At 65.9% G+C, this 166,024-nt stretch carries 153 protein-coding genes, 4 pseudogenes, 1 CRISPR repeat array and 1 riboswitch (1 of these 159 only partly in view); of the genes and pseudogenes, 55 read left to right on the forward strand and 102 right to left on the reverse strand.

What is annotated here, in order from left to right; all coding sequences use genetic code 11:
• Positions 1-87, forward strand: the 3' end of a protein-coding gene (locus AC1Q5S_RS03880; RefSeq protein ID WP_303837071.1) for a Bug family tripartite tricarboxylate transporter substrate binding protein. 891 nt of this gene lie to the left of the window's left edge; the window shows 87 of its 978 coding nt (coding positions 892-978); the start codon falls outside the window, past its left edge; it ends in the stop codon at positions 85-87.
• A 57-nt stretch (positions 88-144) separates the two neighbouring features.
• On the opposite strand, the gene AC1Q5S_RS03885 is transcribed toward AC1Q5S_RS03880, so the two are convergent.
• The 3 genes from AC1Q5S_RS03885 to AC1Q5S_RS03895 all read right to left on the reverse strand — a co-directional run bounded on the left by AC1Q5S_RS03885 (position 145) and on the right by AC1Q5S_RS03895 (position 2,487).
• A complete protein-coding gene (locus AC1Q5S_RS03885; protein ID WP_303837069.1) occupies positions 145-636 on the reverse strand; it encodes an NUDIX hydrolase in 492 nt (163 codons plus the stop codon).
• 90 nt (positions 637-726) lie between these two features.
• Positions 727-1,431 (reverse strand): riboflavin synthase subunit alpha, encoded by a 705-nt coding sequence (locus AC1Q5S_RS03890; RefSeq protein WP_303837067.1) that lies wholly within the window; start codon positions 1,429-1,431, stop codon positions 727-729.
• Between the two features lie 114 nt (positions 1,432-1,545).
• Positions 1,546-2,487, reverse strand: coding sequence for a LysR family transcriptional regulator (locus AC1Q5S_RS03895; protein WP_303837065.1), 942 nt, complete (start codon positions 2,485-2,487; stop codon positions 1,546-1,548).
• 139 nt (positions 2,488-2,626) lie between these two features.
• On the opposite strand from AC1Q5S_RS03895, the gene AC1Q5S_RS03900 reads away from it, so the two are divergent.
• Both AC1Q5S_RS03900 and ggt read left to right on the forward strand, forming a co-directional pair.
• The gene (locus AC1Q5S_RS03900; protein ID WP_422203363.1) at positions 2,627-3,577 is read left to right on the forward strand and encodes a Bug family tripartite tricarboxylate transporter substrate binding protein; all 951 of its coding nucleotides are present in this window, start codon (positions 2,627-2,629) and stop codon (positions 3,575-3,577) included.
• A gap of 94 nt (positions 3,578-3,671) precedes the next feature.
• The gene (gene ggt, locus AC1Q5S_RS03905; RefSeq protein WP_303837061.1) at positions 3,672-5,303 is read left to right on the forward strand and encodes a gamma-glutamyltransferase; all 1,632 of its coding nucleotides are present in this window, start codon (positions 3,672-3,674) and stop codon (positions 5,301-5,303) included.
• 208 nt (positions 5,304-5,511) lie between these two features.
• Here ggt and AC1Q5S_RS03910 read toward each other — a convergent pair whose 3' ends face one another.
• Both AC1Q5S_RS03910 and AC1Q5S_RS03915 read right to left on the reverse strand, forming a co-directional pair.
• Positions 5,512-6,867, reverse strand: a complete 1,356-nt coding sequence (locus AC1Q5S_RS03910) for an esterase-like activity of phytase family protein (protein WP_303837059.1) — start codon at positions 6,865-6,867, stop codon at positions 5,512-5,514.
• Positions 6,868-6,972: 105 nt separating this feature from the next.
• A complete protein-coding gene (locus AC1Q5S_RS03915; RefSeq protein WP_303837057.1) occupies positions 6,973-7,209 on the reverse strand; it encodes a hypothetical protein in 237 nt (78 codons plus the stop codon).
• Between the two features lie 369 nt (positions 7,210-7,578).
• On the opposite strand from AC1Q5S_RS03915, the gene AC1Q5S_RS03920 reads away from it, so the two are divergent.
• The gene (locus tag AC1Q5S_RS03920) at positions 7,579-9,474 is read left to right on the forward strand and encodes a bifunctional metallophosphatase/5'-nucleotidase (protein ID WP_492238360.1); all 1,896 of its coding nucleotides are present in this window, start codon (positions 7,579-7,581) and stop codon (positions 9,472-9,474) included.
• Between the two features lie 87 nt (positions 9,475-9,561).
• Here the strand turns inward: AC1Q5S_RS03920 and AC1Q5S_RS03925 are convergent, their stop codons facing one another.
• From AC1Q5S_RS03925 to AC1Q5S_RS04015, 19 genes and pseudogenes are all read right to left on the reverse strand, one after another.
• Positions 9,562-11,256 carry an FAD-dependent oxidoreductase gene (locus tag AC1Q5S_RS03925; protein ID WP_492238361.1) on the reverse strand — a complete coding sequence of 565 codons (1,695 nt, stop codon included), beginning with the start codon at positions 11,254-11,256 and terminating at the stop codon, positions 9,562-9,564.
• A 140-nt stretch (positions 11,257-11,396) separates the two neighbouring features.
• A complete protein-coding gene (locus tag AC1Q5S_RS03930) occupies positions 11,397-12,935 on the reverse strand; it encodes a polyamine aminopropyltransferase (protein WP_492238362.1) in 1,539 nt (512 codons plus the stop codon).
• A complete protein-coding gene (locus tag AC1Q5S_RS03935; protein ID WP_422204849.1) occupies positions 12,932-15,649 on the reverse strand; it encodes a DEAD/DEAH box helicase in 2,718 nt (905 codons plus the stop codon). Before AC1Q5S_RS03935 ends, AC1Q5S_RS03930 begins: the two co-directional genes overlap by 4 nt.
• 105 nt (positions 15,650-15,754) lie before the next feature.
• A complete protein-coding gene (locus AC1Q5S_RS03940) occupies positions 15,755-17,479 on the reverse strand; it encodes an RNA-binding domain-containing protein (RefSeq protein ID WP_492238363.1) in 1,725 nt (574 codons plus the stop codon).
• Between the two features lie 5 nt (positions 17,480-17,484).
• Positions 17,485-19,179, reverse strand: coding sequence for a site-specific DNA-methyltransferase (locus AC1Q5S_RS03945; RefSeq protein WP_492238364.1), 1,695 nt, complete (start codon positions 19,177-19,179; stop codon positions 17,485-17,487).
• Positions 19,180-19,230: 51 nt separating this feature from the next.
• Positions 19,231-20,025 carry a UPF0149 family protein gene (locus tag AC1Q5S_RS03950; RefSeq protein ID WP_492238365.1) on the reverse strand — a complete coding sequence of 265 codons (795 nt, stop codon included), beginning with the start codon at positions 20,023-20,025 and terminating at the stop codon, positions 19,231-19,233.
• Positions 20,026-20,187: 162 nt separating this feature from the next.
• Positions 20,188-20,409, reverse strand: a complete 222-nt coding sequence (locus AC1Q5S_RS03955; RefSeq protein WP_492238366.1) for a DUF350 domain-containing protein — start codon at positions 20,407-20,409, stop codon at positions 20,188-20,190.
• Between the two features lie 21 nt (positions 20,410-20,430).
• Positions 20,431-21,921: a DUF4178 domain-containing protein gene (locus AC1Q5S_RS03960; protein WP_492238367.1), complete on the reverse strand. Its 1,491-nt coding sequence runs from the start codon at positions 21,919-21,921 to the stop codon at positions 20,431-20,433.
• Between the two features lie 67 nt (positions 21,922-21,988).
• Positions 21,989-23,035, reverse strand: coding sequence for an SPFH domain-containing protein (locus tag AC1Q5S_RS03965; protein ID WP_492238407.1), 1,047 nt, complete (start codon positions 23,033-23,035; stop codon positions 21,989-21,991).
• A gap of 98 nt (positions 23,036-23,133) precedes the next feature.
• Positions 23,134-24,741 carry a class I adenylate-forming enzyme family protein gene (locus AC1Q5S_RS03970; RefSeq protein WP_492238368.1) on the reverse strand — a complete coding sequence of 536 codons (1,608 nt, stop codon included), beginning with the start codon at positions 24,739-24,741 and terminating at the stop codon, positions 23,134-23,136.
• Entirely contained in the window at positions 24,738-25,400 is a 663-nt protein-coding gene (locus AC1Q5S_RS03975; RefSeq protein WP_422204865.1) for an ABC transporter ATP-binding protein, read from the reverse strand. Before AC1Q5S_RS03975 ends, AC1Q5S_RS03970 begins: the two co-directional genes overlap by 4 nt.
• Before the next feature lie 3 nt (positions 25,401-25,403).
• Positions 25,404-26,213 (reverse strand): ABC transporter ATP-binding protein, encoded by an 810-nt coding sequence (locus AC1Q5S_RS03980; protein WP_422204867.1) that lies wholly within the window; start codon positions 26,211-26,213, stop codon positions 25,404-25,406.
• The gene (locus AC1Q5S_RS03985) at positions 26,210-27,205 is read right to left on the reverse strand and encodes a branched-chain amino acid ABC transporter permease (RefSeq protein ID WP_422204869.1); all 996 of its coding nucleotides are present in this window, start codon (positions 27,203-27,205) and stop codon (positions 26,210-26,212) included. The genes AC1Q5S_RS03980 and AC1Q5S_RS03985 overlap by 4 nt, the downstream gene beginning before the upstream one ends.
• Before the next feature lie 3 nt (positions 27,206-27,208).
• The gene (locus AC1Q5S_RS03990) at positions 27,209-28,105 is read right to left on the reverse strand and encodes a branched-chain amino acid ABC transporter permease (protein WP_422204871.1); all 897 of its coding nucleotides are present in this window, start codon (positions 28,103-28,105) and stop codon (positions 27,209-27,211) included.
• A gap of 108 nt (positions 28,106-28,213) precedes the next feature.
• Positions 28,214-29,557 carry an ABC transporter substrate-binding protein gene (locus AC1Q5S_RS03995; RefSeq protein ID WP_492238369.1) on the reverse strand — a complete coding sequence of 448 codons (1,344 nt, stop codon included), beginning with the start codon at positions 29,555-29,557 and terminating at the stop codon, positions 28,214-28,216.
• A 20-nt stretch (positions 29,558-29,577) separates the two neighbouring features.
• The gene (locus tag AC1Q5S_RS04000; protein WP_422204875.1) at positions 29,578-30,423 is read right to left on the reverse strand and encodes a FadR/GntR family transcriptional regulator; all 846 of its coding nucleotides are present in this window, start codon (positions 30,421-30,423) and stop codon (positions 29,578-29,580) included.
• Between the two features lie 262 nt (positions 30,424-30,685).
• Positions 30,686-30,823: pseudogene (locus AC1Q5S_RS04005) on the reverse strand (transposase); the annotation flags it as partial.
• Between the two features lie 83 nt (positions 30,824-30,906).
• Positions 30,907-31,212 carry a flagellar basal body protein gene (locus AC1Q5S_RS04010; protein WP_422204877.1) on the reverse strand — a complete coding sequence of 102 codons (306 nt, stop codon included), beginning with the start codon at positions 31,210-31,212 and terminating at the stop codon, positions 30,907-30,909.
• A gap of 75 nt (positions 31,213-31,287) precedes the next feature.
• A complete protein-coding gene (locus tag AC1Q5S_RS04015) occupies positions 31,288-32,220 on the reverse strand; it encodes a LysR family transcriptional regulator (protein WP_422204879.1) in 933 nt (310 codons plus the stop codon).
• A gap of 295 nt (positions 32,221-32,515) precedes the next feature.
• Here AC1Q5S_RS04015 and AC1Q5S_RS04020 point away from each other — a divergent pair, with 295 nt between their 5' ends.
• A complete protein-coding gene (locus tag AC1Q5S_RS04020) occupies positions 32,516-34,732 on the forward strand; it encodes a c-type cytochrome (protein WP_492238370.1) in 2,217 nt (738 codons plus the stop codon).
• Positions 34,733-35,008: 276 nt separating this feature from the next.
• On the opposite strand, the gene AC1Q5S_RS04025 is transcribed toward AC1Q5S_RS04020, so the two are convergent.
• The 3 genes from AC1Q5S_RS04025 to AC1Q5S_RS04035 are packed head-to-tail and all read right to left on the reverse strand — an operon-like array spanning position 35,009 to position 37,505.
• Positions 35,009-35,644: a response regulator transcription factor gene (locus AC1Q5S_RS04025; RefSeq protein WP_303837327.1), complete on the reverse strand. Its 636-nt coding sequence runs from the start codon at positions 35,642-35,644 to the stop codon at positions 35,009-35,011.
• On the reverse strand, positions 35,641-36,003 hold the full coding sequence (locus tag AC1Q5S_RS04030; RefSeq protein WP_303837330.1) for an ATP-binding protein: 363 nt from the start codon (positions 36,001-36,003) through the stop codon (positions 35,641-35,643). The genes AC1Q5S_RS04025 and AC1Q5S_RS04030 overlap by 4 nt, the downstream gene beginning before the upstream one ends.
• Positions 35,994-37,505 (reverse strand): PhnD/SsuA/transferrin family substrate-binding protein, encoded by a 1,512-nt coding sequence (locus AC1Q5S_RS04035; RefSeq protein WP_422204884.1) that lies wholly within the window; start codon positions 37,503-37,505, stop codon positions 35,994-35,996. The genes AC1Q5S_RS04030 and AC1Q5S_RS04035 overlap by 10 nt, the downstream gene beginning before the upstream one ends.
• 247 nt (positions 37,506-37,752) lie before the next feature.
• On the opposite strand from AC1Q5S_RS04035, the gene aptA reads away from it, so the two are divergent.
• Positions 37,753-39,111, forward strand: a complete 1,359-nt coding sequence (aptA, locus tag AC1Q5S_RS04040; RefSeq protein ID WP_303837334.1) for an omega-aminotransferase AptA — start codon at positions 37,753-37,755, stop codon at positions 39,109-39,111.
• A 173-nt stretch (positions 39,112-39,284) separates the two neighbouring features.
• On the opposite strand, the gene AC1Q5S_RS04045 is transcribed toward aptA, so the two are convergent.
• On the reverse strand, positions 39,285-40,094 hold the full coding sequence (locus tag AC1Q5S_RS04045) for a FadR/GntR family transcriptional regulator (protein ID WP_422204886.1): 810 nt from the start codon (positions 40,092-40,094) through the stop codon (positions 39,285-39,287).
• Between the two features lie 281 nt (positions 40,095-40,375).
• Between AC1Q5S_RS04045 and AC1Q5S_RS04050 the strand changes: the two genes are divergently transcribed.
• The 10 genes from AC1Q5S_RS04050 to AC1Q5S_RS04095 all read left to right on the forward strand — a co-directional run bounded on the left by AC1Q5S_RS04050 (position 40,376) and on the right by AC1Q5S_RS04095 (position 51,440).
• A complete protein-coding gene (locus AC1Q5S_RS04050; RefSeq protein WP_492238371.1) occupies positions 40,376-41,581 on the forward strand; it encodes an ABC transporter substrate-binding protein in 1,206 nt (401 codons plus the stop codon).
• A gap of 109 nt (positions 41,582-41,690) precedes the next feature.
• Positions 41,691-42,551 carry a branched-chain amino acid ABC transporter permease gene (locus tag AC1Q5S_RS04055; RefSeq protein ID WP_492238372.1) on the forward strand — a complete coding sequence of 287 codons (861 nt, stop codon included), beginning with the start codon at positions 41,691-41,693 and terminating at the stop codon, positions 42,549-42,551.
• Between the two features lie 5 nt (positions 42,552-42,556).
• Positions 42,557-43,540, forward strand: coding sequence for a branched-chain amino acid ABC transporter permease (locus AC1Q5S_RS04060; RefSeq protein WP_303837343.1), 984 nt, complete (start codon positions 42,557-42,559; stop codon positions 43,538-43,540).
• On the forward strand, positions 43,537-44,307 hold the full coding sequence (locus AC1Q5S_RS04065; protein ID WP_303837345.1) for an ABC transporter ATP-binding protein: 771 nt from the start codon (positions 43,537-43,539) through the stop codon (positions 44,305-44,307). The genes AC1Q5S_RS04060 and AC1Q5S_RS04065 overlap by 4 nt, the downstream gene beginning before the upstream one ends.
• Positions 44,304-45,005 (forward strand): ABC transporter ATP-binding protein, encoded by a 702-nt coding sequence (locus tag AC1Q5S_RS04070; protein WP_303837348.1) that lies wholly within the window; start codon positions 44,304-44,306, stop codon positions 45,003-45,005. The genes AC1Q5S_RS04065 and AC1Q5S_RS04070 overlap by 4 nt, the downstream gene beginning before the upstream one ends.
• 19 nt (positions 45,006-45,024) lie before the next feature.
• Entirely contained in the window at positions 45,025-46,287 is a 1,263-nt protein-coding gene (locus AC1Q5S_RS04075; protein ID WP_303838285.1) for a Zn-dependent hydrolase, read from the forward strand.
• On the forward strand, positions 46,284-47,753 hold the full coding sequence (locus AC1Q5S_RS04080; RefSeq protein ID WP_492238373.1) for a M81 family metallopeptidase: 1,470 nt from the start codon (positions 46,284-46,286) through the stop codon (positions 47,751-47,753). The genes AC1Q5S_RS04075 and AC1Q5S_RS04080 overlap by 4 nt, the downstream gene beginning before the upstream one ends.
• A 243-nt stretch (positions 47,754-47,996) precedes the next feature.
• Positions 47,997-50,315, forward strand: coding sequence for an NADP-dependent malic enzyme (locus AC1Q5S_RS04085; protein WP_422204894.1), 2,319 nt, complete (start codon positions 47,997-47,999; stop codon positions 50,313-50,315).
• A 154-nt stretch (positions 50,316-50,469) separates the two neighbouring features.
• Positions 50,470-50,877 carry a guanyl-specific ribonuclease gene (locus tag AC1Q5S_RS04090; RefSeq protein ID WP_492238408.1) on the forward strand — a complete coding sequence of 136 codons (408 nt, stop codon included), beginning with the start codon at positions 50,470-50,472 and terminating at the stop codon, positions 50,875-50,877.
• Positions 50,878-51,014: 137 nt separating this feature from the next.
• Entirely contained in the window at positions 51,015-51,440 is a 426-nt protein-coding gene (locus AC1Q5S_RS04095; RefSeq protein ID WP_303837616.1) for a barstar family protein, read from the forward strand.
• A gap of 281 nt (positions 51,441-51,721) precedes the next feature.
• On the opposite strand, the gene rsmA is transcribed toward AC1Q5S_RS04095, so the two are convergent.
• Genes rsmA through AC1Q5S_RS04110 form a run of 3 tightly spaced genes read right to left on the reverse strand, consistent with a single transcriptional unit; the run spans position 51,722 to position 56,327 of the window.
• Positions 51,722-52,492: a 16S rRNA (adenine(1518)-N(6)/adenine(1519)-N(6))-dimethyltransferase RsmA gene (rsmA, locus tag AC1Q5S_RS04100; RefSeq protein ID WP_303837618.1), complete on the reverse strand. Its 771-nt coding sequence runs from the start codon at positions 52,490-52,492 to the stop codon at positions 51,722-51,724.
• A 13-nt stretch (positions 52,493-52,505) separates the two neighbouring features.
• Positions 52,506-53,906 carry a peptidylprolyl isomerase gene (locus AC1Q5S_RS04105; RefSeq protein WP_492238374.1) on the reverse strand — a complete coding sequence of 467 codons (1,401 nt, stop codon included), beginning with the start codon at positions 53,904-53,906 and terminating at the stop codon, positions 52,506-52,508.
• Between the two features lie 9 nt (positions 53,907-53,915).
• A complete protein-coding gene (locus tag AC1Q5S_RS04110; RefSeq protein ID WP_492238409.1) occupies positions 53,916-56,327 on the reverse strand; it encodes an LPS-assembly protein LptD in 2,412 nt (803 codons plus the stop codon).
• 96 nt (positions 56,328-56,423) lie between these two features.
• Here AC1Q5S_RS04110 and AC1Q5S_RS04115 point away from each other — a divergent pair, with 96 nt between their 5' ends.
• Together AC1Q5S_RS04115 and AC1Q5S_RS04120 are read left to right on the forward strand one after the other, a co-directional pair.
• Positions 56,424-57,563 carry an aminoglycoside phosphotransferase family protein gene (locus tag AC1Q5S_RS04115; RefSeq protein WP_492238375.1) on the forward strand — a complete coding sequence of 380 codons (1,140 nt, stop codon included), beginning with the start codon at positions 56,424-56,426 and terminating at the stop codon, positions 57,561-57,563.
• 88 nt (positions 57,564-57,651) lie between these two features.
• Positions 57,652-58,389, forward strand: coding sequence for a 16S rRNA (uracil(1498)-N(3))-methyltransferase (locus AC1Q5S_RS04120; protein WP_492238376.1), 738 nt, complete (start codon positions 57,652-57,654; stop codon positions 58,387-58,389).
• 27 nt (positions 58,390-58,416) lie between these two features.
• Here AC1Q5S_RS04120 and AC1Q5S_RS04125 read toward each other — a convergent pair whose 3' ends face one another.
• Positions 58,417-59,706 (reverse strand): acyl-CoA dehydrogenase family protein, encoded by a 1,290-nt coding sequence (locus AC1Q5S_RS04125; RefSeq protein WP_492238377.1) that lies wholly within the window; start codon positions 59,704-59,706, stop codon positions 58,417-58,419.
• 197 nt (positions 59,707-59,903) lie between these two features.
• Between AC1Q5S_RS04125 and AC1Q5S_RS04130 the strand changes: the two genes are divergently transcribed.
• Complete coding sequence (locus AC1Q5S_RS04130) at positions 59,904-60,641, forward strand: SOS response-associated peptidase (protein ID WP_492238378.1); 738 nt, start codon at positions 59,904-59,906, stop codon at positions 60,639-60,641.
• A gap of 29 nt (positions 60,642-60,670) precedes the next feature.
• Here AC1Q5S_RS04130 and AC1Q5S_RS04135 read toward each other — a convergent pair whose 3' ends face one another.
• The 11 genes from AC1Q5S_RS04135 to ubiU all read right to left on the reverse strand — a co-directional run bounded on the left by AC1Q5S_RS04135 (position 60,671) and on the right by ubiU (position 71,147).
• Positions 60,671-62,131, reverse strand: a complete 1,461-nt coding sequence (locus tag AC1Q5S_RS04135; protein ID WP_492238379.1) for an efflux transporter outer membrane subunit — start codon at positions 62,129-62,131, stop codon at positions 60,671-60,673.
• 19 nt (positions 62,132-62,150) lie between these two features.
• Positions 62,151-62,861 carry an ABC transporter ATP-binding protein gene (locus tag AC1Q5S_RS04140; protein WP_422204748.1) on the reverse strand — a complete coding sequence of 237 codons (711 nt, stop codon included), beginning with the start codon at positions 62,859-62,861 and terminating at the stop codon, positions 62,151-62,153.
• Positions 62,862-62,876: 15 nt separating this feature from the next.
• Positions 62,877-64,079 (reverse strand): ABC transporter permease, encoded by a 1,203-nt coding sequence (locus AC1Q5S_RS04145; protein ID WP_422204750.1) that lies wholly within the window; start codon positions 64,077-64,079, stop codon positions 62,877-62,879.
• Positions 64,076-65,251, reverse strand: a complete 1,176-nt coding sequence (locus tag AC1Q5S_RS04150; protein ID WP_303837444.1) for an efflux RND transporter periplasmic adaptor subunit — start codon at positions 65,249-65,251, stop codon at positions 64,076-64,078. The genes AC1Q5S_RS04145 and AC1Q5S_RS04150 overlap by 4 nt, the downstream gene beginning before the upstream one ends.
• An 82-nt stretch (positions 65,252-65,333) precedes the next feature.
• On the reverse strand, positions 65,334-65,969 hold the full coding sequence (locus tag AC1Q5S_RS04155) for a TetR/AcrR family transcriptional regulator (protein WP_422204752.1): 636 nt from the start codon (positions 65,967-65,969) through the stop codon (positions 65,334-65,336).
• 88 nt (positions 65,970-66,057) lie between these two features.
• The gene (ubiD, locus tag AC1Q5S_RS04160) at positions 66,058-67,545 is read right to left on the reverse strand and encodes a 4-hydroxy-3-polyprenylbenzoate decarboxylase (protein WP_492238380.1); all 1,488 of its coding nucleotides are present in this window, start codon (positions 67,543-67,545) and stop codon (positions 66,058-66,060) included.
• 66 nt (positions 67,546-67,611) lie between these two features.
• The gene (locus AC1Q5S_RS04165) at positions 67,612-68,208 is read right to left on the reverse strand and encodes a UbiX family flavin prenyltransferase (protein ID WP_303837438.1); all 597 of its coding nucleotides are present in this window, start codon (positions 68,206-68,208) and stop codon (positions 67,612-67,614) included.
• Entirely contained in the window at positions 68,201-68,623 is a 423-nt protein-coding gene (locus tag AC1Q5S_RS04170) for a putative zinc-binding protein (protein WP_422204757.1), read from the reverse strand. Before AC1Q5S_RS04170 ends, AC1Q5S_RS04165 begins: the two co-directional genes overlap by 8 nt.
• Entirely contained in the window at positions 68,620-69,123 is a 504-nt protein-coding gene (ubiT, locus tag AC1Q5S_RS04175) for a ubiquinone anaerobic biosynthesis accessory factor UbiT (protein ID WP_303837434.1), read from the reverse strand. Before ubiT ends, AC1Q5S_RS04170 begins: the two co-directional genes overlap by 4 nt.
• Before the next feature lie 45 nt (positions 69,124-69,168).
• A complete protein-coding gene (locus AC1Q5S_RS04180; RefSeq protein WP_303837432.1) occupies positions 69,169-70,083 on the reverse strand; it encodes a U32 family peptidase in 915 nt (304 codons plus the stop codon).
• Between the two features lie 20 nt (positions 70,084-70,103).
• Positions 70,104-71,147 carry a ubiquinone anaerobic biosynthesis protein UbiU gene (ubiU, locus tag AC1Q5S_RS04185; protein ID WP_303837430.1) on the reverse strand — a complete coding sequence of 348 codons (1,044 nt, stop codon included), beginning with the start codon at positions 71,145-71,147 and terminating at the stop codon, positions 70,104-70,106.
• 204 nt (positions 71,148-71,351) lie between these two features.
• Here ubiU and AC1Q5S_RS04190 point away from each other — a divergent pair, with 204 nt between their 5' ends.
• On the forward strand, positions 71,352-72,530 hold the full coding sequence (locus tag AC1Q5S_RS04190) for an MFS transporter (RefSeq protein WP_422204760.1): 1,179 nt from the start codon (positions 71,352-71,354) through the stop codon (positions 72,528-72,530).
• Between the two features lie 71 nt (positions 72,531-72,601).
• On the opposite strand, the gene AC1Q5S_RS04195 is transcribed toward AC1Q5S_RS04190, so the two are convergent.
• The 18 genes and pseudogenes from AC1Q5S_RS04195 to AC1Q5S_RS04280 all read right to left on the reverse strand — a co-directional run bounded on the left by AC1Q5S_RS04195 (position 72,602) and on the right by AC1Q5S_RS04280 (position 87,710).
• Positions 72,602-73,456 carry a fumarylacetoacetate hydrolase family protein gene (locus AC1Q5S_RS04195; protein ID WP_422204762.1) on the reverse strand — a complete coding sequence of 285 codons (855 nt, stop codon included), beginning with the start codon at positions 73,454-73,456 and terminating at the stop codon, positions 72,602-72,604.
• A 56-nt stretch (positions 73,457-73,512) separates the two neighbouring features.
• Complete coding sequence (locus tag AC1Q5S_RS04200; RefSeq protein ID WP_422204764.1) at positions 73,513-74,358, reverse strand: hypothetical protein; 846 nt, start codon at positions 74,356-74,358, stop codon at positions 73,513-73,515.
• Positions 74,359-74,380: 22 nt separating this feature from the next.
• Complete coding sequence (locus tag AC1Q5S_RS04205; protein WP_422204766.1) at positions 74,381-75,430, reverse strand: NAD-dependent epimerase/dehydratase family protein; 1,050 nt, start codon at positions 75,428-75,430, stop codon at positions 74,381-74,383.
• Positions 75,427-75,939, reverse strand: a complete 513-nt coding sequence (locus tag AC1Q5S_RS04210) for a nuclear transport factor 2 family protein (RefSeq protein WP_422204768.1) — start codon at positions 75,937-75,939, stop codon at positions 75,427-75,429. Before AC1Q5S_RS04210 ends, AC1Q5S_RS04205 begins: the two co-directional genes overlap by 4 nt.
• Complete coding sequence (locus AC1Q5S_RS04215) at positions 75,936-76,340, reverse strand: cupin domain-containing protein (RefSeq protein ID WP_422204770.1); 405 nt, start codon at positions 76,338-76,340, stop codon at positions 75,936-75,938. The genes AC1Q5S_RS04210 and AC1Q5S_RS04215 overlap by 4 nt, the downstream gene beginning before the upstream one ends.
• A gap of 17 nt (positions 76,341-76,357) precedes the next feature.
• On the reverse strand, positions 76,358-77,173 hold the full coding sequence (locus tag AC1Q5S_RS04220; RefSeq protein ID WP_422204772.1) for an IclR family transcriptional regulator: 816 nt from the start codon (positions 77,171-77,173) through the stop codon (positions 76,358-76,360).
• Positions 77,174-77,199: 26 nt separating this feature from the next.
• Positions 77,200-77,544 carry an NIPSNAP family protein gene (locus AC1Q5S_RS04225; protein WP_422204774.1) on the reverse strand — a complete coding sequence of 115 codons (345 nt, stop codon included), beginning with the start codon at positions 77,542-77,544 and terminating at the stop codon, positions 77,200-77,202.
• Complete coding sequence (locus AC1Q5S_RS04230) at positions 77,541-78,698, reverse strand: alkene reductase (protein WP_422204776.1); 1,158 nt, start codon at positions 78,696-78,698, stop codon at positions 77,541-77,543. The genes AC1Q5S_RS04225 and AC1Q5S_RS04230 overlap by 4 nt, the downstream gene beginning before the upstream one ends.
• Positions 78,699-78,701: 3 nt before the next feature.
• Positions 78,702-79,148, reverse strand: a complete 447-nt coding sequence (locus AC1Q5S_RS04235; RefSeq protein WP_422204778.1) for a type II 3-dehydroquinate dehydratase — start codon at positions 79,146-79,148, stop codon at positions 78,702-78,704.
• A gap of 13 nt (positions 79,149-79,161) precedes the next feature.
• Positions 79,162-79,908 carry an amino acid ABC transporter ATP-binding protein gene (locus AC1Q5S_RS04240; protein ID WP_422204801.1) on the reverse strand — a complete coding sequence of 249 codons (747 nt, stop codon included), beginning with the start codon at positions 79,906-79,908 and terminating at the stop codon, positions 79,162-79,164.
• Positions 79,909-79,982: 74 nt separating this feature from the next.
• A complete protein-coding gene (locus AC1Q5S_RS04245; protein WP_422204780.1) occupies positions 79,983-80,810 on the reverse strand; it encodes a transporter substrate-binding domain-containing protein in 828 nt (275 codons plus the stop codon).
• 36 nt (positions 80,811-80,846) lie between these two features.
• Positions 80,847-81,503: an amino acid ABC transporter permease gene (locus AC1Q5S_RS04250; RefSeq protein ID WP_422204782.1), complete on the reverse strand. Its 657-nt coding sequence runs from the start codon at positions 81,501-81,503 to the stop codon at positions 80,847-80,849.
• Between the two features lie 8 nt (positions 81,504-81,511).
• Positions 81,512-82,180 carry an amino acid ABC transporter permease gene (locus AC1Q5S_RS04255; protein WP_422204784.1) on the reverse strand — a complete coding sequence of 223 codons (669 nt, stop codon included), beginning with the start codon at positions 82,178-82,180 and terminating at the stop codon, positions 81,512-81,514.
• 375 nt (positions 82,181-82,555) lie between these two features.
• Positions 82,556-83,418, reverse strand: a pseudogene (locus AC1Q5S_RS04260) (alpha/beta hydrolase).
• A gap of 36 nt (positions 83,419-83,454) precedes the next feature.
• Positions 83,455-84,945, reverse strand: a complete 1,491-nt coding sequence (locus AC1Q5S_RS04265) for a M20 family metallopeptidase (RefSeq protein ID WP_303837583.1) — start codon at positions 84,943-84,945, stop codon at positions 83,455-83,457.
• A gap of 349 nt (positions 84,946-85,294) precedes the next feature.
• Positions 85,295-85,879: a methionine biosynthesis protein MetW gene (gene metW, locus AC1Q5S_RS04270; protein ID WP_303837581.1), complete on the reverse strand. Its 585-nt coding sequence runs from the start codon at positions 85,877-85,879 to the stop codon at positions 85,295-85,297.
• Complete coding sequence (gene metX, locus AC1Q5S_RS04275; RefSeq protein WP_492238381.1) at positions 85,876-87,003, reverse strand: homoserine O-succinyltransferase MetX; 1,128 nt, start codon at positions 87,001-87,003, stop codon at positions 85,876-85,878. Before metX ends, metW begins: the two co-directional genes overlap by 4 nt.
• 143 nt (positions 87,004-87,146) lie before the next feature.
• On the reverse strand, positions 87,147-87,710 hold the full coding sequence (locus tag AC1Q5S_RS04280) for a TMEM165/GDT1 family protein (protein ID WP_303837577.1): 564 nt from the start codon (positions 87,708-87,710) through the stop codon (positions 87,147-87,149).
• Between the two features lie 18 nt (positions 87,711-87,728).
• Positions 87,729-87,912: riboswitch (yybP-ykoY riboswitch) on the reverse strand.
• Between the two features lie 282 nt (positions 87,913-88,194).
• Between AC1Q5S_RS04280 and rbp (AC1Q5S_RS04285) the strand changes: the two genes are divergently transcribed.
• Both rbp (AC1Q5S_RS04285) and rbp (AC1Q5S_RS04290) read left to right on the forward strand, forming a co-directional pair.
• Positions 88,195-88,569 carry an RNA-binding regulator gene (gene rbp, locus AC1Q5S_RS04285; RefSeq protein WP_303837575.1) on the forward strand — a complete coding sequence of 125 codons (375 nt, stop codon included), beginning with the start codon at positions 88,195-88,197 and terminating at the stop codon, positions 88,567-88,569.
• A gap of 264 nt (positions 88,570-88,833) precedes the next feature.
• The gene (gene rbp / locus AC1Q5S_RS04290; RefSeq protein ID WP_422204790.1) at positions 88,834-89,367 is read left to right on the forward strand and encodes an RNA-binding regulator; all 534 of its coding nucleotides are present in this window, start codon (positions 88,834-88,836) and stop codon (positions 89,365-89,367) included.
• Between the two features lie 145 nt (positions 89,368-89,512).
• Here rbp (AC1Q5S_RS04290) and AC1Q5S_RS04295 read toward each other — a convergent pair whose 3' ends face one another.
• From AC1Q5S_RS04295 to AC1Q5S_RS04310, 4 genes are all read right to left on the reverse strand, one after another.
• A complete protein-coding gene (locus AC1Q5S_RS04295; protein ID WP_303837571.1) occupies positions 89,513-90,295 on the reverse strand; it encodes an SDR family oxidoreductase in 783 nt (260 codons plus the stop codon).
• Between the two features lie 27 nt (positions 90,296-90,322).
• Positions 90,323-90,916, reverse strand: a complete 594-nt coding sequence (lptC, locus tag AC1Q5S_RS04300; protein ID WP_422204792.1) for an LPS export ABC transporter periplasmic protein LptC — start codon at positions 90,914-90,916, stop codon at positions 90,323-90,325.
• Positions 90,913-91,473, reverse strand: a complete 561-nt coding sequence (locus tag AC1Q5S_RS04305) for a KdsC family phosphatase (protein WP_422204794.1) — start codon at positions 91,471-91,473, stop codon at positions 90,913-90,915. Before AC1Q5S_RS04305 ends, lptC begins: the two co-directional genes overlap by 4 nt.
• Positions 91,474-91,588: 115 nt before the next feature.
• Complete coding sequence (locus AC1Q5S_RS04310) at positions 91,589-92,584, reverse strand: KpsF/GutQ family sugar-phosphate isomerase (RefSeq protein ID WP_303837564.1); 996 nt, start codon at positions 92,582-92,584, stop codon at positions 91,589-91,591.
• Positions 92,585-92,632: 48 nt separating this feature from the next.
• On the opposite strand from AC1Q5S_RS04310, the gene AC1Q5S_RS04315 reads away from it, so the two are divergent.
• Positions 92,633-94,618, forward strand: a complete 1,986-nt coding sequence (locus AC1Q5S_RS04315) for a monovalent cation:proton antiporter-2 (CPA2) family protein (protein ID WP_422204797.1) — start codon at positions 92,633-92,635, stop codon at positions 94,616-94,618.
• 191 nt (positions 94,619-94,809) lie between these two features.
• Here the strand turns inward: AC1Q5S_RS04315 and AC1Q5S_RS04320 are convergent, their stop codons facing one another.
• Positions 94,810-97,866, reverse strand: a complete 3,057-nt coding sequence (locus AC1Q5S_RS04320) for an EAL domain-containing protein (RefSeq protein ID WP_422204799.1) — start codon at positions 97,864-97,866, stop codon at positions 94,810-94,812.
• A 206-nt stretch (positions 97,867-98,072) separates the two neighbouring features.
• Between AC1Q5S_RS04320 and AC1Q5S_RS04325 the strand changes: the two are divergent.
• Positions 98,073-98,624: pseudogene (locus AC1Q5S_RS04325) on the forward strand (adenine phosphoribosyltransferase); the annotation flags it as partial.
• An 85-nt stretch (positions 98,625-98,709) separates the two neighbouring features.
• Here the strand turns inward: AC1Q5S_RS04325 and AC1Q5S_RS04330 are convergent.
• The 7 genes from AC1Q5S_RS04330 to rpmH form a co-directional block, all read right to left on the reverse strand.
• Entirely contained in the window at positions 98,710-99,540 is an 831-nt protein-coding gene (locus tag AC1Q5S_RS04330; RefSeq protein ID WP_303836666.1) for a hypothetical protein, read from the reverse strand.
• A gap of 108 nt (positions 99,541-99,648) precedes the next feature.
• A complete protein-coding gene (locus AC1Q5S_RS04335) occupies positions 99,649-100,140 on the reverse strand; it encodes a Crp/Fnr family transcriptional regulator (RefSeq protein WP_422202663.1) in 492 nt (163 codons plus the stop codon).
• An 80-nt stretch (positions 100,141-100,220) separates the two neighbouring features.
• Entirely contained in the window at positions 100,221-101,642 is a 1,422-nt protein-coding gene (gene mnmE, locus AC1Q5S_RS04340) for a tRNA uridine-5-carboxymethylaminomethyl(34) synthesis GTPase MnmE (protein WP_303836669.1), read from the reverse strand.
• Positions 101,643-101,724: 82 nt separating this feature from the next.
• Positions 101,725-103,428: a membrane protein insertase YidC gene (gene yidC, locus AC1Q5S_RS04345; protein WP_303836671.1), complete on the reverse strand. Its 1,704-nt coding sequence runs from the start codon at positions 103,426-103,428 to the stop codon at positions 101,725-101,727.
• Positions 103,425-103,718 carry a membrane protein insertion efficiency factor YidD gene (yidD, locus tag AC1Q5S_RS04350; protein WP_303836673.1) on the reverse strand — a complete coding sequence of 98 codons (294 nt, stop codon included), beginning with the start codon at positions 103,716-103,718 and terminating at the stop codon, positions 103,425-103,427. The genes yidC and yidD overlap by 4 nt, the downstream gene beginning before the upstream one ends.
• Positions 103,715-104,191, reverse strand: coding sequence for a ribonuclease P protein component (locus tag AC1Q5S_RS04355; RefSeq protein WP_303836675.1), 477 nt, complete (start codon positions 104,189-104,191; stop codon positions 103,715-103,717). Before AC1Q5S_RS04355 ends, yidD begins: the two co-directional genes overlap by 4 nt.
• Before the next feature lie 63 nt (positions 104,192-104,254).
• Positions 104,255-104,389, reverse strand: coding sequence for a 50S ribosomal protein L34 (gene rpmH, locus AC1Q5S_RS04360; RefSeq protein WP_005798102.1), 135 nt, complete (start codon positions 104,387-104,389; stop codon positions 104,255-104,257).
• Positions 104,390-104,743: 354 nt separating this feature from the next.
• Between rpmH and dnaA the strand changes: the two genes are divergently transcribed.
• The 12 genes from dnaA to AC1Q5S_RS04420 all read left to right on the forward strand — a co-directional run bounded on the left by dnaA (position 104,744) and on the right by AC1Q5S_RS04420 (position 117,637).
• Positions 104,744-106,168 (forward strand): chromosomal replication initiator protein DnaA, encoded by a 1,425-nt coding sequence (gene dnaA / locus AC1Q5S_RS04365; RefSeq protein ID WP_422202777.1) that lies wholly within the window; start codon positions 104,744-104,746, stop codon positions 106,166-106,168.
• Between the two features lie 215 nt (positions 106,169-106,383).
• Entirely contained in the window at positions 106,384-107,502 is a 1,119-nt protein-coding gene (gene dnaN, locus AC1Q5S_RS04370; RefSeq protein WP_492238382.1) for a DNA polymerase III subunit beta, read from the forward strand.
• Between the two features lie 126 nt (positions 107,503-107,628).
• Complete coding sequence (gene gyrB / locus AC1Q5S_RS04375) at positions 107,629-110,253, forward strand: DNA topoisomerase (ATP-hydrolyzing) subunit B (protein WP_492238383.1); 2,625 nt, start codon at positions 107,629-107,631, stop codon at positions 110,251-110,253.
• A gap of 361 nt (positions 110,254-110,614) precedes the next feature.
• On the forward strand, positions 110,615-111,223 hold the full coding sequence (locus AC1Q5S_RS04380; RefSeq protein ID WP_492238384.1) for a twin-arginine translocation signal domain-containing protein: 609 nt from the start codon (positions 110,615-110,617) through the stop codon (positions 111,221-111,223).
• An 81-nt stretch (positions 111,224-111,304) separates the two neighbouring features.
• Positions 111,305-112,873, forward strand: coding sequence for a GMC family oxidoreductase (locus AC1Q5S_RS04385; protein WP_492238385.1), 1,569 nt, complete (start codon positions 111,305-111,307; stop codon positions 112,871-112,873).
• Positions 112,874-112,908: 35 nt separating this feature from the next.
• Entirely contained in the window at positions 112,909-113,256 is a 348-nt protein-coding gene (locus AC1Q5S_RS04390; protein WP_082759123.1) for a ribbon-helix-helix domain-containing protein, read from the forward strand.
• 30 nt (positions 113,257-113,286) lie between these two features.
• Positions 113,287-113,682, forward strand: a complete 396-nt coding sequence (locus AC1Q5S_RS04395; RefSeq protein WP_066786691.1) for a VOC family protein — start codon at positions 113,287-113,289, stop codon at positions 113,680-113,682.
• Positions 113,683-113,768: 86 nt separating this feature from the next.
• Positions 113,769-115,073 (forward strand): glutamate--cysteine ligase, encoded by a 1,305-nt coding sequence (gshA, locus tag AC1Q5S_RS04400; protein WP_492238386.1) that lies wholly within the window; start codon positions 113,769-113,771, stop codon positions 115,071-115,073.
• Positions 115,064-115,867 carry a hydroxyacylglutathione hydrolase gene (gene gloB, locus AC1Q5S_RS04405; RefSeq protein ID WP_492238387.1) on the forward strand — a complete coding sequence of 268 codons (804 nt, stop codon included), beginning with the start codon at positions 115,064-115,066 and terminating at the stop codon, positions 115,865-115,867. The genes gshA and gloB overlap by 10 nt, the downstream gene beginning before the upstream one ends.
• 16 nt (positions 115,868-115,883) lie before the next feature.
• A complete protein-coding gene (locus AC1Q5S_RS04410; RefSeq protein WP_252101540.1) occupies positions 115,884-116,303 on the forward strand; it encodes a VOC family protein in 420 nt (139 codons plus the stop codon).
• A 55-nt stretch (positions 116,304-116,358) separates the two neighbouring features.
• The gene (locus AC1Q5S_RS04415) at positions 116,359-117,087 is read left to right on the forward strand and encodes a 2OG-Fe(II) oxygenase family protein (protein ID WP_492238388.1); all 729 of its coding nucleotides are present in this window, start codon (positions 116,359-116,361) and stop codon (positions 117,085-117,087) included.
• A 148-nt stretch (positions 117,088-117,235) separates the two neighbouring features.
• On the forward strand, positions 117,236-117,637 hold the full coding sequence (locus AC1Q5S_RS04420) for a YkgJ family cysteine cluster protein (RefSeq protein ID WP_492238389.1): 402 nt from the start codon (positions 117,236-117,238) through the stop codon (positions 117,635-117,637).
• Positions 117,638-117,798: 161 nt separating this feature from the next.
• On the opposite strand, the gene AC1Q5S_RS04425 is transcribed toward AC1Q5S_RS04420, so the two are convergent.
• Positions 117,799-118,098: a hypothetical protein gene (locus AC1Q5S_RS04425; protein ID WP_492238390.1), complete on the reverse strand. Its 300-nt coding sequence runs from the start codon at positions 118,096-118,098 to the stop codon at positions 117,799-117,801.
• A 167-nt stretch (positions 118,099-118,265) separates the two neighbouring features.
• Here AC1Q5S_RS04425 and dinG point away from each other — a divergent pair, with 167 nt between their 5' ends.
• From dinG to AC1Q5S_RS04465, 8 genes are all read left to right on the forward strand, one after another.
• Positions 118,266-120,440 carry an ATP-dependent DNA helicase DinG gene (gene dinG / locus AC1Q5S_RS04430; protein ID WP_492238391.1) on the forward strand — a complete coding sequence of 725 codons (2,175 nt, stop codon included), beginning with the start codon at positions 118,266-118,268 and terminating at the stop codon, positions 120,438-120,440.
• A 50-nt stretch (positions 120,441-120,490) separates the two neighbouring features.
• Positions 120,491-120,859 carry a zinc ribbon domain-containing protein YjdM gene (locus tag AC1Q5S_RS04435; protein ID WP_303836272.1) on the forward strand — a complete coding sequence of 123 codons (369 nt, stop codon included), beginning with the start codon at positions 120,491-120,493 and terminating at the stop codon, positions 120,857-120,859.
• 106 nt (positions 120,860-120,965) lie between these two features.
• Positions 120,966-121,808: a DMT family transporter gene (locus AC1Q5S_RS04440; RefSeq protein ID WP_303836270.1), complete on the forward strand. Its 843-nt coding sequence runs from the start codon at positions 120,966-120,968 to the stop codon at positions 121,806-121,808.
• A gap of 107 nt (positions 121,809-121,915) precedes the next feature.
• Positions 121,916-122,530, forward strand: a complete 615-nt coding sequence (locus tag AC1Q5S_RS04445) for a 3'-5' exonuclease (RefSeq protein WP_303836268.1) — start codon at positions 121,916-121,918, stop codon at positions 122,528-122,530.
• Positions 122,531-122,673: 143 nt separating this feature from the next.
• The gene (locus AC1Q5S_RS04450; RefSeq protein WP_422202656.1) at positions 122,674-123,255 is read left to right on the forward strand and encodes an NnrU family protein; all 582 of its coding nucleotides are present in this window, start codon (positions 122,674-122,676) and stop codon (positions 123,253-123,255) included.
• A gap of 187 nt (positions 123,256-123,442) precedes the next feature.
• Positions 123,443-123,961 carry a C40 family peptidase gene (locus tag AC1Q5S_RS04455; protein WP_422202655.1) on the forward strand — a complete coding sequence of 173 codons (519 nt, stop codon included), beginning with the start codon at positions 123,443-123,445 and terminating at the stop codon, positions 123,959-123,961.
• 106 nt (positions 123,962-124,067) lie between these two features.
• Complete coding sequence (locus tag AC1Q5S_RS04460; protein WP_303836262.1) at positions 124,068-125,174, forward strand: 3-deoxy-7-phosphoheptulonate synthase; 1,107 nt, start codon at positions 124,068-124,070, stop codon at positions 125,172-125,174.
• A gap of 175 nt (positions 125,175-125,349) precedes the next feature.
• Positions 125,350-125,574, forward strand: coding sequence for a hypothetical protein (locus AC1Q5S_RS04465; protein ID WP_422202654.1), 225 nt, complete (start codon positions 125,350-125,352; stop codon positions 125,572-125,574).
• Positions 125,575-126,027: 453 nt separating this feature from the next.
• Here the strand turns inward: AC1Q5S_RS04465 and AC1Q5S_RS04470 are convergent, their stop codons facing one another.
• Both AC1Q5S_RS04470 and AC1Q5S_RS04475 read right to left on the reverse strand, forming a co-directional pair.
• Entirely contained in the window at positions 126,028-126,429 is a 402-nt protein-coding gene (locus AC1Q5S_RS04470; protein WP_303836261.1) for a YkvA family protein, read from the reverse strand.
• A 376-nt stretch (positions 126,430-126,805) separates the two neighbouring features.
• A complete protein-coding gene (locus AC1Q5S_RS04475; protein WP_492238392.1) occupies positions 126,806-127,366 on the reverse strand; it encodes a Spy/CpxP family protein refolding chaperone in 561 nt (186 codons plus the stop codon).
• 301 nt (positions 127,367-127,667) lie between these two features.
• Between AC1Q5S_RS04475 and AC1Q5S_RS04480 the strand changes: the two genes are divergently transcribed.
• Positions 127,668-128,705, forward strand: coding sequence for a recombination-associated protein RdgC (locus AC1Q5S_RS04480; RefSeq protein ID WP_492238393.1), 1,038 nt, complete (start codon positions 127,668-127,670; stop codon positions 128,703-128,705).
• 37 nt (positions 128,706-128,742) lie between these two features.
• On the opposite strand, the gene AC1Q5S_RS04485 is transcribed toward AC1Q5S_RS04480, so the two are convergent.
• The 9 genes from AC1Q5S_RS04485 to AC1Q5S_RS04525 all read right to left on the reverse strand — a co-directional run bounded on the left by AC1Q5S_RS04485 (position 128,743) and on the right by AC1Q5S_RS04525 (position 139,201).
• The gene (locus AC1Q5S_RS04485; RefSeq protein WP_492238394.1) at positions 128,743-129,909 is read right to left on the reverse strand and encodes an acyl-CoA dehydrogenase family protein; all 1,167 of its coding nucleotides are present in this window, start codon (positions 129,907-129,909) and stop codon (positions 128,743-128,745) included.
• Between the two features lie 140 nt (positions 129,910-130,049).
• Positions 130,050-131,237, reverse strand: a complete 1,188-nt coding sequence (locus AC1Q5S_RS04490) for an acetyl-CoA C-acyltransferase family protein (protein ID WP_492238395.1) — start codon at positions 131,235-131,237, stop codon at positions 130,050-130,052.
• 29 nt (positions 131,238-131,266) lie between these two features.
• Positions 131,267-132,079 carry an enoyl-CoA hydratase/isomerase family protein gene (locus tag AC1Q5S_RS04495; protein ID WP_492238396.1) on the reverse strand — a complete coding sequence of 271 codons (813 nt, stop codon included), beginning with the start codon at positions 132,077-132,079 and terminating at the stop codon, positions 131,267-131,269.
• 68 nt (positions 132,080-132,147) lie between these two features.
• The gene (locus tag AC1Q5S_RS04500) at positions 132,148-133,968 is read right to left on the reverse strand and encodes an AMP-dependent synthetase/ligase (protein ID WP_492238397.1); all 1,821 of its coding nucleotides are present in this window, start codon (positions 133,966-133,968) and stop codon (positions 132,148-132,150) included.
• Positions 133,969-134,163: 195 nt separating this feature from the next.
• On the reverse strand, positions 134,164-134,997 hold the full coding sequence (locus AC1Q5S_RS04505) for an ABC transporter ATP-binding protein (RefSeq protein ID WP_303836250.1): 834 nt from the start codon (positions 134,995-134,997) through the stop codon (positions 134,164-134,166).
• 13 nt (positions 134,998-135,010) lie between these two features.
• Entirely contained in the window at positions 135,011-136,198 is a 1,188-nt protein-coding gene (locus AC1Q5S_RS04510; RefSeq protein ID WP_492238398.1) for an ABC transporter substrate-binding protein, read from the reverse strand.
• A 50-nt stretch (positions 136,199-136,248) separates the two neighbouring features.
• On the reverse strand, positions 136,249-137,286 hold the full coding sequence (locus AC1Q5S_RS04515; RefSeq protein ID WP_492238399.1) for a branched-chain amino acid ABC transporter permease: 1,038 nt from the start codon (positions 137,284-137,286) through the stop codon (positions 136,249-136,251).
• A gap of 176 nt (positions 137,287-137,462) precedes the next feature.
• The gene (locus AC1Q5S_RS04520) at positions 137,463-138,344 is read right to left on the reverse strand and encodes a branched-chain amino acid ABC transporter permease (RefSeq protein ID WP_492238400.1); all 882 of its coding nucleotides are present in this window, start codon (positions 138,342-138,344) and stop codon (positions 137,463-137,465) included.
• Positions 138,341-139,201 carry an ABC transporter ATP-binding protein gene (locus AC1Q5S_RS04525; RefSeq protein WP_303836243.1) on the reverse strand — a complete coding sequence of 287 codons (861 nt, stop codon included), beginning with the start codon at positions 139,199-139,201 and terminating at the stop codon, positions 138,341-138,343. Before AC1Q5S_RS04525 ends, AC1Q5S_RS04520 begins: the two co-directional genes overlap by 4 nt.
• A 127-nt stretch (positions 139,202-139,328) precedes the next feature.
• Here AC1Q5S_RS04525 and AC1Q5S_RS04530 point away from each other — a divergent pair, with 127 nt between their 5' ends.
• Positions 139,329-140,066 carry a TetR/AcrR family transcriptional regulator gene (locus tag AC1Q5S_RS04530; RefSeq protein ID WP_422202647.1) on the forward strand — a complete coding sequence of 246 codons (738 nt, stop codon included), beginning with the start codon at positions 139,329-139,331 and terminating at the stop codon, positions 140,064-140,066.
• Positions 140,067-140,134: 68 nt separating this feature from the next.
• On the opposite strand, the gene cueR is transcribed toward AC1Q5S_RS04530, so the two are convergent.
• Both cueR and AC1Q5S_RS04540 read right to left on the reverse strand, forming a co-directional pair.
• Positions 140,135-140,590 carry a Cu(I)-responsive transcriptional regulator gene (gene cueR, locus AC1Q5S_RS04535; RefSeq protein WP_303836239.1) on the reverse strand — a complete coding sequence of 152 codons (456 nt, stop codon included), beginning with the start codon at positions 140,588-140,590 and terminating at the stop codon, positions 140,135-140,137.
• Positions 140,587-140,784 carry a heavy-metal-associated domain-containing protein gene (locus AC1Q5S_RS04540; RefSeq protein ID WP_303836237.1) on the reverse strand — a complete coding sequence of 66 codons (198 nt, stop codon included), beginning with the start codon at positions 140,782-140,784 and terminating at the stop codon, positions 140,587-140,589. Before AC1Q5S_RS04540 ends, cueR begins: the two co-directional genes overlap by 4 nt.
• Before the next feature lie 315 nt (positions 140,785-141,099).
• Between AC1Q5S_RS04540 and AC1Q5S_RS04545 the strand changes: the two genes are divergently transcribed.
• Positions 141,100-143,379 (forward strand): heavy metal translocating P-type ATPase, encoded by a 2,280-nt coding sequence (locus AC1Q5S_RS04545; protein ID WP_492238401.1) that lies wholly within the window; start codon positions 141,100-141,102, stop codon positions 143,377-143,379.
• Between the two features lie 72 nt (positions 143,380-143,451).
• Here AC1Q5S_RS04545 and AC1Q5S_RS04550 read toward each other — a convergent pair.
• A pseudogene (locus AC1Q5S_RS04550) lies at positions 143,452-144,516 on the reverse strand (transposase).
• A gap of 123 nt (positions 144,517-144,639) precedes the next feature.
• Complete coding sequence (locus AC1Q5S_RS04555; RefSeq protein ID WP_303836523.1) at positions 144,640-145,740, reverse strand: alkene reductase; 1,101 nt, start codon at positions 145,738-145,740, stop codon at positions 144,640-144,642.
• A gap of 267 nt (positions 145,741-146,007) precedes the next feature.
• Between AC1Q5S_RS04555 and AC1Q5S_RS04560 the strand changes: the two genes are divergently transcribed.
• Positions 146,008-147,255 carry a YbfB/YjiJ family MFS transporter gene (locus AC1Q5S_RS04560; protein ID WP_303836525.1) on the forward strand — a complete coding sequence of 416 codons (1,248 nt, stop codon included), beginning with the start codon at positions 146,008-146,010 and terminating at the stop codon, positions 147,253-147,255.
• Positions 147,256-147,409: 154 nt separating this feature from the next.
• On the opposite strand, the gene AC1Q5S_RS04565 is transcribed toward AC1Q5S_RS04560, so the two are convergent.
• The 3 genes from AC1Q5S_RS04565 to AC1Q5S_RS04575 form a co-directional block, all read right to left on the reverse strand.
• Positions 147,410-147,577 (reverse strand): thioredoxin domain-containing protein, encoded by a 168-nt coding sequence (locus AC1Q5S_RS04565; RefSeq protein ID WP_303836527.1) that lies wholly within the window; start codon positions 147,575-147,577, stop codon positions 147,410-147,412.
• Positions 147,574-147,831 (reverse strand): YkgJ family cysteine cluster protein, encoded by a 258-nt coding sequence (locus AC1Q5S_RS04570; protein ID WP_303836529.1) that lies wholly within the window; start codon positions 147,829-147,831, stop codon positions 147,574-147,576. Before AC1Q5S_RS04570 ends, AC1Q5S_RS04565 begins: the two co-directional genes overlap by 4 nt.
• Positions 147,832-147,904: 73 nt before the next feature.
• Complete coding sequence (locus AC1Q5S_RS04575) at positions 147,905-148,498, reverse strand: NADPH-dependent FMN reductase (RefSeq protein WP_303836531.1); 594 nt, start codon at positions 148,496-148,498, stop codon at positions 147,905-147,907.
• A 175-nt stretch (positions 148,499-148,673) separates the two neighbouring features.
• Here AC1Q5S_RS04575 and mnmG point away from each other — a divergent pair, with 175 nt between their 5' ends.
• The 6 genes from mnmG (at position 148,674) to AC1Q5S_RS04605 (ending at position 154,468) form a co-directional block, all read left to right on the forward strand.
• Complete coding sequence (gene mnmG, locus AC1Q5S_RS04580) at positions 148,674-150,659, forward strand: tRNA uridine-5-carboxymethylaminomethyl(34) synthesis enzyme MnmG (RefSeq protein ID WP_303836533.1); 1,986 nt, start codon at positions 148,674-148,676, stop codon at positions 150,657-150,659.
• A 2-nt stretch (positions 150,660-150,661) separates the two neighbouring features.
• Positions 150,662-151,333, forward strand: coding sequence for a 16S rRNA (guanine(527)-N(7))-methyltransferase RsmG (rsmG, locus tag AC1Q5S_RS04585; RefSeq protein WP_422205930.1), 672 nt, complete (start codon positions 150,662-150,664; stop codon positions 151,331-151,333).
• A gap of 114 nt (positions 151,334-151,447) precedes the next feature.
• Complete coding sequence (locus AC1Q5S_RS04590; RefSeq protein ID WP_422205903.1) at positions 151,448-152,062, forward strand: LysE family transporter; 615 nt, start codon at positions 151,448-151,450, stop codon at positions 152,060-152,062.
• A 24-nt stretch (positions 152,063-152,086) separates the two neighbouring features.
• Positions 152,087-152,899: a ParA family protein gene (locus AC1Q5S_RS04595; protein WP_303836539.1), complete on the forward strand. Its 813-nt coding sequence runs from the start codon at positions 152,087-152,089 to the stop codon at positions 152,897-152,899.
• A gap of 34 nt (positions 152,900-152,933) precedes the next feature.
• A complete protein-coding gene (locus AC1Q5S_RS04600) occupies positions 152,934-153,473 on the forward strand; it encodes an RBBP9/YdeN family alpha/beta hydrolase (protein WP_303836541.1) in 540 nt (179 codons plus the stop codon).
• Positions 153,474-153,478: 5 nt separating this feature from the next.
• Positions 153,479-154,468, forward strand: coding sequence for a ParB/RepB/Spo0J family partition protein (locus AC1Q5S_RS04605; protein ID WP_303836542.1), 990 nt, complete (start codon positions 153,479-153,481; stop codon positions 154,466-154,468).
• A gap of 207 nt (positions 154,469-154,675) precedes the next feature.
• Here the strand turns inward: AC1Q5S_RS04605 and AC1Q5S_RS04610 are convergent, their stop codons facing one another.
• Together AC1Q5S_RS04610 and AC1Q5S_RS04615 are read right to left on the reverse strand one after the other, a co-directional pair.
• The gene (locus AC1Q5S_RS04610; protein ID WP_303836543.1) at positions 154,676-155,296 is read right to left on the reverse strand and encodes a flavin reductase family protein; all 621 of its coding nucleotides are present in this window, start codon (positions 155,294-155,296) and stop codon (positions 154,676-154,678) included.
• 180 nt (positions 155,297-155,476) lie between these two features.
• Positions 155,477-156,361: an AraC family transcriptional regulator gene (locus AC1Q5S_RS04615; RefSeq protein ID WP_422205906.1), complete on the reverse strand. Its 885-nt coding sequence runs from the start codon at positions 156,359-156,361 to the stop codon at positions 155,477-155,479.
• Between the two features lie 65 nt (positions 156,362-156,426).
• Here AC1Q5S_RS04615 and AC1Q5S_RS04620 point away from each other — a divergent pair, with 65 nt between their 5' ends.
• Positions 156,427-157,692: an MFS transporter gene (locus AC1Q5S_RS04620; protein WP_422205908.1), complete on the forward strand. Its 1,266-nt coding sequence runs from the start codon at positions 156,427-156,429 to the stop codon at positions 157,690-157,692.
• A gap of 91 nt (positions 157,693-157,783) precedes the next feature.
• On the opposite strand, the gene phnE is transcribed toward AC1Q5S_RS04620, so the two are convergent.
• From phnE to cas9, 8 genes are all read right to left on the reverse strand, one after another.
• Positions 157,784-158,599: a phosphonate ABC transporter, permease protein PhnE gene (gene phnE / locus AC1Q5S_RS04625; protein WP_422205910.1), complete on the reverse strand. Its 816-nt coding sequence runs from the start codon at positions 158,597-158,599 to the stop codon at positions 157,784-157,786.
• A complete protein-coding gene (locus AC1Q5S_RS04630) occupies positions 158,596-159,462 on the reverse strand; it encodes a PhnE/PtxC family ABC transporter permease (protein ID WP_303836549.1) in 867 nt (288 codons plus the stop codon). The genes phnE and AC1Q5S_RS04630 overlap by 4 nt, the downstream gene beginning before the upstream one ends.
• Positions 159,462-160,292, reverse strand: a complete 831-nt coding sequence (locus tag AC1Q5S_RS04635; protein ID WP_348682789.1) for a phosphonate ABC transporter ATP-binding protein — start codon at positions 160,290-160,292, stop codon at positions 159,462-159,464. The genes AC1Q5S_RS04630 and AC1Q5S_RS04635 overlap by 1 nt, the downstream gene beginning before the upstream one ends.
• 68 nt (positions 160,293-160,360) lie before the next feature.
• Complete coding sequence (locus AC1Q5S_RS04640; protein ID WP_422205932.1) at positions 160,361-161,203, reverse strand: putative selenate ABC transporter substrate-binding protein; 843 nt, start codon at positions 161,201-161,203, stop codon at positions 160,361-160,363.
• 133 nt (positions 161,204-161,336) lie between these two features.
• Positions 161,337-161,660 carry a YnfA family protein gene (locus tag AC1Q5S_RS04645; RefSeq protein WP_422205913.1) on the reverse strand — a complete coding sequence of 108 codons (324 nt, stop codon included), beginning with the start codon at positions 161,658-161,660 and terminating at the stop codon, positions 161,337-161,339.
• A gap of 114 nt (positions 161,661-161,774) precedes the next feature.
• A CRISPR array of direct repeats spans positions 161,775-162,998; the repeat unit is 36 nt; unit sequence GTTGTAGCTCCCTCTCTCACCCCGGATAGCTACACT.
• Positions 162,999-163,062: 64 nt separating this feature from the next.
• Positions 163,063-163,395 carry a CRISPR-associated endonuclease Cas2 gene (gene cas2, locus AC1Q5S_RS04650; RefSeq protein WP_303836555.1) on the reverse strand — a complete coding sequence of 111 codons (333 nt, stop codon included), beginning with the start codon at positions 163,393-163,395 and terminating at the stop codon, positions 163,063-163,065.
• 27 nt (positions 163,396-163,422) lie between these two features.
• Positions 163,423-164,331, reverse strand: a complete 909-nt coding sequence (cas1, locus tag AC1Q5S_RS04655; protein ID WP_303836557.1) for a type II CRISPR-associated endonuclease Cas1 — start codon at positions 164,329-164,331, stop codon at positions 163,423-163,425.
• On the reverse strand, positions 164,318-166,024 hold a 1,707-nt coding region (gene cas9 / locus AC1Q5S_RS04660; RefSeq protein WP_492238402.1), incomplete at its 5' end, for a type II CRISPR RNA-guided endonuclease Cas9. The genes cas1 and cas9, both read right to left, overlap by 14 nt.

Genomic DNA, 166,024 nt, shown 5'->3' on the forward strand with positions numbered 1-166,024 from the left:
ACGCGCGCCGAGTTCACGGCTTTCATGAAGAAGGAATCGACCCAGTGGGCCGCCATCATCAAGGAGCGCAAACTCACGGCGGATTGATTCCGGGAGTGCAACCCGGCGCGGCCCAGGCGGCCTCGCACCCGCCCAGCGGCCCCGTCAGAGGGCCGCTGCGCTTTGCAGCACGCTCGCATCGGTGTGGATCAGCCCCAGTGGCGCGCGCTGCCCGGCCAGGTAGTCCTGGACGCACTGCAGCACCAACGGGCTGCGGTGGCGGTCGGCGCTGGCACGCAACTCTTCGAGGGTCATCCACACGGTGCGCACGATGCCTTCGTCGAGCGCGCGCCAGCCATGGTGCGTGCCCAGCGTGCCGGTGAAGACAAAGCGCAGGTAGGTGATGTCATCGCCCGTGCGCGTGCGCGTGAAGCGGTTGAGGTACACGCCCACCAGGGCAGTGGGCGCAAAGTCGTGGGCGGTCTCTTCCAGCACCTCGCGCGCGCAGGCGTCGATGGGTGACTCGCCCGGGTCCAGATGACCGGCCGGATTGTTGAGCCTGAGGCCGTCGGCCGTGTCTTCTTCGACCAGCAGAAAGCGGCCATCGCGCTCGATGATGGCAGCCACGGTGACGTTGGGTTTCCAGCGGTTTGGCATGGCGCGCATTATGACGACGGGGCATGACAGGCGCCCGATGGGACCCGCAAAGGCACTTTTCAGACGCAGCAGGGGCGCCTGGTCCGCAGTTCAGTGCGATGCCGCGGGCGGCTGCACGAAGTCGTCGAGCGACAGGCCTTTTTCCTGGAGCAGCGCCTCCAGCACGGGTTGCAGGCGGCCCAGGCTTTCTTGCACGGCCTCGCGCACGGTGTCCACCATCACCTGCGTGCTGCGCTCGATCTCGATGTTCAGGCGGTCGCCCACTTTCTTGCTTTCAAACACGGTGGCGCGGCGCGTCTCGGGAATCATCCAGATCTCGAACCAGCCCTCGGCGCGGTTCACCTCGGCCACCGTGAGGCTGGCGCCGTGGATGGCGATGTAGCCCTTGGCGAAGATGTAGCGGCGAAACGGTTCGGGCACGGCGATGCGCCACACCAGGTTGTTGTCGAACTCGCGGCGCTCGATGAGCGTGCCGGTGAAATCGACGTGGCCCGACAGCGGGTGCCCGCCGATCTCGGCGCCTTCCTTGGCCGCGCGCTCCACGTTGACGCGGTCGCCTGGGGCATAGCTGCCCAGCGTGGTGATGCTCAGGCTCTGCAGCATCACGTCGAAGCTGGTCCGCGTGGGCGAGAGGATTTCCGTCACCGTGAGGCACACGCCGTCGGTGGCCACGCTGGCGCCAATGGCCAGGTCCTGGCAGAAGCCTGCGGGAAAATCGAGCGTGAAGGTGCGCAGGCCTGCGCGGTCGTGGATGGCGGCGATGCCTGCCGTGGCTTGGACGATGCCTGTGAACATGCTTTACGGGGAGGAGAAAAAGGGTTCAGACGCGAGCCCGGATTGTGCCATCCACCCCATTGCCACACCGGCGACAGGCCCCGCCGCCGCATCTATGCGCTGGGTTCTGGCGGGTTAGCGGCTGTGCCCCCGCGCGTGGGCCACCAAGCAGCACACCAGCTCCCTGAGCGTGGCCGAGACATGTTCGCGGTTCCACATCACGGTGATGGGGCCAAAACGGATGCTGGAGTTGATGGCGATCTTCTGGAACAGCCCGAGCGACGTCATGTAGTCGGCCATGGACTCCGAGCACACGCCCACGTAGTCTCCTTTGTGCAACAGCGCCTGCATCATGGCCAGCGAGGCCGTTTCTGCCTTGGGCACCAGCCAGGAGGCCTCCTGCTCGATCAGGTACGCATCCATCTGGATGCGGGTGAGCGTGCCGCTCGGTGGCATCACCCATTTCTCGCGCAGCACGTCGGCAAAACCCAGCCCAGCGCTGTGCCCCCAGTACTTGCTGCCGCGGCCGATCACGATGGCCACCCCGTCGTCAAACAGCACCTGGTGCTCCAGACCCGGCCGGTGGGCCCGCGCATCCAGCACGCCAATCACGGCATCAAGCGCACGGGTCTCCAGCCCCTTGAGCAGGTTGTCGAACGGGCCGTCGTGGATGGACACCGCCACGTCGGCATGGTCCTGCTGGAAGGCGCTCACGGCCTCGGGCAGGCCCCCGGCGATACCCGCCCACACGCTGCCCACGTTCAGGCGCGGCACGCGGCCCTCGGCCATGGCATTCATCTCGCGGCCGGTGCGGGCCACATCGCCCAGCACGTTGATAGCCAGGCGCTTGAGCAAATGCCCCGCCGGCGTGAGCTGCACCTTGCGCCCGCGCACCACCAGCGGCGTGCCAGCCACGTTTTCCAGCTCGGCCAGCCAGTGAGACATGGCCGACTGCGTCATGTGCAGCCGCGCGGCCGCCTCGGTCAGCGTGCCGGCCTCGTCCAGTACCAGGAACGATTCGAAGTGCCGCACCTTGATGCGGCGCGCCCAGGAGGCGCCTTCTGCTCGGTCAATCATGAGTAAACCTTCATACGCCTATTCTGCCTTTTCACTAGGCAAGCGGCGGGATTCGTCATGACAATGTCTTCATCTTCTGTTTATGACCCCGTAGGAATTGCCTGTGTCCAAAGCCCTCACCACTATCTCCAAGCTCTTGATGGGCGTCGCTATCGCGGCCGTCACCAGCACCACCGTGTTCGCGCAAGCGGCCTACCCCAGCCGCCCGGTGCGCTTGGTCGTATCGCAGGCACCCGGGGGAAGCAGCGACACCATCGCGCGCATGTGGGCCGAGCACGCCGGTAAGGCGCTGGGCGGCACCATCGTGGTGGAGAACAAGCCGGGTGCGGGCGGCCTGATCGCGGCACAGAACGCACTGAACGCACCGGCCGACGGCTACACCCTGCTGTTCGGCAGCGTGTCGCTCATGGTGCTCAACCAGTTCACCTACAAGCCCCTACCCTATAACCCCGAGAAGGACTTCACGGGCGTGGCCATGCTGACCACCGTGCCGTTTGTGCTGTCCACCAACCCGGCCACCGGCATCAAGACGCTCAAGGACCTGACGGACCGCGCCAAGGCCGCACCGGGCAAGCTCAACTTCGCCTCGGCGGGCTTGGGCAACTCCACACACCTGGCCGTGGAGTTGCTGGCCGATGCCGCAGGCATCTCGATGACGCACATTCCCTACAAGGGCGAAGCCGACGGCGTGATGGCCACCATGGGCGGCCAGACCGAGGTGATGGCGCCCGTGTACGGCACGGCACTACCCCACATCAAGAATGGCAAGCTGAACCCGCTGGCCGTGCTGTCGCCACAGCGCACCCCCGACCTGCCCGATGTGCCCACCCTGGGCGAACTTGGCGTGAAGGGCTTTGACAACATGGGCTGGAGCGCCGTGGTAGCGCGTTCGGGCACCCCGGCGGACATCGTCGAAAAGCTGAACAAGGCGACGGAAGCCTTCCACAGCAACCCAGCCGTGCAGACCAAGCTCAAGACCATGGGCGTGATGCCTGTCGCGGGCCCATCGACCCTGGTGATGGAAACCACAGTGCGTGACACCAAGGCCTGGGGCCCCGCACTCGAGAAGCTGAACCTCAGCGCCAAGTAAGTTCTCAGGCCGCACGCGGCGGTCTCCTTCCCCCTATCCACGCAACACCCCGTGCCGCATCGCTAATGCCGCACGGGGCTTTTCCTTAGACGCTATGAAAAAAGAAGCAATGGTGGTCTGCGCCCAGCCCGAGGCCGCAGAGTCCGGAATTGAGATCCTGCGCGCGGGCGGCAACGCGGTCGATGCCGCCGTGGCCACGGCCCTGGCCCAGACCGTGGTCGACCCGCTGATGTGCGGTATTGCAGGGTTTGGGACCGCAGCGGTGTACGTGCCCGGCGCCCAAGTGCATGAGTATTTCGATTTCCACTCGCCCGCGCCGCTGGCCGCGCACGAGAACATGTGGGAAGACCTGCTCGAAGGCGAAACCAAGGATGGCTTTGGTTTCATCCTGAAGGGCCGCGTCAACGACATCGGCCCGCAGTCCATCGGCACCCCCGCAACGCTCAAGGGCCTGGAGGCCATGCACCAGGCCCACGGCCGACTGCCGTGGAAGCAGGTTGTGGAGCCCGCCATCCGCTGGGCCGCCGACGGCTTCTTCGTGCGCCCCGGCATGCACGCCTTCTGGATCGACGAGCCCAGCATGGGCCGCGTGGGCAACCTGGAACGCCTGCAGTACTGCGAGGACAGCCGCGAGCTCTACTGCCGCCCCGACGGCCGCCCCAAGGCCATCGGCACGCCGCTGCGCAACGAAGGCATGGCGCGCGTGCTACAGCAGGTGGCCGAGGAAGGCACGCGACCGTTCTATCACGGTGACCTGGCGCAGAAGATGATCGCGCACCTGCAGTCGCTGGGCGCCCTGCTCACGCTGGAAGACCTGGCCCAATACGAGGTCACGCGCAACGCCCCGCTGGTGGGCACGTACCGCGACCGCACCATCACCACCAACCAGCCCCCGGGCGGCGGTGCCATGTTGCTGGAGATGCTCAACATCCTGGAGCACTTTGACCTGCGCGGCATGGAGCACAGCAGCCCCGAGTACATCCGCCTGGTGTGCGAGGCCATGAAACAGGCCACGATCGACAAGGACCGCTACATCGGCGACCCGAAGTTCTTCGACGTGCCGCTGGACCGCCTGCTGTCCAAGGATATGGCACGCGCCGTGGCCGAGCAGATCCGCGCCGGCCAGAAGTTCAGCGTCGAGCGCGTGAACCCCGGTGCGCCCGTGCCGCGCGACACCACGCACCTGAGCGTGGTCGATGCCGATGGCAATGCCGTCTCGATGACACATTCTCTGGCCATGCCCTCGGGCATCATCACGCCGGGCATGGGCTTCCTCTACAACGGCTGCATGGGCGTATTCGACCCGCGCCCTGGCCGCGCCGGCAGCATCCAACCGGGCAAAAGCCGCTTCACCTCGTCATGCCCCACGATGACCTTCAAGGACGGGCAGCTCGACGTGGTGCTGGGCGCGCCCGGCGGAACGCAGATTGCCATGGGCGTGCTGCATGTGTTGATCAACGTGATCGACCACGGCATGGAAATGCAAGCCGCCGTGTCAGCGCCGCGTTTCTCGTCCACCAGCAACTCCATCGACGTGTGCAATCGCATCCCACGCTATACCACCCGTGCGCTGGAAGACCAAGGCTACAGCATTGGCCGCAACCCGTACAACTACACCATTGGCTGGGTGCATGGGGTGCAGGTCCAACCCGACGGCCTGCACGGCGGCGCCGACCCGGGACGTGACGGCGTGGCGTACAAGCTGCGCGGGGACGTGGCGCACTGAGCCCGGCGGACCGATATGCCTGAAGGACGGCGCCATCAAACGCTCACCATTTGATAGCCTCCAGCGCTTGCTGCATAAGCGATGGAGGCCTAATCCTCTTCAATTTTCGTACGCCGGGTCAGCCCATGCAGCGCCAGGGCGCTGGCGGCGGGTACGGAAGATGATGCGCCACCCGCGCTCTTCCTGCGTCCTCCCTGCGCACCTCGACCTATTTGGCGCGCAGGAGCTCGCCCACTTCGAGCAGCACCAGCTCGTTGTCATCCGCCTTGTTCGGCTCGCGGCTGCTGCTGAACGGCAGGTTGTTGTCGTTGCCCACCACGATGTGCGTGCCGTCCACCACGTCCACGTTCTCGATGGTGAAGAACGGGAAGGTCAGCACGCCGTTGTTCAAGGGCTTTTTCGACAGGCGCTGCGGGTCCTGGATGTTCAGGAGGTCGATGTAGCCCACTTTGCGGATCTCGCCGCCCACGTTGGCGTCCGAGAGCTCGACCTTGTAGACGCGCTTGAACCTGGCCAGGTCATGGAAGCAGTCGGTGCGCTTTTGGCCTTCGAGGCAGGCCTTGTCGTCCGTGCCTTCTCCATTGTCGCGCTCGATGATCAGGCCCGTGGTGCCATCGATCATGTTGAAGTCGCCTATCGCGTGGTGGTTGGCTTCCATCACGTACTTCCAGTGGCGGCCCGTCCATTGCTCGGCCTTCACGTCGAACTCCAGCACGCGCAGGTATTGCTTGCCGCCCACGTGTTCGTAGGCCTTGGCCTCATCGTTCCACAGCGCGCCTTCGAGCAGGGCATACAGCTTGCTGCCGTCCTTGGACGCAGCCATGCCTTCATAGCCCTTGGAGCGCTTGACCGCGAACGCCGTGGGCTTGGCATCAGGGGCGCCGGGCAGGAGCACGCCGGGCGCATCGGGCGAGCGCACCAGCTTGCCGTCGACCTGGGTCTCGAACACGGCCAGCACCTTGCCCTGGAGGTCGGCCTTCACCAGGAAGGGGCCAAACTCCTCACCGATCCACAACGCGCCACCGGCGAACTGGAAGCTCTCGGGGTCCAGATCGGCACCCGTCAGATAGCGCGGCTTGGTACCTTCGTGGGTGATGCGAAACGGCAGCTTCTTGTCGGGGTCGTGCAGGAATACCGTTTTCAGGCGGTTGAACTTGCCGCTCTTGAAGTCCACCTGGTAATGGCTCAAGTGCAGCATGAAATCGGGCGAATTGGCCTTGGAGCCGGCGCCGTTGTCCGTAAGAATCCAGAACGAGCCATCGGCCATGCGCTTGATGCCCGAATGACCCTGCACCGGCTGGCCCTTGAACGGCACCGAAATGCCGGTGGGGCGACCGACCGACTTGCCTTCCACGCTGGCCAGCTTCTCAACGCGGGCGCCGGTGGTGAACTTGCCGCTGGTCTGCAGATCCGCCGGCGCGTCCTTGGGTGCGGCAATCAGCGTCAGGGCAGGCGACACGGCATGGCCCGCCAGCGCAGCCGGGTAGGCCTGCTGGGCCACGGCGGTGGAGGAGGCCGCGCACAGCAGGGCGGCGCTGGCGACCAGGGAAGTGATTCGGAGCATGGTGGGTATCGGAGTGGATGAAGCCGCAACGATGCAGGGATAGCATGACTGGCCCGTGAACACGCCATGACGCTGGCGTTACATCTGCCGCGCAACCGCTGCGCCTCAATCCGCCATGGCCCGCGCCATGTACACCGCACCCGCACCATAGCTGGCCAGGTGGCACGCAAACACCTCGGCGCTCTCGACGAAGCCAGCGCCATCGCAAGCCTGCTGCACGGCCAGAACCTCCTCGAGGTCGTGGTGCGCGAAGGCACACAGGCACACCAGGGGCAAAGGGAGCACACAAGGGGACATCACGGCAGGCTGCAGACCAAAGCCAGGCACCGGATTGTCAGTCAAGGTGCGTCAGGCAAGGAACCGCCCGCTCCTTGCGGGTGCAGCGCGCTGGGTGCGCGGGGATCAGGCGGCCTGCACGGCGGCAGGCAGGCCCCAGGCGCTGGCGGTCACGGTCAGCACGGCGGCGATGGTCGCGTTCAGGGGCAGAAGGGAGAGGATCGGCATGGCAACGGCATTCAGGCAACAGAACAATGCCGCAAAGGTAACCGCTGGCTGTGACGCGGGGATGACATGGTGCGGCGCAAACGATGACAAGCAGCACGCCCCGTGCAAGTGATGCGGGGGTATTGCTGGCGCGTCACACGGCCGTCATGCAAGGGCAAAACACTGCGCCTTCGTTGTTTCAATTCGTCACATCACGGAAGGCCCACCATGCACCTGCACATCTCGCTTGTATCGCCCCGCCGTCCGCTGGCCCTGGCCCTGATGGGCGCGCTCTCCCTGGGCCTGGTGGCCTGTGGCGGCAGCGACGATGGCCCCAGCTTCAAGGCCATCGAGCTGAACATTGCCCACATCAACGACCACCACTCGCAGCTCGACGCGTTTGCCGCCACCGAACTCACCCTCGACGGCGTGGCCACGCAGGTGGAGCTGGGTGGCTTTGCGCGCCAGACGGCGCTGTTCAAGTCGCTGGCCGGCACGCCCAACCTGCTCAAGCTGCACGCGGGCGATGCCATCACGGGCTCGCTGTACTACACCTTCTTCAAGGGCAAGGCCGATGCGCAGATGATGAACAGCATCTGCTTTGACGCCTTCATTCCGGGCAACCACGAGTTTGACGACGGCGACAGCGTCTTCAAGGGGTTTCTGGATGCACTGGCCGACCCGGCCAACGGCGGCAACTGCAAGACGCCCACGCTGTCGGCCAACATCGTGCCGCAGACCGGCACGCCCCTGGCTCCGGCGGGCGCCCCTGCCTACCTGCAGCCCTACACCATCAAGAAGATCGATGGCGTGGACGTCGGCATCGTGGGCCTGACCATTGCCGGCAAGACAACCACTTCGTCGCGCCCGCTGGCCACCACCCAGTTCCTGGATGAAGCCGCCTCGGCGCAAAAGGCGATCGACGAACTCAAGGCGAAGGGCGTGCGCCACATCGTGCTGGTGTCGCACCTGGGCTACGACAACGACAAGCAGATCGCTACCAAACTGACCGACGTGGACGTGGTCATCGGGGGCGATTCGCACACCCTGCTGGGCGACTTCAAGGTCGTGGGAGTTGCGTCCGCCACCGGCACCTACCCGACGGTGGTGACCAACAAATCGGGCGAGACGGTGTGTATCGGCCAGGCCTGGGAATACGCCAAGGCCTACGGCCACATGAACGTAAAGTTCAACGACAAGGGCAGCGTCGCCAGCTGCGGCGGCAAGACCCAGCTGGTGATTGGCGACCGCTTCAAGCGCAAGGACAGCACCGGCACCTGGCAACCGCTGGCCGATGCCGATCGCGCCGCGCTGGTCAGCAAGCTGGCGTCCAGCGCCAACGTGAAGGTCGTGACGCCCGACGCCACAGCGACGCAGACGCTGTCCGTCTACACATCCCAGGTCACGGCGCAGAAGGCCATCACCATCGGCACGGCCAGCGAAGCCCTGTGCCTGATGCGCGTGCCCGGTGGCTCCAACAGCCGCAACACGGGCGTGGCGGGCTGTGAAACCGCCAACACCCTGGCCCGTGGCAGCGATGCCGCCCAGGTGGTGTCAGAGGCCTTCCTGCGCGCCAGCAAGCGCGCTGACTTTGCACTGCAAAACGCCGGTGGTGTGCGCACCCCGATTGCCGCCGGCACGCTGAGCATGAACACGGCCTTCACCCTGCTGCCGTTCACCAACGTGCTGGTCGAGATGGACCTCAAGGGCTCCGAAGTGATGGCCGCCCTGGAAGACGGCGTGGCCGCCCATCTGGACGCCGCCGTGCCCTCGGACGGCGCGCACCCCTACGCCGCCGGCCTGCGCTGGGACCTGGACATGAGCAAGACCAAGGGCCAACGCTTCAGCAACGTGCAGGTGCGCAGCAAGACCACGGGCGCCTGGACCGCCATCGACCCCGCCAAGACCTATGTGCTGGTGACCAACGACTTCGTGGCCGCAGGCGGTGACGGCTACGCCACGCTCAAGCCCATCTACGCCGCAGGCCGTTATGTCAATACCTACCTGCTCTATACGCAGAGCTTTGTGGACTATGTGATCGCCCAGGGCACCATCGCTCGCCCCCAGGCGGCCGACTACTCGCACCAGAAGGTCATCACCAAGGCGGGCGTGGCGCTGCCCTGAGGCAGCCGCTGTGGCATGCGCGCGCCCTTGGCCCGTCGCGCATGCCACGCACCGAACCTGCGCCGCAGGCAGCGGGGGCCAGCCACGCTACCGCGCCACCGCCAGCCCCGCGCCATGCCCGCGCGTGAAGGCTTCTTCGAACACCGAGTACCCCGACCAGTCGCTGTGCGCAAACGCCAGCCGCGCCGTGGTGGGCGTGGGCAGCCACGCAGCTCGCTCACCATTGAACAGCCGATTGCGCTTGCTGGACGGGCGCTGCAGGCCAATCTGGCTGAAAAAACCCAGCACACCCGGCGTGGGGATGGCCATGGCATGGCCGTAGCGGGTGATGTCGATGCGCGTGGCGCGGCGCGGCAGGTCGGGGTGGGGCCCGCTCAAAGCGGCCAGCGCGGCCTGGGCCCAGTGCGTCCAGGGCTGGTTGGCCAGTTGCACGCGGCCCTGCGGCACATCGCCCAGGGCCTGGTAGTAGCTGAGCACGGTGGGCCCGGCGAGCACGGCGCGGGGGTCCAGGCGCTGGTGGCCGGCGTCCACATAGCCCAGGCCGCCGGGGTTGGCATCGCCGTAGAGCACGTTGTCCCACGCGGGCGCGGCGCCGGGGCGGTCGGCCAGCGGTGCGTCGATGTGGATGTTGGCCACCAGCCAGGGCGCCCACTGCAGGCGCCGCGCGGCCGCGCGCAGGAACGCCGGGGGCTGTTGCACCACGCGCGCGGCCACCATCACCGGCAGCGCCACGATGCAGCGCTGCGCCTGCCAGCGCTCCACGCTGTCGGTGGCGTGGTTGTAGGCGTCCACCTCCACGCCGTGGCGGCCCTCGGCGATGCGCAGCACGCTGCAGGCGGTGCGCAGCTGCCCGCCGTCCTGCAGCGGCGCGGCCAGGCGCCGGGTGAGCCAGCCATTGCCCTCGGGCCAGGTGAGCACGCCCTCGCGCTCCTCGGGCGCGGCATCGCCCGGCGCATGGAAGCCGTGGCGGCTGGCGAAGTAGTGGATGCCGGCCCAGGCCGAAACGCGCGCAGTACCGGCGCCGTAGTCGTCACGGCAGCAGTAGTCGAGGTACCAGCGCAGGTGCGGGTCGTCCAGGTTCTCGCGGGCCAGCCATTCATCAACAGTAATGGCGTCCAGCGCTTTCTGGACGGGCGCAATAGACCTTTTGGAGTCAACACTCTTGAGCATCGGCATGGTGAAGCGCGCGGCCTGGCCCAGCGCCTGCACCCGCTCGGCAAAACGCCGGTACTGCGCCAGCGTGGCCACGCCCACGCCCTGCACGGGCAGCAGGCCCTCTTGCCACTCGCCCTCGAAGAACAGGCGCTCCTGCGGGCTGTGGCACAGGTGCCGCTCGTCGTATTGCCAGCGCCCGGCCACGCGCTGGCGCAGGCCCAGTTCTTCCAGCAGATCCTGCACCTCGCGCGCGTCGTCGCCGGGCACGGGCAGGTAGTGCGCGCCCAGCGGGCAGGCAATGCCGTTCACCTGGCCGCCGCGGCTGTTGCCGCCGGCCTCGTCTTCCAGCTCCAGCAGGGCAAAGTCATCCACCCCCGCCAGCCGCAGCGAGCGCGCCGCCGCCAGCCCGGCCACGCCACCGCCCGCGATGACGACCTGCGCGCGGCGCACCACGGCGGGCGCTGGCAGCGTGCCGGTGGCCAGCAGGTCGCGCAGCGCATGGCCGCGCGCCATGTCGATGCCGGTGAAGCCGCCTTCGAGCGTGCGCGGCACCTTGTCACACCCCGCCGACAGCACGGCAGCGGCCGCCGAGGTGGCAGCCGTGGCTAGGAAATGGCGGCGTTGCATGGGGCTTGATTCTGCGGCAGGAATGCAGCGCAGCGCACGCAACAGGCACGCTCCAGGCCCGTGCCGCCGTGGAACCGGTTTTGCCGGGCCAATGGTGGCGCCCCCCGGAGGGGGAAGACGCGAAGCGGCTCAGGGGGCATCTAGTGTTTTCCCCACTCGCGCTCGTAGGTATGCACCAGCGCCTGGTTCGACAGCCGGTTCACCTCGGCCGGCACTCGGGCCATGTCGAGCGGAAAGTCGAACAGCAACGGCAGCGTGCCAGCGCCCAAAAACTGCAGCCCTGCGGGCAGCGCCTCGGGCAGGCGCCAGGGGCGTCGGCTGGCGATGACGAAACCCCACTCGCCAAAGCTGGGCACATGGGCATGGTAGGGCGCCGTGCGCAGGCCCACCGACTCCATGGTCTGCACCACGGTCCAGAAACTCTGGCGCGCCACCAGGGGCGAAGTGGTCTGCACCACGGCGTAGCCGCTGGCCGCCAGGCGCTTGTCGAGCAGCGCGTAGAAGCTGTTGGTGTAGAGCTTGCCGATGGAAAAATTGGTGGGATCGGGGAAGTCCGCCACGATCACGTCAAAAGTGTCCGTCCCCTCCTGCAGCCAGCCAAAGGCATCGGTGTTGACGATCTTCACCTTGGGGTTTTGCAGCGCGTGGCCGTTGAGCTGCGCCAGCATGGGGTTGTCGCTGAAGATGCGCGTCATTGCCGGGTCGAGCTCAACCAGCGTGACCGATTTCACCGAGGGGTATTTCAGGATCTCGCGCACCGCCATGCCGTCGCCGCCGCCCAGCACCGCCACCCGTTGGGGTGCCCCGTGCGCCGCCATGGCCGGGTGCACCAGGGCCTCGTGGTAGCGGTATTCGTCGCGCTCGGCAAACTGCAGGTTGCCGTTGAGGAACAGTCGGTGCCCCGTGCGCCCCCGCGTGACCACGATGCGCTGGTAGGGCGATGCGGTGCTGAACACGATGCGGTCCTGGTAGAACTTGTCCTCGGCAAAGCTGGTGATGTGCTCGGCCCCTGCCAGGGCCGCCAGCAGGATGCCCAGCACCATCGCGCAGGCCGCCACATGCGCCTTCAGGCGCCGCAGCTCGTGCCGGAACAGCCACACGGCCCACAGCGCCACCAGTGCATTCATCAAGCCAAACAGCAGCCCCGTGCGGATCAGCCCCAACTGCGGCACCAGCAGCAGCGGGAACGCCAGCGACACGGCCAGCGCGCCCAGATAGTCGAAGGTCAGCACCTGCGAGACCAGGTCTTTCAGCGCCACGTTGCGCTTCAAGATGCGCATGACCAGCGGAATCTCCAGCCCCACCAGCGTGCCCACCATGAACACCATGCCGTACAGCAGCAAGCGAAAGGCGCCCGGCGTGTAGGCGTTGGCCAGGAACAGCGTGGCCGGCAGCGCCCCGCCCATCAGCGCCACCAGCAGCTCGATGCGCAGGAAATGCGCGGGCAGTTGCCGCTCGAAATACCGCGACAGCCAGGAGCCCACGCCCATGGCAAACAGGTAGGTGCCGATGATGGTGCTGAACTGCAGCACCGAGTCGCCCAGCAGGTACGACGCCAGCGCGCCCGCCGCCAGCTCGTACAGCAGGCCGCAGGCGGCCACCACGAACACGCTGATGAGCAGGGCGACTTCGATGGGGCGGGGGCCTGGGGCAGCGGCAGGCGCTTCGGAAGGCGTCATGCCAGCACCGTGTCCAACTGCTGCGCCAGGCTCTTGCCGTCTTGCTGCTTGGTCAGCCAACCAAACACGGCTTTGCCCGCGCTGGCCTGTGCCCACAGCGCACCCACCTGGCTCTTTTCAATTTCGTAGGGGTCGTTCAGCAAATGCGCCCCTTTGTATTCGAGCAAGGCCACACGGCCATCGACCAGCTCGGCCACAAAGTCGGCAAAAAACCGGCCGCGCGACGTGGGCAGGGCAAAGCCGCAGGGCGCGGTATCCAGGTTGCGCACCCATTGCTTGACCCGGGGGTGGCGGTCAATCCGCTGCGCGCACTGAAACTCTTCGCCGCCATCCTTCAGGTCGGCCAGCACGGCAAAGTAATGCCGCGTGAACTGGTAGCGCCCGCTGTAGCGCGACGCCACCGGCGCCGGGTATCGGCCAGGCTCCAACACATGGGGCCGAAGCCAGTCGCTCTCCAGCAACCACGCGCCCGCCTGACCGTTTTGCAGCACCAGCTGGCGAAACTGCCGCGTGGCCGCCTGGTCGCGCAGGTCGCCCACATGCAACGCAATGCACCGGGCCAACTGGAATCGCGCCTGCGCCAGCAGCGCCAGCGGCAGGCCGCAGGCATGCAGCTGGTGGTTCACCACAGCCGCCAGAAAAGCGCGGCGCTGCGACTGGGTAGTGCCCGCCAGCGGCGCGTGCAGTGCCTTGTGCAGCGACTGGTCCAGCCAGCGCACCAGCGTGTCGGCGGTGATGCTGCTGGCGCCGTATTCCATGGCCATCTGCTGCACATCGGTGGGGCGCAGCGTCACGCGCGCGTCCTTCACGTCGATCTCGATCACGTTCGACTCTTGCACCACATGAAAACCGGGCAGCTGCACGGCCTGGGGGCTGAGCAGATCAAGCTCCACCGTCCCCAGCACCGCGCCCTGCTCCAGCGGCCACAGCGGCGCCTGGGCGTCGGTGCGATAGGCCAGCGTGGGCACGGGCGCAAAGCGCACGCCGCGCGATGCGGGGGCCACGCTGGCGGCCACCAGCGCGTTGTGCTGGGCCACCTGCTCGCGCAGCTGCTCCTGCTTTTTGGCCCCGCGCACCTGGGCCAGCATCAGCGCCTCGGTGCTGGCCTCGATGTGGCCCGCAACCACCAGCTGCGTCGCACCGGCAATGGCCTGCTGCTGCACACCGGGCACTGCCAGCAGCTCGGGCGTGGCTGCAATTACATCAAAATTAGTAGCTATCAGCGCTTGAGGGGCGGGCGCTGCATGTGGATTTTCGTCAAATTCTTCGCCAAACAGCGGGTAGCTCGATGGCGGCGCCAGCATCGAAGCCACATCCAGCGCCTCGAACCCCATGTGCTGGATCAACCGGTCGGCCAGTGCATGCGCTGCAGCAGAAAACTCCGCCGCGCACACATGGGCATAAGCGCGGTTGAGCGCCTCGCGCCCACGCCGGCGGGCCTGCGGCATGCGCAGCACACGGCCCAGCAACTGCTCCACCGCCGTGGCGCTGGTCAGCTTTTGCAGGCTGCACAGCACATAGGCAAACGGGCAATCCCAGCCCTCGCGCAGCGCCTGCACCGTAATCACATAACGCACCGGGCAATTGCGCGCCGCCAGGTTGATGTCGTCCAGCCCGCGCTGGGTGCCTGTGGCCACCACGATCTGGTTGTCTGGCAGATTGAGCTCTTCCACCAGATAGCGGCGCAGTGCCTCCGGCGGCATCTCGTCGCCCAGGTTTTGCGCCTGAAAGAGCACGATGGGCCGCACATAGCCATGCCCCTCGGCCTCGTCCTTCAGCGCCTCGGCCTCCAGCTTGCGCTGCGTCTGCACTGCGCCAAACACGGCGGCGGGCCAGCCCTCGGGGTGCTCGGCCAGCACGATGGGCAGCTTGATCATGTCCTCGGCCGCCAGCTCCTGCGCGCTGACGTGGTAGAGCACATTGGTCTTGGTCGCAATCGGCGTGGCCGTCAGCTCCAGGATGAACGCGGGGTTCAGGCGCTGCAGCGCAGTAAAGCTCTTGTCCGTTTTGGTGTTGTGCGCCTCGTCCACGATAAGCAGGGGGCGGTGCAGCGCCAGCCAGTTGGCCAGGCTCCAGCGTAGCTGGCCCACAAAGCCGGCCAGCACGCCGGTGGTGTCGCGCGCCACATCCTCGGGCGTAACCAGGGCGTCGGGCAGCTCGCGCAGCGGCGCCAGGGTGCGTTCATCAGCGCCCTTGAAGTGCGGTTCAAAGCCCTCCGCAAAGCTGTACACATTGCGCTGGCCCGCGTCCTCCACCCGAAAACTCTGGATGGTTGCCACCACCACCACGGCATGGCGCCCCCAGTCGGGCGGGGCGATTTGCGCCACGTCGTCGAGCGTGCACACCTGCAAGCCCTCGCCATAGGCATCGGTCAGCGCGGCGCGGTAGGCGTGGCCGGGCGTCTGCAAGGCCTTGAGCGTTTGCTGGCGAATGGCGTCGCTGGGCACCAGCCACACGGTCACTGGCGCATCGCTGCCTTGCCACTCGCGCGCCAGCAGGGGCACCGCGTGCGCCGCCAGCACCGTTTTGCCGCCGCCCGTGGGAATGCGCAGGCACACGCAAGGCACCTGCGGGCCAAAGGCGTCAAGGTTGTAGGGGCGGCCCGCCAGTTCGCCAAAGGCCAGCGCCGGGCCCTTGGTGCGGGCTGCGCGGGCGAACGCGCCCAGCGCATCCAGGGCGGTTTGCTGGTAGGACTTGAGGGTGATGGGGGTCATGGGGATGGATTTGAATTGGCGCAAATTTTGGGAATCTTTAGCCAATGCACCAATGCAAGTTGTTGATTTATAAGGATTTTTAATTTTCCATTGGAACAATATTGGCTAAACACGAGCACTCATTGGCGCAACCAGCGCCCAAACAGCGCCACGCGTCGGCTTGCCAATATTCCGGATCGTGCCCTGCCGTGCCATATCGGCCAGCAGTTCCTTGATGTACTTCTTGCGCTCCGACGCCCCCGGAATCCACAGCATCAGCTTGTTCATCAACAGGGCATTGATCTCGACACGGGGCTGGGGCGCCAAGGCGAGCAAATCGCACACCGCCTTTTTGCAGTCCTCAACGGACGGGCCTTTTTGATTGAGGTAGGCCACTTCTTGCCCCATTGCAACCGCCAACTGCGCCGAGATGCGCAACCTGGGGCTGCGCCCCTCCACCAAACCCTTGGCGCGCAGACGTCGCAATTCGCCTGCGGGTGGCTTGCGGCCTTTTTGAATCTGGTCGAGCAGCACGGCATCTTCCAGGCTGAGGTCGCTGTTCGTCATCAAGGCATCGACATACCCCTTGTCCAGAACGCGGCCATACAGCAAGACGCTGACGGATGCAGGTTGCGCCGCGATGTCGTAATCGGGCAGCGGGAAGAAGCGCTCCTTTTGCTTGCGGAACATTCCTTTCACGCCACGGTTGAGCGTCTCCATCAAGTCCAGCTCCACCATCGCATCGGCCAGGCAGGCATTGCGGTAGCGCTGCTCGGGCTGCTGCGCATGTAGAACCTTGTCCAGTGACCCAGGCAGAAACTCTCCGTAGTTGAAAAAGCGCAGCGTATCCGGCCCCTCCGTCACCAGAATGCGTCCGCCCTGTGTGTAATCCTGGTGTGCCACGCAGTTGTGCAGGGCTTCGCGCAGCACCCAATCGTCGTAGTTGGGCAGATTCAGTGGCGCCACTTCACGCGGCGGCAAGATATTGATCTCGATGATGCGAATGCGGGCAATCAAGGCGTCGATGGACGACAGCAGCGGCAGCCCGAAATGCTGGTGCGTCACAGGTTCGTTTCGGTGGTCCAGCAGCTGCCAGCTGATGCGCGGCGTTGGTCCGCCCAACTGGCTGGCAGCCGTTGGCAGGCCCAAAAGCACCAGCGCCGCCCGCGTCAGGCCACCATGGACGGCCAACCGCAGCGAATGCAGAAACTGCGCATCCGTCTGCCCCAGCATCTCTTTGACGATATCGGGCTTGCTGGCATAGCGGCGCGCATACAGCTCCCGCGCCCTGGCAATGGCTGGGGCCGACAGCAGCGCCCAATCCTGCGTGACAACAGCCGCTGACCAATCATGCAACGCCGATTGCGCACGCAAGGTATCGAGCTTGTGCAAGGGTAGCCCACACAGCTTCTCACCATTCCGCCCCCAGTAGTGGCCCTTGCAAGAGACCGGCACCCCTCGGGGCGCAGCCGGAATACGCCACAGCAGCACCCGCGCTGGCGCTCCGTCTGGCCGGTCCACCTCCAGCTCGTGGGGCGGATGCAAAACGACGGGCGGTGCCGTTTGCGCAGCCACCGACTCTCTGATCCGGTTGAGTTCAGGCAATGCGCGCGCAAATTCTGTTCCGATCGCCGGGCGCATGCCGGTGGCCGGGTCCAGCCTGTCATCAATGCCCATCACCAGCCAGCCCTCTTCGCGGCGGTGCAAATTGGCTTCGTTGGCCAGCGCAGAGACGTACTGCGCCATCTGGTCAAAGCTGAACGTCTGCCCGGCACGCTTGAACTCCAGCCATTCGGTCTCCGTGGACATGCGCCGAAGTTCATTCAGAAACTCGCCCGTGACGTCGTTCATTGCCCTCACCTTGCCTTCACGTCATACGGAATGTGCTTGAACGTCACCCGCGCCAGCGCCAGGCGCGCATCGCCCAGGCGGCAGGCCTCGCCATACACCACCAGGGGCGCATCGGGGTGGGGCGTGCGGGCGTGCAGTTCCAGCAGCGCATCGAGTACGGCCGAGGTCAGCACGTTGCCGCTGGCGGGGCGCTTGTCGCCCAGGATGCCGTTGAACAGCAGGTAGTACGCCGTGCGGCTGCGCAGCACGGGGGCGGGTGCCGACTCGGGCGGGGGCAGCGCGTCGGGCGCCTGCAGCCCGAGTTCACCCTGGGCCAGCGGGGCTGGGGGCAGGATATCAGGTGAAATTGGGCTTTGGCGCCCATCCGGTAATCGCTCGTAGCTATCAAAAACAGAGTGTGTACCCAGGTGTGGCGTGCCCGGCGTGGCGCGCGCGGGGTCAAAGGCGGTGCCGGTTTCCTGCTGCCACACAAAGGCGGCCAGCGTGGCAAAGCGCACCTCGGGGTGGATGCAGCCATCGGCGTCGAAGATCGGTGCGCCCAGCCTCTGGAAGCGAAAGCCGCCGCCGCCCTGCCAGTTCACCGCCTGGCTGATGCCGCCCGGCTCGCCGTCCACCACCTTTTGCAGGCGCGGCAGGCAGTGCGTGGCGGCGTGCTCGCCCATTTCGATGCCGATCCAGCGCCGGCCCATCTTGTGGGCCACGGCGGCCGTGGTGCCACTGCCAAGGAAGCTGTCGAGGACGAGGTCGCCGGGGGCGGTGGCAACCTTCAGCACCTCTGCAAGAAGCCGCTCTGGCTTGGGTGTGGAGAACAGTTCGACCTCTTCCAGGCCCAGGTTTTTTTGTTCAGTTTTGGCTTGTCTGTTGTGCCCGGTTTTCAGCAAATCAACCCAGAGCGTCGAAGGTGGCAAACCCTTCATTTCGTGCAGGTAAGTCCGGCGCTTGATCGCCGTCATGGATTCGTTGAACCGGATTTCTCCAGCCGCCAGTTTCTCCTGAAGCGTTGTGGGCTCCCACCTCCAGCCATTGGGTGGGTGTGGAATACGGTTGCCGTTCGGGGCGGTCAACACATACATCAGGTTTTCACGTGGCTTGGGAGAGTTGAGAGGATTTCCATCAAACCACGGCCCTCTTGGGTCGTTGTCAGGATTTTTGAAATGCGAGCGCTTTTCTTCAGCATCCAGTTTGTTCGTGAGCCAGCCCGGTGAGGCCGAGTAAACAAACACCTGGTTGTGGTCTACGGAGAACGTCTTGGCGTCGTTATTGCTGTTATCGCTGGAGCGCCAAACCACATTCGCCACAAAATTCCTCCGCCCAAACACCTCATCCATCAGCACCTTGAGGTAATGCCCCTCGTTGTCGTCAATGGTCACCCAGATGGAGCCGTCGTCACTGAGCAAGTCGCGCAGCAGCTGCAGGCGCGGCAGCATCATGCTGAGCCACTGGCTGTGCTCCAGGTTGTCGTCGTAGTGCTCGAACGCGCTCTTCGTGTTGTAGGGCGGGTCGATGAAGATGCATTTCACCTGCCCCCGGTAAAACGGCAGCAGGGCCTTGAGCGCTTCGAGGTTGTCGCCCTGGATGAGCAGGTTGTTGTGTGCGCTGGCGGCGTCGCCGTGGGTGGAGATGTTCTCCAGCAGGCGGTAGGGCACCTGGGCGGCGGTGGTGAAGGCGGTGGAGCGGTTGAGCCAGTCAAGGGTGGGCATGGAGGGGGGCAGTCGGGCGGTGCGGGGTGAACAGGTTCGTAGGCCGGGGGTTCAGGCGCTGCAGCATTTTTTGAATTTTTTGCCACTGCCGCAGGGGCAGGGGTCGTTGCGGCCCACCTTGGGGGTGTCGCGCACCAGCGTCGGCGTGATGTTGGGCGCATGGTGTGCTCCATGGGTTTGGCGGTACTGGCGCCACCAGTCGCGCAGGGCGTACAGGGAGCCGATGAGTGCAGGGAAGAGTTCGCGGCTGTCTGCTTCCAGCTGAAAGTCCGGGTTGTCGGGGTTGTAGCCCGTGGAGTACAGCACCACGGGCGCGAGCAGTGGGGCCGCTTCGGGGTCGGTGCACAGCAGCGCCCAGTCCTCGTCTGCCGCCACGGCCAGGCGAAAGCCCTCGGCCCAGTCTTTGAGCTCCCAGTCACCCATGCGCTCACCGTTGGAATTGAGGCGGTGCGGGGTGATGCAGTCGCCTTCTGCCAGCTCCGACGACAGCGGTGTGTAGAGGTTGTCCACCGTGGAGTCGGCGGGCCGCACCGACAGGGCGGTCTGAATGTCGCTGTAGCGCCGCATCAGCAGTTGCAGCAGCCGCTGCTGGCGCGCGGGGTCGTGCGGCAGGGGCAGTGTGGGTTGGGCAAAGATGTCCTCCAGCCACAGGTGCACGGGCACCTGGGAGGGGCCGATGGCGCAGGCCGTCATGTAGCCATCGGCCATGTCGATGGTCATGGCGTCGTGGTCCAGCGACGGGTCGGCCATCAGATCGAACAGTTCTTCGGTTTCTGCGTCGCTCAGGGGCCGCTGAATGTCCCAGGGGCGGTTGTGGAGCATGACCCACTGAAAAAATTCATTCATGGTCTTTGTGGGGTGAAGGTGGCTGCCGATAGCAATGTGTGGCACCGTAAATATAAATGTGTGGGGTGCAGCCACAGCCAGCGCCTGGACGCACGGGGCCGGTGCGCCGTGGTGCTCACGAAGGCGCACGGGCATGGCCCGCTGCCGCACCATCCTTCGTCGTCAATGTATAGCCGCCGCCACGATGATGCTGATGCCCAGGCACATCGCGGCCACCACCAGGGCCAGGGCCTGGTTTTGTTTTTCGACGATTTCGCGCCACAGGTCGGCGGGTGTGATCTTGTCAACGAGGACAAAACACAGCCAGAAGATGACCACGCCGATCAACGCGTAGAGGATGGACCCGAGAAAGGCCGCGGGCCGGAGCCACTCAATTCCTGCCATGGTGTGTTTCTCCTTGAAATGTCATTTGTGGCTGCCGCCGGAGGAGTACCCTCCGAACGAGCCGCCCGAACTGCGGTAGCTGCTGCCCGACGAGCCCGAGCAGTTGCTCATGGTGATGAGCACGAGGAGCAGCACCACCACGATGAGGATGACCGTGCCGCAGCCCGCCCCCTTGGCGGCCACGAAGGGGCCGGGGTCATCGCGCTGCAGCAGGTCTTTTTTGTCACCCAGGCCGAAGGCCTGCACCACGGTGTCGCTGGCCAGCCTGTCGCCGGCGGACCAGGTGATCTCGCTGGCGCTTTGCTCCATCGACAGCAGGCCGCGGGCAGCGGCAAAGTCGCGGTTGAAGGTTTTCTGGCCGCGCTCCACTTGCCAATAGAACTCGCCGAGTACATAGGTGGTTTCGGCGTTGTAGCTGTATTTCAGGTCGTATCGGGTGCCCAGGTAGGTGGCCGTTCGCCCGCTGGCGGCCATCTGCGGTGCGCCGGTGGTGGGGCGCACCATGCTCCAGCCTTCTTCCGAATCGACCAGAAAGGCGAAGCCGCGCTTCTGGTTGTAGAGCAGGTATTCGCTCCAGCCAAAGTGTTCATCGTCGCCGGGCGCCACGCCCATGCGGTGCTGGAAGCCCACCACCTGCCAGTGCACGCCCTGCAGCGGGCCCTTGGCGCCCAGCGGGATGATGGGGCGCACGGGCTCGTCCTGCATGGCCGAGCGCAGCTCGCCGCCCACGCCGCTGCCCAGGTCGATGATGCTGGCGCAGGATCCACAGGTGATGCTTTTGGTGGAGGCCAGCTGCACCTGCACCGGCGCACCACAGTGCGGGCAGTTGAACTGGCGGCCTTTTTCGTTCTTGGCGGATTCGTCCTTGAGGCCCTGGAGCTGCAGGTCTTCGAGCAGGACGGCGCGGCCGCGCTCGACGCGGGGCGGGGTGTGGCCGTAGTCGATGCTGAGCACTTCGCCATCGCTACTCCTCAACTCGACCATGCCGAAGGGCTGGCCCAGCGGCGGCAGCTTGGGCAGCTCGCCCTGCGCCGAGATCAGCTGCGCCTGGCCGGCGTAGGCCACGCTGTAGGGCTTGCCGTTGATGGCCGTGGTGGTGCCGATGGACCAGCGCGCGGCCTCGGGCAGCTCGCGACCCGGGTCGATGGGCCGGGAGAACACGTAGGCGCCGTTGTCCTCGCCCAGCGTGGCCAGGGTACCGTCTTCGAGGAAGGCGGCCCATTCGGTCCAGACCCCGGCATCGCCCTTGTACTGCAGGCGGCCGATGAGGGTGAAGGGCACCTCCTTGCCATCGAGCGTGATGCGCCCGCTGGCCATGGGCTGCAGCGGGCTGTGGTCGTCGAACAGCTCGGCCATCTTGCCCAGGCGCGTGAGCACATCGCCGCTGCGCACCACGGTGCTCTGGCAGTAGCCGCAGACGGCGTGCGTGGACTGCGCGCTGCGGAATTCGACCGGCGCGCCGCAGCCGGGGCAGGGCGCGCGGTAGTGGCGTTGTGTGGCGCTTTCGGCCATTCTTTAAGGTGTTTTTGGCCTCTTGCGCCTATCCATCAAGCGCAAACAGCTATTTAAACAATAGCAATCAAACCAACTTCTTGAGCAGTTCGACCTTCTTGGCGTCGAACTCTTCCTGCGTGAGGATGCCCTTGGCCTTGAGCTCGCCCAGCTTTTCGAGTGTGGCCATCACGTCTTCGGGCTTGACGCCCACCGGTGCCGCTGCAGCAGGCGCCTGCGCCGCCGCCCCGCCGCCTTGCAGACCGGCCTGCAGGTTCTGCGCCAGCACCTGGCCCAGCGCCACGCCGGCGCCCAGGCCCATGGCGTCGCCGGCAATGCCGCCACCGCCATTGCCCGCGCCTTCGGCGAACTTCGGGATGGCCTGAGCGGTCTGGTACTGCATGAACTTGCCCATGTCGTTGCCGACCATGCCCATGCCGATCTTCTGGTCCAGGACTTTCTGCAGCTCTTCGGGCAGCGAGACGTTCTGCACCGTCAGGCTCTCGATGACGAGGCCAATCTTGGCAAAAACGGGCGCCAGCTCCTTGGCCAGCGCATCGGCAAACATCACCTGGTTGGCCGCCAGGTCGAGAAACGGCAGGCCGCTGCCCGCGATGGCGTTGCTGATGTTCTGCAGCACCAGGCCGCGCAGCTGGCCTTCGAGGTCGGCCACGGGGTAGCTGTCGCGCGTGCCCGAGATCTCGGTGTGGAACAGCTTGGGGTCGGCGATGCGGTAGGCGTAGTTGCCGAACGCGCGCAGGCGCACCGCGCCAAAGTCCTTGTCGCGGATGGTGATGGGCTGGGGCGTGCCCCATTTCTGGTCGATCTGCTGGCGCGTGCTGAAGAAATACACATCGCTCTTGAAGGGCGACTGGAACAGCTTGTCCCAGTTCTTCAGGTAGGTGAGCACCGGCAGGGTCTGCGTGGTGAGCTGGTAGGTGCCGGGGCCGAACACGTCGGCCACCTGGCCCTCGTTGACGAACACCGCCATCTGCGACTCGCGCACCACCAGCGTGCCGCCGTTCTGGATTTCCATCCCCGCCATCGGGTAGCGCCAGGCCAGCGTGCCATCGCCCTCTTCGGTCCACTCCAGGATGTCGATGAACTGTTTCTGGATGAAGTCCATGAGGGCCATGCGGTGCTCCCGGTGGTGGATGGGAAAAGGGTCGGCCATCATAGCCAAAAGCTTTATCGCAGCGGTGGGCTTGCGCAGGTTCTGCCTGCGCGATGGCTTTACTGGAGCTGTTCGCGCAGCGCGCGCTTGAGCAGTTTGCCGCCTGAGTTGCGAGGTAAAGGCATGTCTGACCAAGTGATGGTCTCTGGCACTTTGTAGTCCGTAAGCTGCGTTTGGCAATGAGCACGCACCGCCTCGTCGTCGTGCGCGACACCGGGCGCATAGATGAAAGCGTGCACCCGTTCCCCCAGCACCGGACACGGCAGGCCGACAATTGCTGCTTCGACCACGCCGGGGATTGCCATCAACACGTTTTCTACTTCAGCTGAATAGATCTTAAAGCCGCCGCGGTTGAGCATGTCCTTCTTGCGATCGAAGAGTCGAATGAACCCTTGCGCGTCGACCGATCCCATGTCCCCCGAATGCCAATACCCACCCGAGAAAGACGAGTGCGTAGCCTCTGGGTTCTCCCAGTAGCCGGGCACCACCATGGGGCCGGAAATCCACAGCTCGCCCATCTCCCCGGTGGGCACTTCGCGGCCCTCTTCGTCCATCACACGTACGTCGGCGCAAGGCAGTGGAACGCCAACGGTGTCGGCATGGCCGCGCGTGAGTCCGGCGGGCATCATCGTGGTCGGCGAGGTCGTCTCCGTCGCGCCGTAGGCATTGATCAATGTCAGTCCCGGTAGCCGCTCGCCTAGAGAGTCGATGGCCGACACCGGCATGGGCGCGCCGCCATATCCACCGATGCGCCAATGCGAGAGATTCGTGCTGTTGAATGACGCGTGCAGGAGGCACAGCGTGTACATCGCCGGTACCATCAGTGTGTAGGTGATGCGCTCGGCCTCCATCGCCTGCAGAAACGACGCCGCCTTGAACTCCGGCAGAACCACGATGACACCACCCACATGCACCATGGCGGCGATCACGGCGATCAGCCCGGTAACGTGGCTGGCAGGCACGGCCAGCGCCGAGCGGTCGCCGCTGCGCAGGCCCATGCATGCCTCGTAGTGGCGTACGGAATGCGCGACGTTGAGGTGCGTCAGCATGGCACCTTTGGGCCGCCCGGTCGTGCCAGAGGTGTACAGGATGACCGCTGTGTCTTGTTCTTGTACGGCGGCGATGCCCGCTGTTGCTTCGCCCGAGGTGCCCAGCGTATCAAGCGCCAGCGCCCCGGCGGCGGCACCTGATACCGTGATGTGCAGACGCAACCCCGGGACGTCTGCAGCGTCAGGAATGCGCTCGGCCAGCGCCGCATCAAACACGATTGCGCAGGCGCTGCACTGGGCCAACATGTACGCAAGACCAGGTTTTTGCTCGCGCTCGCCGATGGGCACGGCGATGGCGCCCAGGCGCTGCAGCGCGAAAAGTACGGCAACAAACGCCGGCTGGTTGCCCATGAACAGCGCCACGCGTTCGCCCGCCGTCACGCCCTGCGCGGCCAAACCTGCGGCGATGCGTGCCACTTCAGCGTCAAGTTGGCGATAGCTCCAGCGCAGTGCGCCGCACACGACGGCATCGCTGTCGCCATGTGTGGCCACAGCGCGTTCGAGCAAGGAATGCATGCTCTGGGGCCGCTCGGTGAAGCAGCGCACGGTGCGGTCGCCGTAGATGGCCTCCACACGCATTGTGGGCGTTTGGTCGGGGTTCCAGTGTGGGCGGTTCATGCCGCACTCTCTTCGGTCGCAGCCACGTTGGCGCCGCGCTCGATCACATATTCGACGTCCACCAGCTTGCGCGAATGGTTCAGGTCCGATTGCGCGATGAGGACCGACAGCGCGCTGCCACGCAGTCCGGCGATGACCTCGCCCAGTCGCATCGACAAGGCTGGCGCAACGCCTTCAAAGGGCTCGTCAAGCAACAGCAGGCGCTTGCCGATCGCCAAAGCCCGCGCCAAGGCAACCAACTTTTGCTGGCCACCCGATAACAGGAGCGCACGACGTTCGCGCATGGCAGTCAGTTCAGGCAGCACCCCGTATACGAAGTCGAGCCGCTGCGTAGCGTTGTGAGCGCCTGTCGCCCACAGAGGCACGAGAATGTTCTCCTCAACCGTCAGTTCGGGCACCAAGCCACGGTCTTCGGGCATGTAGCCGATACCGAGCGCAGCGCGCTCATGCTTGGGCGTTTTCGCCAGGTCCTTTCCGTCGAAGTAGATGGTGCCTTGAGTGGGTACGAGGTGGCCCATCACCGAACGAAGCAGCGTGGTTTTTCCCGCGCCGTTTCGACCGATGAGCCCAGTCATGCTGCTGTGCGCAACGGTCAGGCTCAGGCCTCGCAGCACCTGCACGGAACCGATGGAGACATGGATCGATTGGATGGCGAGCATCGCTTACTCCTGCTGTAGGGTGCCAGTTACGTAGCGGCGCACGTCATCGGTGGCGAGCGCAGCCTGCGGCGTGTTGTCGGCAATGATGCGGCCGCTGTAGAAAGCGATCACGCGATCGGCGTAGCGCTTGACAATGTCCATGTCGTGCTCCACGAAGAGCACCGCCATCGACTCCTGGCCGAGCGCGGTCATGATGATTTCCATCATCGGGAATTTCTCTTCCGCAGAAACACCGCTGGTGGGCTCGTCGAGCAGCAGCAGGCGCGGGTGGCCTGTCATGGCCATGGCAATGTCCAGCAGCTTGCGCACGCCGCCGGGCAGCTCGGCGACCCGGCGTTCGCGGTGCTCGCTGAGGTTGAAGCGCGCCAAGAGCGCGTCGGCGCGCACTACCGCATCGGCATGCCGTGCGGACTGCCAGAACGAGAGCCTGTTTTCGTGGCAGGCCGTGGCCACCAGCATGTTGTCAAGGACCGACAACTCCTGAAATAGCTGCGGAATCTGAAACGACCGTGCCACGCCCAGGTGCGTAATCTCGCGCGGCGTGAGCCGCGTGATGTCGCGTTCGCCCAGCACAATGCTGCCGGTGTCAGGCTTGAGGTAGCCGGTGATCATGTTGACGAACGTCGTCTTGCCTGCCCCGTTGCTGCCGATCAGGCTTACCCTTTCACCGACACCGATGGCGACCTCAATGCCGCTGGCCGCAACCACTGCACCAAAGCGTTTCTCGATGCCGCTGGCACGCAGCAGAATCTCGCGTTCTGCCAAGGCGGTAGGTTGCTTCGCTCTGGTGCGCGGATGCAAAACGGCGCTCATGAGCGGTCTCCTTTCGCGCTGCGATCGACCCACAACGAGCCGATCCCGCGGGGCAGGAAGCGGATCATCACCAACAGAAATAGACCGAGCGACAACTGCCAAGTGTTGGGGAAATAGAGGCTGGAGAACGAGCGCACAACCTCCAACAGCGTTGATGCGATAAACACCGCGAGCACGCTCTGCCAGCCAGCGAGAATCGCAACGAAGACGAACTCGCCAGAGGTGGTCCAGAAGCTGAAGTTCGGGTCGATGTGGCCGAGCGACATCACGGTCAGCGCACCGCCCACGCCCCCGGCAAAGGCCGCGAGAAGGTAGTTGATGCCCATCGCCTGTTTAACCGAACCGCCGAGGTATTCAACACGCAGTTCATTCTCGCGCACTGCCAGCGTGACTAGGCCGCGCGTCGAATGGAAATAAACGTGCGCCATCAGCGCAAAGATTCCAGCGACCGCGATCGTCACGCCGTAGAGCACATAGGCCACACGCTCATCCGCCAGCGTCTGGCCAAACAGCGTGGGGCGGCCCATGTTGAAGCCGTCGGATCCGCCCAGCGCGTTGGTCTTCACCAAGGCGCCGTAGCAGACCATGGACAGCGCAAGTGTCAGCATGGCGAAGAAAATGCCACGGTAGCGTGCGAGCAGAGGCGCAAAAGGCGCAGCCACCACCAGTGCCGCCACGCCACCCATCAGCGCCAGGCCGAGTGCGTCGGTAATGCCGAGCTTATTAAAAGTCAGCGCTGCCGCATAGCCGCCTACCGAAAACACCAGGCCCTGGCCGAAAGACACCACGCCGCCGCGCATCAGCAATACGATGCCCAGTGACACCAGTCCGTGCGATGCAGCCATAGTGAGCAGAAAGACCAGCCACCGTGGCATGAAGGCGCCGCCAATAATCAGCGCAGCGATCGAGGCGATGCCTACCAGCAGCGCAAGGGTTCGACGCGGCGCGTATGGAACGGCCACTGGGGCAGGAGTGAGAGGAATACTCTGCATAGGTCAAATCTTTCGCGCTTGAATGCGTTGAAATAGCCCTTCGGGCCTGACGATGAGCACCAGCGCCATCACGATGTAGATGGAGAAGAGCTCGATTTCTGGCATGACGTGCACCGCAAAAGATCGCGCGAGACCCACGATGAGTGCGCCGATGGCGGCGCCCTCAATGCTCCCAAGCCCGCCGATGATCACGACGGCAAAGGACACGATGATCACGCCGACCGACACTCCCGGCTGTACCGAGATCAGAGGTGCCGTGAAGGCGCCGCCGAGGGCGGCGAGGAAAATGCCGGCCGAGAAGGCCAGCAGGTAAACGCGCGAGACATTCACACCCATGCTGGCTGCGACCTCTTCGCTGTGGATCACGGCGAGCACTATCTTGCCGTGGCGGGTGCAATTGAGCCCCCACCAGACGGCCAGCCCCACGATAACCGCGATGACCATCAGCATGAAGTCGTAACCCACATACACCTGGGTACCGATTTCCACGTTTCCAAAGAGTGCGTAGGGCTCCGAGACGTAGTACGGATTGGCACCCCAGATGAGCTTGGTGACGTCTTCCAGGATCAGAAACAAGGCGTAGGTGACCAGCACCAGCAACACCTCATCACGGCCGTAAAAAAAGCGCAACAAATAGCGCTCGGTCAGCGGCGCGAAGATCAGTGCCACCGCAATCGCAGCCAGCAACATCGCAACCAGTGACCATTGCGGCGCGAAATTCAGGGTGGCAAACCAACCCACGAGGCTGGCGGCGGCATAGGCGCCCAGTGCATAGAAGCTGCCATGCGCGATATTGAGAATCTTCAGCACACCGAACACGAGCGTGAGCCCGAGCGCAACGATGAAGAGCCACGACGCATAGCTCAGACCGTCGATGAGGATGGTGATGGCGGTATTCATGCCCGTCCTGGTATATGTTGTGGGGGTGACAATGAGGCCGTCAGCCCGCGCGCTGCTCGGGCTGACGGAGTCTCCGTGCCACTGGGATACGATGCAGCGCTTAGGCGCTTAGCACTTCGATCCGGCGAATCCGCTCTTGATCCAGTCTTCCGATTTCATGTGAGCGGGCGGGTTGACGCACTCGGCCGGGAAGCGCTGGATATCGTCGATCACCACCATCTTTTTGGCCGCGTCGTAGCGCGTCTTGCCAATGGCGGTTTCTTGCATCGCCTGCTGGCCGTCACCCAGCGCCATGCGGATCTTTCCAGCGGGGGAATCCCATTCCATGCCTTTGAGCGCAGCCGCCAGTTGCTCTGACGTGGGCTTCTTGCCGCCATTGGCCGCCATGGCCTTCTCGGCGGCGAGCTTCAAGCCCATGAGCGCCTGCGCCATGCGGTAGGGAGCCTGTGCCGGGTAGGTGTTGTAGCCCTTTTGGTACGTACTCCACCACCAGTCGTTCAACGCTGACTTGGGCGAGAGCAGGCCGTAGGCGCCGCGCGCACCAAGGATCGCGCCGTCGGGCATCTTGTTGCCCAGATTGGTCAGTACATGGTCAGCGGCAGACAGCACTACTTGCGAGCGTTTGAACAGTCCGCGTGGACCCGACTGCAGGATGAATGCCTGCAGGTCACCACCCCACAGGCTGGAATGCGTGACGTCGGCACTCTTGGACATTAATACTGATATTTCGGTACCGTACTGGCCTGCGCCGAACTTGGGCAGCAGATCCTCGCCCAGCTTTGCACCTGGATAGAGCTGGGCCATCGACAGCATGAAGTCCTTGCGCGAATCCTGGCCCCATGCATAGTCTTGGTTGATCATGTTGTACGTTGCGACTTTGATGTCGCGCGCCTTCATGTAGCGGGCTAATGCGACGTTGTCCATGGTGGCGTGCGACGCCGTGCGAAAGACGTAGTTGTATTTCGCATCCTCGAAGATGCGCGGCGTGCCGCAGTCGTAGAGGATGAGGAACTTCTTCAATTCCTCTGCGACCGGGGCCGCGGCCAGGCAATCCCCAGAACTGACGTAGCCGATTACCGCATCAACTTTTTCGCGGTCGTAGAGATTGCGCAGCTCTTGCACCTGCTTGGTCGCGCCGCCGTTCTCATCTACATAGATGGCTTCAATCTTCATGCCACCGAAACCGGTTTTGTTGTACGGAGCAGGCGCCTCGCCTTTGTTGAACGCATCCACTAACACCTTCGCACCGTTGACGGCGGGAATGCCAAAGCTTTCCGCCGCTTGGCCCGAGAGAAAACTGACAACGCCGATCTTGAAGGTTTCCTGCGCATGGGCGGTCATGCCGAGCGCGACCATGCCGACGGCTACCGCGCTCCGCGCCAAATGGCGGTACCAGATGGCCGGTTGTGGCAACCCCGAAATTTGTTGATGCTTCTTCTGCTTCGATTCCATGTCTGTCTCCTTGTAGTGAACTAGGGTGCTGTCGTGATGGGCGTGCGCATGTCCAAGCCCGTCATCTCGAAACCTTTTTGAAAATCAACCATGTGCTTTCGCGTCCACTCGGTGGCGGATTGCACGTCCTTGCACAGAAGTGCATCGAGGATGGCGCGATGCGCCACCAGGTTGCGCGCCTTGGACTGAGGCAAGTGCAGATGGATCTGCAGCAGCGTAGGGTTGTAGAGCAGGCTGATCGGCTCGCGTGCGAGCATGAGCGCGCGGTTGTGGCTGGCGCGACCGACCAAGGCGTGGAATTCAACGTCGAGCTCAACGAGGCGGATGTTCTCTTCCATCGACGTTGCACCGCGAGCTTGGAGTTCTGCGGTGAGCGCCGTGTTGGCTTCCAGCGCCTCGATATCTTCGGAGTTCGCCTGTACCGCAGCGAGTCCGGCGGCAAGCGGCTCCAGCGTGACGGCGACCTGCCACAGCTCCTGGAAGGTGGTCTGTTGCAGCAATAACAAGCGCGTTGCACGGGGGGCAAGGTCGTAGAGGCCCGGCAAGGTGACGAAAAGCCGGCGCCCTTCGCGGCGCTGCAGCAGCCCCTCTTGCTCGATCTGACGGATGGCTTCTCGCACCGTGGAGCGATGGACGCCGAATTGCTCGGCCAAGCTCTGCTCGGTCGGCATTGGCATGCCAGGCTGGATTTGTCCACTGAGAATGCTGCGTTCGATCTCTGCGGAAACGGCCTTGTAGGCTGGCTCGATGCGAAGCCGGTTGAACATCGAACCATCGGCGAGCGCCTTCGCTTTGCCAGATGGCGATGCGACGCTCTCAGATGGTGTGCCTGCCTTGCGGCGTGACGGATGAATGCGACCGTTCAATCGATGTCTCCTTGCGGCTGTCGCGCTGCAATTTGTTTGTCGGACAATCGGATTTTGGATAGCTCGTGCGTTCACCCGTTATCGGGTTTTCCCGCGCCTGTCAGAAAGCCTGCGCCTTGGGAATGCCATTTCTAGGCGGCTTCCAAATGGAAGAGGCCAGAAATCGGTCGTAGCTATAGAGTCGCGAAGACGTCACGCCACGGCCAGCGCAGCTAGGGCGTGCCATCAATCGGTATCCGAGTGCAACCAAAGGCCATGGTGCTCAATTGAGCCAAACCATGGTTACGGCCAAGTGAATGGCACCCAGAAAATTGCGCGCCGTCTTGTCATAACGCGTAGCAATGGCCCGGTATCACTTCAGACGCGCAAAGAAGTTCTCGATCAGGTGGCGTACCTTGTATTGAATCGCCGGGTCTGAACTGCCCCCCAGAAACAACCATGCCCCGACCTGCGGGGCATGGGGGGCGGGGGCGATGCAAACGTTCAGGCCTTTGTATCCAGCAGCGAGCCCATCCTCTCGTCCTGCGCCCTGATGGTCTGCAGGTTGGCCTTGAAGGCGTAGGTGGCCGCCATCTGCTCCACGGCCTCCTGCTCCAGCGCCACACCTTTTTCGCTGGCCTCGCGCTGCACCGTGGCATGCACGCCCGCACTGTCTTCAACGGCCTGTTGCTCCACCCCCTGGCGGCGATAGCCGGGCGTGTTCATGTTGGCCACGTTGTGGGCCGACGCATCCAGCCGCAACTGTGCGGCCTGCAGGCCCGAACTGCCGATGGAAGCAATGCTTGTCATCATGTGCTCCGCTGGAAACGCACCAAAGGGCAAGCATTGTCTGCCTGTCCTGCGCACAGGGCAACTCACTGCCACTCACCCATGCGCCTGCACCAGGCATTGCGCAAACGCCTGGGCCGCGCGCGGTGGCTGGGGCGACTTGCGCAGCACGCTGACAAACTGGCAGCGGTAGAAAAACTGCGCGGGCTGCACGGCCTGCATCAGGCCCTGGCGCACGAAGGCTTCGGCGTAGTGGTCGGGCAGAAAGCCCAGATAGCGGCCCGAGAGGATGAGCGTGGCGATCGACTCCTGGTCAAACCCCGTGGCCTTGCGCGGCAGGTGTGCGCGGTGGCTCAGCTCCATGTTGGGCGAGTGGTAGCCCAGGCCGGCAAACTGGTGGGTGCGCAAGGCGTCCCAGGTCAGGGCCGCGTGGTCGGCCCCGAACAGCGGGTGGCGCGCGCCGCAGTACAGCAGCATGGTCTCGGTGAACAGGTTGGCATACACCAGGCTTTGCGAGGCGCGGTGCGCCGGGATGATGCCGATATGCAGGCTGCCGTCGATCAGCCCGCGCTCGATGGCGTTGATCGAGGCCACATGCATCTGCAGGCTCACGTCCGGTGCCTGTTCGGAGAACAGCGCAATCGCGTCGCCGATGTGCGCCGCCGGGTTGCTGGCGGTCTTGTCGAATACCGCCACCTCCAGGCGCCCGCCCATGCGGCGGTGGATGTCGTCGATGCTGCTGCGAAACGCGTCCACGGCGCTCAGCAACCGCAGGGTTTCGTCGTACACGCGCTGGCCCTCGGGCGTGAGGGCAAAGCCCGCCCGCCCGCGCCGGCACAGCGTGAGGCCCAGGCGCGTCTCCAGGTCTTTCATGTGGCGGCTCACGGTGCTGGTGCCGATGTTCAGCTCCAGCTCGGCCGCCGACATGCCGCCGCACTCGGCCACGCTCTTGAACACCTGCAGCAGGCGCAGGTCCATGTCGCTGAGCTGGCCCAGCACGGCACGTTCACGGGGGGAAGGGGCGGGCATTGCGGTGATACGGGCAAGGGAAAAACAGCCCCCAAGACTACCAGCCCGATCGCCGGTGCCGGCGCGAACGCAATAGCCTGAAAAAGCTATACCGCCACCCCAAAGCGGTACTTGTGCAGGAAAAACCGGCTGCTTACGATGATTTCGCAGGCTGGATCAACAGGAGTCTGTGCTGGTCAAAAGTGGCCATGACAGCGCAGCAAACCTGTTGGAGTTGCGGCAATGGTGCATGCAGTGCACCGCTGGTGCGTCCCGCGTGCGTATTTTCGCCAAGATTCACACATTACGACTTCCTATGAAGAATCCCCTTCGCCATCCCTCTGCATTCGTTCGCCGCGCGGTTCTATTCGGAGCACTGGCGGGAATATTCGTGACCACCTCGCCTGTCATCGGGCAAGCCATCGAAGCGACGACGAGTGCACCGTCCAAACATGCCATGGAGCCGCAGGTCATTGATGACCTGCCCGCCAACTACGCAGCCGATCTGCCCCCTGAGCAGCGCAGCCTGATTGAGCGTGGACGCTACATCGCCCGTCTGGGCGACTGCGTAGCCTGCCACACGGGCGAAAAGTCCCAGCCCATGGCCGGCGGCCTCGCGCTGGAGACACCGTTCGGCAAGCTTTACTCCACCAATATCACGCCGGACAAGACCACCGGCATGGGCAGCTACAGCTTCGATCAGTTCGATCGCGCCATGCGCAAGGGCGTGGCGGCCGACGGTCGTAACCTGTATCCGGCCATGCCCTACCCGTCGTATGCCAAGATGTCCACTGAAGACATGCAGGCACTGTATGCGTATCTGATGGAAGGTGTGGCACCGGTGCAAGCGCCGAACAAGGCGTTGGAAATGGGCTTCCCTTTCAACCAGCGCTGGGGGCTTTCACTGTGGAACTGGCTGTTTCTGGACGCTACGCCGTTCCAGCCCAGCGCCCAGCAAACACCAGAGTGGAATCGCGGGGCCTACCTGGTACAGGGTCTGGGCCACTGCGGGGCGTGCCACACGCCGCGCGGCGTGGCTTTCCAGGAGAAGGCCATGACCGGCGAGGGCAAGAGCGGCACCTACTTCCTGGCCGGCGAGACGGTGGAAGGCTGGCGTGCCCTGAGTCTGCGCGACCTGTGGACGCCCAAGGAAACCGCCGAGATGCTCAAAACCGGCCGCAACCGCCACGGCACGGTCTCGGGAAACATGGTGGACGTGGTGCAGCACAGCACGCAGTACATGAGCGATTCCGACCTGCTGGCCATCGGCACCTACCTCAAGTCCCTGCCCGCCGGCAAGGATGACCTGCCCATGCAGGTGGCCCAGGGGCCGGCGCCGCGCATCGCGATTCCGGCGCGCGCCGTTGGCAGCACTGAAGCCAATGCCGTCAACGCCGCGCACTACAACGTGCCGGCCGACCTCTACACCAGCCGCGGCGGCTTGGGATATCTGCAGTTCTGTGCGGACTGCCACCGTGCCGATGGCGGCGGCGTCAAGGACGTTTTCCCCTCGCTGGAGGGCAATCGCTCGCTGCGCGCGGACAATCCCAGCACGCTCATCCACATCATGCTGACCGGCTGGACTACGCCGGTGACCCAGAGCCACGCACGGCCGCTGACCATGCCGGCTTTCGCCCAGCTGGGCGACCAGGAGATTGCTGACATCCTGAACTTCACCCGCCGCAACTGGGGCAGCAAGGATGCGTCGGAGATCAAGGCCGGGGATATTTCCAGCCAGCGCAAGCAGCTCCATGCATCGCCCGACACTTCGCGTCCCTTCGAGACCCCTCGCCTGGCCGCCATGCTGGCCGAGCCCAACGCCAAGCAACTGGTCTATGGCGCGCGCCTGAACATCGAAACACGCGATCTGCTGCCCAAGAACGTGGGCAATGCGCTGAACTGCGCCAGCTGCCACCTGAATGCCGGCACTGTGGCCGATGGCTCACCCTATATCGGCATCTCGGCTTTCTTCCCTAGTTACGCGCCGCGCGCCGGCCGCACCATCACGCTGGAAGACCGCATCAACGGCTGTTTCCTGCGCTCAATGAACGGCAAACCGCTGCCGCTGGACTCGGAGGAGCTCAAGGCCATGGTGGCGCTGTTCGACTGGATGCGTCGCGAGACCAAGCCCGAGGACAAGGTCGAGGGTCGGGGCGTGGGCAAGGTCAGCCAGAGCATCATCCCCAACACCGAGAACGGCAAGAAAATCTACCAGGCCCAATGCGCACAATGCCACGGCACGGACGGCGAAGGCATCAAGAACGCCAAGGGCCAGTGGGTCTATCCGCCGCTATGGGGTGACGAGTCCTTCAACATCGGCGCCGGCATGGCCCGCACCTACACGGCAGCCGCCTTCGTCAAGCGCAACATGCCGATCGCGATGCACAACAAGTTTCCGCTGGGCCAGGGCGGCTTGACAGACCAGGAGGCGGTGGACGTTGCCGAGTACTTCAGCCACCAGCCGCGCCCGGACTTCGCCGACAAGGTCAAGGACTGGCCGAATGGTAAAAAACCTGCGGATGCCAGGTACTGAGCATCTGTTGACGGTCTCGCAGGGGCACACGCCCCTGCGGCACTGGCGACACCATGGGGCGGGCACCTTGTCCGCGAACATGGGTAACGTCGTGCATGGCACAGCGCGAACAGGCCCCGGCGGCTACACAGTGATGTCCTCTGGCGCAGCTTCCATCGCAACCCTCAACGCTTGATTTCGTGCGGTTGAGCAAACGCTGGCAAGCGGTCCACTGCATTTCCAATGCGGAAATGCTCTGCGATGGTTTCAGAAGCAATGGGGAGTGGGGCCACGCGTTCAGCCGGCTTCCAGGCTCTCCGGGTCGGCGCGCAGGATCAGGCGGGCCAGGTCGGCGGCATGGCCGCTGCCGGTCTTCTCGGTGATACGCTGGCGGTGCACATGCACAGTGTGGTCGCTGATGCTCAGTTGCCGCGCCACTTCCTTGTTGCTCAGGCCGAGGGCCAGCAGGCGCGCCACGTCGCGCTCGCGCGGCGACAGGCGCCCGAGCTGCTCCTGCGCGGCGGCGCGCAGCCCCTGCTGGCGCTGCGCCGCCAGGTTCACACCCACGGCGTAGTTGAGGGCATCGAGCAGCGCCTGCTCGCGAAAGGGCTTTTGCAGAAAATCGATGGCGCCCGCGCGCATGGCCTGCACGGCCTGGTCGATGTCGCCGTGGCCGGTCATGAACACGATGGGATAGGCGCGCCCCAGGTCGGCCAGGCGCCGCTGCAGCTCCAGCCCGCTCATGCGCGGCATGCGGATGTCCAGCAGCAGGCAGCAGCCCTGGGGCGCGGGCGCTGGATCGGCATCCAGAAAATCCTGCGCCTGTGCGTAGCCCACGGGTGCAAAGCCCAACCCTTCCACCATGAACAGGGTCGAGCGCAAAAAAGCGGGGTCGTCATCGACCACATGGATGATGGGAGCAGGTGCAGTCATGGCGTGGTTTCCTGGAGGGCCGGCAGCGCAGAGACCGCGGGCAAGGCCAGCGGCAGCAGCAATTCGAACACCATGCCGGGCTCGCCCGCCGCGCCGGCGGGGCGGGCCTGCAGCGCGCCGCCATGCGTTTCGGCAATGCCGCGGCAGATGGCCAGGCCCAGGCCCAAGCCGTCGGGGCGGGTGGTGTAGAAGGGTTCGAACAGCCGCGCACGCTCGGCATCGCTCAGCGGGGCGCCCTGGTCTTGCACGGCAATGGCCAGGCGGTCGCCCTGGCATTCGATATGGATGGTGATGGGGGCATCCGCCCGGCCAGCGGCGCGGTGGGCGTCCAGCGCATTCTTCAGCAGATTCAGCAGCACCTGCTGAATCTGCTGCGGGTCACCCGGCACGCGCAGGCCCCGGCTACCGGGCGCGCCGTCGACGCGAATCGGCGGTGCCTGGCCCAGCAGGCCGCCAAACAGGGCCACGGCCTCGTTGGCCAGCGCCACCGGGCATTGAGCGCACGCACCGGCACGCGCTTGCGCGCCAGCGCGCGAATGCTCTCGATGACGCGCGTGGCGCGCTCGGCTTCCTGGCCGATGTCCAGCAATGCCAGGGCCAGCGCGTCGGGTGTGAGGTCGCCTCGCGTAGCCCGGCGCTGCACGCTGGCGGCGTAGTTGGCGATGGTGGCCAGCGGGTGGCTGAGCTCGTGCGCCAGCGTGGCCGACAGCTCCCCCAGGATGGACAGGCGCGCGAGGTGGTCCATGGCCTCCTGGCCCTGCGCAATCTGCTGCGCCAGGCGTTCACGCTCGCGCAGACTGCGCGAGAGCTCAAAGGTGCGGCGCTTGACCAGCACTTCCACATGCAGCATGTAGGCCGCGCCCAGCAGCAACAAGGCCAACATGCCGGCCAGCAAATACCAGTAGCGGCCCAACAGAGCCTGCGGGCGCGTCTCGCGCATGAACGCATAGGGCTCGGCCTGCAGCGCGCGCAGCACGTCATGCACGCGCTGGTAATCAGCGGGCACCGACCAGCGGCCGCCATGGGCGTCGGCGGGCAGGGCCAACAACGCCAGCAGCACGGTGCGGCCCAGCTCGGGCGGCGTGTAGGCCAGCGCGGCAAAAGCCCAGCCGGGGTACAGCGGCGTGGACGATTGGCAGGCCGCCGGCGCATCGGGCCGCGCGCCCACCACCACCAGCGCGCCCGGGGCCACGCGCCCCGCGCGTTCGAGCTGCTCCAGCACGCAGGTGCGCAGGATGCCCGCGTCGGCCCGGCCCGCCAGCACCGCGTCGGCCACGCGCTGCATCGGAAAACCGGTGAACACCCGCTGCACCGCGCCCGCCTCGGCGTCCAGGCCGCTCTGCAACCATTCGTGCGCCACCAGCTGGTAGCCGCCAAACGCCTCTTCGGCCACCGCCGCCACGCGCTGCCCGCGCAGCGCCTCCAGCGTGGCGGGCAGCGGCGCACCGGCACGCACCACCACGGCCGAGCCCACGGTGTGCGCGGGGTCGTCGCTTTCGGCCGTGGTCTGGGTGGCGATGCGCGTGGCGCCATGGCGTGCCTCCAGCCGCACATAGTGCCCCGGGTTGGTCACCACGAAGTCCAGAGCCTGCCGCGCCAGCGCCGCTTCCAGCGCCTGCGGGTCAAGCACCTGCAGCCGCACGCTGTGCCCCGGCAGGGCGCGCGCCAGCCCGTCGGCCAGCGGCTGCCACAGGCGCTGGGTCTCCTCGCCTTCGAGCACGGCCAGCACGCCGATGCGGATGGGCGCGGTGGCCGCCGCGGGCGTCTGCCCGGCCCCCGCCAGCGGCGCAGCCAGCAGCCAGGCCGCCACCAGCCAGCGCCCTGCCGCGCCAGCGCATCGGAAGAAGGTGGGCTTGCGCATGGGCGAATTGTAAGCAAGGGAAGATTCAGTCTTTGGACAAAAAAGGCTGCAGCGCTTTCCTGTTCGGCAAAAACAGCTATTTATTTGATAGCAAATCAATCGCCATCGCGACACAGTAGAAACGATCAATGCTTGCATAAATCAGCAAGTGAACATTGATATTGCGTTCTTTGAGCAATTGGCGACCGGGGCAACAATGGCGGCTCCATGCCCCGGCTGGGGCCGATCTTTGTACCGGAGACTTCCCATGAGCTTTGCCCCCATCGACACCCCCGCCGCTGGCGCCGCACCCCGCATGGACGCCGAATGGCTGGACGCGCACTGGATGCCCTACACGGCCAACCGCCAGTTCAAGCAAAACCCGCGCATGATCGTGGAGGGCAGCGGCGCGTATTACACCGACAGCGAAGGCCGCAAGATCTTTGACGGCCTTTCGGGCCTGTGGTGCGCGGGCCTGGGCCACGGCCGCCGCGAGATCGCCGAGGCGATCGGCAAGCAGGCGCAGAAGCTGGACTACGCGCCCGCCTTCCAGTTCGGTCACCCGCTGGGTTTCGAGCTGGCCAACCGCGTCAAGGAACTCACGCCTGCCGGGCTGGACTATGTGTTCTTCACCGGCTCGGGCTCCGAGTCAGCCGACACCTCGCTGAAGATGGCCCGCGCCTACTGGCGCGCCAAGGGCCAGGGCACCAAGACGCGCCTGATCGGCCGCGAAAAGGGCTACCACGGCGTGAACTTCGGCGGCATCTCGGTGGGCGGCATCGTGGCCAACCGCAAGCTGTTCGGCCAGGGCGTCGAGGCCGACCACCTGCCCCACACCCAGCCGCCGGCGGGCTCGTTCCACAAGGGCATGCCGCCCACCGGCAAGGAGCTGGCCGATCGCCTGCTCGACGTGATTGCACTGCACGACGCGAGCAACATCGCGGCTGTGATCGTGGAGCCCTTCTCGGGCTCGGCCGGCGTCGTCATCCCGCCCGTGGGCTACCTGCAGCGTCTGCGCGAGATCTGCACGCAAAACAACATTCTGCTGATTTTTGACGAGGTGATCAGCGGTTTTGGCCGCAGCGGCGCCTGGACCGGCGCCGAAGCCTTTGGCGTGACGCCCGACATCCTGAACTTCGCCAAGCAGGTCACCAACGGCGCGCAGCCGCTGGGCGGCGTGGTGGCCAGCAAGGAAATCTACGACACCTTCATGGCGGCCGGTGGCCCGGACTACATGCTGGAGTTCCCGCATGGCTACACCTACTCGGCCCACCCCGTGGCCTGCGCGGCGGGCATTGCGACGCTCGACATCCTGCAAAAGGAAGACATGATTGGCCGCGTGAAAGCCCTGGCGCCGTATTTTGAAGCCGCCGTGCACAGCCTCCAGGGCACCAAGCATGTGCTGGACATCCGCAACTTCGGCCTGGCTGCGGGCCTGACGATTGCACCGCTGCCCGGCGAGCCTGCCAAGCGCCCGTACGAGATCGCGATGAACTGCTGGAAGAAGGGCTTTTACGTGCGCTACGGTGGCGACACCATCCAGCTGGCGCCGCCGTTCATCAGCGAACGCGCCGAGATCGACCGCCTGGTCAATGCGCTGGGCGATGCGCTGGCGGAGACGGCCTGAGCACCGTCACCACGCCAAAAACTCTCTGTTGGATCGCTGCCAGCGCTTTCTGGACAAGCACTGGCAGCGCTTTTGCGCCCCTGCTGTTTCGGGCGGTACCGCACCAATCGGCCAACTGACCTGCCATCCTCGGCAGCGGCCGGACAGCACTGCCTCTGGATGGGGTACGTGGGTTATTCAGGCCGTACATGCGCGGACCGAGGCCGGCGCAGCGAGTCCGCGTCCAATATCAAGCGGCCCTGGATGCGCCCCTTCATGCGCTTGACACTGCTGGCTGCCTCGCGCATGTGGATGGCCATGAGTTCGCGCACCCTCTCCGTGTCGCGCGCGCGCGCCGCCTGCACGATATCGCGGTGGATCTGCGCGTTGGCCTCGCCGAAGCGCCGGTGCTCCGCCTTGGGAGTGCGGTTGCCGAAAACGATGAGCTGGCGAATCATTTCGTTGATCAGCTCGCAAGTGAAGCGCAGGAACGGATTGGGGTTGGCCGCCGCCAGGATGTCGTGAAAGTTCACGTCTTCGCGGCGCTGGCTGACAAGGTCCTCGTTGCTGCGTGTCGGGTCGCAGCAGCTGATGCTGTGCTCCAGCGCCGCAAAATCGGCTTCGGTCAGGTGTGGCACAGCGCCGGCCGCCAGTTCGGGCTCGAGCAGCTGGCGCACGGTGTAGATGTTGTCGATCGTCACTTCCTGGAAAAACAGGTAGTTCTGCATGAACTGCAGCGTGCGGTCGAGTGGCACCTCGGCGATGGTGCCACCGCCCGACGGGCCCGTCGAGATGGTCACCAGGCCTTGTACTTCCAAGGATTTCAATGCCTCGCGGATGGTGCCCTTGCTGACGTCGAAATGGGTCTGCAGCTCGCTCTCGCGCGGTAGTCTGTCGCCGGGGCTGAGATTTTTTTCGGTGATCAGCCGCTTGATTTCCTGGGCCACCAGATCGGGCCGCTTGAGTTGCTTGATTGGGCGTTGCCCCGTCGTTTTCGTTGCCATGTCGGGTTGTGCTCTGGTCTGTCCAGCGCGCGGGGTGCGACGCGGGCGCGCTGATGGTGCAGTGTATGCACCGCAAGTGTGCAATGGAATGGCGCCTAGGGTTTTCACGCGCCCTATTTTTTATATTTATCACTATAAATAGGAAAAAAGCAGGACACAAGATTCTGCGCGCCAGACGCCCACAGGGTGAACTGGCGCAGCCCGTACTGGCACGCATAGTGCTTCTACGAACGCACCTCACCGCCGGCCATCGGGCCTTTGTCCATCCACAGGAGATATTCATGCACCGTCGTCAACTTCTGCAGCTCTCGGCTTTGGGCGCACTGCCCGCTTCGTTGGGATTGGCCCGCAGTGCGTGGGCCCAGTCCACGGGCGCCATCCAGTTCGGCTGTCCGGTGCCCATGTCGGGCGCGTTCGCGGCCAACGGCAAGTTCGCCGACCTGGGCATGAAGCTGGCGATCGAACAGTACGGCAGCGTGCTCAAGCGCCCCCTGGCCTACACGGTCCTCGACACCGAAGGCAAGCCCGCCACGGCGGTGCGCAAGGTGCAGGAGTCGTCGCAGCAACTGGGAACGCGTTTCTTTGCCGGCGGCATCCTGTCGTCCGAGGCGCTGGCCATGGGCAAGGAAGCTGAAAAGACAGGCAGCATTTTCATCACCACCGCTGGCGCGGACGAGATCACGGGCAAGGACTGCAACCCTGCAACCTTTCGCTGGTCGGTACCCACCTTCGGTGCGATCGAGCAGACCGTGCGGCCGCTGATCGAGGCCAACCCCAAGGCCAAGCGCTGGTACACCATCACGCCGCAATACGTGTTTGGCGACGGCCTGTTGTCCGCGGCCAAGAACATCTTCAAGGAAAAGGGCCTGGAGCATGTGGGCAACAGCTACCACTCGCTCGCCGAAAAGGAGTTCAGCGGCTACCTGACCAATGCCATCGCGGCCAAGCCCGATGTGCTGCTGTTGCTCAACTTCGGCTCGCAGTCATCCGATGCGCTGCGCCAGGCCGTGAGCTTTGGCATGCACAAGAACATGACCATCCTGATCGCCTGGGCCTCGGGCCTGGAGCAGTTCGAGTCGCTGGGTGCAGACCTGTGCGAAGGCGTGTACTTCGGCGCACAGTACTGGCACACCACCAACACGCCACTGAATCTGGACCTGGTCAAGCGCGCGAACGACAAGTTCAAGGCCAACCCCAACTACAGCCTGGCGGGCTCCTACATCTGCACCAAGCTGCTGATCGACGGCATCATCAAGGCCGGCACGGTGGAGCCCAAGGCCGTGGTGGCAGCGCTGGAAGGCATGAAGTACCAGGGCCTGACCGGCGAGGAAGAGATCCGCAAAGGCGACCACCAGGTACTCAAGAAGTACTACCTGCTCAAGGGCAAGGCCAAGGCCAAGATGGCCAACAAAGACGACTACGTGGACGTCGTGAGTTCCGGCCAGTCCTTCCTGCCGCTGGAGCAGACTGGCTGCAAGCTGGCCTGACCCCACACCAGGCAAGGATCGTGCGTCCCTTGCAACACCACCCTGTTCTCAGGGTCCGGCAGCAGCTCCTGCGCAGCTGCCGGGGCTCTCCTCTTGTTCCAGAAATCCTATGAGCATCTATCTGCTGCAGGTCATTAACGGGGTCGGCATCGGGATGCTGTACTTCCTGCTGGCCGTAGGCTTGTCCATTGTTTTCGGCCTGCTGCGCTTCGTGAATTTTGCGCATGGCGCGTTTTACCTGCTGGGCGCGTACTTCTGTTACCAGATGATGCGCTGGGGTTTGAACTTCTGGCTGGCGTTGGTCGTCGTTCCTGTGGTGGTCGGCATCGTCGGCTGGCTCACCGAGAAGCTGTTGCTGCGCCATGTGTACGCCAAGCCGCATGAGTTCCACATCCTGGTGACCGTGGGCCTGGCGCTGGTGGTCCAGGAACTGGTCATTCTGCAATGGGGGCCGCTGGGCGACACCGTTCCCGTGCCCGATCTGCTGCAGGGCGTGGTGATGTGGGGCAGCTTTGTCTACCCCAAATACCGCCTGTTCGTGATTGGTTTCACGGCGGTGCTGGCGGTGGGGCTCTGGTATGTGCTGGAAGGCACACGCCTGGGCAGCGCGGTGCGTGCCGGCAGTGAGTCGACCGAAATGGTGTCCTTGCTCGGCATCAATGTCTTTCGCATCTTCAGCCTGGTGTTCGCGCTGGGTGCGGCCACCGCCGCGCTCGCGGGCGTGCTGGCCGCACCGATCCGTGGCGCCGAACCCTTCATGGGCATCGAAGCGCTGGGTGTCGCCTTCGTCATCGTGGTTGTGGGCGGCATGGGCAGCTTTGGCGGCGCCCTGGCGGGTGGCTTGCTGATCGGCGTCGTGCAGAGCGTGATGAGCACCGTGTGGCCCGAGGGCGCGCGCCTGATGATCTACGTCGCCATGGCAGCCGTGCTGCTGCTGCGCCCGCATGGCCTTCTGGGCCGCAAAGGATGAACACGATGCGCAAACATACCCACTTGCTGCTGGCCCTCGCCGTCGTTCTGGTCATGCCACTGACCATGCAGTCGGGTTCGCTGGCCAGCGAGGTGCTGATCTTCGGCCTCGCGGCCATGGGCTGCAATCTGCTGCTGGGCTACACCGGTTTGCTGTCATTCGGCCAGGGCATTTTCTTTGGCCTGGGCAGCTACACCATTGCCCTGACGCTCACGCGCTGGCCGCTGCCCATGCCGCTGGCGTTGGCCGCCGCCGTCGCGATGGGCGCGCTGGGCGCGGCGATCGTGGGCTGGGTCGCCATCCGGCAGCGCGGCACCTACTTCGTCATGCTGACCTTGGCGTTCGCGCAGATGTTCTACTTTCTGGCCTACTCGTTCCCTGGGCTCACGGGTGGCGACAACGGCCTGCTGGACATTCCGCGTCCCTCGATCGCCGTGGCGGGCTTCACGCTGTGGCCGCTCGCGTCGCCCTGGCAGTACTACGGCTTTGTCGCCGCGGTGTTCCTGATGGCGTTCTGGCTGTTGCAGAAGGCTTCGGCCTCGATCTTCGGCCGCACCCTGCTGGCCGTGCGCGACAACGAGGAACGCGCCGGCGCCATTGGCTACAACCTGCGTTTGCTCAAGCTGCAGGCCTTCGTGATCTCTGGCGCCGTTACCGGTCTGGCGGGAGCGCTGCACGCCATGATGACCGGCATCGCGCCGCTGGCCAACGCCGAGTACCACACCAGCGAAATGATCCTGGTGATGACCGTGATCGGCGGCACCGGCAACCTGCTGGCCTCGCTGCTGGGCTCGGCGTTCTATCTGCTGATGGGCGACTGGCTGTCCACACTGTGGCCGCGCTGGCTGCTGTTGCTGGGCGTGGTGCTGATGGTCGTCAGCCTGGGCATGCAGCGCGGCCTGTGGGGCCTGGGCGAGACGCTGTGGGCGCTGGTGCGGCGCAGGAACCCGGCGGCCGATGCCGCCAAGACCCAAGGAGACCCCGCATGAGCGCGCCCGTCCTGCTCGAAGCCGTTGGAGTGGAAAAACGCTACGACAAGTTCGCCGCCCTGGCCGGCGTGGACCTGAAGGTGCGCGCCAACACCGTGCATTCCGTGATCGGCCCGAACGGTGCGGGCAAAACCACCTTGTTCCACATGCTCACGGGCACCAAGAGCGTGAGCGGCGGCCGCATTCTGTTCGATGGCCACGACGTCACGCGCGAACCGGACCACCGTCGCGTGCAGCGCGGCATGGCGCGCTCGTTCCAGGTCACCAGCCTGTTCCTCACGCTGCCGGTGCGCGAGAACCTGCGCCTGGCCGCGCAAGGCACGGCGCCCGCCCACGCCCTCAATTGCTGGCATGCGCCGGTGGGCGCGCGCGCCCAGGCTGACGCGGTGGCCAGCGTGCTCGCGCGGCTCGGACTGGAGCGCCATGCCGAAACACCCGTGGGCAATCTCTCGCACGGGCAGCAGCGGCGGCTGGAGGTAGGCATGGCGCTGGCGGCCCGGCCCAAGGCGATTTTTCTCGACGAGCCGACCTCGGGCATGGGCATCGATGACCTGGACGACATGAAGCGCCTGATCCAGGGCCTCAAGGACGAGCACACCGTGGTGCTGATCGAACACAACATGGGCATCGTGATGGACATTTCCGACACCGTGACCGTGATGCAGCTGGGCCGCGTGCTGGCCGAGGGTCTGCCGCATGACATCCGCAACGACGACCGGGTGCGCAGCGCCTACCTGGGCAACATGATCACCGGAGGCAAGGCATGATTCTCGGCATCGACCACCTGCATGCCCACTACGGCAAAAGCCATGTGCTGCAAGGCATCTCGCTGCACATCGGCGATGGCGAACTGGTCACCCTGCTGGGGCGCAATGGCGCGGGCAAGACAACCACGCTCAAGAGCATCTGCGGGGTGGTGCCGCCCACGCAGGGCCGCATCCGCTTCGCCGGCCAGGACCTGCAGGGCCTGGCGCCGCACACGATCGCCCAGCGCGGCGTGTGCCTGGTGCCAGAGCACCGCGGCGTCTTCAAGCTGCTCACCGTCGAAGAAAACCTGCTGCTGGGCCAACGCAAGCACTCACCCTGGCAACTGGAAAACATCTACCGCATCTTCCCGCGCCTGAAAGAGCGGCGCGGCAACGGCGGCGGCCAGCTCTCGGGTGGCGAGCAGCAGATGCTGGCCATTGGCCGCGCGCTCATGAACGCACCCAGGCTGCTGATGCTCGACGAGCCCGTGGAGGGACTGGCGCCCGTGATCGTCGAGGAAATCGTCGCCCAGCTCAAAACCATCAAGGCGGCGGGCGTGGCCATTTTGCTGGTCGAGCAGAACCTGGAGGTCTGTACCCAGCTGGCCGACCGGCACTACATCATCGAGCAGGGTGCCATCGTGCACGCTGCGAACAACGCTGCCTTCCTGGCCGACGACGCGGTCAAGGACCGCTACCTGGGCGTTGGCCTGGTCTGAAATTCTGTCGAGCACCACCATGAACACCCTGACCTCTTTCCCTGCCGCCACGGACACAAGAATCGACGGCGCACGCCTGTGGCAGTCGCTGATGGATCTGGCGCAAATCGGTGCCACGCCCAAGGGTGGCGTGTGCCGCCTGGCCCTGACCGCGCTCGATGGCCAGGGCCGCGACCTGTTCGTGCGATGGGCGCGCGAGGCCGGCTGCAGCATCCGCATCGATGCCATCGGCAACATCTTCGCGCGCCGCAGCGGCCGCGATGACAACCTGCCACCCGTCATGACCGGCAGCCACATCGACACCCAGCCCACGGGCGGCAAGTTCGACGGCAACTACGGCGTGCTGGCCGGCCTGGAGGTGGTGCGCAGCCTGAACGATGCCGGCATCCAGACGCAGGCGCCGATCGAAGTCGTGGTGTGGACCAACGAGGAGGGCTCGCGCTTCGTTCCCGTGATGATGGGCTCGGGCGTGTTCGCTGGCGCCTTCACGCTGGAGCATGCGTTGGCGCAGCGCGATGCCCAGGGCGTCAGCGTCGGTGATGCGCTGGCGGCCATTGGCTATGCCGGGCAGCAAGGCCCCACGCCCGCCATCGGTGCCTATTTCGAAGCCCATATCGAGCAAGGCCCCGTGCTGGAAGCCAACGACCGCGTGATCGGCGTGGTGCAAGGCGCGCTGGGCCAGCGCTGGTACGACGTCGTGGTTCAGGGCATGGAGGCGCATGCGGGCCCCACGCCGATGGGACTGCGCCGCGACGCGTTGCTGGCCGCCAGCGAGCTCGTGGCCGAAGTCAACCGCATGGCACTGGAGCGCGCGCCGCATGCGCGCGGCACGGTGGGGGCGCTGGAGGTGTTCCCGAACTCGCGCAACGTCATTCCGGGCAAGGTCCGCATGAGCGTGGACCTGCGCGCGGGCGACGACGCCGTGCTGCTGGAAATGGACGCCGACCTGCGCCGCACCTGCGCGCGCATTGCCAGTGAACGCAAGCTGGGCATCGACGTGCAGCAGGTGGTGTATTTCCCGCCCCAGCCCTTCACGCCGGACCTGGTGGAGGGCATTCGCAGCGGCGCGCAGGCGCTGGGTTACAGCGCCATGGCCGTGGTCAGCGGTGCCGGCCACGACGCCGTCTACCTGGCACGGCTGGCGCCCACGGCCATGGTCTTCGTGCCATGCGCGGACGGCATCAGCCACAACGAGATCGAGGACGCCCAGCCCGACCACCTGGAGGCCGGCTGCAATGTGCTGCTGCAGGCCATGCTGCGCAGCGCCGGGGTGGTGGCATGAAAATCCTGATCGCCCGGCTGAACCACGAGACCAACACCTTCTCGCCCGTCCCCACGCCGCTCGAATCGTTCGCGCCCACCTACGGCGACGCGGCCTACCGCGACAACAAGGGCATGCGCACCGCCATGGCGGCCTTCATCGACCTGGCCGAAGGCCTGGGTGCCACGCTGGTCACGCCGGTATCGGCCACGGCCAACCCCAGCGGCAAGGTGCATGCCACGGCCTACGATGCACTGACCGAACGCATCGTCAGCGCGGCGCCCGGCTGCGACGCCATCCTGCTCGACCTGCACGGCGCCATGATGGCCGAGAACAGCGCCGATGGCGAAGGCGACCTGCTGGCGCGCCTGCGCGCCGCCGCGCCCGGCGTACCCATTGGCGTGGCGCTGGACCTGCACGGCAACATCACGCAAAGAATGGTCGACCATGCCGATGTGGTGGTCGGCTTCAAGACCTACCCCCATGTGGACATGTATGAAACCGGCGCACATGCCGGACGGCTGCTGCTGGCCTTGCTGCAGGGCGGCCCGCGCCACTGCGTGCGCTGGCACCCCTTGCCGTTGATGGGCCACACGCTGCGCAGCACCACGCTGGAAGGCGCCATGCTGCGCGCAGTGGACGCCGCACGCGCCGCCGAGCACGCGGGCATGCCAGCGGTGACGGTGTTCGCAGGGTTCTCGCTGGCCGACATCGCAGCGCCCTGCATGAGCGTGGTGGTCACGGGCCACGCCAGCGATCCGCAGGCCGCACAGGCCGTGGCCGACCGCATCGCGCGCCAGATATGGGACGACCGGACCCAGTTCGTCTACGACAGCGAGCCGCTGCAGGACTCGCTGGCACGGGCGCAGACGCTGGCGCAGGGTGCCAGCCGCCCCGTGCTGCTGCTGGACCACAGCGACAACTGCATGTCTGGTGGCACCTGCGACGCCATGGACGTCCTCCAGGCCGCGCTGGCGCAGGGGCTGGACGGCATCGCCATGGGGCCGCTGTGCGATCCCCAGGCAGTGCAGGTGCTGGTGCAGGCGGGCGTGGGCGCTCATGTGGATCTGGCGCTGGGCAACAAGGTGCCGCTCACCCAGCTGGGCATTGCCAAGCAACCACTGCAGGTCACGGGCCGCGTGCTGGCCATCAGCGATGGTGAATACACCGTCACCGGCCCGATCTATACCGGCCAGCGTTGCGGCATGGGGCGCACCGTGCTGCTGGACATCGGCCGCGCGCAGATCGTGGTCACCGAACGCCCGCATGAGCCCTGGGATCTGGGCGTATTCGGCTGCGTGGGGGTTGACCCGACGGCATTTCGCTTCGTGCTGCTGAAGTCGCGTATGTACTGCCGACCCGTTTTCGGACCGCTGGCCCAGGCGCTGGTCGAATGCGACAGCCCCAGTGGCGTGACGAGCTCGAACTACGCCTTGTTCCCTTTTTCCCAGGTCCAACGTCCGGTGTTTCCTTTGGATGCGCTCTGAGGGACGCGTGTGCCCGGTCTGCGCTACGCTCCTGAAAACGGAGCTATTGGTGCTTATTCACCTTGCATTTCAGGGCACGTTGTTCTGAACAGCAACCATCCCCCGTAAAGCCGGGGGCTTCACTTTGTCGCTGGGGCTTGCGCGGGACCCAGCCTACAATGCACCTCCCCTTACAAAGCTGACGGTCCGCCCCGAGCAGATCCACCGCGGACCCCGGCACTTTCTGAAAGCTGGAGACGCTTGATGCCCGAGAACACCACGGCCGACAACCATCCTCTTCCCGACAAGCGTGCGCTCCTGCGCAAGGCCGCCCTCGAATACCACGAGTTTCCCAAGCCCGGCAAGATTGCGATTGCGGCCACCAAGCAGATGGTCAACCAGCATGACCTGGCGCTGGCCTACTCGCCCGGTGTCGCCGCGCCCTGCGAAGAAATCGTCAAGGACCCCAACGCCGCCTTCAAATACACCAGCCGCGGCAACCTGGTGGGCGTGGTGACCAACGGCACGGCCGTGCTGGGCCTGGGCGACATCGGCCCGCTGGCCGGCAAGCCCGTGATGGAAGGCAAGGGCGTGCTGTTCAAGAAGTTCTCTGGCATCGATGTGTTCGACATCGAGATCAACGAGAAAGACCCCGAAAAGCTGGTCGAGATCATCGCGGCGCTGGAGCCCACCTTTGGCGGCATCAACCTGGAAGACATCAAGGCCCCCGACTGTTTCTACATCGAACGCAAGCTGCGCGAGCGCATGAAGATCCCGGTCTTCCATGACGACCAGCACGGCACGGCGATCACGGTGGGCGCCGCCATCCTCAACGGCCTGAAGGTGGCGGGCAAGGACCTGCAGAGCATCAAGCTCGTGACCTCGGGCGCGGGCGCCGCGGCACTGGCCTGCCTGGGCCTGCTGGTCAAGCTGGGCATTCCGCGCGAGAACATCTGGGTGACCGACATCGCCGGCGTGGTCTATGAAGGCCGCACCGAGCTGATGGACGAGGACAAGCGCTTTTTCGCGCAAAAGACCGATGCGCGCACGCTCGGCGAGATCATCACGGGCGCCGATGTGTTCCTGGGCCTGTCGGCCGGCGGCGTGCTCAAGAAGGATATGGTGGCCCGCATGGCACCGCGCCCCCTGATCTTCGCCCTGGCCAACCCCAACCCCGAGATCCAGCCCGAGGACGTGAAGGCCGTGCGCGACGACGCCATCATGGCCACGGGCCGCTCGGACTATCCGAACCAGGTCAACAACGTCCTGTGCTTCCCCTACATCTTCCGCGGTGCGCTCGATTGCGGCGCCACCACCATCACGATGGAGATGGAAATCGCCGCCGTGCACGCCATCGCCGAGCTGGCCCAGGCCGAGCAGAGCGAAGTGGTGGCCGCGGCCTATGTGGGCGAGCCGCTGGCCTTCGGCCCCGAATACCTGATTCCCAAGCCGTTCGATCCGCGCCTGATGATGATGATCGCGCCGGCCGTGGCCCAGGCCGCCGTTGACAGCGGCGTGGCCCTGCGCCCCATCGCGGACATGGACGCCTACCGCGACCATCTGCAGACCTTCGTGTACGCCTCGGGCACCACCATGAAGCCCATCTTCACCGCCGCCAAGGCCGCCACCAAAAAGCGCGTGGCCTACGCCGAGGGCGAGGAAGAGCGCGTGCTGCGCGCCGCGCAGATCGTGGTGGACGAAAAGATCGCCCGCCCCACGCTGATCGGCCGCCCGGCCATCATTGCGCAGCGCATCGAGAAGTTCGGCCTGCGCCTGAAGGAGGGGCAGGACTATGACGTGGTCAACGTCGAGCAGGACCATCGCTACCGCGACTTCTGGCAGACCTACCACCGCATGACCGAGCGCAAGGGCATCACCGCACCGATCGCCAAGATCGAGATGCGCCGCCGCCTGACCCTCATTGGCGCCATGCTGCTGCACAAGGGCGAGGTCGACGGGCTGATCACCGGCACCTGGGGCCAGACGGCACACCACCTGCAGTACATCGACCAGGTGATCGGCAAGCGCGCGGGGGTCAACACCTACGCGTGCATGAACGGCCTGCTGCTGCCCGACCGCCAGGTGTTCCTCATCGACACACATGTGAACTACGACCCCACGGCCGAGCAGCTGGCCGAGATCACCATCATGGCGGCCGAGGAAATGATGCGCTTTGGCATCAAGCCCAAGGCCGCGCTGCTGTCGCATTCCAACTTTGGCTCCAGCAACCAACCCAGTGCCGTGAAGATGCGCCAGACGCTGGAGCTCTTGCGCGTGCAGGCGCCCTGGCTGGAAGTGGACGGTGAAATGCACGGCGACGTGGCCCTGGACGGCAAGGCGCGTGCCGCGCTCATGCCCCACAGCAGCCTGGCGGGCGATGCCAACCTGCTGGTGCTGCCCAACATCGACGCCGCCAACATCTCCTACAACCTGCTCAAGACGGCAGCGGGTGGCAACATTGCCATCGGCCCGGTGCTGCTGGGGGCCGCACAGCCGGTGCACATCCTCACACCCAGCACCACCGTACGGCGCCTGGTGAATATGACAGCCATCACCGTGGCCGACGCCAGCGCAGCACGGTAAGCCTTCAACAAACAGCGTGCACTAACTTTTGTGCACCCCAAAACCCCCGGCGCCTGCCCAATCTTTGTGCAGGCGCTTGCTTTTTGGGGGGCTTTGAGCGACACTAGCCCGTTGAAATTTCGGGTTAACCCGTAGTTTCTGAAAGGTGTCGTTGATGCTCAAGGCTGTAGCCACCCAAGTGCGAAAAGCAGGGGTTTTATGTGTTGTGGGTGTTGCGTTGGTCCTGGGTCCGGTTGCCGGGCACGCCCGTCAATCCCCGTCCACCGACGGTTCCATTGCTTCCATCGCCGTGACAGATCTGCCCTCCCAGGGCCGATCGACCTATGCCCTGATTCACCAGGGCGGTCCTTTTCCTTTCGACAAGGACGGCACGGTTTTTGGCAATCGTGAACGGATATTGCCGGCCCACCAGCGTGGCTATTACCGTGAATACACCGTCAAAACACCTGGCGCCCGCAATCGGGGCGCCCGGCGCATCGTGTGTGGTGGCAAGCCCCGGGTACCGGATGCCTGTTATTACACCAGCGACCACTACGCCAGTTTTCGCAGGATTGTTGAATGATGCCTGATGGGTTGTCCGCCCGCCCTTGCCGGGGCGGTGGGCAGCAGGCCCCCTTGTTTTCCCGACCCGAATCCCGCATCCTGCGGCTTTGTGGTCAGCCAGAAGTTTTTGGACCTTATAAAGAAAGAGCAACGGAGATGCAGACGCCCCTTCGTAAAGACCTGGAAACGCCACTGCGTGGCGTGCGCACCAACATCGTGCAATCCATTCGCGCTTTTCGCGTGCAGGATCTGCAAGATGCCGCGGGTTCCCTGGGTCACCATTTTCTGTATGCCAACCTGGCCCACGCCCAGTCCAAACAGGATGTGCTGGACCTGATTGCCGCGCAGTTCACTTTTCCGTCGCACTTCGGCAAGAATTTCGATGCGCTCTACGACTGCATGACCGATCCGCTGCACAAGTCGGGGCCGCAACCGGGCTTCATCGTCGTGCTCGAACAGATTCCGGCCACGGGCAAGTTCGACAAGGAAGCACGGGAGCAGCTGCTCGATATCTTCCGCGATGCGGCAGATTTCTGGGGTGACCGCAAGATTCCCTTCCGCTGTTTCTATTCTTTTCTGTAGCCCGTTCTGCAACCACCAGCCAAGCAGAACGGGCGAACGAGGCTAAGGAAACGCCAGCGGTCCAGGGCATCGCCATCGACCCGGAAACCACCGAAAAGATGCCGACCGACAAACTGGTCGACATCTCGCCCCTGGCACTGCGCATGAGCAGCCCCTTCAACGCGGGCTACTGGCTGACAGCCGCCTGAGCGCAGGCCCACAAGCCACCCGCAAAAAAACCCGTTTCTGACGGGTTTTTTCATAGAAAAGGGCTCTAGCGCTTACACACCAAGCACCAGACGCTATGCTTTTTGATCCAACGCAAGGGCCAGCGCCACATACTCCGGCACTGGCACTTCCTCGGCGCGGCGCTGGGTATCGAAAGCGCCGGCAAAGCCCCGGCCTTCGAGCCAGCGGCCCAGGGTGTGGCGCAGCAATTTGCGGCGCTGGCTGAAGGCCACCTGGACCAGCTCGGACAGCAGCGCCGGGCGTACCGCTGCCGGTGCGGCGTGGGGCACCATACGCACCACCGCGCTATCCACGCGCGGCGGTGGATCGAAGCTTTCGGGCGGCACGAACAGCACGTTCTCCATGGCATAGCGCCACTGCAGCATCACCGAGAGCCGCCCGTAGTCCGACGTGGCGGGCGACGCCACCATCCGGTCTATCACCTCTTTTTGCAGCATGAAATGCTGGTCTTCGATCGCCTGCACATGCTCGAGCAGATGGAACAGGATGGGCGTGGAGATGTTGTAAGGCAGGTTGCCGACCACCCGGATCTTGGGAACACCCAGCTGCTGCGCCAATTGCGTGAAATCGACTTTCAGCACGTCGGACTCGATGACATCGAGCTGTCCGTGCAGCCGCAGCCGCAAGGCCAGGTCCCGGTCCAGCTCGATCACCGTCAGGCGCCCCAGGCGCTCCACCAGGGGTTGGGTCAGCGCGGCCAGGCCAGGGCCGATTTCCACCATGGGCTGGCCCGGCAGCGGTGCGATGGCGCTGACGATGGCCTCGATGATGCCGCCGTCGGACAGGAAATGCTGGCCGAAGCGCTTGCGGGGAATATGTTTCATGCAGCGGCCATCTTCACTGCGGCGCTTCGCGGTATTCGACGTAGGCGCGGCCCCGCAACTCCTGCAGCCAGTTGGTGAAGGCCTCCTCGACCTTCTTCTCGCGCACCGTGTCGCGGGCCATGTCGCGCTGCTCGCGCTGGGTGAGCTTGGCCTCGCGGCGCGCCACCAGCTGGATCAGGTGCACGCCAAAACGCGACACCAGGGGCTCGCTGACCTCGCCGGGCTTGAGTGCACCCATGGCCTGCTCGAATTCGGGCACGTAGCGGCCCGGATTGGCCCAGCCCAGATCGCCGCCCTGCTTGGCGCTGCCGTCCTGCGAATGCTCGCGCGCCAGCTCGGCAAAGTCTGCCCGGCCCGCCACGATGCGACGCCGGTAATCGGCCAGCCGCGCTGCGGCGGCGCTTTCTGTCAGCTGGGGGCCGGTGCGCAGCAGGATATGGCGCGCATGGCTCTGGATCACCAGGGTGGAGACACCGCCGGTGGACTTGTCGGCCATCTTGAGCACATGAAAACCCGCCCCGGAACGCACGGGCCCGGCAATGCCCCCCACGGGCAGCTGCGCCGTGGCACTGACAAACAGCTCGGGATACCGGTCGGCCGGGCGCAGGCCCAGCAGACCACCCGCCGTCTTGGCTTCGGGGGCGTCCGAGAACTCTCTGGCCACGGCCGCAAAGTCCTCGCCGGCGCGCGCCTTGTCGGCGGCGCGCTGGGCGCGGGCCTGGCGCTCGGCGACCTGGTCCGGGCTGGCGTTCTCGGGCACCCGCACCAGGATATGGCCCAGGTTGATTTCGACCTTGGAGGCATCCGCACTCGATTGCTGTTCGCGCAGGTACTGGTCCACGTCGAGATCGCTCACGCGCACCCGGGACTGCACATCGCGCTCGCGCAGGCGTTGCAGCAGCAGCTGGTTGCGCAGCTCTTCGCGAAAGCGCTCCTTGCTGATGCCGTCGGCAGCCAGCCGGCGGTGCATCTCCGCCACGCTGACGCTGTTTTGCTTGGCCACGCTCTCCTCGGCCTGGCCCACGGCAAAGTCATCCACGCGCATGCCGGCTTCACGGGCCAGCTGCAGCTGGATCTTTTCCACGATCAGGCGCTCCAGCACCTCGCGGGCCAGTGCCTCGCGGGGTGGCAGCTTGCCGCCCTGCTGGGCCATCTGCTGTGCGACGCGTTCTGCCCGGGACCGCACCTCGTTGTTGGTGACAGGTTCCGAATTGACCACCGCCACGATGAAATCGGCCTGCCGCAGTGCGGTGCCCGCACCGGGAGCGGGCAAGGTGAAGGAAGGTGCCGCAGGCGAAGTGCGCGAGAGGCCCGCTCCCGCAGCCCCCGACGGGCGCAAGCCCTGCGCCGCAGCGCCATGGGTCACGAAAGATGCCAGGCACGCCAGGCCCAAAGCAATTGCACGGTGGTTCATGGTGTCAGGTTAGTCATAGTTGCTGAAGCGGCTGGGGGTGCTGACCTGATCGCGCAGGTATTGGTAACGCGGCACATTCCGTTTCAGGGTGTCGAGGGGGTTGGTGCCCAGACTCAGGCGCGAGAAACCGACGAATTCGATCTGGAACAGCAGCCGCGTGTTGGCGGTCGTCACGCTGCTTTGCAGGCGCTCCAGCACCACCCGGCCAATCCAGCAGCAGCTGTCGTATTCGAAGCCCACCACGGTGTCGACCAGCTTGCGGTCCCGCAGGCTGTAGTTGAGGCGGCCCACGGTGTACCAGCGGCCGCCGTCCTGGCCCTTGGCGCGCTCCGGGCCGCTGCCCGCAGCTTGCCCGCCCCACAAGGCCGCCAGCGGCCACTGCCAGCCCACGTCGATCTGCTCGCTGGTGCCGCGCTGCAGGCGATAGACCGCGTTGATGGTGCGGAAGTTGCCCGGGCTGTAGCGCGCGCCCACGGTGGAACGGATGGAGCGCCCCGTCTTGGGGTTGTATTGCACGGTGGAGTCAAAGCCCCACTGCGGTGTCCAGTTGATGCCGGCTCCGAGCAGCACATCGGACAGGCGTTCGCTGATGGGCGTGTTGTCCAGGGTCACGTTCTGGTCGGAGAAGCGCAGGCGCTGGGCGATGCCCAGGCGCAAGGCCTCGGCGCCGGTATTGGGATCCAGGAAGCGCGTCGTCACGCCCATGGTCAACAGGTTGTTGTCTGCCAGGCGGTCATTACCGCCATAAGAGTTTTCGGTGTAGATGGTGCCGAAGTTGAAGTCGGTGGCCGCCGTGTCGTACAGCGGCAGGTAGCGCTGGTCGCGATAGGGCGTGTAGGTGTAGAACGCGCGCGGCTCCAGCGTCTGCGTGAAGGCGCGGCCCAGCAGGCGCGCGTCGCGCTCGAACACCAGCCCGCTGTCCAGGCTGAAGGTGGGCAGGGCGCGGCTGGCCGAGCTTTGGCCATTTCTCAGTGGGTTGTCGAACTGGTATTGCGTGGCATGCAGTTGCAGCTTGGGGATGACGAAGCCCCCCGGCGCCAGAAACGGGCGGCTCAGCTGCGCCTGCACAAAGCTGCGCTGGCCATCGGCCGGGTGGGGCAGCGCCCGGTCCGCCTCGAAGCGCGTGGTGTCGGCCACCATGTTGAAATCCAGGCCCCGGTCCAGGTCCTGGGGGGTGTAGCGCCACAGCAGCTGGGGCATGAGGTTGTAGGGCGGCACGATGGGCGAGGCCACATCCTGCAGGGCCTGCCACTTCAGGGTGCGCACCTGGGCCGACATGTCGCCGGCAGCCCATGACAGGGTGGCATCGCTGGGCAACAGGCGCTCGCGCAGCGGCAGCGGGCCCCGGCGGAAATCGCGCCAGTAGTTGTCGTCGCTCACCCGGTTGAGGTTGATGTTCAGGCCCACACCGCCCACGGGGGTGCTGATCTGCCCCTGGTGCTGCGCCGAATAGCCCCAGCGCATGCGGTCGCGCTGGCTGTCCGTGGGCATCAGGTTGATGTCCACCTGGCCGTGGTAGTCGCTTTCCAGATACCGGAACTCCCCCCCGACCTCGACGCCGCGCTTGGCCAGGAGAGCGCCGCGCAGCGTGGCATCGCGGTTGGGGGCGATGTTCCAGTAGTAAGGCTGCATGTATTCGAGGCCATTGCGGCTGTCCAGGCCCACCGTGGGCGGCAGCAGCCCGGACTTGCGCTTGTCCGACAGCGGAAAGCTGATGTGCGGAATGGGCAGTATCGGCACGCCCTTGAACTCCAGCACGGCGCCCTCGGCAGTTCCGACCTCTTCGGCCGTGTCCAGGTGGATGCTCTTGGCGCGCAGCACCCAGTCGGGCTCCCAGCTGGCCGAGTCGTCTTTCTGGCAAGTGGTGTAAGTGGCGGTGTGCACCACGGTGCGGTCGCGGTCCAGGAAATCCACGCGCGTGGAATCGCCATGGGCGCCGGTGCTGAGAAAGCGGTAACGCGCGTCACTGAAGAAGCCCTGGAACGCGTCCACGCGCAGCTCCAGCGCCGAGCCGTCATAGGTGTTGCCGGCCCGGTTGATGCGCACGCTCCCCTGCGCCTGGGCCAGGTCGTCGGCCACGGTGTACTCCAGGCGATCGGCATGGATCACGGTATCCCCGCGGCGCAGCTCGGCATGGCCGTCGATGGTGGCCTTCACATCGGGCTGACCGGTGATGCGGTCGCCCGACACAAACACCGGCAGCTGGGGGCGCAGGTCCCCCGGCAGGGTCTCCTGCAGTTGCGGGCTGCGGCGCAGCGGCGGGGCATCCCAGGCACTGGGGGCATCGGCCTGCGCCAAAGCAGCCTGCGGCAGGCCGCACCAGGCCAGCGCCACGGCACAGGCCAGAGGGTGCAGCCCCGGCCGACGGGCCCGCGCAGCGGCATGCCGCACCGGCCGGGAAAGGGGTTGGGGGTTCTGCACTAAGGAGGGCGGGCGGCGGGGCACGTCGGGCAATATGGACAAGGCTTGAAAAACGGCCCGCGCCAGGCAGGGCGGGTTTGTAAAATGGGATTATCCATGAGCCACCCCTCTTCCCCCCCAACGCCCCTTGCCGCGGCATCGCCCGCCCTCGCCAATCCGGCCAGCCCCGTCAGCTGGCCCGATGCAGCCCGGCAGGCAGCGTTCGCGCAGTGGCTCGCACCGCTGGTCCCCACCCACCAGCTGCTGCCCGCCAGCCTGCGCCCGGCATCGGCCGACGCCAGCTTTCGGCGCTACCTGCGCATCGACAGCGCCGCCGGCGCCAGCTGCATCGTGATGGACGCCCCGCCCGACAAGGAAAACTGCCGCCCCTTCGTGCAGGTGCAGGGCCTGATGGCCGCCGCCGGCCTGAACGTGCCGCAGATCCTGGCGTGGGACGCGCCCGGCGGTTTCATGCTGCTCAGCGATCTGGGCAGCACCACGCTGATCGAGCGGCTGCGGCCCGAAAACCCCCAGGCCGCCTACGGCTGGTACCAGCAGGCCACCGACGTGCTGCTCGACTGGCAGAAGGCCTCCAGGCCCGGCGTGCTGCCGGCCTATGACGAAGCGCTGCTGCGCCGCGAGCTGGCGCTGTTTCCCGACTGGTATCTGGCCCGGCACCGCGGCGTCACGCTCGATGACAGACAGCAGGCAACGCTGCAAAGCGCCTTCGATGCCATCGTGGCCCACAACCTGGCCGCCCCGCAGGTCTATGTGCACCGCGACTTCATGACCCGGAACCTGATGGCGCCCCTGCAGGAAGGCGGCCCTCTGGGCGTGCTGGATTTCCAGGACGCCGTCCACGGCCCCATCACCTACGACATCGCCAGCCTGCTGCGCGACGCCTTCATCAGCTGGGAAGAAGATTTCGTCATCGACATTACCGTGCGTTACTGGGAGAAGGCGCGCAAGGCCGGTCTGCTGGGCGCCACCAGCGCCAGCGGCTGGGGCGATGACTTCGGCGAGTTCTACCGCGCCGTGGAGTGGATGGGCCTGCAGCGCCACCTCAAGGTGGCCGGCATCTTTGCGCGCCTGACCCTGCGCGACGGCAAGCCCCGGTACCTGGCCGACGCGCCGCGCTTCATGGGCTATATCCGCGCCACGGCCAACCGCTACCGGCAATTGGGGCCGCTGCTCAAGATGCTGGACCAGATCGAAGGCACCGAACCCGTGACAGGCTTCGCCTACGGCCGGATGTGACGGGCCGCATCGCCCACCTGAAGTTCCAAGAGAAACATGGCTCTAGCGCTTGTTCAAAAAGCATCTACAGCTATTAAATAAGTAGCATATGCCCCGTTTCCACTGCCCGGCCCCCGTGGCCACCGGCGCCGAAATCGACCTGCCCCCGGGCGCCGCGCGCCATGTGCAGGTGCTGCGCCTGCAGCCGGGCGACGGCATCACGCTGTTCCATGGCGGCCAGGGCGCGGACGCCCCCGGCGGCGAATTCGACGCCACCGTGCTGCGCATGGGCCGCAGCGATGTGCGCGTGCTGGTCGGCACCCACCACGCCATCGAACGCGAGGCGCCGCGCGCCGTGCACCTGCTGGCCGGCATCACCGCCAACGAGCGCATGGACTGGCTGGTGGAAAAGGCCACCGAACTGGGCGTGGCCAGCATCACGCCGCTGGTGGCCGAGCGCAGCGTGCTCAAGCTCAAGGGCGAGCGCGCCGACAAAAAACTGGCCCACTGGCAGGCCGTGGCCGTGGCCGCCTGCGAGCAGTGCGGGCGCAACCGCGTGCCCGTGGTGCATGGCGCGGTGGACCTGGCCGGCTGGCTGCGCGCCCACCCGCCAGCGCCCGCGCAGGGCGCGCGCCTGCTGCTGTCGCTGCGCGCCGGCACCGGGCCGCTGCATGCCACCGCCGCTGCGGGTGCGGTGGTATTCCTGTCGGGCCCCGAAGGGGGCCTGAGCGCCACCGAGGAAGACCTGGCCCTCGCGCAGGGTTTCGCGCCCGTCACCCTGGGGCCACGCGTGCTGCGTGCCGAAACCGCGCCGCTGGCGGCACTGGCCGCGCTGACGCTGGCGTAACGCTGGCCTGAGCGCCCGCCCCGGGCTTCAGGCGCTCAGGTGGGGCGGCGCACGCAACTGCTCGGGCGTGGTGAAGTAAGCCGCCGCATCCCCCAGCCCGGCGCGCGCCCGGGCCAGCTCGTGCCGCGCCACGGTGCGCAGGTGCACCTCGTCGGGCCCGTCCATCAGGCGCAGCGCGCGCCCCCAGGTCCAGAAGGCGGCCAGCGGGGTGTCGGGCGACAGGCCCATGGCGCCGAAAATCTGCATGGCGCGGTCCACCACGCGCTGCTGCAGGCGCGCGGCCACCACCTTGATGGCGGCGACCTGGGCGCGGGTCTGGCGCGCGTCCGCAGAACTGCCCTGGTCCAGCAGCCAAGCCGCATGCAGCACCAAGAGGCGCGCCTGGTCGATCTCGATGCGCGACTCGGCAATCCACTCCTGCACGTTGGCCTGATCGGCCAGCGGCTTGCCAAACGCCGTGCGCTCCAGCGCGCGCCCGGTGGCCAGTTGCAGCGCCAGCTCGCACTGCCCGATGGTGCGCATGCAGTGGTGCACGCGCCCCGGCCCCAGGCGCGCCTGGGCCATGGCAAAGCCGGCGCCCCAATCGCCCAGCAGGTGATCGGCCGGCACGCGCACGCCCTGCAGCAGGATCTCGCAATGCCCCTCGGGGGCGTGGTGGTGCAACACGGGGATGTTGCGCACGATCTGCACGCCCGGCGCATCGGCGGGCACCAGCACCATGCTGTGGCGCTGGTGGCTGTCGGCCGCATCGGCATCGGCATTGCGGCACAGCACGATGAGCAGTTGGCAGTGCGGGTGCGCCGCACCGGTGATGAACCACTTGCGGCCGTTCAGCACCAAGTCGTCCCCCTCGCGCCGCACCGTGGTCTGCAGGTTGGTGGGGTCGGACGAGGCCACATCGGGCTCGCTCATGGCAAAGGCCGAACGCATCTGGCCGTCGAGCAGCGGCACCAGCCACGCGGCGCGCTGCGCGGGCGTGGCAAAGCGGTGCAGCAGCTCGATGTTGCCGGTGTCGGGCGCGTGGCAGTTGAACACCTCGGGCGCCCAGGGCAGGCGGCCCATGGCCTCGGCCAGTGGCGCGTAGTCGAGGTTGGACAGGCGCGTGCCCGGCTCGTCATCGCGCAACGTGGGCAGGAACAGGTTCCACAGCCCCTCCTCGCGCGCCAGGGCCTTGAGGTCTTCCACAAACGGCGGCGGGTAGTCGCCCGCCTGCACGGCCGCATGCCAGGCCGCGTTGTAGGGCAGCAGGTAGCGGTCCATGAAGGCCCGCAGGCGATCATGCAGTTGCCGGGCCAGGGTGGAAGGTGCGAAGTCCATGCCGGCATTGTGAAAACACCGCCGGTGCGCGTCAAAACGCAGGCGACAGGGGCCTTGATGCACATCAGCGGCAGCAAGCTTGCGGGCCTGAGCGTTACCTAATTCGCTTCTATTTTGATAGCTATCAGCGTTTATTCAACAAGCGCTAGAGGCCTGTTTTGCTTCAAACCTTCCCACGGCACGGGTACCATCGCCCCATGAGCACCCATTACGAAACCCTGCAGCAAGCCGACACCTACCGCGAGGCTTTCGCGGTGGAGCCCCCCGAGGCCCTGGGCGAACGCCACCTGTGGCCACGCAAGCCCGGCTTCTTCATCGTGCATGCGGCCACGGCGGCGGCGCTGGCGCAGGCACCGGGCACGGCGTCCGAGGCGGCCACCGATGCCAGCGCCGCCACCACCCGCATGCTGGTGTCCGCACAGTGGGGCCTGGTGCCGCACTGGGTCAAGTCGGCGTCGGATGCAAAGCTGCGCGCGCCCAAGCTGGTCAACGCCAAGTCCGACCTGGCCTCCACCGGCACGGCGTTTCGCGATGCCTGGCTGAATGGCCAGCGCTGCATCGTGCCCATGGCCGCGTTCTATGAAGACGACCTGCGCAGCGGCAAGGCCGTGCCCACCCGGGTTGCCCGCGTGGACGGCAAGCCGATGGGCGTGGCGGGCCTGTGGGCGCGCTGGCAGGGCGCCGATGGCGAAGTGATCATCAGCTATTGCCTGCTCACGGTGAACGCCAACAACCACGCCCTGCTGCACCGCTACGGCCAGCCGGGCAGCGAAAAAAGCATGCCCGCCATCCTGAACGAAGGCGCCTACGACGCCTGGCTCACGGCCCGGCCCGACAAGGCCAAGGAGTTCATGCGCCAGTACGCGGCGCAGTCGCTGCTGGCCAACCCGGTGGAAAAGAAAGCCGACAAGGTGCCCCAGGGCTGGCTGGACTGATGCCCCTCTGCTGACGGCCTGAGCGCCGCTCAGCCGCCAGGGCCGGCCGGCACAGGCAGCGCGCCCGCCCAGCCCGCACCCACGGCCTGGTACAGCGTGGCACTGCCCAGCAGGCGCCGCGCCTGGGCCGCCACCAGGTCGGTGCGGATCTGCTGCGCCTGCTGCTGGGCACTGAGCAGCTGCAGATAGCTGGCAGAACCCAGTGCGTACTGCCGCTGCATCGACTGCAGGCTGCCCTGCGCGGCGGCATCGGCACCGGCCTGCGCGGCCAGCGCCTGGGCGTCGGTGTCCAGCGCGTGCAAGGCATCGGCCACGCTGCGCAAGGCCTCCAGCACCACGCCCTGGTAGTTGGCGGCGGCGGCGTCCAGCGCCGCCAGCGCAGCGCGCTTTTCGGCCGGCAGCGCGGGGTTGAACAAGGGCTGCGTGATCTGGCCGATCAGGCTCCACACGGCGGCGCCACCGCCAAACAAGGCGCCCGTGGTCAACGCCTGCGAGCCCAGGCTGGCACTGAGGTTGATTTGCGGGTACAGGCGTGCCACGGCCACACCGTAATCGGCGGTGGCCGCATGCAGCAGCGCCTGCGCGCCCTGGATGTCGGGGCGCTGGCGCACCCACCCGGACGGAATGGCCTGGGGCAGATCGGTCGGCAGTGTGAAATCGTCCAGCGTGAACCGGGGCAGCCCCTGCGCCGTGGGCTCGCGCCCGGCCAGCGTGGCCAGCAGGTGGCTGCTTTGCTGGTGCTGCTGGCGCAGCAGCGGCACGCTGGCGCGCGTTTGCTCCACCTGCGCCTGCAGCGCCAGCACCTCGCTGTGCGCGGCCTGGCCCAGGCGCAGGCGTTCGCCGGCCAGGTGCAGCTGCTCGTCTTGCAGTTGCACGATGGCCTGCAGCGCCTCGATCTGCGCCGCCAGCCGCGCCTGCGTGATGGCGGTGCCGACGACGCTGGCCGCCAGGTTCAGCCGCGCGCCTTCGAGCTGGTAGCGCCGGTAGTCGGTGCGGGCGCCCAGGGCCTCCAGGGCGCGCCGGTTGCCGCCGGCCAGGTCGAGCGTGTAGCGCACGCCGAGGCTGGCGCTGGTCTGGCCAAAGCTGCGCCCTTCGCCCGGCAGGCCCTGCGCGCTGGGCGAGATGCGCTGGCGCTGGGCGCCCGCGCTGGCATCGACGCGGGGCAGTTGCGTGGCGCCGGCCTGCGCCGCCTGCATCTCTTGCGCCTGGCGCAGCGTGGCCTCGGCGGCGGCCAGCGTGGGGCTGGCGGCCAGCGCCTGGTCGATCAGCTGGTTCAAGGGGGGCGAGCCCAACTGGTGCCACCACGGTGCGGCCAGGTCGATGGCGGCCGCCGGGTGCGGTGCGGGCCCCTGCGCGGAAATCTGCACGCTGTCGGGCGCGGCCGGCGGGCGAAAGTCGGGCCCGGTGGTGCAGCCGGCCAGCAGCGCCGCACAGGTAGCAGCAGCCAGCGCAAGCCGGGCATGGGCGCTGCGCTGCAGGGGGTGGGGCATGGCGTTTCCTTGTGGAGGGTTATGCAAGACTGCGGCCTTCGCCCGCTTCCTCGTGCGTCACGCCGTCGCGGATGTGGTAAATCCGCCGGAAGGTGGGGATGATCTTTTCGTCGTGCGTGACCACGATGACGGCGGTTTCGAACCGGCGCGCCATGTCGTTGAGGATGCGGATCACGGCCAGGGCGCGCGCGCTGTCCAGGGGCGCGGTGGGCTCGTCGGCCAGGATGACGGGTGGGCGGTTGACCAGGCCGCGGGCAATCGAGATGCGCTGCTGCTCGCCGCCCGAGAGCTGGGCCGGCATGGCGCGCGCGCGGTGCTGCACATCGAGCGCGGTGAGCAATTCAAGCGCCCGCGCGCGGGCCTGGGCGTTGGGCACGCCGGCCAGCATGGGCAGCAAGGCGACGTTGTCGGTGGCGTCCAGAAACGGAATCAGGTAGGGCGCCTGGAAGACGAAGCCGATCTTGTCGCGCCGCAGCGCGCGCAGGTCGCGCACCTGCCAGCCGTTGTCGTAGATCACCTCGTCGCCCAGCACCATGCGCCCGGCGGTGGGATCGATGACGGCGCCCAGGCACTTGAGCAGCGTGCTCTTGCCCGAGCCCGACGGCCCCACCAGCCCGACCACTTCGCCGGGGCTGACCTGCAGGTTGACGTCTTTGAGGGCGTGCACGGCGGTGTCACCCTTGCCGAAGCTTTTGCTCAGGCCTTCCACGCGGATTCCTTTGGCGCTCATGGCATCACCCTCCTATCAGCCTATGGCCTGCGCCGGGTCCACCCGCAGCGCCATGCGGATGGCGACCACGCTGGCGATCACGCAGATGCCCAGCACGGCGAAGAAGCCGGCCACCGAATCCATGGGCATGAGCAGCACGTACTTGGGAAAGAAGGGCGCGGCGAACGTGGCCGAGATCTTGCCCACCACGAAGCCGATCACCCCCAGTGCCAGCGCCTGCTGCAGGATCATGGCGGCGATGGTGCGGTTGCGCGTGCCAATGAGCTTGAGCACGGCGATCTCGCGGATCTTGTCCATCGTGAGCGAATAGATGATGAAGGCCACGATGGCGGCGCTGACCACGGCGAGGATGGCCAGGAACATGCCGATCTGCCGCGCCGACGTGGCGATCAGCTTGCTGACCAGGATTTCTTCCATCTGCGGGCGCGTGTAGGCCGTAAGCCGCTTCCAGCGCTGGATGGCCTGGGCCACCTCCTGCGGGGCGACGCCGGGCTGCACGGTCACCAGCACGGCGTTGACGAAGGCATTGGTGCTTTGCGAGGCGATCACGGCATCGAGCAGGCCGGGCACCGCCGGGCGGTTGAAGGCCGGGTTGGCCTCGGTGCGGCGGCGGCTGTGCCAGATGGCGTCGTTGTCCTTGAGGAACTGCGCCTCTTGCGCATCCTTGAGCGGTATGAACACCATCGGGTCGCCGCTGGAGGACACCATGCGGCGCGTCAGCCCGACCACGGTGTAGTGGTTGCGCCGCACCGTCAGGCGCTCACCCAGCTGGAAACCGGCCGCCACGTCGGCCACGGCTTCGTAATGGCCGCGCGTGACCTGGCGCCCGTCCACCAGGTGCGGCGGCCAGCCCGGCGTGGCGCCCGCCGGGCCTGGCGCAATACCCACCACCATGGCGCGCACATCGCTGCTGCCCTTGCGCACCTGCGTGGTGAGGTAGGTGACGTTGGCGGCCTGGGCCACGCCGGGCATCGCCAGGATGCCGCGGTACAGGTCGTCCTGCAGGCTGGACGATTCGGCATAAGGCCCGAGCGTGTCTTTCTGCACCACCCAGATGTCGGCGCGGCTGTTGTCGAGCAGCGCCTTGCCGTCGTCCACCATGCCGCGGTACACCCCGGCCATGGTCAGCGTCACACCGATCAGCAGGCCCAGGCCCACGCCGGTGAAGACAAACTTGCCCCAGGCATGCAGGATGTCGCGGCCGGACAGGCTGATCATGGCGCGCCCTTGGCTGCCCCCTGGGCCGCGCCTGGGGCCAGGTGCTCCACCACCCGGATGCGGCTGCGCTCGGTCAGGGGTTTTTCGCTGTAGACGACCACCTGGTCGCCCTCGTCCAGCCCCTGCAGCACCTGCACATGGCCGTCGAGATCGGCGCTGCCCAATTGCACTGGCGCGAATTGCAGCTGGCCATCGACCCAGCGCCACACGCCGGTCTGGCCGCCCACGCGCTGCACGGCGGCATTGGGCAGCACGGGTTGCGCCGCCAGCGCGGGCAGGGCGATGGTCACTTCGGCCAGTTCCCCGAGCGGCGGCAAGGGCGAGGGCAAGGCCTCGAACACCACCTTGGCCAGCGTTTCCTCGGTCACGGCGTCGGCCAGCGGCTCGACGCGCAGCACCCGCCCCGCCAGCGCCTGGCCCGCGCGCGAGCGCAGCACCACATGGGCCGGCAGGCCGGCCTTCAGGCCGTGCGCGTTGATCTGGTCCAGGCGCACGTTGATCCACAGGCTGGCCGGATCCACCACCTCCACCACCGCCTGGCCCGCCACCACGGTGGTGCCGGGGTCGGCGAAGCGCAGCGTCACCAGGCCTGCGGCGGGCGCCACCAGGCGCAGATGGCGCCACTGCGTGCCGATGGCGGCGCGCTCGGCACGCACGCGCACCGCTTCGGCCTGCGCGGCGGCCACGGCGGCATCGGCCACCTGCAGCTCCTGTTGCTTGGCGGCGGCCAGCTCTTCGCTGGTCGAGCGCACGGCCAGCAATTGCGCATACCGCGTGGCCTGGGCCTGCGCATGGGCCTGGCGTGCCTGGGCCTCGCGCAGGCTGGCCTGCACGCGCCGCAGTGCGGCCTCCTGGGCCTGCAGGCGGTCTTGCAGATCGACCGCATCCATCTCGCCCAGCACCTGGCCGGCCTGGACAGAGTCGCCCACGTCCACATCCAGCCGCTGGATGCGCCCGGCCACCGTGGGGCCGATTTTGGTGGTGGTGCGGGCGCCGATGGTGCCCACGCCAAACAGCGCCGGCGTGAGGGCCTTGCGCTCGACCTGGGCCAGCGTGACCGCCACCGGCGCCAGCGGACCCGAGCGCAGCACCACATAGACGAACAGCGCCAGCAGGGGCACCACCACGGCCAGCAGCGCCAGCGTGCGGCCTTGCAGAGGGAATTTTTTCATCGCCGGGCCGCCCCAAGATGAAAAGCGGCCCCCTCGGGGGGAAGCGACCACACGAAGTGGGGAGCGTGGGGGTCATATTTCATCATGTGCTTTCGCTGGCGGGCGCAATGCCGCGCTGGTAGATGGCAAAAACCCGGGGGGCGTCGCTGCGCATGCGCTGCATGTCGCCGGTGATCAGCGACTGCATCACCAGGCCCTGGATGGTGCCGATGAACAGCGTGGCCGCCGCCGGTACATCGAGGCCCGCATGCACCTCGCCCTGCGCCTGGCCTTGCGCGATGAGGTCCTGCAGGCGCTTGCCATAGCTGGTGATGAGCGTCTGCACCATCTGCTTGGGGAGCGTATCGCCCGCGCGCTGCAGTTCGCCGAAGATGATGCGCGGCGCGCCCGGGTGCTCGGCCACGAAGGCGACATGCGCCATGAACATGGCCCGCAGCGCCGCCAGGGGCGAAGCCGCGCCGTCGGCCGCACGGTCGATGCGCGCCAGCAGCTGCGTGGCCACCCAGTCCATCACCGCCTGCAGGATCGCGTCCTTGTTCGGGAAGTGCCGGAACAGCGCGCCCTGCGTGAGGTGCATGTGCTGGGCAATGGCCGAGGTGGTGATCTCGCTCGGGTTCTGCGTGGCCGCCAGCGCCACCACGGCCTCGACGGTGACGGCGCGGCGTTCGTCGGCAGGCAGATGCTTGGGCGGAGCGGCCTCGGTGGTGGTGTTTTTCATGATAAAAGTGAGTAACTTATTACTATCTTATCGCCATTTGTGAACGATGTCATCTGGAAAGAAAACCGGGTCGCCGGTGGTATCGACCTTACAACCCCAGCGCCTGCGCCAGCCCGTCCATGCGCGCCACCACCTCGGCGTCCATGGCCATGGGCCGGCCCCACTCGCGCTGGGTCTCGCCGGGCCACTTGTTGGTGGCGTCCAGGCCCATCTTGCTGCCCAGGCCGCTCACGGGCGAGGCGAAGTCGAGGTAGTCGATGGGGGTGTTCTCCACCATCATGGCGTCGCGCGCCGGGTCCATGCGGGTGGTGATGGCCCAGATGACTTCCTTCCAATCGCGCACGTCCACATCGTCGTCCACCACCACGATGAACTTGGTGTACATGAACTGGCGCAGGTGGCTCCACACACCCATCATCACGCGCCGGGCGTGGCCCGCGTAAGCCTTCTTGATGCTCACCACGGCCATGCGGTAGCTGCAGCCTTCGGGCGGCAGGTAGAAGTCCACGATCTCGGGGAACTGCTTTTGCAGCAAAGGGATGAACAGCTCGTTCATCGCCAGGCCCAGCACGGCGGGCTCGTCAGGGGGCTTGCCGGTGTAGGTGCTGTGGTAAATCGCGTCCTTGCGCAGCGTGATGCGGTCGATGGTGAGCACGGGGAACTCGGCGCATTCGTTGTAGTAGCCGGTGTGGTCGCCGTAGGGCCCTTCCAGCGCATGCTGCCAGCCGCTCGCGTGGCTGGCATCGGGCTGGATATGGCCCTCGAGCACGATCTCGGCCGTGGCCGGCACCGTGAGCGGCACGCCCAGCGCGGGTGTGACCTCGGTGCGGGCTCCGCGCAGCAGGCCCGCGAACTGGTATTCGCTCAACGAGTCCGGCACGGGCGTGACGGCGCCCAGCAGCGTGGCCGGGTCGGCGCCCAGCGCCACAGCGACGGGGTAAGGCTGGCCGGGGTGGGTCGCGCAGTGGTCGCGGAAATCCAGCGCTCCGCCCCGGTGGGCCAGCCAGCGCAGGATGACCTGGTTGCGCGAGATCACCTGCTGGCGGTAGATGCCCAGGTTCTGCCGCGTCTTGCGCGGGCCGCGCGTGATGGTCAGGCCCCAGGTGATGAGCGGCGCCACGTCGCCCGGCCAGCAGTGCTGCACGGGCAGGCGGGCCAGATCCACATCGGGGCCTTCCCACACCTCTTGCTGGCAGGGCGCGCCCCGGCCCACGGTGTGTGGCGCCATGTTCCACAGGGTCTTGAGCAAGTGGCCCATGCCCAGCATGTCCTTGAAGCCCTTGGGCGCCTCGGGCTCCTTGAGCGTGGCCAGCAGCTCGCCGAAAGCGCGCACGCCGCGCAGGTCGGCCACGCCCATGGCGCGGGCCACGCGCTCGGGCGTACCGAACAGGTTGGTCAGCACGGGCATGCGGTGGCCCGTGGGCTGCGTGAACAGCAGCGCGGGGCCGCCGGCACGCAGCACGCGGTCGCTCAGCGCGGTCATCTCCAGGTGGGGCGACACGCTGTCCGCCACGCGGCGCAGGTCGCCCGTGGCTTCGAGCTGGGCCATGAAGTCGCGCAGGTCGCGGTAGGCCATATCAGTACCAGGATTTGAATGGAATTGGCCTCTAGCGCTTATACAATAAGCGCCAGAAGCTATGAATCACGGAGCATTTAGCTCCAACCCCTCCCAGCGCGGCGCCAGGTCGTGCGCCACGTCGATGAGGTCCAGCGCGCGCGCCACGCTGTAGTCCACCACCTCGCCCACGGTCTGCGGGCGCAGGTAGAAGGCGGGCAGCGGCGGGCAGACGATGGCGCCCATCTCGGTCACCGCCACCATGTTGCGCAGGTGCGTGAGGTGCAGCGGCGATTCGCGCACCATCAGCACCAGGCGGCGGCGCTCCTTGAGCGCCACATCGGCCGCGCGCGTCAGCAGGTTGTCGGCCAGGCCATGGGCGATGGCCGCCAGCGTACGCATGGAGCACGGCGCGACCACCATGGCATGGCATTGGAACGAGCCACTCGCAATCGCCGCGCCCACGTTGGCCACATCGTGCACGCGGTGCGCCAGGGCCTCCACGGTGGGGCGGTCCATGTCGAGCTCGTGCCGCAGGTTGCGCCAGCCGGCGTCGGAGACGACCAGGTGCGTCTCGATGCCGCTCTGGCCCTGCAGCACCTGCAGCAGCCGCGCGCCATACACGGCGCCGCTGGCGCCCGAGATGGCCACGATGACGCGGCGCGGGCGTTGGGCATCAGCCATGCGAGGGCTCCATGGCAGCGGGCCGCAGCGCCGAGCGTTGCAGGGGCTGCGCCATCTGGTCGGCCTCCACCTGCTCCAGCACCAGCGCGGCCTGCACGGGGTCGAAGTCTTCGTGCGTGCGCTTTTTCACGCCGTATTGCTGCAGCTGGTAGTGCTTGTCGGCAGCAATCCCGTGGCGCGCCAGCGTGCTTTTGACGCAGACCAGCGGGCAACCGTCGAGCGCAATGATGGGCCGGCCCGAGCGTACGATCTTCATCAGATGCGGCACGTCACCCCCCACGCCGGCGATGCACGACATCTCGGCCACGCCGTGCCGATCGAGCTGCAGCGCCACATGGTTGGCCAGCTGCGCGGCGCTGGAGCAGCCGGAGCAGGAATAGACCAAGGGGTGGTTGGGATCGGCGGCCATGGTCATCGTCCGGCGCTGCGCGCAGAATCCATGCGCTGGCGCAGGCGGCCCAGCACCTGGCGCGGTGTCCACTGGCGCGGGTCGAGCACGGGCAGCTCGATGGCATCGAGCGCGTTTTTCACCACCAGGCCCAGCTCGGTGTCGCCCTCCATGGACAGGCGGCGGTTGAAGAACAGGGTGTCGGGGTCTTGCTGGCGCTGGGCCAGCAGCAAAAAGTCGTGGGCGGTGGCGCTCAGCGTCAGGTCGGCCACGGCGGGGGGCACCAGCGGGGCCTGGGGCGCAAAGCGCTGGCCGGTCCAGGCGAAGTCGAACGTCAGGCGCGCATCGCGCACCTGCACGCGCATCTTCTTGTGCAACATCAACTGGCCCACATCGGCGGGCAGGTGGCGGGCCAGCGCCAGGTTGAGCGCGGTCACCAGCAGCAGCGAGCCGGGGTAGGCGGGCAGGCGCGACAGCAAGGCCCCCACCGGAGCGGGAACCACCAGAAGATCAGAAGAAGCAGCCATGGCGTGGGAGTGGCACTCGGGCCAGGGTGAAAAGCACGGTGAACATCAGGGGCCGGGCGCATGGCTTGCGGCATGCCCCTGCTCCAGACCGGGACGGCCAAACCAGTAGCCATTGCAGGGCTGGTCGGGCATGAAGGGTTGCATGCGCTCGACATAGTCCACGCTGGCGGGCTGCGCCGGGCCGCGCGCTTCATCGAACAGCGCAATGATCTGTGCCATGTGCTGCGACTGCGGACTCAGCCGCACCAGATCCACGCCCATGGCGCCCATCGCGGCCAGTTCGTTGGCCAGGTTGTAGACGCGGGCCGATTGCGTCTGCGTGCCATTGAGCACGAGGAAATCCTCGCTCTCGCGCGTGCGCAGCGTCAGGCCGTCGGCGTGCTCCAGGCAGCTGAAGCGGCAGTCGTCCTTGGGCAGGTTGCGGTGGCGCGCGGTGAAGCAGCGCGCCGAGTAGGCCAGCGGCATGCGCCCGTAGGCGAACACTTCCGTTTCGAGCCCGGCCGGGCGGTTCACCAGCATGGCGGCCAGCGCATCCTGCGCCATCTCCAGCGGCATCACCCAGCGGTTGGCGCCCAGCTGGGCCATCCATTGCAGCGAGGGAGCGTTGTACAGGTTCAGGTGCGGACCGGCCACGAAGGGGCGCTGGCCCGACAGGCAGCGCACCGCGCCCATGTCGTTGGCCTCGACGGTGAAGTCGGTGTTGGCGGCGATCTTGTGCAGCACGCTCACATCCGAGCCCGACTCGATCAGCACCTGCGTGGACAGCACGGCCTGCTTGCCCGCGTCCTGCAGCATGCGGGCGATGTCCAACCAGTCGGCCAGGCGCAACTCATGGCGGCGCGAGCACACAGTTTCGCCCAGATAGACCACGTCGAGCGGCGTGGCGGCCATGGCCTCATAGAAAGCGAAGATGGTTTCGCGCGGCCAGTAGTACAGCAACGGACCCAGGGATAGTTTCATGGTGCGGTCTCCGGGGTGCGTCATTTCCAGGGGCGGTGGTAGGCGCCCAGCGTGTGCTGCTGGCCCTCGGCCACCTGGTCGAGGCTGGCCATCCAGGTCGTCTTGGGGGCGTAGCGGTGGGGATTGGCCAGGCACTGGTCCATGGCTTCGCGCCAGACCTTGGTGACCTGCGCCACATACGCGGGGCTGCGCTGGCGGCCTTCGATCTTGATGGCGCGCACGCCGATTTTCAGCAGCTGGGGCAGCAGCTCCAGCGTGTTGAGGCTGGTGGGCTCTTCGATGGCGTAGTAGTTCTCGTCGTCGCCCACGTCGAAGCGGCCCTTGCACAAGGTGGGGTAGCCGGCGTTCTCGCCGGGTGCGTAGCGGTCGATCAGCACACCGTTCAGGCGCGACTCGCGGCCCTGCGGCGTCTCCTGCCAGCGCACGGCCTTCGGCGGCGAGCACACGCCATGCGTGTTGGGCGATTCGCCCGTGACGTAGGACGACAGCGCGCAGCGCCCCTCGACCATCACGCACAGGCTGCCAAAACCAAACACCTCGATCTCCACCGGCGTCTTGTCGATGACCTGGCGCACCTGCTCCATCGACAGCACGCGCGGCAGCACGGCGCGCACGATGCCGAACTGCTCGCGGTAGAAATTGATGGCCTCGTAGTTGGTGGCCGAGCCCTGCACCGACAGGTGCAGGCGCAATTGCGGATGGCGCTGCGCGGCGTATTGCATGAGCCCGGGGTCGGCCAGGATGACGGCGTCCACGCCCAGGTCCACCGCCTTGTCCATGGCGCTGCGCCAGGGCGCGGGGTCGGACGCCTGCGGGTACGTGTTCAGCGCCATGAACACCTTGCAGCCGCGCTCGTGCGCGTAGCGGATGCCATTGGCGATGGCCGCCTCGTCGAAATTGAGGCCGGCAAAGTTGCGGGCGTTGGTGGCGTCGCGCAGGCCCAGGTAGACACAGTTGGCACCGTTGTCCACCGCCGCCTTCAGGGCAGGCAGGCTGCCGGCGGGGCAGACCAGTTCAAGGGCAGGCACCGCAGGGGGGGCCGCAGTAGGGTTCAGGGATTCCATGGCAAACGATCAATGGCCGGCTCCGGGCATGGAGCCACGGCATTGGCGGCACCTTAGCGGTCCCTGGCCACAGGGTGGCTGATCTTCATCAACTGCAGCCCACAATGCCAGACAAATGCCATCGGACTTTGATGCAGGCCCTGTTTTCGGGCGGGACCCGCACAGCGGGTAGGCTCTACCCTTTATCCCCACACCCCAACCGCCGTGAACAGAAACCTCTGGCTGCTGGCCCTGTGCCAGGGCCTTTTCCTGACCAACAACGTGGTCTTCATCGCCATCAACGGCCTCGTGGGCCTGCAACTGGCGCCGTTCGGCTGGATGGCCACGCTGCCCGTGATGGGCTATGTGGTGGGCGGCGCGCTGTCCACCCCGCTGGTGGCGCGCAGCCAAAAGCGCTGGGGGCGGCAGGTGTCGTTCCAGATCGGACTGGCCGTGGCGGTGGCATCCGCCGCGCTGTGTGCCTGGGCGGCTTTCAGCGCCAACTTCTGGCTGCTGTGCACCGCGACCCTGGTGGCAGGCTACTACAGCGCCAACGGCCAGCTCTACCGCTTTGCGGCCGCCGAACTGTCGCTGCCTGCTTTCCGCGAAAAGGCCGTTTCACTGGTGCTCGCCGGTGGCCTGCTGGGCGCCGTCACGGGCCCCAACCTGGCCAGCGCCACGCGCACGCTGTTCCCTGCGCCTTTTGCGGGGGCTTACATCGCGCTGATGGGCGTGGCGCTCATCGCCATGGCGTGCATGGCCGCCATCCGCTTTGAGGTGCAGCCTCCGGTACTCGACGCGGCAGGCCAGCCCGCCCAAGGCCGGCCCCTGGCCGAACTGATGCGGCAACCAGCTTTCATCGTGGCGGTGCTGGGTGCCGCCCTGGGCTACGGCGTGATGAACCTGCTGATGGCCGCCACGCCGCTGGCCATGCAGGTGTGCGGCTTCGCCTTTGACGATGCGGCGACGGTGCTGCAGTGGCATGTGATCGGCATGTTTGCGCCGGGCTTCTTCACGGGCCACCTCATCAAGCGCTTTGGCGTGCTGGCTGTCATGGGGGCGGGCGTGCTGCTGAACGCGGCCTGCGTGGTGATTGCACTCATGGGGCTGGAGCTGCAGCACTTTGGCGTGGCCCTGTTCCTGCTGGGCGTGGGCTGGAATTTTCTGTTCACCGGCGCCACGGCGCTGGCCCTGACGGCCTACCGCCCCGAAGAAAAAGACCGTGCCCAGGCCGCCATCAATTTCTGCGTGTTTGCCACGCTGGCGCTCAGCTCTTTTTCGTCAGGCGTGCTGGTCACCACGCAGGGCTGGACGCTGCTGAACGCGGGCTCGCTGGTTCCCATTGCGGTCACGGGCGCAGCCTTGCTGTGGCTGGCAGGCAAGCGCCGTCAGACGGCTGCTTAAGCTATCAATCTAATTGCAATCGGCGCTTTCTGGATAAGCACCGGAGGCCATTTTTCTCCTTGGACTTGTGCTCAGGCCGCATCGACCACGGCGTTGCGCAGACGGCCTAGGCCGGTGATCTCCACTTCGATCACGTCGCCCACGTGCATGTAGGCGGGGGGCTGGCGCTTATCGCCCACCCCACCCGGCGTGCCGGTGGCAATGACATCGCCGGCCGACAGGTTGGTGAAGTTCGACAGGTATTCGATGATCACAGGCACGGTGAAGATCAGATCGGCCACGCTGGCGTGCTGCATGACGGCGCCGTTGAGTCTGGTTTCCAGCGTGAGCTGCGTGATGTCGGGAATGGCCTTGCGCGTGGCCATGAAGGGGCCGAGCGGGCCGGTCGCAGGAAAGTTTTTGCCGGGCGTCCACTGGTGGGTGTGGCGCTGCCAGTCGCGCGCGGTGGCGTCGTTGAAGCAGGCATAGCCGGCGATGTGGTCCCAGGCATCGACCTGGCGGATGTGCCGGCCGCCCTTGCCGATGATGATGGCCAGTTCGCCCTCGTAGTCGAAGCAGACCGTCGCCGCCGGTTTGGGCAGGGGAGCGCCGTGGGCGTTCAGGCTGTCGGCGAAACGGGTGAAGATGGCCGGGTATGGTGCGTCGGCACGCTTCATTTCGGCCACATGGTTCTTGTAGTTCAGGCCCACGCAGAAGATCTTGCCGGGGTTGGGTACCACGGGTAGTAGGTGCGCCTGACGGGCCTGCACTACCTGACCCTGGGCACGTGCGACGGCCTCGAGCGCGTCGAGCTGGCCGGCCGCGATCACGGCCTTCAGGTCTGGGTATTGCGCCACGAAGTCGGCGGGCGCCTGAATCCAGGAGTTTTCATCGTTCCACACCCCGTAGGTGGGCAGTCCCTGGGCTTCAAAACTGACAAATCGCATGTGTTCCTCGTGTGGCGGCTTCGGCGTTGCCGTCGGACAGTAAAAGTCGGCAGGTATCAGGACAGCAGGCACAGTGCCGCCTCGCGCGCGGACTGGCCCATGCGCACGCCCTTAGCCAGGGCCAGGGCGTTGGCGGCGCTGATGATGCCGTCGAAATAGGTGCTCTGGCCATCGCCCATGCGCGCGGTGTTGGCGTCGACGGAGGCGCCGGCAATGCCATCGGCCTCCACGGCCGCGAGCGCGCTGACGCCGGAGTTGTTCTTGCCGGTGGCACCGTCCGAGCAGATGAAGCCCCAGGGCCGAAAGCCCCGGAAATAGTCCACCACGCTGCGGCCAGTGTGGCCGGCAGTGCACAGGACGTTGCGCTCACGGTCCTCCGGCAACGCAAAGGCGATGGAGTCGGTGCACACGATACTGCGGCCTTCGGGCCCGGTGTGCACGACACGGCGGCGCGCCGGGTCGAACGGGTGGGGCGCACGCTGGCCATCGACCAGGGCCTGCACGGCTTCGCGCACGCTCAGACCGGGCTCCAGGCCCAGGCGCTGGGCGGCGTCGTTCACGCGGCTGATCATGCCGTTTTCATACAGGTCGCTGCCGTTGCCCATCTCGGCGGTCATGGAGTCCGCGGCAGCAGCGGGCACGCCGAGCGCCTCGTAGTACCACAGGCCTGCAATGCCGGCGCCGTCCTTGCCGATGCCGCAGTCCAGCCCGATAGCTGCGCGCGGGCGGGCCGACATGACCATGCGCGCGCACAGCACGCCAGCGTAGGAAGCGGCCACCACCACGTTGCCGGCCTCGGCCGGGTAGTGGGCGACATAGGCTTCGACATGGGTGGCAGAGTCGAACACCAGCACGCGCGCATCGTCGGCGTGCAAGATCAGGGGAGTGTGGAGTGCGTTCATAGGAAAGAAAGAATCAGATAACTCAGGGGATCAGGCGCAAGCTACGCAACTGCTCGAAGCGTTCGTGCAACTTCGCCTCGGTGTCCAGGCAGTCGTGGAACCCCGCGCAGCGCAGCTTGCCGGTCTCGAACAGCACGTCCTTGGCGAACGCGGTGTGGAACATGTATTCTGCCCAGCCCCAGTCCACCAGGGCCATCAGATCGCTCTGTCGCAGGTTCTCGCGCTCGGCGATGCGGCGCCACACGGGTTGCAGGGACTCGGCCACCTGCGCCAGCGGCAGGGGTGCGGGGTCGGCCACCGGCACGTCGAAAAAACGCGCGATGCCGGCCCAGATGTGCTGCCAGCGGCCCGGGTCGCCGTTCGCCACGTTGAACACCTGGTCCGCCGCGTTGTGGCTGTCGGCTGCCCAGGCTGCGGCTGCGCCGATGTGGTCCGCATCCGCGATATGGTGCAGCGACTCCCAGGCCGCCAGCGGGCCCGGAAAGCGCAGCGGCTGCCCCAGCTCGCGGGCCAGGCTGCCGAGCACGGCCAGCACCATCACCAGGTTCATGGGCGCGCGGTCCGAGTAGCCGGTGACGAAGGGCGGAATCAGGTGGGTCCAGCTCCAGCCCTCGCGCGGGCCGCGCTCGCGCAGCAGGTCCTCCTGCGCGAAATAGAAGTTGGGACCCAGGCTGCGCGGGTCGCCCTCGCGGGCGGGGGTTTTGATGGCCCCCCACTGCAGGCCGTACACCTTGCCGCCAGTCACCAGCACCACATGTTGGAAGGCAGCCGGCTCCGTGACGCGGGCCAGGTCGATGGAGCGGTCGAGCATTGCGCGGTTAGGTGCGATTTCCTCGGCACGCGAGGGCCGGGGCTGGTAGGCTGCGTAGAAGAGATGACTCACCGGGCCGAGGGCGGCCGCAGCGCCCGCGACGGCGGCCGCGTCGAGCAAGTCCACGGCCAGGCCCTTGGCGCCCGGCACGCTTTCGCCCGAGCGCGTGGCACAGACCACGTCCCAGCCGCGCGCCACCAGCTCTTGGGCCATGGCCCGGCCGATGACGCCACTGGCCCCGACGACCAGTGCGCGTCTCACGCTTGGGCCTCCAGCCAGTCGGTGCTGGCGCGTCGCAACGTGGCCGGCTGGGCCGCCGGCGATACCGGCAGCGGGTCGATGCGCAGCCGCGTCAGGCGCAGCAGGTGCATGCGCCAGCGTCCGTCGATGCGGCGGTACTCTTCCTCGTAATGGCCGTAGCCGATGAAGCCGCGTGCCTCGGGCGCTTCCTTCAGGGCGATGGGTTGGGGCCACTCCAGGTGGTCCTGCATGGCCCAGACGCCGCGCACGCGGTCGGCGTCAAGGAAAACGAACTGCGGCGTGTGGCACTGGTGCACGCTGATCGCATGGGCCAGCCGCGAGGAGACTCCGGCCACGAAGCTGTCCGCGTCCGAGCCATCGGGCGCGGAACCAAAGCCTTCGAACCGCGCATCGGGGCTGAACAGTGCCCGCAGCGCATTCCATTGCTTGGTGTCGATGGCCCAGCAATAGCGCGCCTTCAACGCGCGGATGTCTTCCAGATCCAGCAGGCGTTGCAGCGCGTCGTTCACTTCAACTCCTCCCCGGCCAGCGGGCCTTCCAGAAATTTGTTGGGCTTGAGGAAGAAGCACAGCACGGTCGCACCCTTGGGCGAGCGGGCCACATGGCGGTGGCCTGGTGGCCGCCAGGCGAAGTTGCCTTTGGTGTAAACACCGTCGTCGTCTTCGAACTCGCCTTCGAGCACGTAGCTTTGTTCGATCTCGATGTGTTCGTGCAGGCCCAGAACGCTGCCGGGCTGCCAGCGGAACAGGGCCGTGAGCAGGCCGGTCTTTTCGTCGCGCAGCAGCACCTTGATGTCCACGCCGGGCGTGGGCGTGGCGCGCCAGGGCAGCGCCTCGACGTCGATGATGCGCGAGTCCAGCGGGCCAAGCTGGCCTTCGTGGGCGAGAAAGGGGGTATGGGCGGTGAGCATGGAAATGTCTTCTCCTGTCAGTCGGAAGTCGGGGTGGTGTTCGCCACGCGGCCTGTGGCTGGCGTGGTGGCAGGGGAGTCGGTCTGCTCGACCTGTTCGGCGATCAGGGCCGTGATGCGCTGCGAGACTTCGACGATCTCTGCGCGCAGCTGCTGCGCGTCGCTGGCGGACAGGCGCTCCTCCGACATGGCGAAGGTGATGCTGCCCAGAATCTTGCGATCGGGGTCGAACACCGGCGCGGAAATGCCAAGTGCGCCCACCCAGAGCTCGCCCCGCGTGATGCAGGTCCCTTCGCGCGCGATCTTCGCCATCTCGGCACGGAAAGCGGGCCAGTCCGCGCCCAGGCCCGCTGCGCGGATTTCCTCGGTATGGTGCAGCGCGACGTTGCGCAGCTGGTAGGGCGACAGATAGGCCAGGATGATCTTGGCCATGGCGCCGCGAAACAGCGACATCGGCCGGCCGCGCTCGTAGACCTGCACGATGGAGGCATCCGGCCAGGCAATGTCCACACACATGATGCCGTCGCGGTAATAGCTCGCCAGCAGCATGTTCATGCCCAGCCGGTGGCTGGTTTCTTCCATCACCACGCGGCCCGCGGTGAGCAGCGGGTCATGGATGCGCATCATGCGGTCGAGCTCGATGATGCGTGGCCCCAGCACATAGGTGCCGCGCGAGGTCGGCGAGAGCAGGCCGGCCTCGCTCAGCGAGGCCAGATAGCGGTACGCCGTGGCGCGCGAGATATCCAGCTTCTCGACCACATCCTCCACGTGGACGCTGATGCAGTCCTCGCGGAAGAGGTCGAAGATGGCCAGGGCCTTGTCGAAGCTGCTCATGCAGTGTGTCCGAGAGAGTGTGTGGGTCAGTCGGTCAGCAGCGCCAGCGGCATCGTGCGCACGGGCGAGAACGAGGTGGGCAGCATGATGCGGTTTTCCATGGTCTTGATCATGGGGCGGATCTTGCGCAGACAGCCGAGCCACTGCTCGTTCTGGTGCAGGCGCTCACGGCGCACGCGCCGGTCTTCCAGGTCGGTGTAGGCCCACAGGTGCACCAGCTGGTTGAGGGTGCCGATTTCGGTGTGGAAATAGCCGAGGAAGCCGCCCAGGATGGGCTTTTGCACCACCAGGCCCTCGGCTTCGTAGATGTGCAGGTAGTCCTTGAGCTGGACTTCCGTGTGCAGGGTATAGATGCGTTCTTCGACGATCATGGCTGGAGTGCGCTTTGGGGTTCGGAAAGAGGGGCCGCGGTGGGAAAGTCGATGTATCCGGCATCCCCCCCGCCATAGAAGACGGTGGCTTCGGCGTGCGACAAAGGCAGGTGCTCGCGCCAGCGCCGCGACAGATCGGGGTTGGCGATAAAGGGTCGGCCAAATGCGATGAGGTCGGCGTCGCCCCGGGCCAGCGCCTCCTGCGCCAGTGCCAGGTCGTAACCGTTGTTGAGCATCCAGGCGCCGCGCCCGCCGCCTTCGCGGTAGGCCGCGCGCAGGGCCTCGTAGCTGAATTCGGCTTCGCCCTGTTGGTGGTCGCGGGCGCCGCGGCCCTGGCCGACGACCACGTGGATATAGGCCAGGCCGAGGGGGCCGAGCGCGCACACGGCGGCATTGAACAGAGCCTGGGGCTCGGGATCGTGGGCGTCGTTGGTGGGTGTCACTGGCGACAGGCGCACGCCGACCCGGTCGCCGCCGATGCGCTCGCCGATGGCGCGCGTCACCGCCACGAGAAAACGCACGCGGTTGTCGATGCTGCCACCCCAGGCGTCCGTGCGCTGGTTGGCGCCGCTGCGCAGGAATTGGTCGATCAGGTAGCCGTTGGCGGCATGCACCTCGACGCCGTCGAAGCCAGCCGCACGGGCGCAGGCTGCTGCGTGCGCGTAGTCCTCGACGATGCCGTGAATCTCGCGCTCCGTCAGCGCACGCGGCGCTGAGGTTTCGACGAAGCCACCCTGGCCTTGGGCATCCACCAGATAGGTACGGGCCTGGGCGGTGATGGCCGACGGCGCCACCGGAGCCTGGTCATCGGGCTGCAGGCTGGTGTGCGAAACACGGCCCACATGCCACAGCTGTGCCACGAAATGGCCGCCGCGTGCGTGCACGGCCTCGGTCACCGGGTGCCATGCAGCCACCTGCGCGTCGGACCACAAGCCCGGCACGTCAGAATAACCTTGGGCGCTGGGGCTGATGGCCGTGGCCTCGCTCACGATGAGCGCCGCGCCTTCGCTGGCGCCGGCACGCTGGCCATAGTAGGTGGCCATGGACGCGGTGGGCAAGGCGCCGGGCGCGCGGTTGCGCGTCATGGGTGCCATCACCACGCGGCTGGCCAGTCGCCAGGCCCCTACCTGCAGGGGTTCGAACAAGCGGCTCATGATTCAGGCCTTGCGCGCCAGTTTCATGGCCATGGCCTCGACGGCCAGCACATAGCCATCGCCGCCCAGGCCTTCGACCATGCCGTCGGCGGTGAAAGAGACCAGGCTGCGGTGGTAGTAGTCGGCGCGCTTGGAACGGTTGGTCAGGTGCACTTCGATCTTCACACCGTCGTACGCTTCCAGGGCGTTGAGCAGCGAGACCGCATAAAAGGTCAGGCCGGCCGGGTTGATGATGATGCCGGCCGCACTCTTGCGCGCTTCGTGGATAGCATCGATCAGCACGCCCTCATGGTTGGACTGACGGAAATCGATGGTCAGGCCGACTTGCGCGGCGCGCGCCTGCACGCGGTCGCGGATGGTGTCCAGCGTTTCGATGCCGTAGATATGGGGTTCGCGTTCGCCCAGCAGATTCAGATTCGGGCCGTTCAATACGAAGACGTGGCGGTTCATGGCAATCAAGGGTTCAGAGCACCGGTTCCGGCGCGTGGTGATGGGCCAGGATCTGGCCCAGAAAGGCGCGCGTGCGTTCGTGGCGTGGCGCGGTAAAAAATTCTTCGGGTGGGGCAGCCTCGACGATTTCACCTTCGGCCATGAAGATCACCCGGTCGGCCACGGCGCGGGCAAACCCCATCTCGTGCGTCACGCAGATCATGGTCACGCCGTCGTCGGCCAGACCGATCATGGTGTCCAGCACTTCCTTGACCATCTCGGGGTCGAGCGCCGAGGTGGGCTCGTCGAATAGCATCACCGCGGGCTCCATGCAGAGGGCGCGGGCAATGGCCACGCGCTGTTGCTGGCCGCCGGAGAGCTGGGCCGGGTATTTTCCAGCCTGGCTGCCAATGTGCACGCGGTCGAGCAGTCGCAATGCTGTCTCGCGCGCCTGCGCCTTGTTCATCTTGCCGGTCTTCAGCGGCGCGAGCATGCAGTTCTCCAGCACCGTCAGGTGCGGGAACAGGTTGAACTGTTGGAACACCATGCCCACCGTACGCCGCACGGAGTCCAGGGTCTTAGCCGAGGCTCCGACCACGTCGTGACCGTCGACCCAGATGTGGCCGGACTGCACACGCTCGAGCTGGTTGATGCAGCGCACCAGTGTGGACTTGCCCGACCCCGAGGGGCCACACAGGACGATGCGTTCACCGCGGCGCACCTCGAGCTGAATGTTCTTCAGCGCATGGTAGGACCCGTACCACTTCTGCACGTCCTTCATCGTGATGATGGGCGCGCTGCTGGTGTCGGTGTGGGAGGGGTGGGACGCGGCTGGCGACACGGTGTTTTCCTTTCTCACTGGACGGAGTACGGTACGCCGTCGATCCTCGCGGCCAGAGCCGGCATGTCGTCGCCGATGTACTTCTTGTAAATCGCGTTGAGCTCGCTGCTGTCCGTGATCTCGTCGATGAACTTGTTCAGGTAGACATTGATGTCTTTCTGGCCGGGCCGTGTTGCCATGCCCATGTACTGGCGCGTGATGTAGAACTTGTGCTCGAACGAGTGGTTGGGCACGGCTTTGTTGATGTTCTGGAAGTACGTGGTGTTGCCGCCGATGAGGTCCACCTGGCCGGACACCAGCGCCTGGATGGATGTGGCCTCGTCGTCAAAGCGCTGTATGGTTGCCGTCTTGGGCGCGCCGGCGGTAATGGTGTTGTCCATGATGGAAGAGCGCGACACACCCACGCGGTAGCTGCCCAGGTCTTCCATTTTGGTGACGGGCAGCGCCTTTTTGCCGATGACGGTGATGCCCATTGTGGCGTAGGGCTTGGTGAACTGCACGACCTTGGCGCGGTCGGCATACATGCCCACGGTCGCAATCAGCACGTCGGCCTTGCCCGTCATCAGCAGCGCGGTGCGCGCGGCCGAGGTGGTTCCGATGAATTCCACCGGCACGCCGATTTTCTTGCCCAGCAAGGAAGCGACGTCGGCGTCGTAGCCCGTGGGTTTGCCGTCGCGACCGACAAATCCCCAGGGTGGCAGATCCGCCAGGATGCCCACGCGCAAAACGCCGCGCTTCTTGATTTCATCGACGGTCTGAGCCTGGGCCATGCCCACGAGGCTGGCAGTGGCGACGGCCAGCGCGGCGGCGCGGACCAGATTGCGGCGGTTGAGAAAAACCATGAATGTCTCCTTGTTGAAAAAGTCGCGATGGGAAAATCAGCCCGTACGTTGGGCGCCAGCCAGCCGCTTCTCCATGTGTCGCCCATAGAGCGACAGCGGCCAGCACAAAGCGAAATAAAGGGCTGCCACCACGCTGTAGACGAACAGCGGATTGAAGGTGGCGTTGGAAACAATGGCGCCACTGCGCATCAGCTCGGCAAAACCTACGATGCTGGCCAGCGAGGTCCCTTTGAGTAACTGAACCAGAAAGCCGACGGTGGCCGGTAGCGAAATTTTCAGCGCCTGTGGCATGACAACGTGGCGCATGCGGGGCAGATAGTGCAAGCCCAAGGCACTGGCGGCCTCGCTCTGCCCCCCGGGCAGCGCCTGAATCGAGCCGCGCCAGATTTCGCCCAGGAAAGCGCTGGCGTTCAACGTCAGACAGATGGCCACCGAAGTCCAGGCGCTGAGCGAAAAGCCCAGCACCGACAGGCCGTAGAACACCACGAAAAGTTGCAGCAGCAGCGGCGTGCCACGAAACACCTCGATGAATGCAACGGTCGCCAAGCGCAATGGCACCAGGGGTGATACGCGGCACAGCGCCACCACCAAGCCGCCGAGCACGCCGCCAACAAAGCCGGTGAGTGTGAGCAGTACGGTCCATTGCAGGCCCTTGGCCAGCAGCAAGGTTTCGGGAAGGCCGAAGTTGTTCATGGCGGTGTTCAGCGCGAGGGATAGTTCAGCGTGGCGCGATAGATGAACGCGAACACGGCCGACAGGAGCATGGACATGGCCAGATACAGACCCGCCACGGCGAAATAGATCTCAAAGCTGCGGAAGGTGCGGCCCTCCAGCACGGCAGCTACATGAGTGAGCTCATCGGCGCTGATGGAAGAAACAATGCTGGAGGTGAGCATTAAAAAGATGAACTGGCTGACCAGCGCAGGGTAGATGGCACGCAGCGCCGGCTTCAGGATGACGTGGCGAAACACCTGCAATGGTCGAAGGGCCAGGGCGAGGCCCGCTTCGGTCTGCCCCTTGGAGATGGATTCCAGGCCACCACGGATGATTTCGGTGACATAGGCCGCGCCGTTCAGGGTGAGCGCAAGCACTGCGGCGGTGGCTGGCGACAGGCGCACACCCAGAACGGGCAAACCGAAGAACAGCACAAAGATCTGCACCAGGAAGGGCGTGTTGCGCACCACCTCGATGAACGCCACGATGGGCCAGTGCAGCGCCGTGTAGCACGAGCGCAAACCCAGCAGCAACACCAGGGCCAGGGCAAGGGCCAGAGCAATCGACAGCGCGCTCAACTGCAGGGTCTGCAGGCAGCCATGCAATAGCTCGGGGCCGTGCTCGGCAATCACGCCGAAGTCGAATTGGTAGCTCATTGAATAAAATTCTCTTAATGTGAGATTATTGATTTGTCGTGTATTTTGATCAAACTAGTTATTCTTTTTTCCTGGGAGTTACCCTAATTCGGCGGTATTCGTTCCGCTCATGTCCCCGGCGTCGGCAAGGAACGAGAGCGCAGACGCGCTGGGCTTGACAGCGGGCGGCGTCCGTGGTGCCGTGTGGCGCCGTGACCACCCAGCCTCCGGGCGGGGCGCCAGAGGCGGCGGCTGACCGGATGAGGGATTGCATTGCCTACTGCTACGCTGCCATGCAGGCGAAAGAGACGCGGCCAAGCACAGCCGCCAGGATCTGTGATGCTCCAAACCTATAGCTGGCAGCGCTTGCGGACCAAGCGCCAAGGCCGGATATTTTCAATTCATGACAGGAAATTGCCGCGACAGCCAGCGGCGCAGCATGTCCAGCACTGGCTCGGACAGTTCGAGGCATTCGTTGAACAACTCGTGGTACAGGGACTGAAGCAGTGGGCCCGTACCGTGGCTGGCGGTGTTGCGGCGGCGAAAGCGCGGCTGCCGGCAGGGCAAACGAGTCGGTCGGCCCCGGCCCACATCAACAGGGTGGGCACATTCCAGCGCGCTGCCTCGGCCAGGGTTGCGGGGCCGCTGTTGGCAACGAAACGGGCCAGGCGGCCGCTGATGCGGTCATGGCACAGGGGATCGGCCAGGTAGGCGGCCACCACGGCCGGGTCGTGCGAGAGGTATTGCGCATCGAGCCCGTTGCCCACGCGTAGGTTGGGTGCGGGGTGCGACAGCGTGGCCAGCAGCAGCTTTTGCATGGCGTTGAGCCCCAGGTCCAGCGCGGGCGATGACAGCACCAGCCCATCCACCGGCCGCAGGTGCAGCGACACGAACCGCGCCGCCACCAGCCCGCCCAGGCTGTGGCCCAGCAGCACCAGCAGCACCAGCGGCTGGCCCGGCGCCATGCGGGCGCGGGTGGCGTCCACCATGTCGGCCGGATCGTCGAGCAGGCGCATGGCCGTGGTGAGGCCGCCGCGTGGCCCGTCCGACTCGCCATGGCCAAACTGGTCATAGCCCCGCACGGCAAAGCCCCAGGCATTGAGGCGCCGCGCCAGGGCATCATACCGCCCCACATGCTCGCCCAGGCCATGCACCAGCAGCACGGTGCCGCGGGGTGAGCCCTCCATCAGGGGCCAGTCCTGGACTGCCAGGTTCTCGCCGTCTGCCGGGGTGGTTGGAGTGGCGAGGCAGCGCACCAACGGCGCTTGGCGCTGGCGCGCGCGTCCTGCCGGTGCTCAGGCCGTAGCGGCCTCCAATGCGGCCTGCCGGGCCATGGCGCCGATCACCTGCGCCACCGAGGCGGTGAGGCGTTTGGCATAGGGCACATGCAAAAACTCGTTGGGGCCATGCGCATTGCTCTTGGGGCCGAGCACGCCGCACACCATCATCTGGGCCTTCGGAAAACCTTCACTGAGCATGTTCATCAGCGGGATGGTGCCCCCCTGCCCGATGTAGCCGCAGGACGCGCCAAAGTGCGCCTGCGACGCCTCATTGAGCGCCTGTTCGAACCAGGGCGTGGTGGCCGGGGCGTTCCAGCCCGTGGCGCCGCCTCCGCCGTCGAACGTGACCCTGGCCTGGTAGGGCGCGTTGTCTTCGAGCAGGGCCTTCAAGTCCTGCACGGCCCGGGCGGCGTCCACCAGCGGCGGCAGGCGCAGGCTGAGCTTGAAGGCGGTGTAGGGGCGCAGCACGTTGCCCGCGTCCTGCAGCGCAGGAAAGCCCTCGGCACCGGTCACGCTGAGCGTGGGCTCCCAGGTGCGCTTGAGCAGGGCCTGCAGCGGATCGGTGGTGGTGGGCAGCGCAAAGGTGGTGGAGCCGCCGCAGTCGTAGTGCGCCCACGGAAAGCGCTTGTAGACCTCGTCGCCCAGGATGGCGGCCGTGGCACGGGCCTGGGCCAGGCGGTCGGCAGGCACCTGGCAATGGAAGCTGGCGGGCAGCAGGCGGCCGGTGGCACTGTCTTCCAGGCGGTCGAGCACCTGGCGCATGATGCGGAAGCTGGACGGCACCAGGCCCGAGGCGTCGCCCGAGTGGATGCCTTCGGTGAGGATCTCGACCTTGAGCGTGCCGCTGGCCATGCCGCGCAGGCTGGTGGTGAGCCAGAGCTGGTCGTAGTTGCCGGCGCCGCTGTCCAGGCAGATCACCAGGCCCACATCGCCCAGGCGCGCGCGCAGGGCATCGATGTAGGGCAGCAGGTCGTGCGAGCCGCTTTCCTCGCAGGTTTCGATGAGGCCCACGATGCGCGGGTGCGGCACGTTCTGGCGCTGGAGTTCCTGCACGGCGGCAATGCTGGCGTACACGGCGTAGCCGTCGTCGGCGCCGCCGCGCCCGTAGAGCTTGCCGTCTTCGTACTTGGGCGTCCAGGGACCGAGGTCGCTGCGCCAGCCGGAAAACTCGGGCTGCTTGTCCAGGTGGCCATACATCAGCACGGTCTGGGTGGCAGCGGCCTCGGTGGCCTCGATCTCAAAGAACAGCACCGGGGTGCGGCCGGGCAGGCGCACGATTTCCAGGTGCAGTCCCGCCACCTTCTGCGCCCCGACCCAGGTGGCAGCATTGCGCACCACGGTGTCGAGCAGGCCCTGCTGCGCCCAGTCGGGGGCAAAGGTGGGCGACTTGGCCGGAATGGCGATGTATTCGGTGAGCTGGCGCAGGATGTCGCTGTCCCAGGTCTGGCCGATCCGCTCCAGCGCCAGCGCGGGTTCAAGGATTTGGGAGGGGACACGGGCGTTCATGGGCGGGCTCCTGCGGCGTTGCGAAAACCGCATTCGACCACAACGTGCCCGCAGGCGCCAAGTTCTCCGTGGCCAGGCGGGGAGCGCGTATCGGGAGGGGCCTGCTGCGGCCCCGGGGTGGAGGAGCGGCGCAGCGCGGTCCAGCGCACGGATCAGCGCGCGGCGGTTCTCCGCGCCGGTGAGCGCGTCCACCGCCGCCATGGTGCGGTTGCTTTCATCGGCACGGTGCGTGTCCTGGCGACAACGCAACGCCGATCGAACGGAGCAGCACCATCAGGCCCATGGCCATCAAGGTGAGCTGGCGCGCCACGGAGCGGTTGGGCAAGGGAGGCGGCCATGAGGGGGGTCATCAGGCGTGCTCGAAATGGAACACGGCCGTGCCCGCCCGCGCGTTCGGGCACCAGCGAACCGCGCGCCCGGCCTGCAGACCGAACGCATCGATCACGCGCAGGTGGTTCTTGAGCGCCAGCACCTCAAAATCCTTGTAGGTGCCCACGCGGATATTGGGCGTGTCGTACCACTGGTAGGGCAGGCGCCGCGTGACCGGCATGCGCCCGCGCAGCACCGACAGGCGGTTGGGCCAGTGCGCGAAGTTGGGGAAGGCCACCACGCCGGTGCGCCCCACGCGGGCGGTTTCGCGCAGCATGACCTCTGCGTTGCGCAGGTGCTGCAGGGTGTCGATCTGCAGCACCACGTCGAACGAGTTGTCGCCAAACATGGCCAGGCCCTCGTCGAGGTTGAGCTGGATCACGTCCACCCCGCGCTGCACGCAGGCCAGCACGTTGGCATCGGCTATCTCGATGCCGTAACCGCTGCAGCCACGTTCGCGTTGCAGGTAGGACAGCATGGCGCCGTCGCCACAACCCAGGTCGAGCACGCGCGAGCCGGGTGGAACCATGCGGGCAATGGCTTGCATCGTGGTTTTCTCGGTCATGCCAGCTCCTTTGCAATGCTATCGAAGTAAGAGCACATGACGTTCATGTAACGGGCATCATCGAGCAAAAAGGCATCATGCCCGTGGGGGGCATCGATTTCGGCGTAGCTCACGCTGCGGCGGTTGTCGAGCAGGGCTTTCACGATCTCGCGGCTGCGCCGGGGAGAAAACCGCCAGTCGGTGGTGAAACTGATCAGCAAAAATTTGGCCGTGGCGCGTGCCAGCGCCTGGGTGAGGTCGCCGCCATGGCCGCGCGCCGGATCGAAGTAATCGAGCGCGCGCGTGATCAGCAGGTAGGTGTTGGCGTCGAAATACTCGCTGAACTTGTCGCCCTGGTAGCGCAGGTAGCTTTCGATCTGGAACTCGATGTCCTGGGTGGAGTACTTGAGATCCAGGCCTTCGCGCAGCTGGCGGCCGAACTTCTCGTTCATCACATCGTCGCTCAAATACGTGATGTGGCCGATCATGCGGGCAATGCGCAGGCCGCGCTTGGGGACCACGCCATGGCGGTAAAAGTGGCCGCCGTGGAAGTCGGGATCGGTGACGATGGCGCGGCGCGCCACTTCGTTGAAGGCAATGTTCTCGGCCGTGAGGTTGGGGGCGCTGGCCACCACCACGGCATGGCGCACCCGTTCGGGGTACTGCAGCGTCCAGGACAGGGCCTGCATGCCGCCCAGGCTGCCGCCCAGCACGGCGGCCAGCTGCGTGATGCCCAGCCGCTCCAGCAGCCGGGCCTGGGCGTTGACCCAGTCCTCCACCGTGACCACGGGAAAATCGGCACCGTAGACCTCGCCGGTATCCGGGTGCAGGTGCATGGGCCCGGTGGAGCCGAAGCATGAGCCCAGGTTGTTCACCCCGATCACGAAGAGGCGGTTGGTATCCACCGGCTTGCCGGGGCCGATCATGTTGTCCCACCAGCCCTCGCTCTTGTCCTGGCCCTCGTACACGCCGGCCACATGGTGCGAAGCGTTGAGGGCGTGGCACACCAGCACGGCGTTGGACGCGTCGGCATTGAGGGTGCCGTAGGTTTCGTAAGCCAGGTGGTAGTCACGGAGCGACGCGCCGCTTTGCAGCGGCAGCACCTCCGGAAAATGCATGGTCTGGGGTGTGGCAATGAACGACATAAAAAAACCCGGCGTCGCTAAAAACGAGGCCGGGATGTGTCGGACGGGTCTTTAGCAGAATTTATTAAGCGCCCGCAAGCTGTGGCAAATCGGCGCGTGCGGCAAATATACCAAAAGGGTCGCCGCGCGGCGACCCTGGCGCGTCATGCCGGCGCAAAAATCGCCACCAGCCCGAGGACGAAGAAAATGACCGCCGACAGAATGTGCACGATGCGGATGGGCACCAGGCGCGTGATGCGGTCGCCCAGCCAGACCACGGGCGCATTGGCCAGCATCATGCCCAGCGTGGTTCCGGCCACCACCCACAGGTAGGCGTTGTACTGCGCCGCCAGCATGACGGTGGCGATCTGCGTCTTGTCGCCCATCTCGGCAAGGAAGAAGGCCACGAGGGTGGTGCCAAAAACTCCCCAGCGCGGCGAACCGTCGGCATCGCCTTCGTCGAGCGTGTCCGGGATCAGCATCCACACCGCCATGGCAATGAAGGAGGCCCCCAGAATCCAGCGCAATACCTGGGGCCCCACGAACGTGGTCACCCAGGCGCCAACGGCGCCCGCGAGCCCGTGGTTGGCCAGGGTGGCCACCAGGATACCGAGCACGATCGGCCAGGGTTTTCGGAAACGCGCGGCCAATACCAGTGCCAGCAACTGGGTCTTGTCGCCCATCTCGGCCAGGGCGACGATGGCGGTAGAAACAAAGAAGGCTTCCATGGGGAGGGGGTCCAATCCGGCCGGATGGGCGATGAACGCATTGACTGCACACCGACTCCGGCCAATGGATCGGCATGCAGTCAATGGTCTCGCCCAGCTCATCACAAGCCGCGTGCGCCATAGGTTGTGGGAACCCAAGTGTGTTGACGCAAGCCCCCGGCGCCATGTGTGGCCGGGCGGGCTACTCCCCAAAGACGGCGCTATTTTAGCGCAACGTGTTCCCGGATCCCTTGAGAGCCTGGTTACGATCTCCCAGGGGATCGTAACCAGGCTCTTACAACGTTTTCTACCCGAACAATTTCTTCTTAGAAATAAATATCCGCACGGCGCATAAAAGTGATTGATAATGGCTTGGCTTTTTCTGCCCGGCAGGAAAGCAGTTAAGTTAGCGGTGATTGGTCAGTTTCGCGTCTTTGAAGTCGTCACAGGTTTGTTGATTGCGTCGGACTCCCATCGCGTTTTCATGTTTTTTCAGGAGTCCTTCATGGGCAACAAACTTTACGTGGGCAACCTGCCCTATTCCTTCCGCGACGAAGACCTGCAGCAGACCTTCAGCCAGTACGGCACGGTCGGCAGCGCCAAGGTCATGATGGAGCGCGACACCGGCCGCTCCAAGGGTTTCGGCTTTGTCGAAATGGGCAGCGATGCCGAAGCCCAGGCCGCCATCCAAGGCGTGCATGGCACCAATTTCGGCGGCCGTGACCTCGTGGTCAACGAAGCCCGCCCCATGGAGCCACGCGCTCCCCGTAGCGGTGGCTTCGGTGGCGGCAATGGCGGCGGCGGTTACGGCGGTGGCCGCAGCGGCGGTGGCTACGGCGGCGGCGGTGGCGGCTACGGCGGTGGCCGCAGCAGCTACTAAGACCGTTCGGCAGGTGCTTGCACCTGCCACCGGAAAACAAGGAGCCTCAGGGCTCCTTTTTTCATGGCTGCGGCATTGCTGCCACAGCGGGTAAAAGCACTTGCCTTTTCCCAAAAACTGTGCGACATATTCAATTTGCGGGGTTTTTCTCGCCTAAAAGTCTGCGGTGATCCGTCGGTTTCGCGCTCAAGGCTTCGTTGAGATCAACTGGCTGCGTTTTCGGGACTCCATCGCTTTATCCATGTGTTTTTGAGGAGTCCCGTGATGGGCAACAAACTGTATGTCGGCAACCTGCCTTATTCGGTGCGCGACAGCGATCTGGAACAGGCCTTTGGTCAATTTGGTGCCGTAACAAGCGCCAAGGTCATGATGGAACGCGATACCGGCCGTTCCAAGGGCTTTGGTTTCGTCGAGATGGGCAGCGATGCCGAAGCGCAGGCCGCCATTCAGGGCATGAACGGTCAGCCCCTGGGAGGCCGTGGCATCGTCGTCAATGAAGCCCGCCCGATGGAACCACGTCCGCCCCGCAGTGGTGGAGGCTTTGGTGGTGGCGGCGGCGGCGGCTACGGCGGCGGCCGCAGCGGTGGTGGCGGAGGATACGGCGGCGGTGGTGGTGGCTACGGTGGTGGCCGTGAAGGCGGCGGTGGCTATGGAGGTGGTGGCCGCGGTGACGGTGGCGGCTACGGCGGCGGCCGCAGTGAGGGTGGTTTCCGCAGCCCGTATGGCACAGGCTCACGCAATGGCGGTGGCAATGGTGGCCGCAGCGGTGGCGGCTATGGCGGTGGCGACAGTTACTGAGCCACTCGCCTGCAGTTTGTCTTGAGTGGAAGCCCCTTCGGGGGCTTTTTTCATGGCCGAAAGCTTGGGATGTTCGCGCCAGCGCGCCCAGTTTTCCGGAACCGGCACGCCATCCCCAAGACCGCCTTGCTCCCGCCCACCGCAGCTAGGACCCTGCACCCTGGCGTTGCTTGCGGGGACGGCCGGCCAGCAGTGGGTCGAACACTGCGTTCGGGAGCAGGCGCAGCAGCTTGGCGACCACGCCCATCTGCCAGGGAATGACACGGTAGCGCGCACCGGCGGCGATGGCCTTGAAGGCGCGGTCGGCAAAATCATCGGCACGCATCAGAAACGGCATGGCATAGCGGTTCTGGCGCGTGAGCGGTGTATCGACATAGCCCGGTGAAATGGTGACCACGCGCACCCCATGCGGGCGCATTTCGCCACGCAGGCTCTCGCAGTAGCTGATGACCGCCGCCTTGCTGGCGCAATACGCCCCATGCCCTGGCAAACCGCGAATTCCCGCCACGCTGCCGATACCCACCAGGGTGCCGCTGCGGCGTTGCACCATGCCCTCCACAAACGGCTGGAAGGTGGCCGCCATGCCGATGTTGTTGGTGGCAAAGGTGCGTGCCATGACATCGATGTCGGCACGGACGGCGGTGTCCATGCCCACGCTGATGCCGGCGTTGGCAATCACCACATCGGGCAACCCCTGGCGCGCGATGCAGTCCTGGCCTGCCGCCATGATGCTGGCGGGCACCGACACATCAGCACTATAAATTTCATAGCTAGCAGCGCTTATCCCTTGTTTTCTGGCCCATGATTTGATCTCTACCATGCGCCGTGCCACCAGCGCCAGCCGGTAGCCTTGCCGGTGAAAGCGCAGGGCCAGGGCCTGGCCAATGCCGCTGGAGGCACCCGTGATGAAAACAAGAGGAGCCGTCATGGGGACCGCCAGGGTGCTGCGGGCAAGCTATCGCGTCGCAGCGGGCATCAGCACGCCCCGCACACGCCCGCGCAGCTGGAGCACCTGGTCCAGGTGGTCATATTCCATGGCATCGGCCGTGAACCGGTCGTTGCCACGCGTGAGCACGACGGGCTGGTCGGAACGAACACGCTCGGCCTGGGTGAACGCATGCAGGAATTCGCCACGGAACTCCAGGCGCGGCTGGCCCTCGCGCGTGACCACCGCGTTGCCAAAAAGCTGCACCTCCGAGCCGTCGCCATTGCTCAGGGCGCGACGGGCCGTGGCGACGGTGGGCACGCCCTGCGGCGTCACCGATCGCATGCGCACGTTGTCGATCTCCAGGGTGTCGGTGTCGGGATAATGCCACCCCACGTCACCCGTCACCTCGCTTTGCATGCGCCCCGTGGCATCAAAGCTCTTGACCGAAAAACCCTTCATGAAATAGTCGGGCTCGTGCAGTTGGCTGGGTTCGCTCGCTGGTGGCAGGGGCGCGGGGGCATTGCGTACCAGCCACCAGGTGCCCATGGCCAGCAGTCCCATGAGGATGATCGGGAGATACAGCGTGAACCGCTCCCAGCCTTGGCGCAGCACGGGGCTCATAGGGTGTAACCCGCCAGCAGGGCTGCATAGCGGCCACTGGCCACCAGCAGCAGGTCGCAGAACTCGCGCGCAGCGCCTTCTCCGCCGCGCGCCTGGGTGGTGTAGTGGGCGGCATGGCGCACCTCCACATGGGCATTGGCGGGTGCACAGGCCAGAGCGCAGCGGCGCATGACGGGAAGATCCGGCCAGTCGTCACCCATGGCGGCCGCCTGCGTCCAGTCCAGTCCCAGATTGGCCAGCATCTGCTCGGCGGCGGGCCGCTTGTCTTCGGTACCGAACACGGCATGCTCGACGCCCAGCGCCTGCAGCCGCAGGCGCAGCGGGGCAGAATCGCGGCCGGTGATCACGGCCGGGGTGATGCCGGCCTTTTGCAGCAATTTGAGACCGTGCCCGTCCAGGGTGTTGAAGCGCTTGAGCGTTTCGCCGGCTTCGCTGATGTACAAGCCGCCATCGGTCAACACCCCGTCCACATCAAAAAATGCCACGCGCACGCCCTGCGCCTGCAGCAGCAGCGCGGGGGGAAATTGCAGTATTGGAAAGGTCACGTCAGAGGTCATCACACAGCGTTTGAACAGGGACGGACAAAGCCAGTGCACCCGTGGAACCGGCTCCGCCGGTCCAGGGGATGCGTCCCCACTTCAAGGGGGGAAGGAGCGAAGCGACTCAGGGAGGTCATATCACCTTCGCACGCATGAGGTCGCGGATGTGGACCACGCCTTCCAGCGCGCCGTCGGCACCCACCACCAGCACGCTGGTGATGCCGTGGGTTTCCATCATTTCGGCGGCATTGACGGCCAGGGCGTCAGGCGCAATGCGGCGGGGTGTGGCATGCATGACCTGGGCGGCCGTGGCCGTGCGCAGGTCGGCACCCGCTTCGATGCGGCGGCGCAAGTCACCGTCGGTGAAGATCCCCAGCACCTGCCCCGCACCATCGACCACGGCGGCGCAGCCCAGCCCCTTGGCACTCATCTCCCGCATCAACGCACTGAACGAGGCCTCGGGCAGCACCCGGGGAACGGCGTCGCCGGAGCGCATGACATCGCTCACGTGCGTCAGCAGCTTGCGACCCAGGGCACCGCCAGGGTGCGAGCGGGCAAAGTCTTCCGGCCGGAAACCCCGCGCATCGAGCAGGGCCACGGCCAGGGCATCGCCCATGGCCAGCTGCGCGGTGGTGCTGGCCGTGGGCGCCAGGTTCAGCGGGCAGGCCTCGCGCTCCACGCTGCAGTCCAGCGTGAGGTCGGCGTGGCGGGCCAGCGTGGAGTGCGGGCCGCCCGTCATGGCGATCAGGGGCACCCCCAGGCGCTTGAGCACCGGCAGCAGCGCCGTGAGCTCGCCGCTTTCGCCGCTGTTGGAGATGGCCAGCACCAGGTCTTCTGCCGTCACCATGCCCAGATCGCCGTGGCTGGCCTCGGCGGGGTGCACAAAGAATGCCGGCGTGCCAGTGGACGCCAGCGTGGCCGCGATCTTGCGCCCGATATGGCCGCTCTTGCCCATACCCATGACCACCACGCGCCCCACGGTCTGCAGCACCCGCTGCACGGCCTGCACGAAACTGCCGTCCAGGCGTGCCGCCAGCCCCGTGAGGGCAGCGGCCTCGATGTCAAACGTTTCCCGCGCCAGGCGCAGGACCTGATCCGGATCAAGGGGAAAATGGGCGGCGGAAGTCATGCGCGGATTCTATCGACCGGGGTGCACGGGCTCGGATAGCATCGCTCCATGTCCTCACTCGCGCTGACCTTGCTGTACCTCCTGGCCGCAGTGTTGGGCGTGGTGGTGTGCCGCAGCCTCAAGCTGCCGCCCATGCTGGGCTACCTGGCCGCCGGGGTGCTGATCGGCCCCCATGCGCTGGCGCTGGCCCAGAACTCGGAAGGCGTGCGCCATCTCGGCGAGTTCGGGGTGGTGTTCCTGATGTTCACCATCGGGCTGGAGTTCAGCCTGCCCAAGCTGCGCGCCATGCGCCGCCAGGTGTTCGGCCTGGGGCTGCTGCAGGTGGTGCTGAGCATGCTGGTGGTCACCGCCCTGGCGCTGGCGCTGGCGCGCTTGGTGGGCGGTGTGTGGGAGATGCGCTGGCAGTCGGCTCTGGCGCTGTCGGGCGTGCTGGCCATGAGCAGCACGGCCATCGTCGTCAAGCTGATGGCCGAGCGCTCCGAACTCGAAAGCGAGCATGGCCGCCGCGTGATGGGCATCCTGCTGTTCCAGGACCTGGCAGTGGTACCCCTGCTGGTGCTGATTCCGGCCCTGGGCTCGTCGCCCGACCACCTGCTGACGGCCCTGGGGCTGGCCCTGCTCAAAGCCGTGGTGCTGGTGGGCCTGCTGCTGTCGGGCGGCCAGCGCCTGATGCGCTGGTGGCTCACGCAGGTGGCGCGGCGCAAGAGCGACGAGCTGTTCATGCTGAACCTGCTGCTGATCACGCTGGGGCTGGCCTGGCTGACCGAGCTGGCCGGCCTGAGCCTGGCCCTGGGCGCCTTCATTGCCGGGGTGCTGGTTTCTGAGACCGAATACCGGCACCAGGTGGGCACCGACATCCGCCCGTTCCACGACGTGCTGCTGGGCCTGTTCTTCATCACCATCGGCATGATGCTGGACTGGCACATCCTGGTGGACCGCTGGGCGCTGGTGCTGGCGCTGGTCACGGTGCCGCTGCTGCTCAAGCTGGTGCTCATCCTGGTGCTGGCGCGCAGCATGGGCGCCACCACCGGGGTAGCCTTGCGCACGGGGCTGTACCTGGCGCAGGCGGGCGAGTTCGGCTTTGTGCTGCTGTCGCTCACACAGAGCAACGGCCTGGTGCAGCCGGCACTGATGAACCCCATTCTGGCGGCCATGGTGCTGTCGATGCTGGCCACGCCGTTCCTCATCATGTACAGCAACCGCATCGTGATGAGGCTGGTGGCCAGCGACTGGCTGCAGCAGTCGCTGCAGATGACCACCATCGCACGCAAGTCCATCAACACCAGCAAGCATGTGATCATTTGCGGCTTTGGCCGCTGCGGCCAGAACCTGGCCCGGATGCTGGACCGCGAAGGCATCCCCTACATGGCGCTGGACCTGGATCCCGACCGCGTGCGCCAGGCCGCTGCGGCGGGCCACTCGGTGGTCTATGGGGATGCCACCCGCCTGCAGGCGCTGATGGCCGCCGGCCTGGTGCGCGCCAGCGCGGTGGCGGTGACCTACCTGGATGTGCCGTCGGCGCTCAAGGTGCTGGCCAGCGCGCGCGCCCATGCACCGCAGGTGCCCGTGGTGGTGCGCACCCAGGACGACCTGCACCTGGACAAGCTGCAGGCCGCCGGTGCCACCGAGGTGGTGCCCGAAGCCATCGAGGGCTCGCTCATGCTGGCCAGCCACGCGCTGGCGCTGGTGGGTGTGCCCATGCGCCGGGTCTTGCGGCTGGTGCAGGACCAGCGCGATGCGCGCTACCAGCTGCTGCGCGGCTACTTTCATGGAGCCGACGACGACACCGTGAACGAGCGCGACCAGGAGCGCCTGTCCACCATCACGCTGCCGCCCGGGGCCAAAGTCATCGGCGAGCCGCTGGGCGGGCTGGCGTTGCCCGCCATGGGGGTGCGGGTGGTCAATCTGCGGCGGGGCGACGGCCATCCGGGTGCCGCAGTGGCCGAAGCCTTGCTGGCAGCGGGAGACACGCTGGTGCTGTCGGGGCACCCGGCAGCGCTGGCGCTGGCCGAGGACAAGTTGCTGCGGGGGTAGCTGGGGCCATTCCCCTGAGGCGCTGCGCGGCTTCGCCGGGAAGGGGGACGATGCCCTCGCTGCGGAGCGGCCCTTGCTCGGCATCCCTGGCTGGGAGCGTGCCAGTTGCTGGGGTTGGCACCAGAATTTGAGGGAAATGTGACCCAAGCGCTTATTTATCAAGCGTTAATTACCATATTTTTAATAGCAATCTAGAGCCATTCCACCGGCCCAGGCCGCCCGAACAGGTAGCCCTGGAACTGCTGGCAGCCGTTGCGCAGCAGAAATGCGCGCTGCCCCTCGGTTTCCACCCCTTCGGCCACCACATCCAGCCCCAGGCTGCTGGCCAGCGTGATGATGGTGCAGGCGATGGCCGCATCGTTGGGGTCGGTCAGCACGTCGCGCACAAAACTCTGGTCGATCTTGAGCTGGTCAATCGGAAGGCGCTTGAGATAGCCCAGCGATGAATAGCCCGTACCGAAATCATCCAGCGAAAACCCCACACCCAGGGTGCCCAGGGCCTGCATTTTCAGGATGCTGTCTTCCACGTCGTGCAGCATCAGGCTTTCGGTCAGCTCCAGCTTCAGCCGGTCAGGCCTCGCGCCGGACTCGCGCAAGGTATCCAGCACCTGCGGCACAAAGTGGGGGTGCCGAAACTCCTGCGCACTGACGTTCACCGCCACGCTCCAGCCGGCGGTGCGGGGCTGGGCCGCCCACAGCGCCAGCTGGTCGCAGGCCAGGCGCATGACCCGCCGCCCCAGCGGCAGTATCAGCCCGGTCTGTTCGACCAATGGAATGAAATCGCCCGGTGGCACCATGCCGCGCTGCGGGTGCATCCAGCGCACCAGGGCTTCGGCGCCCAGCATATCGCCCGCTGCGTTCACCACGGGCTGGTAATGCAGCAGGAATTCGTTGCGCTGCAGGCCCTGCCGGATATCCCCCTCCAGCGCAGACCGCGCGCTGGCGGCTGCCTGCATGGCGGGATCGAAGAAGCACAGCGTGTTGCGGCCCCGGGCCTTGGCCTGGTACATGGCCAGGTCTGCCCGCTGCAGCAGTTCGTGCACCGGTTGCTGCGCGTCCCGGAACAGCGCAATGCCGATGCTCGGCGTGCTGTGCAACTCGCGGTTGTCCACCAGGAAAGGCACATTCAGCGAGGCGATGATCTTCTGGGCAATGGCTTCCGCTTCGACGGCCGCCTCGGGTTCCACCCCGTGCAGGTGCTGAAGAATCACCACGAACTCGTCACCTCCCAGGCGTGCCACGGTATCCACCGCCCGCACACAGGCCTGCAGGCGCGCGGCCACCTGGACCAGCAGGCGGTCACCCCATTCGTGGCCCAGGGTGTCGTTGATGGCCTTGAAGTTGTCCAGGTCCAGAAACAGCAAGGCGCCATGGCATTCGTCGCGCGCACCGCCCTGGGTGGCATGCTCCAGCCGGTCGAGCAAGAGCCTGCGATTGGGCAAGGCCGTGAGTTCGTCATAGAACGCCAGGCGCTCAATCTCGGCCTCGGCCTTCTTGCGTTCGGTGATGTTGCGCGCAACACCGCGATAGCCGCTGAACCGGCCTTCGGCATCAAAAATGGGTTCGCCACTGATGGACACCCAGATCGGCGTGCCGTCGGCGCTGGTGCGCTGCATCTCGAAGTCATGAAAGACCTCGTGGGCTTGCAGCTGTTTGCGGTGCTTGCACCACTGCCCCGGCGCCACGGCGGTCTCGGACAGTTCCCAGCGGGTCAGCCCATAGTGCGCTTCATCCGGGATACCCCGCTCGCGCTCGGACCTGCCGTCAAACCGGACAAACCGGAAGTCGGCATCCTGCTCCCAATACCAGTCCGAGGAAAGATGGGTAAGGCTGCGCCAGCGCGCCTCGCTCTCGCGCAACGCCTGCAGCGTGCCCAGGTAGTCGCTCACATCCGTGAAGGTGCGCACGCGCCCCCCCGCCTCCAGGCGCCGGGTGCGTACTTCCAGGAAGCGCCCGGCGCGGGTTTTGCGGATATAGGTCGCGGGCACATCGGGCCCGTCGATACGCCCGCCGGTGTGCCCAGATGCCACATAGGCCCGTGCGGGCGCTTCGACCAGTCCGAAATCAGGGCCGAAATCTCCCCGTTCGGCCTGGAATCGCACCACTTCTTCCACCAGTGGCTGCGTTTCCAGCAGCGCTTGCGGCAAATCGAGCAGTTCCAGATAGCGCTGGTTGTAGACACGGATGCGTCCCGTTGCATCCACATTCGTGATGCCCTGGGAAACGCTGGCCAGCGTGCTTTCGAGCGCCCGGGTCTTTTCGGCCAACAGCGCGCTGGTGCGGGCCAGCTGGGCTTCGACTCCGCTGCGCGCCAGCGCAGCCCGGCGGGCCAGTTCCAGCTGGCCCACCGTGTTGAGCAGCGGCTGGAGAAACTGTACATCCGCCTTGGAATAGCCCCCCGGGCGATTGGCCAGCCCGACCATGGCGACCAGCGCCCCAGCGGCATGGACGGGCAAGCCCAGATAGGTTGCGACCACCGGATGCCCCCGCGGCACCCCGGCGCGGCGCTGATCGGTGCCGAGGCTGTTGCTGATGACGGGCTCGCCCGTGCGCAGCGCCGCACCCATCAGCGTGTCCAGATTGTCGAAAACCATCCCGTCTTGGACATGCTGGGCATAGTGGGCCCGCGAAGCGGTGTCCCAGCTGATATCGGTCATCGCATGCACCCGCAGGAACGGCTGCCCGTCGGGCGCGTGCTGCACCTGCCCCACCATTCCGAACATGCTGTCGGTCAATGCCATCAACTCCTGCAGCACCGCGTCGAACGCAGCGCGAGGGGCTGTGTCGGCAATGAAGATGGCCTGGACTTTCGAGATGGCCTGCAGCAAGCGGTGCTGACGCGCCAGCATGGCCTCGGCAGCCTGGCGGGCCCGCGCGCCCATGCTGCGCTCCAGCACCGCCTCGATCTGTGCGGGCAGCGCCAGGAGATGATCGCGTTGCGGTGTCTGCACCAGAAAGTCACTGAACCCGTGCCGCATGGCCCGTGCCGCCTCCATCTCTTCTCCCGGGAGCACGATGATCAGGGCCGGCACCTCGCCAAGCCATTCCAGCACATCAAAGGCCGTTCCGTCAGCCATGCTGCGCGCCGTCAGCACGACATCGGTCTGGCGGCGGGCCAGTATCTCGCGGGCTTGCGCCAGGGTGGACGCCACTTCGACGGTCCAGTCCAACCAGGGATCCACCAGCGCATGGACCACTGACTGTGCATAGACAGAGTCACCATCGATCAAGAGAACAGAGATGGGCATGGGCCGATCCGGGGTGCGCAACGCATGCAGCCGCAAAGCCGATGCAGTACAAGGAGAAACAGGAGTTACCCATTATGGGGTTGGCGCGGGCTGCGCCGCCGCAGTGCCATACCTGCGCCGCGGTCCATGGCCACCTGGCACTCTGACACACCGGGAGCCGGAAAACCCCGGCCCTTCTCTCTGCTCCCTGCCCCATCTGCCCCTCCATGCAGCCCCTCAACGTCCACGAATACCTTCGCCAACACATCCGCACCGTGCCTGACTGGCCCGCGCCAGGCGTGCGATTTCGTGACATCACCCCCCTGCTGCAAGATCCCAAGGTCTTTCGCGTCTTGAGAGATGCCTTCGTTCCCCGCTACATGGACCGCGACCTGCGCCCGGACGTGGTGGCAGGGCTGGATGCGCGGGGTTTCATCCTGGGGCCGTGGTGGCCTACGGGCTGAATGGGGGGGTTCGTGCCGATCCGCAAGCAAGGCAAGCGGCCGTTCACCACCGTCGAGGAAATCTACGAGCGCGCATACGGCAGCGCCACGGTCGATTTGCGCACCGATACGGTCAAGGCGGGCGATCGCGTGCTGCGGATCGACGACCTGATTGCCACCGGTGGCACCATGATGGCCGGCAAGAAACTGCTGGAAAAACCCGGTGCCACGGTCACCGAAGATGCCGCCATCGTGGACTTGCCGGAGCTGGGCGGATCCCGACGTCTGCGCGAAGGGGGCCAGGCGCTGTACACGCTGGTGGATTTCGCCGGCCACCGGGAACCCAGGGATGCCCAGCAACCCCGCCAGGCCAACAGGCCAGCGGGGGCATCGGCGTCCGGTTCCGGCCGGCGCCCGTGTTTCAGTTCAGATCGCCGTACTGGGTACTGCTGAGATCGGGCAAGGGCCTGTCTGCACCCTGCATCACCGTGTCTTCAAAGCCGGTCGGCCGTGACGGTGCCAGCAGGGGGCCTGACCGCACCGGAACCCCCGGTTTGGTGGCCGCAGCAGGCGTGGCCCGGACACTGGCGGCATCCGACAGCGCCCGCTTGAACGCAGCCACTTCATCGGCCTCGATCGGATCAAACCGCTGCGCGGAGCGGGCTGCGGGGGCAGCAGCGGAGCGGGCCGGCGGCACTGGCGGCGCGGCATGGGCAACCGGGCGCACGGAAGGCGCCCGCACCGGCATGGCCGGCGCCATGGGGGCCGCGGAGGCCAGCGCGGACAGCGAAGCGCCCTGTGGCGCAATGCCTTTTTGCGGAATACCCACCGCCACATGGTCGTTGATACGCCAGTAAACCGCCGTCACCAGAATGTCGTAGCGCGCCTTGGCCGTCTGGGCAACCAGCGCCTCGATCTCGCTGAGCCGCGCGGTCTCTCCCCCAAACTCGCGGGCCAAGTCCATCATGACGAGAAACTGCCGACCCCGCTGGTCCAGCGACAACACCTTGAACTTGTAACTGGCCGACAGCACACCGGCGCGGACCATGGCATCGCGCACCACGGTATAGAGCAGCTCCCGCCGTTCCATGCGCTCGTTCTTGCGGTTCGCCGCATGGTCCGCTAGCCGCGCGTCAAGGGCCGGGTTGCGTTCCGCAGCCATGGGGATGGTGGCATCCGCATTGAGCAAACCCGAAGGCTCCAGGGGCTTGGAGGGTTGGGATTTGCGGCTAAACCAACTGAACAGGGACATGGTTTGCTTTCTGGGATCGCACCGGTAAATGACCCCATCAAGTTTACCCGGCGCACTCCCGCAAGCCCTGCCTCACAACCCGGTGACAGGCACCACAAGGCCCCGGCGTCAGGTGGCCGCAACGCGGCGGCGGCGGTTACCCAACCGTTTGGCCAGCACGGCGCCAGCGGCCATCGCCAGGCCCAGGGCAATGGCTGGCTGGCGGTTGGACAGTTCGGTGAAGCGCAACGCTGTCAGGCTCCAGAGCTTGGTCGGGACACCCCCCTGCACGGTGGCGCTGCGCGGGCGCATCGAGAAGAAGGCGCCTTCTCCCACCACCGAACCCGGCCCCACGATCGCCAGCCGCAGGCGCTCTTTCTCGTCCTGGTAATGCACGCTCAGGCTGCCACTTTCGACCAGATAAAGGGTTCTGTCGGACGCGCCCTGGGAAAACAGCACATGCCCTGCCGGCAAGGCATAGGGCTGCAGATAGGCCGAAAGAGTTTCCCACTGCGCAGGCGTCAGGGGATTGGTCATGCTGTCCTCTGCGTTGGCCTGGGCGATCGCATTGAGCAGACCAGTGAGATCAATCTTGGATGAAATGGGCGTAATGGCATTCATGGTCTGCCGAAACTAACCTTGTAACAGAGCAGGCACAAGCACTCTTTACGTATGTTTACAACAAATGCCGACCGATGATGTTACTTACCGATACAAAAGCTGGAGAAGATGACACCAAGCAAATCGTCAGAGGTGAACTCGCCCGTGATGGTGCTCAGCGCGTTCTGGGCCAGCCGCAGCTCCTCCGCCAGAAGATCCAGCGCGGGGCCGCGCGCATCCAGCTGCGCTGCGGCTTGCTCCAGATGCGCCTGCACATGGCCCAGCGCCTGCACATGCCGCGCGCGGGCGATGTACACGCCCTCCGGCGCCGACTGCCAGCCCGCCACCTCCAGCAGGATGCGGCGCAAGGCATCCAGCCCCTCGCCCGTGCGGGCCGACAGGTGCACGGCGGCGCGCCCTGCGGCCTGGGGTTGCCGCGCACTGGGCACGCAATCGACCTTGTTCCACACATCGATGACCGGCACGGAGGAAAGCAGTTTTTGGCCCAGTGCGCTTTCTATGGCTGCGTCGGCAGCTCGGTATTCGATGGCGCCCCAGCGCGCCAGATCGTGCAGGAACAGCACCGCGTCGGCGCCGGCAATGGCGTCCCAGGCTCGGGCGATGCCGATGCGCTCCACCTCGTCGTCGCTGTCGCGCAGGCCGGCGGTGTCGATCACATGCAGCGGCACGCCTTCGATCTGGATGGTCTGCTGCACCTTGTCGCGCGTGGTACCGGCAATCGGCGTCACGATGGCCAGTTCGGCGCCCGCCAGTGCATTGAGCAGCGAGCTCTTGCCGGCATTGGGCTGACCGGCAATCACGACCTTGATGCCTTCGCGCAGCAGCGCACCCTGGCGGGCACGCTGCATCACCTGCGCCAGCGTTTGCTCCAGTTGGAATAGCTGTCCACGCGCATCTGCCTTTCGCAGGAAGTCGATTTCTTCCTCAGGAAAATCCAGCGTGGCCTCGACCAGCATGCGCAGATGGATCAACGCGTCGCGCAGGGCATGGATCTCGGCCGAGAACGCCCCAGTGAGCGAGCGGCTGGCGCTGCGGGCCGCCGCCTCCGTGCTGGCATCGATCAGGTCGGCAATCGCCTCAGCCTGGGCCAGATCGATCTTGTCGTTGAGGAAGGCGCGCTCGGTGAATTCACCCGGCTGTGCCACGCGCAGGCCCGGGAGCGCCGGCTGTCCCGTGTCCGGGTGGGCCCGGGCACCCGCTTGCAGGCAGCGCGACAGCAAGAGCTGCAGCACCACGGGGCCGCCATGGGCCTGCAGCTCCAGCACGTCCTCGCCGGTGTAGCTGTGCGGGCCGGGGAAGTACAGGGCCAGCCCCTGGTCGATGGCCTGGCCCTGCGCATCGCGGAAGGGCAGGTAGGTGGCCTCGCGGGGTTTCAGCGCTCGGCCACACAGGGCCTGCACCAGCGTGTCCAGCCCCCGCCCCGAGACACGCACGATGCCGACGGCCCCGCGCCCCGGGGCAGTGGCGATGGCAACGATGGGGTCATGGTGGCGGGCAAGCATGGTGGCGACTGTACAGGGTGGATGGAAATGAAAAAGGCCGCTTGCGCGGCCTTGGGGAACCCGGGGACTTAGCGACGCAAGTTCACTTGAACTTCGGCAGATTGAACTGCGGAGGCACGCCCATGCGGGTGTTGATGATCCACTGCTGCGCGATCGACAGGATGTTGTTCGTCAGCCAGTACAGCACCAGGCCGGCCGGGAAGAAGAAGAACATCACGCTGAAGATCAGCGGCATGAACCACATCATCTTGGCCTGCATCGGGTCTGGCGGAGCAGGGTTCAGCGCGGTTTGCAGCAGCGAGCTGGCCGTCATCAGCAGGGGCAGGATGAAGAACGGATCAGGCGCGGAAAGATCGCGGATCCAGCCGATCCAGGGCGCGTTGCGCATCTCGACGCTGGACAGCAGCACCCAGTACAGCGCAATGAACACCGGGATCTGGACCATGATGGGGAAGCAGCCACCCATGGGGTTGACCTTTTCCTCGCGATAGATGCGCATCATTTCCTGCTGCATCTGCTGCGGCTTGTCCTTCAGGCGCTCACGCATCTCCGTGATCTTGGGGTTGATGGCCTTCATCTTGGCCATGCTGGCGTAGGCCTTGGCATTGAGCCAGTAAAACGCGATCTTGAGCAGCAGCACCAGAGCCACGATGGACCAGCCCCAGTTGCCCAGCAGCTTGTGCAGCTGGTCGAGCAGCCAGTACAGCGGCTTGGACAGGATGGTGAGCCAGCCGTAGTCCTTGACGAGTTCCAAGCCGGGGGCGAGTTTTTCCAGGCTCGTCTCGACCTGCGGGCCGGCAAACAATTGCGCCTGCACCGACTTGCTCGCGCCCGGCGCGATTTCACCCACGGGCGTGATCATGCCCACCGAATACAGGTTGGCGTCCACCTTGCGCATGAACAAGTCGCGCTGGATGCCGTCGCCCAGCAGCCAGGCGCTGGCAAAGTAGTGCTGCACCATGGCCACATAGCCGTTGGTGGCGGTCTTTTCGATCTCGGCCTTGCCTTCTTCGATCTTCTTGAACTCGACCTTCTGGTATTTCTTGGCGTCGGTATAGACCGCCGGGCCGGTGAAGGTGGAATAGAACGACGACTCTCCGGGCGGTGGGTTGCCATCGCGCACCAGTTGCAGATACAGCTGGGGCGAAACCGGCGTGCTGCCGGTGTTCACCACCTCGTGGGCCACGGCCATGTCATACGAGCCGCGCTTCAGCGTCCAGGTCTTGACCAGCTTCAGGCCGCCCAGGTCGGGCGATTCAAAGCGCACGCTCAGTTCGTTGTCGCCATCCCGCAGCACGCGGGGGCCCGGCACGGCCGTCATCACCGTCTTGTGGGTGGGGTAGGCGCCACCGATCAGGCCCGTCTGGGCCACGTACACCCGCGCAGCGCTTTCGTCGAACAGCACGAAGTTGCGGGTCTTGTCGGCCATGTCCACATGCTTGAGCAGTTCGGCATGGGTGAGCGAGCCGCCTTCGCTGTCGAAGGTGAGGCGATAGACGTCGGTGGTGACTTCGACGCGTTCGCGCACGGCGGGCGCTGCGGGGGCGGGCTGGCCCGGTACGGAAGAGACACCCTGCGGTGCAGCGGCAACGGGTGCGTTGGCCACCGGGACACTGGCAGCACCGGTGGCCCCCGACGCCGCGCCCGTGGCGGCAGGCGCAGTCACCGCCGGGGTGGAGGGGAAGAAAGTGGCCTTGTTGCCGTTGTGCAGTTGCCACTTGTCCCACAGCAGAACCATGGAAAAGCCAAAAATCACCCACAGAATGGTGCGGCGAATGTCGTTCATGAAGACTTCTTTGGTGAGGATGGTTGGGTGTTGGAAGGAGAAAGCCGCGAAAAAAGCCGCATGCTGCGCGGCAATTGTTGCGGGACCGGGTCATGGCCCCCGTCACACCAGGGGTGGCAGCGTACCAGCCTGCGCACTGTAAGGTAACTGCCGGCCGCAGCGCCGTGCTGCTCCAGCGCCTGCAGCGAATAGGCCGAACAGGTCGGCTCGAACCGGCAGGCCGAACCCAGCCAGGGGCTGAGGAACAGCCGATAGCCCTTGACCACGCCGATCAGCAACGCACGCATCATGGTGCCACCTGCACTGGTGCTGGCACCTGCGCCACGGCAGGACGCCGAGCAGCGTGCCCAAACAGCTGCAGCAGCTCGGCCCGCACGGCCTGCTTGAGCGGGTCGGACGTGGCACTGACAAACTGCTTGCGATCAAACGTGGCCCGCAAGCGCACGACATGGGCCGCCTGCGGCAAACGGGCCTCGAACAAGGCCGCCACGGCATAAATCTGCCGCTTGATGGTGTTGCGCGTCACGGCACGGCGCGCCCAGCGCTTGGGCACCATGGCACCCAGCCAGACATCAGACACGCCAAACAGGGCCTGCGACCCTTGCACAGCTGGCAAGGAGTCGGGCCCTGTGGGAGCAATGCCTGTCACGGCAGCCTTCTCAGCGTCCAGCACCAGACGGTGCAGCGCAAAGTGCGCCGTGCGGGAGACAGTGCCTCCCGCCATGGCCGCCTGGAACTGCGGACGGGTTTTCAGCCGTTGCATGCCAGCACCCCGTTTGGAACCTGACGGCGCAAACCGGGGAGCAGGTCCAAGACCGTAACGGCCTTAGACGGCCAGGCGCTTGCGGCCCTTGGCGCGGCGTGCGTTGATCACGGCGCGGCCACCGCGGGTCTTCATGCGGACGAGGAAACCATGGGTGCGCGCGCGGCGCGTCTTGGAGGGCTGGTAAGTACGTTTCATTTTGCTATTCCTTGAGGCTCAGTTCCGGACTGCTGCTCTTGAACACCGCCACCACTGGCCGCGCCGCCCCTTGCGGGATGCGCACACAACCAAAGGATTTGCGGGGCAGAAATAACGGCGCGCCGGGTCAAATCACCCTGAACGCATTCAGGGAAACCAAAAATTATCGCAGGCTTGGCGCCGGCTGGCAATGCCCATTGTGTTGTGGGCCTTTGGCGAGGCGCGCAAAACCCGTTCCGGGATCCCGCCGACACTTGGTTCAAAGCAGCCTCTCAAATTGTGGATAACTTCTTGACAAGCTACAATCCACCGCCTCGAACCGTTCCTCTATCCACAACAAGAATGCCCCCTGAAATGACCGAGGAATCCCATCGCAGCCCCACAGGCCAGCCCGGCGCCGATGCCGGCCAGGGCCTCTGGCAGGCCTGCGTTGAACAGCTCGCCCAAGACCTGCCAGAGCAACAGTTCAACACCTGGATCAAGCCCCTGACTGCCCAGGTGGCCGAAGACTTCTCCAAGGTCACCGTGCTGGTGGGCAACCGTTTCAAGCTGGACTGGATTCGGGCCCAGTATGCGGGCCGCATCGCCGCGCTGCTCGAAGGCCTCTACGGTCAATCGGTCACCCTGGAGTTAGCGCTCGCTCAGCGCGAAGCCGTTGCCCGTACTTATATACGACCAGCTGCCCCTGAACAATCCAGCACCCCAGCGCTGTCTGAATCAGCCTCTGGCAACAGCGACGAGGCTTCGGCCGGTGCATTCCGCAACCGGCTCAACGCCGCCCTGACTTTCGAGACCCTGGTGGAGGGCACGGCCAACCGCATGGCGCGCTCGGCCGCCATGCATGTGGCAGGCATGCCCGGGCATCTGTACAACCCGCTCTTCATCTATGGCGGCGTGGGCCTGGGCAAGACCCACCTGATGCACGCGGTGGGCAACCGCCTGCTGACCGACCGGCCCGACGCCAAAGTTCTCTACATCCATGCCGAGCAGTTTGTGTCGGATGTGGTTAAGGCCTACCAACGGCGCACCTTCGATGAATTCAAGGAGCGCTACCACTCGCTGGATCTGCTGCTGATCGACGATGTGCAGTTTTTTGCCAACAAGGACCGCACGCAGGAAGAATTCTTCAACGCATTCGAGGCGCTGCTGGCCAAAAAGTCACACATCGTGATGACGTCGGACACGTATCCGAAGGGTCTGGCCAACATCCACGAGCGCCTGGTGTCGCGCTTTGATTCGGGCCTGACGGTCGCGATCGAGCCGCCCGAGCTCGAAATGCGCGTGGCCATCCTGATCAACAAGGCGCGCGCCGAAAGCACCGAGATGCCCGAGGAAGTGGCCTTCTTCGTGGCCAAGAACGTGCGCTCCAACGTGCGCGAGCTCGAAGGCGCCTTGCGCAAGATCCTGGCGTACTCGCGCTTCAACCAGAAGGAAATCTCCATCCAGCTGGCCCGCGAGGCGCTGCGCGACCTGCTGTCCATCCAGAACCGGCAGATTTCTGTGGAAAACATCCAGAAGACGGTGGCCGACTATTACAAGATCAAGGTCGCCGACATGTACAGCAAGAAGCGGCCGGCCAGCATTGCCCGGCCGCGCCAGATTGCCATGTACCTGGCCAAGGAGCTGACGCAAAAGAGCCTGCCCGAGATCGGAGAGCTGTTTGGCGGGCGCGACCACACCACGGTGCTGCATGCCGTGCGCAAGATTTCGGGCGAGCGCCAGCAACTGACCGAACTGAACCAGCAGCTGCATGTGCTGGAGCAAACACTCAAGGGTTGACGTGGAACACCCCCTGAGTCGCCTTCGGCGGCGTCCCTCGCCTGGGCAGTGCCAGTCCCAGAGGCCGGGAGGGCCTCCATCGCGCCGGATAACCGAAAAATGCGTCTGTAGCAGCAATGCCCTTGCAAGAGGGCAAAATGGGGGTTTGTGCGGCAGGGGGAGGCACCACCTGTGCTGCTGTCCACACACCGTTCCAAAAACCACAAGAGGTTGACATGATCGTCCTGAAGGCAACACAAGACAAGGTTCTCGCGGTTCTGCAATCGGTCTCCGGCATCGTCGAGCGCCGCCACACCCTGCCCATCCTGGCCAATGTGCTGATCCGCAAGACGGGCAATGCCCTGCAGCTGACGACCAGCGACCTCGAAATCCAGATCCGCACCACGGCCGAGCTCGGTGGCGACACCGGCGACTTCACGACCACGGTGGGTGCGCGCAAGCTCATCGACATCCTGCGCACCATGCCCGGCGACCAGACGGTGAGCCTGGAATCGGCCCAGTCCAAGCTCATCCTCAAGGGTGGCAAGAGCCGCTTCACGCTGCAGACGCTGCCCGCCGAGGATTTTCCGCTGGTGCAGGAATCGGCCGCCTTTGGCCCCGTTTTCAGCGTGCCGCAGAAGGTGCTGAAGGACCTGCTCTCCCAGGTGTCGTTCGCCATGGCGGTGCAGGACATCCGCTACTACCTGAACGGCATCCTGTTCGTGGCCGAGGGCAAGCAGCTGAGCCTGGTGGCCACCGACGGCCACCGCCTGGCCTTCGCCAGCGCCACACTGGATGTGGAAGTGCCCAAGCAGGAAGTGATCTTGCCGCGCAAGACGGTGATCGAGCTGCAACGCCTGCTGTCGGACGCAGGCGGCGAGAACCAGCCCCACATCGAGATGCAGTTTGCCAACAACCAGGCCAAGTTCACCTTTGGTGGCATGGAGTTCGTCACCAAGCTGGTCGAAGGCAAGTTCCCCGATTACAACCGCGTGATCCCGCGCAACCACACCAACAGCATCACCCTGGGCCGTGCGCCGCTGCTGGCCAGCCTGCAGCGCACCGCCATCATGACCAGCGACAAGTTCAAGGGCGTGCGCCTGAACCTGGAGCCTGGCACGTTGCGTGTGGCCAGCAACAACGCCGAGCAGGAGGAGGCCGTGGACGAGCTCGACATCGACTACGGTGGCGACACCATCGAAATCGGCTTCAACGTCACCTACCTCATCGACGCCCTGGCCAACATGGGGCAGGACATGGTGAAGGTGGAGCTGTCGGACGGCAACAGCTCGGCGCTGCTGACCATCCCCGACAACAGCAACTTCAAGTACGTCGTCATGCCCATGCGCATCTGACGCCATCCCCGCAGCAGAACACCATCGTTTTGATAGCAACTAGCGCTTACCAGATAAGCGCTAGAGCCAATTTTCATCATTGAACACATTGGAAACCACCGGTTTCCACGGATCCCAAGGCCCACCATGACCGCTGACAACACGCAACCCGAGCCCACCGAGAACGGCTCCACCGGCAATGGTGAGCCCGCGATGCCCGTCGTGCCAAAGATCGACACGAACCAGGCCGGTGCCAGCGAGAGCTACGGCGAAGGCGCCATCACCATCCTCGAAGGCCTGGAGGCCGTGCGCAAACGCCCCGGCATGTACATCGGCGACACGAGTGACGGCACCGGCCTGCACCACCTGGTGTTCGAGGTGGTGGACAACTCCATCGACGAGGCGCTGGCCGGCCACTGCGATGACATCGTGGTCACCATCCACACCGACAACTCCATCAGCGTGACCGACAACGGCCGCGGTATCCCCACCGGCGTGAAGATGGACGACAAGCACGAGCCCAAGCGCTCGGCGGCCGAGATCGCGCTGACCGAACTGCACGCCGGCGGCAAGTTCAACCAGAACAGCTACAAGGTCTCGGGTGGCCTGCACGGCGTGGGCGTGAGCTGCGTGAACGCGCTCAGCAAGAAACTGCGCCTGACCGTGCGCCGCGAAGGCAAGGTGCATGTGCTGGACTTCAGCCAGGGCTTTGTGCAAAACCGCATCATCGAACAGGTGGACGGCATCGAAGTTTCGCCCATGAAAGTCATCGGGGACACCGAGAAACGCGGCACCGAAGTGCACTTTCTGCCCGACACCGAGATCTTCAAGGAAAACAGCGAGTTCCACTACGAGATCCTGGCCAAGCGCCTGCGCGAGCTGAGTTTCCTGAACAACGGCGTGCGCATTCGCCTCAAGGACGAGCGCAGCGGCAAGGAAGACGACTTCTCGGGCGCCGGTGGTGTGCGCGGCTTTGTCGAGTTCATCAACAAGGGCAAGACCGTGTTGCACCCCACCTCGTTCTACGCGGCGGGCGAGCGCCCCGCCGAGACCTACGGCGGCATCCCCGGCACACACATCGGCGTGGAAGTGGCCATGCAGTGGAACAGCGCTTACACCGAGCAGGTCCTCTGTTTCACCAACAACATCCCGCAGCGTGACGGCGGCACCCACCTGACCGGCCTGCGCGCCGCGATGACCCGCGTCATCAACAAATACATCGAAGAAAACGAGCTGGCCAAGAAGGCCAAGGTCGAAGTCACCGGCGACGACATGCGCGAAGGACTGTGCTGCGTACTCTCGGTCAAGGTGCCCGAGCCCAAGTTCAGCAGCCAGACCAAGGACAAGCTGGTGTCGAGCGAAGTACGCGCGCCCGTGGAAGACATCGTGGGCAAGCTGCTCACCGATTACCTGCAGGAAAAACCCAACGACGCCAAGATCATCTGCGGCAAGATCGTCGAGGCCGCCCGCGCCCGCGAAGCCGCCCGCAAGGCCCGCGAAATGACGCGCCGCAAGGGCGTGCTCGACGGCATGGGCCTGCCCGGCAAGCTGGCCGACTGCCAGGAAAAAGACCCGGCGATGTGCGAGATCTACATCGTCGAGGGCGACTCCGCCGGCGGCTCCGCCAAGCAGGGCCGCGACCGCAAGTTCCAGGCCATCCTGCCGCTACGCGGCAAGATCCTGAACGTGGAAAAGGCCCGCTACGAAAAGCTGCTCACCAGCAACGAAATCCTCACGCTCATCACGGCGCTGGGCACCGGCATCGGCAAGGCCGGCGGCAGCACCGGCAGCGACGATTTCGACGTGGCCAAGCTGCGCTACCACCGCATCATCATCATGACCGACGCCGACGTGGACGGCGCGCACATCCGCACCCTGCTGCTGACCTTCTTCTACCGCCAGATGCCCGAACTGGTCGAGCGCGGCCACATCTACATCGCCCAGCCGCCGTTGTACAAGGTCAAGGCCGGCAAGGAGGAGCTGTACCTGAAGGACGCACCCGCACTCGACGGCTTCCTGCTGCGCATCGCACTGAACCACGCCAGCGTGACCACCGGCGGTGCCAACCCGCAAACCCTGGCCGGCGACACCCTGGCCGAACTGGCGCGCAAGCACCAGATCGCTGAAAGCGTCATTGCCCGCCTGGGCAACTTCATGGACGCAGAAGCCCTGCGCGCCATTGCCGACGGCGTTTCCCTCCAGCTCGACACCGTGGCCGAAGCCGAAACCAGCGCCGTGGCCCTGCAGGCCAAGCTGCGCGAGCTCAACACCACCGGTGCCCCCGCCGAAGTGGCCGGCGAGTTTGACGCGCGCACCGACAAGCCCCTGCTGCGCATCAGCCGCCGCCACCACGGCAACATCAAGAGCAGCGTCCTCACGCAAGACTTCGTGCACGGTGCCGACTACGCCGCCCTGGCCGAGGCCGCCGAAACCTTCCGCGGCCTGTTGGGCGAAGGCGCCAAGGTGATGCGCGGCGAAGGCGAAAAGCAAAAAGAAGAAAAAGTGGGCGACTTCCGCCAGGCCATGAAGTGGCTCATCTCGGAGGCCGAACGCTCCACCAGCCGCCAGCGCTACAAAGGCCTGGGCGAAATGAACCCCGCCCAGCTGTGGGAAACCACCATGGACCCCACCGTGCGCCGCCTGCTGCGCGTGCAGATCGACGATGCGATCGAGGCGGATCGGGTGTTCACCATGCTGATGGGCGATGAGGTAGAACCGCGCCGGGACTTCATCGAAACCAATGCGCTGCGCGCCGGCAATATCGACGTCTGAGTCGAAACTCTCCAGTCTGGGTATTAGCATGAATTAGCCAGTGACGGGAAAAAAAGGAACGCAACCGCGTTCCTTTTTTTTGTCCCGGCCCGGCAGGTCGGGTATGCGCCGGCTGCGATCACAGCCACCCATCGCTTAGGACTGCACAGGACTGCTGCGCAGGCCTTTAACTCCTCCGCCTGCAAATCGGCCAGAAAACGCGTTAAATATCACGATCGTTGCGTAAATCGTCTGTTGAAAGCATTTGCCCTAGGGGAATCCCTGTAGGTATTCCGTTATGACCTATCCCATGGGGCTGATTTTTAGAATTTCACCCGTGTAGAGAAAGTGCCACCAAGCCAGTCATACCGGAGACGACACCATGCGATTCATCCCAATTTCTCAAAAGCAGGCGCACGAATCTTCCACGCCGGCCACGCAGCTGCCCCTGACCCGCCGCAGCCTGCTCAAAGGCTCGGGCGTGCTGATGGGGACGCTGGCCGCTGGCAGCACGCTCGCGCTGCTGGCACCCTCCACCGCCTGGGCGCTGGAGCTCAAGCAACTGAGCCAGGTCGAGGGCAACACCCTGCTGCAGATGGGCCGGGTGCTGTTCCCGCACGCCAAGCTTCCCGACGCGGTGTACGCGCTGCTGGCCAAGGACCTCGACGGGGGTGCCGCGGCCGATCCGGAAAAGGCGAAGATGCTCCAGGCCGGCATTCAGAACCTGGACCACCTGGCAGGTGGCAGCTTCCTCAAGGCCAGCAAGCAGCGCCGCCTTGAAGCGGTGAAGGCCATGGAGGGGCAGGACTTTTTCAATAAGGTGCGCGGCCAATGCGTCACCTCCCTTTACGACAACGAGATGGCTTTCGCGGTCTTCGGCTACGAAGGCTCGGCCTGGGAAAAAGGTGGCTATCTCCTGCGCGGCTTCCAGGACCTGAAGTGGCTGCCCGCGCCCTCCGCCCAGGCCAGCCCAGCGCCCTATCTGGGCTGAACGCAGCCCATCTTCCGGCATTTCGCACTCACATATTGATAAAGCGTGCCCCTCAGCGATTGGGCGCACCAGGAGACACTCATGGCCAAATTTGATAACAGCGACGACTCGGTGGTCGTCATCATCGGCTCCGGCGCGGGCGGCGGTACCCTGGCAAACGAGCTGTGCCAAAAGGGCATCAAGGTTGTCGTGCTGGAGGCGGGCGGCAAGCAGTCCAACGCCAGCTTCATCAACGACGAATGGAAGGCCTTCAGCCAGCTGTCGTGGCTGGACAAGCGCACCACCTCGGGCAGCTGGCGCATCGCCAAGGACTTTGCCGGTTTGCCGGCCTGGATCTGCAAGACCGTGGGCGGCACCACCACGCACTGGGCCGGCGCATCGCTGCGCTTCCAGGAGCATGAGTTCCGCACCAAGACCGTCTATGGCGACATCAAGGGTGCCAACCTGCTGGATTGGCCCATCACGTACAAGGACCTTGAGCCCTACTACGCCAAGGCCGAAAACAAGATGGGTGTGACCCGCACCAACGGCATCCCGGGTCTTCCGGGCAACAACAACTTCAAGGTGATGTACCACGGCGCCACCAAGCTGGGCTACAAAGAGGTGCACACCGGCAACATGGCCGTCAACAGCCAACCGCGCGACGGGCGCGGCAGGTGCCTGCAGTTGGGCTTCTGCTTTCAAGGCTGCAAGAGCGGCGCCAAGTGGTCCACGCTGTACACCGAGCTTCCGGCGGCCGACGCCACGGGCAATTTTGAATTGCGCACCGAAGCCCACGTCACCCGCATCGAGCACAACGCCGCGGGACGCGTCAACGGCGTGGTCTATATGGACAAGGACGGCAAGGAGCAGCGCCAGAAAGCACGCATCGTCTGCGTGGCCGGCAACTCCATCGAAACGCCGCGCCTGTTGCTGCTGTCCGCATCCAACATGTTCAAGGATGGCTTGGCCAACTCGTCCGGCCAGGTGGGCCGCAACTACATGCGCCACATGACCGGATCGGTGTACGCAGCCTTCAAGAACCCGGTCCACATGTACCGCGGTACCACCATGGCCGGCATCGTCCGCGACGAAGCCCGCCACGACACCCGCCGCGGCTTTGCCGGTGGTTATGAGCTGGAGACCGTGTCGCTGGGCATTCCGTTCATGGCGGCCTTTCTCAACCCGGGCGGCTGGGGCGCTGACTTCGCCTGGTGGATGGACCACTACACCAACCTGGCCGGCATGTGGCTGGTGGGCGAGGACATGCCGCGCGAGACCAACCGCGTTACGCTCAACACCAGCGTCAAAGACCAGTACGGCAACTACGTGCCCAACGTGCACTTCGACGACCACGACAACGACATTGCCATGCGCAACCACGCCTTCACCCAGGCCGAGCGCATCTACGGCGCGGCGGGTGCGATCAAGACCTTCCGCACGCCGCCCTATCCGTCGACGCACAACATGGGTACCGCCCGCATGAGCGCACGCGCCCAGGACGGAGTCTGCAACCAGTGGGGCCAGACGCACGACATTCCGAACCTGTTCATCAGCGACGGCAGCCAGTTCACCACCGGCGGCGCGGAAAACCCCACGCTGACGATCGTGTCGCTGGCGATTCGCCAGGCCGAATACATCGCTTCGCAGATGGCGCAACGCGCCCTGTAAGCAAGGCCCCAAACGCTCTACGCAGGAGACTCCCCATGTGTGAATTCTTCGTTGCCGCCGATCCGATTCTTTACGAATCGCGTACCCGCACCGTGCGCATCCGGGGGGTGTCGACCAGCATCCGGATGGAAAACTTCATCTGGGACACGCTGGCGCGCCTGGCGGCCGAAGAGGGGGTTACCACCAACACCCTGATTGTGCAGTTCCACGACGAGATCCTGCGCCACCGGGGCGATGTGCTGAATTTCACCTCTTTCCTGCGGGTCACGTGCCTGCGCTACCTTCGACGAAAGTGCGACCAGCTCGAAGCGGCTGAAACCGTGGAAGACGCCGTAGGTGGCCACGTGCCGCATGTCCGCAACCCCCAGCATCTCCCACACTGAGGCAACCCCTCTCAACCAATAACGCAACGTATGGCCAAACTGATTCACACCATGATCCGGGTGCACGACCTAGACGCATCCCTGAAGTTCTACCGCGAGGTCTTCAACCTCACGCCCGCCCACCGGCTGGATTTCCCTGACTTCGCGCTGGTCTACCTGCGCAACGAAGAGAACGACGCCGAGATTGAGCTGACCTGGAACAAGGGACGCGAAACGCCCTATACGCATGGCGATGGCTACGGCCACGTGGCCGTGGTGGTGGACGACGTGCCGGCGCGGCACGCCGAGCTGATCGCCGCAGGTTACGAGCCGTTGCCGGTCAAGGAATTCAAGAGCGGCGACGAACTGTTGGCGCGCTTCTTCTTCATCCTGGACCCGGACGGCTACAAGATCGAAGTGCTGGAAAAGCACGGCCACTACCGCTGAGCGCAACGCCGCGTTGCCTCGGCCTGTGCGGGGGAACGCCGTGTGCGTGGACAGCCCCTGCTTCTTGAACCGCAAAGGTTGTCATCATGGTTCCCCATTTCCTCACGGCGCTGGACGGCGCCCCCTCTGAACTTGGTCAGCACATTCTGGACGCGTCGCCGGCGATCGAGCGCTGGTTCCGCCTGGAGTGGACGCAGCACACCCCTGTCTTCTACAGCTCGGTGGACATCCGCAACGCGGGCTTCAAGCTCGCGCCCGTGGACACCAACCTGTATCCCGGCGGCTGGAACAACCTCTCGGCCGAGATGCTGCCGCCGGCGGCGCAGGCCGCACGCCTGGCGCTGCAGCGGCGAGCGCCGCAGGCCCGCAGACTGCTGCTGGTGCCGGAAAACCACACCCGCAATGGCTTCTACCTACAGAACGTGGCGCAACTGCAGCGCATCCTGGGCGACGCTGGTCTGGAGGTACGGATAGGCTCCCTTAACCCTGACATCGCCGAGGCCACGGCGCTGGCGCTGCCTGATGGGGGCACACTCACTCTGGAGCCGCTGCTCCGGCGCGGCAACCGGATCGGGCTGCGGGACTTCGATCCCTGCGCCATCCTGGTCAACAATGACCTCAGCGCCGGCGTCCCTGGCATCCTCGAAGACCTGCAAGGGCAATTGCTGCTGCCGCCGCTGCATGCTGGCTGGCATGTGCGCCGCAAGAGCCGGCACTTCCAGGCCTACGACGAGGTCTGCAAGCGCTTCGGCAAGCTGCTGGGCCTGGACCCCTGGCTCTTACAAGCCCTTTTCGACCATTGCGACAACCTCGACTTCGCCGAAGGCCACAGCCTGGAGCGCCTGCAAGAGCAAGCCAATGCGCTGCTGAACCGCATCCGCCGCAAGTACAAGGAATACGGCATCGCCGAGCGCCCCTTCATCGTGGTCAAGGCCGACAACGGCACCTACGGCATGGGCATCATGATGGTGCGCGACGCCAGCGAGCTGGGCGCGCTCAACCGCCGCACGCGCAACAAGATGGCCGTGGTGAAGGACGGCCTGCAGGTGTCCGAGGTCATCCTGCAAGAAGGCGTGCGGACGCGCGAATGCGTGGGCGGTGCCACGGCCGAGCCCGTGGCGTACATGATCGACCGGGCCGTGGTGGGTGGGTTCTACCGCCTGCATGCCGAGCGCGGTGCCGACGAGAACCTGAATGCGCCAGGCGCCCGGTTCCAGCCCATGGCCTGTGACCCCGCAGCGCTGTCGGTGCAGCACGGCCAGCCACCGGGGACGAGCGGGCCCAACCCTTTCTACCTCTATGGCGTGGTCGCCCGGCTCGCGGCCCTGGCCGCCAGTTGCGAACTGGAGCAGGGGCCGGTGCTGGCGGCCGAGGAGCTCGCATGCGCCTGAACACCACCGCCCCTTTGCCCCAACTGCAGTGCATCCCCGCTTTCAGCGACAACTACATCTGGCTGCTGCATGACGGCCAGCACGCCTGGGTCGTGGACCCTGGCGATGCCGGCCCCGTGCGCGCAGCGTTGCAGGAGCAGGGCCTGATCCTGGCGGGCATCCTGCTGACGCACCACCACCACGACCACACCGGCGGCGTGGCCGAGCTGGTGGCGGACAGCGGCGCCGCCGTCTTCGGCCCCGTGGGCGAGGTGCTTCCCGAACCCGTCACCCGCGTGGGCGAGGGCTACCGGCTGCAGGTGCTGGGGCAGGACTTCGAGGTCATCGCCGTCCCCGGCCATACCGCCGGCCACGTGGCCTACTTTGGCAATCACGTACCGGGCGGGCCGCTGCTGTTTTGCGGGGACACGCTGTTCTCGGGCGGCTGCGGCCGGCTGTTTGAGGGCACGCCTGCGCAAATGCTGGCCTCGCTGGACCGGCTGAACGGCCTGCCGGCGGCCACGCGCGTCTGTTGCGCTCACGAATACACCCTGTCCAACCTGCGGTTCGCGCAGGCGGTGGAGCCAGGCAACGCCGCGCTGCAAGCCTACATCTCACATTGCGATGCACTGCGCGCGCGCGGCGCACCCACGCTGCCCAGCCAACTGGCCACCGAGCGCCTGGTCAATCCCTTCCTGCGCTCGCGCGATCCGGGCCTGCGCGCTGGCCTGGCCGCGCTCGCCACGGTCCCGGATGGCGACGTGGCCGTGTTTGCCACGCTGCGCGAACTCAAGAACAACTTCCGACCGGCTTGAGGCCGGCAGCTACCCTATGAAATACCTCCACACCATGGTCCGCGTGACAGACCTGGATGCATCCCTTCGCTTCTATTGCGATGCCCTGGGCCTGCGCGTGCTGCGCCGCCAGGACATGCCGCAAGGCCGCTTCACACTGGTGTTCCTGGCTGCACCCGGGGACGAGCAGGCCCAGGTCGAGCTCACCTACAACTGGGACCCCGAGCACTATGGCGGAGGCCGCAACTTCGGGCACCTGGCCTACGCCGTCGAGGACATCTACGCCAGCTGCGCACGCCTTCGGGCACAGGGGGTGGCCATCCTGCGGCCCCCGCGCGACGGCTACATGGCCTTCGTGCGATCGCCCGACGGCATCTCCATCGAACTACTGCAGCAGGGCATGCCGCTGCCGCCGGCTGCGCCCTGGCAAGACATGCCCAACACTGGGACTTGGTGAAGCAATGCGGCATATCCCCGATACCCCATGGCCAGCGCAACGCGTGGTGGCCAGCATGCCGGGCTCGCTCCCCATGGGTGGAGTCGTCCACGAGACCCCCGTCCATGCCTTCGAAAGCACGCCATCCTGCCTGGCCCTGGGGCCTCAGCCCAGCCTGCAGCCGCGCCGGCACGACATTGACCTGGGCGGCTACCTGGCCTTCTTCATCGACGACGTGGTCACCGCCGCAGAGGCCGACTGCATCGTGGCAGCCAGCGAGCACTTCGGCTACCGCGAGGAGGCGCCCGGCATCGCCACGCCGCCAGGCATGCGCATGAACAAGTCAGTGCACTGGGTGGCGGACGAGGCCCTGCTCGGGCCCATGATGCAGCGCATCCAGCCGCTGCTGCCGCCTGCCATCGGGGGCGCGGCCCTGCACGGCCAGCTCAGCCATCGCATCAATATGTACCGCTACGACGACAACGACGTCTTCAACCGGCATATCGATGGCGACTGGCCTGGCTACGGCCTGGACCCGAGCCGCCGGTGGATGCAGGAATGGCCCGGCCTGCGTTCGTGCCTGACGATGTTGCTGTACCTGAACGATCCCTCGGACGGCGTCGTGGGCGGCAACACCCAGTTGCTCGGCCGCGATGGGCGCTGGGTCGATGTCACGCCCCGCAAGGGCGCAGCGCTCTTCTTCCGCCATGGCTTCTCGCCCGATTCCGTGCCGCACATCGGCGCGCGGGTCAGCGGGGCTGTACCCAAGTACGTGGCGCGCATCAACGTCCTGTACGGGGACTGAGCCCACCACGCGCGTTGATTGGCATACACTTGCATCGCCCTCCGGAGGTGGAGGCAAGCCACGCAACAAAAATCGAGAGCGAGCACACCTCCCGTCACCGCAGGAACGCCCAACCGCCGGTTGGGCGTTTTCGTTACCAGTATCCCCTATGCGCTCCCCCATTGCCATCGTCGACGTCGACCGCCCCGACACCTGGACCCGCTACCGCGCGGGCCTGTGTGATACCTGCGCGGCCAACTGCTGCACGATGCCGCTGGAGGTACAGATGGCAGACCTGGTGCGGCTGGGCTTGGTGGATCCGTTCGAGGCTGAGCACGAAGAGCCCCGGCACATTGCCAAGCGGCTGCAAAAGGCGCGGCTGATTGACCACTTCAACCACAAGAACGTGGTGTTCACCATGGCACGGCGGGCCAGTGGGGACTGCAATTTTCTGCATCCCACCACGCGGCTGTGCACGGTGTATGAACAGCGGCCCGACACCTGCCGCCTGCACCCGCAAAAAAAGAGCCCCAAGCCGGGGTTTTGTGCCTACGGGCGACGCGTGGCCTGATTGACTGACTGACCGATTGTGGGGGCGCAGCAGCGGCAAGGTTGCATGGCGCGGTGCCGTCCAACCGCAGCGCGGGCCCTCGCAGCGCATGCGGCTTCAATGGTCAAAATGGCCTCTAGCGCTTTCTGCATAAGCGCTATCAGCTATTAATTTAATAGCATTTATGGGCGTGCTGGCTTGTGGCCCACGCGGTGGGCGCGCAGGTCCTGGTCGGTGTCCTGCAGCCCGCGCTCTACATCGCGGTAGGCCTGCTGCATCTGCGGGTCGGGCTCGCCGTGGGTCATGTCCACCGATTCATCGCGCTCGTGGGGCAGCTTGGGGGCTTCTGGGTCTTTGGCGGGGTCGGTCTTCAATGGCCCTTGGGTGGCGGGCCCCGGCATCTGGCGCTTGGTGGTGTCTATCGAAGGCTCGGGCCCGGTGGGGCCTGGGATGGGGTGGTTGCGGGTGTCGGTTGGGGGCATGGGGGTCTCCTTGAAGTGGATGACAGGATTGCCAATCTGGCCATCGTAGAAACGCCCGCAATGCAGGCGTGTAGGCCCACATGCCATGCGGCCGCCGGGGGATGGAGACTTTGGGCAGGGCCTGCCGCTTGACCCGTGCCACACTCTTGCCCTTACAACAGGTGGTTATGTCTTCTACAGAGTGGGCCCAGGCGGCCCTGCAGTCGTTTGATGCGGTGGTGCAGGCCACCGAGGGGTTTCGCAGCCGCGCCGGGCAGCGGCTAATGGCCGAGCAGGTGGCGCGCACCTTCAGCACGGCCACGCTGGGCAAGGTGGATGAAGAGGGCGGCGAGGCCGCGCCCACGCGCGCCATTGCGGTCATTCAGGCGGGCACGGGGGTGGGCAAGTCGCTGGCGTATTGCGCGCCCGCCATTGCGCTGGCGCTGGCACGCGGCACGCGGGTGCTGATCTCGACCGCCACGGTGGCGCTGCAGGAGCAGCTGGTCAACAAAGACCTGCCGGCGCTGGCCGCGCGCATGCCGCAGCCGTTCAAGTTTGCGCTGGCCAAGGGGCGTGGGCGCTATGTGTGCAAGCTCAAGCTCGACCGGCTGGCCGGCACGGGCGAGGCGCACGGCGAGGACGATGACGACCTGTTCCCCGAAGAGGCCGCCAACGCCCGCCGCAAACGATCTCACCAGGAGACGGAGGCGCGCATGCAGTTTTATTCGACCATGGCGCAAACCCTGGCCAAGGGCGCCTGGGATGGCGACCGCGACAGCCTGGACACCCCGCCCGAGCCCGAGGTGTGGAGCCCCGTGGCTGCCGAGGGTGCATCGTGCACCGGCAAGCACTGCCCGGCCTTCAGCCAGTGCACCTATTACGACAAGCGCAAGGAGCTGGTGGGCGCGCAGGTGATCGTGGCCAACCACGATTTGCTGCTGTCGTCGCTGGGCGCGCGCGTGCTGCCCGAGCTGGACAATTGCCTCCTGGTGCTGGACGAAGCCCACCACTTGCCCGCCACGGCGCTTGCCCAGTTTGCGTGCAGCATGGATTTGTCGCGCATCACCTGGATCGAGCGGCTCTCCAGCCGGGGCCTGCGCATTGGCGCGCTGCTGGAGGTGGAAGAGATTGCCGACATCCCGCGCCATGCGGCCCAGCTGCGGCAAACGCTGCAAGACCTGGCCCGCATCGTGATGGATGTGTATGGCGACAACCTCAAAAGCCAGAAAGACACCTGGGGCCCGGCGCGCGTGCGCGTGCCCCGCGGCGAACTGCCCGAGCCCCTGATTGCCCCGCTGGGCCTGCTGGCCGCCAGTGCCGATGGTTTTTTGGAAGCCCTGCGCGCCATCAGCAAAGCCCTGCGCGCCGAGATGCGCGACAAACCCGACGAGGCCAAGCGCCTGTCCACGCTGTATGCACAGATCGGCATGCTGGCCCCGCGCCTGGAAGAGCTGCACGCCACCGCCCAGCTGCTGCTGCAGGACGCACCCGAGGGGGCCGACCGCAGCTTTGTGCCCGCCGCCAAATGGTTCACGCTGGAGGTGGATGGCGACTTCATCGTGGTGAAGGCCCACGCCAGCCCCATCCTGCCCGGCACCACGCTGCGCAACCACCTGTGGAGCGCGGTGCGCGGCGCGGTGCTGACATCGGCCACGCTCACCAGTTGCGGCAATTTCGATTTCTTTTTGCGCGAAGCCGGCCTGCACGGTGACGAGGCCGCCACCACGCTGGAGGTGGCCAGCCCCTTCAACTACGCCGCGCAGGGCACACTGATTGCCGCCGAAACGCGCGCCGACCCCAAGAACGCCGCGCAGTTCACCGCCGAGATGGTCGATGCCCTGTTGCACGACATTGCGCGCGTGGAATATGGCGCGCTGGTGCTGTTCACCTCGCGCGAGCAGATGCGCCAGGCAGTGGATGCGCTGCCCACCGCCATGCGCAGCGTGGTGCTGGTGCAGAACGCACTGCCACGCACGCAACTGCTCAAGCGCCACCGCGAGCGGGTGGAGAGTGGCGAGCCCTCGGTCATCTTCGGCATGCAGTCGTTTGGCGAGGGGCTGGACCTGCCCGGGCGGTTGTGCGAATCGGTCTTCATCACCAAGCTGCCTTTTGCACCGCCCGACGACCCGGTGGGCGAGGCCCGCGCCGAATGGCTGCGCGCCGTGGGGCGCGACCCGTTCAGCGAGCTGGTGGTGCCCGCCACCGCCATCCGCCTGGCGCAATGGGTGGGCCGCGCCATCCGCACCGAAGACGACCAGGCGCATGTGTACTGCTACGACAAGCGCCTGACCCGCACCAGCTATGGCCAGCGCTTGCTCAAGGGCCTGCCGCCGTTTGCGCTGGAGCAACGTGCGCCGCTGTAGCCGCTGTAAAGTCGCCAGCCTTTTTCACCACGATAACCAGAAAGAATCCCATGCCCCACACCGTGCCTGCCTGCCCCCAATGTGGCCTGGAGAACACCTACCCAGACGGCAGCAACTACCTGTGCCCCGACTGTGCTTTTGAGTGGCCGCAGGTGGCCGATGCTGCGGACACCGATGCACCCGAAGGCGACGGCGTGGTGCACGATGCAGTACGTGACGCGAATGGCAACCCGCTGGCCGATGGCGACGCGGTGATCCTCGTGAAAGACCTCAAGGTAAAAGGCTCGTCGTCCACGCTGAAAAAGGGCACCAAGATCAAGAGCATCCGCCTGGTCGATGGCGCCGACGGCCACAACGTGGACTGCAAGACCGACCTGGGCAGCATGCTGCTCAAGTCGGAGTTCTTGAAGAAGGCCTGAGCAAGCGTGAATACATCCGGCGCCGCAGCGCGCGCCGGCATCGACAGAACGGGGTGCCATGCGCGATGATGGGCCTTCGTGCGCTCACCCCAGGTGAACAGACACCATGTCCCCCACGCGCCTCGCCACCCTGACCGTACTGTCCATGCTCGCCTTTGCGGGCAACTCCTTGCTGTGCCGCGCGGCGCTGAAACACACGCCGATCGACGCGGCCACCTTCACCACGGTCCGCCTGGTCGCAGGGGCCGTTGCGCTGTGGCTGCTGGTGGCACTGCGCCGCAAGCAGGCCTGGCGGGCAGGCAACTGGCTGTCTGCCTTCGCGCTCTTTGTGTATGCCGCAGGTTTTTCCTATGCCTACCTGAGCCTGCCGGCCGCCACCGGTGCGCTGCTGCTGTTCGGCGCCGTGCAGGCGACGATGATCGGCCACGCCTGGCTGAAAGGCGAGCGCCTGGCACCTGCGCAACTGGGGGGCATGGGGTTGGCCTTTGGCGGCCTGGCGGGCCTGCTCATGCCCGGCATGTCGGCGCCCCCGATGGCCGGTGCCGCGCTGATGCTGGCGGCGGGGGCGGCCTGGGGCATCTACTCGCTGCGTGGCCGGGGCGGGGGCAACCCCATCGAGATCACAGCGGGCAACTTCTTGCGCGCGGCGCCCATGGCACTGCTTTTGAGCGCCGTGGCATGGGAGCATGCCGCCTGGAGCAACGCAGGCCTGGGCTATGCCGCCGCATCGGGCGCGCTGGCCTCGGGCATGGGCTATGCGCTGTGGTACACGGCCCTTCCGGGGCTGCGCGCCACCCAGGCCGCCACGGTGCAGCTGAGCGTCCCCGTGCTGGCAGCGTTCGGTGCCGTGCTGTTGCTGGATGAAGCCGCGACACTGCGGCTCGTGCTGGCCTCGGTGGCCATCCTGGGCGGGATCGCCCTGGTCATCTGGAACAAGCGCAAGCCCTGAGAAGGTGTGAACGAACCCACCGGGCCCGCGGCACCCTGCCATGCGTGGCGGCACAATCCCCCCGGCCCCCTGGGCCGCCCCGTTGTTTGCACATCCCCCTTTCTTCCATGCCCCCCATCGCCGTCATCGACTTTGAAACCACCGGCATCTCGCCCGGCCAGGGCGCGCGCGCCACCGAGGTGGCCATCGTGCTGCTGGAGAACGGGCAGGTGGTGGACCGGTTCCAGAGCCTGATGAAAACCGGGGTGTGGATCCCCTCCTTCATCACCCAGCTCACCGGCATCACCAACGCCATGGTCAACGCCGCGCCCGATGCGGCACAGGTGATGCAGGAAGCGGCCCGCTTTGTGGGCAACACGCCCATGGTGGCGCACAACGCCGCGTTCGACAGCAAGTTCTGGCAGGCCGAGCTGGCCCTGGCCGGGCGGCCTGCACCGCAGCCTTTTGCCTGCACGGTGCTGCTGTCGCGGCGCCTGTACCCAGAGGCGCCCAGCCACAAGCTGGGCACGCTGGTGGACTACCACGGCCTGCCGCGCACGGGCCAGGCGCACCGGGCGCTGGCCGATGCCGAGATGGCCGCCGAGTTGCTGGCGCGCATGCAGCACGACCTGCGCACGCGCTGGGGCGTGCCAGAGCCCGGCCACGCCCTGCTGATGGCGCTGCAGCGCTGCGCCCGGCCCGCGGTGGGCAAGCTGCTGGCGCAGCACGGCGCCGGGGCCTGAACGCCCGCACCGCGGGATTACTCTGTTTTCGATAGCTGTGGGCGCTTATCCATCGGGCACCACGGGCCTTGCTTATCTCAAAAATACGACCCGTCATCCTGCTTGTCCATAATCGCGCCACTTGTTCCACAAAAAGGCCGCCTATGTCGTACCTGGTTCTCGGATTGGTGCTGTTCCTGGGCATGCACTCGGTGCGCATCGTGGCCGATGGCTGGCGCACGCAGACGCTGGCGCGCATGGGCGAGCTGCCGTGGAAAGGTCTGTACTCGCTGGTGTCTGCCCTGGGCCTGGCGCTCATTGTCTGGGGCTATGGCCTGGCGCGGCAGCAGCCCGTGGTGCTGTGGGTGCCGCCGATCGGCATGCGCCACGCCGCATCGCTGCTCACGCTCATCGCCTTCATCCTGCTGGCCGCCGCCTATGTGCCGCGCAACGCCCTCAAGGCCCGGCTGCACCACCCCATGGTGCTGGGCGTGAAGGTGTGGGCGCTGGCGCATCTCATCTCCAACGGCAACCTGGCCGACGTGGTGCTGTTTGGCAGCTTTTTGCTGTGGGCGGTTTTCGACTTTCGCGCGGCCCGCCAGCGCGACCGGGCGCAGGGCGCGGTGTATGCTCCCGGCACCACTGCGGGCACGGGTACCACACTGGTGGCGGGTGCAGTGGCCTGGGCGGGTTTTGCTTTTTGGGCCCATACACTGCTGATCGGCGTTTCGCCCCTGGGGCGGTAAGCAGCCTGCGGACCATCGCCTCCCACCCTGAGGAGTTCTTCCATGCGCGGAAATATCGCAGCCATCGTGCTGATCCTGATTGCGGTGGGCGTGGGCCTGTTCTTCACACCCGACCGGTTGAAGCCATAAGATGCTATTTATTCAATAGTCTCCAGTGCTTTTTCATCCAGCGGTCAAGGCCCTTTTGATGCCGATTTTTTCCCCACATAACCACACCAGACGGCACGCCCTGCAGGGCCTGGCACTGGCCTGTGCCCTGCTGCTGGGTGGCTGCAGCACGGCTCCATCGTCTTCATCATCGGCACTGCTGCGCAGCGCAGCGTCGCAGCTGTCGGACGATCAGGCACACGACATCGCCATCCACGCGCTGGGCCTGGTGGGCACGCCCTACCGCTATGGCGGCAACACACCCGACACAGGTTTTGACTGCAGCGGTCTCATTGGCTACGTGTACCGCCACCGCGTGGGCACCGCGCCACCGCGCACCGTGGCGCAGCTCAGTGGCTGGGGCCAGCCGATTGCCAACGGCGATCTGCGCAGCGGCGATCTGGTAGTGTTTGGTGCGGGCCCTGCCCCCACACATGCCGGCATCTATGTGGGAGAAGGGCGCTTCGTGCACGCCCCATCCACGGGCGGCACGGTGCGGCTGGACCAGTTCAGCTCGGGCTACTGGGCGCGGCAGAAGGCATCGTTTCGCCGGCTGTAAAGCCCCTCTGAGTCGCCTTCGGCGCCTTCCCCCTGAGGGGACGACGCCCTCGCTGCTGGCAGTGCCGCCGGCGCGGACTCCGGGCCACGCGACAATCGGGGCCACCATGACCCACGCACAACGCTCTGCACACCCTGTTTCCACCCACGACACCACGCGCATTGATGACACGCGCATCAAGGCCGTGCGCCCGCTCATCACACCGGCCCTGCTGCAGGAATGGCTGCCAACGCCCGACGCCGCGCAAACCCTGGTGGAAAGCAGCCGCGCTGCCATCTCGCGCGTGCTGCAGGAGCAGGACGACCGGCTGATCGTGGTGGTGGGGCCCTGCTCCATCCACGACCATGGTCAGGCGATGGAATACGCGCACGCGCTCAAGGTCCAGGCCGATGCCCTGGGCAACGACCTGATCGTGGTGATGCGCGTCTATTTCGAGAAGCCGCGCACCACCGTGGGCTGGAAGGGCTACATCAACGACCCCCACCTTGATGGCAGCTTTGCCATCAACGAGGGGCTGGAGCTGGCGCGCCAGCTGCTGCTGGATGTGCTGGCCGTGGGCCTGCCGGTGGGCACCGAATTTTTGGATCTGCTCAGCCCGCAGTTCATCAGCGACCTGGTGAGCTGGGGCGCGATTGGCGCGCGCACCACCGAGAGCCAGAGCCACCGGCAGCTGGCCAGCGGCCTGTCGTGCCCCGTGGGCTTCAAGAACGGCACCGACGGCGGCGTGAAAGTGGCCAGCGACGCCATCCAGGCCGCGCAGGCCGCACACGCCTTCATGGGCATGACCAAGATGGGCCAGGCCGCCATTTTCGAGACCCGCGGCAACCACGACTGCCACGTCATCCTGCGCGGCGGCAAGCAGCCCAACTATCAAAAGGCCGATGTGGACGCCGCCTGCGCCCTGCTCAAGGCGGCGGGCCTGCGCGCGCAGGTGATGATCGACGTGAGCCACGCCAACAGCAGCAAACAGCACCAGCGCCAGATCACCGTGGCCGCCGAGGTGGCCGGGCAGATCGCCGCCGGCGATGCACGCATCACGGGCCTGATGATCGAAAGCCACCTGCAAGAGGGCCGCCAGGACATCGTGCCCGGCCAGCCGCTGCAGCATGGGGTTTCGGTGACCGACGCCTGCATCAGCCTGGCCCAGACCGTGCCGGTGCTCGAAGGCCTGGCCGCCGCGGTGCGGGCACGGCGCCAGAAAAACGCCGCATAGCAGGTGCCCGGGCGGGGCGCCGGAAAGCAGCCCCACGGATCGGGAGAAAAAACAGCAGGCGCCACCTTCTGGTCAACGGCCGTGGCGTCCTGTTGTCGCTCGTTGTGAGCGGGGCGAACGTCTCAGCTATCTCCAGCGCATTCCACTCGATCAGCCCAAGATCGACCAGGGCTTTGTGCCCGACCTGTCCACCGGACCCAACAATGTCGCCATTGTGGACACCACCATCGCCCTGCCGCGCAGTCTGGGGCCGGATGTGATTGCTGAGGGCGTCGCCCCCACCCCGAGCAACGTGATTTGCTGGCCCGCGCGGGGTGCCAGCCCTACCAGGGGCTACCTGTTCGCCAACCCCCTGCCCACGGACCTTCTGGAGGCCTTCCTGCGCCCTGTTGCACCCTGAAGCCGGTCATTTACCCGGTTGAACGAACTCACCGCAGTCTGGTCTGCGGTTTTTTTGCCTTTTTCCCCGCCAGGGCCATGGCCTGTCCCGGTTCAGGCGCTGAAAACGGCACGGCGTTGCTCTGTTGTTATTAATAAAAGACTTCTATAAATACATAGTGGTAGTAGTAGAAGGCGGCATTTTCTGTGGACAAGTGATTTTTGCCTTGGCTTGACAGCCACTTGCGCCACACCAAACCCTGTGTACCGCGCCCTGCTGCCGCTGTCTTGCGCACGGGGATAAAACCGGGCCAGGGCCGATTTCTGTGGATAAGTGCTCGGTTGTGCCAGAACTATCCCCAGTTTTGTTCTGGTGGGCAGTGGCCCAGGAAATTCCGATGGAAATCGGCGGATAGCGCCTGTGCATAAAGCGTTATAAGCTATTTATTTAATAGCAAAAAACGGTCATCGAACCCTATGCAGCCAGCCAGGGCCTGATCCACCAGTGCCACAGCGCCAGGCTGGCGCCGATCCAGATGGCCACGATCAGCACCGCACCGATGCGGCTGGTGGGCTTGCTGCCTTTGGTTTTTATCCACAGATCGGCCTGTTCGCGGCATTGCTGCAGCACCGGCGCCGGGATCAGCCGGATCACCAACCAGATCAACCCCGGCAGCAGCAGCACATCGTCCAGGTAGCCCAGCACGGGGATGAAGTCCGGAATCAGGTCGATGGGGCTCAGGGCATAGGCCACAACGAAGACGCCCAGCGCCTTGGCGTACCAGGGCGCCTGCGGGTGGCGCGCGGCAAACCACAGGGTGACGCCGTCGCGTTTGACGCTTTTGGCCCAGGTTTTCAGATGGCTCGCAATGTGCACAGTTTTCTCCGGGGAAAGGGGCAGGAAGCGCCCTATTTTTTACGCTTGTCACCACGGTGCAGCGGCGGAAAGAAGGTTTTGGTTGTTCTTCTATGGTTCTATATATAAATAGCAGTAGTAGTAGAGGGCGCCATTTTTTGTGGACAAGGCCATTTTTGTGAATGCTGGCGCGCAGTTGCGTTGGCTCAAACCATGTGCGCAGTGCGCCCTGAACTCTGGTGCTGGTAGATAACAACTTCCAGCGTCCCGGTTTTTCTGTGGATAACCACCGGGTTGTTCCAGAACTGTCCCCATGTCTGTCCACAATGAAAAAAGCCCGGTGCATTGGAAGGCACCGGGCTCGGGGGAGGGATTTGTGGGGGAGCTGCTGCAGGCTTTATCGGCCAGGGCCTCCCATGGGCATGTCGCCACCGTGCATCATGCCGTGGCGGCCGTGGTCACCCGGGCCATGACCCCAGTCGCCGCGGTATCCACCCTTGCCGCGCATGTGCCCGGCCTGGGCGTCGAAGGTCTTTTGCTGCTCTGGCGCCAGGGCGGCATAGAAGGTCTTGATGGCTTCACCGCGGCGGTCGGCTTCGGCGGCGCGCTGGGCACGCATGGCGCGCATGCGGTCGATGCGTTCGGGCGTGGTGAGCTTTTGCATGTCGGCGCGGTCCAGGCGGTTCAGGCGGGCGGGGCGTTCACCGGGTTGCATGGCGGCGGTGAGGGCGGCCCAGGCGGGTTCCTGTGCGGGGGTCAGTTTCAGTTGCGCCTTCATGGCTTCGGCACGCTTGGCCATGTAGGCCTGGCGGCGTTCCTGCCAGACGCCCGGCTTGTGGGCCTGCTCGGCCGCTGCACCGGCGGCTGGGGGCGCAGAGGGTGCTGGCTGGGCCAGCACGGGAAGGGTGAGGGCTGCCATCACGGCGGCGGCGGCAATACGGCGTTGGAAGAAAGACATGGTCAAAGTCCTTTCGGTGGGTTGGTCCGCTGGTACGACCGTTCCAGCGGTTGAAGGCCAGTGTGCGCGGCCCGTGTAACCCGCCTGTGTGGGATTGATACGCCTGTGTAAAGTTGCAAGAAGAAGCCCGGTGCCCCTGCTGTATGGATTTGACCTAAAAATGGCAGATAAAGCCTTATGGGTAAGCGCTGAAAGCTATTAAAACAATAGTAAAAACTGCCGCTGCACGGGCCAGGTGGCCTGCCGACCCCCGACAATGTCGGTTGTGCCCTGGATTTGCTAGAAGAAACAAAGGTTGTCCGTGTTCAAGAACATGATCGTGTACCGCATTGCACCGCAATGGCAGGTGGAATTGACGCAGGTGGAAGAGGCGCTGGCCAAGGCGCCTTTCCTCGAATGTGGTGCCACCCAGGAAAAGTCCCTGGGCTGGGTGCCGCCGCGCGGTGATGCGCATGGCCCGCTGGCCGAGTCGGTCGGGGGGCAGTGGATCCTGCGCTTCATGGTCGAAACCAAGGTGCTGCCCGGCAGCGTGCTGGCCCGCCGCGTCAAGGAAAAGGCCGAACGCATCGAGCAGGAAACCGGCCGCAAGCCCGGCAAGAAGGAAAGCAAGGAACTCAAGGACGAGGCCAAGCTCGACCTGCTGCCCATGGCCTTCACCAAGCAGGGCTCGATGTGGGTGTGGATCGACACCGCATCGCGCCTGCTGGTGCTCGACACCTCAGCCCAAGGCCGCGCCGACGAGGTGGTGACCCTGCTGGTCGAATCACTGCCCGGCCTGTCGGTCTCGCTCATCAACACCCAGACCAGCCCGCAGGCTGCCATGTCGCACTGGCTGGCCACGCAGGAGCCGCCCGTGGGCTTCACCGTGGACCGCGAATGCGAGCTCAAAAGCGCCGACGAGGCCAAGGCCGTGGTGCGCTACGCCCGCCACCCGCTCGACATCGAGGAGGTGCAGGCCCATATCGCCGCCGGCAAGCTGCCCACCAAGCTGGCCCTGACCTGGGATGACCGCGTGTCCTTCATGCTGACCGAAGGCCTGCAGATCAAGAAGGTGGCATTCCTCGACACGGTATTCGAAGGCACCAAGGCCGACGACGGCGGTTTTGACACCGACGTGGCCATTGCCACGGGCGAGCTGGTCAAGCTCATCCCAGATCTGATCGAGGCGCTGGGCGGCGAGGCCGAGAGTGGTGTGGCCAGCGCGGCGCAGGCGATGGCCGCTGGCGCTGCGCCATCTTCTGCGCCGTCCGCGCCCGCGCGCAAGACGGCCGGCGGTGGCATGGTGACCGGGCCCCAAGAGGCGCCGGAGGACACCGATCCGGAGTCGGCGCCGTTCTGACCCACCGGGGTGCGGTCGCAGTCAGTGTTTCATCGGCTCAGCGCCCGAGCAGCGACCGCGCCACCAGCTCCTTCATGATTTCCGACGTGCCGCCGTAGATGCGCAGCACGCGCGCGTCGGTCCAGAAGCGCGAGATCGGGTATTCGGCCATGTAGCCATAGCCGCCAAAGAGCTGCAGACAGGCATCGGCCACGCGGCCAAACAGTTCGGTGGTGTGCAGCTTGAGCGCGCTCACCGCCTCGGGCGTGAGTTCGCCGCGCTCGTAGGCGGCCACGCTGGCATTCAGGAAAGCCTCGGCGGCGGCGATGTCGCTCGCACACTGCGCCAGCGTGAAGCGCGTGTTCTGGAACTGGCCGATGCTCTGGCCGAAGGCCTGGCGCTCCTGCACGTATTTCAGCGTGGCATCCAGTGCGCCCTTGGCGCTGTGCACTGCCTGCACGCCAATGATGAGGCGCTCGCGCGGCAGCTCGCGCATCATCTGCACGAAGCCCTGGCCCTCCACGCCGCCGAGCAGCGCATCGAGCGGCACGCGCAGGTCGTTGAAGAACAGCTCCGACGTATCGCCCGCGTGCTGGCCGATTTTTTCCAGGTTCTGACCGCGCGTGAAGCCGGGCGTGGCCGCATCGACGAGGAACAGGCTCACGCCCTTGGCGCCCGCGGCCGGGTCGGTTTTGGCGGCCAGCACCAGCAGGTCGCAGTGCTGGCCGTTGCTGATGAAAATCTTGCTGCCGTGGATGACGTACTCATCGCCCTCCCGCCGCGCCGTGGTGCGGATGGCTTTCAGGTCGCTGCCCGCACCCGGTTCGGTCATGCCAATGGCCGCCACGGCCTCGCCGCTTGCCATGCGCGGCAGCCAGTACCGGCGCTGCGCCTCGGTGCCGCAGTGCAGCAGGTAGGGCGGAATGATGTCGTTGTGCACCTGCAGCCCGCCGACGAAGCCGCTATAGCCGCGGCGCGAGAGCACCTCCACCACGGCGAAGGAAAAATGCACGCTGGCGCCGGGACCACCGTATTCCTCGGGCACGTCGGCGCACAGGTAGCCGTTTTCCCCCATCTTGCGGAACAGCTCGCGCGCCACCAGGCCGGCCTTTTCCCAGTCACGGTAATGGGGCTCGATCTCGGCGTCGCAAAAGCGTTCGAGCGATTCGGTGAAGAGCTGCAGTTCGGCCTTCTGTTCGGCCGTGAGAAGGGTGTTGGGGAGCATGGTTGCTATGAATTCAGTTGCTGCCAGCGCTTTCTGGATAAGGGCGTTAACGGTGTTTTTTGTGGATACCTGAATCCATGGCGAATTCGCCATGGCCTGTGAAGTGGGAAGCGGCGCAGCCGCTCAGGGGGTTGGGCGCGTTACACGCGCTCGAAGATCGCGGCAATGCCCTGGCCGCCGCCGATGCACATGGTCACCAGCGCATAGCGACCGCCCGTGCGGTGCAGCTCGGCAATCGCCTTGGTGGTGATGATGGCGCCGGTGGCGCCCACCGGGTGGCCCAGCGAGATGCCCGAGCCGTTGGGGTTGACCTTGGCGGGGTCCAGGCCCAGTTCCTGCACCACGGCGCAGGCCTGGGCGGCGAAGGCCTCGTTGGCCTCGATCACGTCCATGTCCTGCACCTTGAGGCCGGTGCGTGCCAGCACCTTCTGCGTGGCGGGCACGGGGCCGATGCCCATGTAGGCCGGCTCCACGCCGGCGTGCGCGTAGCCCACGAGGCGGGCCAGGGGCTTGACGTTCAGGGCTTGCAGGCGGTCGCCCGCCACCAGCACCACGGCGCTGGCACCGTCGTTGATGCCCGAGGCGTTGCCGGCGGTCACGGTGCCGCCTTCCTTCTTGAACGCGGGCTTCATGCCGGCCAGCACGTCGAGCGTGGTGGCGGCGCGCACATGTTCGTCTTCGTGGAACAGCACCGTGCCCTTGCGCGTGGCGATTTCCACCGGCACGATCTGCTCCTTGAAATAGCCGGCGGCGATGGCGGCGGCGGCGCGGCGCTGGCTTTCCAGCGCGAGCTGGTCCTGCATGGCGCGCGAGATCTTGTAGCGCTCGGCCACGTTCTCGGCGGTGATGCCCATGTGCATCTGCTGCCAGGGGTCGTGCAGGATGCCGAGCATGTAGTCGATGCTCTTGGCGTCGCCCATGCGGACGCCGTAGCGCGCGGCGGTGTCGAAATAGGGGCCCCGGCTCATGGATTCCGAGCCGCCGCCCACGGCCACGTCGCAGTCGCCGTAGCCGATGGCCTGCGCGGCGCTGATGATGGCCTGCAGGCCCGAGCCGCACAGGCGGTTGACGTTGAAGGCGGGCGTCTCGATGGGGCAGCCGGCGTCGATGGCGGCCACGCGGGAGAGGTAGGCGTCCTTGGTGTCGGTGGGGATCACGTTGCCCATGACCACATGGCCCACGGCGTCGGGCGCCAGGCCCGAACGGGCGATGGCGGCCTTGACGGCGGTGGTGGCGAGCTGGGTGTTGGGCACGTCCTTCAGGCTGCCGCCGAAGGTACCGATGGCGGTGCGAGCGGTGCTGACGATGAAGACGTCACGGTGGGTCATGGCAAAGGCTCCAAAAGAAAGAAAAAGATTCAGCGGCCCTGGAAGGCGGCGGGGCGCTTGGCGTGGAAGGCTTCTATGCCCTCGGGCAGATCGGCGCTGCGCGCGCAGGCCACGAAGGCATCGGCCTCGGCGCGCAGCTGGGTGGGCAGGTCGTGGTCGAAACTGGTGCGCATCAGGCGGCGCATGTGGCCGTAGGCCAGGGTGGGGCCGCTGGCCAGGCGCTGGGCCAGTTCCTGCACGGTGGCATCGAGGTCGGCGGCGGGCACGGTGCGGTTGACCAGGCCCAGGCGTTCGGCATCCTGGGCGCTGTAGGTGTCGCCCAGCATCGCAATCTCCAGCGCGCGGCGCAGGCCCACCAGGCGCGGCAGCGTCCAGGAGGCGCCGACGTCGCAGCTGGTGCCGAGGTTGATGTAGGCGAGGTTGAAGCGCGTGCCCTCGGCGGCGAGCACGAAGTCGGCCTGCAGCATGAGCGAGAGGCCCGCGCCGGCGGCCACGCCGTGCACCTGGGCGATGACAGGCGCGTCGATGGTGGCCAGCAGCGCCACGGCCTCGTTGAGCGGTGCGAGCAAATCTCTGGCGCCCTGCACGGGGTCGGCGCGCAGCGTGGCCAGGTCGCCCCCGGCCATAAAACCCTTGCCCGCGCCGCACAGCACCACGCAGCGCACGCTGGCGTCCTGGGCCAGTGTGCGCGCGGCGTCGCGCAGCGCCTGCGCCATGGGCACATCGACGGCGTTGAGCGCGCCGGGGCGGTGAAAGCGCAGCGTCACGACAGCGCCGTCGCGTTCAATTTGCAGCGGTGCATCGCTGGGGTTGGACGTAGTCTGAGCCGTGGAGGCGGTCATGTTTGCTCCTGGAAAAAGAGCTTCCAGCGCTTGGCAGTAAAGCACTGGAGCCTTGAAGACATTGAAATTCAGCGGTACAGCGCCTCGATCTCGGCGGCGTAGGTCTTGTAGATGCTGGAGCGCCGTACCTTCATGGTGGCGGTGACTTCGCCGTCGTCGTGGTCCAGCTCCTTGGTGAGCAGGTGGAACCTGCGGATCTGCGCCACCTGCGCCAGCTTGGCGTTGCCGGTGGTGATCTCGGCGTCGATGAGTGCGTGCACCTGGGGCGTTTCGACCAGCGAGCGGAAATGCGTGAACGGGATGCGCTGCGCCTCGGCCCATTTGCCCACGGTTTCATAGTCGAGCATGACCAGCGCGCCGACGAACTTGCGCCCCTCGGCGACGATGACGCATTCCTTGATGTAGGGGCTGGCCTTCATCGTGTTCTCGATCTCGGATGGCGTGAGGTTCTTGCCGCCCGCCGTGATCATGATGTCCTTGAGGCGGTCCACGATCTTGAGCTGGCCGTCCACCAGGCGCACCACGTCGCCGGTGTGCAGCCAGCCGTCCACGATGCTTTGCGCCGTGGCCTCGGGGTTCTTGTAGTAGCCCGCGAACACCATCTCGCCCTTGATCTGGAATTCACCGCCCATGGCGTCGTCACCGCTCTTGGCGATGCGCCATTCCACGCCATGCGTGGGCACGCCCACGGTGCCCACCACCACATCGTCGAGCTGGTGGCCGGTGACCATGCCGGTGGATTCGGTCAGGCCATAGACCTCGACCAGCGGCACGCCGAGCACGCGGAAGAACCGCACCACCTCGGGCGGAATCGGCGCGGCGCCCGTCAGCGCCACCCTGGCTGCGCGCAGGCCGATGAAGTTCTGCAGCGCGCGGAACACCAGCCAGTAGCTGGCGGTGAAGGTGAGCATCTCGCCAAAATTCCAGCGCGCGCGCGGCTTGTCGGCCAGCGGCTGGCAGGCGGCATAGGCCTTGCGGAACAGCGCGCGGCGCAGGCCGCCGGTTTCCTGCAGCTTGATGCTGATGGCCGCGTGCATCTTCTCCCAGATGCGCGGCACGCCCAGGAACATGGTGGGCGCCACCTCGCGCAGATCCTCCTGCACGGTGCGGATGGATTCACCGAAGTTGACCTGCGAGCCCACGTACACCGGCACGAAGGTGGTGAGCATCTGCTCGGCCACATGGCACAGCGGCAGGTAGGAAAGGTGGGTGGTGTCCTGCGAAAGCTGGAGCCGGTCCACGATGCCGGGCACCACGCCGCGGATGTTGCGGTAGGAAATCATCGCGCCCTTGGGCTTGCCGGTCGAGCCCGAGGTGTAGATCATGAGGCCGATGTCATCGAGCTGCTGGCGCGCCAGCGCGGCCTCGATGTCCGAGAGCTTGCCGTTGTGCGCGCCGAGTTGTTCCACCTCGTCGAAGGGGATGATGAGGCTGCGCACCTCGGGTGCGAAGCTGCGCAGGCCCTTGGTTTCCATGACCACGATCTTTTTCAGGCGCGGCAACTCGTCCAGGGCGTCGAGCACCTTGTCGGTCTGTTCCTGGTCCTCGCAGACGATGATCTCGATGTCGGCGTGGCCCACCACGTAGGCCACTTCCGAAGACGGGCTGGTGGGGTACACGCCCACGGTGACGGCGCCGACCAGGCCTGCGCCCATCTGCGTGAGCACCCATTCGATGCGGTTTTCGGCAATCACGCCCACATGGCCGCCATGGGGCAGGCCCAGGGCGCGCAGGCCCAGGCCGAAGTGGCAGGCACGCTCGAAGTAGCGCTGCCAGGTGAAAGGCTTCCAGATGCCGAAGTCCTTTTGCCGGATGGCGACGCGCGCGGCATCCTGGCGCGCGCGTTCGCGCAGCATCTGGGGCAGGGTGAGTTCGGGGAGATTCAACATATCAGTGATCCATTGCGCATCGCGAACCCATAGCCGTCAAAACTGGCGCGGCAAGGGCCAGCGGCCGTCGTGCAAGGGCCGCCAAGCCGCGCATGCGGCGCTTCGCTTGCGTGCACTGGCGGCGTCCCCCTTCCCGCGTTGCGCAGCAATGCGAGAGAAGGGGGAAGGCGCGAAGCGCCACAGGGGGTTGTCCATTCATGAAAGCCAGCGCTTGCGACGCTTGTAATGCTTGATCTCTTTGAAGCTTTTCGCTTCGCCAGCCCCGCCCATGCCGAGGTAGAACTCGCGCACATCGGGGTCGCCCGCCAGGCGTTCGGCCGAGCCGTCGATGACGATCTTGCCGTTCTCCATGATGTAGCCGCGGTGCGCCACGGCCAGCGCCACGGTGGCGTTCTGCTCCACCAGCAGCATGGAGGTGCCGCGCTCGGCGTTGATGCGCGCGATGATGGTGAAGATGTCCTCCACCAGCTTCGGACTCAGGCCTAGCGAGGGCTCGTCGAGCAGGATGAGCTGCGGCTGGGCGATGAGCGCGCGGCCGATGGCCAGCATCTGCTGCTCGCCGCCCGACAGGTAGCCTGCCAGGCCTTTGCGGCGCTCGTGCAGGCGCGGGAAGTAGGTGTAGACGAGATCGAAGTCGGGCTTGGGCGCACCGTGCTCTGTGTGCTTGCGGCCCGTCAGCGCGTAGGTGGCGGCGACCAGGTTTTCCTCGACCGTGAGGTCCTCGAACACCCGGCGCCCTTCCATCACATGCGAGAGCCCGTTGCGCACCAGTTGCTGCGGCGCCAGTGCGGCGGTGCTCCGGCCGTTGAAGAGGATGCTGCCGCTTTCCAGCGCGCCGTCCTCCAGCGCCAGCAGGCCCGACACCGCCTTGAGCGTGGTGGACTTGCCCGCGCCGTTGCTGCCCAGCAGCGCCACGATCTGGCCGCGCGGCACAGCCAGCGACAGGCCGCGCAGGGCCTGCACCACCTTGTTGTAGATGACCTCGATGTTGTTGACTTCGAGGACGTGGTCCGTGGCGTTCTGGGTCATGGTCAAAGCAGTATCAGAGCTTGATCCAGTCGGAGGCGGCCACCATTTTTTGCGCCTTCATGTCCGCGCGGTACACGCGGCCCACGGGGATGGAGTTGCCGGTGATGGTGATCGGCACGCCGATCAGGCCGCCGGTGTCAAAGTCCTTGAATGTGTTCAGCGCGGCCTTGAGGTTGGCGCCGTTCAAAGGCTTGCCCGCATCCAGCGTGCGCTTGGCCGATTCGAGGAACAGCATGGCGGCCAGGAAGCCCTGGATGTAGGCCGTGCTCTGGTATTCCGGGCGCATGGCGCGGATTTTTTCCAGCATGGGCGCCTTCTCGGTGTCGTAGTGGTAGCGGAAGGGCATCACGCCCATGAAGCCGTCGCCGTCCGGGCCCATCTTCATGACGGTGGAACTGTCCATGGTCCAGAAGGTGCCCATCCACTTGCTGGTCATGCCCTGCTGCTTGCCTTGGGTGATGAACTCGGGGATGGGCGCCAGGATGTAGCCGTGGAAGATGGTGTAGTCGGGTGCGGCGCGGCGCAGCTTGATGACCTCGCCCGAGACGTCCACGCTGCCCGCGGGCGTCATGATCTTGACGGGCACCGACAGGCCCAGCTTCTTGGCTTCGGCCTCGCTTTTCTCGATGGGGTCGCGGCCGAACTCGGAGTCGGAATAGACGAAAGCCACCTTGGCACCGGGCTTTTCCTTGGCGATGTGCTTGAGCAGGATGCTGAACATCTCCGTGTAGTCGGGGCCGACCAGGAACTGGTTCGGGTACTTCTTCGGATCGTTCAGTTCGGAGGCGAACGAGGCACCGGCCATCAAAATGCTGCCGTTGCGGTCCAGCTCGGGGTTGATGGTCTTGGCGAAGCCCGTGGAGTCGCCGTAGTAGACGTTGACCTTGTTCTGGCTGGTGATCTTCTTGAACGTGGCCACCGACACATCGACCTTGTAGCCAGTGTCCTCGGGCACATACCGGACCTTGCGGCCCTTGATGCCGCCCGCGTCGTTGACGATCTTCACGTAGTCCTGGATGCCGGCGTTGATGCCCACGCCCGCGAAGGCGAAGACGCCCGTCATGGGGATGGAGCCGCCGATGATGATCTCTTCGGCGCCCTGCGCGAGCACCGACAGCGGGTGCGTGAGCGCGGTGGCGCCCGCGGCGGCGGCGCCCAGCATCAGGTGGCGGCGCCGGGTGGAAATGCGTTGCTGGTCCATGCGTGTCTCCTTCGGTTGGTTGTGTAGTGGCATGAAAACAATGGGGTGGCTCAATTGCGGAAGGGCCACAGGTGGAAGAAGCGGCGGACGCGCCGCCACACTTCGGCCAGGCCGTGTGGCTCGAACACCAGGAAGCCGATGATCAGGAGGCCGAAGATGATGGTGCGCACGGGCGAGAGGAACACCGTGTATTCGGTGCTGTTGGGCAGCAGGTCGAACACCAGCTTGAGCAGCTCGGGCACCATGGTCATGAACACTGCGCCCAGGATGCCGCCGAGGATGGAACCCATGCCGCCGACGATGATGGCCGCCAGGAAGAAGATCGACATCAGCAGCGGAAAGCTCTCGGGCGTGACCACGCGGAAGAAGTAGGCCCACAGGCCGCCCGCCACGCCGGCGTAGAACGACGACAGGCCGAACGACAGCAGCTTGTAGCGCAGCAGCGGAATGCCCAGCACCTCGGCCGAGATGTCGCGGTCGCGGATGGCGATGAAGGCCCGGCCGATGCGCGTGCGAAACAGGTTGGCGGCGCCCAGCAGCATCAGCACCGTCACGGGCACGATGAGCCAGTACAGGTGAAAGGATGTCTCCAGCGGCATGCCGAACAGGCTGGCGGGCGGCACGCTCAGGCCGCCGGTGCCGCCGGTGAACTTCCAGTTGGCAAAGATGAAGTGCGCGATGAACGATGCCGCGATGGTGGCAATGGCCAGGTACAGCCCCTTGACGCGCAGCGACGGAATTCCCACCACCAGACCGCCCAGCATGGCGACAAAGCCGCCGGCCAGCAGATTGAGCAGGAACGGCGTGCCCAGGCGCGTTTCCAGCACCGCAACGGTGTAGGCACCCAGCCCCATGAAGGCCGCCTGCCCCAGGCTCACCAGCCCGGTGTAGCCCGTGAGGATGTTGAGCCCCGTGGCACTGGCCACATTGATGCTGACCAGGCAGGCCAGGTAGAGCCAGTAGTCGCTGGCCATGAAGGGAAACAGCACGAGCAGCGCGGCGGCCACGGCCAGCCACGCCTTTTGCGTGCGCGAGTCGAACAGCGCCGCGTCGGCGGTGTAGCTTTCCTTGAGGGTTCCGATGCGCATCTGTTACTACTCCAAAACGCTGTGGGCCGCTGATATCGCCCGCCAATGTGGAAAAACACCGCGCTGCAGAAGGCCGCGGAGCAGGCCATGCCAGCGACCGCCGTGGAACCAGCTTTGCCGGGCCAGTAGCGGTGTCCCCCTGGAGGGGGAAGACGCGAAGCGGCTCAGGGGGTGTTTCATAGTCTTTCGATTTCGTGCGTGCCAAACAGGCCGTAGGGGCGGACCATGAGGATGCCGACCAGCACGATGAAGGTGGCGAGCAGCTTGTATTCGCCGCCCAGGTAGGCCCCGGCCAGGGCTTCGACCAGGCCGATGCACAGGCCGCCGACAAGCGCACCGAGCACGCTGTCGAGCCCGCCGACGATGACGACGACCAGCACCGACAGGCCGAACACGCCCATGCTGGACGAGATGCCGCCGATCGAGCCGACGATGATCCCGGAAATGGCCGCGAGCATGGCCGAGGCCACCCAGGACAGCGAGAACACGCGCGGCACGTTGATGCCCACCGAATACGCGGCCGCCTGGTCCGACGCCGTGGCGCGCAGCGCCACGCCGCCGCGCCAGAAGCGGAACACCAGCAGCACGGCGGCGATGAAAATCACCGCGATCACCGCACCCCAGAACACCTTGGGTGCGAGGAAGGCGTCGCCCACCATGATGGGCTGCGTGGGCATGAAGTCGGGCAGGCGGCGCTGGTCGGCGCTCCAGATCATCTCGACCAGGCCCACCAGCACCGAGGCCAGGCCCACGGTGACCATGAAGACGGAGATGGGCGGCTCGCCCAGCAGCGGCCGGATCATGGTGCGCTCGATCACCGCGCCCAAGAGCCCCGTGCCGAGCACGGCGCCCGGAATGGCCAGCCACAGCGGCAGCGCCATCATCGAGGCGAAGGTGAAGAACAGGTAGGCGCCAACCATGAGCATTTCGCCAATGGCGATGTTCACCACGCGCGTGGCCTTGTAGACCATGACGAAGGCCAGCGCCGCCAGGGCGTAGAGGCCGCCGCTGGCAATGCCGGTGAGGCTGATTTCAAACAGATAGGCCCAATCCATCATGCGGCTCCTTGCGCTGTGGCGGTGGCGCCCGCCTGCAGCTTGCGGCGCAGGTCGCCGACGTCGCCCGATCCGAGGTAGGCGCGGTTGACCTCGGGGTCGGCCTGCACCACGGCGGGCGTGCCCTGCGCGATGACCTGGCCGAAGTTGAGCACCACCACATGGTCGGACAGGTCCATCACCATGCCCATGTCGTGCTCCACCATCAGCACCGTCACGCCCCATTCGGCGCGCACGTCGAGGATGAAGCGCGCCATGTCCTCGGTTTCTTCTCGGTTCATGCCGGCCACGGGTTCGTCGAGCATCAATATTTCGGGCTGCATGGCCAGGGCACGCGCCATTTCCACACGCTTTTGCAGGCCGTAGGGCAGGGCCGCGACGCTGGCGTGGCGGATGTGGTCTATCTCCAGGAAATCGATGATGCGCTCCTCGATGTCGCGGCGCAGCTCGGCCTCTTCGCGGCGTGCGCGGCCCATGTACAGCAGCGCGTCGAACACATTGGTTTGGAGGTGCGCGTGGCGGCCGAGCTTGATGTTGTCGAGCACCGTCATGCCGCGGAACAGCGCAATGTTCTGGAAGCTCCGGCCGAGGCCCATGCGGGCGCGCTGCGGCGCGGGGATGCGCGTGATGTCCTGGCCACGGAAGCGGATGCTGCCTTGCGAAGGCCGGTAAAAGCCCGAGATGGTGTTGAACAGCGAAGTCTTGCCGGCGCCGTTGGGGCCGATCACGGCGGTGATGGTGCCTGGCTGCACGTCAAAGCCCACGCCCGACAGCGCTTTTACGCCACCAAAGGTGAGCGTGACGCCATCGACCTGCAGCAGGGGGGCGGTGGCAGGGCCACGGGGTTGGTTTGTCTCCATCGGGCTCTTATGCGGGTTTGTTCGAACCTGTAAATTTCTACTTTTACGTAAACTGCTTACTCACGAGTAGATTCTTGGGTCAACCACCTTCTCCGGGCATCGGTAGTTTCCCGATGCGATAAGCACCATGAACCAAAGCGCGGTCGCCAAGACTCCGAAGATCCCCAAGAAGACGGCATCGGCCGTGGCATCGCCCTGGGCTACCGCCCCCGATCGAGAACAGCAGCGCGAGGCCAAGCGCCAGGCCGTGCTGCAGGCGGCCGCGCAGCTGTTCAACGAACGCGGTTTTCACGCCACCTCGCTCGACGACATCGCCGCGCGGCTTCATGTGACCAAGCCCACGCTGTACTACTACGTGAAGAACAAGGACGAAATCCTGCTGCAGTGCGTGAGCCAGGGGCTGCAGATGACGCTGGAAGGCATCGAGGCCTCGCGCCAGGCCGGTGGCAATGCGATGGACCAGTTGCGCGCCTGCATGAAGGTGTATGCCGACATCGTGATGCAGCCCTTTGGCATGTGCCTGATCCGTGTGGGTGACGAAGAGGTGCCCGAGCCCAGCCGCACCGAGCTGCGCCGCATGAAGTCCGAGATCGACCAGGCTTTCAGGCGTCTGGTGGCCCAGGGGGTGCAAGAGGGCTCGCTGCAACCGTGCGACCCGAAGATGACGGCCTTTGTGATTGCCGGCGCCTTGAGCTGGATCGGCCGCTGGTACCAGCCCGGCGGCGAATACACGCCAGAGCAGGTGGCGCAGCAATGCATTGCCACGCTGTGCGAGGGGGTGCTGCGGCGGCCCGGGCCGTTGAAGGCCGTTCCCGCCAAGCGCGGGGCCGCTCCTGCCGTGGCGCGCAGGACATCAAAAAAGTGAGCTGTAGGCGCTGTCTCGATTCCGGCAGGGGCGGTTTTTATTGAGATTTGCGTGGAATGCGCAAAACGCTATCGGGGCAGTGATTTTTTGGGAGGCGCACCGGGTGATTCGGGCGCTGCCGCCAGGTCGTCGAGGATGGGGCAATCGGGCCGGTCGTTGCCCTGGCAGCATGACACCAGCGTTTGCAGCGTGCGCTGCATGGTCTGCATGGCGGCGATGCGGGCGGCCAGGTCGTCGATGTGGGCCTGGGCAATGCGCTTGACGCTGGCGCTGGCGCGCCCCTTGTCCTGCCACAGCGCCAGCAGTTCGCGGATTTCTTCCATCGAGAAGCCCAGCGTGCGGGCGCGCCCGATGAAGCGCAGCGCGTGCACGTCGGCCTCGGTGTACTGGCGGTAGCCGCTGCCGGTGCGGCCCACGGGGGGCAGCAGGCCCAGCGATTCGTAGTGGCGCACCATGCGCGCCGATACGCCAGCGCGGCGGGCGGCCTCGCCAATGGGCACGGGCCAGCCTGCGGTGGGGGTCATGCGGTGACCTGGTAGCCCTCTTCGGCAATGGCGGCGGCCAGGGCCTCGCGGGACTGGGTGCTGTCGATATCGACGCGGTTTTGCGCGCGGTCGATGCGCACGGTGGCGGCGGGGTCGAGTTGCTGCACGGCCTGGGTGACGGCGCGTTCGCAGTGGCCGCAGGTCATGCCCTGGACTTGAAGGGTGTATTGCATGCAATTTCTCCGGTAAAAAATGGCGACACCGATATGGTGAACCTTGACATGGTGGCATAGTCAAGCGCTAGGGATTCTCTGCATGAATCGAGCGGGAAGTGTGCGCTGCGGATCGGAGCGATCTGCTCGGCGCAAAACGCAGCAATAGCCATTGCTATTGCGAGTATTGGCAACGACGCAGACCGCCCGAGCCCGCAGATGCACACGGCGCGGTGATTCGTGCAGAGGATCCCTGGTGATGGCACTGGTGGCGGCGAGGTTGATCGCTGCCATGGCTTGACCTTGCCATCATGGCAAGGATTACGGTACCCCCTTATGAACACAATTGCCACCCCTTCCGAACCGCTGGACACCCTGGACCTGGGTATTGGCGGCATGACCTGTGCCAGCTGCGTGGGCCGCGTCGAGCGCGCCCTGCGCAAGGTGCCCGGCGTGCAGGATGCCACCGTGAACCTGGCCACCGAGTCGGCGCGCATCGTCTATGGGGTGCCGCCCGATGCGACAGGCCCGGCCATGGACGCCCTGCTGCGCCGCGCCGTGCGCAATGCGGGCTACGAGCCGCGCGCGGCGGGGCAGGACGATGCGCCCGAGGATCTTTCGCCCTGGGCCGGTTTCCTGCCGGTGGGCGTGGGCCTGCTGCTGTCGGCCCCGCTGGTGCTGCCCATGCTGGGCGATCTGTTCGGCCAGCACTGGATGCTGCCGGCCTGGGTGCAGTTTGCGCTGGCCACGCCGGTGCAGTTCATTCTGGGGGCGCGGTTTTACAAGGCGGGCTGGCATGCGCTGAAGGCGCTGACGGGCAACATGGATCTGCTGGTGGCCATTGGCACGTCGGCGGGCTGGGGCTTGTCGATGTGGCTGTGGCTGACGGCGCACGAGGGGCATGCGCCGCACCTGTACTTCGAGGCGTCGGCCGTGGTCGTGACACTGGTGCTGCTGGGCAAGTGGCTGGAGGCGCGCGCCAAGCGCCAGACCACGGCGGCCATCCGCGCGCTGCACGCGCTGCGCCCCGATGTGGCCCACATGCTGGGGCGCGACGGCGAGGTGGATGTGCCGGTGGCCGAGGTGATGGCGGGCGACCGGCTGGTGGTGCGCCCGGGCGAGCGCATTCCGGTGGATGGCCGCATTCTGGAGGGCCACACCCAGGTGGACGAGTCCATGCTCACCGGCGAGCCCCTGCCCGTGACGCGCGAGGTGGGGGCGCCGCTGACCGGCGGCTCCATCAATGGCGACGGCCGGGTGGTGATGCAGGTGTCGGCGGTGGGTGCCGAGACGGTGCTGTCGCGCATCATCCGCCTGGTCGAGGATGCGCAGGCTGCCAAGGCGCCCATCCAGCGCCTGGTCGATCAGGTGTCGGCGGTGTTCGTGCCGGTGGTGCTGGTGGTGGCGCTGGCCACGCTGCTCGCCTGGCTGTGGACGGGCACGGGTTTCGAGTCGGCCGTGATCCACGCCGTGGCCGTGCTGGTGATTGCCTGCCCCTGCGCGCTGGGGCTGGCCACACCGGCGGCCATCATGGCGGGCACCGGGGTGGCGGCGAAGCACGGCATTCTCATCAAGGATGTGCAGGCGCTGGAGCTGGCGCACAAGGTGGATGTGGTGGCCTTCGACAAGACCGGCACCCTCACCGTGGGCCGACCCCGGCTGACTGCCTTCGAGGTGGCGCCGGGCCAGGACGAGGTGGCCGTGCTGGCGGCCGTGGCCAGCGTGCAAAGCGGCAGCGAGCACCCGCTGGCCCGGGCCGTGGTGGCGGCTGCGCAAGAGCGCGGCCTGCAGCCCGTGGCGCCCGACGGCGTGCGCGCCGTGCCGGGGCGCGGCACCGAGGGCGAGGTGCAGGCGCGCAGCTACCTGGTGGGCAGCCTGCGCTGGATGGAGGAACTGGGTGTGGGGCTGGGTGCGCTGGCGGCGCGGGCGGCCGATTTGCAGAGCGCGGGCGCCACGGTGTCGGCCCTCGCAGAGCGCACCACCGACGGGCTGACCCTGCGCGCCATTCTGGCTTTTGGCGATGAGCCCAAGGCCGGCGCGCGCGAGGCGCTGGCGGCCCTGCGCGCCCTGGGCGTGCGCACGGTGATGGTTTCGGGCGACAACCGGGGCGCGGCCGAGGCCATGGCCCGGCGCCTGGGGCTCGACCCCGATGCGGGCGAGGTGATGGCCGAGGTGCTGCCGGGCGACAAGGCGGCCCGCGTGCAGGCGCTGCAGGCGGGGGGCGAAGGACCCCTCGGGGGGCAGCGAACCACACGCAGTGGGGAGCGTGGGGGCCATGTTGTGGCCATGGTGGGCGATGGCGTGAACGACGCGCCCGCCCTGGCCGCCGCCGATGTCGGCATGGCCATGGGCAACGGCACCGATGTGGCCATGCACGCCGCCGGCATCACGCTGATGCGCGGCGACCCCATGCTGGTGGCGGCGGCCCTCGACATCTCGCGCCGCACGGTGGCGAAAATCCGGCAGAACCTGTTCTGGGCCTTTGTCTACAACGTGGCCGGCATTCCGCTGGCGGCGCTGGGCTACCTGAACCCGGTGGTGGCGGGGGCGGCCATGGCGCTGAGTTCGGTGAGCGTGATGGCCAATGCGCTGTTGTTAAAACGCTGGCGAATGTAAAACCTCGGCGCTTCGGCCGGGTGTATCACCGATCTCTGGCGAGCGGCCAGAGTGCTCTAAGCCCCATCCCTTTCAAGGTGTTGTCCCCGCAGCCTGTTTGAGGACACGAGCGGTGGACAGCTGCTTGCGAGCCACAGCGCCAGCCACGTATCCCCCAGGCTTTTCCTTCTTGGGGCCGCGCTTGGCCGTGGCAACACTGCGCGGGTTGACCTTCCCTGCCAGGCGCAGCAGATGCTGCGCAACCTCCTCGCCTGACGCCTCGCACCACGGTTGCCACACCTCAGATGGCAGCGCAATGAGCATGCCCTGGTAGTCGCTGGCCACATGCACGCCCAGGTGATAGCTCGAGACATCCAGACCAGGCGCTCGCTCGCAGTGCGCCTGCTCCACGCAGCGCTTGAGTAGCGCCAACACGTTGAACGCCAGCACTGCTGCAGCAAACCCCAGCAGCGCCGCACGCGGGTGGCCCAAGGTCCGGATCTCGCTGTGCAGCACCGATTCGAGCCGTCCGAACAAGCCCTCGATGCGCCAGCGCTTGCGGTACAACTGCGCAATGGTGGCCGCGTCGATGCTCGCCGGCAGGTTGCTCCACAAGGCAATGCTTTGGTCACCCGCTTCGGTGGGCGCCTGCAACTGGATCTCGATGCGGCGCCAGGACGGCGGGGCGACCACCGTCTCCTGGGTGGCCGCCAGCTCAATGGCTTGCTCACGCACCTGCCCGGTCTCTGTGGGCACGGCTTGGCTTCAGGGGCCGGTCTTGTCCAACTTCGGATGCCTGGCGTGCTCACGCACGATAAAGCCCGCTTGGCGCAGTTGCCAGCCCTGCAGGCTGGGCTGGCTGCCTACCGCAGCAACCACCGGCTCCAGGCGAGCCGCGCTGCCTTGCACCAGAGCCCGCAGCACCAGGGGTTCTGTGCGCTTGACCTTGTCGTACAGCGCTGCCAGCGTGACGGGCAACTGCGCCATCTTCTTGGCCGCCGCGTGCAGCGAGGGGCGCAGCCCCAGGCTCACCAGCATCATCAGCTCCACCACGCTGGAGAACAGCAACTCGCGAGGATACTGGCGTTGGCGGCTGGTCTGGAACACTTCATCCACCCAGCTCGCCGGCAAGGCATGCTCCAACGCCGCCCGGGTCATCACGCTCACCGGCGCATGGCTCTCAAACCTCTCCAAGACTTCTTTCCACATCCGCAGCTCTCCCGCTGTGGGGCGCAGGTTACTGCTGCGGGATCAGGGGCAACACCTTGAAAGAGATGGCTCTTAGTAGAGGGTTGGGTAATCGGTGTAGCCGGCGGCGCCGCCGCCATAGAAGGTGGCGCTGTCGGGCTTGTTCAGGGGTGCGTTCTTTTCCAGCCGGGCCACCAGGTCGGGGTTGGCAATGAAGGGTCGGCCAAAGGCCACGATATCGGCGCCGGCGGCCACGGCGGCTTCGGCCAGGGGGCGGTCGTAGGCATTGTTCACCATCCAGGCCCCCTTGCCGCCGGCCTTGCGGTACACGGCCTTCAGGGCGGCATAGTCAAAGGGACGGTCGGGCAGTTCGCGGGGGCCGCCGGTGGCCCCTTCGACGATGTGCACATAGGCCAGCTCCAGCGGCGCGAGCTGGGCCAGCAGGTAGTCGAACAGCTGCTGGGGGTTGTCGTCCGCGATGTCGTTGGCGGGGGTGACAGGCGACAGGCGGATGCCGGTGCGGCCGCCGCCGATTTCATCGACGATGGCGCGCACCACTTCCAGCGTGAGCCGGGCGCGGTTCCTGATGCTGCCGCCGTAGTCGTCGGTGCGCCGGTTGGCACTGGTCTTCAGGAACTGGTCGAGCAGGTAACCGTTGGCGCCGTGGATCTCCACACCATCAAAGCCGCAGGCGATGGCGTTGCGCGCGGCATGGCGGTAGTCCTGCACGATGCCGGGCAGCTCGCTCAGGTCGAGTGCGCGAGGCATGGAGGTGTCGGTGTAGGTGGGCACTCCGTCCTTGATCAGCACGGTCTTGGCCTTGGCGCGAATGGCCGAGGGCGCCACCGGGGCCACGTTGCCGGGCTGCAGGTCGGTGTGCGAGACGCGGCCCACATGCCACAGCTGCACCACGATCTTGCCGTCGGCCGCGTGCACGGCGCTGGTCACGCGCTTCCAGCCGTCGAGCTGCTCGGTGCCATACAGGCCGGGCACGTCGGCATAGCCCTGGCCCTGGGGGCTGATGGCGGTGGCCTCGGTGATCAGCAGGCCGGCGCTGGCGCGCTGTGTGTAGTAGGTGGCCATGAGCGGCGTGGGAATGGCGTCGGGTGCGCGGTTGCGCGTGAGCGGCGCCATGGCGATGCGGTTGGCCAGGTGCAGGTCACCGGCCTGGACGGGTTCGAACAAGGAGGGCATGAAAGGCTTTCGTCGCAATGGGAAGATGGGATGTGCACAGGGGCAAGTTCACACCCGAGGGTACTGCAGTGCCGCACTCGCTGCAGTACGCGGCGGGTAGTACGGTAACGCCATTGTGTGCTATCTGCGCTACCGCAAAAGAATCTGGTTTTTCTAAAATGATAGCTGCATGCGCTGTATGCATCATGGTTTAAGGTTGTTTCGATCAGAATTTGAGAGGTGGGCACCGGCAGACCGCAGCGGTGCCCGCAGGCACAATCAGCGCCCATGGAGACAAACCTTACAAGAAGCCTGCAAGGCTTGCGCGCCCATCCGGTGGGCGTGGTGCTGGCGCTGTCGCTGGGTGCGGCCGTTTCGCTGGGGATCACGCGCTTTGCCTATGCCTTGCTGCTGCCCGTGATGCGCGAGGACTTGGGCTGGAGCTACACCCTGGCCGGGGCCATGAACACTTTCAATGCGCTGGGTTATCTGCTGGGCGCTCTGGTCGCCCCCGCGCTGCTGCGGCGCCTGGCACCCGGCACCCTGCTGCTGGGGGGGGCGGTGCTGGCCACGCTGTTCATGGCCTTGAGCGGCTTCTTTCTCGAGGCCGCCCCGCTGCTGCTGCAGCGTCTGCTGGCGGGCGTGGCCAGCGCGGTGATCTTTATTGCCGGCGGGCTGATGGCGGCGCGTCTGGGCGCCCTGGACGTGGGTCGCAGTGGCCTGCTGCTGGGCCTGTATTACGGCGGCGTGGGCTGGGGCATTAGCGCCTCGGCCTTGCTGGTGCCGCCCGTGCTGGCATTGGCCCCGGCGCTGCACGGCTGGACCTGGGCCTGGTGGGCGCTGGCGGCCGTGTGTGCGCTGGCCACCGTGGTGCTGGTGTGGCCCGTGCGTGCACTGCGCGTGCTGACGGCGTCTGCACCTGCCCCTGCGGCAGGCATGGGGGTGGGTGCAAAGGTGGTTGCTGGCCCGGCTGCGCCCCCTGCGCCTGTGCCCTTGCGCGCGCTGGCGCCGGCCCTGCTGGGCTACACCTTGTTTGGCGTGGGCTACATCGGCTACATGACCTTTGTGGTCGCGCTGCTGCGCGAGCAGGGCATGGCCAGCGGCACCGTGACGCTGTTTTATGCCCTGCTGGGGTTGGCGGTGGTGTTGTCGTCGCGTGTCTGGGCGGGTTTGCTGGACCGCAGCCGCGGCGGGCGGGCGCTGGCCCTCCTCAACGGCCTGCTGGGCGTGGCCACGCTGCTGCCGGCGCTGACCTCGGTCTGGCCCGTGGTGATGGCATCGGGCCTGTTGTTTGGCGGGGTCTTTCTGGCTGTGGTGGCCTCTACTACGGCGCTGGTGCGCCACAACCTGCCGCCAGCGCAATGGGCCGGTGGCATCAGTGCATTCACCGTCGTGTTTGCTGCCGGGCAGATCGTGGGGCCTACGGTGGTGGGCTGGATTGCCGACGGCCCCGGTGGACTGGCGCGCGGCCTCGTGTATTCGGCTGTTGCGTTGTGGCTTGGGGCGTTGGTGGCGGCGCGCCAGCGGCCGCTGTAGCTGCGTCTTTCATTGCAACTGGCCATGGTGCTGCGCGTTCAGCGCGTCACCTGAAGCTGGCGCATCCCAATCCGGCGGCGGCCACGCAAGCGCTGCCCCGTTGTGCTGGCGGCGCCCCCTCTCGGGGGAAGGTGCGAAGCGCCACCGGGGTGTTTCACTTCAACAGACCTTCGATCTGCATGGCTACCTGTACGGCAGGGCAGGCCGCCACGCGCTCGCGGCAGGCGGTCAGGTGGGGCACAGCGACTTCGTGCAGGGCGATGTGGGGAGAAAGGGAGCAGGCGCCGGGCCTCTGGGCGCGGTGCTGGCGCCCGCTTTTCACGCGGGCCGGGTCTGCTCTTCCAGGCGCGCCAGGTAGCGCATGGCGTATTCCCGGTCGGGGCCGCACATTTCGACCGAGGGCATGAGCCCGCTGCAGACGGCGGGGCGCCCCGGTTGCCCGAAGATCCGGCAGCGGGCATCGTCGCCCAGCTGAATGCAGGGCACACCCGCGGGTTTGCCTTGCGGCATGCCCGGGATGGGCGAGCTGATGGAGGGGGCGGTGCAGCAGGCGCCACAGCCGGGGCGGCAATCCATGAAGGGGTGACTCCTGTGGTGAGAGCTGCCTGTGCCTGCCAATCGGGCACAGGTGCCATTTTTGCTGCAATGCTCAGGCCGCTGCGGGGTGCAGCCGCTCGGCGGCCCACAGCACCTGATCGACCACGGCGCGCACGCGGTCGCGGTGGGCCGGCTGCACCAGGGCGCCCTGGTCGTTGAAGGCGCTGCCCGCCTGCCCCAGGGCAAAGACCTGGGGCGCCAGCCAGCATTCCAGGTTGGTGAGCAGGGGTGCCAGGTGGTTTTGCGAGCGCAGGCCGCCCAGAGCGCCCGGCGAGGCGCTGAGCATGCCCACCACCTTGCCCCGGAACGACCGGGTACCGTCTTGCCAGTCGGTGTGGCCTTTGACGGGGCTGGATGCCCAGTCGATGGTGTTCTTGAGCAGGGCGGTGTAGCTGCCGTTGTATTCGGGCGAGCAGATGATCCAGCCCGGGTGCTCCCACAGGATCTGCTTGAGGCGCAGCACATCGGCGGGCGTGCCTTGGGCTTCGAGGTCGGCGTTGTACAGCGGGATGTCAAAGTCGGAAAGCTCCAGCAGCGTGACCTGGGCGCCGGCTTCCCGGGCGATGGCGGCGGTGGCTTGGGCCAGTTGGCGGTTGAAGGATTTCTGGCGGGTGCTGCCCGCGAAAACGAGGAGTTGTTGGTGCATGACGGGGATTGGAGCATAGGCCCGGAGCAGGATTCCTGCGGGCCTGTTTCACGTGAAACAGCGCCCGTGGCTGACCTGTCCGGCGACGTGGTGAACGCAAAGTGGGAAAATCACGGGTTGCCCGCGCTGGTGCAGGCGATTTGACCATTGGGCCATTGGGCCCCGGAGCGCTGCTATGTTGTACCCCCAGGAATTTGATGTGATCGTTGTCGGCGGTGGCCATGCAGGCACCGAGGCCGCGCTGGCCGCTGCGCGCTTGGGGCAACGAACGCTGCTGCTGACCCACAACATCGAGACACTGGGGCAGATGAGCTGCAACCCCAGCATTGGCGGCATCGGCAAGGGCCACCTGGTGAAAGAGGTGGACGCGCTGGGCGGCGCCATGGCGCTGGCCACGGACGAGGGCGGCATCCAGTTCCGCATCCTCAACAGTTCCAAGGGCCCTGCCGTGCGTGCCACGCGGGCGCAGGCGGATCGCATCCTCTACAAGGCCGCCATCCGCCGCATGCTGGAGAACCAGCCCAACCTGTGGCTGTTCCAGCAGGCGGTGGACGACCTGATGGTGGAGGGCGACCGCGTGGTGGGGGCGGTGACGCAGGTAGGTATCCGTTTCCGTTCGCGCACGGTGGTGCTGACGGCCGGGACTTTTCTGGATGGCAAGATCCATGTGGGGCTGAACAATTACGCCGCTGGCCGGGCAGGGGACCCGCCCGCCGTGTCGCTGTCGGCACGCCTCAAGGAGTTGCAACTGCCGCAGGGACGCCTGAAAACTGGCACGCCGCCGCGCATTGACGGGCGCAGCATCGACTTTTCCCAATGCACCGAACAGCCCGGCGACGGCATGCCCGGTGGGGTGAACGAGGGCACCGTGCCTGTGTTCAGCTTCATGGGCCATGCCGCCATGCATCCACGCCAGGTGCCCTGCTGGATCACCCACACCAACGAGCGCACGCACGAGATCATCCGCGGCGGCTTTGACCGCAGCCCCATGTTCACCGGCAAGATCGAGGGCGTGGGCCCGCGCTACTGCCCGAGCGTGGAAGACAAGGTCAACCGCTTTGCCGACAAGGACAGCCACCAGATCTTCCTGGAGCCCGAGGGCCTGACCACGCACGAGTTCTACCCCAACGGCATCAGTACCAGCCTGCCGTTCGACATCCAGTACGACTTGGTGCGCAGCATGCCCGGGCTGGAGAACGCGCACATCCTGCGCCCGGGCTACGCCATCGAATACGACTACTTCGACCCGCGCGCGCTGAAAAGCAGCTTCGAGACGCGGCAGATCCAGGGCCTGTTCTTTGCCGGGCAGATCAACGGCACCACCGGCTACGAAGAGGCGGCGGCCCAGGGACTGTTCGCCGGCATCAACGCCGCGCTGCAGTGCCGGGGCGATGCGCCCTGGCTGCCCGGACGCGACGAGGCTTACCTGGGTGTTCTGGTGGACGACCTCATCACCAAGGGCGTGACCGAGCCCTACCGCATGTTCACCAGCCGGGCCGAGTTCCGCCTGCAACTGCGTGAGGACAATGCCGACATGCGCCTGACGGAAGTGGGTCGCCAGATGGGCCTGGTGGACGATGCACGCTGGGATGCGTTCAGCCGCAAGCGCGATGCGGTTTCACGTGAAACAGAGCGCCTCAAATCTACCTGGGTGAATCCGCGCAACCTGCCGGCCACCGAGTCCGAGCGCGTGCTGGGCAAGAGCATCGAACACGAGTACAACCTGTTCGAACTGCTGCGCCGCCCCGATGTGCACTACGCCAGCCTGATGACCTTGGACGGCGGCAAGTACGCCTCGACCGATGTTTCACGTGAATCCCTGGGTGACCTGAGCGAGCCGGTGTTGGAGCAGGTGGAGATTGCCGCCAAGTACGCGGGCTACATCGATCGCCAGAAGGGGGAGGTGGAACGTGCCGCACACTTTGAAAAGCTGCGCCTGCCTGCCGACCTGGACTACATGCAGGTCACGGCGCTCAGTATCGAAGCCCGCCAGGTGCTCAGCCGCCACCGGCCCGAAACCCTGGGCCATGCCTCGCGCATCACCGGCATCACGCCCGCGTCGATCTCGCTGCTGATGGTGCATTTGAAGAAGGGTGGGTTCAAGGAGTTCACCGTGGCACCGGCTTCGCCCGCCAAGGCGGAAGGTGAAGTGGCGGCATGACGATGGCAGTGAACAACGACAACCTGCGCCAACAGCTGCAGGCCGGGGCAGACGCCTTGGCCTTGGGCCTGAGCGATGCCCAGACCACCCTGTTGATGGATTTTCTCGCGCTGCTGCAGAAGTGGAACAAGGTCTATAACCTGACGGCCGTGCGCGACCCGCAGGAGATGATGACGCACCATCTGCTGGACAGTTTGGCCGCCGTGGCGCCGCTGCGCCGCCATGTGGCTGCGCTGGTGGGCGAGGGCAGGGGCGCTGTGCGCCTGCTCGACGTGGGCTCGGGCGGGGGCCTGCCCGGCGTGGTGTTTGCCATCTGCTGCCCCGAGGTGGATGTGAGCTGCGTGGACACGGTAGGCAAGAAGGCAGCGTTCATCCAGCAGGCGGCGGTGGCGTTGAAGCTGCGCAACCTGCATGGCGTGCACGCGCGGGTGGAGACACTGGCCACGCCGTTCGACATCATCAGTTGCCGCGCCTTTGCCTCGCTGCCGGATTTTGTGAACTGGTCGCGCAGTGCGCTCGCCGCACCCCATGGCGTTTGGCTGGCCATGAAAGGCAAGCACCCCGCGGACGAAATAGCCGCCTTGCCCGTCGATGTGCAGGTGTTTCACGTGGAACAGCTCACCGTTCCGGGCCTCGTCGCCGAGCGCTGCATCATCTGGATGAAGCCGGTCTGACCGCCGGACGCCGACTTTTCGATGGCTGGGGCAGGGCGGTCGCGTAAACTCGGCTCCTCACCTCGGGTGCATCCATTCTGCGCACCCATCCAGCACATCGGGAGAAAACACCACATGTTTGGCATTGCAGACTACGGCGCTTTTGTCGCCGCCATTGTGTTGTTCCTGGCCATTCCAGGCCCCGGCAATCTGGCGCTCATCACCTCCACCAGCAAGGGGGGCGTGCGCGGTGGCCTGGCGGCCACCCTGGGGGTGATCGCGGGCGACCAGGTACTGATGTGGGCCGCAGTGGCCGGTGTGGCGGCCTTGCTGGCCACCTACCCCACGGCCTTCAACGCGGTGCAATGGCTGGGCGCGGCCTACCTGGCCTGGCTGGGTTTCAAGATGCTCACGGCCAAGCCCGGCGCCCAGCCCATCCTCCATATCCAGCCACGCCACTATTTCAGGCAGGCCGGGCTGATCACCTTGCTCAACCCCAAGGCCATCGTGTTCTACATGGCGTTCTTTCCGCTGTTTGTGGACCCGGCCCGGCACCGGGGGCTGCTGACCTTTGGCGTGATGGCTGCCACGGTGGCGGTGTTGACCTTGGTCTACGGGCTGGTTGCCGTGTTGCTCACGCACCACCTGGCAGAACGCATGCGCGCCAACCCTGCCATCGCCCGCGTGCTGGAAAAAGTCGCCGGCGTCTTTCTGATCGGCTTTGGCATCAAGCTGGCCATCTCCAAATAAATTCACACGGACTGCTGCATCCACATGGCCAAAATTTTCTGCGTTGCCAATCAGAAAGGTGGCGTTGGCAAGACCACCACCACCGTCAATCTCGCCGCCGGCCTGGCCAAGATCGGCCAGCGCGTGCTGATGGTGGATCTGGACCCGCAGGGCAACGCCACCATGGGTTCGGGCGTGGACAAGCGCAGCCTCGACCTCACGGTGTACGACGTGCTGCTCGAATCCGCCTCGGTCAAGGAAGCGGCCGTGCTGTCCGACAAGTGCGGCTACTGGGTGTTGGGTGCCAACCGCGAGCTGGCCGGGGCCGAGGTGGAGCTGGTCACGCTGGAGCACCGCGAAAAGCGCCTCAAGGCTGCGCTGGCCGAAGCCGATGCGGATTTTGATTTCGTGCTCATCGATTGCCCGCCATCCCTGTCCATGCTCACCCTCAACGGCCTGTGCAGCGCCCATGGCGTGATCGTGCCCATGCAGTGCGAATACTTCGCGCTCGAAGGGCTGACCGATCTGGTCAACACCATCAAGCAGGTGCACGCCAACCTGAATGCCGATCTGCAGATCATCGGCCTGCTGCGCGTGATGTTCGACCCGCGCATCACGCTGCAGCAACAGGTGAGCGACCAGCTCAAGGGCCACTTTGGCGACAAGGTGTTCAACAGCGTGATCCCGCGCAACGTACGCTTGGCCGAGGCGCCCAGCTACGGGCTGCCCGGTGTGGTGTTCGACCCGTCCGCCAAGGGCAGCCAGGCCTTTGTGGAGTTTGCGCAGGAGATGGTCGAACGCGTGCAGCGCATGTCTGCCGCAGCGAATCCCAAAGTTAAAACAGGCTCTGACGCTTGATGAATAAGCGATAGAAGCTATTGAATTGATAGTAATGAAGCCGTCCAACATCTTGCTGCTGCCCGGCTGGCAGAACTCCGGCCCCGGCCACTGGCAAAGCCTGTGGGAGGCCCGCCACGGCTACCACCGCGTGGAGCAGCACGACTGGATGCGCCCGCTGCGCGGCGACTGGTCGGCACGGCTCGAAGAGACCGTGGTCGATGCTGCAGGCCCCGTGGTGCTGGTGGCGCATAGCCTGGGCTGCATTCTGACCGCCTGGTGGGCGGCGCATTCACCCACTGCCCACCGTGTGCTGGGCGCGCTGCTGGTGGCCCCGGGCGATGTGGAGCGGCCGGACCTGGCGGCGCAGATCCACGGCTGGGCGCCCATTGCGCGCCAACCGCTGCCGTTTCCGGCCGTGCTGGTGGGCAGCCGCGACGACCCGTATTGCAGCCTGGAGCGCGCCGAAGGTCTGGCCCAGGCCTGGGGCGCACGCTTCATCGACGGTGGCGAACGCGGCCACCTCAACGCCGAATCCGGCCTTGCAGACTGGCCCGAGGGCCACGCACTGCTGCACACCCTTTTGAAAGATTGACGAACATGGTCACCAAGAAACCCAAGGGCCTCGGCCGTGGACTCGAAGCCCTGCTGGGCCCCAAGGTCGAAGAGAAAGTGGAGCAGGCCCAGGCCACCGAGGCCGGGCTGCCCAGCCGCCTGTCGCTCTCGGAGCTGGTGCCCGGCGTCTACCAGCCGCGCACGCGCATGGACGAGGGCGCGCTGTACGAGCTGGCCGAGAGCATCAAGGCCCAGGGAATCATGCAGCCGATTCTCGTTCGTCGCCTGAGCGACGAACAAGCTCGGCTGCGCCGCCAGGAACGCGCGTCGCAGGGGCCCTCCCCTGCGATGGGCGCCCTCAGCCAAGAGGGGGCGTTGTACGAAATCATCGCGGGCGAGCGGCGTTTCCGGGCGTCGCGGCTGGCGGGGCTCAACGAAGTGCCGGTGCTGGTGCGCGATGTGCCCGACGAGGCGGCCGCCGCCATGGCGCTCATCGAGAACATCCAGCGCGAAGACCTCAACCCGCTGGAAGAAGCCCAGGGCCTGCAGCGCCTGGTGCGCGAGTTCGGCCTCACGCACGAGCAGGCCGCGCAGGCCGTGGGCCGCTCGCGCAGCGCCGCCAGCAACCTGCTGCGCCTCTTGAACCTGGCCGAGCCGGTGCAGACCATGCTGATGGCCGGCGACATCGACATGGGCCATGCGCGCGCGCTGCTGGCGCTGGACCGTGCCGCGCAGATCACGGCGGGCAACCAGATCGCGGCCAGGAAGCTCTCGGTGCGCGAGGCCGAGGCCCTGGTCAAGAAGATCGGTGCCGAGTTCAACCTCGTCGCCACCCGCCCCCAGAAGGAAAAATCGCGCGACCTCAAGCGGGTGGAAGAAGAACTCTCCGACCTGCTCATGGCCGAGGTCGAGGTGCGCGTGAAAAAGCGCGTGAAACGCAATGGCCGCATGGAAGACATGGGCGAGCTGTCCATCCAGTTCGGTTCGCTGGAGGCCCTGAACGGGCTTATCGAGCGGCTGCGCGGCAACGCCTGACCACCCATCTCATTCCCTGGCTCCGATCGGTCAGGGCATTGCGCTGGCCCTGGCCGCTTCCGCACTGGCGGCCTGGGCACCGGTAGGGGCCTGATACGGTTTCACCTTCCAATGTATGACGTCGTTGGGGTGCCTCGCCGTGCTGCAGCACTGCCTTCGGCTCTCCGCCGGGTTATCCGTTGGCATGGAAAACCGCATGGCAGCCGCTCAGCGCGGCCGGCGCATCTTGAACAGCTGCTCCGGCCCCACCGTGAAATAGTCGGCGGGGCCGCCGGCGCGCAGGATGTGGCCGGCGCCCGCCGTGTCGTACACACCGTCTTTCAGCAGCGCCTTGGCGATGTGCACGGCCACCACCTCGCCCAGCACCAGCCAGGTGGGCACCTTGGCGCCGTCGATGCCCTGCAGCTGCAGGATCTGCGTGCTGCGGCATTCAAAGGTGACGGGGCTTTCGGCCACGCGGGGCGGGCGCACTTTCTCGGAGGGCAAGGGCGTGAGCCCGGCCAGTTCGAACTCATTCACCTCGGGCGGCACGGCGGCGCAGCTCTGGTTCATGGCCTCGGCCAGTGCGCGTGTGGCCAGGTTCCACACGAACTCACCCGTGGCCTCGATGTTGCGCAGCGTGTCCTTGGCGCCAATGCTGGCAAAGCCCACGATGGGCGGCACGTAGTTGAAGGCGTTGAAGAAGCTGTAGGGGGCCAGGTTGCGCGCCCCTGCGGCATTTTGCGTGGAGATCCAGCCGATGGGTCGCGGCCCCACGATGGCATTGAACGGGTCGTGCGGCAGGCCGTGGCCCAGGCGGGGTTCGTAGGTGTGGATGTCGGTGGTCATGGGGGCAGGAGCGGTGGTTGAAAGCAGGGGTTCACGGTATCCGGGGCGCCGCGCGCGGTGCAGTCCGCAGGGATGGGCCAATCAATCGCTATGCATTGAATAGCTGATGGCCATTTGTTTACAAGCAGTGCCGAGTAAAACATTTCAAATTTCCGGGCAAACGATGGGCCGCGGCGCCGCTCACCGCGCTGCCCCCAGAAACCGCCCCGGCGGCTGGCCCACCGATTTGCGCACCATGGCGCTGAAGGCGCTCGGGCTGTAGCCCAGCTCGGCGGCGATCTGGCCCATGGGCATGCGGCCGGCGGCCAGCGACACGGCCTTGGCCAATATCACCTGCTGGCGCCACTGCGTGAAGGTGCTGGCGAGTTCGGTGCGGAACAGCCGCGCCACCGTGCGCGGGCTGGCGCCGGTGTCCTGGGCCCAGGCGCTCAGGGTTTCATGGCGCGTGGGGTCGGCCAGCACCGCCTCGCACAGGTGGCGCAGGCGCTTGTCGTGGGGCAGGTCCACGCCCAGTTTCACGGCGGCGGCGCGGCGCAGCTCGCCCAGCACCAGGGCGTTCAGGTGGCGCTCGCGGGTGCGTTCGTCGGGGGTGAGGGTGGGGCCGTCGTCGGGCGTGGACGGCAGCTCGCGCACCAGCGCGCGCAGCAGGTCGGACACCTCCAGCACGCGGCACTGGCGCCAGGCGGCCTCTTCGTGGCGCGGCACACCGGGGCCGCAGCGCCCGCGCGGCTGGTAGAAATACAGCGTGCGCAGGTCGGCGTCCTCCACCATGGTCACGGCATGTTCCACGCCGGGTGGAATCCACAGCGCGCGCGAGGGCGGCGCGATGTAGGTGCCCCGGTCCACCGTGAGCCGGATCACGCCCGTGGTCGAGATCGCCACCTGCGCCCAGGGGTGGCTGTGCGGCATCACCTGCGTGTCGGCCGCCAGCAGGCGCACCTTGGCGCGCACCGGGCGCTCGGCCGTGGGTACGAACAGGTGCGGCGTGAGCAACTTCACATACGACAGCGCGCGCTGCGGGCGCGGTGGCGGGGCGGTGTCGGCGGGTGTGGCTGATTTTGGCATGTTGGCGATAGAAATTGGCACGCTATCGTAAACCTGCCGCACGGGTCTTGCCTAAGATCAGGGCCATGAACCCCATTTCCCCTGGCGCCGCGAGCGCCGTCCCACTGCGGCAGGACGCCCGCACCATCGGCCTCATCGGCCTGGCGCACGGCAGTTCGCACTTCTTTCACATGCTGCTGCCGCCGCTGTTTCCGTGGCTGATTGGCGAGTTCGGCTTCAGCTATTCCGAGCTGGGCCTGCTGGTGTCGGTGTTCTTCGTGGTGTCGGGCGTGGGCCAGGCGCTGTCGGGCTTTCTGGTGGACCGCGTGGGCGCGCGGCCGGTGCTGTTCTTTGCGCTGACCAGCTTTGCCGCCGCCGGCCTGGTGGCGGGTACGGCGCAGGGCTACACGGGCCTGTTGCTGGCGGCGGCGCTGGCGGGCCTGGGCAATGCGCCGTTCCATCCGGTGGACTTCACCATCCTCAACAAGCGCGTGTCGCCGCAGCGCCTTGGCCATGGCTTTTCGGTGCACGGCATCAGCGGCAACCTGGGCTGGGCCACGGCACCGGTGTTCATGGCGGGCATCGCCACGGCCACGGGCTCGTGGCGCGCGGCCTGCCTGTGCGGCGCACTGCTGGCCCTGCTGGTGCTGGCCGTCATGGTCTGGAACCGCGCTGCGCTCGACGACCGCCAGGGCGCCTGGGCGCACGAGGCCAAGGGCGGCGCCGGTGCCGCGGTGGACGAGCACCCCATGGCCTTCCTCAAGCTGCCCTCGGTGTGGCTGTGTTTTTCGTTCTTTTTCTGGAGCACCTGCGCCCTGAGCGCCATCCAGAGCTTTGCCAGCCCCGCGCTGCAAAGCATGTACGGCCTGCCGCTCAGCGTGACGGCCCTGGTCGTCACCGGCTACATGCTGTGCGGCGCGGCGGGCATGGTGGTGGGCGGCTTTCTGGTGGGCCGCGTGGCGCGGCTGGAGAAGGTGATCTCGGTCTGCCTGCTGGCCTCGGCCGCCTTGCTGGTGCTGGTGGGCACGGGCTGGCTGCCCGGCATGGCGGCGGTGGTGGTGGCCGCGCTGGCTGGCGTAGGCACCGGGTTGGCGAGCCCGTCGCGCGATATGCTCATCAAGCGCGCCGCCCCGCCGGGCGCCACGGGCCGCGTGTATGGCACGGTGTATTCGGGGCTGGACCTGGGTTTTTGCCTGGCCGCCCCGGTGTTTGGCGCCCTGCTGGACCGGGGCATGATCTCGGGTATCTTCTATGGCTCGGCCATCACGCTGGCACTGAGCGTGGTGTCTGCCGCGCTGGTGGGTGCGGGCGTGGCGTCGCGGTCGCGGCGGCTGGCCACTGCGGTCGCCTGATCCACCCAGCAGGGATCCATCCGTCCCGGGCGCTCTCCCTGCATATTGAATTCATAGTGCCTGGTGTGTCTGGCTCCCCACCGCACCGGGCTCAGGCCGCCAGCCAGCGCCGACTGGCAAAGCTCAGCGCATCCACCAGCGCCACCAGCAGCAGCATGGCCACCAGCACGCTGCTGGTCTCGCCCATCTGGAACAGCCCCATATGGAAGGCCAGCATCTGCCCCAGCCCGCCGGCCCCCACCACGCCCAGCACGGCGGCGGCGCGGATGTTGTTCTCCCAGCGGTACAGCGTGTAGCTCAGCAGCTGCGGCAGCACCTGGGGCAGGGTGGCATACAGAAACACGCGGCTGCCGGCCACGCCGCGCACGCGCAGGGCGAAGCCGGGGCCGGGCGGGGTGTTCTCGATGGCCTCGGCAAACAGGCGGCCCAGCACACCCGCGGTGTGCAGCGCCAGCGCCAGCGTGCCGGCAAACGGCCCCAGCCCGGCGGCGATCAGCAGCAGCGTGGCCCACACCAGTTCGGGAATGCTGCGCAGGGCGTTGAGCACCAGCCGCGTGGCGCCGCGCCAGCGTGCCGGGTCGCCGTCAAAGGCCTTGCTGGCGGGCAGGGCCAGCGCCAGGCCCAGCAGCACCGCCAGCAAGGTGCCCAGCGCCGACATGGCCAGCGTCTCCAGCGTGGCCCCCAGCAGCTTGTGCAGGAACTGCGGGCTGGTTTCGGGCCGCAGCAGCTCGGCCAGAAACCGGCCCATCCGGGCCAGCGCCGGGGTGGACACAAACTGCGCCCACTGCAGATCGAGCGACCAGAAGCTCAGGCCCACCAGGGCCAGCGCGCCCGCAGCCACGCACCAGCAGGCCAGGCAGCGGTTGGTGCGGCGGGGCCGGGGCGTGGAAGAAGATGGCGCGTTCATGCCAGCCTTTGCCGCAACCAGGCGCTGGTGCGGTCCGCCAGCCAGACCAGGGCCATGAACACCAGCAGCATGGTGGCCACCTCGGCGCCCGCGAACATCTTCATCGAGGCGTCCATCTGCTGGCCCAGCCCGCCCGCGCCGACGAAGCCCAGCACGGCCGAGGAGCGGATCGCGCATTCCCAGCGGTACACCGTGTAGCTGGTGAGCTCGGCGGCGTTCTGTGGCAGCAGCGCGTACAGAAAGGCCTGCAGCCGGCCGCTGCCATTGCGCAGCAGGCTGGCGGCGGCATGGGGCTCGGCGCTGTCCAGGATTTCGGCGTACACCTTGCCCAGCATGCCGGCAAAGGTGAGGGCAATCGCCAGCACGCCGGCCGTGGGGCCCAGGCCCACCACGCGCACGAACACCAGCGCCCAGATCAGCTCGGGCACGCTGCGCAGCACCACCAGCAGCCAGCGCACCAGCAGCCGCACCAGCGCCGGCAGCGGCGCCATGGGCCCGGTGAGCGCCGAGACCGACAGCACCCGCACCGACAGCAGCGCCAGCGGCACGGCCGCCACCAGCGCCAGCGTCAGGCCCGCGGTGGCAATGGCCACGGTGCGCCAGGTTTCGCGCGCCACCAGGGCCAGAAAATCCGCGTCCCACCGGGGCGGGATGAAATCGGCCGCAAAGCGCAGCGTGGGTTTCAGCGCGTCGGGTGCCAGCAGCTGCCAGGGCTTGAACTCGGTGAGCACCAGCATGGGCCACAGCAACACCAGCGCCACCACGGCGCCGGCCACGCGGCCGCGCCAGGCCGGATCGCGCCGCGCCGATGGCAGAAGGTGCGCGCCGGCAGGGCTGGGGCGGGTGGACAGGTGGGGCGGCATCAGCGGCATTGCATGGGCACGGGGGCTGCCGCCACGGGCGCATCGGGGGCGGGTGGTGCCGTTGGCGCCAGCTCTTCGAGGTGCTGCGCATACAGCTGGTGCAAAAGCGCCGGCGTCACCTGCGCCGACGGCAGGTCAAAGGCCAGCGCGCCGCCCCGCAACCCGATCACGCGCGGGAAATGGCGCAGGGCCATGTCCACATGGTGCAGCGTGGCAATGAGCGTGGCCCCGCGCTCGCGGGCGGCCTGCGTGAGCGAGGCCAGGGCCTGCTGCGCGCGCGCCGGGTCGAGGGCGGACAGCGGCTCGTCCACCAGCAACAGGCTGGCCTGCGAGGCCAGTGCCCGGGCCAGGGCCACGCGCTGGCGCTCGCCGCCCGAGAGCCGGTCCACCCGGTCGAACAGCTTGTCGGCCACGTCGAAGCGGGCCAGCGCGTGCTCGGCCAGCGCGATGCTGGTGGGGTGTACCAGGCTGCGCACGCTGGCCCACAGGCTTTCGTGCGGCAGGCGCCCGGCCAGCACGGCGGTGACGACACGCTGGCGGGGCGGCAGCGGCGGCACCTGCGGCGCCAGAAACAGGCGGCCGCGCAAGCGCTGCAGGGCGCCAAGGGGCAGCGCCCAGGGGTCGGTGTCGTCCAGCTGCAGGCGGCCAGCGGCGGGCCGCTGCGCGCAGGCCAGCAGGTGCAGCAGCGTGGTCTTGCCCGTGCCCGAGGGCCCGATCACGGCCACCTGCTCGCCCTGCGCCACCGCGAGGTCCAATCCGCGCAGCGCCGCGGGCGCGCCGGCACGCGCGGCCGGGTGGCGCACGGTGGCGTTCGTCAGCCGCAATTTCATGAACAAATCATGCCGCAGCGCCTGAGAGCAAGGCGCGAGCAGCTATCAAAACAGGATTTCATGCACGGTCACTTGATCAGCCCCGCGCTGCGCGCTGCGGTTTCGATGCCCTGGTAGTTGCTGGCCTGGGTCGGAATGAAGCGCGTGGCGCGCTGCAGGTCCAGGACTTCCTTGCCCTCGGGGGTGCTGCGGTTCAGGTCCAGGAAGGCCTTGGTGAGCTTTTCGCGCTGGGCCACCGGCATGTCGCTGTGCACGGTCCAGTTGTAGTCAAAGTAGGCGGGGGTGGTGAAGATCACCTTCACCTTGGCCGTGTCCACCTTCTTGTCGGCCACGAACTTTTCCCACACCGAGATGTTGAGCGCACCCGCATCCACCTTGCCCGAGGCCACGGCGGCGATGGTGGCATCGTGTGCGCCTGAGTAGGCCACGCGCCGGAAGTCCTTGTCGGGGTCGATCTTGGCCTGCAGCAGAACGCTGCGCGGCATCAGGTGGCCCGAGGTGCTGGACTGCGAGCCAAAGCCCACGGTCTTGCCCTGGAGGTCCGCCAGGGTCTTGATGGCCGGGTCGCCGCTGATGAACACCGAGCGGAATTTTTCGTCCTCCTCGCGCTGCACCAGCGGCACCACCTTGCCGCCCGAGCGGATGCGGGCCTGCACAAAGGTAAAGCCGCCATACCAGGCCATGTCCACCTGCTTGTTGGCCAGCGCTTCCACGGCGGCGGCGTAATCGGACACCGGGGTGAACTCCACCTTGGTGCCCAGCTTCTGTTCCAGGTACTTCACCAGCGGCGCGGCCTTGCGCGCCAGCTCGGTGGGTGATTCGTCGGGGATGGCGGTGATCTTGAAGACCACCTGGGCCTGCGTCAGGCCGGACAGGGCCAGAGCGGTGCTGAGCAGCACCGCCTTCAGCATGCGGGGGGAAGAGAAAGGACGGGTCATGCGGGGGCTCCAAGCAACAGCAGGGGTGGACAGGGGAGGGCAAATTCTTGTGCGCACGGGTTCGCACGGCGGGCCATTGTCGCGGCCCGGTGCTCCGCAGTGGCCGTCAGCGCTCCGGCTGGAACATGATGATGCCCATGCCCGCCAGCGCCACCAGCACGCCCGCCACATCCCAGGCCGTGGGGCGCACGCCATCCACCGCCCACAGCCAGGCCAGCGCCACACCGATATAGACACCGCCATAGGCCGCATACACGCGGCCCGCGGCCGTGGCATGCAGCGTGAGCAGCCAGGCGAACAGGCCCAGGCTCAGCGCCGCGGGCAGCAGCAGCCACGCGGACTTGCCTTGCCGCAGCCACAGCCAGGGCAGGTAGCAGCCCACGATTTCGGCCAGGGCGGTGGCGATGAAGAGAAAAAATGTTTTTTCCATTGCATCAGTATGGCTTCCGGTGCAGAGGCTGGGGGGCGATATGGAGACCACATTCAATTGATAAACCGCGCGAAGCGCTGACATGAGATTGGTGGGTTTACCCACCAATCTCATGTCATAGCTCCCTCTCTCACCCCGGATAGCTACACTTGGCTCAGCATTGCTTCGCCGTACTGACCTGTTGTAGCTCCCTCTCTCACCCCGGATAGCTACACTCCGGCCCTGCGCGAGCCACTGCACACCATAGTTGTAGCTCCCTCTCTCACCCCGGATAGCTACACTTGGCTTTGCTGAAGTGCTTGCAGTCAGGGGGTTGTAGCTCCCTCTCTCACCCCGGATAGCTACACTTACCCCGCTGGGCCATCGGCCCGCATCAACGTTGTAGCTCCCTCTCTCACCCCGGATAGCTACACTTTATAGAACGGTTTTAATCGCTCTAGAGCAGTTGTAGCTCCCTCTCTCACCCCGGATAGCTACACTTGCATAGTCGAGCACGACACCGGTCATGTCGTTGTAGCTCCCTCTCTCACCCCGGATAGCTACACTACGATCTGGTGCGCCGCGATGCGTGCGATGGTTGTAGCTCCCTCTCTCACCCCGGATAGCTACACTACCCCACTCGCCACGGTGACCGCATGAACGGTTGTAGCTCCCTCTCTCACCCCGGATAGCTACACTGACGATGCGGCATCCATGGCACTGGAATTAGTTGTAGCTCCCTCTCTCACCCCGGATAGCTACACTATGTTGTTTGATTTCGTCATCACAGCACCCGTTGTAGCTCCCTCTCTCACCCCGGATAGCTACACTGCGGCCGGACGAACGCCGGCGGTGGAGAGGGTTGTAGCTCCCTCTCTCACCCCGGATAGCTACACTTGTTGCGAAAACTATGCCACCACGCCCAAGGTTGTAGCTCCCTCTCTCACCCCGGATAGCTACACTCTTAGCGAAACCGAATACATCAGCCAGAGCGTTGTAGCTCCCTCTCTCACCCCGGATAGCTACACTCAGCGCCGCGTCGAGAAGATCTTTGCGGAGGTTGTAGCTCCCTCTCTCACCCCGGATAGCTACACTCAACGCCTCGGCTGCCAGTCGCCATTCCGCGTTGTAGCTCCCTCTCTCACCCCGGATAGCTACACTGAGATCCTCATGGGTCTTGTTCGTCACATTGTTGTAGCTCCCTCTCTCACCCCGGATAGCTACACTAAACAGGTAAAATAGCTTGCTTTCTAATCAGTTGTAGCTCCCTCTCTCACCCCGGATAGCTACACTGACAGGATATGACGGACCAGCGCGCCCGCGGTTGTAGCTCCCTCTCTCACCCCGGATAGCTACACTTGGCCCTCTCGAAACCCGCACCAAGCTTTGCTTGGAGCGGGTTTTCGTTTCGGAAAACTGCCATTCAAAACAGCGCAATCTGGGTTGCATTGATCTTTTTTTCCTGAAACAAAGGCAGTCCCACGAGCATCTTCATGCTTGCAAACTGTTTTTCGGTCACTGTCAAGACCCGCACAGAGCCTTCGGGGGGGAGGTTCGCCAGCAGGCGCTTCATGTGTTTTTCTTCGGCGTCGCTGCCGTTGAGGATGCGGCCGTACACCGAGTACTGGATCATGTCGTAGCCGTCGTTCAGCAAAAAGCGGCGGAACACGGTGTAGGCCCGGCGTTCGGCTTTGGTGACCACCGGTAAGTCGAAGAACACCATCATTCGCATGAATCGTCTCGTGGCCTGGCCCATGGTAGTGAGGGTGGGGTGCTGCTGCAGCTACATCTCAAAGCGGTGCTGGTCCAGGCCCATCAACCTGGGAAGCTCCAGCACCTGTTCGCCACCGCCGTCCAGTAGCCTGGCCAGCGACTCTGCCGCCTGCTCTATGGATGACAGCACGCTCATCTGGCCGCGCGGCATGACGACGTCCACGTTCAGCAGGCCCACCAGGGCCACTTTGTCGGTGGGGCGCAGTTCGCCGTCTGTCTCTGCGGGGCAGGTTTGCGCCACATGCAGGTCGACGATGGCGCGATAGGGTTCGATCAGGTCGTCGGCCAGATTGAAGGCGTTTTGCTCGCTGCTGTGAAACAGCCCCACGCTGGGCAGCAAGCCATGCGCCACCAGCGCACGGGCGCAGGCACCACGCATGACGGCATAGCCATAGTCCAAGGCGGCATTGACCCAGCCTTCCTGATTGCGATGAAAGCTGCGCCCAAACAGCTGTGGAAAGTAGTAGGCGCTGGCCTGCGCCTCCATGTTGCCAGTGTCGCCAGAGCGCACCCTGCGCGCATAAGAGGCCAAGCGGTCTGCTCCGGTGATAGCCAGCAGTTGCATGCACCGGGCCTGGTTGTCGATCTTGTTTTGCACGATGGTGGTCCAGGCGCGCTTGGCGGTGGGCTTGTCAATGCTCAGCTGCAGGCGCTGCATGCGGGCAGCGCGGCTGTGCGGCAAAAAAGGTAAGAACACGCCGTTGGGCTGGTGATTGTCGCCCGTGCTGTACATGCCAATGCCATATTCCGCGCAGGCCGAGAGCACAGGATGCGTGAGTGTGATTTCGCGGTGGTTGAGCACGATCACAGCGATGTCTTCAAACGGAACGCGGGCCGATTGCTCTTGCTCCACCACCAGCGCGAAGTGCTCGCGCTTGAGTTTGGCGGGCTTGCTGACGATGACGCTACGCCAGACCATGGCGTTGCTCCGGACGTGCGGGGTGGGTGATGCCCAGAACATCGACGTTTAGCTTTTTTATAGATTGCGCAGTTTTTGCCCCGATGCCGCGTATAAGTCCGTCTTTACCGACATGAATCGCTCGATCATGTGTCCATAGATTTAGTGCGCCAGTCGATCGATCACATCCAGCGTAGTAGCCAACATGCCGGTCCTTTTTGAGGCTTATCTCCAACAGGTCGTTGCTGTACGCAGAAAAGAGAAATTCAAAACTCCCATCAACCAGAGTCCACTCCTCTTCATCCTTGAACGCCACAATCGCGCGATCAGGCAGCCCTGTCACCCGGTGGTGCACATACACCGGCACCAAGTGAAATTTGCCCGCCTTGGAGAACACGTCCACCCGCAGCATGGTGTCGTTCTTGGCGATGCCACCGCGAATGGGAATGCCACTGAGCTTGTCGATGACGAGCTTGACGGTACGCACAATGGGGCCAGTGGGGTTTCCGTCCTTATCGGGCTTGTAGAACGGTTGGTCCGGGCCAAAGGCTTTGTCGGCTTTGCCTCCGTTGGCTTCTAGCCGTGCGCGAATGGCTGCATACAGCTTGGCGTTGCGGTGCGGGTCTGCCAGATTGTCCAGGTCTTTGAGGTTCAGGCTGGTGAGGGGCACTTTTTGCGTCACCCCACCTTGTTTGCGCAAGGCTTCGGGTTGGGCATAAATCGTTTCTTTGTGCACCGCGCCATCATTGCGTCGCTGGGGTGCGCGCGATACAAACAGCGTGCGTACACCAAGCAAGTCCTGCTCCGAATAAGTACCCAGCCTTTGTAAGTCTTCACGCAATGCTTGCAGATCGTCTGTATACAAACGCGCCTGCAGTTCGTGCCTGAAGTGTGCCCAGGGTTCCGGAAAGTGTTGTACTCCGCGCGCATGGGCTTCGGGGTTGATGATCTCGCCGGTTTCCGGGTCGGGGAAACCCTCTTTTAGATAGGCCACTTCCTTGTTGCGCGCATAGTCGGCCAGTGCTTTCACCATGCCGTGACTGCAGGCTGCCACCACAGCGGCATCTAGTGCGTGGTGGCGGTCGCTCTCGCTGCGCACTTTGCTCAAGCCCCAGCGTGCGCGCAAGAAGGCAGTGAGTTGCCCATTGACCACCACGCAGCGCTTGTTGGCATTGCCATCCGCGCGTGGAGCCAGCTGCAGGTGTTCCTCCACATAGTTCTTGAAGAACTTGCAGATATAGCGCGTGTCGTTGAGGTTGCGATCTTTGAAGCCGCTGGCTTCGTCAGCACCATAGTTCTTGCGCAGCAAGCGATTGCGCTTGGCCATGCGGTAGCTCTTGTTGCTGTTGACCCACGCGGCGTAGTTGCGCCATCGGTCGCCGTCTTCGCCCCCGGAGAAGCTGGTCAAGTACTCATAGGCAGTACGGTTACCCTTGTTCTGGTTCTCGCGCGTCAGCACCAGCACCTTGTTGTTCTTGCTGTCGTCATAGCTGCGCGAGTAGGGTAGGGCGTGGTCGATCTGGGCGTAGTTGGCATCATTGAGCACGCGGTCAATGTCCAGCCCCTCCAGTGAATAAGCGCATTTGCCCTGCTGTTCGCGGTAGAGCATCCATTTCTCAAACACGATGCCCTTGGGGTGTTGATTTCCGCGTAATCCTGACCCCGGTTTTTCATCCAATATTGACCCCACCTGTTGGGGTGTAGCCGGGCTACG

This window comes from Acidovorax sp. GW835-FHT14B10 (genome assembly GCF_058793725.1).

Excerpts from the sequence above, each read along its gene's own strand:
- AC1Q5S_RS03885 (WP_303837069.1), bottom strand. The coding sequence starts at position 636 with ATGCCAAACCGCTGGAAACCCAACGTCACCGTGGCTGCCATCATCGAG.
- AC1Q5S_RS03890 (WP_303837067.1), bottom strand. The coding sequence starts at position 1,431 with ATGTTCACAGGCATCGTCCAAGCCACGGCAGGCATCGCCGCCATCCAC.
- AC1Q5S_RS03895 (WP_303837065.1), bottom strand. The coding sequence starts at position 2,487 with ATGATTGACCGAGCAGAAGGCGCCTCCTGGGCGCGCCGCATCAAGGTG.
- AC1Q5S_RS03900 (WP_422203363.1), top strand. The coding sequence starts at position 2,627 with ATGGGCGTCGCTATCGCGGCCGTCACCAGCACCACCGTGTTCGCGCAA.
- ggt (WP_303837061.1), top strand. The coding sequence starts at position 3,672 with ATGAAAAAAGAAGCAATGGTGGTCTGCGCCCAGCCCGAGGCCGCAGAG.
- AC1Q5S_RS03910 (WP_303837059.1), bottom strand. The coding sequence starts at position 6,867 with ATGCTCCGAATCACTTCCCTGGTCGCCAGCGCCGCCCTGCTGTGCGCG.
- AC1Q5S_RS03920 (WP_492238360.1), top strand. The coding sequence starts at position 7,579 with ATGCACCTGCACATCTCGCTTGTATCGCCCCGCCGTCCGCTGGCCCTG.
- AC1Q5S_RS03925 (WP_492238361.1), bottom strand. The coding sequence starts at position 11,256 with ATGCAACGCCGCCATTTCCTAGCCACGGCTGCCACCTCGGCGGCCGCT.
- AC1Q5S_RS03930 (WP_492238362.1), bottom strand. The coding sequence starts at position 12,935 with ATGACGCCTTCCGAAGCGCCTGCCGCTGCCCCAGGCCCCCGCCCCATC.
- AC1Q5S_RS03935 (WP_422204849.1), bottom strand. The coding sequence starts at position 15,649 with ATGACCCCCATCACCCTCAAGTCCTACCAGCAAACCGCCCTGGATGCG.
- AC1Q5S_RS03940 (WP_492238363.1), bottom strand. The coding sequence starts at position 17,479 with ATGAACGACGTCACGGGCGAGTTTCTGAATGAACTTCGGCGCATGTCC.
- AC1Q5S_RS03945 (WP_492238364.1), bottom strand. The coding sequence starts at position 19,179 with ATGCCCACCCTTGACTGGCTCAACCGCTCCACCGCCTTCACCACCGCC.
- AC1Q5S_RS03950 (WP_492238365.1), bottom strand. The coding sequence starts at position 20,025 with ATGAATGAATTTTTTCAGTGGGTCATGCTCCACAACCGCCCCTGGGAC.
- AC1Q5S_RS03955 (WP_492238366.1), bottom strand. The coding sequence starts at position 20,409 with ATGGCAGGAATTGAGTGGCTCCGGCCCGCGGCCTTTCTCGGGTCCATC.
- AC1Q5S_RS03960 (WP_492238367.1), bottom strand. The coding sequence starts at position 21,921 with ATGGCCGAAAGCGCCACACAACGCCACTACCGCGCGCCCTGCCCCGGC.
- AC1Q5S_RS03965 (WP_492238407.1), bottom strand. The coding sequence starts at position 23,035 with ATGGCCCTCATGGACTTCATCCAGAAACAGTTCATCGACATCCTGGAG.
- AC1Q5S_RS03970 (WP_492238368.1), bottom strand. The coding sequence starts at position 24,741 with ATGAACCGCCCACACTGGAACCCCGACCAAACGCCCACAATGCGTGTG.
- AC1Q5S_RS03975 (WP_422204865.1), bottom strand. The coding sequence starts at position 25,400 with ATGCTCGCCATCCAATCGATCCATGTCTCCATCGGTTCCGTGCAGGTG.
- AC1Q5S_RS03980 (WP_422204867.1), bottom strand. The coding sequence starts at position 26,213 with ATGAGCGCCGTTTTGCATCCGCGCACCAGAGCGAAGCAACCTACCGCC.
- AC1Q5S_RS03985 (WP_422204869.1), bottom strand. The coding sequence starts at position 27,205 with ATGCAGAGTATTCCTCTCACTCCTGCCCCAGTGGCCGTTCCATACGCG.
- AC1Q5S_RS03990 (WP_422204871.1), bottom strand. The coding sequence starts at position 28,105 with ATGAATACCGCCATCACCATCCTCATCGACGGTCTGAGCTATGCGTCG.
- AC1Q5S_RS03995 (WP_492238369.1), bottom strand. The coding sequence starts at position 29,557 with ATGGAATCGAAGCAGAAGAAGCATCAACAAATTTCGGGGTTGCCACAA.
- AC1Q5S_RS04010 (WP_422204877.1), bottom strand. The coding sequence starts at position 31,212 with ATGACAAGCATTGCTTCCATCGGCAGTTCGGGCCTGCAGGCCGCACAG.
- AC1Q5S_RS04015 (WP_422204879.1), bottom strand. The coding sequence starts at position 32,220 with ATGCCCGCCCCTTCCCCCCGTGAACGTGCCGTGCTGGGCCAGCTCAGC.
- AC1Q5S_RS04020 (WP_492238370.1), top strand. The coding sequence starts at position 32,516 with ATGAAGAATCCCCTTCGCCATCCCTCTGCATTCGTTCGCCGCGCGGTT.
- AC1Q5S_RS04025 (WP_303837327.1), bottom strand. The coding sequence starts at position 35,644 with ATGACTGCACCTGCTCCCATCATCCATGTGGTCGATGACGACCCCGCT.
- AC1Q5S_RS04035 (WP_422204884.1), bottom strand. The coding sequence starts at position 37,505 with ATGCGCAAGCCCACCTTCTTCCGATGCGCTGGCGCGGCAGGGCGCTGG.
- aptA (WP_303837334.1), top strand. The coding sequence starts at position 37,753 with ATGAGCTTTGCCCCCATCGACACCCCCGCCGCTGGCGCCGCACCCCGC.
- AC1Q5S_RS04045 (WP_422204886.1), bottom strand. The coding sequence starts at position 40,094 with ATGGCAACGAAAACGACGGGGCAACGCCCAATCAAGCAACTCAAGCGG.
- AC1Q5S_RS04050 (WP_492238371.1), top strand. The coding sequence starts at position 40,376 with ATGCACCGTCGTCAACTTCTGCAGCTCTCGGCTTTGGGCGCACTGCCC.
- AC1Q5S_RS04055 (WP_492238372.1), top strand. The coding sequence starts at position 41,691 with ATGAGCATCTATCTGCTGCAGGTCATTAACGGGGTCGGCATCGGGATG.
- AC1Q5S_RS04060 (WP_303837343.1), top strand. The coding sequence starts at position 42,557 with ATGCGCAAACATACCCACTTGCTGCTGGCCCTCGCCGTCGTTCTGGTC.
- AC1Q5S_RS04065 (WP_303837345.1), top strand. The coding sequence starts at position 43,537 with ATGAGCGCGCCCGTCCTGCTCGAAGCCGTTGGAGTGGAAAAACGCTAC.
- AC1Q5S_RS04070 (WP_303837348.1), top strand. The coding sequence starts at position 44,304 with ATGATTCTCGGCATCGACCACCTGCATGCCCACTACGGCAAAAGCCAT.
- AC1Q5S_RS04075 (WP_303838285.1), top strand. The coding sequence starts at position 45,025 with ATGAACACCCTGACCTCTTTCCCTGCCGCCACGGACACAAGAATCGAC.
- AC1Q5S_RS04080 (WP_492238373.1), top strand. The coding sequence starts at position 46,284 with ATGAAAATCCTGATCGCCCGGCTGAACCACGAGACCAACACCTTCTCG.
- AC1Q5S_RS04085 (WP_422204894.1), top strand. The coding sequence starts at position 47,997 with ATGCCCGAGAACACCACGGCCGACAACCATCCTCTTCCCGACAAGCGT.
- AC1Q5S_RS04090 (WP_492238408.1), top strand. The coding sequence starts at position 50,470 with ATGCTCAAGGCTGTAGCCACCCAAGTGCGAAAAGCAGGGGTTTTATGT.
- AC1Q5S_RS04095 (WP_303837616.1), top strand. The coding sequence starts at position 51,015 with ATGCAGACGCCCCTTCGTAAAGACCTGGAAACGCCACTGCGTGGCGTG.
- rsmA (WP_303837618.1), bottom strand. The coding sequence starts at position 52,492 with ATGAAACATATTCCCCGCAAGCGCTTCGGCCAGCATTTCCTGTCCGAC.
- AC1Q5S_RS04105 (WP_492238374.1), bottom strand. The coding sequence starts at position 53,906 with ATGAACCACCGTGCAATTGCTTTGGGCCTGGCGTGCCTGGCATCTTTC.
- AC1Q5S_RS04115 (WP_492238375.1), top strand. The coding sequence starts at position 56,424 with ATGAGCCACCCCTCTTCCCCCCCAACGCCCCTTGCCGCGGCATCGCCC.
- AC1Q5S_RS04120 (WP_492238376.1), top strand. The coding sequence starts at position 57,652 with ATGCCCCGTTTCCACTGCCCGGCCCCCGTGGCCACCGGCGCCGAAATC.
- AC1Q5S_RS04125 (WP_492238377.1), bottom strand. The coding sequence starts at position 59,706 with ATGGACTTCGCACCTTCCACCCTGGCCCGGCAACTGCATGATCGCCTG.
- AC1Q5S_RS04130 (WP_492238378.1), top strand. The coding sequence starts at position 59,904 with ATGAGCACCCATTACGAAACCCTGCAGCAAGCCGACACCTACCGCGAG.
- AC1Q5S_RS04135 (WP_492238379.1), bottom strand. The coding sequence starts at position 62,131 with ATGCCCCACCCCCTGCAGCGCAGCGCCCATGCCCGGCTTGCGCTGGCT.
- AC1Q5S_RS04140 (WP_422204748.1), bottom strand. The coding sequence starts at position 62,861 with ATGAGCGCCAAAGGAATCCGCGTGGAAGGCCTGAGCAAAAGCTTCGGC.
- AC1Q5S_RS04145 (WP_422204750.1), bottom strand. The coding sequence starts at position 64,079 with ATGATCAGCCTGTCCGGCCGCGACATCCTGCATGCCTGGGGCAAGTTT.
- AC1Q5S_RS04150 (WP_303837444.1), bottom strand. The coding sequence starts at position 65,251 with ATGAAAAAATTCCCTCTGCAAGGCCGCACGCTGGCGCTGCTGGCCGTG.
- AC1Q5S_RS04155 (WP_422204752.1), bottom strand. The coding sequence starts at position 65,969 with ATGAAAAACACCACCACCGAGGCCGCTCCGCCCAAGCATCTGCCTGCC.
- ubiD (WP_492238380.1), bottom strand. The coding sequence starts at position 67,545 with ATGGCCTACCGCGACCTGCGCGACTTCATGGCCCAGCTCGAAGCCACG.
- AC1Q5S_RS04165 (WP_303837438.1), bottom strand. The coding sequence starts at position 68,208 with ATGGCTGATGCCCAACGCCCGCGCCGCGTCATCGTGGCCATCTCGGGC.
- AC1Q5S_RS04170 (WP_422204757.1), bottom strand. The coding sequence starts at position 68,623 with ATGACCATGGCCGCCGATCCCAACCACCCCTTGGTCTATTCCTGCTCC.
- ubiT (WP_303837434.1), bottom strand. The coding sequence starts at position 69,123 with ATGGCTGCTTCTTCTGATCTTCTGGTGGTTCCCGCTCCGGTGGGGGCC.
- AC1Q5S_RS04180 (WP_303837432.1), bottom strand. The coding sequence starts at position 70,083 with ATGAAACTATCCCTGGGTCCGTTGCTGTACTACTGGCCGCGCGAAACC.
- ubiU (WP_303837430.1), bottom strand. The coding sequence starts at position 71,147 with ATGGAATCCCTGAACCCTACTGCGGCCCCCCCTGCGGTGCCTGCCCTT.
- AC1Q5S_RS04195 (WP_422204762.1), bottom strand. The coding sequence starts at position 73,456 with ATGCGATTTGTCAGTTTTGAAGCCCAGGGACTGCCCACCTACGGGGTG.
- AC1Q5S_RS04200 (WP_422204764.1), bottom strand. The coding sequence starts at position 74,358 with ATGAACGCACTCCACACTCCCCTGATCTTGCACGCCGACGATGCGCGC.
- AC1Q5S_RS04215 (WP_422204770.1), bottom strand. The coding sequence starts at position 76,340 with ATGCTCACCGCCCATACCCCCTTTCTCGCCCACGAAGGCCAGCTTGGC.
- AC1Q5S_RS04220 (WP_422204772.1), bottom strand. The coding sequence starts at position 77,173 with ATGAGCAGCTTCGACAAGGCCCTGGCCATCTTCGACCTCTTCCGCGAG.
- AC1Q5S_RS04225 (WP_422204774.1), bottom strand. The coding sequence starts at position 77,544 with ATGATCGTCGAAGAACGCATCTATACCCTGCACACGGAAGTCCAGCTC.
- AC1Q5S_RS04230 (WP_422204776.1), bottom strand. The coding sequence starts at position 78,698 with ATGAGCCGCTTGTTCGAACCCCTGCAGGTAGGGGCCTGGCGACTGGCC.
- AC1Q5S_RS04235 (WP_422204778.1), bottom strand. The coding sequence starts at position 79,148 with ATGAACCGCCACGTCTTCGTATTGAACGGCCCGAATCTGAATCTGCTG.
- AC1Q5S_RS04240 (WP_422204801.1), bottom strand. The coding sequence starts at position 79,908 with ATGAAGGACGTGCAGAAGTGGTACGGGTCCTACCATGCGCTGAAGAAC.
- AC1Q5S_RS04245 (WP_422204780.1), bottom strand. The coding sequence starts at position 80,810 with ATGGTTTTTCTCAACCGCCGCAATCTGGTCCGCGCCGCCGCGCTGGCC.
- AC1Q5S_RS04250 (WP_422204782.1), bottom strand. The coding sequence starts at position 81,503 with ATGAACAACTTCGGCCTTCCCGAAACCTTGCTGCTGGCCAAGGGCCTG.
- AC1Q5S_RS04255 (WP_422204784.1), bottom strand. The coding sequence starts at position 82,180 with ATGAGCTACCAATTCGACTTCGGCGTGATTGCCGAGCACGGCCCCGAG.
- AC1Q5S_RS04265 (WP_303837583.1), bottom strand. The coding sequence starts at position 84,945 with ATGAACGCCCGTGTCCCCTCCCAAATCCTTGAACCCGCGCTGGCGCTG.
- metW (WP_303837581.1), bottom strand. The coding sequence starts at position 85,879 with ATGACCGAGAAAACCACGATGCAAGCCATTGCCCGCATGGTTCCACCC.
- metX (WP_492238381.1), bottom strand. The coding sequence starts at position 87,003 with ATGTCGTTCATTGCCACACCCCAGACCATGCATTTTCCGGAGGTGCTG.
- AC1Q5S_RS04280 (WP_303837577.1), bottom strand. The coding sequence starts at position 87,710 with ATGGAAGCCTTCTTTGTTTCTACCGCCATCGTCGCCCTGGCCGAGATG.
- rbp (WP_303837575.1), top strand. The coding sequence starts at position 88,195 with ATGGGCAACAAACTTTACGTGGGCAACCTGCCCTATTCCTTCCGCGAC.
- rbp (WP_422204790.1), top strand. The coding sequence starts at position 88,834 with ATGGGCAACAAACTGTATGTCGGCAACCTGCCTTATTCGGTGCGCGAC.
- AC1Q5S_RS04295 (WP_303837571.1), bottom strand. The coding sequence starts at position 90,295 with ATGACGGCTCCTCTTGTTTTCATCACGGGTGCCTCCAGCGGCATTGGC.
- lptC (WP_422204792.1), bottom strand. The coding sequence starts at position 90,916 with ATGAGCCCCGTGCTGCGCCAAGGCTGGGAGCGGTTCACGCTGTATCTC.
- AC1Q5S_RS04305 (WP_422204794.1), bottom strand. The coding sequence starts at position 91,473 with ATGACCTCTGACGTGACCTTTCCAATACTGCAATTTCCCCCCGCGCTG.
- AC1Q5S_RS04310 (WP_303837564.1), bottom strand. The coding sequence starts at position 92,584 with ATGACTTCCGCCGCCCATTTTCCCCTTGATCCGGATCAGGTCCTGCGC.
- AC1Q5S_RS04315 (WP_422204797.1), top strand. The coding sequence starts at position 92,633 with ATGTCCTCACTCGCGCTGACCTTGCTGTACCTCCTGGCCGCAGTGTTG.
- AC1Q5S_RS04320 (WP_422204799.1), bottom strand. The coding sequence starts at position 97,866 with ATGCCCATCTCTGTTCTCTTGATCGATGGTGACTCTGTCTATGCACAG.
- AC1Q5S_RS04330 (WP_303836666.1), bottom strand. The coding sequence starts at position 99,540 with ATGTCCCTGTTCAGTTGGTTTAGCCGCAAATCCCAACCCTCCAAGCCC.
- AC1Q5S_RS04335 (WP_422202663.1), bottom strand. The coding sequence starts at position 100,140 with ATGAATGCCATTACGCCCATTTCATCCAAGATTGATCTCACTGGTCTG.
- mnmE (WP_303836669.1), bottom strand. The coding sequence starts at position 101,642 with ATGCTTGCCCGCCACCATGACCCCATCGTTGCCATCGCCACTGCCCCG.
- yidC (WP_303836671.1), bottom strand. The coding sequence starts at position 103,428 with ATGAACGACATTCGCCGCACCATTCTGTGGGTGATTTTTGGCTTTTCC.
- yidD (WP_303836673.1), bottom strand. The coding sequence starts at position 103,718 with ATGATGCGTGCGTTGCTGATCGGCGTGGTCAAGGGCTATCGGCTGTTC.
- AC1Q5S_RS04355 (WP_303836675.1), bottom strand. The coding sequence starts at position 104,191 with ATGCAACGGCTGAAAACCCGTCCGCAGTTCCAGGCGGCCATGGCGGGA.
- rpmH (WP_005798102.1), bottom strand. The coding sequence starts at position 104,389 with ATGAAACGTACTTACCAGCCCTCCAAGACGCGCCGCGCGCGCACCCAT.
- dnaA (WP_422202777.1), top strand. The coding sequence starts at position 104,744 with ATGACCGAGGAATCCCATCGCAGCCCCACAGGCCAGCCCGGCGCCGAT.
- dnaN (WP_492238382.1), top strand. The coding sequence starts at position 106,384 with ATGATCGTCCTGAAGGCAACACAAGACAAGGTTCTCGCGGTTCTGCAA.
- gyrB (WP_492238383.1), top strand. The coding sequence starts at position 107,629 with ATGACCGCTGACAACACGCAACCCGAGCCCACCGAGAACGGCTCCACC.
- AC1Q5S_RS04380 (WP_492238384.1), top strand. The coding sequence starts at position 110,615 with ATGCGATTCATCCCAATTTCTCAAAAGCAGGCGCACGAATCTTCCACG.
- AC1Q5S_RS04385 (WP_492238385.1), top strand. The coding sequence starts at position 111,305 with ATGGCCAAATTTGATAACAGCGACGACTCGGTGGTCGTCATCATCGGC.
- AC1Q5S_RS04390 (WP_082759123.1), top strand. The coding sequence starts at position 112,909 with ATGTGTGAATTCTTCGTTGCCGCCGATCCGATTCTTTACGAATCGCGT.
- AC1Q5S_RS04395 (WP_066786691.1), top strand. The coding sequence starts at position 113,287 with ATGGCCAAACTGATTCACACCATGATCCGGGTGCACGACCTAGACGCA.
- gshA (WP_492238386.1), top strand. The coding sequence starts at position 113,769 with ATGGTTCCCCATTTCCTCACGGCGCTGGACGGCGCCCCCTCTGAACTT.
- gloB (WP_492238387.1), top strand. The coding sequence starts at position 115,064 with ATGCGCCTGAACACCACCGCCCCTTTGCCCCAACTGCAGTGCATCCCC.
- AC1Q5S_RS04410 (WP_252101540.1), top strand. The coding sequence starts at position 115,884 with ATGAAATACCTCCACACCATGGTCCGCGTGACAGACCTGGATGCATCC.
- AC1Q5S_RS04415 (WP_492238388.1), top strand. The coding sequence starts at position 116,359 with ATGCCGGGCTCGCTCCCCATGGGTGGAGTCGTCCACGAGACCCCCGTC.
- AC1Q5S_RS04420 (WP_492238389.1), top strand. The coding sequence starts at position 117,236 with ATGCGCTCCCCCATTGCCATCGTCGACGTCGACCGCCCCGACACCTGG.
- AC1Q5S_RS04425 (WP_492238390.1), bottom strand. The coding sequence starts at position 118,098 with ATGCCCCCAACCGACACCCGCAACCACCCCATCCCAGGCCCCACCGGG.
- dinG (WP_492238391.1), top strand. The coding sequence starts at position 118,266 with ATGTCTTCTACAGAGTGGGCCCAGGCGGCCCTGCAGTCGTTTGATGCG.
- AC1Q5S_RS04435 (WP_303836272.1), top strand. The coding sequence starts at position 120,491 with ATGCCCCACACCGTGCCTGCCTGCCCCCAATGTGGCCTGGAGAACACC.
- AC1Q5S_RS04440 (WP_303836270.1), top strand. The coding sequence starts at position 120,966 with ATGTCCCCCACGCGCCTCGCCACCCTGACCGTACTGTCCATGCTCGCC.
- AC1Q5S_RS04445 (WP_303836268.1), top strand. The coding sequence starts at position 121,916 with ATGCCCCCCATCGCCGTCATCGACTTTGAAACCACCGGCATCTCGCCC.
- AC1Q5S_RS04450 (WP_422202656.1), top strand. The coding sequence starts at position 122,674 with ATGTCGTACCTGGTTCTCGGATTGGTGCTGTTCCTGGGCATGCACTCG.
- AC1Q5S_RS04455 (WP_422202655.1), top strand. The coding sequence starts at position 123,443 with ATGCCGATTTTTTCCCCACATAACCACACCAGACGGCACGCCCTGCAG.
- AC1Q5S_RS04460 (WP_303836262.1), top strand. The coding sequence starts at position 124,068 with ATGACCCACGCACAACGCTCTGCACACCCTGTTTCCACCCACGACACC.
- AC1Q5S_RS04475 (WP_492238392.1), bottom strand. The coding sequence starts at position 127,366 with ATGTCTTTCTTCCAACGCCGTATTGCCGCCGCCGCCGTGATGGCAGCC.
- AC1Q5S_RS04485 (WP_492238394.1), bottom strand. The coding sequence starts at position 129,909 with ATGCTCCCCAACACCCTTCTCACGGCCGAACAGAAGGCCGAACTGCAG.
- AC1Q5S_RS04490 (WP_492238395.1), bottom strand. The coding sequence starts at position 131,237 with ATGACCCACCGTGACGTCTTCATCGTCAGCACCGCTCGCACCGCCATC.
- AC1Q5S_RS04495 (WP_492238396.1), bottom strand. The coding sequence starts at position 132,079 with ATGACCGCCTCCACGGCTCAGACTACGTCCAACCCCAGCGATGCACCG.
- AC1Q5S_RS04500 (WP_492238397.1), bottom strand. The coding sequence starts at position 133,968 with ATGTTGAATCTCCCCGAACTCACCCTGCCCCAGATGCTGCGCGAACGC.
- AC1Q5S_RS04505 (WP_303836250.1), bottom strand. The coding sequence starts at position 134,997 with ATGACCCAGAACGCCACGGACCACGTCCTCGAAGTCAACAACATCGAG.
- AC1Q5S_RS04510 (WP_492238398.1), bottom strand. The coding sequence starts at position 136,198 with ATGGACCAGCAACGCATTTCCACCCGGCGCCGCCACCTGATGCTGGGC.
- AC1Q5S_RS04515 (WP_492238399.1), bottom strand. The coding sequence starts at position 137,286 with ATGCGCATCGGAACCCTCAAGGAAAGCTACACCGCCGACGCGGCGCTG.
- AC1Q5S_RS04520 (WP_492238400.1), bottom strand. The coding sequence starts at position 138,344 with ATGATGGATTGGGCCTATCTGTTTGAAATCAGCCTCACCGGCATTGCC.
- AC1Q5S_RS04525 (WP_303836243.1), bottom strand. The coding sequence starts at position 139,201 with ATGGAGACAAACCAACCCCGTGGCCCTGCCACCGCCCCCCTGCTGCAG.
- AC1Q5S_RS04530 (WP_422202647.1), top strand. The coding sequence starts at position 139,329 with ATGAACCAAAGCGCGGTCGCCAAGACTCCGAAGATCCCCAAGAAGACG.
- cueR (WP_303836239.1), bottom strand. The coding sequence starts at position 140,590 with ATGACCCCCACCGCAGGCTGGCCCGTGCCCATTGGCGAGGCCGCCCGC.
- AC1Q5S_RS04540 (WP_303836237.1), bottom strand. The coding sequence starts at position 140,784 with ATGCAATACACCCTTCAAGTCCAGGGCATGACCTGCGGCCACTGCGAA.
- AC1Q5S_RS04545 (WP_492238401.1), top strand. The coding sequence starts at position 141,100 with ATGAACACAATTGCCACCCCTTCCGAACCGCTGGACACCCTGGACCTG.
- AC1Q5S_RS04555 (WP_303836523.1), bottom strand. The coding sequence starts at position 145,740 with ATGCCCTCCTTGTTCGAACCCGTCCAGGCCGGTGACCTGCACCTGGCC.
- AC1Q5S_RS04560 (WP_303836525.1), top strand. The coding sequence starts at position 146,008 with ATGGAGACAAACCTTACAAGAAGCCTGCAAGGCTTGCGCGCCCATCCG.
- AC1Q5S_RS04570 (WP_303836529.1), bottom strand. The coding sequence starts at position 147,831 with ATGGATTGCCGCCCCGGCTGTGGCGCCTGCTGCACCGCCCCCTCCATC.
- AC1Q5S_RS04575 (WP_303836531.1), bottom strand. The coding sequence starts at position 148,498 with ATGCACCAACAACTCCTCGTTTTCGCGGGCAGCACCCGCCAGAAATCC.
- mnmG (WP_303836533.1), top strand. The coding sequence starts at position 148,674 with ATGTTGTACCCCCAGGAATTTGATGTGATCGTTGTCGGCGGTGGCCAT.
- rsmG (WP_422205930.1), top strand. The coding sequence starts at position 150,662 with ATGGCAGTGAACAACGACAACCTGCGCCAACAGCTGCAGGCCGGGGCA.
- AC1Q5S_RS04590 (WP_422205903.1), top strand. The coding sequence starts at position 151,448 with ATGTTTGGCATTGCAGACTACGGCGCTTTTGTCGCCGCCATTGTGTTG.
- AC1Q5S_RS04595 (WP_303836539.1), top strand. The coding sequence starts at position 152,087 with ATGGCCAAAATTTTCTGCGTTGCCAATCAGAAAGGTGGCGTTGGCAAG.
- AC1Q5S_RS04600 (WP_303836541.1), top strand. The coding sequence starts at position 152,934 with ATGAAGCCGTCCAACATCTTGCTGCTGCCCGGCTGGCAGAACTCCGGC.
- AC1Q5S_RS04605 (WP_303836542.1), top strand. The coding sequence starts at position 153,479 with ATGGTCACCAAGAAACCCAAGGGCCTCGGCCGTGGACTCGAAGCCCTG.
- AC1Q5S_RS04610 (WP_303836543.1), bottom strand. The coding sequence starts at position 155,296 with ATGACCACCGACATCCACACCTACGAACCCCGCCTGGGCCACGGCCTG.
- AC1Q5S_RS04615 (WP_422205906.1), bottom strand. The coding sequence starts at position 156,361 with ATGCCAAAATCAGCCACACCCGCCGACACCGCCCCGCCACCGCGCCCG.
- AC1Q5S_RS04620 (WP_422205908.1), top strand. The coding sequence starts at position 156,427 with ATGAACCCCATTTCCCCTGGCGCCGCGAGCGCCGTCCCACTGCGGCAG.
- phnE (WP_422205910.1), bottom strand. The coding sequence starts at position 158,599 with ATGAACGCGCCATCTTCTTCCACGCCCCGGCCCCGCCGCACCAACCGC.
- AC1Q5S_RS04630 (WP_303836549.1), bottom strand. The coding sequence starts at position 159,462 with ATGCCGCCCCACCTGTCCACCCGCCCCAGCCCTGCCGGCGCGCACCTT.
- AC1Q5S_RS04635 (WP_348682789.1), bottom strand. The coding sequence starts at position 160,292 with ATGAAATTGCGGCTGACGAACGCCACCGTGCGCCACCCGGCCGCGCGT.
- AC1Q5S_RS04640 (WP_422205932.1), bottom strand. The coding sequence starts at position 161,203 with ATGCTGAAGGCGGTGCTGCTCAGCACCGCTCTGGCCCTGTCCGGCCTG.
- AC1Q5S_RS04645 (WP_422205913.1), bottom strand. The coding sequence starts at position 161,660 with ATGGAAAAAACATTTTTTCTCTTCATCGCCACCGCCCTGGCCGAAATC.
- cas2 (WP_303836555.1), bottom strand. The coding sequence starts at position 163,395 with ATGGGCCAGGCCACGAGACGATTCATGCGAATGATGGTGTTCTTCGAC.
- cas1 (WP_303836557.1), bottom strand. The coding sequence starts at position 164,331 with ATGGTCTGGCGTAGCGTCATCGTCAGCAAGCCCGCCAAACTCAAGCGC.